Below are 230,686 nucleotides of genomic sequence, written 5' to 3'. Positions count from 1 at the left end.
CGCATCATCGCCGACCACAGCCGCACCGCCGCGATCCTGATCGGCGACGGCGTCAGCCCCGGCAACGACGGCCGCGGCTATGTGTTGCGTCGGTTGCTGCGCCGGGTCATCCGCTCGGCCAAGCTGCTGGGCATCGACACCCCGATCGTCGGGGATCTGATGGCCACCGTGCGCGATGCGATGGGCCCGTCCTATCCCGAGCTGGTCACCGACTTCGAGCGGATCAACCGCATCGCCGTCGCCGAGGAGACGGCGTTCAACCGCACGCTGGCGTCGGGCTCCAAGCTGTTCGACGAGGTGGCCGGTGCCACCAAGTCCTCCGGCGCCGGCGTGGTGTCCGGTTCGGACGCCTTCACCCTGCACGACACCTACGGCTTCCCGATCGAGCTGACCCTGGAGATGGCCGCCGAAGCCGGGCTGATGGTCGACGAGGCCGGCTTTCACGAACTGATGGCGCAGCAGCGCCGCCGCGCCAAGGCCGACGCCGCCGCGCGCAAGCACGCGCACGCCGACTTGAGCGCCTACCGCGAGTTGGTCGACGCCGGCCCCACCAAGTTCACCGGATATGACGAGTTGACTTCCGAGGCAAGGATTTTGGGCATCTTCGTGGACGGCAAGCGGGTTCCGGTGGTGGCGCACGGCTCGCCGGGGGACATCGCCGAAGCCGATCGGGTGGAGCTGATTCTGGACCGCACCCCGCTGTATGCCGAGTCGGGTGGGCAGATCGCCGACGAGGGAACCATCAGCGGAACCGGGTCCAGCGGCACCGCCCGGGCGGCGGTCACCGATGTGCAAAAGATCGCCAAAACCCTTTTTGTGCATAGGGTTAACGTGGAGTCCGGGGAATTCGTCGAGGGCGACACCGTCATCGCGGCGGTGGACCCGGGCTGGCGCCGGGGCGCCACCCAGGGTCACTCGGGCACCCACATGGTGCACGCGGCGTTGCGACAAGTGCTGGGGCCCAGCGCGGTTCAGGCCGGCTCGCTGAACCGGCCGGGCTACCTGCGCTTCGACTTCAATTGGCAAGGGCCGTTGACCGAACAGCAGCGCACCCAGATCGAAGAAGTGACCAACGAGGCCGTGCAAGCCGGCTTCGAGGTGCACACCTTCACCGAGCAGCTCGACAAGGCCAAGGCGATGGGCGCTATCGCAATGTTCGGCGAGAGCTATCCCGACCAGGTGCGGGTGGTTGAGATGGGCGGACCGTTCTCGCTGGAGCTGTGCGGCGGCACCCATGTGAGCAACACCGCCCAGATCGGCCCGGTGACGATCCTGGGTGAATCGTCGATCGGTTCCGGGGTGCGCAGGGTGGAGGCCTACGTCGGGCTGGAGTCGTTCCGGCACCTGGCCAAGGAACGCGCGCTGATGGCCGGGCTGGCGTCGTCGCTGAAGCTTCCGTCGGCTGAGGTGCCTGCCCGGGTGGCCAATCTGGTGGAGCGGCTGCGGGCCGCCGAGAAGGAACTCGAACGCGTGCGGCTGGCCGGCGCGCGGGCGGCCGCGGCGAACGCGGCGGCCGGCGCCGAACGCATCGGCAACGTCCGGGTGGTGGCGCAACGCATGTCCGCCGGGATGACCGCGGCCGACCTGCGTTCCCTGGTCGGCGACATCCGCGGCAAGCTGGGCAGCGATCCGGCGGTGGTCGCGCTGATCGCCGAGGGGGAGAGGTCCACCGTGCCGTATGCGGTGGCGACCAATCCCGCCGCCCAGGACCTCGGCATTCGGGCCAACGAGCTGGTCAAACAGCTTGCCGTGGCGGTCGCGGGCCGCGGCGGCGGCAAGGCCGACCTGGCGCAAGGCTCAGGCAAGGATCCGACCGGGATCGACGCCGCGCTCGACGCGGTCCGCTCCGAGATCGCCGTGATAGCACGGGTCGGTTGAGTGGGCGAAGCACACCGCCGCCCGCCTGACCGGCCCGGCGATCCAGACCAGGACCCCGGACGGGGGCGCCGCCTCGGCGTCGACGTGGGCACGGTGCGGATCGGCGTGGCCTGCAGCGATCCCGACGGCATACTGGCCACCCCGGTGGAAACCGTGCGCCGCGACCGCAGCGACAAGCATCTGCGCCGGCTGGCCGCGCTGGCCACCGAACGGCAGGCCGTCGAGGTGATCGTCGGGCTGCCGCGCACCCTGGCCGACCGCACCGGGGCCGCGGCCCGCGATGCGATCGAGCTGGCCGAGGCGCTGGCTGTGCGAATCGCGCCCACGCCGGTGCGGCTGGCCGACGAGCGGCTGACCACGGTGAGCGCGCAGCGGGCACTGCGCGCGGCGGGTGTGCGGGCTCGGGATCAGCGTTCGGTGATCGATCAGGCCGCCGCGGTGGCCATCCTGCAGGGCTGGCTGGATGAACGCCGCACCGTGCTGGCCGCACGGGTGGCTCAGGAAGGCGCCGATGGGTGAGCACCACCGCCACCGGGCCCAGCCCGTCGCGGTCCGGCCCACTCGGCACCGCAAGACCCGTGCGGATCGCAGGCGGGCACAACGAATCACCCGCCGGCGGCGCGTCGCCGGCGGGTTCGTGGGCGGCCTGGTGGTCGTGGTCGTGGTGGCGGCTGTGGTGGTGGGCTCGAAGCTGTGGCACGTGCTGTCGGGTTCCGGTGACGACTACACCGGGACCGGCAAGAGGGACATCGTCATCCAGATACGGGCCGGTGATTCGACGACCGCGGTGGGGGAGACGCTGCACGACCGCGGCGTGGTGGCCACCGTGCGGGCGTTCGTCGACGCCGCGCACGGCAACGCCGCGATCGCGTTGATCCAGCCCGGGTTCTATCGGATGCGCACCGAGATTCCGGCGGCGGCCGCGGTCGCCCGGCTGGCGGACCCCAAGAACAGGGTGGGCAAGCTGGTCATTCCGGAGGGGCGGCAGCTCGACGACACCACCGATATGAAGACCAACGTCGTCAACCCCGGCATTCTCACCCTGATCTCCCAGGCGACCTGCGTGGATCTCGACGGTAACCGACGCTGCGTGTCGGTGGCGGATCTGCGTGCCGCGGTCAGCAAGGGCACCCCGACGATGCTGGCGGTGCCGCCCTGGGCGGTCGAGCCGGTGCTGGAGCTGGGCAATGACCATCGCCGGATCGAGGGCCTGATCGCGCCGGGGACCTTCAACGTCGATCCGGGGGCCTCGGCGCAGACCATCCTGGCGACGCTGATCAGCGCCGGAGCCGTGGAGTACATGAAATCGGGTCTGGTGGACACCGCCAAGGCGCTGAGCCTGTCGCCCTACGACATCCTGGTGGTGGCCTCGCTGGTGCAGCAGGAATCCAACACGCAGGATTTCCCGAAGGTGGCGCAGGTCATCTACAACCGGCTGCGCGAGCATCGCACGCTGGAGTTCGACTCGACGGTGAACTACCCGCTGGACCGCCGGGAGGTGGCCACCAGCGACGCCGACCGTGCCCAGCGCACGCCGTGGAACACCTATGTGTCCGAGGGGCTGCCGGCCACCGCGATCTGTTCGCCCGGCGTTGACGCGCTGCGCGCCGCCGAGCACCCACAGCCGGGTGACTGGTTGTACTTCGTCACCATCGACACCCAGGGGACGACGCTGTTCACCCGGGACTATCACCAGCATCTGGCGAATATCGAGCTGGCCAAGCACAACGGTGTCCTCGACAGCACGCGCTAGCTCGGCGCCCAATAAGGCGGGCGTGCTCGGTTCGCCGATCACCCATTCCCGGTCCCCGCAACTGCACCTGGCCGCCTACCGCGCGCTGGGCCTGCACGACTGGACCTACGAGCGCATCGAATGCGGCGCCGAGCAACTGCCCGGTGTGGTGGGCGGCTTCGGCCCGGAGTGGGTGGGCGTGTCGGTGACCATGCCGGGCAAGTTCGCCGCGCTGCGGTTCGCCGACGAGCACACCGCGCGCGCGGACCTGGTCGGTTCGGCCAACACCCTGGTGCGGACGGCGCGCGGCTGGCGGGCCGACAACACCGACATCGACGGCGTCGCCGGGGCGTTGGGGACGGTGTCCGGGCACGCGCTGGTGCTGGGGTCCGGGGGTACCGCACCGGCGGCGGTGGTGGCGTTGGCCGAACTCGGTGTCACCGGCGTCACCGTCGTTGCGCGCAACCCGGACAAGGCCGCCCGGCTGGTGGACCTGGGCACCCGGGTCGGCGTGCCGACCCGGTTCTGCGGCCTCGACGACGACCGGTTGGCCGCGGAGGTGGCGGCCGCGGGGGTGCTGGTGAGCACCCTTCCGGCGGGCGTGGCATCGCGGTACGCCGGCACCTTGGCCGCCGTCCCGGTGCTGCTGGACGCGGTTTACGACCCGTGGCCCACGCCGCTGGCCGCCGCGGTCGCCGCGGCGGGCGGGCGGGTGATCAGCGGCCTGCAGATGTTGCTGCATCAGGCATTCGCCCAGGTGGAGCAGTTCACCGGGTTGCCCGCGCCCCGCGAAGCGATGACTTGCGCGCTGGCCGCGTTGGACTAGCGTGCCCCAGCATGCTGGCGGGGACGGTGTTGCTCTGGATGGCAGCCCTGTGCGTCTACGACATCCGGCAGCGCCGGCTACCCAACACGCTGACCCTGCCGGGGGCGGGCGTGATCCTGCTGGTCGCCGTGTTCGCCGGCCACGGTTTGCCGGCGCTGGCCGGGGCGGCCGCATTGGCCGGGGTGTACCTGCTGGTGCACCTGGCGGCCCCGGCCGCGATGGGCGCCGGTGACGTCAAGCTGGCGATCGGCCTGGGTGGGCTGACCGGTTGCTTCGGCGTCGAGGTGTGGTTTCTAGCGGCGCTGGCCGCGCCGCTGCTGACCGCGGTGTGCGGCGTGATGGTGACGCCATGGGGCGTCCGCACCCTGCCGCACGGGCCGTCGATGTGTGTGGCCACCGCCGGCGCGGTGGGGCTCATCGGAAGCCCGCTGGTGGAACCTGGCGCGATATCTGTGTAGGCCATCGGTGATTTGACAACGAATTAAACTCTAGCACAACGCGATTCGTTCAGAGAACAGCTTGGACACTCGCTGGCGAGGCGCTGGCGCTGGGTGCTCGCAACAGGAGCTTCACGGTCACCGCGCGCCGGGCTCGAACGTGAGCGATCTTGCATGGGAACCGTGGCGAACTCAGCGGCTGATTACGACGCGTAAAGGGGCGGAAACCTGCTCCGCCCCTTTACAGAAGCAGCCGTTTGGCCATCGTCGCCACACGCGGAGAAATCCGTTGAACCAATGCATGCCTGAATGAAGTGCGGCGATCCGACCCAACTCTAACAAGGGCTTGGTCGGCATCGGCGTGTCAGCTGCGGACGGCAAGCCAGAGTGGTAACGCAAAATCAAAACATACATGCAATGGTTGACAGGACGTACCTGCATGCCTAAACTCCTATCCACTGACGCAGGCACATCACGTCACGTTGCACCTCATCGATGCCTGCACTTCAATCCGACCGCTCGGCGGACCGAGAGGCTTGTCAGACGGCGGGTGCATCATGCACAAATCAGACGAATACGAATAGGTGACCTCGAACTACTCGTACCCCTGCAAACGGAAGGATCAGCATGCCCACACTGGACTACTCACAGCTTTACGAGGCGTGCTCGCCAGGCGGCTCCAGTGCGTACATCTCCGTCACCGAGCTCGCTCCCGCGGGCGGCCCCCATGCCGGCGTTGCGCCAGCCCGGTACGTTGACGGCACCAAGCCGACGTTCGCCTACGAGACACGATTCGTCGATGGCAAGCCCGTGACCACAGCCATTCTGGATAGCAAGCAAAGTCAAGCCAACCGCATGGAAGTGGCCATCCTGAACGACATCCGCGACGGACATCCAATCATCGGTCGCGTTCCTCGCATGCAGGTAACTTACTTCGGGGGTGAAGCGGTGTTTACGGACCTGGAGCTTCCACACCGCGCCTTTGACGGACATATTCGCGCGGGAACGGTCGGCGGACAGCCGGTTACGGCAAATCCCACGTTCCGATCGGCGCGTGACGCGTCACCCGCGAACGCGCGTGCCCTCCTCGAGCTGAGCCCAGGCAGTCTCGTGTTCGGCGCATGGGACTCTACCCGCAAGACTCGGCAGGGCCGCTACCGCAGCGCGCTGGTCGGCGAGATCATCGGCGTGCTCGCCAGCCAGGACGACAGAGCCACCAACCCGCCGCGAAGAGGCGGCGCGCGGGTCGACCCTGTTGGGATGAGCGTGCAGTTGGTCGGTGATGACCTGCTGGCCGTCATGTCTGACCAGAGTGAGGAGTTGAGTCCGAAGCTAATCGACAAGATCGAGAAAGCGGCGAAGAGGCGTGGCGAGAAGGGCAACTCGGGCTCGGTACTCGGACTTGGCGGGATACCGCCGACACTTGAGAACCTCGGTGTGGTCGCGTGCAGCCGAATCATTCGGACCCACGTGCTCAGTTTCGCCGCCCTGCGACAACTTCGGTTCGGCAGCGACTCCGGGGGCGACGTGGCTTGCCGCGCACTGCTTGCCGCATACGCGTTGGCGGGGCTAGCGCGGTCGGATTCGGAGCTCAATCTGCGTGCGAATTGCGACCTGGTCGAAAAAGGGCCGGCCTCTGTCAGGCTTGATGCTCGTGGCGGGAAACATATTGCGCTTGAAGCACTTTCGATCGCCGGTGCCGACGAGCTCTTGGCGGAGGCGCTTGCCGAGGCGGAACGGCGCGCGAATGTCGACTGGCATGGTCAGGTCTTCGAGGTTGTCGGCAACCCGGTGATTTACTCGGCAGCGACCGCTGAGTCAGCCGAGGAGTGATCCGGTGGCAATCGGAATCGAGGCGACATTCCTGCTCGGCACGTTCACCGGTCACCGACCGGATGGTTCGCCGGATCAGCTTCCCGACCCTGCGCGATTGCACGCGGCCCTGTTGAATGCGGCCGGTCAGGGCAGCACGGCAGTCCACGACAAATCGGGTCTGCATGCGTCTGCCAAAGCGATAGCTGCGCTTGAGTGGCTAGATGCCAACCCGCCCACCGGCATTCGGCTGCCGCGTGTGTACCCAGTAGCGGCATTGCCAATCACTGCATTCCGCCGCGAGGGTGTGATCAGGAAGGAGGGCGGCGCCTGGACGGACAAGATTGGCGGACGGCCGTTTTCCGATGGGTATGCGGTCGACGGGCCTGTGGGATGGTGCTGGGACCATGGGATACCAGAGGCCGTGAGGGCCGCGCTGGAAGAGCTTTGCGCCGACGTCGGCTGCCTTGGCGAAGCGACGAGCCCGGTGCGGCTCGTGGTGACTGACATCGAGCCGACGCATTCCCTCGATAGCGGCGCATCGATCTTTGTCGCGGGTGGAACCGACCTTCGGGTGCCCACTACCGGCCGCACCGCAGCGCTTACAGCAGCGCACACGACCGCTAACGGCAAGTCGCCGTCGATCGCGGGCGACCGCCACAAAACAGACGAAAACCCTTCACCGCCTACCCCAACCCGCCAGGCGGTGGAATCGCGACGCTATCGGCCTCGGGGGGCCGCGCCGACCGATGCACCCTGGGCAACGGTGGTGCTCTTGGCCACTGCACGCACGATCCAGCCAGCGCACCGAGTCCGCTGGTGCACAGCATTGCACCGCGCTCTCATCGCGCGGATCGGTTTCGGCGCGCCGCCGCTCATCACGGGTGCCTACGCAAAAGGGGTCCGGCAACCGGCAAACCGATTAGCAATCCAATTCTTGCCGGCAGGGATGCTCGCACAGCACGGGATGGCGTCCGGCGCTTTCGCTTTGCTGATTCCTAGTGACGCATCCTCAGAGGAGCTAGCGCCCCTGCATCATGCGCTCACCGGATTGCGCAGATTCTCCCTGGAGGGCAGGCATGCAGTTCTGGGGACTCCGGTGACGGTCCGTGGTGACGAGTTTTGGCACCCGCCTTTGCCGGGCCATGCACGGCGATGGACAACCAATCCCGTTGCTGTTCCTGAAACCTCGCCTCAGCGGCGGGGACACGGTGTCGGCGGTTCACGGAGCCGGTGGACTCTGCGTGACGCCGCTCGTGTATCGGTTGGTCTGGTCTGGCGTGACATCGTCGCCCCGCGTCGGGACAGCAGCCGATGGTTCGAGGAGATCGCTGCCCGAACCGTGGATTACGGAGTCAAAGTGCATGAGGCGCGGCTCCTGCACACCTCCGACGTCGCTGCGTGGGTGCACAAGACACCGAAACAAATTCTGGTGCAACCCTACCGCGCAACGCTCAGTCTGGGCGGGCTCGCAGCGGATCGGACCCTCGTCGCGATCGGTCAGAGCCGGCACTTGGGTGGCGGGTTGCTGGTCCCTGTGGACTCTCCTGCTGATGGATTTGCTGATCCCGCGGAGGATGCGTGATGGTCTTACGCACCGAAGACTTCGATGCATTCTTTGCCGCATTCAACGACGGCCACCGGCCGTTTGCATGGCAGCGTCGGTTATTCGACGAGCTCGCGACTACTGGGTGCTGGCCGGGGAGGATCATCGCACCCACTGGCGCCGGGAAGTCGAGTGTCGTCGATATCCATATCTTCGCCGTCGCCCTGTCGGCCATGCGCGAGATTGCCCGAGTGCCACGGCGGCTGGCTCTTGTCGTGAATCGGCGCGCGTTGGTCGACAATCAGGCCCAACGGGCACAGCGGATCCAGGAATCACTTAACAATGCGCCCCCCGGGTCGCTGCTGGGTAAGATCGCGACCGCTTTACGCTCACTTCGGATCGGGGATCCGACAGACAGCGACCACCCGGTGTTCGATGTTGTGGACCTTCGCGGAGGTGTTCCCCCGCGCCGTGGTTGGGTCGCGGACCCGTCTGCGTGCCAGATCATCTGCGCCACGCCCGATATGTGGGGAAGCCGCGTGTTGTTTCGCGGTTACGGGACATCGCGTCTCGCCCGGCCTCGCGAGGCGGGACTGCTCGTCTACGATGCGGCGATTGTGTTGGACGAGGCGCATCTGAACCACCAGTTGCTACTGACCGCTCGACGAGTGGCTCAGTTCGCGCGATCCCACAGCACAGCGATTGGTGTACCGGGCCTGCAGGTCGTCGAAACTACCGCCACCCCCACCGACTCGTCATTTGTGGACGAAGAGCGAGTTGAGATCCGCGTCGAATCGGCGGACATCGCTGGCAACGACGATGAGCTAACGCGCAGGCTAACGACGCCGAAACCGGTGCAGCGCATAAGCGCAGCAACCTGGCCACCGTCGCGTGGTGGCGCTAGCCGCACCCAATACATAGATGTCCTGGTGGGAGAGACGATTCGGCTACATCAGGAATTCGGTCCCACCGTCGGCTGCGTTGTCAACACAGTCACCCTTGCAACCGACATCGCAACTCGCCTTAGGAGCAGTGGTTTGCTCGTCGAACTGCTCGTCGGTCGGATGAGGCCGTACGACCGCGCCGTGCTCGAGTCAAGGCGGCCGAATCTGCTTACTGTGCTGGGCAATCCCGATGTCGATGTTTTGGTCGCAACCCAGACACTCGAGGTCGGCGTGGACATCGATTTCTCGGCACTAGTGACAGAACTCGCCCCGGCATCGGCGCTCGCCCAGCGAGCCGGCAGGGTGAATCGCGTTGGCAAGGTGGACAGGACAGAAGTTGTAGTGATCGGTCCAGCGCCGGAGTCACCGCTATTGTCCGCGAACTTAGATTGTAAGGATCGGCGGGCTCTCACGGTTCCGCCCTATGTTCGAACTGGCGACGTCGATGCGTCCGAGCACGTCCGCCGGACGTGGGAGTGGCTCGGCGAGCGTGAAGCCGACCCACGGGGCATGTCGCCGTGGGCGCTCACCGAATCCCAACCGCCCGTCCAGCATCCGCAGCGGACATTGTTGCAACGTCTGGAGCCATACGATGCGTGGTTCTTAAGTCGCACCGGCGCCGACCTGTTCGACGAACCCGACCTCGAGCTTTGGCTGCGCGACTCATTGGAGCCCGACGAAGTGACGTCCGGTGTGGTGGCACGAGCACTCCTGCCAGTGGACGACTCCGCCGCGATCGGGCTGCTTAGTGTGACTCCGCCGATCCAGCGCGAGATCTATCCGGCGACGCTGGGCACGACCAGGACGCTCATATCGTCGATACTGAGCGGCAACACCGACATGGCGCCACGACGTGCATTCCTTTTCCGGGACAACGAGATCCGCCCAATCGGTGACACTAGCGACCTCAAGCCTGGCGACATCGCAATCGTAGACTGCCGACACAAGATCTGCACGGCTGGGGTTGTGACGCCGACGCCGAGCGAAGAAGGCAGCGACGTCTTTGAAGACGTCGTCCGGCAAGAAGGGGCCAAGCGGGTGGCCCGATTCGTCGCAGGGATGTCCGATCAGGTGGATAGGCTATTGGATGATTTCGCAGACCTGATCGCGTCGTCCGGTGGTGAGTTCGACGATGTCGAGGTCGCGCAGCTTCTTTACTCGTATCGAGACGATGACGCCCGTCTCGCGATGTTCACCGAAGACCTGCGAAGTAACGCGACCAACATGTCAATTGATTTTGGCGGTCTTGAAGATCCCGAATCGCGTTGGCTGGTTATATCGGTGGTGCAGCAGCCGGCCGACGTCGGAGAGTCCACACAGCAGGTATGGACACCGTCTCCGAGCCCGGTGCTACTTGACGCGCATAACGCTGCCGTCGCCGAACGAGCCCGTGCCCTGGCGCTGGGTGTCGGCCTGTCGGCACCCCTTCAGGATGCGTTATCTGACGCTGGGCGGTTCCACGATGTGGGTAAGCGTGACAGGCGGTTTCAGCGTTTCAGGCTCGGTAACTCCGAACCGGATCGATACCTCCTCGCTAAGAGTCACACCGGATCGATCCGCCAGGTCGCGCGGGCTCAGAACGCTGGTGGTCTACCGACCCAATGGCGGCATGAGCAGCTGTCAGCCGCCATTGCCTCGACTGAACTCGACGCGTCGGATTGTCGCGACCTTGTTCTGCGTTTGGTCGGGACGAGCCACGGCTATGGGCGTCCAGACTTCCCCCACGTTTCCGATGGCTTGCTTTCTTGCGATGAGGAGGGCCGAGTGATCCAACATGCGGTGAAACTCTTCGACATCGGTGACTGGGACGTAGTCATCGAGTCCACACACCAATGTTGGGGTGTGTGGGGATGTGCGTACATGGAAGCAATCCTGCGCGCTGCGGATGGACAAGTGTCAGCGGAGGGGCGATGAGCGTCTTCACGCCCGCGGGATCGATAACGAGCGCGCTGAGCCATTTCGCTTTATTCGGCCTAGCGGCGATCTGCGAATCCGAACTCGCAGTGAGCGCCCGGGTGTGGTGGACCGACGAACGAATTCCACACCCGCAACTAGATGCGGGTCGAGAGCCGCGAGCAGTCGCCGAAGCCGTGCATCGGCATGCGACCAAGCGTGCTTCACCAGATAGTTGGCTTGCTGCGCAGCTCGAGCACGAGGAAAGGACAACCGCCGCCTTCAGTCCACGGATTAAGGCGCCTTCTTCGCCGTCGGCTTGGCGCCATCTGCAGACAACTCGTCACGCAGCGCTGGATCGATTGGTTGCCGGTCATAACTGGCTCGACCTGCGGATGGTCGGCGCGCTCGGTGAGCCGTCTTATTGGCTTGCCGACAAGTCTCCGGACGGAGGTGCGAGCCGGTGGGAAATGAAGACGCGAAACCGAGGAGAGGAGTTCGTCGGCAACCGGCTACTCCCGGTTGCAAATTGCGTAGCGGCCCGCCAGGTCGAGGAGGTGTTGTCTGGCCTGACGGGCGGCACTATTAACGATGAGGTAGCTAGGAATCAGCCGGATTCCCGTAGCGCGACGGGATTCGCCCGACCAGGTCCAGTGGACAACGCGCTCGTATGGTGCACGTTGTGGGGAATCAGTCAGTTCCCGGTTGTGCATCACACCGACGCGCAGTCGGTTACAGCTGGGACATACGTTCCAGGCAAGCGCACGCACCCTACCTTCGTCTTCCTGCCGGCTCCTACTAGACCAACCACTCTTGCCCGGCTTCGGACGATCATTGCGTCAATGCACCTCTTTGTTGTCGGTAGCGTCGCTCAGAATTCAAAACCGCTTGATGAGATTGCTGCCGCTGTGTCGCGAAAGTGGCTAGCGGATAGGGGTATCCGCGCATTAATTCGGTTCCCCGTTGATGTGTCAGACAACCCGAGCGCACCAGAGCGTCAAGTCCTGGATGGTGTGGCAATTCCACTGGGTGGCCAACTATGACCGCGCCAGACCCTCTCCCGATTAGCTTGGTCTCGCATCACGTTTTCTGCCCGCGACGGGCCTGGCTCGAGGCCGCCGGCGAGCAAACTGACACGTACCAGATGTCGGTTGGGGAGCTATCACACCGCGCTACCGACAATCCTGCGAATTCGCGTGGCGGTAGGCACAGGTCAGTCGATATCGCCCACCCCGCTTGGGGAATCACAGGCCGCGCCGACGCAGTGGAGGACCACGACGGGTCTCTGCGAGTGGTTGAGTACAAGGCAACTCCCGTCCGGAGGGAGGCGGAACCAACTGACACCATGCGAGTGCAACTGGCGTTGCAGAGTGCATGCCTCGAGGCGATGGGTCACACCGTCGTCGAGCACGGTGTTTACTTCACCACGCATCACAAGTACGTCCCGGTGGCCCTCAGCACCAAGGACTTCGACGCTGCTCGGGCCGAGGTGTCCAAGACCAGGGCAACGCTGCAGTCGTCGACCGCGCCCGCGCCCCTCGAAGACGACCCTCGGTGCATGAGGTGTTCGCACGTGGGAGTTTGCCTACCGGAGGAACGAGCACAGAATCCGGTGATACGGCGTATTCACGCAGCTGACCCGGATAGCCAAATCATCCATCTCGCAACTTCGGGTAGCCGCGCATCCATTCGTCATGGCCGGCTTTGCGTGTCTGCACGTGGCGAGGAAGTGGCATCGTTTCCATTGGAACGCGTTTCGGGTCTCGTTGTTCATGGCAACATCGACTTGTCAAGCGCACTGATTAGGGAGCTCTTGTGGCGCGGACTCACGATTGTCTGGTGTTCTGGAACAGGCCGTGTCATCGGATGGGGGCACACAGCGAATACGCCCAACGGACTCGCGCGGGTGCGACAGCACCAGGCATCCGCGGAAGGACGACTCGCTTTGGCGCGCGAGTTTATCGGCGCCAAGATCGCTAACCAGGCAACGTTGTTGCGTCGCAACGGCGATGCGCCCGCAACTGTTTCCTATTTGCGAATGCTGCAACGTACGGCTCTAAGCGCTGAAACGCTCGGGGCGTTGTACGGTTTCGAGGGTGAGGCCGCCGCGCGGTACTTCGCAAGCTTCTCGACGATGTTGCGACCTAGGCAGGCTGAGGTGTTTTTGGCGCGGTGGCCCGGCCGGGCCGGCAGAGGGGCGTTGGATCCGTTGAATGTCGCACTGAACTTTGTGTACGGCGTACTTGTTGCTGAAACCATCCGGGCGGTCGCGGCCTGCGGACTTGATCCGCATGCAGGCTTTCTGCACAGTAGCAACCGCAACAAGCCGGCGTTGGCACTTGACCTGATGGAGGAGTTTCGTGCACCGCTCGGCGATGCGGTAGTGCTGACCGCAATTAACAACGGGGAGATCACCGAATCTGGCTTCAGCAGTGCTCTCGGGTCTTGCCGACTGCGAGACAGCGGCCGCAAGGCGCTGCTGTCGGCATATGAGCGTCGATTAGCCACCGAATTCACGCATCCGGTTTTCAAGTACAAAGTCACCTGGCGTCGAGCAATCGAAGTGCAGGCGCGGATGGTACTCGGGTATATCGACGGCAGCCAGGCCAAGTACACCGGAGTAGCGACGCGATGAGTCGGAGCGACGCGCGCCGTTTTTTGATTGCCTACGATATACCCGACGATCGCAGACGTGACCGACTCGCAAAACGCTTGGAGCGGCACGGTGATCGCGTCCAGTACAGCGTTTTCGTCGTCGATGCGAGCCCGGCACGCATTGCGCGTCTCAAGAACGAAATATCCACGATTATCGTCACCGCCCTGGACTCGGTGCTGCTCTGCGACCTCGGGTTGGTCCAGAATGTCGATCATGGGAGGTTCGCGTTCATCGGACGGTCCCGACCGATCATGACCAGCGGCCCGATTGTCACCTAAACTAATCTGCCTCGCGAGACCCGCGTGGAAACGATATTTCCAGCAGGCTCTCGCGCGCCATCTATCCTCGTCAGGGCATGTTTCGCGTGTACTGAACGCCTGACGCTGACCACCTTATGGGTCTGACCTACGCGGGCCCTCGCGAAGGGGTTTCAACGGCCTGGTCAGGAGCATAGAATTGGCCAGGCTGCGGCGGCCGTTTCGGCGGCCGCACTTCATCGAGGCGCTCACCAGTCACCTCCGCAGTTTGGGTCATCGCATGCGGCGGCCGTTTCGGCGGCCGCACTTCATCGAGGCTCGTCATAAGCGCCACCATACGCCATCTGCGTCATGCGGCGGCCGTTTCGGCGGCCGCACTTCATCGAGGCCCGACGGCAGCGACCATTTCGCGGACCCCGGCGACGGCGGCGGCCGTTTCGGCGGCCGCACTTCATCGAGGCGCGGTCCAGCAGTGCTAACCCGCTTAGTACGCAGGCGGCGGCCGTTTCGGCGGCCGCACTTCATCGAGGCGCACTGACCAGGCTAGCGCCAGCCAAGTTAGCGCCAGGCGGCGGCCGTTTCGGCGGCCGCACTTCATCGAGGCTTCCAGCCGCTCCGCCGCGCACCGTGAACGTGTACGGCGGCGGCCGTTTCGGCGGCCGCACTTCATCGAGGCATGGGAAAGGCGTGATCGATGATGAAGCATGTAACGGCGGCGGCCGTTTCGGCGGCCGCACTTCATCGAGGCCATCACCACCGTGTGGGCGGAAATGCCGCGGAAGCAGGCGGCGGCCGTTTCGGCGGCCGCACTTCATCGAGGCTTAACGACACCCGCGGAAAGAGGTCGGCGAAGTAGTGGCGGCGGCCGTTTCGGCGGCCGCACTTCATCGAGGCGAGCGCCGAACCATTCCCCCCGGCCGACGGATGGCGGCGGCCGTTTCGGCGGCCGCACTTCATCGAGGCGGCCCGCAACTGCCGACGATGACACCCGACGCCGACACGAGCGGCGGCCGTTTCGGCGGCCGCACTTCATCGAGGCTCGTCGGTGACAGTGCCGGAAATGTCGGTCGCATGCGGCGGCCGTTTCGGCGGCCGCACTTCATCGAGGCCCATGCGACGGCCGGCCCGGTTTCGCAGTGCAGTCGGCGGCGGCCGTTTCGGCGGCCGCACTTCATCGAGGCCCGCATTCCACCGGCGCGCAGCTCGCCATGTACGCGCGGCGGCCGTTTCGGCGGCCGCACTTCATCGAGGCAAGCAGCGGTTCATGGACAACGGTGCGACCCCGGCGGCGGCCGTTTCGGCGGCCGCACTTCATCGAGGCGCAACATTCGCATCACATCATCAACCCCGGGCCGCGCGGCGGCCGTTTCGGCGGCCGCACTTCATCGAGGCTGGGTGACGCGGTGATGGCGAACGCGTCGAGGACTTGCGGCGGCCGTTTCGGCGGCCGCACTTCATCGAGGCTTGCTGGACTTGCCATGATGTCGATGATGTCCGCCACGCGGCGGCCGTTTCGGCGGCCGCACTTCATCGAGGCCCAGCGCTGGACCGTGCGCGAGCTGATCTGCAGACGAGCGGCGGCCGTTTCGGCGGCCGCACTTCATCGAGGCAATTTATTTGCGCGCCGAGCAGAAGGCGCCGACGTGCGGGCGGCGGCCGTTTCGGCGGCCGCACTTCATCGAGGCACCGAGGAGATTGCTAGCGGGGCCGCCTACGAGGGCCGGCGGCGGCCGTTTCGGCGGCCGCACTTCATCGAGGCGGGTTGCATTCCACAATTACATGCTTGTTCTACAAGCGGCGGCGGCCGTTTCGGCGGCCGCACTTCATCGAGGCTAGCAGCACCGGCTCCGATATCGCCAACCCGGCCGAGCGGCGGCCGTTTCGGCGGCCGCACTTCATCGAGGCCCTGCCTACTTCGAGCAGACGGACTGGTGCACCAGGCGGCGGCCGTTTCGGCGGCCGCACTTCATCGAGGCGGGCTGGACGAGCAGTACACTCCTGGCCGGCATTTAGCGGCGGCCGTTTCGGCGGCCGCACTTCATCGAGGCCAAATAACTTGGCTGCGCGCAACTTTCGCCACCACGTGCGGCGGCCGTTTCGGCGGCCGCACTTCATCGAGGCGTGATAAAGCCCTGCTCCTTAGCGTACTGCAGGCCATGCGGCGGCCGTTTCGGCGGCCGCACTTCATCGAGGCAGCGCGGACAGCTACGGGCGATACGGCTGCCCGGCGGCGGCGGCCGTTTCGGCGGCCGCACTTCATCGAGGCGCCAGTGAAACTAGCAGGCGCCGCCTCCGTGGTTCGCCCGCGGCGGCCGTTTCGGCGGCCGCACTTCATCGAGGCCTGGGGCATCCCGAGCACGGATACCAGGGGATCGCGCGGCGGCCGTTTCGGCGGCCGCACTTCATCGAGGCTGCGGTTATCGCGTCCCCTTTTCCACCCAATTATGGGCGGCGGCCGTTTCGGCGGCCGCACTTCATCGAGGCTCGAGCGGTGGTCGACGGGGCGGCGGATTCGTCACAGCGGCGGCCGTTTCGGCGGCCGCACTTCATCGAGGCTCCCGCACAAGTGGTCGGAAAAAGCCCGCAGACTCACGCGGCGGCCGTTTCGGCGGCCGCACTTCATCGAGGCCGCATCCCGTACCGGCCCCATCAGCCAGTTGTCAAACGCGGCGGCCGTTTCGGCGGCCGCACTTCATCGAGGCCCCTCAACTTCTTTCGCCGGAGCAGCAGCAGCGGTTCAAGCGGCGGCCGTTTCGGCGGCCGCACTTCATCGAGGCCTGGCGCTCGGCTACGCGCTTAGGGGTGCCTCGCTGCGAGGCGGCGGCCGTTTCGGCGGCCGCACTTCATCGAGGCTGGCCGCATCGAGCACTGCGCCGGTTGGGGGGTCCCCGCGGCGGCCGTTTCGGCGGCCGCACTTCATCGAGGCACCGTGCCCCAACGCTTATCCGCGCACCAAAGCGAACGCGGCGGCCGTTTCGGCGGCCGCACTTCATCGAGGCCCGCACGACGCGCATTTGATGACGTCGCGGCCCACCGCGGCGGCCGTTTCGGCGGCCGCACTTCATCGAGGCTTGCGCAGATGCGGTCCAGGGGGCTCCAAGATGGCCGACAGCGGCGGCCGTTTCGGCGGCCGCACTTCATCGAGGCGCGATGACCCGCAGCAGGTCGGGGTCGCCTAATGCTGCGGCGGCCGTTTCGGCGGCCGCACTTCATCGAGGCGTCGCAGCGGCCAAGCCCTCACTAAAGCCGGCGAGCGGCGGCCGTTTCGGCGGCCGCACTTCATCGAGGCGGCTTTGGCGGTGTCGGCCCCGACCTTTACGACTGCAGGCGGCGGCCGTTTCGGCGGCCGCACTTCATCGAGGCTTCGTAAGTTTCATCAGCAGCGAGCGAAACAGACGGCGGCGGCCGTTTCGGCGGCCGCACTTCATCGAGGCTGGATTGCGCCGCGTCACACATGCGGCGGATTCACCGGCGGCGGCCGTTTCGGCGGCCGCACTTCATCGAGGCCACTAGGGGGAAGAGCGATACTGGCGGCACAATACAAGCGGCGGCCGTTTCGGCGGCCGCACTTCATCGAGGCTTGGAATTGTGATCGCTAAACGTCGCGGCACCACCGGGCGGCGGCCGTTTCGGCGGCCGCACTTCATCGAGGCGCGCAGGCTCCACGAGTTTCAGCGAATGTATGATAGCGGCGGCCGTTTCGGCGGCCGCACTTCATCGAGGCCGGCATCAACGGCTGCACCTCAACCCAAAACGACGTGCGGCGGCCGTTTCGGCGGCCGCACTTCATCGAGGCAATCCCGCACGCTGAGTACATCGCGGATGTAACCTGCGGCGGCCGTTTCGGCGGCCGCACTTCATCGAGGCCAGTGATCGCATCCCTTCGGGTGGGTCGATGTCGAGCGGCGGCCGTTTCGGCGGCCGCACTTCATCGAGGCACCCATCCCGCGTGGGACGCAAGGGTCGGCACCGTGCGGCGGCCGTTTCGGCGGCCGCACTTCATCGAGGCTGCTCTTGGGGGGCGGTGAACTTGCCCAAGGTGTAGCGGCGGCCGTTTCGGCGGCCGCACTTCATCGAGGCTTGTCATCGGCGGAGACGGTGTTGGCGCCAGATAATGCGGCGGCCGTTTCGGCGGCCGCACTTCATCGAGGCGATCAGCCACACCGGCAGCCACAGGCCGCAGGTCAGGCGGCGGCCGTTTCGGCGGCCGCACTTCATCGAGGCATTAGGGTGTGTCAACCCCCCATTGAAACGTCAGCGGCGGCGGCCGTTTCGGCGGCCGCACTTCATCGAGGCGCCGATGTATCGGCGCAGTCGTAGTGGCGTGGTGGCGGCGGCGGCCGTTTCGGCGGCCGCACTTCATCGAGGCGCGCTCAGTGGACGCGCACTCGTATCGCCGGTCTCGCGCGGCGGCCGTTTCGGCGGCCGCACTTCATCGAGGCGTGTTGCTGGCACTAAACGACGAACGAGTGGGCACGCGGCGGCCGTTTCGGCGGCCGCACTTCATCGAGGCGCCACTGGTGGCAGTCTGCACCAGATGGGGTTTGCGGCGGCGGCCGTTTCGGCGGCCGCACTTCATCGAGGCTTGACACGATCAGCAGGTTCGCCGACGAGGTGCCGCAGGCGGCGGCCGTTTCGGCGGCCGCACTTCATCGAGGCACGCGGGCACCGCAGTCAGGGCAGGGCATAGTGTAGGCGGCGGCCGTTTCGGCGGCCGCACTTCATCGAGGCACCGTGCCAAATGGTGTGCAAACCATCCGGATTCGCCTGCGGCGGCCGTTTCGGCGGCCGCACTTCATCGAGGCTCAACCTCGTTGACGCGGGCGGCCAAGGCGGAGTGGCGGCGGCCGTTTCGGCGGCCGCACTTCATCGAGGCACTGCAGGGCATCTGCTGCGTGTGTGGCCGGCCAGGCGGCGGCCGTTTCGGCGGCCGCACTTCATCGAGGCCATTGATGACACGTAGTCATCTCACACAGGAGGTCAGAAGGCGGCGGCCGTTTCGGCGGCCGCACTTCATCGAGGCGGGCTGTACGGGCGCGGCGGCAACCCCAACCCTGTGGCGGCGGCCGTTTCGGCGGCCGCACTTCATCGAGGCAGGGGCAGCCGCGACTACAGCATCGCCAGTGGTGAAGCGGCGGCCGTTTCGGCGGCCGCACTTCATCGAGGCATGAGTTCGCTTTCGACATCGCCAATGACAGTGTCCAGCGGCGGCCGTTTCGGCGGCCGCACTTCATCGAGGCACATCACCCTGTCGGGTGACCTGTCGGCCGGCGCTCGCGGCGGCCGTTTCGGCGGCCGCACTTCATCGAGGCCCGGCAAAACATCACTCATCGGAAACCTGCTGCGATGCGGCGGCCGTTTCGGCGGCCGCACTTCATGTTCGGGGGCATTCAGGGTGAGCACGCGGGGGTAGGGTTCCGGCGCTGACGGTGAGGAGCGTGTCGGCCGGTTGGGGCCCGGTTTGGTGTGTGTGGTGCCGGGGCGGCACGGTGATCAAGTCATTGGTAGGCGACGGCCCTCCCATCGTCTCTTGGCCGAGTGCTACGGGAGGGCCGCCTTTTCGCGCTCGGAGGCGCTGTGGTCACCGTAGAAGCAGATGTCGATCTAGTCGAGCGCAGGTTGGCGGCTGGTGAGCTGAGCTGTCCGTTCTGCGGGGGTGTGCTGGCGGGGTGGGGGCGGGCGCGGGCGCGGCAGTTGCGCGGCGTGGATGGGCCGGTGGAGCTGCATCCACGCCGGTCGCGGTGCACCGGGTGCGGGGTGACGCATGTGTTGTTGCCGGTGACGGCGTTGCTGCGCCGTGCGGACACCGCGGCGGTGGTCGTGTCGGCGCTGGTGGCCAAGGGCGCCAGCCGGGTGGGGTTTCGCCGGATCGCTGCGGATGTGGCGCGCCCGGCCGAGACGGTGCGGGGCTGGCTACGGCGCTTCGCCGAGCGGGCCGAGGCGGTGCGTTCGGTGTTCACCGTGTGGCTAGCCGCGGTGGCTGCCGATCCGGTGATGCCCGATGCGGCCGGCGGGGTGTTCATCGATGCGGTGAGTGCGATGGTTGCGCTCGCGGCGGCCATCGGGCGTCGTTTTTCGCTGCCCAGGGTGTCGCTGGCCGAGGTGGCTGTAGCGGTTTCGGGTGGCCGGTTGTTGGCGCCGGGCTGGCCCGGTGAGCCGGTGCAACACGAGTCGACCCTGCCGGCGGCGCGAATCACGCCGTAAATCTGTGCGCTGTTGTGTTTTTTTCAACGACAGCAAACAGAAGGGAGCGGCCCGGTGGCGGTCGGCGGCGATGAGGAGAAGGTGCGCGCGGAGCGTGCGCGGGCGATCGGGTTGTTTCGGTACCAGTTGATCCGGGAGGCCGCCGATGCGGCGCTTTCTACCAAGGAGCGCGGGAAGATGGTGCGCGAGTTGGCTTCCCGGGAGCACGTCGACCCGTTCGGGCGGCGGGTGCGGATGAGCCGCCAAACCATCGACCGCTGGATCCGCGACTGGCGGGCCGGCGGGTTTGACGCGCTGGTGCCCAACCCCGCCAGTGCACCCCGCGCACTCCGGTCGAGGTGCTGGAGTTGGCGGTGGCGCTGCGTCGGGAAAACCCGCAGCGCACCGCGGCGGCGATCCGGCGGATCTTGTGCACCCAGCTGGGCTGGGCGCCCGATGAACGCACCCTGCAGCGCAACTTTCACCGGCTCGGCCTGACCGGCGCCGCCACCGGGTCGGCGCCCGCGGTGTTCGGCCGGTTCCAGGCCGAGCACCCGAACGACCTGTGGACTGGAGATGCGTTGCACGGCATACGAATTACTGTCCACAAGACGTATCTGTTCGCGTTCTTAGACGACCATTCCCGGCTGCTGCCCGGCTACCGGTGGGGCTACGCCGAGGACACCGTGCGGCTGGCCGCCGCGCTGCGCCCGGCGCTGGCGTCCCGCGGTGTCCCCAGGCGATCTACGTCGACTGCGGCTCGGCGTTCGTCGACACGTGGCTGTTGCGGGCATGCGCGAAACTCGGTGTGCGTCTTGTTCATTCCACACCAGGTCGGCCCGAAGGGCGGGGCAAGATCGAGAGGTTCTTCAGGACGGTGCGCGAGCAGTTCCTGGTTGAGATCAGCGGCGAACCCGACACCGTCGGCCGCCACCACGTGACCGACCTGAACGAATTGAATCGGCTGTTCGCGGCCGGGGTCGAAACCGTCTACCACCGGCAGGTGCATTCCGAAACCGGGCAGACCCCACTGGCCCGCTGGTGCGCTGCCGGCCCCGTCGCGCTGCCCGCCCCAGAGGCGCTCACCGAGGCATTCCTGTGGGAGGAGCACCGCCGGGTCACCAAGACCGCCACCGTCTCGCTGCACGGCAATAGCTACGAGGTCGACCCGGCGCTGGTCGGGCGCAAGGTAGAGCTGGTGTTCGACCCGTTCGATTTGACCCGCATCCAGGTCCGTGCCGGCGGCGTCCCGATGGGTCTGGCCATCCCGCATCACATCGGACGCCATGCACACCCCAAGGCCAAACCCGAAACCCCCTCCGCACCACCCCGACCGTCGGGCATCGACTACGCGCAGTTGATCGAAACCGCCCACGCCGCCGAGCTCGCCCGCGGGGTCAACTACGCCGCCCTCACCGCCAACACCGACCAGATCCCCGGGCAACTCGACCTATTCACCGGCCAGGAGGCCCAACCGAAATGATGGACAAACTGATCTCCTACTACGGGTTTTCGCGCATCCCCTTCGGCCGCGATCTGGCCCCTTCCATGTTGCACCGCCACGGCGCGCACAACGAAGCGGTCGCTCGCATCGGCTGGTGTGTCGCCGACCGCCGCATCGGTGTGGTCACCGGCGAGGTCGGCGCCGGCAAGACGGTAGCCGTGCGCGCCGCGCTGACCGCCCTGGACCGAAGCCGCCACGCCGTCATCTACCTGCCCGACCCCACCGTCGGGGTGCGCGGCATCCACCACCGCATCGTCGCCTCGTTGGGCGGACAACCCCTTACCCACCACGCAACTTTGGCTCCCCAAGCCGCCGACGCCCTGGCCGCCGAACAAGCCGAGCGCGGACGCACCCCTGTCGTGGTCGTCGAGGAAGCACACCTGCTCGACTATGACCAGTTGGAAGCGTTGCGGCTCTTGACAAATCACGACCTCGACTCGTCGAGCCCCTTCGCGTGCCTGCTCATCGGCCAGCCCACGCTACGGCGCCGGATGAAACTTGGCGTGCTCGCCGCGCTCGACCAGCGCATCGGCCTGCGCTACGCAATGCCGCCCATGACCGACAAGGAGACCGCAAGCTACCTGCGCCACCACCTGGCCCTGGCCGGGCGTGACGACACGCTGTTCTCCGACGACGCGGTCACCCTCGTGCATCAGACAAGCCGAGGCTATCCACGCGCGGTCAACAACCTCGCACTACAAGCCCTCGTTGCCGCGTTCGCCGCCGATAAGGCCATCGTGGATGAATCCTCCACCCGCACAGCCATCGCCGAAGTCACGGCAGACTGAACACCACACCGACACCCTAGCCACCACCGACCCCGCCGGACACCTCCCGGCGGGGTCATTTCATGCCCACACGTTCTCATCGCCAACGCCGCCATCATGCTCATCCTGAATGCCGGTCAACAACTTCATCGAGGCTTGCATGCACTGCATGCTGCCCGCATGTTGGCCGGCGGCGGCCGTTTCGGCGGCCGCACTTCATCGAGGCGCGGCCAGGCACAACCATTGCATACGACTCGCCCAGCGGCGGCCGTTTCGGCGGCCGCACTTCATCGAGGCCAGCGGGAAACCCTGCGGTCAGTGGCGATCGAGGGAGCGGCGGCCGTTTCGGCGGCCGCACTTCATCGAGGCCGACTGATACGGCGACCGCCGCAACGGCTCAACCGGCGGCGGCCGTTTCGGCGGCCGCACTTCATCGAGGCCTGGAACAGTCACCCATTTAGGGTGCTCAACGCCGGGTGCGGCGGCCGTTTCGGCGGCCGCACTTCATCGAGGCGCTGCTGCCACGCCCGGTGGTGCGCGCAATCTTCCGGCGGCGGCCGTTTCGGCGGCCGCACTTCATCGAGGCAGCTACTACCTAGCAAGGGTCCGCCGCGTATGGCAGGCGGCGGCTGTTTCGGCGGCCGCACTTCATCGAGGCTCTCCGAATCCATTGCCGCGGCGGCGAGTTCGCTTGCGGCGGCTGTTTCGGCGGCCGCACTTCATCGAGGCTCCCACAAGCTCGGCCCTCGCAAAGCACGTGACATGCGGCTGAACCATCCCGGGTTTCTTACACACCATTGCGGCAGCCCGGCGTCTACAGCTGACGTGGCGCCATCACCCGTCTCCCGGGCGAATAGGCCTGGGCTCCATTGCGGCGTCTTCAACGAACTCGGCAGCTAGTGGCAAGCACCCGGGTCCGCAAGCACGATGTATACATCGTATATTTGATGGCGTATATTTGCCGGCGTGAAAAGGCTGCAGATCTACATCGACGAGGACGTCGACCGAGCGCTTGCCGTTGAAGCACGACGGCGGCGGACGTCGAAGGCCGCGCTCATCCGGGAGTACGTCGCTGAACACCTCCGGCAGCCGGGCCCAGATCCGGTCGATGCCTTCGTCGGATCGTTCGACGGGGGAGCCGACTTGTCCGCGTCCGTTGACGATGTGGTTTACGGAAAGCGCGAATGATCTTCGCCGACACGTCCTTCTGGGCCGCACTTGGCAACGTCGGCGACGCTCGACACGGCGCCGCGAAGAGATTGTGGGCCAGCAAACCGCCCGTGGTGATGACCTCGAATCATGTCCTGGGCGAGACCTGGACGCTGCTCAACCGGCGCTGCGGTCACCGCGCCGCGGTTGCCGCCGCCGCCATCCGCTTCAGCACCGTCGTTCGCGTCGAGCACGTCACGGCCGACCTGGAAGAGCAGGCCTGGGAGTGGCTCGCACGGCACGACGAGCGAGAGTACTCGTTCGTCGACGCGACGAGCTTCGCGCTGATGCGCAAGAAGAGCATCCGCAACGCGTATGCCTTCGACGGTGACTTCAGCGCTGCCGGATTTGTCGAGGTAAGACCGTAGCTCGCGGTAGGCTTCGCTCGTGCAGCCCGACAGCCTCGAACAACGTCGTGTCACCGCGCTGGAATCCCGGGTGCGTGAGCTGGCCGACCGTGTGCGGGCCAGCGAACGGGATGCCGCCGCCGCTCGAGTGCTAGCCGGCGCGGCCGACCGCGATGTCACGGAGTTCATCGGCGAGCTCCGCGACTTCCGGCGAGCCACAATCGGTAGCTTCAACGCCCTGCGAGAAGAGATGACCGAACGTTTCAGTCGAGTAGAAGACCGTTTCAGTCGAGTAGAAGAACGTTTTAGCCGAGTAGACGACGGATTCACTGAGATGCGCGGCAAGCTGGACGGGGCCGCCGCCGGCCAACAGCGCATCGTCGAGCTCATCGAAAGACTCATCGCCAACCAAGGGTGACGCCGCACTGAGTGCTCAGTAGGGCGGCTGCAGATCCCGGAACATCGGGAAGTGGCACACATTGGTGGTGAGCAGGTCGGCGTCGACGACGAGTGCGGTCGCTGCGATCAGGTAGTCGACGTCGTCGATGCCGCTGTGGCTGCGCCGGTATCGACGGGCGAGTTGTCCACCGAGCCGGGCAATGTCCTCGGTCACCCGGGTCCAGGTCAATGCCGAGAAGAAAGCTTCCAGCGCCGCGAGCTCGGTTTCCCGCGCGCCGGCCAGGAGTTCGAAGCGCACCAGCTCGCTGGCCGCGATCTGCTCACCGTTGTGGACCAGTTCGGCCAGCAGCCCCGCTGCCGCAGGCTCGCCGCGGAGGTGGTCCACCGCGACCGAGGTGTCGATCAGCTTCACGCCAGACCGAGCCGAGCAAGTCGTGCGTTGAGGTCGCCCCGAATGGCGTCGACATAGTCGGTGCCGGTGAAGTCCCGTCCTTGCCATGAACCACGGCTGTGGTCGAGCGCGGCGAGCCGTTCCTGCTTGGATCTGGTGCCGTAGACGCTGTGGATTGCGCGTCGGATGAGTTCCGACCGCGATGCGCCACTCGCCTTGGCGGCACGATCGAGCAGCTCAAGCTCCTCTGCGCCCAGGGTCACCTGAGTCCGCATGACATCACCATACATCCAGTGATGGCGCCTATCAGCGGTTAAAGGGTCCCCCGCGGCACGATCCACTCCGTAGGTTGGCCGGTGATGGCGGCGACCCGGTCATAGTCCTCGTCGTAATGCCACACGACGGTGCCCGAGAGTTCGGCCGCCGCGGCGATGACCAGATCGGCGATCTTCACGCTGCGGTGATGCAGACCGGCGACGTGGGCAAGCTCACGCTGGACTTGGCATGCGCGCGTAAAGGTTTCGGCACCGACTGGTATACGGGCCAAGCCGTCGAGTTCGTCGGCGAGCGCGTCGTAGTCGGTGGCGGACTTCGCCGAGTACAGGATCTCCAACCGCACGTGGTCGCAGATGCCGATCTGGTCCGCGGACAAGGCCGCCAACCATCGGCGCGCAACTTCCGGCCGCGCCGCATGATGCCACGCGCTGGTGTCGACGCAAAACAACATCACCGCACGGGACGCGTCTGGGCAAGCAGCGCCTCGGACCGATCGATGCCGGCACCCGAGGCGATTCGCGCGGTGAGCCGGGTGCGCGCCGACTGGCGCACCGCGGCTCGCAAAGCGGCATCGACCGTGTCCTTCAACCCGGTGGTACCAAGCGCCGCTTGCGCACGGGCCAGCAGTATGTCATCGATATCGATCGTTGTACGCCGAGACATGGAGCAATCATATAGCTATTCGATGCTGAAATATATGTATTGGAGCGTTTGTACCCAAAATAACGCCGTCGTGTGACCCGGATTGTGCGAGCCCGCCTGCGCGAGGGCAGTGTCACCGGCAGGTGACCCTGGATCACGCCAGCAACGTCGATGGTGGTGCTCACGGGGTTGGCGTCGAGGTCGTTGGCCAAATGGGTGGTTCCGGGGGGAGTTGTCCGGCCGGCAGGTCGAGCACCTTCTGCAACAGAAAACAATCGCCGATGATATCAAGCGTGGCGAATTTGATTTGCAGGAGTCGGAATTCGTAGCCGTTGCCCTGCACGTCGTAGTCGCGCTTGGCCGATTCGTTAAACAGCGACGACTCGGTGGTCGCGCCGTACTTGGCGGCTTCCTCGCGGACGATATTGGTGACAACCTTGAAGTCCTCCGCCGAGAACGCAGTACCAAAGATAACTGCGTCGGCGATCGGCCGCCGGGCGATATCGCCGGTGAGTTCCTTGCACGACAAACCTTCCCGATCGGCCTTTCTCCCGGCGGGATCTTCGGTGAATTTCCAGGTTTGGCCCGTGATGGCGGCACTGATGCGGTCGGCGATGATCCGGGCGGTGGCGGTGAGGCGTTCCCGGGCGGCCTCGTAGGAGCCTTTGTTGCGCATGCTGTCGATGAGCTGGATCTTCTGCTCGTCGGTCAGGCGCCGTGATGTGTCAGGGTTGTGATCCATGGTGCAGCCACCTATCAGGGCGGTTGATATGCCGATCATGGTCAGCGTGATGATGCGCTGCCACCGCGACAGCGTTCGGGGAAGCGGTTGTGGTGTGATCAATGTGGCGTCGAGGTCGTCGGCCATATGGGTGGTGCCGGGGGGAGTTGTCCGGCCGGCAGGTCGAGCACCTTCTGCAACAGAAGACATTCACCGGTGATGAGAAGTGTGGCGAAATTGATTTGGCCCAGGTTGAATTCGTAGCCGTTGCCCTGCACGTCGTACTCGCGTTTGGCCGATTCATTAAACAGCGACGACTCGGTGGTTGCGCCGTACTTGGCGGCTTCCTCCCGCACGATATTGGAAGCAGCCTTGAAGTCTTCCGCCGAGAATGTGCTACCGAAGTCAACCGGTTTGGCCATCGGCCGCCGGGCGATATCGGCACTGAGTTCCTTACACAACGATCCATTTTTATAGAAGTCTTGGCCGTAGGAGTCGTCGTTGAATTTCCAGGTTTGGCCCGGGACGGCGGCACTGATGCGGTCGGCGATGATCCGGGCGGTGGTGGTTAGGCGTTCCCGGGCGGCCTCGTAGGAGCCTTTGTGGCGCATGCTGTCGATGAGCTGGATCTTCTGCTCGTCGGTCAGGTGTCGTGATTTGTCGGGGTTTTGGTCCATTGTGCAGCCACCTAGCAGGGCGGTTGATATGCCGATCATGGTCAGCGTGATGATGCGCTGCCACCGCGACAGCGTTCGGGGAATCGGTTGTGGTGCGATCACTGCTGTGGGCTTTCGCGCACCGCCAGATCGGGCCGGTTGAGCAGGATGGTCGCCAGGTTGTAGCCGGTCATCCGCTGCAGCGGGTCTTGGCCGTATTGCGAGTGCCCGGTGGCGGCGGTCTTGTGATCACCCAACGGAGTGGATCCCGCCGTGCAGGGGCGCCAGGCGCGCCGCCAACGATCCGTAGGAATGCCCGAACAACGTCTGTCGTGTGACCCGGATTGTGCGAGCCCGCCTGCGCGGGGGCAGGATCACCGGCAGGTGACCCTGCATCACGCCAGCAACGATTGTGGTGCTCACGGGGTTGGCGTCGGCGTCGTCGGCCATATGGGTGGTTCCGGGGGGAGTTGTCCGGGTGGTAGGTCGAGCACCTTCTGCAACAGAAGACATTCACCGGTGATGTTAAGTGTGGCGAAATTGATTTGGCCGAGGTTGAATTCGTAGCCGTTGCCTTGCACGTCGTAGTCGCGTTTGGCCGATTCGTTAAACAGCGACGACTGCGTGGTCGCGCCGTACTTGGCGGCTTCCTCTCGCACAATATTGGCGGCTGTCTTGAAGTCTTCCGCAGAGAACGTGGCGCCGAAAATTACGCTGTTGGCGATCGGCCGCCGCGCGATATCCGCGGTGAGCTTGTCGCACAGCGCTCCGTTTTGGTCAGAGTGTTGGATGTTGGGATCGTCGTCGAATTTCCAGGATTGGCCCGGGATTGCCGCGCTGATGCGGTCGGAGATGATCCGGGCGGTGGTGGTCAGGCGTTCTCGGGCGGCCTCGTAGGAGCCTTTGTGGCGCATGCTGTCGATGAGCTGGATCTTCTGCTCGTCGGTCAGGTGCGGTGATGTGTCGGGGTTGTAGTCCATGGTGCAGCCACCTATCAGGGCGGTAGAGATGCCAATCATGGTCAGCGCGACGATGCGCCGCCACCCCAGCAGCGTTCGAGAAACTGGTCGGAGTGCGATCACTGCTGTGGGCTTTCGCGCACCGCCAGATCGGGCCGGTTGAGCAGGATGGTCGCCAGGTTGTAGCCGGTCATCCGTTGCAGCGGGTCTTGGCCGTATTGCGAGTGCCCGCTGGCCGCGGTCTTGTGATCGCCCAGCGGGGTGGATCCCGCGTCGGTCTGCAGATGGGGGAAGCGGTAGCGGTCCGGGGATCCGGCGATGATCTCGTTGGGGTCTGATCCCCACCCGTGCAGGGGCGCCAGGCGCCCCGGATACCGGATGGGGTCATCGGGTGTGGTCATCACGAAGAAGTTGTGGTCGTTCATGCCCAGCTTGGCCGGTGAGGTCGCCTCAAACCCCGGCGAGCCATAGAGCACCGCGTTATCGACCAGTGAACTGGCGCCGTCTTTCAACGCGATCCCCGACAGCAGCGATCCGTAGGAATGCCCGAACAACGCGGTCGTGTGACCCGGATTGTGCGATCCCGCCTGCAGATCCCGCAGAAACGCCGACAACTTGGGCGCGCCGGCCAGCGCGAGATCGTCGTCGACGGTGTCCCACGACGCGATCACCGGCGGCGGCTGATACCCCACCCACGCAATCGTCGCCACATTCGTGCTCTCACCCACTTTGCGGGCTACATATTGCGCTTCCTTCCGCAAGTCACCGGCTTCTTGGGTCATGGTGGCGATGGTCTGGCGGGTGGTTCCCGACACCCCGGGGACCGTCACCGACACGTGATCCGCGGTGAACGGATCGCCGACCGCGGTGACCGCCGGGATCATATCGGCGGGGTCGTCCGGCTTGGCCAAATAGATCAGATGCGAGTCGGGCACCCTCAGCGCCTGTTGGATGCCCGCGATGTCGGCCAGCCGGTCGGTTTTCACCTGCCCGTCGGGCAGCCGGCTGTATTCCGCCAGCATGTCTTGCAGCAGGGCGCGGTTGGCCGCGTCGATCGCGTCGATGTCGCCGGAGGACATGCCCCCGGGAGCTGCCGGTGGCGGGGCCTGGCGGAAATCCACTGCCTGCACCCCATCCTCGGCCGGGGTGTCGACCCCGGGCACCTCTTCGAACGCCAGCTCATCGAGGCCTTGGGTGGCGGCGCTGACCTGGGTCGCGATATCGCGGTCGGTGGCCAGCAGTGCGCCCACCCGATGCCGGATAAAGTCGGCGTGCCCCTGGGCTTGGGCCAGACGTGTCGCCCGCTGCTGGCGTGAGCCACCCGTGGAGCGGTCGGTGACCGTGTAATCCTCACCGACGACAAACCCGTCCCGGCGGGCATCGCTGACAGCGTCCAGCACCGCCCGCCGGTTGGCCTCCAGCTGGTCTTGCCCCCGGCCGGCGATGGCGGCGGCGTCATGCAGCCGGTCCACCGCGCGACCGACCGTCACCACGTCGACGGCCGACCGGTAGTGGGCGCGGGCCGCGGCCTGGCCCTCCCAGTCGGTGCCGCCGGGTCGGCGCATCGAATCGCGCACCTCGGTGAAGGCGCGCTCCCACCGCGTGGCCAGCCGCCGCCAGTAGGCGGCGGCCTCGCTGAGATGCGCAAAGCTCGCCGACTCCACCGCCGACAGCGTCGGCAGCCCCGACGCGGCCATCAGCGGGTTCCCCACGGACGTACCGCCCCCAGGGCGGCCGCCGCTGCGGTGTCCTGGCCCGCGTACCTGTGGGTGGCCTGCCCGAGCGCGGTGGCGGTGGCCCGCATTCGGGCGCTCACAGCCGCGGCGGCAGCACCCGCGCGGGCATGCGCGGCGTTCACCGCGACCGCGTTGGCCTGCCACGACGACACCGCCCCCGACGGCGCGACTGCAGCTGACAATTCGCCGGCCAGGGTCGCGCACCGCCCGGCCAGCGCATGCAAACCATCGGCCGTGACCCGCAGCCGGGCCTGGGCGCCCTCAGCCACATCCACGCCAGGGATGCTAGCGGGGCATACGGAGTGGCGCGCACCGCTCGCGCGGGGGCCGGCAGCACATCCTCGATGTCGGTTGTACGCCGAGACGGATTACCTCAGTGGGTGCCTCACGGTTGACCCACCGACGCGGGCGCTGTGGCCTGGCGTGGCTCTGCCGCCCCGACCGGGTCGAATCAGCGGCCACTCAGGGGGAGAGCCCGGGGCTGCCCGGCAAGCCCTGCTCGCCGTCGGCGCCGGGGATGCTCCCGGCGCCCCCGTGACCGCCCAACCCGCCGGCGCCACCCGCACCGCCGCCGCCGCTCGCGCCGTTCTGGCCGGTGATCAAGCCGCTGCCGCCAAACCCGCCACCGCCGCCGGTGCCGCCGTTGCCGCCGCTGCCGCCGGTGCCGCCGTTGCCGCCGGCGCCGGTGGTGCCCGCCTGACCGAACAGCCCGCCCGCGCCGCCGGCGCCGCCATTGCCGCCGGTGCCCCCGCTGCCACCGGTGCCGCCTGCCCCGCCGGTGCCGCCATTGCCGCCGCGGCCGCCGGTCGAAGCGTGCGGCGGAGCCGATAGGTCGGCGGCACCGCCGTCACCGCCAAAACCGCCCTCACCGCCGGTGGCGCCGACACCACCGGTGCCACCGGCGCCGCCGGTGCCGCCGGTGCCGCCGTTGCCGAACAGCAGCCCACCGCGGCCGCCGGCGCCGCCGTTGCCGCCGGCGCCGCCGTCGCCGCCGGGCACGCCGACACCGCCGACGCCACCCGATCCGCCGGGGCCGGGGCCGACCGACGAGGTACCGGCGCCGCCGGTGCCGCCGCTGCCGCCCGGGCCGCCGCCGAATCCACCGGTTCCGCCGGTTCCGCCGGTTCCCCCGACCGCGCTGCTCGATGGGGGGAACATGATCCCGCTCCCGCCCTGGCCACCAGTACCACCGGGTCCGCCGACCCCGCCGGTGCCGCCCTGACCACCCGTGCCACCGGTGAGGTTGGAGGTTGCGCCGCCAAGGTTTGCGTACTCAGCGTTTCCGCCCGCGCCGCCGGTGCCGCCGGGGGCCCCGGGACCGCCCTGACCGCCTTGGCCGCCGGTGCCGCCGGTGACGGTTGGCGCATCGTGAGATAACCCGTCGCCCCCAGCGCCGCCGTCACCGCCGATCTCTCCGATGGCCGTGCCCGCACCGCCCTGTCCGCCGGGGCCGCCCAAACCGTCGCCATCGCCGTTGGTGTCGCCCGGGACGCCGGGCCCGGCCTTGCCGGTGGGGTCGACCTTGCCGGGGTTGACGCCGGCCGCGCCGGGGCCGCCGGCCCCGCCGGGGCCGCCGGCCCCGCCATGGCCGAACAACCCAGCGTTGCCGCCGGGCCCGCCGTTGGCGCCGTTGCCACCGGTGATGGTGGCGGCCCCGCCGGCGCCGCCGATGCCGCCGTCGCCGATCAGCCAGCCGCCGGCCCCGCCGGCCGCGCCCGCGCCGCCGTTACCGCCGGCCCCGCCGTTGCCGATCCACCCCGCGGCCCCGCCGTTGCCGCCGGCCTGGCCGGGGGCGCCAGGCGCACCGGCCCCGCCGTTGCCGAACAAGATTCCGCCCGCTCCACCGTTACCGCCCGGCGTCGTCGCATCCGCACCATTGGCGATCAGCGGGCGCCCCAGCAGCGTCAGGGTGGGCGCATTGATCAGGTCGAGCACCGCACCCTCTAGGGTCTGCAACGGCCCCGGTAGTGCCGATGCGTTGGCGGCCTCGGCGCTGGCATACGCGCCCGCGCCGGCGGTCAAGGCGCGGACAAATTGCTCATGAAACGCCGCCGCCTGGGTGCTCAGGGTTTGATATGCCCGGCCGTGCGCGCCAAACAATGCCGCGACTGCCGCTGAGACCTCGTCGGCACCGGCGGCCGCCACTGTGGTGGTGGGGGCAGCGGCCGCGGCGTTGGCGGCGCCGATCGCCGAGCCGATCCCGGCCAGATCCGAAGCCGCAGACGCAACAACCTCCGGCGCCACGGTCACAAACGACATCGCTGTTCCTTCCACCACGAGCACCTGACCGAACGTCGCCGCCCCGCGGACGGGTTCTGATCAGCGCTTTGCTGCCTACAAGGCCACGCTAGGTAGGCCACATGTCGGCGTCTAGCACAAGGTTGTGAAGAAACCAATGCGTAGGCCGCAAGTATGGCGTGCTGGTGGAATGGGCGTGCCAAACAGCGTTGCGACGGCCGCCGACGCCGGGTCGGCATCGCTGACTTTGCAAGGCTGTGCAAGGCCTCGGAGGTGGACGCGCGGAACAGCGACGACGAGTCGGGCGGGGCGGATCTGACGGTGGCGCTGCGGGACACGCCGGCAAGAGTGACCGAAGTGCCGGCCCTACCACGAAAGCATTCGGACGACGCAAGAGTTTATTCGCAACCTGCTAGCAGCTCCGAGCGTATGGGCGACAACGGCGCTGCTTCTCGGCCGGCCACCTCCAGCCAGCACGCTCAGGCGCGCAGCGAAGCTCGAACCTACGCATGGGAAGATGATCAGGTGTTGCGCTGGATCACCGCGGGGGAGTCGCACGGCCGTGCCTTGGTGGCCGTGGTCGACGGCATGGTCGCCGGCGTGACGGTCACCTCGGCCGACATCGCCGACCAGCTGGCCCGCCGCCGGCTGGGCTACGGCCGGGGCGCGCGGATGGCGTTCGAGCGTGACGCGGTGACCGTGCTGTCCGGGATACGCCACGGCAGCACCCTGGGCGGGCCCATCGCCATCGAGATCGGCAACACCGAATGGCCGAAGTGGGAAACCGTGATGGCCACCGACCCGGTCGACCCGGCCGAGCTGGCCGACGTCGCGCGCAACGCCCCGCTCACCCGGCCGCGGCCGGGCCACGCCGACTACGCCGGCATGCTCAAGTACGGCTTTGACGACGCGCGGCCGGTGCTGGAGCGGGCGAGCGCCCGGGAGACCGCCGCCCGGGTCGCGGCGGGAACCATCGCGAAGGCATTCCTGCGTCAGGCGCTCGATGTCGAGGTGCTCTCGCACGTCATTTCGATCGGCGCGTCGAAACCCTATGACGGTCCGCCGCCGCGGGCCGACGATCTGCCCGCCATCGACGCCAGCCCGGTGCGCGCGTTCGACAAGGCCGCCGAGGCGGCCATGATCGCCGAGATCGAAGCGGCCAAGAAGGACGGCGACACCCTCGGCGGTGTGGTGGAGGCGGTGGCGCTGGGCCTGCCGGTCGGGCTGGGATCGTTCACCAGCGGCGACAACCGGCTGGACAGCCAACTGGCCGCCGCCGTGATGGGCATTCAGGCGATCAAGGGGGTGGAGATCGGCGACGGATTCCAGACCGCGCGCCGCCGCGGCAGCCAGGCCCACGACGAGATGTATCCCGGACCCGACGGCGTCGTCCGCTCCACCAACCGTGCGGGTGGGCTCGAAGGCGGCATGACCAACGGCCAGCCGCTGCGGGTGCGCGCGGCGATGAAGCCGATCTCCACCGTGCCGCGGGCGCTGGCCACCGTCGACCTGGCGACCGGCGACGAGGCCGTCGCCATCCATCAACGCTCGGATGTGTGCGCGGTGCCGGCCGCCGGGGTCGTGGTCGAGGCCATGGTGGCGCTGGTGCTGGCCCGGGCGGCGCTGGAGAAATTCGGCGGGGATTCGCTGGCCGAAACCCGCCGGAACATCCAGGCCTACCAACGCACGGTCGCCGAACGCGAAGCACCGGCCGCGCGGGCCTCCGGTTAACAGATGGCACCCGTCGCGGTACTCGTGGGACTGCCGGGATCCGGCAAGTCCACCGTCGGTCGGCGGCTGTCCAAGGCGCTCGGGGTCGGCCTGCTCGACACCGACGCGGCGATCGAACAGCGGACCGGACGCAGCATCGCCGACATCTTCGCCACCGACGGGGAAAGGGAGTTCCGACGCATCGAGGAGGACGTGGTGCGCGCGGCGTTAGCCGACCATGACGGCGTGCTGTCGCTTGGCGGCGGCGCGGTGACCAGCCCCGGGGTGCGCGCGGCGTTGGCCGGCCACACCGTCATCTACCTGGAGATCAGCGCCGCCGAGGGGGTGCGCCGCACCGGCGGCAACACCGTTCGCCCGCTGCTGGCCGGCCCCGACCGCGCCGAGAAGTACCGCGCTCTGATGTCCAAACGGGTTCCGCTGTACCGGCGCGTCGCGACCATCCGGGTCGACACCAACCGTCGCAATCCCGGGGCGGTGGTTCGCTACATCCTGTCGCGGCTGCAAGCCCGCACCGACACCCAGGCCGCCAAATGACCGATATCGCCGTCCCGGTCACCGTGCAGGTGGCTGTCGATCCGTCGTACCCCGTAGTGATCGGCACCGGCCTGCTCGAGCAGCTAGACGAACTGCTTGCCGGCCGCCACCGCGTCGCTATCCTGCATCAACCCGTGCTGGCAGCGACCGCGGAGACGATCCGAAACCGCTTGGCCGGCAAGGGCATCGACGCGCACCGCATCGAAATCCCAGACGCCGAGGCCGGCAAGGACCTGCCGGTCGTCGGATTCATCTGGGAAGTGCTGGGCCGCATCGGAATTGGCCGCACAGACGCGTTGGTCAGCCTCGGTGGCGGGGCCGCCACCGACGTCGCCGGATTCGCGGCGGCCACCTGGCTGCGCGGCGTCTCGATCGTGCACGTGCCCACCACGCTGCTGGGCATGGTCGACGCGGCCATCGGCGGCAAGACCGGCATCAACACCGATGCCGGCAAGAACCTGGTGGGCGCGTTTCATCAGCCGCTGGCCGTGCTGGCCGACCTGGCGATGCTGCAAACCTTGCCGCGCGACGAAATGATTTGCGGCATGGCCGAAGTGGTCAAGGCCGGGTTCATCGCCGACCCGGTGATCCTGGACCTCATCGAAGCCGACCCGCAGGCCGCCCTTGACCCGTCAGGTGATGTGCTGCCGGAGCTGATCCGGCGCGCGGTCACCGTCAAGGCGGAGGTGGTGGCCGCCGACGAGAAGGAATCCGAGCTGCGCGAAATCCTCAACTATGGCCACACGTTGGGCCACGCGATCGAGCGCCGGGAGCGCTACCAGTGGCGGCATGGCGCCGCGGTTTCGGTGGGCCTGGTGTTCGCGGCCGAGCTCGCCCGACTGGCCGGGCGGCTCGACGATGCCACCGCGGCGCGCCACCGCACCATCCTGTCGTCGCTGGGCCTTCCGGTCAGCTACGACCCCGACGCCCTGCCGGAGCTGCTGGACATCATGGCCGGCGACAAGAAAACCCGGGCCGGTGTGCTGCGGTTCGTGGTGCTCGACGGACTGGCCAAGCCGGGCCGAATGGTGGGACCCGACCCAGGGCTGCTGGTGACCGCCTACGCCGGAATCTGTGCCGCATGAGCCAGCGGACGGTCAACGTGATCAACGGCCCGAACCTGGGCCGGCTGGGCCAGCGGGAGCCCGCCGTCTACGGCGGCACCACCCACGCCGAGCTGGCGGACTTGATCGAGCGTGAGGCCGCCCTACTGGGGCTCAAAGCTGTTGTGCGGCAAAGTGATAGCGAAGCCCAGCTGCTGGAGTGGATTCACCTGGCCGCCGATGCGGGGGAGCCGGTGATTCTCAACGCGGGCGGTCTGACGCACACGTCGGTGGCGCTGCGCGATGCCTGCGCGGAACTGAGCGCCCCGCTGATCGAGGTGCATATCTCCAACGTGTTTGCCCGCGAGGAGTTCCGGCGCCACTCCTACCTCAGCCCGGTCGCAACCGGGGTGATCGTGGGACTGGGCATCCAGGGCTACCTGCTCGCCCTGCGGTACCTGGCAAGCCGGGCCTGAGGCCGGAGCGAGCAGCAGAGTCGCCCACAATCGGCGATTGTGGGAGACTCTGCGTCTGCTCGCCGGCGCTAATCCTTTTTCGTCTGGTCTTCGTCGAGGCGGATCACCTCGGTGGGTTCCTCGCTCTCGGCCGTGCGGATCACCTCGGTGGGTGCCTCACGCTCGACCGTGGCCACCGACGTGGGCGCGGCGGCCTGCGCATCCGGCGCGGGCACCGCCATCTCGCCGGTGGGGCTCTCGTCGGCGCGGACCGCGGTGAACACGTCGGTATCGCCGCGCTCCTGCTGGGCGGCAAGCCCGTGGTGTCTCACCGGCTCCTTCTCGTACTGCCGGTCCACGACCCAGCGGCCGACGCTGACCCCACTGATCGCGAACACGAAGACGACAAGGGCGGTGAAGGCCGCGAACGTCGTCACCTCGTTGAGCAGCCCACCGGTGTAAATCCCCGGGTAGAACGCGGAGATCACCCAGGCCAGCGCGCCGCCGACCAACCCGCTCGCCAACCCGGCCAACAACCAGGTCATCGCCAGGTCCTCGCGACGGTCGGGATCCCGGTTGGCTTTGGCGTCGGCGCGGCCGTCGATCGCCCCCCACACCACCACACCGGAGACAAAGAGCAGCAGAAGCACCAGGCTGATCGGCCCCGATTGCGTCTGCCACGCGTTGATCAACGCCCCCTGAACCAGGCGGACCACAACCATCGCGGCAGCAAACACCGATCCGCGCAGCATCCAGTTCTTCATGGGCAATCAGCGTAGCGATATCGTCAAGGGTCGTGACACATTCCCAGCGTCGAGACAAGCTGAAAGCCCAAATCTCCGCCGCCGGACTGGACGCGATGCTGGTCACGGACCTGATAAATGTCCGGTACCTATCCGGCTTCAGTGGGTCCAACGGCGCGTTGCTGGTGTTCGCCGACGATCGCGAGGCCGTGCTGGCCACCGACGGCCGCTACCGCACCCAGGCGGCGCAGCAGGCGCCCGACCTGGAGGTGGCCATCGAGCGGGCCGTCGGGCGCCACCTGACCGGCCGGGCCGCCGCGGATGGCGTGCGCAAGCTGGGTTTCGAGAGCCATGTGGTCACCGTGGACGGTTTGGACGCGCTCGCGGCTGCGCTGGCCGACACCGACACCGAGTTGGTGCGGGCATCGGGCACCGTGGAGGCGCTGCGCGAGGTCAAAGACGCCGGTGAGCTGGCATTGCTGAGGCTGGCCTGTGAAGCGGCCGACGCCGCGCTGACCGACCTGGTGGGCCGCGGCGGCCTGCGGCCGGGCCGGACGGAGCGGGAGGTGGGCCGTGAGCTGGAGGCGTTGATGCTTGACCATGGCGCCGACGCGGTGTCGTTCGAGACGATCGTGGCCGCCGGGCCCAATTCGGCGATCCCGCACCACCGCCCGACCGATGCGGTGCTGGCGACGGGCGATTTCGTCAAGATCGACTTCGGCGCGTTGGTCGCCGGCTATCACTCCGACATGACCCGCACCTTCGTGCTGGGCAAGCCGGCCGACTGGCAGCTGGAGATCTACCAGCTGGTGGCCGAGGCGCAACGGGCCGGCCGGGAGGCGTTGCGGCCGGGCGCCGAGCTGCGCGAGGTGGACGCCGCGGCGCGCCGGTTGATCGCCGATGCCGGCTATGCGGACAACTTCGGCCACGGCCTGGGACACGGCGTTGGCCTGCAGATACACGAAGCGCCGGGCATCGCGGCGACATCCGCCGGTACACTGCTTGCGGGCTCCGTGGTGACCGTGGAGCCCGGCGTCTATTTACCCGGCCGCGGCGGTGTCCGCATCGAGGACACTCTGGCGGTACCCAGCGAGATCTCAGCACCGTCGAAGACCGCCGGGCAGACCCCGGAATTGTTGACCCGGTTCCCCAAGGAACTGGCCGTGTTGTAGGAGATTGACCGATTGTGGCGACCACCGCTGACTTCAAGAACGGACTTGTCCTGGTCATCGACGGGCAGCTGTGGACGATCGTCGAGTTCCAGCACGTCAAGCCCGGCAAGGGCCCGGCCTTCGTGCGTACCAAGCTGAAGAACGTGCTCTCCGGCAAGGTCGTCGACAAGACGTACAACGCCGGGGTGAAGGTGGACACCGCCACCGTGGATCGGCGCGACACCACCTACCTGTACCGCGACGGGTCGGATTACGTGTTCATGGACAGCCAGGACTACGAGCAGCACGCGCTGCCGGAGTCGCTGGTCGGGGACGCCGCGCGGTTCCTGCTGGAGGGGATGCCGGTGCAGGTGGCTTTCCACAACGGCGCGCCGCTGTACATCGAGCTGCCGGTGACCGTCGAGCTGGAGGTCACCCACACCGAGCCCGGCCTGCAGGGGGATCGGTCCAGCGCGGGCACCAAGCCGGCCACCCTGCAGACCGGCGCGGAGATCCAGGTGCCGCTGTTCATCAACACCGGCGACAAGCTGAAGGTGGATTCGCGCGACGGCAGCTACCTGGGCCGGGTCACCGCCTGATCATGCCCGACGCGAAGCCGGTCAGGCCGGTCAGGGGACGCCACCAGGCCCGCAAGCGTGCGGTCGACCTGTTGTTCGAGGCCGAGGCCCGCGGCATGAGCCCGGTCGAGCTGGTCGACGCCCGGACCGCGCTGGCCCAGGCCAAGCCCGACGTGGCGCGGCTGCATCCCTACACGGCCGTGGTGGCCCGCGGGGTCACCGCGCATGCCGCCCACATCGACGACCTGATCGCCTCGCATCTGCAGGGCTGGACGCTGGATCGGTTGCCCGCGGTGGATCGCGCGATCCTGCGGGTGGCGGTGTGGGAGCTGCTGCACGCCGACGATGTGCCGGCGCCGGTCGCCGTTGATGAGGCCGTCGAGCTGGCCAAGGAGCTGTCCACCGATGACTCGCCGGGCTTTGTCAACGGTGTGCTGGGCCAAATCATGTTGTTGACCCCCCAGATCCGCGCGGCGGCCCGGGCCGTGCGGGGCGCCGTCGAAGGGAACGCCTCATGACCCGGCTCGAGCTGCGCGTGGTGGTCGCCGCCTGGTTGGCGGCGACGGTGGTGCTCGGCGCCGTGGTGTGCGCCGCCTACGGTTGGACGATCGCGGCGTCGGTGCTGGCGATCTACGCGCTCGGCGTCGGCGCCTGGCTGTATCACTCGATCGAGCGGCTCATCCTGGCGCGTCGGATCAGCACGGTGCGCACCGCGGCCAAGCCGCTGCAGCCGCTGCTGCCGGTGATGGCCGCCATCATGGGGCTGACGCAGGCCGTGGTGCGGTCCCTCGGGGATGTCACCGACCTGCCGGCGCGGCGCTGGGAATTGTCGCAGCTGCCGATGCTGCGGTGGGTGGAAAACCCGCTCGGCAACAAGGGCAACCGGCGGATCGTGGACGCCGACGACGAGCCGGATGCCTGACGGGCCCGCACCGCCCCGGGCACAGCGATCGCGCGCCGAGCGTGGGCGGGTCACAATGCGTGCCCGGCTGTAGGCGATCTGGCTGTTGCGCGGGATAATTACCAGCTGCACCGTCGGCGCTACCCGCACCAGGAGAAGGTGACGACATGAATCGAGACAGCGCCCGCCCGCGACGGCTTCGCGTCTCCGCCTTGGCGGCGGTGGCCAACCCGTCGTACACCCGCGTCGACACGTGGAACCTGCTCGACGACGCGTGCCGTCACCTGGCCGAGGTCGATCTGGCCGGGCTGGACACCGCCCACGAGATGGCGAAGGTGAAGCGGTTGATGGACCGCATCGGCGCTTACGAGCGGTACTGGCTGTATCCGGGCGCGGAGAACCTGACAGCCTTCCGGGCTCTGCTGGAGAGCAAATCCACCGTGCGGTTATCCGAAGAGGTGTCGCTGGCCGTCCGCCTGCTGGGTGAATACGGCGACCGCACAGCGCTGTTCGACACCTCCGCGCCGCTGGCCGAACAAGAGCTGGTGGCCCAGGCCAAGCAGCAGCAGTTCTACACCGTGTTGCTCGCCGACGACGCGCCCTCCTCGGCGCCCGATTCTCTGGCCGAAAACCTTCGGGCACTGCGCAATCCGGCTGATGATGTGCAGTTCGAAATCCTGGTGGCCGCCAGCGTCGAGGACGCTATCACCGCGGTCGCGTTGAACGGCGAGATCCAGGCCGCGATCATCCGCCACGACCTGCCGCTGCGCTCCCGCGACCGGTTGCCGCTGATGAACGCCTTGCTCGGGCCCAATGACTCTGCGGGTCAAGCCATTCCGGATCGCCCGCACGACTGGGTCGAATGCGGCGAGTGGATCAGGGAGCTGCGCCCACACATCGACCTTTACCTGCTCACCGACGAGTCGATCGCGGCGGGCGACGGCGACGAGCCCGACGTCTACGACCGCACGTTCTACCGGCTCAACGACGTCACCGACCTGTACAGCACGGTGCTCGCGGGCTTGCGGAACCGGTTCGCCACACCGTTTTTCGACGCCCTGCGAGCCTACGCCGCGGCGCCGGTCGGTCAATTCCACGCGCTTCCCGTCGCCCGTGGCGCCAGCATCTTCAACTCCAAATCGCTGCAGGACATGGGGGAGTTCTACGGCCGCAACATCTTCATGGCCGAGACCTCGACCACCTCCGGTGGCCTGGACTCGTTGCTGGATCCGCACGGCAACATCAAGAAGGCGATGGACAAGGCCGCGGTCACCTGGAACGCCGACCACACCTACTTCGTCACCAACGGAACCTCAACGGCCAACAAGATCGTCGTCCAGTCGCTGACCCGGCCGGGTGACATCGTTTTGATCGACCGCAACTGCCACAAGTCGCACCACTACGGCTTGGTGCTGGCCGGGGCGTACCCGTTGTATCTGGACGCCTATCCGCTGCCGCAGTTCGCGATCTACGGGGCGGTGCCGCTGCGCACGATCAAGAAGGCGCTGCTGGATCTCGAGGCCGCCGGTCAGCTGGACAGGGTGCGGATGCTGCTGCTCACCAACTGCACCTTCGACGGCGTCGTCTACAACCCGCGGCAGGTGATGGAGGAGGTGCTGGCGATCAAGCCGGACATCTGCTTCCTGTGGGACGAGGCGTGGTACGCGTTTGCCACCGCGGTGCCCTGGGCCCGGCAGCGGACCGCGATGGTAGCCGCCGAGCACCTGGAAAACATGTTGGCGTCCGAGGAATACGCCGAGGAATACCGCAGGTGGGCCGCGTCGATGCAGGGTGTCGACCGGTCGCAGTGGCCGGATCGCCGGCTGCTTCCCGACCCTGCTCGTGCGCGGGTCCGGGTGTATGCGACCCACTCCACCCACAAGTCGCTGTCGGCCCTTCGGCAGGCGTCGATGATCCACGTCCGCGACCAGGACTTCAACGCGCTGGCCCGAGACTCGTTCGGTGAGGCGTTTTTGACGCACACCTCGACGTCGCCGAATCAGCAACTGCTCGCCTCGCTGGACCTGGCGCGCCGGCAGGTCGATATCGAGGGCTTCCAACTGGTCCGGCAGGTCTACGACATGGCGCTGGTCTTTCGGCACCGCGTCCGCAAGGACCGGCTGATCAATAAGTGGTTCCGCATCTTGGACGAGTCGGACCTGGTGCCCGAGGAGTTCCGGGCGTCGTCGGTCAGCTCGTACCGTCAGGTGCGTCAGGGCGCGCTGGCGGAGTGGAACGAGGCGTGGCGGTCCGACCAGTTCGTGTTGGACGCGACGCGAGTGACCCTGTTCATCGGCAAGACCGGAATGAACGGGTACGACTTCCGCGAGAAGATCCTGATGGAACGGTTCGGCATCCAGATCAACAAGACCTCGCTCAACAGCGTGTTGTTGATCTTCACCATCGGTGTCACCTGGTCGAGCGTGCATTATCTGCTCGACGTGCTGCGCCGGATAGCCACCGACTTCGACCGGGGCCAGAAGGCGGCCAGCGCGGCCGACTGGGCGCTGCACCAGCGCCACGTCGAGGAGCTCACCGAGGATCTGCCGCACCTTCCCGACTTCAGCGAGTTCGATATCGCCTTCCGCCCCGACGGCGCCAGCAGGTTCGGCGATACCCGGTCGGCGTTTTACGCCGGGTATGAGGAGGCGGACCGCGAATACGTGCAGATCGGCATGGCCGGCCGGCGGCTTGCCGAGGGCAAGACCCTGGTGTCCACCACGTTCGTGGTGCCCTACCCGCCCGGTTTCCCGGTGCTGGTCCCGGGTCAGGTGGTCTCCAAGGAGATCATCTATTTCCTGGCCCAGCTCGACGTCAAAGAAATCCACGGATACAACCACGACCTCGGCTTGTCGGTGTTCACCCAGGCGGCGCTGGCCCGGATGCGGGCCGCCCGCGCCGCGATGGCTACGGCGGGTAAGGCGTTGCCGGCCTTCGAGGTGCCGCGGGACGCGTCGGCATTGAGCGGGACGGTCAACGGCGACAGTGTGCTGCAGGGGGTCGCCGAAGACGCGTGAAAGCTGGCCCAAGCCCCGTAACATGATGCTATGCGCACCACGTTGCAGATTGATGATGATGTTCTAGAAGATGCTCGTAGCATCGCGCGGTCGGAGGGCAAGTCAGTCGGCGCGGTAATTTCTGAGTTGGCGCGTAGGTCGCTCCGTCCGGTTGGGATTGTCGAGGTTGACGGATTTCCGGTTTTTGATGTTCCGCCGGATGCGCCGACGGTGACTTCCGAGGATGTCGTCCGCGCGCTCGAGGACGACGTGTGACGGCACTGCTCGATGTCAATGTGCTGATCGCGCTGGGCTGGCCGAATCACGTTCACCATGCGGCCGCGCAGCGATGGTTCACGCAGTTCTCCTCGAATGGGTGGGCCACCACGCCGATCACCGAGGCAGGGTATGTCCGAATTTCAAGCAATCGCAGTGTGATGCAGGTGTCGACCACGCCGGCTATCGCGATCGCTCAGTTGGCGGCGATGACTTCTCTTGCCGGGCACACGTTTTGGCCTGACGATGTGCCACTGATCGTTGGGAGCGCCGGCGATCGCGATGCGGTGTCCAACCACCGTCGGGTCACCGACTGCCATCTCATCGCCTTGGCCGCGCGCTACGGGGGCCGGTTGGTCACATTCGATGCCGCACTGGCCGATTCAGCATCCGCAGGCCTCGTCGAGGTGTTGTAGTCACCGGGGATGGGCGGCTCGCCAGGCCTGCAGGATCTGCGGGCGCAGGCGCCCCCGGTCGGACACCGGCAGGCTGACGCTTTTGGCCCACGCGCGCAGCTCGGCGCTGCTGGGCTCGGGCTCGGCGGCAGCCGGCTCGAAAACCGTGGTGGCGTCGGCATCGTCGACGAACCAGGTGAGGGCGGCGGCTAGATAGCGGTAGGTGTATTCCTGGGCGAGCTTGCGGGTTTGGCAGAACACGATGGGCACGTTGGGAAAGCCGATCTGCAATTCGGCCAGCCCATCGGCGATCGCCGCCGGGCGGGCGAAGGAGTGCGCGAAGATCTCCGAGTAGCGGTCCTCGACCACCACGGCGGCCCGTGGCAGCGCGGCCAGTTCGGTCAGTTGGTATTTCAGGTTGCCGTTCAGCACGCCAGAAGTAAGGTCCGCCAACGCTTTACGCTCGACGGCCGCCACGAGTTGGCCGGCCACTTTCAGGCCGTAGTCGCCGCAGGGCAGGGCTTCCCGCGTCGTCTTCGCGGGTTTGTCGGCAAAGGTGTAGGGGTAGCGTTCGTGGGCGTCGACGACGATGTGCAGCTCGGGGATGCCGGCGGCGCGGGCGGTGGGGGTGCGCACGCCCGGCCGCGACTGTTTGCGCGTTTTGGGGCTCTGCCAGAACACCACCTGGCGGCCGCGCGCCATGGTGTGCACCAGTTGCGATCGGTTCTCCCGCGCGCGGGCGGCGACGACGTCGATGGCCGCGCCCCGGCGGCTGCAGCTGCGTAGCTGGACCCGGTCGACGACGACGGGGTCGGCGGGCCAGTCGGCGATGTCGAGGCGATGGCAATACAGCGCCTTGGTGCGCGGCCACACGTCTGAGGTGGCGAAGACCAGTCCCGCGCCCACCGGCAGCCGGATCAGGTAGGGCAGGCGCGAGTCTTCAGCGGGGTTGGCGGCGACGAGCAGCTCCACAGAGTGTGAGGGTACGGGCGGCGTGCGGAACCGGTGAAGCAGGCACGCCGACGAACCCATCGTCACGTCGAAGGGGCAGGTGACGGTTCCGGAAGCGGTGCGCGACGCGCTCGGCCTGCAATCGGGTGATCGGGTTGTCTTCCGCGTTGAGGGCAATCGCGCGGCGCTTGCTCGGACGCCGGACTTCCTCGCCCCTGCCGGGACGATCCGGTGGCGTCTTTCGATCGGTCTGTCGACCGGCTCAAGACGATCGAGGGGGTTGAGCCGCCGCCGGTCGGATCCCGGCGGAGCCACAGACCGTGAGCTCAGGGCGGTGCTGTCGGCGGCCTGACGAGGCAGGGCCGATCGGCAGCGTTTGACGCCGAGCCCGACACCGCATTCGGTGTGGCACTGGACGACGGCGTGTCGCGGCTGCTGGCGACCCGGTGCGCGAGGTGCACGTTCCCTTGTGTCTCACCCGCCTCACGCGTCCCGGCATGGCAGGGATATGCGATGTGCCCGCCTCTGCGCGACAATCGTTGGCTGTCGCGCGGAGGCGGGCACTTTTGGGTCGGCGGGACCGGGTACACGTGGGGCAGATGAGGAAGATGCGACGCCTGCAGCGGGCCTGTCAGAACACGGAACCCCGGATGGACTTACCCAACTTGGCCGGTTCGGAGGGCTGACAGGCCAGCTGGATAATGGCTCCCCATGACGATCCCTGATGCCCAGACGTTGATGCGGCCGATTCTCGCGGATCTTGCCGATGGACAAGCGAAGTCGGCCAAGGACGTCATCGCGGCGATGTCCGACGAGTTCGGTCTGTCCGACGACGAGCGGGCGCAGATGTTGCCCAGCGGTCGGCAAACGACCATGTACGACAGGGTGCACTGGTCTCTCACTCACATGTCGCAGGCCGGATTGCTCGACCGTCCGGCGCGGGGCCACGTTCAGGTCACGGGCACGGGCCGTCAAGTCCTGAAGGCTCATCCCGAGCGCGTCGACATCGCTGTGCTGCGGGAGTTCCCGTCGTACATCGCTTTTCGTGAGCGAACCAAAGCCAAGCAGCCAGTCGACGCGGCCGCCCAGCGACCGTCCGGGGACGATGTGCAGGTCTCACCAGAGGATCTCATCGACGCTGCGCTTGCGGAGAACCGGGCAGCCGTCGAGGGGGAGATCCTGAAGAAGGCACTCACGTTGTCGCCCACCGGGTTTGAAGATCTGGTTATCAGACTTTTGGAGGCGATGGGTTACGGGCGAGCCGGCGCGGTGGAACGGACGAGTGCCTCCGGTGACGCTGGCATCGACGGAATCATCAGCCAGGACCCGCTCGGGCTGGACCGCATCTACGTGCAGGCCAAGCGATACGCCGTCGACCAAACGATTGGCCGGCCGAAGATCCACGAGTTCGCCGGCGCCCTACTGGGCAAGGAGGGCGACCGGGGCGTCTGCATCACCACGTCATCGTTTTCCCGCGGTGCCCGCGAGGAAGCTGAGCGGATCAACGCCCGGATCGAACTCATCGACGGCGCTCGGCTGGCCGAGCTGCTCGTGCGGTATCGAGTCGGTGTCCAGGCGGTGCAGACCGTCGAACTCTTACGGCTCGACGAGGACTTCTTTGATGGCCTGTGAGGATCACCGCGGCCATCCACGGATTCAGGCCAAGTCAGCGCCGGCGAGAGAGTTCACGTGTTTGAAACCCTGGCCGTACGGCGGCAATTCGTTTGTAGTCACGGTCGTGGTGCAACACGCCGGCCCGGTGATGAAGCGCGGTTTCGGCGATGAATAGGTCCGGAAGCGGCGTTCGATGCCACATGCCGCGGTGGTGGGCGAGGTCGCGCTGGAGGCGGCGAACCCGGTCGACGATGTCGCTGGGTGCGCGAAGGATTTGATAGGCGCGCAGTGACGTTTGTTGGCTGTCGTAGTCGGTCGCTGAACGCGCCGAATACAGCCATTCGAGTTCACCGATATCACAGATGGCGAGCTCGGTCAGGTCGATGCCGGCTGGCGGTGTGGCGCCCGCCAGCAGTCGTGCGTGGGCACTCTTGTCAAGAATCCAGGTGGTCATCGCCACGCCTGCTCGGAGAGCAGCACGTCGACGTCCACGTGAGTGCCGGCGTGCGCAAGATGGTCGGCGATCCGCCGCCGGCGCTCGGCGGCCCGCTCGTCGGCTGCGGCCACCAGTTGATGCAGCGCACGCTCGACCGTTGCCCGCAATGTTTGCCCGGTGACGGCCTGGGCGGCGCGCACAAGGTCTTCGTCCAGCTCGATCGTGGTCCTCTTTACGGCGATATGTACATAGGAGCATCAGATATGTATGCCAAACGAAGTCCTCGAAGGTCGAGCTCATCGACGGACGGCCGGCCGGGTGCAGACCGTCGAACTTTCATGACCCGACAACTTCGTCGACGGCCTGTTAGGACCTGGGCCGAGCAGGGTCAGAACCTGCGATAGTGGATAGCGGCAAGAGAGGAGGTGGACCAGACGATGGCGCACGAATTCGAAGTGCGGTTAATCGGCAGCAACATGCCAGCCGGTGAGATCGCACTCGCGACGCTGGCGAACCTCGCAGAGGGTCTTCAAGAGCTGACACTGCGAATCGGTCGCGACCGTCTCCCAAGTCCTGGTTCGGGCCGCACGGCCGAGGTGATCACCTCCCTGACTTCCATGCGACTGGTAGGCCTCGCGGCTGGCAGCACCCGGTTGCGGTTCGCGCGCGGACCGGTTGATGAACTGGATCTCGACCTAACGGCCTCCGGGGAGATCGACGCGAGATTCTGGGAGATTCTCGACGGCGTCGCAGCGAACAGCCGCCCGCCCTGGGTGACAGACCTGATCGCGGACAGCACGAGGAAGTTCGTCGCCGCCCTGCTGAGCTCGGCGCGTGAGGTCGAGCTGACCGGACGTGGTCGACAACCGATCAAGATTGCCACAGCGGCGTTGCGTGCCGAGGTCTGGCAACCTGGCGCCCCCGACATCACCGCATCCGATGTGGTGGTAACCGGAAGATTGGAGGCTGTCGATCTTAGGAGTGGTCGCTTCCGTGTCGTCGACGATGTCGGGAACAGATTCAATCTTGATCATGTGCCAGACCCCGTTGCAGTCGCGCATTTGATCAACCACAGAGTGCGGGCCGTCGGCTCCGGACGGCTGGACCCGACAGGACACCTCAAAGGTCTCGATTCGCCGTTCATAGAGGCACAAGAGCTGCCCGCATCCTGGCTGTCTCCCAAAGCAGTTGATCTCGGCGCCGAATTGGCCAAGCCAGGTCCAAAGCTCGGTGGCGGTGTTGAACTCACCGACGACGAGTTCGACGAGTTCATGGCAACTATCAAAGGCTAGGAATTGGGAGCTCGAACGGACCTGGCACTTCTCGACACCGATGTCTGGAGCCCCCTATTCGGATTCGCCGGCCGGCCTCATCCGGAGGCCGCGCGCTGGCGTCGTCTTCTTGCGGGGAGGACCGTGGTCATCGCCACCCAGACCCGAGCTGAGGTTCTCACCGGAGTCCGGCGACTCGGCGAAGGGCGGCGAGATCAAATCCTGGCGCAATTGGACGGTACGCCCACCATCCCGGTCGATGAAAACGTCATCCAGCGCTATGCCAAGCTGACCGCCGATGCGAAGGCACGTGGGGATGCGTTGTGGCACAAGATCCATACCGGCGATCGCTGGGTGGCCGCCACCGCGCTCGCTATCAATGCACCCCTGCTCGCCATGGACGCGATCTACAACTCGGACCCGGACCTGGTGCTACTCGACACGGCGGAGGCGTCGAAAAGGTGATCGGCACGCACGTCGTGGTGCTACCCGACAACGTGCCCTTCCAGAGTGGTGCAGGGCACACAAGCACGACACCTGACGCCGCTACTGATCGTCCCGCCCACGCCCGTCACACACCGGAACGCAAGAACGCGTAGTCCGGCAGGTCGACGGCCTCGGCGGTGGTAAACCACTTCCGCTCAGCAAAAGGCCGAAACGGCCAGCGCTGCATGTATTTCATGATCACGGCGTTGATGCGGATATCGGCCGCGGATTTCGGCACGAAGCTGTCGATGCCGTTGGGCAGGTCCTGGCATCGGTCGACGTATGGACGCATCACCTTCTGGTAGCGGTCCAGCGCCGCCGCCAGTCGTTCACCATCGATGCCCCCATCGTCGTCAGCAACACCCAATTCTCCGGCCAAGACGTATCCGCCCACCAGGGCCAGGCTGGTGCCCATGCCGCTGAGCGGTGACGCGCAGTAGCCGGCGTCACCGACCAGCACCACCCGCCCACACGACCAGGTGTCCATGTGGACCTGGGCGAACGCGTCGAAGTAGAAGTCGTCGGCCCGGCGTGCGGCGGCGACCAGCGCATCGCTGTGCCAGCCGGCACCGGCGAAGCGGGCGGCCAGCAGATCGCGCTGGGCGTCCAGGTCGGCGCGGTCGTAACTCAGCGGCTCCGACCGGAACGCCAGCCCCGCCTTGGCCATCGTCGGATCATGTGACGGGCGCATCGACGCGTTCAGACCGCCGGGCGCCTGGTACATCAGGTACCAGCCGTCCAGTCCGACGGTGTCGGGAGCGCTGAACCAGGCGTGGTAGCCGCCCAGCGGCACGACGAATTTCTCCTCCGGTCCGAAGACCAGCCGGCGCACGGCCGAATGCGGGCCGTCGGCCCCGACGACCAGATCGGCGCGCACCGTCGTGCCGTCCGACAGCGTCGCCACGACGTCGTCGTCCGACTGGGCCAACTCCGCGATGCGGGTGCCGAACCGGTAGTCGGTGGCCGCGGCGGTGGCCTGGTAGAGCACATCGGCCAGGTCGCCGCGCAGGATCTCAAGTTTGCTGACCACGCCGTTGCCGTGAAAGGCCTCCACCGGCATGTCGGCGCGGCGGCGGCCGTCGGCCCGCACCCACGCGATACCGCGCTGGTCGAGGCTGCGCTCGCGCATCTGGTCCAGCAGGCCCATCCGCTCGACGACCGACCGACCCGCGCCGCGCAGGTCGACGGTCTGGCCACCCGGGCGGATGCCGTCGGCGAGCTCGACCACCACGACGCGGTATCCGGTCCGGCCGAGCCAGAAGGCCAGGGCGGGACCGGCGATCCCGGCGCCGCTGATCAGGACGGTCGGTTGTGCCATGCGCCACAGCCTAGAGCCCGAGCGCCCGATAGGTGTGCCGGACGAACTTCGGCTGCGCCGCCCGCATCTTCGCCAGGGCCGGGTTGCCGGCGACGGCCTCCGCCGCGTCCACGGACAGGTCGGGACAATGCTGGATCAGATACAGCAGGATCAGGTCCGCGGTCGGGTCGGCCTGCCACCACGTCCCGTATGCGCCGGGCCAGCTGAACGTTCCCAGCCCGCCGGGCCCGAACAGCGGCGCGGACTTCGCCGGGTCGGTCACCACCGACAGGTTCAGCCCAAATCCCCGGCCCACCCAGAACGGCGCGCCCAGGAAGTCGTGCCGCTTCTGCTGGTCGCTCAGCCGGTCGGTGCGCATCAGGCGCGCCGATTCCGGTGACAGCACCGGGACACCGTCGACCGTCCCATCGCCCAACAGCATTCGCACGAACCGTAGGTAGTCGTCGGCGGTCGACCACAACCCGCCGCCGGCATTGCAGAACGTCGGCGGCGTGACGGGGGGCGGCCCCATCACCCCGCCGCGCAAGCGATCCTCGTCGTCGAACCGGTACATGGTCGCGGCGCGTCGGCGCGCCGGCGCGGAGACGAAGAAGCCGGTGTCGGACATGCCCGCCGGACCCAGCACCCGCTCGTCGAGGACCCGGTGGAATGGCTTGTCTTCGATGCGGCTCACGATGACGCCCAGCACATCGATGGCGTGACTGTAGGTCACCCGGTCGCCGGGCTGGTGGACCAACGGCAGGGCGGCAAGGGCGGCCAGCCAAGCGTCCGGACCCTGGTCGAACGGCAGTCGCATGTATGCCCGCGAGACCGGCCCGGATACCGAAAAGCTGTACGCCAGGCCGCTGGTGTGGGTGAGCAGATCCTCGACCAGGATGGCCCGCCGTGCCGGATGCGTGCGGTGCAGCGGGCCGTGCGGGTCGTCCAGCACCGGCACATCGGCCAGCTCCGGAACCCAGCGGGCGATCGGATCACGCAGTGCCAGCCTGCCGTCGTCGACCAGGCTCATCGCCGCGGCCACCGTGACCGGCTTGGTCATCGACGCGATGCGAAACAGCGTGTCCCGTCGCATCGGCAGGCCGGCGTCGACGTCGCGGTAGCCGATCTCGTTGACCTGCAACACCTCTCCACGCTGCCAGACCACCGTCACCGCGCCCGCCAGCAAGCCGGCGTCGCACACCTCGCGGATGGTTGCCTGATTGCCGTCGAGGTTCACCCGGTTCAGGTTAGCGACACGGTGCCGAAGCCGACGGCGGTGGGCTATTTCGCGCGCCGCGGCCGCGTGTTACTGTCGCGCTCTCCGGCGAATGTGATCTGGGGAACATGCTGTGAGCACAGCGGCATGTCGATGACGATGATGTCGTTGCTGGTGAACCAGGGTGTGGGTATGCAGTCACCGAGACCCGCAGCATGGGCGGGGGCAGGCATTCCGGGCTCCGCCCGTGCCGTACGACGAGGGTGGCGAGCCGCCGCCCAGTACCACCGGTCGGATCACTCAGCAAAGGCTGGCCATGAATGGCTTGATCGCACACGCGCAAAGCTCCCACCGACGCAGTTCCCTTCCACCCGTGACCCTGGGGTCAATCGTGATCTTGGTCGCGACAGCACTTTTGGCAACCGTCATCACCGGCTGCGGAAAGAAATCGACCACCGCCACCTCGCCGACGGCCGGCCCGACGGGTACCTCGGCGGCGACCGTGACGTCCGGCGCGCCCTCGCCGCAAGCCGCGCAGATCCTGCAGGACAGCTCCAAGGCGACCAAGGCCCTGCGTTCGGTCCACCTGACGGTGGCCGTCAACAACCTTTCCACGCTGCCGTTTGAGAGCGTCGACGCCGACGTGACCAACCAGCCGCAGGGCAACGGCCAAGCGGTCGGCACGGCCAAGGTTCGGATGCAGCCCAACACCCCGGCGGTCGACACCCAATTCCTGGTCACCAACAAGACCATGTACACCAAGGGCGACGGCGGCGGCTACACCTCGGTCGGCCCGGCGGAAAAGATCTACGACCCGGGCATCATCCTCGACAAGGACCGGGGTCTGGGCGCCGCCGTCGCGCAGGTGCAGGACCCCAAGGTCGAGGGCAACGAGACGGTCAACGGCGTGGCCACCGTCAAGGTGTCCGGAACCATCGCCGCCGCGGTGATCGATCCGATCGTGCCTCAGTTGGGCAAAGGCGGGGGGACCCTCCCGATCACCGTGTGGATTGTTGACGTCAACGCCTCCACTCCGGCACCCGCCGCGAACCTGATGCGGATGGTCATCACCAAGGGCCAGGGCAACGTCGATATCACGCTGTCCGATTGGGGAGCGCCGGTCACCATCCCCAACCCGACGGGATAGCCGCGCCGGTGACCTGCGGATCGGGAACCGGTCCGCCACCGCCGCACGGTGGCTCGCGTGCTCCAGCGGCCGCCGGCGGTCCCCGGGCCGGTTCTCGTCCGCGGTTCACGCCTGACGCGCAGCGGATCCGGTGCGGCCTCATCGAGGCACGGTATTTCGCCGGTCCGGAAATCCCTTGAGAATCCTCCAAGAACATTGCCCCACCATGGGAAAGCTCGCTCGGAACCGCCGGCCAGCGCCCGATTTCCCCCGATAGACCTGGAGGAACAGCAATGACGAACAACCTCCCCGACGTTGAGGAGCGCGACCCCGGTCCGCGCCCCGGTCCTCCGCCGGGTGGGCAACCGCTGTCGGACGTGTGGGTTTACCACGGGCGCGCATACGACCTGACCGATTGGATCGCCAAACATCCCGGCGGGGCCTTCTTCATTGGCCGCACCAGAAACCGCGACATCACCGCGATCGTCGCGTCCTACCACCGGGATCCGGCCAAGATCGAGCGGATCCTGCAGCGCCGGTTTGCGTTGGGCCGGGAGGCAACGCCACGGGACATCCATCCCAAGCACAATGCCCCGCCATTCCTGTTCAAGGACGACTTCAACAGCTGGCGGGACACACCGAACTACCGCTTCGACAACCGAAACGACTTGATGCACCGCGTCAAAGCGCGCCTTGACGAGCCCGCGCTGGCCGTGCGGATCAAGCGCATGGACACCCTCTTCAACGTCGTGGTGGTGGTACTTGCCGTCGCCTACGTCGCGGTCCAGGGTGTGCGCCTGGCCGAATCCCGGTGGATGCCGTTGCCGGCCTTCGTCATTGCGATGGTCCTGCTGCGCAACTCGCTGGCCGGGTTTGGTCATTACGCGTTGCATCGCGCGCAACGGGGCATCACCAGGGCGTTGGCCAACGCCTTCGACATGAACTACGTCGCGTTGGCCTTGGTCACCGCCGACGGGCACACCCTGCTGCACCACCCGTACACCCAGAGCGACGTGGACATCAAGAAGAACGTCTTCACCATGATGATGCGGCTACCCAGGCTGTATCGCGTTCCGGTACATACCATTCACAAGTTCGGCCACCTGGTCAGCGGCATGGCCATCCGGATCGCCGACGTCTGGCGGATCACCCGCAAGGTTGGCGTCGAGCAGACCTACGGAACCTGGCGTGGCGCGTTGGCGCACTTCCTCGGGTCTTCGGGCGTCCGTCTGCTGCTGGTCGGTGAGCTGGTGGTCTTCGCACTGGCGGGCGACTTCTGGGCCTGGGCACTGCAATTCGTCGCGACCCTGTGGGTCAGCACCCTGCTGGTGGTGGCCAGCCACGAGTTCGAGGACGCCGACGACGAGACCCCCACCGGGCAGGATTGGGGCGTCGACCAAGTCGTGCATGCCAACGACCTGATGGTGGTCGGGAATCGCTACGTCGACTGCTTCTTGTCGGCCGGCCTGAGTTCGCACCGCGTTCATCACGTCCTGCCGTTCCAGCGCAGCGGGTTCGCCAACATCGTCACCGAGGACGTGGTGCGCGAAGAGGCGGCCAAGTTCGGCGTCGAGTGGCTTCCCGCAAAGAGTTTCGTCACCGACCGGCTGCCGAAGCTGTGCCGCAGATACCTGCTGTCGCCCTCCCGTCAGGCCAAGGAACGGCGCTGGGGCGTCATCCGCGAGCACTGCTCACCCGCGGCCCTCAAAGCCAGCGCCGGCTACGTGGTTTCGGGCTTCGTCGGAATCGGGTCGGTATGAACGCGCCGGCCGAGGGGGGCGCCCTGCGCCCGGCCGCCGACCAACCGCGGTATGACCTGTCCCGGCTGCCGCCGGCCCCGCCGACCACGGTGGCCGTCGTTGAAGGCATCGCGACGGGTGCGCCCAGCCGGGTGGTCAATCAGTGCGCCGCGGCCGAGCGGGTTGCCAGGCTGTTCCTCGATCCCGCGCAGCGGGAACGGATTCCGCGGGTGTATCAGAAGACGCGGATCGCCACCCGCCGGATGGCGGTGGATCCTCTCGACGCAGAGTTCGATGCCTTCCGGCGGGATCCGGCAACGATCCGGGACCGGATGAACCTGTTCTACCAGCACGCGGTTCCGCTGGCGGTCGACGTGAGCCGGCGTGCCCTGGCCGGCCTTGCCTACGGCGTCGGTGAGATCGGCCTGCTGGTGTTCGTCACCAGCACCGGATTCATCGCTCCGGGTGTGGATGTCGCGCTCGTCAAGGAACTCGGCCTGTCGCGGTCGGTGTCGCGGGTGGTGGTCAACTTCATGGGATGTGCGGCCGCGATCAACGCCATCCGCATCGCCGCGACCTACGTCCGCGCCCACCCGGCCATGAAGGCGATGGTGGTGTGCATCGAATTGTGCTCGGTGAACGCCGTTTTCGCCGACGACATCAACAACGTCGTCATTCACAGCCTGTTCGGTGACGGCTGCGGGGCACTGGTGATCGGCGCCAGCCAGGTTCAGGAAAAACTCGAGCCGGGCAGCGTGGTGATCCGCAGCGGCTTCAGCCAGTTGCTCGACGACGCCGAAGACGGCATCGTGCTGGGCGTCAACCACAACGGCATCACCTGCGAGCTGTCCGAGAATCTTCCCGACTACATCTACGCCGGCGTCGCTTCGATAGTCGCAGAGGTCTTGCGGGACAACGGGTTACAGAAATCCGACATCGATCTGTGGGCGATTCATCCGGGCGGGCCCAAGATCATCGAGCAATCGGTGCGCTCGCTGGGGATTTCCTCGGAGCGGGCCGGGCAGAGCTGGCAGGTGCTGGCACGGTTCGGCAACATGCTCAGCGTCTCGCTGATCTTCGTGTTGGACATGATGGTGCGGCATGCGGAATCGGCAAAGGCAATCTCCACGGGTATGGCGTTTGCTTTCGCACCGGGCGTCACCGTCGAAGGCATGCTCTTCGACATCATCCGGAGGTGACCGCGGTGAACGAGAGGCATCCGGTGGCCGACCGGGTCTTGTACCGCGAGTTGATGACCGACAACCTGCGGTGGGACGCGCTGCAATTGCGCGACGGTGACATCATCATCTCCACACCACCCAAGTGCGGCATGACCTGGACACAGCGGCTGGTGTCGCTGCTTGTCTTCGACGGGCCGGAGCTGCCCGGGCCGTTGTCGACGATATCCCCGTGGCTCGACCAAACCATTCGTCCGATCGAGCAGGTCGTCGCCGTCCTCGACGCCCAGCGGCACCGCCGGTTCATCAAGACCCACACGCCGCTGGACGGGTTGGTGCTCGACGATCGGGTCAGCTACCTGTGTGTGGGACGTGATCCGCGCGATGCGGCGGTGTCGATGCTGTTCCAAGCCGCGAACATGGATCGTGACCGGATGCGGGCGCTACACGAGGCCGCGGTGCCGCCCCACCAGCGATTCGGCCCCCCGGGCCCCGAGCCGGCCGGGGCGCGCAGCGCGGCCGAGGAGTTCCGGCACTGGCTGGAGGGGCCGGCTTTGCCGCCCCCCGGGGTGGGGTTCACGCCCCCCCAGGGGATTGGCACGCTCGCCAACGTGCTGCACCAATACGGCAAGGTCTGGGAGCGCCGCCAGCTGCCCAACGTGGCCCTGTTCCACTACGCCGACTACCAGCGCGACCTGGTGGGAGAGTTGCTCCGGCTGGCCGCGGTGCTGAGATTCGACGTGAGCCGCGATCGTGCCCGGGAGCTGGCCCGGTACGCCACCCTGGCTGCGATGCGTTCGCGCGCCTCAGAAATCGCCCCCAACACCACCGACGGCATCTGGCGCAGCGACGAACGATTCTTCCGCAGGGGCGGCAGCGGAGAGTGGCAACGGTACCTCGGCTATGCCGAGTGCTGGCGCTACAACCACCGCATCAACCAGCTCGCCCCGCCGGATCTGCTGGCCTGGGCGCACGAGGGCCGCCAGGGGTACGACCCGGGTTAGTCGCGCCGGTGCGCCCGCAGATACCAGAACGCCATCTCCACCTCGTTCCCGTCCAGTTCGCGGCGCACCGTGACGGGCTGCAGCGAGGCGATGTCCCAGCCGGCGCCGCCGAGGACTTCCCGCAGCGTCTGTTCGGACACCGCCGGCCGCGGCCATTGCTCGTCGGGCGGGTTGGCGTCGGAAAAGCAGCTGAGCAACAGGGTGGCGCCCGGGCGGGTGGCGCGGTGCACGGCGGCGGCGTAGCTGCGCTTGCCGTCGTCGTCGAGGCAGTGGAACATGCCGCTGTCGATGACGGTGTCGAAGGCGTTGGTGTAGTCGTGCAGCGTGGTGGCGTCGGCCACGGCGAACTTCACGTCCACCCCGGCGTCGGCGGCCCGGCGCTCGGCGGTGATCAGCGCGGTCGGGGAGATGTCCAGCCCGGTCACCCGGTATCCGTGCTGGGCCAGGTAGATCGCGTTGTCGCCGAGCCCGCAGCCCATGTCCACCACGTCGCCGTGCACCCAGCCGGCGGTCTGCCACGCGATGACATTCTCCTTGGGCGCCTTGGTGTCCCAGGGTGGCGTGGTCACCGCCGGCAGGCCTTCGCCGGGACTCTCGCCGCGGTAGAGGGCGTCGAAATCGAGACGGGAAGAGCCCGAAGATGAAGACCTTGCCATTTTTCCAAGCCTAACCTGCGCGCCCAGTTGGGTGCGGGCGCTGCCGATCACGGGCGTCCCAGCCGTCACACCAGCACCGGCGGCGGTCATGATGTGCCGCCCCAAAGCGCTGGCACATGCCATATCACCACGCCGTTGCCGCGCTCCTCCTCGGGCCGCTGCGCGCCCCGCATCGTCGCCGCGGGGGGGGGGGGCGTGCTACGCTCCCGGGCAGTCGACATCCTTTAACGATCCGTCCGGTGAGGCGGAGAAGGAGGTCAGGGTTCCGCATGGGTGCCACCGGCGCCACCGGCAGGGAGTTGATGTCCGCGGCCGACGTCGGCCGCACCATCTCCCGCATGGCGCACCAGATCATCGAAAAGACCGCGCTCGACAGTCCCGACGCCCCGCGGGTGGTGCTGCTGGGCATCCCCACTCGCGGCGTGACCCTGGCCAGTCGTCTGGCCACCAATATCGGCCAATACAGCGGTGTCACCGTGGGCCACGGGGCGCTGGACATCACCCTCTACCGCGACGACCTGATGATCAAGCCGCCACGTCCGCTGGAGGCCACCTCGATCCCGGCCGGCGGCATCGACGACGCGCTGGTGATCCTCGTCGACGATGTGCTCTATTCCGGCCGCTCGGTGCGCTCCGCCCTGGACGCGCTGCGGGACGTGGGCCGGCCACGCGCCGTGCAACTGGCCGTGCTGGTCGACCGCGGCCACCGCGAACTGCCGGTGCGTGCCGACTACGTCGGCAAGAACGTGCCCACCTCGCGCGGTGAGAGCGTACACGTGCGGCTGCGTGAGCACGACGGTCGCGACGGCGTGGTCATCTCCCGGGACGGCGCCTCGTGAGCCGACACCTGCTAACCGCCGGCGATTTAAGCCGCGACGACGCCACGGCCATCCTCGACGACGCCGACCGGTTCGCGCAGGCGCTGGTGGGTCGCGAGATCAAGAAGCTGCCGACGCTGCGCGGGCGCACCGTGGTCACGATGTTCTACGAGAACTCGACCCGCACCCGGGTGTCGTTCGAGGTGGCCGGCAAGTGGATGAGCGCCGACGTGATCAATGTCAGCGCGGCCGGCTCGTCGGTGGGCAAGGGCGAGTCGCTGCGCGACACCGCGCTCACGCTGCGCGCCGCCGGTGCCGACGCGCTGATCATCCGCCATCCGGCATCCGGGGCCGCGCATCTGCTGGCCGACTGGACAGCGGCCCACGGTGACGGTCCGTCGGTGATCAATGCCGGTGACGGCACCCACGAGCACCCGACCCAGGCGCTGCTGGACGCGTTGACCATCCGGCAGCGCCTGGGCGGCATCGAAGGCCGGCGCGTGGTGATCGTCGGCGACATCCTGCACAGCCGGGTCGCCCGCTCCAACGTCACGCTGCTGCACACGTTGGGCGCGGAGGTGGTGCTGGTGGCGCCACCGACGTTGCTGCCGGTGGGGGTGGACGGCTGGCCCGTCACCGTCTCCCACGATTTCGATGCCGAGCTGCCCGCCGCCGACGCGGTCATGATGTTGCGGGTCCAGGCCGAGCGGATGACCGGTGGTTTCTTCCCCTCGGTGCGGGAGTATTCGACCCGCTACGGGCTTTCCGCGCGGCGCCAGGTGATGCTGCCCGGCCATGCCGTGGTGCTGCATCCCGGGCCGATGCTGCGCGGCATGGAAATCACCTCCGCGGTGGCAGACTCGTCGCAGTCGGCAGTGCTGCACCAGGTTTCCAACGGGGTGCATGTGCGGATGGCGGTGCTGTTCCACGTCTTGGTCGGGACGGAGGCGGACGTCGCATGACGGTACTGATCCGCGGTGTGCGCCTCTACGGCGAGGGGAAGCGGGTCGACGTGCTGGTCGACAGTCCCGGCTACGAGGGCCAGATCGCCGGCATCGGCCCCGGACTGGCCATCCCGGATACCGCAGACGTCATCGACGCCACCGGGCAGGTGCTGTTACCCGGACTGGTCGACCTGCACACCCACCTGCGTGAGCCCGGCCGCGAATATGCCGAGGACATCGAAACCGGTTCGGCGGCAGCGGCTCTCGGAGGCTACACCGCGGTGTTCGCGATGGCCAACACCGACCCGGTGGCCGACAGTCCGGTGGTCACCGACCACGTCTGGCACCGCGGCCAGCAGGTCGGTCTGGTCGACGTGCACCCCGTCGGCGCGGTCACCGTCGGGCTGGCCGGCGCCGAGTTGACCGAGATGGGCATGATGGCCGCCGGCGCCGCCCAGGTGCGGATGTTCTCCGACGACGGAGTCTGCGTGCATGACCCGCTGGTGATGCGCCGGGCCCTGGAATACGCCACCGGGCTGGGGGTGCTCATCGCCCAGCACGCTGAGGAGCCCAGGCTCACCGTCGGCGCCGTCGCGCACGAGGGGCCCACGGCGGCGCGGCTGGGCCTGGCGGGCTGGCCGCGGGCCGCCGAAGAATCGATCGTCGCCCGCGACACCCTGCTGGCCCGCGACGCGGGCGCCCGCGTGCACATCTGCCACGCCTCGACCGCGGGCACCGTCGCGATACTGAAATGGGCTAAGGAACAAGGCATTTCGATCACCGCCGAGGTCACCCCGCATCACCTGCTGCTCGACGACAGCCGGCTGGCAAGCTATGACGGGGTGAACCGGGTCAACCCGCCGCTGCGCGAAGCCTCCGATGCCATCGCGCTGCGCCAGGCGCTGGCCGACGGGATCATCGACTGTGTGGCCACCGACCATGCCCCGCACGCCGAGCACGAGAAATGCGTCGAGTTCGCCGCGGCGCGTCCCGGCGTGCTGGGGTTGCAGACGGCGCTGTCGGTGGTGGTGCGGACGATGGTGGCGCCGGGGCTGTTGAGCTGGCGCGACGTCGCGCGGGTGATGAGCGAGAACCCGGCCCGGATCGTCGGCTTGCCCGACCAAGGTCGGCCGCTGGAGGTGGGGGAGCCGGCCAACCTGACCGTGGTGGACCCCGATGCCACCTGGACGGTGGCCGGCGCCGACCTGGCCAGCCGGTCGGCCAACACGCCGTTCGAGTCGATGAGCTTGCCGGCGACCGTGACGGCGACGCTGCTGCGCGGGAAGGTCACCGCGCGGGACGGGAAGAGTCCGGGATGAACCGCGCCGGCGACGATGCAGAGCAAAAGAGCGATGTGGGGGTACGCCCCCACAAGTGGCAGGTATCCCCACCCGCTTGCGGGGGAGAGGGGCGGCGCGCATGAACTCCGGCACGCTGGTGGGGTCGCTGATCTTGGCGGCGACGGTGGTGCTGGTGATCGCGGTGACGATCCGGCTGATGATGCGCGGCTGGCGGCGCCGGGCGCAGCGGCAGGCGCCGCTGATCGGCGCCCTGCCCGACCCGCCCCACGACATGGGCCCGGCGACCCTCACCACCCGCGGCCTGTATGTGGGCTGCACGCTGTCGCCGGCCTGGAACGAGCGGGTCACCGTCGGCGATCTCGGCTACCGCAGCAGGGCGGTGCTGACCCGCCATCCCGCGGGCATCATGGTGGAACGCGTTCATTCCCAACCGATTTGGATTCCACAGGAGTCGATCACCGCCATCCGGACCGAGCGCGGCATCGCCGGCAAGGTGGTACTCGGCGATGGCATCCTGGCGATCCGATGGCAGCTGCCGTCGGGCACCGAGATCGACACCGGGTTTCGGACGGACAACCGCGACGAGTACGCGGTGTGGCTGGAGGCCGTGTGAGCAAAGCTGTGTTGGTCCTCGAGGACGGCCGGGTATTCACCGGAACACCGTTCGGCGCGATCGGCCAGACACTAGGCGAGGCCGTGTTTTCCACCGGCATGTCCGGCTACCAGGAAACGTTGACCGATCCCAGCTACCACCGCCAGATCGTGGTGGCCACCGCGCCGCAGATCGGCAACACCGGCTGGAACGGCGAGGACGCCGAGAGCCGGGGCGAGCGGATCTGGGTCGCCGGCTACGCGGTGCGCGACCCGTCGCCGCGGGCGTCCAACTGGCGCGCCACCGGCACGCTGGAGGACGAGCTGATCCGCCAGCGCATCGTCGGGATCGCCGGCATCGACACCCGGGCGGTGGTGCGGCATCTGCGTAGCCGCGGGTCGATGAAGGCGGGGGTATTCTCCGGCGCGGCGCTCGCCGACCTCGACGAGCTGATCGAGCGGGTGCGCGCCCAGCGGCCGATGCTGGGCGCCGATCTGGCCGGCGAGGTCAGCACCGCGCAGCCCTATGTCGTCGAACCCGACGGGCCACGGGGCGTTTCGAGGTTTACCGTCGCAGCCCTGGACCTTGGTATCAAGACCAACACCCCGCGCAACTTCGCCCGGCGTGGGGTCCGCAGCCACGTGCTGCCGGCGTCGGCCACCTTCGAGCAGATCGCCGAACTCAACCCGCATGGCGTCTTCTTGTCCAACGGCCCCGGCGACCCGGCCACCGCCGATCACGTCGTCGCGCTCACCCGCGAGGTGCTGGGCGCCGGAATCCCGTTGTTCGGCATTTGTTTCGGCAACCAGATCCTGGGGCGGGCGCTGGGCCTGTCGACCTACAAGATGGTGTTCGGTCACCGCGGGATCAACGTGCCGGTCGTCGACCACGCCACCGGGCGGGTCGCGGTGACCGCGCAAAACCACGGCTTTGCCCTCGAGGGGGAGGCGGGCCAGTCCTTCGACACTCCGTTCGGCCCGGCGGTGGTCAGCCACACCTGCGCCAACGACGGTGTGGTCGAGGGCGTGAAACTCAAAGACGGGCGGGCGTTTTCGGTGCAATACCACCCGGAGGCCGCCGCCGGCCCACACGACGCGGAGTACCTGTTCGACCAGTTCGTCGACCTGATGGCGGGGGAGGGCCGCTAGTGCCGCGGCGGACTGACTTGCACCACGTGCTGGTGATCGGTTCGGGGCCGATCGTCATCGGGCAGGCCTGCGAGTTCGACTACTCCGGCACCCAAGCGTGCCGGGTGCTGCGCGCCGAGGGATTGCAGGTCAGCCTGGTCAACTCGAACCCGGCCACCATCATGACCGACCCGGAGTTCGCCGACCACACCTATGTCGAGCCGATCACGCCGGCGTTTGTGAAGCGGGTGATCGCCCAGCAGGCCGAGCGCGGCAACAGGATCGACGCGCTGCTGGCCACCCTGGGCGGGCAGACCGCGCTCAACACCGCGGTCGCGCTATACGAGAGCGGGGTGCTGGAACGCTACGGCGTCGAGCTGATCGGCGCCGATTTCGACGCCATCCAGCGCGGCGAGGACCGGCAACGGTTCAAGGACATCGTCACCAAGGTGGGCGGCGAATCCGCCCGCAGCCGAGTCTGTTTCACCATGGACGAAGTGCGCGAGACAGTCGCTGAACTCGGCCTGCCGGTGGTGGTGCGGCCCAGCTTCACCATGGGTGGGCTGGGCTCGGGCATGGCGCACAGCGCCGAGGACGTCGATCGGATGGCCGGCGCCGGGCTGGCGGCCTCACCCAGCGCCAACGTGCTCATCGAGGAATCGATCTACGGCTGGAAGGAATTCGAACTCGAGCTGATGCGCGACGGCCACGACAACGTGGTGGTGGTGTGCTCAATCGAAAACGTCGACCCGATGGGCGTGCACACCGGCGACTCGGTCACCGTCGCGCCGGCGATGACGCTGACCGACCGGGAATACCAGCGGATGCGCGACCTGGGCATCGCGATCCTGCGCGAGGTCGGCGTGGACACCGGCGGCTGCAATATCCAGTTCGCGGTCAACCCGCGCGACGGCCGGTTGATCGTCATCGAGATGAACCCCCGGGTGTCGCGGTCAAGTGCGCTGGCGTCCAAGGCCACCGGCTTCCCGATCGCCAAAATCGCCGCCAAGCTGGCCATCGGTTACACCCTCGACGAGATCGTCAACGACATCACCATGCAAACGCCGGCCTGCTTCGAACCAACCCTGGACTACATCGTGGTCAAGGCTCCGCGGTTCGCGTTCGAGAAATTCCCCGGCGCCGATCCGACGCTGACCACCACGATGAAATCCGTCGGCGAGGCAATGTCGTTGGGCCGCAACTTCGTCGAGGCGCTCGGCAAGGTAATGCGCTCGCTGGAGACGACCCGCGCCGGGTTCTGGACGGCCCCGGACCCCGACGGCGGCGTCGAGGGCGCCCTGACCCGGCTGCAAACCCCGACCGAGGGCCGGCTCTACGACATCGAACTGGCGCTGCGGCTGGGTGCGACGGTGGAACGGGTGTCCGAGGCCAGCGGTGTCGACCCATGGTTTATCGCCCAGATCAACGAGCTGGTAAACCTGCGCAACGAGCTCGTCGAGGCACCCGTGCTGGACGCCGACCTGCTGCGATGCGCCAAGCACAGCGGACTGTCGGATCGCCAGATCGCTGCGCTGCGACCGGAATTGGCCGGGGAAAACGGGGTGCGGTCACTGCGCACCCGGCTGGGCATCCACCCGGTGTACAAGACGGTGGACACCTGCGCGGCGGAGTTCGAGGCCAAGACGCCCTACCACTACAGCAGCTACGAGCTCGACCCCGCCGCCGAGACCGAGGTGGCCCCGCAGACCGACAAGCCGAAGGTGCTGATCCTGGGATCCGGGCCCAACCGGATCGGGCAGGGCATCGAGTTCGACTACAGCTGCGTGCATGCGGCAACCACATTGAGCCAGGCCGGTTTTGAGACGGTCATGGTCAACTGCAACCCGGAGACGGTGTCCACCGACTACGACACCGCCGACCGGTTGTACTTCGAGCCGCTGACGTTCGAGGACGTCCTGGAGGTCTACCACGCCGAGACGCGGTCGGCCGCCGGCGGCCCGGGAGTGTCCGGCGTCATCGTGCAGCTCGGCGGCCAGACCCCGCTCGGGCTGGCGCAACGGCTCGCCGACGCCGGCGTCCCGATCGTGGGCACCCCGCCGGAGGCCATTGACCTGGCCGAGGACCGCGGCGCGTTCGGCGACCTGCTGAACGCGGCCGGACTGCCGGCGCCAAAGTACGGCACCGCAACCACTTTCGCCCAGGCCCGCCGGATCGCCGAGGAGATCGGCTACCCGGTGCTGGTACGGCCGTCGTATGTGCTGGGTGGTCGCGGCATGGAGATCGTCTACGACGAGCAGACCCTGCAGGGCTACATCACCCGCGCCACCCAGCTCTCCCCCGAGCACCCGGTGCTGGTCGACCGCTTCCTGGAGGACGCGGTCGAGATCGACGTGGACGCATTGTGCGACGGCGCCGAGGTCTACCTCGGCGGGATCATGGAGCACATCGAGGAGGCCGGCATCCACTCCGGTGATTCGGCCTGTGCGCTGCCGCCGGTGACGCTGGGCCGCAGCGACATCGAGAAGGTGCGCGCGGCCACCGAGGCCATTGCCCATGGCATCGGCGTGGTGGGCCTGCTCAATGTGCAGTACGCGCTGAAAGACGACGTGCTCTACGTGCTGGAGGCCAATCCGAGAGCGAGCCGTACCGTTCCTTTTGTATCCAAAGCCACAGCCGTGCCCCTTGCCAAGGCATGCGCCCGGATCATGTTGGGCGCCAGCATCGCCCAGCTGCGCGCCGAGGGAATGCTGGCCGCCTGTGGGGACGGTGCCAACGCCGGCCCGCACGCCCCCATCGCGGTCAAGGAAGCCGTGTTGCCCTTCCACCGGTTCCGGCGCGCCGACGGGGCGGCGATCGATTCCCTGCTCGGTCCGGAGATGAAATCGACCGGCGAGGTCATGGGGATCGACCGCGATTTCGGCAGCGCGTTCGCCAAGAGCCAGACCGCCGCCTACGGCTCGCTGCCGGCCCAGGGGACGGTGTTCGTGTCGGTTGCCAACCGGGACAAGCGGTCGCTGGTGTTTCCGGTCAAGCGGCTGGCCGATCTGGGCTTTCGCGTTCTTGCCACCGAAGGCACCGCAGAGATGCTGCGCCGCAACGGTATTCCCTGCGACGAGGTCCGCAAACATTTCGAGCCGGCGCAGCCCGGCCGTCCGGCGATGTCGGCGGTGGACGCCATCCGGGCCGGCGAGGTCGACATGGTCATCAACACCCCCTACGGCAACTCCGGACCGCGCATCGACGGCTATGAGATCCGCTCGGCGGCGGTGGCCGGCAACATCCCCTGCATCACCACGGTGCAGGGCGCATCCGCGGCCGTGCAGGGCATCGAGGCGGGAATCCGCGGCGACATCGGGGTGCGGTCACTGCAGGAGCTGCACCGGGTGATCGGGGGCGCCGAGCGGTGACCGGGTTCGGCCTCCGGCTGGCCGAGGCAAAGGCGCGCCGCGGCCCGCTGTGCCTGGGCATCGATCCGCACCCCGAGCTGCTGCGGGCCTGGGAGCTGCCGGCCACCATCGACGGGTTGGCCGCGTTCTGCGACATCTGCGTGCGGGCCTTCGCCGGTTTCGCGGTGGTCAAACCCCAGGTGGCGTTTTTCGAGGCCTACGGCGCCGCCGGGTACGCGGTGCTGGAACGCACCATCGCCGCGCTGCGCGGGGCCGGGGTGCTGGTGCTGGCCGACGCCAAACGCGGGGACATCGGGTCGACGATGGCGGCGTACGCCGCGGCCTGGGCGGGCGACTCGCCGCTGGCCGTCGACGCCGTGACGGCCTCACCCTATTTGGGTTTCGGCTCGCTGCGGCCGCTGCTGGAGGTGGCGGCCGCGCATGGCCGCGGGGTGTTTGTGGTGGCGGCGACCTCCAACCCGGAGGGCGCGACCGTGCAGCGCGCCACCGTCGACGGCCGCTGCGTGGCCCAGCTCATCGTCGACCAGGCTGACCTTTACAATCGGGCCGCCAACGCTGCTCACGGGTCCGAACCCGGATCCGTGGGCGTGGTCGTCGGCGCAACGGTGCCGCATCCCCCCGATCTCAGCGCCTTCACCGGGCCGGTGCTGGTCCCCGGCGTGGGGGCCCAGGGCGGACGTCCGGAGGCGCTGGCCGGCCTGGGTGGGGCGGCCTCGCACCAGCTGCTGCCCGCCGTGGCGCGCCAGGTGTTGCGCGCCGGCCCCGACGTGACCAAGCTGCGGGCCGCGGGAGAGCGGATGCTTGACGCCGTCGCCTATCTCGCATCGGCGTAGCCGGTTCATACTCCGAACCAGGCGAGCGGCAGCGCGCGCAAAGCGAGAGCGAAGCTGAGCAGAGCGACCAGGACAAAGAGCAGGTTGCGGGCGAGGTGAACTCCACGGCTCCGGTTGACCGCCTTGAAGTAGCAGGGCACGGGAATCATCAGCAGGTAACTCAGGCCGAAAGGCGCCAGCATCCAGGCACGGAACCAGCCCAGGCCGAGGGCAGCCGCGCACAGGAAGGAACTGCCGGTGAACAGCGCGTCCACCGCCAGCAGCTGCCAACGCCGATCCGCCCGCCGGGCGTGCGCTGTGAACGCCTGGCTGGTCGTGAAGGTGCCCCAAGCGCCCAGCAGGGAAAGCCACCCGCGTAGGCCGCCGCGACGTCCACGAAGAAATTGAAGCACCATGGGTTTCGCGCACACCTCGCAACAATCGGCGCGACACGCGCGGCAGCCGACACAAATGAGGTGATTCGCCTGACCGTTGTCGGCGGTTGCCGACGGGCACGGCGGAGAGCGGCCCGCCGACGCGCCGCATCATGCCGAACCGGCCACCGAAAACCGCTGCTAGCAGCGCTATCAGCGTCCCGAAGTCGAAGATGGCGGTCCCGTGCGAAGGCCTCACTCGGCCAGCGCCGACGTTGCCCGTCGCGCGCCTGGTCGGCCACGCGCGCCGGGCCCACGCTGGACAAATGTCCCCGAAACCGGGGGGTCGGGTTAGATTTCGTCAGGAAGCGTGGGTACGGTCGTCTGCGCTGGCTGAAGTACCCGGCCCAGACAAACGAAGATCGATCGTTAGCGATGAGAGACGGAGGAATCGTGGCCCTTCCCCAGTTGACCGACGAGCAGCGCGCGGCCGCGTTGGAGAAGGCTGCTGCCGCACGTCGAGCGCGAGCGGAGCTCAAAGACCGGCTCAAGCGTGGCGGCACCAACCTCACGCAGGTGCTCAAGGACGCCGAAAGCGACGAAGTCTTGGGCAAGATGAAGGTGTCCGCGCTGCTTGAGGCGTTGCCGAAGGTGGGCAAGGTCAAGGCGCAGGAAATCATGACCGAGCTCGAAATCGCGCCGACGCGCCGCCTGCGCGGTCTGGGCGACCGCCAGCGCAAGGCGCTGCTGGAAAAGTTCGGCTCCGCCTAACCCGCCCCCACCGACGATGCAGGCCCAACGGCCTGTGGGGGCTACCGACCCAGGGGCGCCAACGAGCGCCGGCGGGGGACCGGGCGGTGAAGGCGTGACGCACCGCGAGCAAACCGCTCCCGGGCGTGTCGTGGTGCTGTCCGGTCCCTCCGCGGTCGGAAAATCGACAGTGGTTCGGTGTCTGCGCGAGCGGATCCCCAACCTGCATTTCAGCGTCTCGGCCACCACGCGGGCGCCGCGGGCCGGCGAGGTCGACGGGGTGGACTACCACTTCGTCACGCCCGCCCGCTTCCAGGAGCTGATCGACCGGGGCGAACTGCTGGAGTGGGCAGATATCCATGCTGGCCTGCACCGATCCGGCACGCTGGCGCAGCCGGTGCGGGCGGCCACCGCGTCCGGCGTTCCGGTGCTCATCGAGGTCGACCTGGCCGGGGCCCGGGCCATCAAGAAGGCGATGCCGGAGGCCGTCACCGTGTTCTTGGCCCCGCCCAGTTGGGAGGACCTGGAGGCCAGGCTGGTCGGCCGGGGCACCGAAACACCCGATGTCATCCGCCGCCGCCTGGACACCGCGCGCATCGAAATGGCAGCCCAAAGCGACTTTGACGAGGTCGTGGTGAACAGTCGATTAGAATCTGCGTGCGCCGAATTGGTATCCTTGCTGGTGGGAGACCCGCCGAAGCCGGCATAACCCGTTCAGTTCTGGAATTTTTCGGTACCGCTCTACGTCGCCAGGAGAAGGTTCTCAGTGAGTATGTCGCAGTCCAATGCGTCGTTGGCCGCCGTTCCCCCGGCGGATCAGTTCGATCCGTCGTCGGGGGGAGTGGGCGCCTATGACACCCCGTTGGGCATCACCAATCCGCCCATCGACGAGTTGCTGGACCGCGTCTCGAGCAAGTACGCCCTGGTGATTTACGCGGCGAAGCGGGCGCGGCAGATCAACGACTACTACAACCAGCTCGGCGAGGGCATCCTGGAATACGTCGGCCCGCTGGTCGAGCCCGGCTTGCAGGAAAAGCCGCTGTCCATCGCGTTGCGCGAGATCCACGCCGACCTGCTCGAGCACACCGAGGGCGAGTAGCGGGCAAGGGCCGGGCGCGCGGTGGACAGCAAGCGGATCATCGTCGGCGTCTCCGGCGGTATCGCCGCCTACAAGGCGTGCACCGTGGTCCGCCAGCTCACCGAGGCCGGCCACCGCGTCCGGGTGATCCCCACCGAATCTGCGTTGCGTTTCATCGGGGCGGCCACCTTCGAGGCGCTGTCCGGTGAGCCGGTGCGCACCGGCGTCTTCGACGACGTTCCGGCCGTGCCGCACGTTGACCTCGGTCAGCGGGCCGACCTTGTGGTGGTGGCGCCGGCCACCGCCGACCTACTGGCCCGGGCGGTGGCCGGCCGAGCCGACGACCTGCTGACCGCGACATTGCTCACGGCCCGATGTCCGGTGATGTTCGCGCCGGCGATGCACACCGAGATGTGGCTGCATCCGGCCACCGTCGACAACGTCGCCACCCTGCGCCGCCGGGGCGCGGTGGTGCTGGAACCCGCCTCCGGGCGGCTCACCGGAGCCGACAGCGGGACCGGACGGCTGCCCGAGGCCGAGGAGATCACCACCCTTGCCCAGCTGCTGCTGGAGCGGCACGACGCGCTGCCCTACGATCTTGCCGGCCGCAAGATGCTGGTGACCGCGGGCGGCACCCGGGAGGCGATCGATCCGGTGCGCTTTATCGGCAACCGCAGCTCGGGCAAGCAGGGCTACGCGGTCGCGCGGGTCGCCGCCCAGCGCGGTGCCGAGGTGACGCTGGTCGCCGGACACACCGCGGGACTCATCGACCCCGCCGGGGTCAACGTGGTGCACGTCAGCTCGGCGCAGCAACTCGGCGACGCGGTGTCCAAACACGCGCCCGACGCGGACGTGCTGGTGATGGCCGCGGCGGTGGCCGACTTCCGGCCCGCCCAGGTGTCTGCCGCCAAGATCAAGAAGCGCGCCGACGGGCCGCCGACGATCGACCTCCTACCCAACGACGACGTGCTGGCCGGCGCGGTGCGCGCCCGCGAACACGGGCAGCTGCCCAACATGCGGGCGATCGTCGGGTTTGCCGCCGAGACCGGCGACGCGACCGGCGATGTGCTGTTTCATGCCCGGGAAAAGCTCCGCCGCAAGGGCTGTGACCTGTTGGTGGTCAACGCCGTGGGCGACGGCAGGGCCTTCGAGGTGGACAGCAACGACGGCTGGTTGCTGGCCTCGGACGGAACCGAGTCGGCGCTACAGCACGGCTCCAAGACGCTGATGGCAAGTCGTATCGTGGACGCCATCGTGGCGTTTCTGGATGGTGACGGCCGGTAGCGCAGCCTGCCGGCGGTGCTGGACGAGCTACGATTGTTGCCGGAGTATATAATTCGGTTACCTAATTATTGGAAGGATGCGGATGGTGACTGCGAAGGGTCGGCTGTTTACCAGTGAATCGGTGACCGAGGGACATCCGGACAAGATCTGTGACGCGATCAGCGATTCGGTCCTGGACGCGCTGCTGGCCCAGGACCCGCGCTCCCGCGTCGCGGTCGAGACGCTGGTGACCACCGGGCAGGTGCACGTGGTGGGGGAGGTGACGACCGCGGCGAAGGAGGCCTTCGCCGACATCACCAACACGGTCCGCCAGCGCATCCTGGACATCGGCTACGACTCCTCGGACAAGGGCTTCGACGGGGCGACCTGCGGGGTGAACATCGGCATCGGGGCGCAGTCGCCCGACATCGCCCAAGGGGTCGACACCGCCCACGAGGCGCGTGTCGAGGGCGCGGCCGATCCGCTGGACTCGCAGGGCGCCGGTGACCAGGGCCTGATGTTCGGCTACGCGATCAACGACACCCCGGAACTGATGCCGTTGCCGATCGCGCTGGCCCACCGGCTGTCGCGGCGGCTGACCGAGGTCCGCAAGAACGGGGTGCTGCCCTACCTGCGGCCCGACGGCAAGACGCAGGTCACCATCGCCTACGAGGACAACGTGCCGGTGCGGCTGGACACCGTGGTGCTCTCCACCCAGCACGCCGCCGACATTGACCTGGAGCAGACGCTGGCTCCCGACGTCCGGGAGAAGGTGCTCAACACCGTGCTCGACGATTTGGCGCACGAAACCCTGGACGCGTCGTCGGTGCGGGTGCTGGTGAACCCAACCGGCAAGTTCGTGCTCGGGGGGCCGATGGGTGACGCGGGACTGACCGGCCGCAAGATCATCGTCGACACCTATGGCGGCTGGGCCCGTCACGGCGGCGGCGCCTTCTCCGGCAAGGATCCGTCCAAGGTGGACCGTTCGGCGGCCTACGCGATGCGCTGGGTGGCCAAGAACGTCGTCGCCGCGGGCCTGGCGGAGCGGGTCGAGGTGCAGGTGGCCTACGCCATCGGCAAGGCCGCGCCCGTCGGCCTGTTTGTCGAGACGTTCGGCACCGAGACGGTCGACCCGGTCAAGATCGAGAAGGCCATCGGCGAGGTGTTCGATCTGCGCCCCGGCGCCATCATCCGCGACCTGGACCTGTTGCGCCCGATCTACGCGCCGACGGCGGCCTACGGGCACTTCGGCCGCACCGACATCGAGCTGCCGTGGGAGCAGCTCAACAAGGTCGACGACCTCAAGCGCGCCATCTAATTGGCGCCAGCAGACGGAAAAGCCCCCGACACGCCGTGCGTTCGGGGGCTTTTCCGTCTGCTGGCGCGGGTTATCTGGGCAGCAGGCGCTGTCGCGAACGCCGCGAAGGAGAGGTTGTGGTACTCGCTCGCTAAGAGTTCGCTTCCCCCAGTGATCCACCGGCGCAGCTGGGAACTTATCGTCGTCGCTAACGGCGCCATCTCCGGCACCGCGGCCTCGCGATCGAGAATGAGGAACCACGCAAAGCCGTAGGGCAGCTCCCCGCTGACTCGCCCTTCGTCGATGGACGCGAGCTCGTCGCGGAGGCCGTCGGTGGACATCACCGACCGGGCCACGTCGACGAATTGTTCGTCGCCGGTAAGGCGTGCGACGACACGCAGCGCGTAGTTCCCGTGGACGGCGCTGTGCCAGTCGATGCATCCGTGAAAGACCGGATTCGCCGTGTCATTGCGCACCACGCACTCGACGATGGGCGCTGAGAGGGCTCGAGCCGCATTCGCCAAACCCCCAACCAGATCCGTCGGTGTTGTTGCGGTGCTCCGCGCGGACTCGACCCGTTCGGCCGACTGCGAGCACGCCGCCACCAGAAGCACGGTGGCGACGACGGCAACCGTGGCTTGGCGTGTGCGGCGCCGCGGGCATTTCTCCTTGTTACCGTCGGCCACTGCGCACGCTAGCCGGTGAACCGGTAGTCGTTGAGCTTGAACCGCCGGCTGCGCCAGAAGGCCTCCACCGTGGTGGTGGGGCGCAACGGCACGTCGCCGTTTTTGTCGAAGTAGTAGCTGTTGGCCAGCCGGCAACTGTCCTGCCAGAAGACCTGACGGTGCCGCCGGCGCATCACCTCGGCGAAGTAGCGGGCGTTGGCCTCCTCGGTCACCTCGACGCGGGTGGCGCCGGCGCGGCGGGCCCGTTTCAGGCAGCGGATGATGTGGTGGGTCTGGGTCTCGATGAGCGCGAAATAGGACGAGCCGACGTAGCCGTAGGGGCCGAACACGGTGAAGAAGTTCGGGAACCCGGGCACGCTGACGCCTTCGTAGGCCTGCAGCCGATGCTCGTCCCAGAACCGGCTCAGCGAGCGGCCGCCACTTCCGGTGACGGCGTAGGTGGGGACGTTGTCGGTGTCCATCACCTTGAAGCCGGTCGCCAGGATCAGCACGTCGACCTGGTGGTGGGTGCTATCGGCGGTGACCACCGCGGTGGGGGTGATCTTGTCGATCGGCTCGGTGACCAGCGTTACGTTGTCGCGGTTGAACGTCGACAGGTAGGTGTTGTGGAAGCCGGGCCGCTTGCAGCCCACCGCGTATCGCGGGGTGAGCTGCTCGCGCAGCACCGGGTCGTGGACCTGCTGGCGCAGATAGGCCTTTCCCGCCGACTCCATTCGCCTGGCCAGCGGGAACACCGTGAAGTAGTGCGCCGCGACGGGGAAGGTGGTCTCCACGAACGCCTGACTGAGCAGCCGATGGACCGCTTTGCCGCCGGGAACCCGCATCGCCGCGCGGACCGCCTTGGGCAGCGGCACGTCGAACTTGGGAAAGCACCAGATCGGGGTGCGCTGAAAAACGGTGAGGTGGGCGACGATTGGCGCGATCTCCGGGATGACCTGCACCGCCGACGCGCCGGTGCCGATGATCCCGACGCGCTTGCCGGCCAGGTCCTGGCCGTGATCCCAGCGCGCGGTGTGCATGGTGATGCCCTCGAACGAGTCCACCCCGTCGATGTCGGGCAGCTTCGGCACCGTGAGCACCCCGCTGGCGTTGATCACAAACCTGGCGGTGAGTTCTCCCCCGGGATCGGTGTGCACGCGCCACAGGGCGTGCTCGTCGTCGAACTCGGCGGCAAGGACCTTGGTGTGCAACCTTATTCGCGACCGAATGCCGTACTTGTCGACGCAGTGTTCGGCGTAGGCCTTCAGCTCGTGTCCAGGGGCGTAGGTCCGTGTCCAGCGCGGGCTCTGCTCAAAGGAGTACTGGTAGGAAAACGACGGAATGTCCACGGCGATACCGGGATAGGTGTTCCAGTGCCAGGTGCCGCCCACCCCGTCGCCGGCTTCGACCACGAGGTAGTCGTGAAACCCCGCCCGGTCGAGTTTGATGGCGGCGCCGATCCCGGAGAATCCGGCGCCCACGATCAGAATCTGGGGCATCAGCGCCTGCTTCCGATGAGGTGTATTCCGTGCTTGGGTCGCAGCGTCAGCGTGGCCTCGAGTTCGACGGGGCATGCCGGCGCGAGGTCAAAGGTGAAGCGTTGACTCATGATTGCCGCCAGCAGCACCATCTCCATGAGTGCGAAGCTTTGCCCGATGCAGCTGCGCCGACCGCCGCCGAACGGCAGATACGCCGAGCGGGGACGGGTCTTGGCCCGGTCGTCGAGAAATCGGCGGGGGTCGAACCTCTCCGGGTCGGGCCACCAGCGCGGGTCGTGGTGAATGTGGTGGATCGGGATGACGACGGTGGTGCCGCGGCGGATGTGGTGGCCGTCGATCACGTCGTCGTCGATGGCCTCGCGGGCGATGATCCATACCGACGAGAAGTAGCGCTGCGACTCCTGCAGGCAGGCGGTGGTCCAGCCCAGCTTGCCCAGATCGTCGGCGGTCGGGCGGCGCGTCCCCAGCACGCCGTCTACCTCGGCGAGCATCCGGTCGCGGACCGCGGGGTGCCGCGACAGCAGATACCAGAACCACGACATGGCGTTGGCGGTGGTTTCATGGCCGGCGAGCATGAAGGTCAGCGCCTCGTCGCGGACCCGCTGACGCGGCCAGGTGCCGCCGTCGGCGTGCAGCAACACGTTGAGCAGATCGGCGGCGTCGGTGGGTTGTGCCAGTCGCCGATCGATCACCGCGTTGACCGCGCGGTCGAGCGCCAGCGTGATCTCCTGCAATTCGCGCAGCGGTGGCGGCAGCTGGACACCGGAGAAGGTGCACCAGGTCAGCGTGTCGTAGACCGGCCGCGGCATCAGGCCCCACAGCCCGAGGCGCTCCAGCTTTTCCGCACGCCGCAGCCCGCGCGTGGCCAGATCGTTCATGCTGTGCACCAGCGGGCCGAAGTCCTGGCTGAACAGCGCGTTGGCGACCACCCGCAGGGTCGCCTCCACCATCGTCTGGTGCATGTCGAACCGCACGCCGGGCACCAGCGCATCGGCGACGGCTGTGATCGGATCGATCATCAGGTCGACCAGCCCGTTCAGATGACGCCGGGCGAAGATCGGGTTCAGCACTCCGCGGTGGCGCGCCCACGAATCGCCCTCGTCGGTGAGCAGGTTGAGTCCGGCGGCGGCCCGGATCGGCCCGTACTCGTCGGACTTGACGTATCTCAGCCGCGCTGCGTGCAGCACGTGGTCGACGTAGTCGGGGTGACTGATCGACACGAAACGCCTTCCGGCACAGCGAAATCGGGTGATGTCACTGCCGCGAGCCCGGCCCAGGAAACCCTCGCCGGCATCGAATCCGACGGTGAGCGCCTCCCGCGTCATCGTCCAGGTGCTCAGGCGCCTGGCCGGTCCCCTGGCGGGCCGCTCGGCGGTCAGAGTGGCCATGACTTCACTGTATGGATGACGACGGCGGCCCGGAATGAGACTATGGGACACGGAGTTGGGAGTTTAGGACAGTTTCATGGGAGCCGAGGTCACGCACCCGGTGTATGCGACCCGGGTGCTGTGCGAGGTGGCCAACGAACGCGGGGTGTCCACCCGCGATGTGTTGGCGGGCACCGGCATCGAACCGGCCGATCTGGATAAGCCGGACACCGTCGTCAGCGCGCGCGACGAGATCGCCGCGGTGCGCAGGCTGCTGGCCCGGCTGCCGGACTTGCCGAACAAAGGGGCGGGCGTGGGGATCGACGTGGGGAGCCGGTTCACGCTCACCCATTTCGGGTTGTTCGGGTTTGCCGTGATGTCGTGCGGCACCCTGCGCGAACTGTTCGCCATCGCGATGCGCTACTTCGCGCTGACGATGCTGCACATCGACGTGACGTTGTTTGAAACCGCCGACGACTGCGTGGTTGATCTGGACGTGGGCCACTTACCGGCCGATGTTCAGCGGTTCTTCCTGGAACGCGATGTCGCCGGAATCATCACGACGACAATGAGTTTCGCGCAGCCGGTGGCCGAAAAATACGCCGACCGGGTGTCGGCGGAGGTGGCGATCGACGAACAGTCGTTGCGTCCGCTGCTCGGGCTCATGCCGGTCCACGACATCGCCTTCGGCCGAGCGCACAACAGGTTGCACTTCCCGCGTGCCATGTTCGACGAGCCGTTGCCGCAGGCCGATCGCCACACCTTGGAGATGTGTATTGCGCAGTGTGACGTGCTGATGCAGCGCAACGAGCAACGCCGGGGCATCACCGCGCTGGTGCGCACCAAGCTGTTTCGCGATTCCGGTTGTTTCCCAACGCTTCCCGACGTTGCCGCGGAGCTGGCCGTGCATCCGCGGACGCTGCGGCGCCGACTCGCCGAGGAGGGCACGTCGTTTCGGGCCTTGCTCACCGAGGCGCGCTCCACGGTGGCCGTCGACTTGCTGCGCAACGTCGGGTTGACGGTGGCGGAGGTGTCCACCCGGCTGGGTTACACGGAGGTCTCGACGTTCTCGCATGCCTTCAAACGCTGGTTTGGCGTGGCGCCGAGCGCGTATGCACGCCGTGGGTAGGCCGCTGGCCGGGGTGTTAGCCGGGCGCGCCGGTGAGCCCGGTGGCGCCGAACGCGCCCAGCAGCTGCCCGGGTGCGCCGCCGGTGCCGGCGGCCCCGCCGGCCCCACCAGTGCCGCCAGGGGCAGGCGCCCCGCCGTTGCCGCCGTTGCCGCCGTTACCGCCATTGCCGAGCAGCTTGGCCGACCCGCCGTGGCCGCCGGCTCCGCCGGCACCACCGCTGGCGGAGCCGCCGAAAATAGCGGGTCCGCCGGCGCCGCCGTGTCCGCCGGCCCCGCCGTTACCGACCAGCCCGCCGGCGCCGCCGGCCCCGCCGGCCCCGCCGGCAAAGCCGGGCCCACCAACGAAGCTGGATCCACCGCCTACCCCACCGGCACCGCCGGCCCCACCATCGCCGAACAGGATGGCGGCGCCGCCCGCCCCGCCGACCCCGCCTTTACCGGCAGCTCCGGGAACGGCTCCACCGGCCCCGCCGGCGCCGCCGTTGCCGTACAACCAGCCGCCGGTACCACCGGCACCGCCGTTGCCGGAGCCGAGGCCGCCGCCGCCCTCCCCTCCCGCGCCGCCGGCCCCGCCGTGGCCGATCAGCCCGGCGGCACCGCCGGCGCCACCGTTGCCCGCGAAATGGCTCGCGTCGCCGCCGGCCCCGCCGATTCCGCCGACCCCGCCAGCGCCGTATAACAGCCCGCCAGCTCCGCCATCCCCGCCCCGGCCGCCGCCGGTTCCCGCACCGCCGGCGCCGCCGGCCCCGCCGCTGCCCCACAGCCCGGCGGCACCACCGGCACCACCGTTACCGCCGGCCAGGCCAGAGCCCGTGGCGTCCCCGCCGGTCCCGCCGGTCCCGCCGTTGCCGTAGAGCCAGCCGGCATGGCCGCCGGCGCCGCCCGCCGCGGCCGAGCCGGTCCCGCCCACTCCGCCGGCGCCGCCATTGCCGATCAAACCGGCGTCCCCGCCGGCGCCGCCGGGTTGGCCGGGGCGCCGGATCCGCCGCGGCCGCCGTTGCCGTAGAGCAGCCCGCCGGGCCCGCCGGGGGCCCCGCTGCCGTCGGGCGCGTCGGCGCCGTCACCGATCAGCGGGCGCCCCAACAACGCCTGGGTGGGCGCGTTGATCGCGTTGAGCAGCTGCTGCTCGACGTTGGTGGTTTCGGCGCTCGCATAGGCGCCCGCGCCCGCCTGCAGGGACTGCACGAACTGGGTGTGAAACTGCGCAGCCTGAGCGCTGAGCGCCTGATAGGCCTGGCCGTGCGCGCCGAACAGCGCCGCGATCGCGGCTGAGACCTCGTCGGCGCCGGCGGCCAGGATCCCTGTGGTGGGAAACGCCGCGGCGGCGTTGGCCGTGCTGAGCGTCGCACCGATACCTGCCAGCTCCGAAGCCGCCGCCGCCACCAGGTCCGGCGCGGCGATCACATAGGACATTTCCCCAACCTCCGGGCAACTCGTGTCATCAAGCACGGATTGTATGGCGACGCCAGCGTTCGGCGGGCCGAAATGGCGAACATGAAATGCGTTGCCGCACAATCGCGCAACCCATCGGTTAATTTGCCCAATGGGTTGCGGGGCATCGTATGCAGAGTGCACATCGTGGTGTCGGTGTGCGGTAGGGGACGGCGTTTGGGGGCATGAGCGCCGGTGGCCGGGCGTCGGGCGGCTGAGCGCATCGTCTGGTCGCGGCTGCGGGCATCGCCCGCCGATCCCGCCGGTGATGAGCGGCGTCGTCGAGCAGCCGTGTTCGCCCGCGCACAACCGGATTTACCTGCCGCGGGACATGTTTGATGAGCCACTGCCGCAGGCGGACCCTGATGTGTTGATGCAGCGCAACGGGCAACGCCGGGGCATCACCGCGCTGGTGGCTGCCACGGTGTTGCGGGATTCTGGTTGTTTCCCAACGCTTCCCGAGGTTGCCGCCGAGCAGGAGGTGTCCACCCGGCTGGGATACACCGCACGCCGTCACACGCCGGTATGGCGTGGCGTCCAGCGCGTCTTCGCGCCGCGGGTAGGTCGTTCCCGATCCCCGCCTTACGTCTTCAGGGTGGGGGTAAGGGCCGCGCGCAAGATGTGGGTGTCGCTGGTAGCTATGGCGAGGTTTCGTCGGGTGGTTGGGCCACGAGGATGCGGTCGAACGGGTCTCTGTGATCCCAGGTCAGGCGGCTGGCGAAGATAGCGTCGTGCGCGTCGATCGGGATATCGGTCGCGGTCAATGCGGCGACGATGTCAGACCAGGCCGAGAGCAGCGGCTCGCCGTCGAGCCGGCCGAGTCTGGTCTTGATGGCGATCTCCCAGGCCGACGCGGCCGAGATCATGATTTCCGTGCCGGGGTCGGCAAGAAATTTCGCGTGCCGGTGCGGCCACTTTGTCGGGAATGCTCACCAACCACAGCAGCACGTGCGTGTCGAGGAGAACGGCGTGGGTCACAAGTTGTTTTCCCACGCCGCGATTTCGGAGGCAGGTAGCGGATCGTTGAACGTGTCTGGCACAACCAAGGTTGGCAGCTGACCGAAGCGGCGCGGTACCGGTTTGGCCGGTGACAACACGGCCACGGGGCGCCCGTGGTTGGTAATCGTGACCGCGACACCGGTCCGTTCCACCTCGGACAAAAGGGCGTTGAGCCGCGCCTTGGCTTCCGTGCTCGTCACCGTTCGCATACCGTTGAGGTTAGCTGAAAGCACTAGCCACACCAGTACGACTAGTCTGAATTTCGTCAACGGGGTTGGCCAGTGACGCTGCTCGGGCGACCACCGGCCGGCGTGCCTCGCCCCACAGGTGTCGTGCCGCGTTCCGCACTTCGGCGGACGACGGCCACCGACCTTCGAGATTCTGCTGCCGTCGGGCGTTGACCTGCTTGTGCTCGATGACGCTCCGCTGGAACTCGCGGGCCGGGTTGCGCTGGGTGGGTCGCTGCTATTCGAGACGGATCGGCAGGCCCGGGTGGTTTGGGAAGCCACCACACGCAAGATTTACCTGGACGAACTGCCACGCATCACTCGGGCCCATCGCGAATTCGCGGAAGCGCTGCACCGTGACCGATGAGGTTCGGATGCTGCGGCTGCTGCGCGGCATCACCGACGACTTGGCGATTTTGCGACGCGAATCCACGGCCGACCAGGCTCGCCGAGCCGACCCGATCTGGCTGCGCGGCATCAAGTACAGCTTCGTCACGGCCATCGAGGCCTGCATCGATATCGGGCAGCATCTTTGCTCGACGCACGGTTGGCGACCTCCGTCGGACAACGGCGACGCGATGCGGCTATTGGGGAGCCACGCGGTGCTGTCGGCTGATCTCGCGGACGCGATGCGCAAGGCTGTGGGATTTCGTAACGTACTGGTGCACAAATACATTCGAGTGTCAGACGACATCGTCACCGGGCGGCTCGACGACCTCGACGATCTCGAACAATTCGTCGAGCACGTGGCCGCATTCGTGGACGCCAAGTCATCAGAACCGCGGTAAGGCCAGCGCGGATGTCACCCGCGTCGTGTCCGCGGTCGGTGCCGCGGCACCGCAAACGGTGGTTGGAGCTGTTCGAACATGGGAAAATGCCGCACGTTGAGGGTCGCAAGGTGCAGGCCCCGGACATCGGCGGTAGCGGCGATGAGGTAGTCGCCCAGTCCAATCCTGTTGTGGCCGCGGCGATATCGGCGCATCATGGCGCCAGCGCGGCGGGCGATCATTTCGGTCGCCGGCTCTACGCGAAAAGACGCCAGCAGGCGCCACACCTCGCGCCGCTCGACGCTCCGCATGCCGTCGACGAGCTCGGCGATCGATACCACGCTGATCGCCCGGGGTCCGTCCTTTCGGGCGCTGACGAGCCAATCCCGAGCCGCGGCGACCCCCCGCAAATGCGCGATGAGGACATCGGAGTCGACAAGGATCATGAGGTAGCGCGCCACGCCCGCGCAAGGTGCTCCTCGCGGGGGGAACTTCGGGCTAGACCTTGGGCTGGACCCGGGCACCCGCGTCTTAGGTATCCGCGGGTAACACGCACCGCTGTACCAATGCCGCTGTCGCATCATGTTGCTAGATGCCCTGGCGCCGATCCCTTACACCGCGTTACCGGGCCGAGCCTGCTGGCACCCGAGTCACTGAATTCACTGGCGTACCATCGGATTATCCTTGTGCACGAGGTGGCGCGAGCCGGCCAACCGTGATAGCATTCGAACATGCATTCGAGTAGCCGGGAGGAGGTTGTCGCGGTGTTCGACGCTCTCGACGCCGCCCTTCACCGGGCGCTGGAGTTGTCGATCGAGGTGTTGACCACCGGCGAGTGCCTGGCCATGCTGGAACGCTGCGAAACCCTGCGCCGCCGCCTACCCGCGATCGAGCACCCGTTCATCAACAGGCTCGCCGACCAAGCCGACCCGAGCGAGCTGGGCGGCAAACTCCCCTTCGCGTTGGCCGAGCGGTTGCGCATCACCCGCGGCGAAGCAGCCCGGCGCATCGGCGAGGCCGCCGAGCTGGGGCCGCGCCGGGCGCTGACCGGCCAACCCCTGCCGCCGCTGCTGCCCGCCACCGCCGAAGCCCAACGCGCCGGGCGTCTCGGACCCGACCATGTGCGGATCATTCGCTCCTTTCTGCACCAGCTGCCCAGCGGGGTGGATCTGCCCACCCGGGAGAAAGCCGAAGCCGAACTGGCTCAGTTGGGTGGCCGGTTTCGGCCCGACCAGCTGCACAAGCTGGCCGCCAAACTCGCCGACTGCCTCAACCCCGACGGCAATTTCACCGACACCGACCGGGCCCGCCGCCGCGGCATCCTGATCGGCAAGCAGGGCGCCGACGGCATGTCGGCGATCACCGGCTACCTGACCCCCGAAGCCCGCGCCACCCTCGATGCCGTGCTGGCCAAGCTGGCCGCCCCCGGCATGGCCAACCCCGCCGACCCCACCCCCTGCGTGAGTGGCACCCCGTCACAGGCCGCCATCGACGCCGACACCCGCAGCACCGCCCAGCGCAACCACGACGGCCTGCAGGCCGGGCTGCGGGCGCTGCTGTGCTCGGGGGAGCTGGGCCAACACAACGGGCTGCCCGCGGCGATCATCGTGTCCACCAGCCTGGCCGAGTTGCAATCGGCTGCCGGGCACGCGCTCACCGGCGGGGGCAGCCTGCTGCCGATGAGCGAGGTGATCCGGCTGGCCGCCCACGCCCACCACTACCTGCGCATCTTCGACCACGGCCGCGAGCTGGCGCTCTATCACACCAAGCGGCTGGCCTCCCCGGCCCAGCGAATCGTGTTGTACGGCGGCGGATGTTTCGGCAATACACTGCTAGACTACGCTGTGTGAGAGCTGCGGTCTATACCCGAATCTCCAACGATCCGAGGTTGCAGGGACTCGGCGTCGAGCGCCAGCTCGAAGACCTGCTCACCCTGGCCGACCAGCGCGGATACACCGTGGTGGCTCGCTTCGACGACAACGACATCTCGGCGTTCAGCGGCAAAACCCGGCCCGGCTTCGAAGCTCTGCTGAAAGCGATGGCCGCCCGGGAGTTCGACGTCCTGCTGGCCTGGCACCCCGACCGGCTCTGCCGATCCATGCGCGACCTGGAACGACTCATCGAAACAGCCGACGCGGGCAAGGTCGCCATCCACACCGTCCAAGGCGGCGACCTGGACCTGGCCACATCGGCCGGGCGGATGGTAGCCCGCATCCTCGGCTCGGTGGCCCGCCAGGAATCCGAGCACACGTCCGAGCGCCGCGTCCGCGCGAACCGCCAGAAAGCCGAACAGGGCCGCTGGCAGACCGCCAACAGGCCCTTCGGCTACACCATGGACGGGAAGCCTTTCGAGCCGGAAGCGTCCGCCTACCGGCAGGCCGTCACCGACGTGCTCGCCGGCAAATCCATCAAACAGGTTGCCCGAGAGTGGAATACGGCCGGGTTGAAAACCACGCTGGCGGGCCGAAAGCAAACATACAACGGCAGCCGGTTCACCGTCACCGGCAGGTGGGCGGCGCCGCGGGCGCCGGCTGCTGGTCAACCCGCGCTACGCCGGGCTGAAAACCTATCGCGGCAAGGTGATCGGTCCCGGCGACTGGGAACCACTGATCGATGTCGACACCCACCGCGGCCTGGTCGCGTTCCTGACCGACCCGTCCCGGATCATCACAACCTCGTTTGAGAAAAAGCACATGGGCTCCGGGGTGTATCAGTGTGGGGTGTGCGGGTCGGCGCTGCGGCACGCGGTGTCCGGCGGGCGCAACACCGGCCAGCGTAAATACGAGTGCCGCCAGTCGAATTCGCATGTTGTGGTCAGCGGCCCGCCGCTGGACGCCTACGTGGAAACCATTGTTTTGGGCTGGCTCAGCCGGCCGGAGACCCGGCAGCGGCTCACCGCCATGCTGGACGGCCGGCCCGCGGACATAGACAGCCTGCACGCCCGCCGCGCCGCCCTGCAGGCTCGCCTAGACGAGCTGGCCGCCCTGTTCGCCGCTGGGGACATCGACGGCAGCCAGTTGCGACGCGGCACAACCGATCTGCGGGCACAGCTAGCTGGTGTGGACAAGGTTTTAGCCGACCTGGTCCGCAAAAACCCCGCCGCCGACCTGGCCGCCGCCGGCGACCGGATTCGCGAACACTGGGGCCGGCTCGCGCCGGATTTGAAAGGAAAAGTCGTGTCAGAGATTTGCACGATCGTCGTCGACAAGGCGACGCGGAAAGGTCGCGGCTTCGACCCCGGCCGGGTTCGCGTCGAATGGCTATGACCGGCCACCCCGACATCGTTATTGTCTGCGACCACGGCCGCAAAGGTGATGGCCGCATCGAACACGAACGCTGCGACCTTGTCGCGCCGATCATTTGGGCCGACGAGGATCAGGGCTGGCTACCACAAGCTCCGGCGGTAGCGACATTCCTCGACCCCGACAACCGGCCGCGAGCCGTTGTCGGCTTGGAACCCAACAACACTCGTTTACGGCCCGGCGCGCCGCGACGGATGGACGCGGTCGCACTGGGAATTTCGCTGCCCGAAATACAGCACCGGGCCGAAACGGGACTGCACCCAGCCGCCGTGGCGCATCCGCAACGAGCGGCTGCAGCGGCTTTGCGACGGGCTGGCCGGCGACCCGGCGTTCGTCGCTGCTGCGGCGCAGGCGATTCCGTATGGCGTCGCGGTGCAAACCGGCGCGGTCGTTGTGACGTTGGGCGCGCTGGCGGCAATCTCGCGACACGCCGCTGAACAACGTGGCGGGTAGGTCGGATACCAGCTACTCTCGCAGGTAGCCGGTGTCGACTCCGGGGGGTTTCTCTCACCCGGAGTTGCACGCATGTCGACGACACTCGAAACAATCACAGCCGAAATCCGCCGTGTCCGCGGCGGAATTGGTGCGGACCGGTCCCGCGGCCGCCCCAACAGCCACCCTGACCTCGCGGCAAAATATCAGAGGCTTCACGGACTTCGACTCGAAAGAGCGGCCCTTGAGGCACTAGCCGCCGCACCCAGGCCCACCAACGAACAGTTGGCGCGCGTCGCGGCTCTGCTCATCGCCGGCGGTGAGCGATGACCGCCACCGCCGGCGGAGCGCCGCCGACGCGGCGATGCCCGGCCACGCCGGACCGGGCACCCGCAGACACCACAACATCTACCGCCATCGTATCATCGCGCCAGGTTAGCTGGTGGTCGGTGCATGAATTTGTCGCGCCGTTCCTGGCGGAGGTCGGCTCCTGGCCGATGGTCGGCACCGCGGCGTGGCGCCAGCTCGGCGCCGACGACCCGCCAAGCTGGCCGCCATCTACGACGCCGCCAGGCACTGGGCCCTGCGCACTGAAACCAGCCAGCAAGCACTGGCCGACGCATCACGCGACATCGCCGCCGCCGCCGACTGGCCGGAGGTCGCTCGGGAGATTCAGCAGCGCCGCGGCGCCTACATTTCACGGGCGGGGGTGTGAGATGGCCGCCGAAAAGCGCTCCCAAGCTTCACAGCTCGTCGATATGGCGTTGATGGATTTCCAACTCGGCGTCAGCGACGACGGCCAAGCTTACGGCGCATTTCCAGATGCCCCACATGTCGCGCTGCCCCTGCGAGGCGGCAAGCTTGGCCTCCGAAACACATTGGCGCGCACATATTTTCGCCGGTTCGACGCGGCTCCGTCGGCGCAAGCGCTATCCGACGCGTGCGCCACGATAGAGGGCTTCGCGGCCGAAAAGCCGCCGCGCACACTGCATCTGCGAGTTGCCGGACACGGCGACAAGGTGTTTATCGACATGGCCGACCAGCGTGACCGGGCGATCGAGATCGGCGGCGGCACATGGCGTCTCGTATGCTCCGAGGAGCTGGCGCGGATGGCGCGTACCGCGCCGATCCCGATGTTTCGGCGCACCGAGCTGACCGCGGCCATGCCCGACCCGGTGCCTGCCGGGACTGGCGACGTTGATTTGTTGTGGAAGCACGTCAACGTGGCCCCAGAAGACCGGCCGGTGCTGTTGGCCGCGATGGTGGCCGCGCTGGTCCAGCCCGACGCACCGCATGTCATCTTGACGTTTTTGGCCGAGCACGGCTCAGCTAAAAGCACCACCGTCAAACGTGTTGTGGCGCTGATAGATCCTTCGGTTGCGCCGCTGCGGATGCCGCCCGCGACGTCGAACAGTGGGTGGCCGCTGCGAACGGGTCTTGGGTGATTGCGATCGACAATGCGTCCTCGGTGTCGCCATGGTGGTCGGATGCGTTGTGCCGCGCGGCAACTGGTGACGCGCTGGCCAAGCGAAGGCTGTACACCGACAGCGATCTTGCGGTGCTGCGATTCCGGCGCGTCGTGTTGCTCAACGGCATTGACTTGGGCGGCTTGGCAGGGGACCTGTCGGATCGGCTCGCGCTCGTCGAGTTGAACCGCATCACCGCCGGCACCCGCCGCAGCGAAGCCGATCTCGACCCCGCGTGGGAACGCGACCACCGCGCGATTTTCGGCGGGCTGCTCGACCTGGCCGCCAAAGTGCACCAACGACTGGGCGGCACCGTCACGGTGCCCGGCGGCCTGCCGCGGATGGCCGATTTCGGGCGGGCGTTGGCCGTCGTCGACGAGATCGTGGGCACCGATGGATTGGCCCATTATCAGGGTCGGGCGGTCCGGTTGGCCGCCGACGGCCTCGCGGCCGACCCGTTCATCTCCGAGATTGTGGCGACCAAGTTCCGGGCCGACGGGCTGAACTCGCGTGAAATTCTCCAGGCGCTGACCCCGGATCACGACAAAGCCTGGCGGCGGCCGCGCGATTGGCCGTCAAGCGCCAGAGTCGTCACTGCCCAGCTAACGCGGAACGCTCCGGCGCTGCGGCTGCAGGGGTGGTTGGTGGAGCACGACGCGGGCCGCAACAGGGACGGGGTCACCCGGTGGGACATCACACCACCAGAGGAGGGGGAAATGTGACCCGCCTAACCCGCCTAACCCGTCTTCGCAGGTCAGCGGCGAAAAAACAGGCGGGTCAGACGCGGGTCAGCGGGTCAGACGCGGGCCAGGCGGGCCAGGCACGGGTTACGAGTCTTTCCCTGACCCGCCAAAAAATGGTGCTCTGACCAGCGAAAACGGGTCAGCGGGTTACGCGGGTCAAGATTTCAGGCCTTCTCTGGCCGCCCAGCCGTGCGCGTTTTGCGGCCAGCCCATGCTCGCCCCGGCATCGCTGGCACGCGGGCACTGCGAGCGCTGCCATCTCGCCGGCGCAGCAAACGCCGAACCCGGAGGTCGTCGATGACCGTCATCCACATCGCCCCGCTGCCTGGCGGCCGGCACGCGGTCCGCAGCGCCTACGACCCGACCGTGATCGCGACAATCAAGGCCGTGGTGCCGCCTTTCGCCAGAAGTTGGGATGCCCCTCGACGCCGCTGGACCGTTGCCCCGGATTGGGCCGCCCTGCTCGCCGCCGCGCTGGTCGCGGCCGGCCACCAGGTGGTCGCCGCGCCGGCGTCTGACCCGCCGCGGCAGTGCAGCAGCGGCGACTGGGCGCGCCACCTGCTTCGGGCGGTCGGACCCTCACGGGTGGCCGTCGTGCATCGTGCGCTCACGCGTGTGCTGCACCCCGACAATACCGCGACCGGATGCCCGGTCCTGCAACGCGAATTGAATTGTGCCCGAGACGAATTGGAGGTTCATCGTTGACTAACAAGCGCTTGAAACAGCAGGCAGCCGTCGCCGCAGGGTTCCACGCCCCGCGACGGAATCGCGTTGGACGCCAACATGATTGGCCGGCCAACGTCCCGTCCGCCGAGCAGCGTCGGAGGCAGCGGCAGCGCGATTTGGAGGCCATCCGCGCGGCGCACGCCGAGGTGGTGCTGGCGCCCGAAATTCCTGACGACGCAAGCGAATTGGTGCTGTTGTCGTTGCGTTTAGACGCCGAGCAGCGGCGGCTTGAGGAGTTGATCGACGAGGACCCGCTGGGCTGGTTCGCCTTCGGCACGCTCCCCGACGAGCGCGGCAGCAAACAGTGACAATCCCAAACCCGCAGGTAGGGGGGTGGGTTGCCATCGCCAGCAACCGCCCGGCCGGACACCGCTCGGCGGCGCGTGCGCGTGCTCAGAAAACGGAATCAAAATTTTGGAGGTGTGTGCAGTGGGAGGCAAAGGCAGCGGCCGGATTTCACGCCCGGCCAAGCTGAAACTGATCGAAGGCCGCTCGCCGGGCCACGATTCCGGCGGCCGGGCGGTTGCGCCGCCGCCGCCGTTCGAGCGCTGCGTGCCGCAAGCTCCGGCGTGGCTGACCGGGCCAGCGCTCGACGAATGGCACCGCGTGATCGCGGAACTGTCGCCGCTGGACTTACTGAAGTCGGCGGACTCGCAGGTCCTGGCGTGTTACTGTCAGGTGGTCGCGGATCACGCGGCCGCGGTGGCGACCCTCGCGGCCGAGGGCCGCGTGGTCGCCAACCCGACGACCGGGCATCAGCATCCACACCCTGCGGTGGCTGACGCCCGCGCTTCGCGGGCCCAAATCCTTCAATTTGCCCGGGAATTCGGTCTCACCCCGGCAAGCGAGCAGCGGCTGGCTGCGCTGCCGGCCGACGACGACGACTCGGTCAACCCGTTTGCCCCGCAGAATGACCGGTGAAAATGAAACGGGTCGTGCTACAATTGACCTGGTCAGCTCGGTATCCGCTGACGCCGGGCAGTCGCCGCGGGGCGGCTGGAACCCGGATAGCGGTCGCCATGCGCCATAAGCGATTCCGCACGCATTCCGCGTCTGCCGCTAAGGCTGGTGACCGATTTTGAGTGGCGTCCTTTTCCGCACGGCTGAGCTGCGATCCGGCGAGGGCCGCACCGTGTACGGCATCGTGGTGCCGTACGACCAGGAAACCGTTGTCCGCGACTTCGACGGCGAATATCGGGAGCGGTTCGCTCCTGGCGCTTTTCGGCGCAGTATCGCGGAGCGCGGCCACAAAATAAAGCTGCTGGTCGCCCACGACACCCGGGCCCACTACCCAGTCGGCAAGGTTGCCGAGTTGCGCGAAGAACCCCATGGCCTGTTCGGGGCGTTCGAGATCGCGAACACCCCGGACGGCGACGAGGCTCTGAGGAATGTGGAAGCTGGTGTGGTGGACGCGTTTTCGGTTGGTTTCCGGCCGATCCGGGATCGTCGAGAGAATGGCGTGGTGGTGCGCGTCGAAGCGGCGCTGCTAGAGGTTTCCCTAACCGGCATTCCGGCTTATCCGGGTGCGCAGATCGCCGGGGTGCGCGCGGAATCGCTTGCAGTTATTTCTCGTTCGCTGGCCGAAGCTCGGTTGGCCCTGCTTGATTGGTGATCCCATGACCGATGAACAACACGAATTTGACGACATCAAAAACCTCAGCCTCGATGAAACCCGCGCGGCCGCGCAGCAACTGCTCGACACTGTTGAGGGTGATTTGACTGGTGAAGCCGCGCAGCGTTTTCAAGCGCTGTGCCGTCACGCCGAGGAGCTGCGCTCCGAGCAGCGCCGCCGCGGCCTGCAAGCCGCGGAGGCGCTGCGCCGCGTCCAGGCCGGTGAGCTGCGGGTGGTGCCCGGCGCTCCCACCGGCGACGACGTTGACGACGCGCCACCGCGAAACACGATGCGGGACACCGCGCTTCGCACACTGGACGGCTGCGTGCGGGACGGGCTGATGACGGCAGGGGCCGCAGAAACCGCGGAAACCCTTTGCCGCAGCGGGCCGCCGCAGTCGGCGTCGTGGGCGCAGCGCTGGTTGGCGGCCACCGGCAGCCGCGACTACTTGAACGCGTTCGTCAAGCGGGTTTCGAATCCTGTTGCGGGGCATACGGTTTGGACCACCGCGGAGGCTGCGGCGTGGAGGGAGGCGGCCGCGGTGGCCGCCGAGCAGCGAGCGATGGGCTTGGTGGACACCGCCGGCGGTTTCCTGGTCCCGGCGGCGCTGGACCCGGCGATTTTGTTGTCGAGCGGCGGTTCGACGAATCCGATCCGGCAGGTGGCGCGGGTTGTGCAAACCACAGCCGAAATCTGGCGGGGCGTGACCTCTGAAGGCGCCCAAGCGAACTGGTATCACGAAGCCGAGGAGGTTTCCGACGATTCGCCAACGCTGGCCCAGCCCGCGGTGCCGGCCTACCGCGGCAGCGCCTGGGTCCCGTTCTCGGTCGAAATCGAGGGAGACGCCGCCGGGTTCGTCGCAGAGGTCGGCCGCATCCTGGCGGATTCGATTGAACAGTTGCAGGCCGCGGCGTTCGTCAACGGCACCGGCGTTGGCGAGCCCACCGGGTTTGTCAGCGCGTTGACCGGCACCAACGATTACGTGGTCGCCGGCGCCGGAACGGAAGCTGTTGTGGCAGCCGATGTTTACGCGCTGCAGTCGGCGCTGCCGCCAAGGTTCCAAGCCAACGGCGCGTTCGCGGCGAACTTGTCCACCATCAACACGTTGAGGCAGGCGGAAACCGCGAACGGTGCGCTGAAATTCCCGGGGTTGCACGACAGTCCGCCGATGCTGGCCGGGAAAAACATCCTGGAGGTTTCCCACATGGACACCGTCGATCCGGCGGTGACAGCGACGAATCATCCACTGGTGCTTGGCGACTGGAAGCAATTCCTCATCGTCGATCGGGTTGGCGCCATGGTGGAGCTGGTGCCGCACTTGTTCGGACCGAACCGCCGGCCGACCGGGCAGCGCGGATTTTTCGCCTGGTTCCGAACCGGGTCGGACGTGCTGGTGCCCAACGCGTTCCGGATTTTGCGGGCGCAAACCACCGCATAGGAGGCCAGGCGTGGGCGGCCTCTGCTTAGGGGTGCCGGGTCGCCTGCGCCGCAGAAAAGGCGCCGCCCCCCAGCCCTCAAGGCTGGGGGGCGGCGCTTCCTTTTTCCGGTTGCGGCGCTTGGCTGCTATTCGTCGAGCTCGCCGGGCTCGTCGGCGGGTTCGAGCGGTTCGACCGCCACCCGCAAGAACGCTTCGATGTCGCCGGAGTATTCGTCGCGATCTAATGCGGTTTGCAGCTTCACGATGGCCTCGCGGACTTCTGTCGGCGCGTCCGGGAACCATGGCCGGATTGTTGCGGCCACCCGGCTGCGGTAACAGACGGCGCGCTCGACGGGCGCCAGGCCGGTGACTTTCACCAGGCGGGGGCTCATCGCGCCACCTCCCAGCCGCGGCGGCCGGCCTCCTGGTGGGCGTCGTATAGGGCCCGCTCATGCTGGTCAGCGGGCCGCAGCGGGCCGACCCACAGCTCCTCGCGGCCGGCCAACAGCACACCGCGCACGGCGAACCCGTTGCCGATGGTGACGGCGCGAACCCTGGGGGCGGTCATCGCGGTTCACCGCTTTCGTCGTCGAGGCCGTCGGCGGCGCCGAGCAGCTCGGCGGCCAGCTCGCGGACGGCGTCGGCCAAGGTCATGGTGCCGCGGTCGAAGGTGATCTCGATGATGTGCTGCGGGTCGCCGCCGGTGGTGGCGGCGGACTGTGTTGGGATGTTGTCGGTAATCATGGGGTGAGTCGCCCTCTTCCCTCCGTAAATGCCGTGACCAAATGAAGCGCACCACCTGAACATCCGCCGCAAGGACCGCGGCTGCTCCTTTCCCAATTGCGATGTGCCGGGCTATCTCACCGAGGTGCACCATGTGACCGATTATTCCGAGTGCCGGGAGACCGATATCAACGACCTGGCCCAGGCCTGCGGCCCCCACCACAAACTAGTCACCAGCGGGGGCTGGAGGACCCGCAAACGCAAAGACGGCACCACCGAGTGGATTCCCCCCGCCCACCTCGACCACGGACAGCCACGCACCAACAGTTACTTTCACCCCGAAAAACTCCTGCACAACGACGATGACGATGACGACCCGTGAAACCAGCACCAGCCGGTCGGAACCGGTTTAGGGCAAAGGGCTAGCCCACGGTTGGCGGCCTCGGCCGCGGCGGGCACCACCAAGGCGAAATTGATACAGCCGTGCACCATGTTGGGCTTGTTGCGCCACTCGACGGGAACGCCCGCGGTGCCCAGCAACTCGGCATAGCGGGCCCCGTCGTCGCGCAGCGGGTCGTGTTCGGCGGTGCCGATGAACGCGGGCGGCAACGCGGACAGGTCACCGTTACCGGGGGCCAGGGTGGTGGGCAGCGTCGTGTGGTCGCTGATGTCCAGCCCCGGCAGGTGTGACGGCAGCGACAGGTCACCGATACACGACGGGTACCACAACAATTGGAAAGCCAGCGCCGGTCCGCCGTTATCGCGGGCCAGCTGCGCCATAACCGCCGAGATGTTGCCGCCCGCCGAATCACCGGCGACGGCAATCCGGTTCGGGTCACCCGCCCAGCTCCGCGGCATGCTCGCCGACCCACCGCAATGCCGCCCAGCTGTTGGCGACGCCGGCCGGGTGTGGATGCTCGGGCGCGAGCCGGTAGTCGATGGACACCACGATGGCCTGCGCGCCGACGGCATGGGCGCGGGCGACGTGGTCGTGGGTATCCAAGTCGCCGAGGCACCAGCCGCCGCCGTGGTAGAAGACGACCACTGGTAGGGGCCCGTCGGGCTGGGACAGGTGGCCAGTAGATCCGGACCGGGATGTCGGTGAGCTCGCCGTGACCGACGGTGCGCTCCTCGACGCCGTCGGCCGCGATGGACCTACGGTACGCACCGAAGGACGTCAGCCGTGCAGCGCGGCGCGCAACGCCGCCAGCCCGCGATCCAGCGCGGCGGTGGCGGCGGGCACCACCCCGGCGTAGCCGAGGTAGCCGTGCACCATCGTGTCGGCGTTGTGCACCTGCACGGGCACGCCGGCGGCGGCCAGCAGCTCACCGTAGCGGATGCCGTCATCGCGCAGCGGATCATGACCGGCAACGCCGATATGGGCGGGCGGCAGGCCAGCGAGGTTCTCGGCCCGGCCCGGCGCCAGTGCCGGCGGCGGGTCCGACAGGTCGATTTCGCCTGCGTACCAACGGGAAAACGCCGCAATGGCCTTGGTGTCCAGGATCGGTGCGGCGGCGTTCTCGGCAAACGACGGCAGCGAAGGGTCCCACATCGTGGAGGGATACCACAGTAGCTGAAAGGCCAAAGCCGGTCCGGCACTGTCGCGGGCTCGCTGCGCCATCACCGCGGCGATGGTGCCGCCCGCCGAGTCTCCGGCGACGGCCATCCTAGCGGGGTCGGCCCCAAGCTCCGCGCACTGCTCGGCGACCCATAGCGTTGCGGCCCAAGCGTCTTCGACGGCGGCGGGGTACGGGTGCTCGGGTGCCAGTCGGTACTCGACGGACACCACGATGGCGTCGGCGCCGACGGCATGGTGGCGGCAGGTGCCGTCGTGGGTGTCCAGGTCGCCCATCACGAATCCGCCGCCATGGAAGTACATCACCACCGGCGGCGCGCCGCCGAGATCGTCTGGCGGCCAATAGATCCGGATGCCGAGAGCGCCCGCCGGCCCGTCGACCGACCGATCTTCGACCCGCAACCCGGGATGCACCGGCCGGCGCGGCAGCGCGCGCAACCGCTGGCGAGCCGCGTCGATGCCGTCCTCGGTTGATAGCCGAAACGGAACCGCATCCAGTACCTTCAGCAGAATGGGGTCGATAGCGGGTTTCTCGTCGGCGGTGCTGTCCAAACTCGGCATGCAGACACCGTACGCACGCCGGCTGGTGGCCGTTTTCTGGGTGCTGGGCGGCTGGGCCGGCTTGGCCTACGGCGGGTATTTAACCGTGATCGCGCTGCACCACCCGCCCGGCTCGGAGCTGACCGGACACTGGGTCCTGCAGCCGGCGTTCAAGGCGTCGATGGCGGCGCTGCTGGCGCTCGCCGCGGTCGCTCACCCCATCGCCCGGGAACGGCGCTGGTTGGCGGCGGCGCTGCTGTTCTCGGCGTCCGGTGACTGGCTACTGGCGATCCCTTGGTGGACACCGTCCTTTGTCTTCGGGCTGGGCTCATTCTTGGTGGCGCACTTGTGCTTTCTGGGCGCGATGCTGCCGCTGGCGTCCCCTACGCGAGTGCGCGTCGGTGCCGCCGTCCTGATGTGCCTGGCGTCCCTGGCGTTGCTGACCTGGTTTTGGCCCCACCTGGGCGAGGACAGGCTGACGGTTCCGGTGACGGTCTACATTGTGGTGCTGGCCGCCATGGTGTGCGCGGCCCTGTTGGCGCGATTGCCGACGATTTGGACCGCCGTCGGGGCGGTCTGTTTCGCCGCGTCGGACTCGATGATCGCCATCGGCCGGTTCATCCTGGGCAGCGAGGCCCTGGCGGTGCCGATCTGGTGGTCATACGCCGCGGCCGAAGTGCTGATCACCGCCGGCTTCTTCTTCGGCCGCGACAACCCCGCGGACGACCCAGCGAACACCATTGTCTGGAAACGTATCTCGCGCTGATCGCGGTATCCCGGCCGAGGTGGAGCCGATCGCGCGGGTGCTGCCGATGCTGTCGGTGCCGCACCTGGACCGTGAGTTCGACTACCTGGTGTCCGCCGAGCAATCCGACGACGCCCAGCCCGGGGTGCGGGTGCGGGTACGGTTCCATGGCCGGCTGGTGGACGGATTCGTGCTGGAACGCCGCAATGACACCGACCACCCCGGGCCGCTGGGCCGGCTGGATCGCGTGGTGTCGCCCGAACCGGTCCTCACCCCCGAAATCCGTCGCTTGGTCGATGCGGTGGCCGCGCGCTACGCCGGCACCCGGCCGGACGTGTTGCGCCTGGCGGTGCCGGCCCGGCACGCCCGCGCGGAACGGGAAGTCACGGCGATGCCCGCGCCCCCGGATGTCGGTCCGGTCGACCCGTCGGGCTGGCAGGCCTACGGCCGCGGCGGGCAATTCCTGACCGCCCTCGCCGAATCGCGGGCCGCCCGGGCGGTCTGGCAGGCGCTCCCCGGCGAACGGTGGGCGGACCGGTTTGCCGAGGCCGCCGCGCAAACCATCCGGGCCGGGCGCACGGTATTGGCCATCGTGCCCGACCAGCGGGATCTGGCCACGCTGTGGCGGGCCGCCGCGGCCCGCATCGACGAGCACCATGCGGTGGCATTGTCGGCCGGCCTGGGACCGGCCGCCCGCTACCGGCGGTGGCTGGCGGCGCTGCGGGGCAGCGCGCGGCTGGTGATCGGTACCCGCAGCGCGGTGTTCACGCCGCTGAGCGATCTGGGGCTGGTCATGGTCTGGTCCGACGGCGACGACAGCCTGGCCGAGCCGCGCGCGCCCTATCCGCACGCCCGGGAGGTCGCGCTGCTGCGCGCGCACCAGGCCCGGTGCGCCGCCCTGATCGGCGGCTACGCCCGCACCGCCGAAGCCCACGCGTTGGTGCGCAGCGGATGGGCGCACGACGTGGTCGCCGCGCGGTCGATGGTTCGCGCCCGCGCTCCGCGGGTCGTCTCCCTCGACGACCGCGGATACGACGACGAACGCGACCCGGCCGCGCGCACCGCGCGCCTTCCGTCCATGGCGCTGCGCGCCGCGCGCTCGGCGTTGGCGGCCGGAACACCGGTGCTGGTGCAGGTGCCGCGGCGCGGCTACGTGCCGTCGCTGGCGTGCGGGAGCTGCCGCGCGATCGCTCGCTGCCGGCACTGCACGGGCCCGTTGTCGCTGAGTGAGCGTGGTGTGCCGGCCACGGTGTGCCGCTGGTGCGGCCGGTTCGAGCCCACGCTGCGGTGCGCGCGCTGCGGGTCGGACGCGGTACGCGCCGCGGTGGTCGGGGCCCGGCGCACCGCCGAAGAGCTCGGCCGGGCCTTTGCCGGCACGCCGGTGATCACCTCGGCGGGCGACGCCATCGTGGCGGAGGTGGCCGCCCGCCCGGCCCTGGTGGTCGCCACCCCCGGCGCCGAACCCCGGGCGGTGGGCGGATACGGTGCGGCGCTGCTTCTGGACACCTGGGCGCTGCTGGGTCGGCAGGACTTGCGGGCGGCCGAGGATGCCCTGGCGCGCTGGATGGCCGCGGCCGCACTGGTGCGTTCGCACCGAGACGATGGGGTGGTGGCGGTGGTCGCCGAATCCTCCATCCCGACGGTGCAGTCGCTGATCCGGTGGGATCCGGTGGGTCACGCGGAGGCCGAACTGGCGGCCCGAACCGAGGTCGGCCTGCCGCCGAGCGTGCACATCGCGGCCCTCGATGGCACCGCCGAGGCGGTGACCGCGCTGCTTGACCAGGCCGAGTTACCCGACGGCGCCGACCTGCTCGGCCCTGTCGAGCTACCGCCCGGTGTCCGGCGCCCGGCGGGCAGCCCGGCCGTGGTGATCAGGATGCTGGTGCGCGTCCGCCACCAGCAGGGCCTGCGGTTGGCGGCCAGTCTGCGGCGCGGCGTCAGCGTGCTCAGCGCGCGTCAGACCCAGGAACCGGTCCGGGTGCAGATCGACCCGCTGCACATCGGGTGAGCGCCACCTCAGCCCTTGCGGGCGGTGAAAATCAGGTATTCCCACTCCATCACGCCGCCGCCGAGATACTCGCGGCACAGTTCGGTGAGCTCGGCATCGAGGGTGGCGACCAGCTCGGGGTCACCGGAGACGTTGCGGTAGGCGTTGATCACCGGGCCGTAGCAGGCCTTGAAGTAGTCGCGGCATTCCTCGGGCAAGCCGAAACGATCCACCGTCAGCCGGCCCCGCTGCGTGCGGATGTCGGTGACGTGGTCGCGAAACAGCTCACTGACATAGTCTTCGCATCCCCACCACACCTCGTGCGGCGCTCCCGGCGGCACCGTCGGGCGGTGCGGCCTGATGGTGGACAGCAGACGACCGTAGAAACCGTCCGGGGTCCAGCTCAAGACGCTGATCTTGCCCCCACGCCGACAGACCCGGGCCAGCTCGTCGGCCGTGCGTTGATGGCGCGGGGCGAACATCGCCCCGATCGCCGAGAGCACCACGTCGAATTCGCCCGCGCCGAACGGTAGCGCCTCGGCGTTGGCTTCCCGCCAGCCGAGTTCCAGGCCGTCGGCCGCCGCCCGCGCCTGGGCGCGGCGCAACAGCTCCGGCGTCAGGTCACTGGCGATGACGTGGGCCCCCGCCAGAGCCGCTGGGATCGCCACGTTGCCGGCGCCTGCGGCCACGTCAAGGACCCGGTCGCCGGGGCGAATGCCGCTCGTGGAGACCAAGATTGCGCCCAGCGGCGCCAAAATTTCGTCGGCGAAGGCGGCGTAGTCGCCCAACGCCCACATGTCCCGATGCGTGGTTGCCGGGGCGTCGCGCTTGGTGACGGTAATGTCGATAGCCATCGGAATCTCCTGCGGGGAAGGAGGGAAAGGCTGAGCTCGCGCCCAATCATGTCCGCTAGCAACTATATAGATAAGAAATAATCACTGTTTACGATTGTAGGATGTTGTTACACTCTTGACCGGGCAAGGGGGCGAGGATGGCAACGGAACACGTAACGACCGCCGAGGAGTCGTTGGATGCGATCACCGATGCGTTGCTGACGGCGTCTCGGTTGTTGGTCGGTATTTCGGCTAATTCCATTGCGCGGGTAGATGATTCGATCACCATCCCGCAGTTTCGAACACTGGTGATCTTGTCCACTCGTGGTCCGATCAACCTGGCCACCCTGGCCAGCTTGCTCGGCGTGCAACCCTCGGCGACCGGCCGGATGGTGGACCGGCTGGTCAGCGCGGGATTGATCGACCGCTTGCCCCACCCGACCTCGCGGCGGGAGCTGCTGGCCGCGCTCACCAAGCGGGGACGGGAGGTCGTCCGGCAAGTCACCGCCTACCGGCGCAGCGAAATCGCGCGGATTGTCGCGCGGATGCCGCAGCCGGAACGCCAAGGGCTGGTGCGTGCCCTGACGGCGTTCACCGACGCCGGCGGGGAGCCCGACGCCCATATCGAGATGGAGCTGTAGGGCTCCCGGCCGGCCGGCTCACCGCTTTTCGGCGGTGGCCAGCAAGTACTCCCACCCCATCACACCGTCGGTGAGGTAGTCTGCCGCGAGTTCGACAAGTTGCGCGTCCAGCTCGGCGGCCAGCACGGCGTTGTCGCCGATGTTTTCATACGCCTCGATGGTCGGGCCGTAGTGTTGCTTGAAGTAGTCATGCACGGCCCGTGCGGTGCCGAACCGCGTCACCTCCAACGATTTGCGCGCCGTCGTGACGCCGGTGACGCGGTCTCCCAGCAGACCGGTGAGGTAGGCTTCACGTCCCCACAGTGCCGACGGCGGCAAAGCCGCCGACAGGCTCGGACGGTATGGCCGGATGGTGGCCAGCATCCGGCCGAAGAACCCTTCCGGGGTCCAGCTGATCACGCCGATCGTCCCGCCGGGCCGGCAGACCCGGACCAATTCGTTGGCGGCGCACTGGTGATCCGGCGCGAACATCACGCCGATGGCCGAGATCACGGCGTCGAACTCGTCGTCGTCGAACGGCAATGCCTGCGCGTTGGCTTCCCGATATTCGAGCGTCAACCCAAGTTCGGTGGCCCTGGCCCGGGACCGCTGCAACAGTTCCGGGGTGAGGTCGGTGGAGACGACGGTGGCACCGGTCCGGGCTGCGGGCAGCGAGATGTTGCCCGAGCCGGCGGCCACGTCGAGCACTCGCACGCCGGGCCCAATTCCCGCGGCGGCGACCAGGATTGGGCCGAGCGGGGCCATCACCTCTTCGGCCATCAGGGCATAGTCGCCCAGCGCCCACAGCGCCCGATGGGTGGCCGCGAGCGATTCGTCCTCGCGGATGGGTGTGTGGATCGTCATTCAGACCTCCTCGGAAAGGAAGGGGAAGGAAGGGGAAGGGGCCGGGTTGCTGGGACGTCGTCGTCACCGGCGCGGGACATCAAGAATATCCACTAGACATAGTATGCAATAGCAATATTATAACTGGCTAAGAATCCGATCCGCGGGATTGTGGCCTACGACACGTCCGCGGAGCTTCTTACACTGTGGCGGTGCGCCTCGTCTTTGCCGGCACCCCGGAATCCGCGCTGCCCGCGCTGTGTCGGCTCATCGATTCGCCCCGCCACGACGTCATCGCGGTGCTGACCCGGCCCGATGCCGCCTCGGGTCGGCGGGGCAAGCCCACGCCGTCACCGGTGGCCCGCGAGGCACTCGATCGTGGCATCCCGGTGCTGCGGCCGCCCCGGCCGAATTCGGCGGAGTTCGTCGCCGCGCTGTCCGAGCTGGCCCCCGAGTGTTGCGCGGTGGTGGCCTACGGCGCGCTGCTGGGCGATGCGCTGCTGGCGGTTCCCCCCCGCGGCTGGGTCAACCTGCACTTCTCGCTGCTGCCCGCCTGGCGTGGCGCGGCACCGGTGCAGGCCGCCATCGCCGCGGGCGACACCATCACCGGGGCCACAACGTTTCAGATCGAGCCCAGCCTGGACTCCGGACCGGTCTACGGTGTGGTCACCGAGACCATCCGGGCGACCGACACCGCGGGCGATCTGCTGCAGCGGCTTGCCGTTTCGGGGGCGGCCCTGCTGGAGACCACGCTGGACGGCATCGCTGACCAGACGCTGACCCCGCGACCGCAACCGGCCGATGGGGTCAGCCTGGCCCCGAAAATCACTGTGCAGCAGGCCCGGGTGCGCTGGGATCTGCCGGCGCCGGTGATCGAGCGTCGGATCCGCGCCGTCACCCCCAACCCGGGTGCCTGGACGCTCATCGGTGACCTGCGCGTCAAACTCGGCCCCGTGCAGGTCGACGAGTCCCCCAAGTCTCTGCCGCCCGGTGCCATTCACGTCGACCGAAAAAGCGTATGGATCGGCACCGGTTCGGTGCCGGTGCGGCTGGGCCAGGTTCAGGCCCCGGGCAAGAAGCTGATGAACGCCGCCGACTGGGCCCGTGGCGCCCGACTCGGCCCCGCCGCCCGGGCATCGTGACCGCGAAACCGCGTGGCCCGCGCCGGCGGCCGCTGGATCCGGCGCGCCGCGCGGCGTTCGAGGCGTTGCGGGCGGTCAGCGAGCGCGACGCATACGTGAACTTGGTGCTGCCCGCCCTGCTGCGCGAGCGCGGCATCACCGGCCGCGACGCCGCCTTTGCCACCGAGCTGACCTACGGCACCTGCCGGGCCCGGGGCCTGCTGGACGCGATCATCGGTGCGGCCTCCGGACGCTCACCCGAGGCGATCGATCCGGTGCTGCTCGACCTGCTGCGGCTGGGTGCCTACCAGCTACTGCGCACCCGGGTCGACGCACACGCCGCGGTGTCCACCACGGTCGATGCGGCCAGCAGCGAACTCGATTCGGCGCGAGCAGGTTTCGTCAATGCCGTGCTGCGTGCCATCGCCGGGCGAGACGAGCTGTCCTGGGTTGCCGAGCTGGCCCCCGACCCGCACCTCGATCCCGTCGGGCACGCCGCGTTCGTGCACGCCCACCCGCGCTGGATCGCCCAGGCCTTCGCCGACGCGCTGGGCGCGGCGGCGGCCGCCGACCTGGACGCGGCGCTGGCCAGCGACGACGAGCGGCCGCAGGTGCACCTGGCGGCCCTGCCCGGGCGGCTGACGGCCGCCGAGCTGGCCGATGCCGTGCACGGCAGCGTCGGCCGGTACTCACCGCATGCGGTGTACCTGCCCGGCGGCGACCCCGGACGGCTGGTCCCGGTGCGCCACGGCCAAGCCCTGGTCCAGGACGAGGGCAGCCAGTTGGTGGCCCGGGCGCTGACGCTGGCCCCGGTCGACGGCGACGCCGGACGGTGGCTGGACTTGTGCGCGGGCCCCGGCGCCAAGACGGCGCTGCTGGCGGCGCTCGGTGCCCCATCAGGGGCGCGGGTGACCGCGGTGGAACCGTCGGCGCACCGCGCCGAGCTGGTGGTTGCCAACACCCGCGGGTTGCCGGTCGAGGTCGTGCGGGTCGACGGGCGGCACACCGATTTCGAACCGGTCTTCGACCGGGTGCTGGTCGACGCACCATGCACCGGGCTGGGTGCGTTGCGCCGGCGGCCCGAGGCGCGGTGGCGGCGTCAGCCGGCCGATCTGCCCGCGCTGGCCAAGCTGCAGCGCGAGCTGCTGGCCGCCGCGATCGACCTGACCCGGCCGGGGGGTGTGGTGCTCTACGCGACCTGCTCGCCGCACCTGGCCGAAACCTCGGGCGTGGTGGGCGACGCGCTGCGCCGGCATCCGGTGGCCGCGCTGGACACCCGGCCGCTGTTCGCGCCCGTCAACGCGGGGCTGGGCGACGGGCCCCACGTGCAGCTCTGGCCGCACCGGCACGGCACCGACGCCATGTTCGCGGCCGCGCTGCGTCGCCTGCCGGGCGCTCAGTAGTCTGTCGAACATGCCCCCCAGCCCGGCCGGACCGCTGATCGCGCCATCGATCCTGGCCGCTGATTTCGCCAGGCTCGCCGACGAGGCGGCCGCCGTAACAGGCGCCGACTGGTTGCACGTCGACGTCATGGACGGCCACTTCGTGCCGAACCTGACGATCGGACTGCCGGTGGTGGAGAGCCTGCTGGCCGCCACCGACATCCCGATGGATTGCCATTTGATGATCGAGAACCCGGATCGGTGGGCACCGCCGTATGCCGAAGCGGGGGCCTACAACGTCACCTTCCACGCCGAGGCCACCGACGATCCGGTCGCGGTCGCCCGCGATATCCGGGCCGCCGGCGCCAAAGCTGGGATCAGCGTGAAGCCGGGGACCCCGCTGGAGCCGTACCTGGAAATCCTGCCGCACTTTGACACCCTGCTCGTCATGTCGGTCGAACCCGGCTTCGGCGGCCAGAGTTTCATCCCCGAGGTGCTGGGCAAGGTGCGTACAGTACGCAAGATGGTGGATGCGGGGGAGTTGACGATCCTGGTGGAAATCGACGGCGGCATCAACGAAGACACGATCGAGCAGGCCGCGGAGGCGGGTGTCGACTGCTTCGTCGCCGGATCGGCGGTCTACGGCGCGGCCGACCCGGAGGCCGCCGTGCGGGCATTGCGGCGCCAAGCCGCCGCCGCGTCCGCGCATCTGGGCCTGTGAGCCGGCCATGAACCATCAGCAGAACCAACTGCCGAACACGCCCAAGTCGGTCAACAGCATCGACGCCGCGATGCAGTTGGCCATCGACCACGCCAACAGGGTCAAGGGCAGCACCTACCCCAACCCGCCGGTCGGGGCCGTCATCGTGGACCCCAACGGCGTGGTCGTCGGCGTCGGCGCCACCGGTCCGGCCGGCAGCGACCACGCCGAGGTGGTGGCGCTGCGGCGGGCCGGCGGCTTGGCCGCGGGCGGCATCGCGGTGATCACCCTGGAGCCGTGCAACCACTACGGCAAGACGCCGCCCTGCGTGAACGCGCTGCTGGAGGCCAGGGTGGGGACGGTGATTTACGCCGTCGCCGACCCCAACCCGATGGCCGCCGGCGGCGCCGCCCGGCTGGCCTCGGCCGGGGTGCATGTGCGGTCCGGCGTGCTGGCCGATCGGGTGGCGGCCGGACCGCTGCGGGAGTGGCTGCACAAGCAACGGACCGGGCTGCCGCACGTGACGTGGAAATACGCCACCAGCATCGACGGCCGCAGCGCCGCGGCCGACGGCTCGAGCCAGTGGATCTCCAGCGAGGCCGCGCGCGCGGACCTGCATCGCCGTCGCGCCCTCGCCGACGCGATCGTGGTCGGCACCGGCACGGTGCTGGCCGACGACCCGGCCCTGACCGCCCGGCTGCCCGACGGCTCGCTGGCCCCGCAGCAGCCGCTGCGGGTGGTGGTGGGGATGCGCGACCTACCGCCGGAAGCCCGGGTGCTCAACGACGATTCGCGCACCATGGTGATCCGCACCCACGACCCCGTGGAAGTGCTCCGGGCGTTGGCCGACCGCACCGACGTGCTGCTGGAGGGCGGGCCCACCCTGGCCGGCGCCTTCCTGCGGGCCGGAGCGATCAACCGGATCCTGGCCTATGTCGCGCCGATCCTGCTCGGCGGGCCGGTCACCGCGGTCGACGACGTCGGGGTGTCCAGCATCGCGCACGCGTTGCGCTGGCAGTTCGACAGCGTCGAGCAGGTCGGCCCGGATCTGCTGCTCAGCCTGGTGGCTCGGTAGCGGCTCGCGCCGGGGGCGCGACGGGCTGCCGCTCGCGGATCTGCGGTTCCTCGGCGTGTTCCTTGCGGCCGCTGATCAACAGGCCCAGCGCGGCGCCGAACACGCACACGATCGCGGTGATCGTGAAGATCTCCCCGTACATCAGCGCGTACGCCTTCTGGTACTGGGCCCCGATCGCGGCCGCGCGTTCCAACAGGGTGGCGTTGGGCGGAATCGCCGCCGACAACCCCGCCAGGATCTGGTTGAACCGGTACAAGCCCCAGGCGCTGAGCGCGGCCACGCCGATCAACATGCCGGTCATCCGGGCCACCACCACCGCCGCCGAGGCGATGCCGTGCTGCGCCGCCGGGACGACCCGCAACGTGGCCGACGACAACGGGCCGATCACCAGCCCCAGGCCGACACCGGCCACCAGCAGGTCGGTGCGCATCGCCGGCACCGTGAACAGCCCGAGGATGTGGTGCCGGTGGGCCAACAGGTCCACCGGCCAGGAGGAAATCAGCCAATATCCGCCGGCCGCGATGAGCAGCCCGATGCAGGTCACCGCGCGGTCGCCGGCCCTGGTGGCGATCCACCCGCCCGCCACCGCCCCGATCGGCAGCGCGATCAGAAACCACAGCAGCATTCCGGCCGCTTGGCCCTGGTCCATCTGCAGCACGCCCTGACCGAACAGCTCCACGTTGACCAGCGTCACCATCAGCGCCGCCCCCGCCGCGACCGACGCGCCCAGCGCGGACAGGAACGGCCGGAATTGCACCCCGGCCGGCTCGATCAGCCGGGTGCGCGCCACCCGTTCCCAGACGAAGAACGCCGCCGCGGCAACGGCTGCCCCGACCAAGAGGGGAGGTCCGTAGTCAGGCAGCACCTGTTTGCCGTCCGGGCTGGGATTGTAGAGCCCGATGACGGCGAGTCCCAGCGCGATCGCCAGCAGCACACCGCCGACCAGGTCGACCTTCTCCGGCTGGGCGCTGCGGTCGTGTGCCGGCAGGCTGAAGTGGATCATCGCCATGGCGACCAGCGTCAGCGGGACGTTGATCCAGAACACGTACTGCCACTCGTGCAGCAACCAGACGATGAAGATGCCGTACAGCGGGCCCAACACGCTGCCGAGTTCCTGCGCGGCGCCGATCCCGCCGAGCACACCGGCGCGGGTGCGCTGCGACCACAAGTCAGCCCCCAGAGCAAGGGTCACCGGCAGCAACGCGCCGCTGGCGACGCCCTGGACGGTGCGGCCGGCGATCAGTACATGGAAGCTGCCGAAATCGCCGGCCAACGCCGTGACCACCGAACCGATCAGGAACAGGGCCAGGCTGACCTGCAGCAGCAGCTTGCGGCCGAACCGGTCGGAGGCGCGGCCCAGCAGCGGCATCGCGGCGATGTAGCCCAGCAGGTACATCGTGACGATCCAGGTGATCCGTTGCAGCTGGTTAATCGGGATGCCGACGTCGTTCATGATGTCGCGCATGATGGTGACCACGACATAGGTGTCCAGCGCGCCCAGCAGCACCGCGAGACTGCCCGCGCCGATCGCGACTCGGCGCCCCGCCCGCATCCTCATCAGCTCACCGGGGGCTTGGTGACGTTCACCTGCTCGCCCCACTTCGACAAGGTCATCTGCACGGAATTGCCCGAGCCCCGCTCCAGCTTGGCCTGTGCCAGCTGGTGATCGGCGGCCTCCTGGATCCAGACGGTGCCCGGAACCGGCTCCGTTGCGCCAAACGGCGGCGCAATCTTGTTCACCGCCTCGGCCGAAACCTTTCCGCTGACCCGGATGGTGCTCTGCCCGTTGATGGTGTCGCGGCCTTCGGCTTTGGCGTCGTTGAAGTTCGCCAGCACGTTGGCCAGGCCGACGTCGGGGTTCAGGATCTGCGAGGGATCGTAGATGTCGGCGGCCGGCCCGAAGTCGCTCCATTTGTTCGGGGTAAGGGTGGCATACAGGTTGCCGTCGAAGACCACGAAGTTGGCATCGATGTCAGACCCTCCCAACGTGAGCTTGACGTTTCCCGTCGCGGCCGTCGGGTTGGTGGTGAGATCGCCGGTCAGGGTCTTCATGGACAAGCCCGGGATTTTGCCGTTCACCGTCAGCACCAGGTGGGCGCTTTTGACCCCCTTGGTCTGCTCGGTGGCCTGCTTGACCAGCGTCGCCGCGTCGGGCAGCGGTCCGCCGCTCGGCTTTGAGCCCGACGAGCAGCCGGCGATCAGGGCGGTCGCGATGCCCAGGGCGGCGAGGACGGCGAATCCACGGCGGTGGGAGTGCATACCCTGCATCGTAGAGGGTGCGGTGAGCGCGGCCGGTGAACGACCGGGGTGCCGGTCCCCGGCGAGAGTCACTAACCTGGTGCGATGTTCACCGGAATTGTCGAGGAACTCGGCGAGGTGACCGGCCGGGAGGCCCTCGCCGACGCGGCCCGGCTGATCATCCGGGGCCCCACCGTCACCGCCGACGCCGGCCACGGCGATTCCATCGCCGTCAACGGGGTCTGCCTGACCGTTGTCGACGTGCTGCCCGACGGTCAATTCAGCGCCGACGTGATGGCCGAGACGCTGCGGCGATCCAATCTGGGCGGCCTGCGCCCGGGCAGCCGGGTGAACCTAGAGCGCGCCGCCGCCCTGGGCAGCCGGCTCGGCGGGCACATCGTGCAGGGACACGTGGATGGCACCGGCGTGCTGGTCGCGCGAACGCCGTCGGAGCACTGGGACGTGGTGCGCATCGAGATGCCGGCCTCGGTGGCTCGCTACGTCGTCGAGAAGGGGTCGATCACCGTCGACGGGATTTCCCTGACGGTGTCCGGGCTCGGCGCCGACCCCCGGGACTGGTTCGAGGTGTCGCTGATCCCGACGACCCGAGAGCTCACCACCTTGGGTCCTGCCCCGGTGGGCACCCGGGTGAACCTCGAGGTGGACGTGCTCGCCAAGTATGTCGAACGGCTGCTGCAGCGGCCGCATGACGTGGTCGCCGAGACCTAAGCCACCGGCGACACGGTGGTTCATACTTGAAGGCGACACGCGGGCTTCGTGTGCACCGGTCCGACAGCTAGGTAGCAAACATGACGAGGTTGGACTCCGTCGAGCGGGCGGTTGCCGACATTGCGGCGGGCAAGGCCGTCATCGTCATCGACGATGAGGACCGGGAGAACGAGGGTGACCTGATCTTCGCCGCCGAGAAGGCGACGCCGGAGATGGTGGCCTTCATGGTTCGCTACACCTCGGGATACCTGTGCGTGCCGTTGGACGGCGCGATCTGCGACCGGTTGGGCCTGTTACCGATGTACGCGGTCAACCAGGACAAGCACGGCACCGCCTATACCGTGACCGTCGATGCGAAAAATGGTGTGGGGACAGGTATTTCGGCCTCTGACCGGGCGACCACGATGCGGTTGCTGGCCGATCCGACCAGTGTCGCCGACGATTTCACCCGCCCCGGTCACGTGGTGCCGTTGCGGGCCAAGGACGGCGGTGTGCTGCGCCGGCCGGGCCACACGGAGGCCGCCGTGGATCTGGCCCGGCTGGCCGGGCTGCAACCCGCGGGCGCGATCTGCGAGATCGTCAGTCAGAAGGACGAGGGCGCGATGGCCCAGACCGACGAGTTGCGGGTCTTCGCCGATGAGCATGGCCTGGCGCTGATTACCATCGCCGACCTGATCGAGTGGCGGCGCAAACACGAGAAGCACATCGAGCGCGTCGCCGAGGCCCGGATTCCCACCCGGCACGGGGAGTTCCGCGCCATCGGCTACACCAGCATCTACGAGGACGTGGAACACGTCGCGCTGGTTCGCGGTGAGATCGCCGGGCCGAACGCCGACGGCGACGACGTGTTGGTGCGGGTGCACTCGGAGTGCTTGACCGGTGACGTGTTTGGCTCGCGTCGCTGCGATTGCGGGCCCCAGCTAGACGCCGCGATGGCCATGGTCGCCCGGGAGGGGCGCGGGGTGGTGCTCTACATGCGCGGCCACGAGGGCCGCGGCATCGGCCTGATGCACAAACTGCAGGCCTACCAGCTGCAAGACGCCGGCGCCGACACCGTGGACGCCAACCTCAGGCTTGGGCTGCCGGCCGATGCACGGGATTACGGCATCGGTGCGCAGATCCTCGTCGACCTGGGGGTGCGTTCGATGCGGCTGTTGACCAACAACCCGGCCAAACGGGTTGGGCTGGATGGGTACGGGCTGCACATCATCGAGCGGGTGCCGCTGCCGGTGCGGGCCAACGCCGACAACATCCGCTACCTGTTGACCAAACGCGACAAGATGGGCCACGACCTGGCCGGGCTGGACGATTTCGGTGATCTCCAGGAATCCGTCCACCTGCCGGGCGAATTCGGCGGTGCTTTGTGAGCGGTGGCGACGATGCGGCGGGGGCACCGCCCGCTTGTGGGGGAGAGCGGCGGCGATGAGCGGTGGCGCCGGTGTGCCGGATGTCGCCGCGCGTGATGCGTCCGGGGTGCGGCTCGGCATTGTCGCGAGCACCTGGCACGACAAGATATGCGACGCGCTGCTGGCCGGTGCCCGCAAGGTGGCCGCCGAGTGGGGCATCGACAATCCGACCGTGGTCCGGGTGCTCGGTGCGATCGAGATTCCGGTGGTGGCGCAGGAGCTGGCCCGCGACCATGATGCCGTCGTCGCTCTCGGTGTCGTGATCCGTGGTGAGACACCACATTTCGACTATGTCTGCGATGCGGTAACCCAGGGCCTGACCCGGGTCTCGCTGGACGCTTCGACGCCGGTCGCCAATGGCGTGCTGACCACTAACACCGAGGAGCAGGCGCTGGCCCGGGCCGGCCTCCCGACGTCGGCGGAGGACAAGGGTGCCCAGGCGACCGCGGCGGCCCTGACCACCGCGCTGACCTTGCGCGATCTGCGTGCGCGGCCATGACCGCCGCAACCGACGACTGGGACGTTGTGGTGCGGCCCCACTGGACGCCGTTCTTCGCCTACGTCGCAGCGTTTCTGATCGCGGCGGCGCATATCGCGGGGGGTCTGCTGCTCAAGGTCGGCTCCAGCGGGGTGGTCTTCCAGACCGCCGATCAAGTGGCGCTGGGCGGCCTGGGCCTGGTCCTGGCCGGCGCCGTGCTGTTGTTCGCGCGGCCGCGGCTACGGGTGGGTCCCCCCGGGCTTTGCGTGCGTAATCTGTTGGGCTACAGGCTGATCCCGTGGTCCGAGGTCGCGGGTGTGTCGTTTCCGTCCGGTAGCCGGTGGGCGCGCATCGATCTGCCCGAGGACGAGTACATCCCGGTGTTGGCGATCCAGGCCGTGGACAAGGACCGCGCGGTGGCCGCCATGGACACGGTGCGCTCGCTGTTGGCCCGGTATCGTCCGGATCTGCATGCCCGCTGACAGCGCGGCCGGACAGCCGGGCTTAACGGCGTGCGACCTCCTGCTGCAGGACGGGGATCGCGCGCCGTTCGGCTAGGCAACCCAGGCTCGCGTTGGCGACAACTACTTCACCAGCGCCCTTCCACCCGGCGGCGGTGCTGTTCAAAGGCTCGCCGCTGCGGCCCGCCGGCTCGTCGGACTACGCCGAGGCGGGCGTACAACGTCGGCAGTCCGCTGCCGTCGCCGAGTAGGTCGATGGCTACGTCAACGCCCTGAACGGGCATCGAAACGAAGGGCGCAGCTGGACAGCCGGGCTTAACCCCAGGCTTAACCCCAATACCGTTCAGTTAAGACTACATGGGTGTAGTTTGTAGGTGTGCCTCGTGCGGGTTGGCGTAAGCCTGAGTCGGATCGTCGGTTGTCGGATTTGGTGTCGGTGGGGGTGCTAACGCGGGTGTTTCCGCCAGCGCTGGTCGATGAGGTGATCGCGGAGGCGGGTCGTACCCAACAGCGGCATCGGTCGCTGCCGGCGCGGGTGATGGCGTATTTCGCGATCGCGATGGGCCTGTATTCGGAGGGCTCGTATGAGGATGTGCTGGCCCAGCTCACCGATGGTCTGGCGTGGGCGTCGGGGTGGCGTGAGCGTTTCCGGTTGCCGGGTAAGTCGGCGATCTTTCAGGCTCGTGAGCGGCTGGGGTCGGCGCCGCTGGCGGGCTTGTTTACGCGGGTGGCCCGCCCGCTGGCCGGGCCGGACACGCCGGGGGCGTGGTTGGCCGGGCGGCGGTTGGTCGCTATCGACGGAACCTGTCTGGATGTGGCCGACACACCGGCCAATGACGAGTATTTCGGCCGGCCTGGAGCCAGCAAGGGTGAAAAGGCCGCCTTCCCCCAGGCTCGGATCGTTGGGCTGGCCGAGTGCGGCACACATGCGGTCTTTGCCGTGCAGATCGGGGCCTACCGCGATTCGGAGTCCAAACTCGCCGAACAACTGCTGGGCTCTTTGACTGCTGGGATGCTGCTGTTGGCTGATCGCGGGTTCTTCTCGTATGCGTTGTGGCGCAAGGCGTCTGCCGCCGGAGCCGATCTGTTGTGGCGGGTACGCACCGGGTGGCGCGCCCCGGAACCGGTCCATGTGCAAGACCTTCCCGACGGCTCCTGGCTGGCCCATCTGCAGCCCAGCACCGATCGTCGCAGTACCCCGATGCTGGTCCGCGTCATCGATTACAGCATCGACGACGGACGCGACAACCCTACCGCCTACCGGCTGCTGACCACGCTGACCGACCCAGGGCAGGCCCCGGCAATGGAGCTGGCCGCCGCCTACGCCCAGCGCTGGGAGATCGAGAACACCTTCGACGAGCTCAAAACCCACCAACGCGGACCACGGATCGTGCTGCGCTCGAAATCCCCCGACCTGGTCCTGCAGGAAATCTGGGGACACCTGTGCTGCCACTACGCCATCCGCGCCCTGATGACCCAGGCCGCCGAACACGCCGGACACGACCCCGACCGCGTCAGTTTCACCGCCGCGCTACGCATCACACGCCAATCCGTCGCCCAGCAGGGCGCTTTTCCCCCCTGAGCACCCTGAAGCCTCCGACCGGCACTGGCGCGCTTTCCTACGCCGACTGCTCGATCGCCTCAACCCGATCCGCCGACCCCGCTCAGCACCCCGCGTGATCAAACGCAAAATGCCCAAATGGCACGTCAAACGCGCAACCCACGCCCACTGGCCCCAACCCGCCGGGCCGCCAGACATCGCTATCCGACCACTTTAACTGAACGGTATTGGGTTTAACCCTGGTTTAACCCGAAGTTCCCCCCTTCGGCTTAACGGCGTGCGCGTGTCGGTGTCTTCCGGTATAGTCGAATATATGTTCGATAAACGGTTGCATGACTACTTCGAGCCTTCCGATACCCCGACGTCGCGGGGGTTGATCGAGCGGATGCGCGCTGCCTGGTGTGCCGAGGCGCAGGCGGCGGCGGCGCGGTTGGCGTTGATCGGGGAGTTGTTCGAGCTGCGCCGGGTCGAGCGCGGGGAGTGCGCGGATTGGGCGGTGGATACCTGGGCGGCGGTGGCCGCCGAGGTGGCTTGAGCTTTTTCAAGGCGTTTCGGACGAGTTTGGCCCTGGCCGGCAGCTACCTGCACTATGCGCGGGCGATGCGGGAGCGGCTGCCCAAAGTCGGGCAGGTGTTTGTCGCCGGGGAGATCGATTACCGGATGTTTCAGACGTTGGTGTATCGCACCGATTTGATCACCGACCCCGAGATACTGGCGCGGGTGGATGCCGAGTTGGCGCTGCGGGTGGGCCGCTGGCCGTCGATGACCCAGGGCAAGCTGGCCGCGGCCATCGATCGGGTGGTGGCGGTGGCCGACCCGGATGCGGTGCGCCGCGCGCGTGAGCAGATCCGCGATCGGGAGGTGGCGATCTGGAATTCCGCGGACGGGATGGCCGACGTGCACGCTCGGCTGTATGCCACCGATGGCCAGGCACTGGATGCGCGGCTGAACGCCTTGGTGGCCACGGTGTGTGCCGGTGATCCGCGCAGCACAGATCAGCGCCGCGCCGACGCGCTGGGGGCGTTGGCCGCCGGGGCGGATCGGCTGGCCTGCCGCTGCGGTAGCACCGACTGTGCCGCCGAGGGGCGCCCGGTGTCGGCGGTGGTGGTTCATGTGGTGGCCGAGCAGGCCAGCCTGGAGGGCCGCGGCCAGACACCGGCAGCGCTGCTGGGCGGCGACGGGTTGATCCCGGCCGAGTTGGTGGCCGAGTTGGCCGCAACCGCCCGGCTGCAGCCGATCCTGGTCCCGGCCGGGCCGGAGTCGGGTTATCGGCCCTCGGCCAAGCTGGCGGCGTTCGTGCGGGCCCGGGATCTGACCTGTCGGGCGCCGGGTTGTGATCGGCCGGCCACCCACTGCGACCTGGATCACACCATCGCGTTCGCCGATGGCGGGGCCACCCATGCGTCAAATGTCAAGTGTCTGTGCAGATTTCATCATTTGATGAAGACTTTTTGGGGCTGGCAGGACAAACAACTGCCCGACGGCACCATCATCTGGACGCTGCCGGGTGACCAGACCTATGTCACCACCCCGGGCAGCGCGCTGTTGTTCCCGAGCCTGTGTACCCCCACCGGTGACCCGCCCGCACCCGAGCAGGCCCGGGCCGACCGCTGCGCGGAGCCCACCGCGATGATGCCGCGACGGGCCGGCACCCGAGCGCAAAACCGCGCCCACTACATCACCACCGAACGCCACCGCAACCACCAGGCCCGCCAGCGCGCCCACGTGGTCACCCAAACCGCCACAACCGCCCCCGAGACCCACGACCAGCCGCCCGATCCCGACGACGACCCACCACCTTTTTGATGAGGACCGGCCTGGCCGCCGCACGCAGCTTCGTGGTGCCTGGGGTCAGGAGTTGCGATAAGGTCGGCAGCGCTGTGCTGTCAGGCCGAGGCAAACCGTCTGTGGCGGTGGTGGTCTCATGAGAGGAAGCAGCCGAAATGCAGGAGACGCGGTTGATGGCCGGTGCGCGCCGGGCCCTTGTCATAGCCGGCGCGGTGTTAGGCGTCGCGGTGCTCAACGTTGGCGTGGCAAGAGCCGACGGCCCGGTCCAGTTGAGAAGCCGATTAGGCGATGTCTGTCTGGACGCCCCGAGCGGCAGCTGGTTTACCCCGGTGGTGATCAACCCCTGCAACGGGTCGGACTTCCAGCGGTGGAATCTCACCGCTGCCCGGCAGCTGGAGAGCGTGGCCTTCCCCGGGGAGTGCCTGAACGTACCGGGGGAGAGTTGGTGGGCGCACCTGCAGCCCTGTGTCGATTGGATCAGCCAGCACTGGAATATCCAGCCCAACGGCCAGGTCACGAATGACCTCGGTGGCTGCCTCGCCGTTCTCGGCGGTGCGAACCCTGGGACTTGGGTGTCCACCCGCTGGTGCAATGCCGATGCACCCGACCAACAGTGGGATAGCGTTCCGTGAGGTCGCGGCGCGGACGCCCCCGCGCTTCCCGCGACCACTAGCCTTAATACGTGCCAGATCCCGCGACGTATCGCCCCGCGCCCGGGTCCATCCCGGTCGAGCCGGGCGTGTACCGATTCCGGGATTCGCGCGGGCGTGTCATCTACGTCGGCAAGGCCAAGAGCCTGCGCAGCCGCCTGACGTCCTATTTCGCCGACGTCGCGAACCTGCAACCGCGGACCCGGCAGATGGTGACCACCGCGGCCAAGGTCGAGTGGACGGTGGCCAACACCGAGGTCGAGGCGTTGCAGCTGGAATACAACTGGATCAAGGAATTCGATCCGCGCTTCAACGTCCGCTACCGCGACGACAAGACGTATCCGGTGCTGGCCGTCACGCTCAACGACGAGTTTCCCCGGTTGATGGTCTATCGCGGCCCGCGGCGCAAAGGCGTGCGCTATTTCGGGCCCTATTCGCACGCCTGGGCCATCCGGGAAACGCTGGATCTGCTCACCCGGGTCTTCCCGGCGCGAACCTGCTCGGTGGGAGTGTTCAAGCGGCACAAGCAGATCGATCGCCCCTGCCTGCTCGGCTACATCGACAAGTGCTCGGCGCCGTGTGTCGGCAGGGTCAGCGCCGAGCAACATCGCCAGATCGTGGACGACTTCTGCGACTTTCTGTCCGGCAAGACCGACCGCTACGCCCGCGAACTGGAGCAGCGGATGACCGCCGCGGCCGAGCAACTCGACTTCGAGCGGGCCGCCCGGCTGCGCGATGACCTGTCCGCGTTGAAGCGGGCAATGGAAAAGCAAGCTGTGGTGCTCGGCGACGGCACCGACGCCGACGTGGTGGCATTTGCCGACGACGACCTGGAAGCCGCGGTGCAAGTGTTTCACGTCCGTGGCGGCCGGGTTCGTGGCCAGCGTGGTTGGATCGTCGAAAAGCCCGGAGATCCGGGCGATTCCGGCACCCAGTTGGTCGAGCAGTTCCTGACGCAGTTCTACGGCGAACAGGCCGAACTGGACCTCCAAACCGGCCAAGCCGCTGACGGTTCCGCCACCCCGGTGCCGCGTGAGGTGCTGGTGCCGTGTCTGCCGTCCAACGCCGACGAGCTGGCCGACTGGCTGTCCGGTCTGCGCGGCTCACGGGTGGTGCTGCGGGTGCCGCGCCGCGGGGACAAGCGGGCGCTGGCCGAAACCGTGCAACGCAACGCGAAAGAGGCGCTGCAGCAACATAAGCTGAAGCGGGCCGGTGACTTCAATGCCAGATCCGCTGCGCTGCGCAGCATTCAGGACGCTCTCGGCCTGGCCGATGCGCCGCTGAGGATCGAGTGCGTCGATGTCAGCCATGTGCAGGGCACCGATGTGGTGGGCTCGTTGGTGGTGTTCGAGGACGGCCTGCCGCGCAAGTCGGACTACCGTCACTTCGGGATCCGGGAGGCCGCCGGGCAGGGGCGCTCCGACGATGTGGCCTGCATCGCGGAGGTGACCCGGCGCCGGTTCTTGCGGCACCTACAGGACTCGAATATGCCTGCGCCGGACGGTAAGTCGCGCCGGTTTGGCTACCCGCCCAACCTGTATGTCGTGGACGGCGGTGCCCCGCAAGTCAATGCGGCCAGCGCGGTCCTTGATGAGCTCGGCATCACCGATGTCGCGGTGATCGGGCTGGCCAAGCGGCTGGAGGAGATCTGGGTGCCGTCCGAGCCGGACCCGGTCATCATGCCGCGCAACTGCGAGGGACTGTATCTGCTGCAGCGGGTGCGTGACGAGGCACACCGATTCGCCATCACCTACCATCGCAGCAAGCGATCCAAGCGGATGACGGCCTCGGCGCTGGACTCGGTGCCGGGATTGGGAGAGCATCGCCGCAAGGCGCTGGTCACCCACTTCGGGTCGATTGCCCGCCTGAGGGAGGCCACCGTCGAGCAGATCACCGCCGTTCCGGGTATCGGCGTGGCCACCGCCACCGCGGTCCTGGAAGCGTTGCGACCGAACACAACCGGAGCGTCGCAATGACCGACCACGCTGCCGACAACCAGCCGGCCGACAGCTCCGCCGGTATCGACGTCGTTCTGGTGACCGGGTTGTCCGGGGCCGGGCGGGGCACGGCGGCCAAGGTGCTCGAAGACCTGGGCTGGTATGTGGCCGACAATCTGCCGCCCCAGCTGATTACCCGCATGGTCGATTTCGGGCTGGCCGCCGGTTCACGGATCACCCAGCTGGCGGTGGTGATGGATGTGCGGTCACGCGGATTCACCGGCGACCTGGACTCGGTGCGCAAGGAACTGGCCACCCGCAACGTCACCCCCCGCGTGGTGTTCATGGAGGCCTCCGACGACATGTTGGTGCGCCGTTACGAACAGAATCGCCGCAGCCATCCGCTGCAGGGTGAGCAGACCCTGGCCGAGGGTATCGCCGCGGAGCGCAGGATGCTGGCGCCGGTTCGCGCCACCGCAGACCTGATCATCGACACGTCGACCCTGTCGGTGCGGGGACTGCGGGAAAGCATCGAGCGCGCATTCGGCGGCAACGGCGGCGCGACCACCAGCGTCACGGTCGAGTCTTTCGGCTTCAAATACGGTCTGCCGATGGACGCCGACATGGTGCTGGACGTGCGGTTCCTCCCCAACCCGCACTGGGTCGACGAGTTGCGTCCGCTCACCGGCCAAGATCCGGCGGTGCGCGACTTTGTGCTGCACCAGCCCGGCGCGGGCGAGTTTCTGCAGACCTACCATCGCCTGCTCGCGCTGGTTGTCGACGGCTATCGCCGGGAGGGAAAGCGCTATATGACGCTGGCTATCGGCTGCACCGGCGGCAAACATCGCAGCGTGGCGATCGCGGAAGCGTTGATGGGGCTGCTGCGGTCGGATCCGCGGCTGACGGTCCGTGTGCTGCACCGGGATCTGGGTCGCGAATGAACCCCAGCATCGTCGCGTTGGGCGGCGGACACGGCCTGTACGCGACGTTGTCCGCGGCCCGTCGGCTGACCCCCCACGTCACCGCCATCGTGACCGTCGCCGATGACGGCGGCTCGTCGGGCCGGCTGCGCAGCGAACTCGACATCGTGCCACCGGGGGATCTGCGAATGGCCTTGGCGGCGTTGGCATCCGACAGCCCGCATGGACGATTGTGGGCGACCATCCTGCAGCACCGATTCGGCGGCAGCGGCGCGTTGGCCGGACATCCGATCGGCAACCTCCTGCTCGCCGGCCTCAACGAGGTGCTGGCCGACCCGGTGGCCGCCCTCGACGAACTCGGACGCATCCTCGGGGTCAACGGCCGGGTGCTGCCGATGTGCCCGATCGCGCTGCAGATCGAGGCCGACGTGTCCGGCCTGGAGGCCGACCCGCGAATGTTTCGGCTGATCCGCGGCCAGGTGGCGATCGCGACCACGCCCGGAAAGGTGCGGCGGGTGCGATTGCTGCCCACCGACCCGCCGGCGACCCGACAGGCCGTCGACGCCATCATGGCCGCCGATGTGGTGGTCCTGGGGCCCGGGTCGTGGTTCACCAGCGTGATCCCGCATGTGTTGGTGCCCGGGTTGCTGACGGCCCTGCGGACCACCAGGGCCCGACGGGCGCTGGTGCTCAACCTGGTGGCCGAGCCGGGGGAGACGGCCGGCTTCTCGGTGGAGCGTCACCTGCACGTGCTGGCCCAACACGCGCCGGGATTCACCGTGCACGACATCATCATCGACGCCGAACGGGTGCCCAGCGACCGCGAGCGGGAGCAATTGCGGCGCACCGCAACCCAGCTGCGGGCCGAGGTCCACTTCGCCGACGTGGCCAGACCTGGTACACCTTTACATGACCCGGGCAAGCTCGCGGCCGTGCTCGATGGGGTGCGGGCGCGCGACCAGGGCCCGGAGGCGGACCGGCGGGCATGGATCGGGCGGGAACGGACCGAGGGGTGACGACGCGTGGCGATGACGACCGAAGTCAAGGACGAGCTGAGCCGGCTGGTGGTGAAGTCGGTCAGCGCGCGGAGGGCGGAGGTCACGTCCTTGCTGAGGTTCGCCGGCGGGCTGCACATTGTGGGCGGCCGCGTGGTCGTCGAGGCCGAGGTGGACTTGAGCAGCATCGCCCGGCGGCTGCGCAAGGAAATCTTCGAGCTGTACGGCTACACCGCGCTGGTGCATGTGTTGTCGGCCAGCGGAATTCGCAAAGGCACCCGCTACGTGCTGCGGGTCGCCAACGACGGTGAAGCGCTGGCGCGTCAGACCGGGCTGCTCGACATGCGCGGACGTCCGGTACGCGGCCTGCCGGCTCAGGTCGTCGGCGGAAGCCTCGCCGACGCTGAAGCCGCGTGGCGGGGAGCCTTTTTGGCGCACGGGTCGCTGACCGAGCCGGGCCGCTCGTCGGCCTTGGAGGTGAGCTGCCCCGGCCCGGAGGCCGCGCTGGCGTTGGTGGGGGCGGCGCGCAGGCTCGGCGTCAGCGCGAAGGCCCGCGAGGTGCGGGGCACCGATCGGGTGGTGGTGCGCGACGGGGAGGCCATCGGCGCGCTGCTGACCCGAATGGGGGCCCAAGACACCCGGCTCATCTGGGAGGAGCGCCGGCTGCGGCGCGAGGTGCGGGCCACGGCCAACCGGCTGGCCAACTTCGACGACGCCAACCTGCGCCGCTCGGCTCGGGCCGCGGTCGCCGCGGCCGCCCGGGTGGAGCGTGCGCTGGAAATACTCGGCGAAGCCGTGCCGGAGCACCTGGCCTCGGCCGGCCGGCTGCGCGTCGAGCATCGACAGGCATCCCTGGAAGAGCTCGGCCGGCTCGCCGACCCGCCGATGACGAAAGACGCTGTGGCGGGCCGTATTCGGCGACTGTTATCGATGGCCGACCGGAAGGCCAAGGTGGACGGCATCCCCGATACGGAGTCGGCGGTGACGCCGGACCTGCTCGAGGATGCCTAGCTGGCGCCGGGGCGGGGCGAGGACTACGGTCATGGCATGAAGCGGCTGTCGAGTGTCGATGCGGCGTTTTGGTCTGCGGAAACCGCAGGCTGGCATATGCACGTGGGTGCATTGGCGATCTGCGATCCTCGCGACGCGCCCGACTATAGCTTTCAGCGACTTCGCGAACTGATCATCGAGCGACTGCCGGAGATCCCGCAACTGCGGTGGCGGGTCACCGGTGCCCCGCTGGGACTGGACCGGCCGTGGTTCGTCGAGGACGAGGAACTCGACATCGACTTTCACATCCGTCGCATCGGTGTTCCGAGTCCCGGCGGGCGGCGCGAGCTCGAGGAGCTCGTCGGGCGGCTGATGTCCTACAAGCTGGACCGCTCACGGCCGCTGTGGGAACTGTGGGTCATCGAGGGTGTCGAGGGCGGTCGCATCGCGACGCTGACCAAGATGCATCACGCCATCGTTGACGGGGTCTCCGGTGCCGGGCTGGGCGAAATCCTGCTGGACATCACGCCCGAACCGCGACCGCCGCAACACGAAACGGTCGGATTCGTGGGATTCAAGATCCCGGGTCTGGAACGGCGCGCCATCGGTGCGCTGATCAACCTGGGAATCATGACCCCGTTTCGCATTGCCCGGCTGATCGAGCAGATCGTGCGTCAGCAGATCGCCGCGTTGGGCGTCGCCGGCAAGCCGGCGCGATACTTCGAGGCGCCCAAGACCCGGTTCAACGCGCCGGTGTCACCGCACCGGCGGGTCACCGGCGCCCGTGTCGAACTGGCCCGGGCCAAGGCGGTCAAAGACGCCTTTGGTGTCAAGCTCAACGACGTGGTGCTGGCATTGGTGGCCGGGGCGGCCCGGGAATACCTGCATAAGCGTGACGAGCTGCCCGCCAAGCCGCTGATCGCCGAGATTCCGGTTTCTACCCGCACCGACGCGACGAAGGCCGACGTCGGAAACCAGGTCAGCTCGATGACCGCGTCGCTAGCAACCCATATCGATGATGCGGCCAAGCGGCTGATGGCCATCCACGAGAGCACCCAGAGCGCCAAGGAAATGGCCAAGGCGCTCTCGGCGCATCAGATCATGGGGCTCACCGAAACCACGCCGCCGGGCCTGCTGCACCTGGCCGCCCGCGCCTATACGGCCACCGGGTTGTCGCACAACTTGCCGCCCATCAACCTGGTGGTCTCCAACGTTCCCGGTCCGGGTTTCCCGTTGTACATGGCCGGCGCGCGGCTGGACTCGCTGGTGCCCCTGGGACCGCCGATCATGGATGTCGCGCTCAACATCACCTGCTTCTCCTACCAGGACTATCTGGACTTCGGCCTGGTGACGACACCGGAAGTGGCCAACGACATCGACGAGATGGCCGACGCCATCGAACCGGCACTGGCCGAACTGGAGCGTGCCGCGGACCTGCGGTAGGCGCAGGCTAAGCCTGGGCGTTGGGCGGGTTGGTGGCGTACACCCAAGACAGGAAACGGGCCACCGCCTCGGCGGTTTGCTGCGCTCGCGGGGAGCCGAAGATGTCGAAAGCGTGTTGGGCGTAGGGCAGATCGGCGTAGGCGACCGGCGCCTTCGACACCGCGCGCAGCTCGTCGACAAACGCCCGCGCCTCGTTGACGGGGATCAGGGAGTCATCGCGGCCGTGCACAACGAAGAACGGTGGCGCGTCCGCGTGCACGTGCCGGATCGGCGAGGCATCGACGAAGACGTCGCGGTGTGCGCTGAACTTCCGTTTCACCACAACCTTTTCCAGCAGCCCGACGAACTCGCGGCGCCCCGGGGCCTCGGTGGAAAACCAGTCATAGCGTCCGTAAATCGGCACCGCCGCCGCCACCGAGGTGTCGGCCTCCTCGAACCCCGGCTGAAACCGCGGGTCGTTGGGCGTCAGGGCGGCCAAGGCGGACAGGTGGCCGCCGGCCGAACCTCCGGTGATCGCAACGAAATTCGGGTCGCCACCATAGGCCGCGATGTGCTGCTTGACCCAGGCCAGCGCGCGTTTCACGTCGACGATGTGGTCGGGCCAGGTATGCAGCGGCGACACCCGGTAGTTCAGCGACACGCACACCCAGCCGCGCGAAACCAGAAGGCTCATCAACGGATACGCCTGCGGTCGGCGCCGGCCGAGCACCCAGGCGCCGCCAGGCACCTGCACCAGCACCGGGGCCTTGCCGTCGCGCGGCAGGTCGCGACGACGCCAGATGTCGGCCAGGTTGGCCCGCCGGTGCGGGCCGTAGGCCACGACGTTTTCCTTCGTGACGTAGCGCCGGCGGGCGACCGTGGTGCGCAGCGGGAGGTCGAGCCTACCGCTGCGGGTCGGTTCGACCGGCAGCGCCGTCAGCTCCTTGGCGTAGTCGGGTCCGAGCCCTTCCCGCAGCCCCGCTTCCAGCACCGGGCCGGGGGTGACGGCACCGCGGTAGCGGATGGCAACCAGGATCGCCCACGCGGCGGCGGTCAGCGTCAGCGCCACCTTCCCCCGTCGCCCGGCGAAATGCCCGCGGCGGCCGCGGCGCACGGCGTCGAGCACCGACGCGGTCAGGTACAGCCCCGGCACCTCCGAGGTCGGCCAACCGAACCAGAACACCACCGCCGAGGCATAGGGGTGACGGCTCAGCGGGTGTAATCCGTTGGCGGCGTTGACCAATTCCACCGTTGCCCGGGTCAGGGGCCGGGGTTGCCGCAGCCGCTGCAGCAGTCCTCGCGGCCTCATGGTCCGCCGACCCGGGCGTGCAGTTCGGCCCGCAGGATCTTGCCCGTGCTGCCGCGCGGCAGCTCGTCGAGGACGCTGATTTCGCGGGGCACCTTGTAGGTGGCCAAGTTCTGCCGGACGTGCTGCTTGAGGGCTTCGGGCGCGGCTTCCTTGTCGAGACGAGCCCCCGGTTCCAGCACCACGAACGCCGCCAGCCGCTGGCCGTACTGCTCGTCGTCCACACCGATCACCGCGGCCTCGGCCACCTCGGGGTGGGCGGCTAGGGTCTTCTCCACCTCGATCGGGTAGACGTTCTCCCCGCCGGAGACGATCATTTCGTCGTCGCGTCCGACGACGAACAACCGTCCGTCGTGGTCGAGGTAGCCGACGTCGCCCGACGACATGAATCCGGCGTGGAAATCCTTGGTGGTGCCCGAGGTATAGCCGTCGAATTGGCTGCGGTTGCGGACGTAGATGGTGCCGACCGCGCCGGTGGGCACCTCGTGGAACTCCTTGTCCAGGATGCGGATTTCGGTTCCCTCGGCCGGCCGGCCCGCGGTGTCGGGCGCGGCGCGCAGGTCCGCCGGTGTGGCGGTGGCGATCATGCCGGCCTCGGTGGCGTTGTAGTTGTTGTAGATCACGTCGCCGAATTGGTCCATGAACGCGATGACGATGTCGGGCCGCATCCGCGAACCCGATGCCGCGGCGAAGCGCAGCGACCGGCCGCTGTAGCGGTTGCGGACCTCGGCGGGCAGATCCATGATGCGGTCGAACATCACCGGCACCACCGCCAGCCCGGTCGCGTGGTGGCGGTCGATGAGGTCCAGGGTGGCCTCCGGATCGAATTTGCGTCGGGTGATCACCGTGCAGGCCAGCGACGAGGCCAACACCAGTTGCGAAAAGCCCCACGCATGAAACATCGGCGCCGCGATCACGATCGGCTCCTCGGCCCGCCACGGCGTGCGGTCCAGGATGCCCTTGAGCGTGCCGATTCCGCCGCTACCGCCAGAGTGCTTGGCGCCCTTGGGTGTTCCGGTGGTGCCGGAGGTGAGCAGGATCATCTTGCCGGTGCGGGCGCGCCGCCGCGGCCGTTGCCCGGCGTGCGCGGCGAGGAGTTCTTCGACGGTCACGCCGTGCTGCTCGCCAGCCCACGCCAGGATGCGGGTGGCCTGTGGTTTGTCTGCGAACGCGCGATCCACCGTGGCGGTGAACTCGTCGTCGTAGATGACGGTGTCGACCCCCTCGCGGGTCACCACGTCGGCCAGCGCCGGACCGGCGAAGGAGGTGTTGAGCAACACGACGTCGGCGCCGATCCGGTTGGCCGCCAACAGTGCTTCGACGAAACCTCGATGGTTGCGGCACATGATGCCGACCACCTTCGGAGTGCCCGCCGGTAACGCCTGCAGCGCGGCGGCCAACGCGTTGCCGCGCTCGTCGAGCTGCCGCCAGGTCAGCGTGCCCAGTTCGTCGACCAGGCCCGGCCGGTCCGGGCAGCGTTGCGCCGCACCGGCGAAACCCGAGGTGAATCCCATCCCTTCGCGGCGCATCGCAGCGGCGATCTTCAGGTAGCGGTCAGGCCGCATCGGCGTGATCATTCGCGCCCGCCACAGGGTGGTGATCAGCCCGAGTGTCTGGTCAAACAGTGCGGCCATGGCTCAGCCCAGGATCGGGAAGCGGCGCTTGGCGGCCAGTTCGTCGAGGGCCTGTTGCATCACCGACCGGACGTGCTCGTCGACCTCGTCGATATGCGGGTCCTCGCCGAACGTGGCGGCGATGTCGATCGGCTCCAGCACCCGTGTGACGATCTTGGTGGGCAGCGGCAGATTCGGCGGGATCGCGGCGGAAAACCCGAATGGGAAGCCGAACGAGAGCGGCAGGATTTCGCTGCGCAGCAGGCGCTTCAGCCCCAGGTGCTCGGCCAGCCAGGTGCCGCGGGACAGGTAGAGTTGGGTCTCCTGGCCGCCGATGGACACCGCGGGCACGATGGGTACGCCGGCTTCGATGGCCGTGCTGACGTATCCCTTGCGGCCGTTGAAGTCGATGACGTTCTCGGCGAACGTTGGCCGGTAGGCGTCGTAATCCCCGCCGGGGAAGACGATGACCACACCGCCGGAGCGCAGCGCGCGCGCCGCGTTCTCCCGGTTGGCCCGGATGTAGCCGGTGCGCCGGAACAGCGGCGCGGTGACACCCATGAACAAGATGTCGTGGCTCAGCGTGTAAACCGGTCGGTCATAGCCGAACTTGTCGTAGAAGTCGACGCTGAAGATCGGCACGTCCATCGGGAACATGCCGCCGGAGTGATTGCCGACCACCAACGCGCCGCCCGGTGGGAAGGAATCCAGCCCATGGACCTCGGACCGGAAGTACGCCTTGACGACTGGGCGCAGCACACCGATCATGCGTTGGGTCAAGCCCGGGTCGAACTTGCCGATGTCATCGTCGTTCTCGGTATCGCTCATCGTGTCCCCCTGACCCTGGGCGCTGTGGGTCACTAGATGGTACCGACCGGCCGGCGGCGCGGGCCAAAACGTTGGCGGAAACCGCGGGACGCGCGCTCCGGATCGCGCTATCATCCCCTCCTGCTAAGGGCGTCGCCGGTGGTCGGTGAGCCGGGTTTCCTGGGTGGGCCGGAGGGCGGGATGTCGTTTGTGATCGCGGCGCCGGAGACGGTGGCCGCGGCCGCCGCCGAGGTGGCGGGCATCGGCTCGGCGGTGAACGCGGCCAACGCGGCCGCGGCGGCCCCGACCACGCGGCTGCTGGCCGCGGCCGCCGACGAGGTATCGGCGGCCATCGCGGCGCTGTTCAGCTCCCACGCTCGGGAATATCAGGCCCTCAGCGCGCAGCTCGCCGCGTTTCATGACCAGTTTGTCCGCACCCTCGACGCGGGTGCCGCGGCGTACGCGGGCGCCGAGGCCGCCAACGCCGCGCTGCTCGAGCGGGCGCGGCTGGATCTGCTTACCGCGGCCAGTGCGCCGGCCCGGCCCGGCGTGCCGGCGACGATGACGTCGACGCTGGCGTCGGGCGCCCACACCGCGTTGATCATGGGCTCCACCGGAACCCCGCATCCACCGATGGACTACATGCAACAGGTCTACGACCGCTTCATCGCCCCCCAGTACCCGGGCTACGGGTTCACCGGCCTATACACGCCCGCCCAGTTCCAGCCGTTTACCGGAATCCCCAGCCTGACGTATGACGAGTCGGCGGCCCTGGGGGCCACCTATCTCAACGCCGCGATCATGGATCACGTCGCGGCCGGCGATCACCTGGTGGTTCTGGGCTTCTCGCAGAGCTCGTCGGTTGCCACCCTGGTGATGCGCCATCTGAACACCTTGCCCGCCGGCGTCGCCCCCAGCCCGGACCAGCTGTCCTTCGTGTTGCTGGGTAATCCCAACAACCCCAACGGCGGCATCCTCGCGCGCTTTCCCGGTCTGTACATCCAGTCGGTCGGGCTGACCTTCAACGGCGCGACTCCAGACACTGCCTACCCGACCACCGTCTACACCACGCAGTACGACGGCTTTGCCGACTTCCCGCAATACCCGATCAATGTGCTGGCCGACCTCAACGCGCTTTTGGGCATTCCCTACGCGCACAGCCTGTATTACGAACTCACCCCCGAGCAGCTTGCTTCGGGCATCGTGCTGCCGGTGTCGTCGCCAGACAGCGACGTCACTTACATCTTGATTCCCAACGAGCACCTGCCGCTGCTGCAGCCGCTGCGCGGCATTGTGCCCGAACCGGTGCTGGACCTCGTCGAGCCCAACCTGCGGGTGATCGTCGAGTTGGGCTATGACCGCACCGGATACGCCGACGTGCACACCCCGGCCGGGCTGTTCCCCACCCACCTCAATCCGGTCAGGGTCGCGGGCGACCTCGCTGCGGGGACCGCGCTGGGAATCGACAACGCGCTGGCTGACCTAGGACTTCCGCCGCTGCCGAAGCCGCCGCCGCTGCCTGGACTGCCTTTCCCGACGGAGCTGTCCTCGCTGTCGCTGCCCGGCGTGCCGCCGCCGGTGCCCGACAGGATCCCCGTTCCTCCCCAGATCGGCGCCCTCATCGACGGCCCGCTCACCGACCTGGATCGCTGGCTGGACACCGTGATCAACCGTCACATCGACCCCGTCATCACCTCAACCATTTACCAGGCCGGTGACCAGCTCTCGGCCGCCGCGAAGAGCCACGGCGCTTCCTCGGACGTGCTCAATGCCATTGTTGTCGGCCAGCAGGTGTTGCCGATGTTGGTCGAAGGGCCCGGCCTGTTTGTCACCGCCGATACGCACTACCTGGTCACCGCGATCCAGGCGCTGGCCGACGGTGATCTCCGCGGGTTCGATCAGAACCTGCAACTCATCCCCGCCACAAACAGCGCGCTGTTAATGTTCGGGGTGACAATCCCCGCTGCGGCGGCCGTGGCCGTCCTCACCGGTGAGGACTTTCCAACCTGATGTCAACCTGAAATGTGAGCGGTGCTTGATTTCGGGGCGGGCACGGTGAGCGCTGGGGACGGGCCCATTGCGGTGATCGCCCGACAGATGAACATGATTCGCGACGAGTGCATCGCCGAATTGTTCGACATGATGAAGGCCGAGATCCAGGGGCTGGACCACGACACCCAGATGATGGGCATGTGGCGGGCGAACCTCACCGAGAACTACCTCGCCGCCGTTCATCACCTGGAACGCGACGCACCGACATCCTTGCTCGAAGCGCCGGCGACCGCGCTGGCATGCGCCCGCGCCTGCGCGGCTGGCGTGTGGCCGGGCGGGACAGGGGCTGCGGCGTCGCCGGGTCCGCTGGGGAGGGAGGCGGACCCGGACGGCGTCTGCGTGCTCCCAGGGTGGTGCCGATACATTGGACTGGCCAACTGGGTCCGCAGCGCTGGAGGAACGAGGCCGCCATGGGATTCATGTCACCGGAGCTGCCGGATGTCGACCACGACACCTGGCCAACGCTGCCCCGGGCGACGCGATTGCAGATCGTCACCCGGCACTGGGCAGAACACGGCTTTGGCACACCGTATGCGGTCTACCTGCTCTACCTGATCAAGATCGGCATGTACGTCGCCGCCGCGGCGGCGATCATCTCGCTGACCCCCGGCCTGGGCGGGCTGGGCCGCATCGCCGACTGGTGGACGCAACCGATCGTGTACCAGAAGGTCATCATCTTCACCCTGCTGTTCGAGGTCCTGGGCTTGGGCTGCGGCTCCGGCCCGCTGACCGGGCGGTTCCTGCCGCCGATTGGTGGCTTGTTGTATTGGTTGCGGCCCAACACGATCCGACTGCCACCCTGGCCGGGCAAGGTGCCCTTCACGGGTGGGGACCGCCGCACGGTTGTCGACGTCGCGCTCTACGCCACCGTGTTGATCAGCGCGGTGTGGGCGTTGTTGTCCGCCGGCTCCCCCGGTCCAGGCGGGCCCGGTGTCACCGCCGTCGGGGATGTGGGTTTGATCAACCCCGCCCTTGTGGTGCCGACGATCGTCGCACTGGCGCTGCTGGGTCTGCGCGACAAGACGATCTTCCTTGCGGCCCGCGGAGAACACTACTGGCTGAAGCTGTTCGTGTTCTTCTTCCCGTTCACCGACCAGATCGCGGCGTTCAAGATCATCATGCTCTGCCTGTGGTGGGGGGCGGCCACCTCCAAGCTCAACCACCACTTCCCCTACGTGGTGGCGGTGATGACGAGCAACAACGCGCTGTTGCGCAGCAGGCTGTTCAACCCGATCAAGCACCTGCTCTACCGCGATCACGTGAACGACCTGCGGCCCTCCTGGCTGCCGAAGCTGATGGCCCATGTCGGCGGCACCACGGCGGAGTTTCTGGTCCCGGCGGCGCTGGTGTTGGTCGCCGATGGTCACCCGTGGCGGTGGTTCCTGATCGGGTTCATGGTGATCTTCCACCTCAACATCCTGTCCAACCTCCCTATGGGAGTTCCGTTGGAGTGGAACGTGTTTTTCATCTTCTCGCTGTTCTACCTGTTCGGGCACTACGGCACGATCCGGGCCACCGATCTTCGGTCGCCGCTGCTGCTGGCGCTGGTGATCGCCGTTGTTCTCGTCGTGATCGCGGGAAACCTTTTCCCCGAAAAGATTTCGTTTTTGCCCGCCATGCGCTACTACGCCGGCAACTGGGCCACCAGCGTGTGGTGCTTCCGCGCGGGCGCCGAGGACACCATCGAGGCCAACGTCGTCAAGAGCTCTGCGCTGGTGATCAATCAGCTGGCCCGACTCTACGACGCCAACACCGCAGAAATCATGGCCGACAAGGTGGCCGCGTTCCGGGCGATGCATACCCATGGCAGGGCGCTCAACGGCCTGCTGCCCCGCGCGATCGGCGATGAAGCCGACTACACGATCCGCGAGGGCGAAATCGTCGCCGGACCGCTGGTGGGGTGGAACTTCGGCGAGGGCCATCTGCACAACGAGCAACTGGTGGACGCCGTGCAGCGGCGCTGCAACTTCGCCGACGGCGATGTCCGCGTCATCATCCTCGAGGGTCAGCCGATCCACCAACAACGGCAGTGGTACCGCATTGTCGACGCCAAGACCGGGCTGATCGAGGCGGGCTATGTCACCGTCGAGGACATGTTGAGCCGCCAGCCGTGGCCCGAGCCCGGTGACGAGTTCCCGGTCCATGTCACGACGCAACGCGCGACACCCGGCACGCCATGAGCACCGCGGTCGTTGTCGGCGCCGGGCCCAACGGCCTCGCCGCAGCGATCCACCTCGCCCGGCACGGTGTCGACGTGCAGGTGCTGGAAGCTCGCGACACGATCGGCGGGGGAGCGCGTTCGAGTGAGCTGACCGTACCCGGGGTCATCCACGACCACTGCTCGGCGTTTCACCCGCTGGGCGTCGGTTCGCCGTTGTGGACGGACCTCGACCTTGCACGCTACGGGCTGAGCTGGGCGTGGCCGGAGATCGACTGCGCGCATCCGCTCGACGACGGTTCCGCCGGGCTGCTATTTCAGTCGATTGACGAGACGGTGGGCCGCATGGGTCCCGACGGCACGCGGTGGCGGGGCGCCGTGGGCGACCTTGCCGCCGGGTTCGACGAGCTGGCCGGCGATTTGCTTCGCCCGGTGCTCAACATTCCGCGCCACCCGATTCGCCTGGCCCGCTTCGGTCCGCGCGCGGTGCTGGCGGCCACGGTGCTGGCCCGCTGGTTTCACACCGAGCAGGCGCGCGCGCTGTTCGGCGGTGCGGCCGCGCACGTCTACACCCGGCTGGACCGGCCGCTGACCGCCTCGCTGGGGTTGATGATCCTGGCCAGCGGTCACCGCTACGGCTGGCCGGTCGCGCGAGGCGGATCGGGATCCATCACCCGGGCGCTGGCCGCCGCGTTGGCTACGCACGGCGGCACCATCACCACCGGGGTGACCGTCACCAGCCGTCGCGACATCCCCAATGCCGACATCGTCATGCTCGATCTCAGCCCGGCCAACGTCTTGGAGCTGTACGGCGACGCGATGCCCGCCCGGATCACCCGGTCGTACCGGCGCTACCGCGAGGGGTCGTCGGCGTTCAAGGTGGACTTCGCCATCGAGGGCGACATTCCGTGGACCAACCCCGACTGCGGGCGTGCGGGCACCGTCCACCTGGGCGGGACCTTCGCCGAGATCGCGGACACCGAACGTCAACGCGCCCAAGGCGCGATGGTGCAACGGCCCTTCGTGCTGGTCGGGCAGCAGTACCTGGCCGACCCGTCCCGCTCGGCGGGCAACATCAACCCGATCTGGGCCTACGCGCACGTGCCGTTCGGCTACACCGGTGACGCCACCGGCGCGATCGTCGACCAGATCGAGCGGTTCGCCCCCGGGTTCCGCGACCGCGTCACCGCGACCGTGAGCACCTCCACCGCCGAACTGCAGGCCTACAACCGCAACTTCGTCGGCGGAGACATCATCGGCGGCGCCAACGACGGGCTGCAGGTCATCTTCCGGCCGCGGGTGGCCGTCGACCCGTACCCGATCGGGGTGCCCGGTGTCTATCTGTGTTCGCAGTCCACGCCGCCGGGCGCCGGCATCCACGGGCTGTGCGGCTACCATGCCGCCGAGTCGGCGCTGCGACGGCTGCACAAGCGGCGCGGCCGCTGAACTCACCATTCGTCGCGCTGGACTGGCTCATCGTGGCCAAAACGTGACGGAGGTTTGATCGAATTACTAAGGCGCGCTCGCACTTCCACCCTCGGCGCACCCCTACCATCACTACTACAACCCATCATGACCACAACGCCGTCAGTGACGAGGAATGGGAGCCATGCGAGCGGGTTTTCGGTGTGTTCTTGCCGTCATCGGGATCGCTGCGAGTGTGGTTGCGGCGCCGGCCGACATCAGCCTTGCGGCCGCGAGCCGGACGGATGGGTTCGCCGTCGCGTCGGTGCTGCCAACGCGCGGCGCGGTGGTGGGTGTGGCGCACCCGGTGGTGGTGACGTTTCGTGCGCCGATAACCAACTCAGCCAACCGGCACGCGGCCGAACGCGCCGTCGAGGTCACCTCGGCGCCCCCGATGACTGGCAAGTTCGAATGGCTCGACAACGACGTTGTGCAATGGGTTCCCGACCGCTTCTGGCCGGCGCATAGCACGGTGGCGCTTTCGGTGGGCGGCCTGTCCACCGAATTCCAAACGGGTCCCGCCGTCGTCGGTGTTGCCAGCATCTCCCAGCACACGTTCGTCGTGAGCGTCGACGGAGTCGAGGCGGGGCCGCCGCCCCCACTGCCAGCGCCGCACCATCGACCTCACTTCGGAGAGCAAGGGGTGATGCCGGCGTCGATGGGTAGGCCGGAGTATCCGACGCCGGTTGGCTCGTACACCGTGCTGTCCAAGGAGCGCTCGGTGATTATGGATTCGAGCAGCGTCGGCATCCCGGTCGACGATCCCGATGGTTACCGGCTGCCGGTGGACTATGCCGTCCGCATCACCCGTCGCGGCCTTTACGTGCATTCAGCCCCGTGGGCCGCCCAGTCCCTGGGACTGGAGAATGTCAGCCACGGCTGCATCAGCCTGAGCCGCGAGGACGCGGAGTGGTACTACAACACGGTCAACGTTGGTGACCCGGTGATCGTGCAGGAATAGCAGCGGCGACAGTTGCCACACGAGGTTCGGCAGCTAGGCGTAAGTGGTCGCGCCCGTACGTTGGTCGGGGTCGAAACCAGCATGACCGCGTGCGCAATGCGCCGCGGCTGCTGGCGACCCGTGCGCAGGGCGCGCGTTCGCTGGTGTCTCATTCGCCTCACGCGTCCCGGCACGGCAGCGATGTGCGATGTGCCCGCCTTCGAGCGACAACCGTGGCTGTCGCTTGAAGGCGGGCAAAACCTGTCCGAACACCACGACCCCCGAATTTTCGGGCGCGACCACCCGCCGGCGCGCAGCACGTTGGCGTCATCGATGCTGTCCGCGCCGCACATCATTCCACCGATGATCGAAGTCAGCTTGCCGGCCGGGTTGACCGCGCCGGAGGCCACCCGCGTCGACGGCAGGTGCGCGTGCTCGTGTCGATCAGCCGCGAAAGACCGGTCTGCGCAGCCGGTTCCAGCCGGTGGTGCACGTATACCATGAGTGCATCGGAAACGCCTTCTCGGCCTGTGGCCAACTGCGTTCTCAGCACTCGTATTGTCGTACGTCGCCGGGGTCCTCATCACGGTAATTCCCGTCGGGGTTGCGGCAGTCGGCGAGTTTGTCGGCCAGCCCGGCCAGTTGTTCGGGGCGAAACCGGGTGCCTTTTTTGGCCAGCTTGGCCTCGGCGCAGTCGCGGGTGGGCGCATCCACCCAGCCGGGCAGCCGGTGAGAGAACCGGCGGATCACCCCGATCTGGCCGGTGCCCAACGTGCCGGCGCGGTGGGCGGCGGCGCTGGCCACCAACACCGGCGCCAGCGGCTGGCCGGTCAGTGCGCGCCGCGGCCCCAAATCGGCGGCCTCGCCGATGCGGCGGGTGGCCTCGGCGCGGCTGATCAGCGTCCACTCGGCGATCGCGTGGGAGAGTTTGCCGCCCAACTCTTCGGCGCTGGCCTGACGTGCTAGTTGGTTGATCAGCGGATGCTCGGCGGCGGGCAGCCGCCGGCGTACCCGCTCCACCCGTTCTAGCAACACCAGCCGCTCCTGGGTGGTCAACGCCTCACAATCCAACCCCAGCACGGCATCCACGCCGGCATCGAGGGTGTCGAACGCCGCGGTGATCGCCTGCCGATCCATACGCCCAAGCTATCGGAGGGCACTGACAAGACACCCCGCCGACAAACCAGAGAAATCAGAGTGACACAAGAGATTTCACGCCGACCGGTGTGGACTGCACCCGGCGCGACACCACTCGGCCGATCGTTGGGCCTGGCGGCGCGGGGTGGGCGGTTGCCGATGACGTTGTCCGCCGGCCTGTCCATCCGGTTCTGCGGGGCCAGTGGTTCCGCGGTGGTCGGCTGGGGCGGCCGCCGGCCTGTCCATCCGGTTCTGCGGGGCCAGTGGGCCGGCGGGCGCGGCATCGGCGGCGGGCCGATACCCGGCACCAGGTGGCGCCACGAGCCCGCCCGCAGCGCAGGACATAGGGGTTTCGGCCCGGTGTCGGGGTCGGTCACCGCGCCGGAGTCTAGGCGGCCTCGTCGATGGCGGCGATCGCGGCGGTGATGCGCACGCGGCTCACCGACAAGGGAAACTTCTCGGCACCCACGTGCTGGCCGATCGACCGCGAAAAACAGGTCTGCTCAGCCAGTTCCAGCACCGGCACCAACCTGGACACTACGATGCCAGCACTTGTATTACCCAGTTCAGAAGGCATTTTCGCGGTTCACCCGCCGATCAATTCGCAGGCCCATCCACGGGTCCAGGGCTTAACGATGATGCGCGGGTGCATACACCTCGACGAGATGCAGTGAGCGCGTGGCCTTTTCACTGCCGTCGAGGTATCGACAACCTGGGGTACCCCGCACCACCGACGAGCGGGAGTTGCCGCTTTCCAGCTGCACGCACCTCGTCCCTGGCGTGGATCGGCCTCAGCGCGCTGCCGGAGGGGCAACCGAAGGACCGGGAGCAACCGGCTGACCGGGCTCGGGTGCGCCCCCTGGCGCCGGAGTACGCGGCGCATCCTTGACCCCCGACATGGCGGTGAGTGGGGCACCGGCCGCAGCATCCGCGGGAGCACCAGCCGGGACTGGCCCAAGCACAATCAGCGGAGTACCTGCGGGCACCACGGGAAGCGGCGCACCCGCGGGCACCGGCACGGGTGCGCCGGCGGGCACCGGCACGGGTGCGCCGGCGGGGACGGGCACGGGTGCGCCGGCGGGGACGGGCACGGGTGCGCCGGCGGGGACGGGCACGGGTGCGCCGGCGGGGACGGGCACGGGTGCGCCGGCGGGGACGGGCACGGGTGCGCCGGCGGGGACGGGCACGGGTGCGCCGGCGGGGACGGCACGGGTGCCGGCGGGGAACGGGTGCGCCGGCGGGGACGGGCACGGGCGCCGGCGGGGACGGGCAGGTGCGCCGGCGGGGACGGGCACGGGTGCGCCGGCGGGGACGGGCACGGGTGCGCCGGCGGGCACGGGCACGGGTGCGCCGGCGGGGACGGGCACGGGGACCGCCGCACCGGCTGGGATCGGCCCAGGCGCAACCAACGGAACACCCGCCATTTCGGTGAGTGACGCACGGCATACGTCCGCGGCTTCCGATCCGCCGGCGGCTGCCGGTGCGCCGGCGGCCGCCGGTCCCCCGGCGGCTATCGGTCCCCCGGCGGCTGCTGGCGCGTCGCCGGCCATCCCTTGGACGCACGCGTAGCCGCCGGTGATCAGCGGGGCGGCTGTCGCGTGCGGGCTCAACGCGATAGCAGCTCCGCACAACCCCACGCCGGCAACCACTGTGATGTTGAACCGATCGACGATCGCCATCAGCGTGAACTCTCCTCTATTCGCGCTCAGACCGAGGTCGTGTTATCCACGACCGGCCCAATTGTCGGCGGCCCCACGTCGAAACACGAGTGCGCCGCACGCAACGTTTCCAAATGGTGACGTCACGACGGTGTCACTATTCGGCGTAACTTCTGCGGATACCTACCGATCGGCGCGAAATCTTTCGATGGGCAGGCAATGGGCGCCCTCACTCGGCCGCAACCCCGCTCTCGGCTCCCGGCTTTTCGCGGCGACCGAAGCCCAGCCCTGTTACCGGCGGACGGCGGCTGGTGTCACTGATCTAGGCTGACGGCGAATGCTCATCAGCGGACATCGGAAGACAGGGAGAGGCCAGTGACGGTCCGGGTAGGCATCAACGGCTTCGGTCGCATCGGACGCAACTTCTACCGGGCCCTGTTGACCCAGCAGGAGCAGGGCACCGCCGACATCGAGGTGGTCGCGGTCAACGACATCACCGACAACAGCACGCTGGCGCACCTGCTCAAATTCGACTCGATCCTGGGCCGGCTGCCGCATGATGTCACCCTGGAAGGCGAGGACACCATCGTTGTCGGCACCGCGAAGATCAAGGCGCTGGAAGTCAGGGAGGGCCCGGCGGCGCTGCCGTGGGCCGACCTGGGTGTCGACGTCGTCGTCGAATCCACCGGCCTGTTCACCAGCGCGGCCAAGGCACGCGGCCACCTGGAGGCCGGCGCCAAGAAGGTGATCATCTCCGCTCCGGCCACCGATCCGGACATCACCATCTGCCTGGGGGTCAACGACGATCGGTACGACGGCAGTCAGCACATCATCTCCAACGCGTCGTGCACCACGAACTGCCTTGCGCCGCTGGCCAAGGTGCTGCACGACGAGTTCGGCATCGTCAAGGGCCTGATGACCACCATCCACGCTTACACCCAGGACCAGAACCTGCAGGACGGGCCGCACAAGGATCTGCGCCGGGCGCGGGCCGCCGCGCTCAACATCGTGCCCACCTCCACGGGCGCGGCCAAGGCCATCGGCCTGGTGCTGCCCGAGCTGAAGGGCAAGCTCGACGGCTACGCGCTGCGGGTGCCGATCCCCACCGGCTCGGTCACCGACCTGACAGCGGACCTGTCCAATGCCGCCAGCGCCGACGAGATCAACGCCGCGTTCAAGGCCGCCGCCGACGGCAAGCTCAAGGGCATCCTGAAGTACTACGACGCGCCGATCGTGTCCAGCGACATCGTCACCGACCCGCACAGCTCCATCTTCGACTCCGGCCTGACCAAGGTGATCGACAACCAGGCCAAGGTGGTGTCCTGGTACGACAACGAGTGGGGTTACTCCAACCGTCTCGTTGACCTGGTCACCCTGATCGGCAAGTCACTGTAAGTCTGGCCGGCCGTGACTATCCCTTCGCTCAACGACCTTCTTGCCGAAGGCGTTTCGGGGCGCCACGTGCTGGTGCGCTGCGATCTGAATGTGCCGCTCGACGAGGACGGCGTGATCACCGACCCCGGCCGCATCACCGCGTCCGTGCCGACGTTGCAGGCGCTGGTGGACGCCGGGGCCAAGGTGGTGGTCGCCGCGCACCTGGGTCGTCCCAAGGATGGCTCCGACCCTAAGCTGTCGCTGGCGCCGGTGGCCGCGGCGTTGGGTGGGCGGCTGGGCCGGCATGTGCAGTTGGCCGCCGATGTCGTCGGCACCGACGCGCAAGCCCGTGCCGAGGGGCTCACCGAGGGTGACATCCTGCTGCTGGAGAATATCCGCTTCGACCGGCGCGAAATCAGCAAGGACGACGGCGAGCGCCGCGCGCTGGCCCAACGGCTTGCCGAATTGGTCTCACCGGCAGGGGTGTTCGTTTCCGACGGCTTCGGGGTGGTGCACCGCAAGCAAGCCTCGGTGTACGACGTCGCCACCCTGTTGCCGCATTACGCCGGTACCTTGGTCGCCAACGAGATCCGTGTGCTGCAGCAGTTGACCAGCTCCACCCAGCGGCCCTACGCGGTGGTGCTCGGCGGAGCCAAGGTGTCCGACAAGCTCGGCGTCATCGAGGCGCTGGCGACAAAGGCCGACAGCATCGTCATCGGCGGCGGCATGTGTTTTACTTTCCTCGCGGCGCAAGGTTTTTCGGTGGGAACGTCGCTGCTGGAAGAGGAGATGACCGGCACCTGTCGCCGGCTGCTGGACAGCTACGCCGACGTGCTGCGGCTACCCGTCGACGTGCTGGTGACCGAGAAGTTCGCCGCCGATTCGCCGCCACAGACGGTGGCGGCCAACGCGATTCCGAGCGACTTGATGGGCCTGGACATCGGGCCGGGATCGATCCAACGGTTTGCCACGCTGCTGTCCAACGCCAAGACGGTGTTCTGGAACGGCCCGATGGGCGTGTTCGAGTTCCCGGCGTACGCGGCGGGCACCAGGGGCGTCGCCGAGGCGATCATCACCGCGACCGGCAAGGGCGCCTTCAGCGTGGTCGGCGGCGGTGACTCCGCCGCCGCGGTACGCGCGCTGGGCATCTCGGAAGGTTCGTTCTCGCACATCTCCACCGGCGGCGGCGCGTCGCTGGAATACCTTGAGGGCAAAACGCTTCCGGGCATTGAGGTGCTGGGGCGTGAGCAGCCAACCGGAGGAGACTCGTGACCCGCAAGCCGCTGATCGCCGGCAACTGGAAGATGAACCTCAACCACTTCGAGGCCATCGCGCTGGTGCAAAAGATCGCGTTCTCGTTGCCGGACAAGTACTACGACAAGGTCGACGTCACCGTTCTTCCGCCGTTCACCGACCTGCGCAGCGTGCAAACCCTGGTCGACGGCGACAAGCTGCGGTTGACCTATGGCGCGCAGGACTTGTCGCAACACGACTCCGGCGCCTACACCGGTGACATCAGCGGCGCCTTCCTGGCCAAACTGGGCTGCAGCTATGTCGTCGTCGGGCACTCCGAGCGGCGCACCCACCACAACGAGGACGACGCGCTGGTGGCCGCCAAGGCCGCCGCCGCGCTGCGGCACCAGCTGACCCCGATCGTGTGCATCGGCGAGCACCTCGACGTCCGCGAGGCGGGAAACCACGTGTCCCACAACGTCGAACAGCTGCGAGGCTCGCTGGCCGGGTTGTCGGCCGAGCAGATCGGCAAGGTCGTCATCGCCTATGAGCCGGTCTGGGCGATCGGCACCGGACGGGTAGCCGGCGCCGCCGACGCCCAGCAGGTGTGCGCGGCGATCCGAAATGAGTTGGCGTCACTCGCGTCATCGAAGATTGCCGACACCGTGCGGGTGCTCTACGGCGGCTCGGTGAACGCGAAAAACATCGGCGACATCGTTGCGCAGGACGACGTGGACGGCGGCCTGGTCGGCGGGGCGTCGCTGGACGGGGAGCAGTTCGCGACGCTGGCGGCGATCACCGCGGGCGGGCCGCTGCCGTAGCCACGGGGGCCCGCGTCATCGGTACTTGATCAACAACGCGACGCCGATGATGGACACCAGCCAGATGCCGGTGATGAACAGCGTCAACCGGTCCAGGTTCTTCTCCACCACCGTCGACCCGGACAGGCTGGACTGCACACCACCACCAAACAGCGTCGACAGGCCGCCACCCTTGGCGCGGTGCAGCAGCACCAGCAACACCACCAACACGCTGGTGACCACCAGGGTGATCTGCAGAGCCAATTCCATGACGGGCAGCCTACCCAACGGCCGCCAAGGCTACATATGTGCTACGATCGTAGTATGGTTGAGGTGGCATCCCGCGAACTCCGCAACGACACTGGCCGGCTACTGCGGCGCGCGCAGGCCGGCGAAGACATCACCGTCACGGTCAACGGCAAGCCCGTGGCGCTGCTCACCGGATTGCGGCCGGCGCGGCGTCGATGGTTGAGCCGAAACGAGCTGCTGCAGCGGCTTCGGCGCGCGCAGGCAGATCCGGGATTGCGCCGGGATCTTGCCGCGCTCGCGGGCGACACCACCGACGATCTGGGTCCGATCCGGTGACGGCGGCGGGCGTGCTTGCTACGTCGGTGTTCATCGCGCATGAGAGCGGCCGGCAGCTCGACGAATCGCGGATTCCTGAGGAAGTTGCGACGACGGTGGTCACGTTGGCTGAACTCAACGCCGGTGTTCTCGCGGCCGGCTCGGCGGATGTTCGAGCGCAGCGGCTGGCGACGCTCGACGCGATCGCCGACATGGCGGCGCTTCCGGTCGACGTCGATGCGGCGCGGACATGGGCTCGGCTGTGTGTTCACCTTGCCGAGTCGGGTCGCCGGGTCCGCATCAACGATCTGTGGATCGCCGCCGTTGCGGCTTCGCGAGGGCTGCCCGTGGTGACCCAAGATGGCGACTTCGACGCGCTCGACGGTGTGGCCGGGGTAGCCATCCTTCGGGTCTGACGGGGGTACACGGACGCAAGGGTGTGGCATTACGCGCTTGAACCCGTCGGCGACGGCCACCTGACCAGACTTGGTCGCGAGGCGACCGAGCCGATGCGTGCGGACATCCGGTTGCTGAGCGCCATCCTCGGCGACACGGTGCATTGACCGCGCCCAGATGGCGCGCATGTTCGTTGGCATCGACATCCGTCAAGCGCTGCCGACCATCCGGGCATTCGGCCTTTTCGCGCTGCTGGCCAATGTGGCCGAACACATCCGCCGGGAGCGCCGCCACCTAGCCGCCACGTCGCCGCGGGCAAGCCGCCACAGGACAGCAGCCTGGCCGCCACATCCATCGACGGCGGCAACGGCGGGGCCGGCGGCCACGGCGGTTTGCCGGATTGCGTCGGGCATGCCACCTGGTATAAGCCCACCGAATGGCTCGGCGGTCCGCGCGCCGCGCGCTACCCGCTGCATCTGATCGCCAACCAACCACGCACCCGCCCGCACAGCCAGCTCGATCACGGGGGCGCCAGCATGGCGTCGAAAGTCCATGGGCAAGAACCGATCCGCATTCACCCGCAGGACGCTGCCGGGCGCGGGCTGCGCGCCAGCGACATCGTGCGGGTGTTCAACGATCGCGGCGCCTGCCTGGCCGGCGTCGTGCTCGACGGGGGTCTTCGCCCGGGCGTGGTGCAGCTTGCCACCGGGGCGTGGTACGGCCCCGCCGATCCCGCCGATCCGGATTAGAGGCGTGTGCACGGCAATCCCAACGTGCTGACCACCGGCGCCGGCGCGTCGTCGCTGGCGCACGGCAGCACCGGCCAGCACGCACTGGTCCAGGTCGAGAGGTTCACCGGCGACTTACCGCCGCTGCGCGCGCACCGGCCGTCGTTCAGCGCGCGCAACCGCTAGCGCACCGTGCGGTTTCGCAGCCTGTCCAGCACGCCACGCACCGCGTGCTCGGTGACCGACAACGGGGTCATCACCGTCTCACCGAGGCTCACGATGTAATCGATCCGCTCGACGATCGCCTCTACCGGCTCGACCAGGACGATCAGGCGTTTTGCGAGATCGTCGAGGCTGTGCAGGGTGCCTTCGAGATGATCCAGGCCGCCCTCGAGGCGCTCGACCGTGGCGTTGAGCGCCGACAGCGAGCTGTTCAGCTCGACCATGGTCTTGCCCAGGCCGTCGAGGACGTCTTCGACCTGCTCCACCGTCTTGTCGGCGTTCAACGCGGCCTGGGTGAGGGTCTTCATTCGCCTACGCGCGGGCGACGGGCGTGCGGTTTTGTCTGCCATGACGGCCATTATTCTGCTTCGCGATGCCGCGAGCCGAGCGATTATGCGGAGTGGCCGGGGCGAGGGCCGGTGTGCCCAGCGCAATTGTCACGGATCGGCGCAAATGCCCATGGGCCCGTCCGGTGACCGGGTATGTTGGGTTCCCCATCGGGATGCGGTGATGGCGCTGGGAGGACAGGGATGTCGCTTGTGGTGACGGCCCCGAGCGTGGTGGCGGCGGCAACGGCGTCGGTGTCTTGTCCCGATGGGGTGGGGGGCGGCGGCCAAGGCGGCGCCGGCGTGACCAACGGGAGACCGTCGTCGGGCTAGCCGGCCCGAAGGGTGGGGTGCGTGCGATGGATTTCACGGCATTGCCGCCGGAGATCAATTCGGCACGGATGTATCTCGGGGCGGGGCCTGGGCCGATGGTGGCGGCCGCGGCGGCCTGGGATGGGTTGGCCGTCGAGTTGTCGTCGGCGGCCGCCGCGTTCGGGTCTGTGACGGCAGGTCTGGCAGGTTCGTGGTGGCAGGGTCCGTCGTCGACGGCGATGACCGTGGCGGCCGGACACTATCTGGGCTGGTTGAGGTCGGCGGCGGCCCAGGCCGAGCAGGCGTCCGCGCAGGCCAAGACGGCGGTGGCGGCGTTCGAGGCCGCCCGGGCGGCCACGGTGCATCCGGCGACCATCACCGCCAACCGCGCTCGGCTGATCGCGTTGGCGACCTGGAACGTGCTCGGGCAACATGCGCCGGCGATCGCGGCGGTCGAGGCCGACTACGAGTCGATGTGGGCGCAGGATGTGGCCGCAATGGTTGGTTATCATGCCGGGGCCGCGGAGGTGGCCGCGGCGTTGGCGCCGTTCCCTCAGCCGCGGCAGCTGCTGACGGGCCCGGCCGCGGCCAGCCTGAGCACGTTGACCTTCGGCGCCGGGCTGGCAAACGTCGACGACGTCAACCTGGGCTTCGGCAACGTCGGCAACGCAAACGTGGGCAGTGGAAATGTCGGCAACTACAACCTGGGCGGCGGAAATACCGGCAATCTCAATGTCGGTTTCGGCAACTTAGGTAGCAACAACTTTGGCTTCGGGAACATGGGGGCTTCGTCGACGGCGGGTAATTCTAATATCGGCTTTGGAAATATCGGTAGCAACAACCTCGGCTTTGGGAACACCGGCGATCGGAATATCGGATTTGGCAACACCGGCAGCAACAATATCGGTATCGGCCTGACCGGCGATAACCAGTTCGGGTTCGGCGCCTGGAACTCGGGCAGCGGTAATTTCGGGTTGTTCAATTCGGGCACCGGCAACATCGGCGTCGGCAACTCGGGTACCGGGAACTGGGGCATCGGGAACTCCGGCAGCTACAACACCGGGATCGGCAACGCGGGCAGCACCAACACCGGTTCTTTTAACCTTGGAAGCGTCAACGCCGGGGTCGCAAACATCGGCAGTTACAATACCGGTGGCTACAATACGGGCAGCACCAACACGGGCAGCTACAACCCGGGTCACTACAACACCGGCCTGTTAAACACCGGCAATGTCAACACCGGCGCGTTCAACTCCGGTAGCGATAACAACGGCTTCTTCCATAGTGGTGATGGCAACACCGGAATCACGATCGGAATCCATATTGGTAAAATCGAGTTTTCCGAGAGTGTGAGCTATCCGTTGGACAGGACGTTTAGTTACGATATCGGCGACATCATCATTCCGGGTATAACCATCCCCCGCATGACGTGGGGCGGCGGGTCGAATTTTGCCGAGATCTACCTGGGCCCCATCGTCATCCCGGATATCACGATTGCCGCTCCCACGGTGACCGCCACCGTGGGAAGTTCGACCACGACGTTGGATCTGTCGCTCGCCGCCAGCATTGGCCCCATCGACATCGATATCATCGACATCCCACCGGGCACCGGCATTGGAAACTCCACCACCAGTTCCTCATCGGGATTCTTCAACTCCGGCGCCGGGAGCGGATCGGGCTTCTTCAACGTCGGCTCTGGCACCTCGGGCTTTTTCAACTATGGCGACGTGTCGTCGGGCGCGGCGAATTGGGGCACTTCGATCTCGGGCTTCCTTAACACGAGCACGCTGGACTTGACGACGCCGGCCTACGTCTCGGGCGTCGACAATATCGGCAGCAACGTTGCCGGGGTGCTGCGCGGCAACTTGGCCGACCGGGCGCTTAACCTGGGCTTTGCCGATGTCGGCGAGTTCAACGTGGGCTTGGGTAATGTCGGCAACGTCAACGTGGGCAGTGGGAACGTCGGCGACTACAACCTGGGCGGTGGAAACGACGGCAGCGCAAATGTGGGTTTCGGTAATTTCGGCAGCAACAACGTTGGGTTCGGGAATTTCGGCGGCAACAATATTGGCTTCGGCAATCTGGGGAGCCACAATTTTGGTTTCGGTAATGCCGGTGACCGGAATATCGGGTTAGCCAATACCGGCAGCAACAATGTGGGCATCGGGTTGACCGGTGACAATCAGGTCGGGTTCGGCGCCTGGAACTCGGGCAGCGGTAATTTCGGCTTGTTCAATTCGGGTACCGGCAACATCGGTGTCGCCAACTCGGGCACCGGGAACTGGGGCATCGGGAACTCGGGCAACTACAACACCGGCGTCGGCAACGCGGGCACCGCCAACACCGGTTTCTTCAACTCCGGCAGCGTGAATACCGGGTTGGCGAATGCCGGCAGTGGCAACACCGGCAGCTACAATGCCGGCAGCACCAACACGGGCAGCTTCAACCCGGGCAGCCACAACACCGGCGTGGGAAACACGGGTGATGTCAACACCGGGGGTCTGAATTCCGGCAGCTACAACAATGGACTGTTGTGGCGCGGCGACCAGCAGGGTCTGTTCGGCTTCGGGTACGCGATCACCATTCCCGAGATTCCCGCCAGCGTCAGCGGGAGCCTGCCGGTCGATATACCCATCGGCGGCGGTATCGGCAACACCGTCATCGAGAGCTTCACCATTCCGGAAATTCCCGTTGGTGCCGAAGTCAAGCAGGTCGACATCAAGGTCAGCGGCAACATTGGTCCGGAAACCTTTCCGGCCATCACGATTGTCGGTCCCACGATTGCGGGGGTGGTGGGCAGCTCGGCCACTGTGTTTGGTGTGGACCTAACCAATCAGATCGGCCCGATCCAGCTCGAACTCGTCAACATGGCGGCTGCTCCGGGGTTCGGGAACTCGACCTCCACCTGGTCGTCAGGTTTTTTCAACTCGGGCACGGGTCCCGCATCGGGCTTCTTCAACGCCGCCACGGGTAGCTCGGGAATCTCGGGTTATTTCAACCACGGCGAGCTGCAATCGGGCGTGGCGAACATAGGCAACACCGTCTCGGGTCTGTACAACACCAGCACGGCCGGCTTCATGACGGCGGCCTATGACTCGGGCATCGGAAACACCGGCAGCAACCTGGCGGGTTTTTTGCGGCCGCACGACAACGCCAGCAATCTCAACCTAGGCTTTGCCAATGTCGGCGAGTTCAACGTGGGCTTGGGTAATGTCGGCAACGTCAACGTGGGCAGTGGAAACGTCGGCGACTACAACTTGGGCGGTGGAAACGACGGCAGCGCAAATGTGGGTTTCGGTAATTTCGGCAGCAACAACGTTGGGTTCGGGAATTTCGGCGGCAACAATATTGGCTTCGGCAATCTGGGGAGCCACAATTTTGGTTTCGGTAATGCCGGTGACCGGAATATCGGGTTAGCCAATACCGGCAGCAACAATGTGGGCATCGGGTTGACCGGTGACAATCAGGTCGGGTTCGGCGCCTGGAACTCGGGCAGCGGTAATTTCGGCTTGTTCAATTCGGGCACCGGCAACATCGGCGTCGCCAACTCGGGCACCGGGAACTGGGGCATCGGGAACTCGGGCAACTACAACACCGGCGTCGGCAACGCGGGCACCGCCAACACCGGTTTCTTCAACTCCGGCAGCGTGAATACCGGGTTGGCGAATGCCGGCAGTGGCAACACCGGCAGCTACAATGCCGGCAGCACCAACACGGGCAGCTTCAACCCGGGCAACTACAACACGGGCCACTACAACACGGGCAGCTACAACACCGGGCTGGCGAATACCGGTGATATCAATACCGGCGCTTTCAACACCGGCAATATGAATAACGGCTTCTGGCAGCGCGGCGATGGGCAGGGCTTGACTGGCCTCTACTACGCCATCACCATTCCCGCAATCCCAGTGAACCTCGCCGTCAGCCTGCCACTGAACATTCCCATCACTGTGAACTTCGGTGACATCATCATCGAGAGCTTCAGCTTCCCCGCGATCACTGTCGACATCAGTGGCTCCGGCTCTTACGAGGACGGCACACTGAAATTATTCTTCACCAACACGACCGGCCCCATAAAGGTCTCCGACATCACGGTCACTGGCCCTGATATTGCGCTTGCCATAGGAGGATCAAACACTGTTCTCGGTGCTTTGGCCACCGGCACCGTAGGCCCGTTGACCGTTCCGTTGATCGACATTCCTGCGGGCACGGGTTTCGGGAATTCGACCACCAGCCCGTCGTCGGGATTCTTTAACTCCGGTAGTGGTAACGCATCGGGATTCGGAAACGTCGGCACCAACAATTCGGGCTTTTGGAATTTCGCGTCGGGCAGCGCGGGAAACTCCGGTTACAACAACTACGGCGCACTGCTATCGGGCGTGGCGAACTATGGCAACTCCGTTTCCGGCTTCCAGAACACGGGCACGCTTGGCCTCACGACGGCCGCCCTGGTCTCGGGTGCCGGCAACATCGGCAGCGCCCTCTCGGGCTTCTACCACGACGACTCGTCCGGCACGCGGGTCGTCAACGTGGGCTTCGCCAACGACGGCGTCCTCAACGTGGGCAACGCAAACGTGGGAGACTACAACTTCGGCAGCGCAAATGTGGGCAGCGCAAACGTCGGTAACGCAAACGCTGGTAGCGGAAACATCGGCAGCGGAAACTCCGGCAACGACAACGTCGGCTCCGGCAATTTCGGCAGCAATAACTTCGGCTTCGGCAATCTCGGCAGCAACGACATTGGCTTCGGAAACGTCGGCAGCTACAACCTTGGCTTCGGCAATACCGGTGACCAAAATATCGGCTTTGGCAATACGGGCAACAACAATATCGGCATCGGGCTGACCGGAGACAACCAGTTCGGGTTCGGTGCCCTGAACTCGGGCAGCGGCAATATCGGCCTGTTCAACTCGGGTACCGGAAATATTGGCTTCGGCAACTCGGGCAGCGGAAACATCGGCATCGGAAATTCCGGCGCCGGGAACTGGGGGATCGGAAACTCCGGCAGCTACAACACGGGCTTCTTTGATTCCGGCGACGCCAACACGGGCAGCTACAATGCGGGCAGCTACAACTCGGGCCGCTACAACGTGGGCAACGCCAACAGCGGGAGCTTTAACTCGGGCGGCTACAACACCGGCTGGTTCAACAGGGGCGACTACAACACCGGCCTGGGCAACACCGGCGATGTTGACACGGGCGCCTTCATCTCGGGCAGCTACAGCAATGGCTTGTGGACCAGGGGTGACTACGAGCACCTGGTTGGCATCCCGCAGCTTGCCATCGCGGTGGCCCCAGGCTTCGGAAACTCGACAACGAGCCCGTCGTCGGGCTTATTTAACACTGGCGCCGGTAGCGCATCGGGCTTCTTTAACTCCGGAACAAACACTTCGGGGTATGGTAACTACGGCGAGCTGGCTTCGGGCGTGGCGAATTTGGGTAACAGCATCTCGGGCTACTACAACACGAGCACGTTGGGCGTCACGACCGCGGCCTATGTATCCGGTATCGGAAACGTCGGGGCCGACCTCACCGGGTTTTTTCGCGACAGCACCGGCAACACGACCTTTAATGCGGGCTTCGCGAACGACGGTCGCCTCAACGTGGGCAACGCCAATGTCGGCAACCACAATCTGGGCAGTGCGAACGTCGGCGACCAGAATCTGGGCATCGCCAACATCGGCGACCACAATGTCGGCAACGGCAACGCCGGTAGCAGAAACTTCGGCTTCGGCAATTTCGGCAGCGATAACTTCGGCTTCGGGAATCTCGGCAACAGCGATATTGGCTTTGGGAACCTCGGCAGCAACAACCTTGGTTTCGGGAATAATGGTGACCGGAATATCGGTTTCGCCAACTCGGGCAGCAACAATATCGGCATCGGTCTGACCGGCGATAACCAGTTTGGATTCGGGGGTCTGAATTCGGGTACTGGCAATATTGGGCTATTCAATTCGGGCACCGGAAACATTGGCATCGGAAACTCGGGCATCGGAAACTGGGGCATTGGTAATTCTGGGAGCTATAATACCGGCATCGGTAACTCGGGCGCCACCAATACCGGCTTCTTCAACTCCGGCAGCGTCAATACGGGTAGCTTCAATGCGGGCGGCTACAACACCGGTAGCTACAATAGCGGCAGCACCAACACCGGTGGCTTCAACGCGGGCGACTACAACACCGGCAACCACAACATCGGCAACTACAACACCGGGGTGGGCAACATCGGGGATATCAACACCGGTGGCTTCAACGGCGGGAATATGAGCAACGGCTTCAGCCTACGGGGCGATGAGCTGGGGCTCATTGGTTTGTCCTTCACGACCACCATTCCCACCATCCCGGTCGACCTAAAGGTCAGTGCCGACTTCCAAACACCGATCAGCTTGAGCATCAGCGGAATCGAACTACACAGCTTCGATATTTCGACGTTCGGCATAAGCGGCGACTATGGTTACAAATTCTATATTCTGGGCGTCGAGATAAGTTCACTAACAGTCCCGTACGCCTTGATAGTTCCCTCGTTCACGGTCCCAAGTATCCCGATTAGCAATATCAACGAAAGCTTCACGGTGGGGCCCCCGGTCTTTGCTCAGACGTTCAGCTTCGACGGCGGCCCCATCACCCTGCCGATCGATATCGCGCCGGCACCGGGCTTCTTCAACACCACCAGCGTGCCCTCGTCGGGCTTCGGTAACTTCGACACGTTGTACTTCGGCACTCCCGGCAGCCAATCGGGCATCGGCAACTGGGGCGCCAACAACTCCGGCTTCGGCGCGGGTGGCCTTCAATTTCGCTCACAGAGTTCGGGCCTCTCCGGAATTTCAAACGCCGGCACGCTGCAGTCAGGATTGTTCAACACCGGCAACACCATCTCGGGCTGGTTCAACACGAGCACCCGAAACTTCACGACGGCGGCCTTCATCTCGGGTCTCGACAACGTGGGCGCCCAACTCTCGGGCTTCTTCAACCGCGGTATCGGTCCCTGACACGCGCGGTGCCCGCATGCAATTTCCGGGACGCTGACGTAGCAGGCTGGCTGAGCTCGACCCGCCGGCCCGGCGGCTCGACAACCGGGTCCGGTTTGCCGAAAACCCTGAATTCGGCAGTCGAATCCGGATAGGTTTGGTTCCCATCCGGTGGCTGCGCGGGGAGGACGATGATGTCGTTTGTGGTGGCGGCTACCGACGTGGTGGCCGCGGCCGCGGCCGATTTGGCGGGCATCGGTTCGTCGCTGGGTGAGGCCACTGCCTCGCTGGCGGCCATGACCACCGCGGTGGCGGCGCCGGGTGGGGACGAGGTGTCGGCGGCGGTGGCGTCGGTGTTCTCCGCTTACGGGGCGTCATATCAGGCGCTGAGTGCGCAGGCGTCGCAGTTTCATGCCCAGTTTGTGCAAGCGTTGAGCGCCGGCGGGAACGCTTATGCACGCGCTGAGGCAGCCAATGCCGGTCCGCTGCAGGCCGTGCAGCAAGATGTGCTGAATCTGATCAACGCCCCCACCAACGCGTTACTGGGGCGTCCGCTGATCGGCAATGGCGCCGACGCGACCACCCCGGGCGGCAATGGTGGGGACGGAGGGTTGTTGTACGGCAATGGCGGCAACGGCGCGGATGGCGGGCAAGGTCAGGCCGGTGGTAGGGGCGGGGATGCCGGGCTGATCGGCAACGGTGGGGCCGGCGGGGCGGGCGGGATCGGTGGGGCTGGTGGGTCCGGAGGGCGTGGGGGCTGGTGGTATGGCGACGGTGGCGCCGGGGGCAACGGCGGCGCCGGCGGTATCGGCGGTGCGGGTGGCGCCACCGGATTGATCGGCAACGGCGGCGGACGGGGAGCGAAGGCGGTCGGCGGAAGGGGAAGGCGGCCGGCGGCGATGGCGGTGGCAAGGCGGCGGCGGGCCGGGCTGATCGGCGATGGGGGTGCTGGCGGGCGGGGCCGGGCGGCACGGCGGGCGGGCGGCGGCGGGGGGCGGGCGGTGTGGGACCACGGGCAACGTCGGCGCTTCCGGTGGGGCCGGTGGCAGTGGTGGCGCCGGGGGCGCGGCCGGGCTGTTCGGAACCGGCGCGTCCGGCGGGGCCGGTGGGGCCGGGGGAGCTGGGGGTAGCGACAACGGCAACGTGCTCACCGGCGGGGCTGGTGGGGCCGGCGGTGCTGGTGGGGCCGGTGGGGCTGGCGGTTGGCAGTTCGGGTCTGGTGGGGCTGGTGGCACCGGTGGGGCCGGCGGCGACGGCGGTTACAACAACACCAGCGGCCACAGCGCCGGTGCGGGCGGAGATGGCGGAGCCGGCGGGGCGGGTGGCCGTGCCGCGCTGCTGTACGGCACCGGAGGGGCCGGCGGCGATGGCGGCACCGCTGGCAGGGGCGGCAACACCGCCGGCGGCAGCGCAGGTGATGGCGGCGCGGGTGGCGCTGGCGGGGCGGGTGGCCACAGTGGGTGGCTGCTCGGAAACGGCGGCACTGGCGGGCAGGGGAGCACCGGTGGCGACGGTGGGTCCGCCACTTTTGGCGGCACCGAGGGGGACGGCGGTGACGGTGGCGCCGGTGGCAACGGCGGCGACAGCTGGCTGGTCGGCTACGGTGGCAACGGCGGGGACGGTGCGGCCGGTGGGACCGGCTCCACCGATGGCGCCCCTGGGGCCGGCGGCAAGGGCGGCACCGGCGGATGGCTCTATGGGGCCGCCGGAACGTCAGGGACATAGCCTGCGGCGGTGGACCCGGCATGACCGGCCGCCTCGGCAACTACGCTGCCGGGTGCGCCGACCGCCAGGTCGAGCGTGATAGTCGGCGAGCGCGGTGTTAGCCGGGAAGCTTGGCCGCCGCCTGCTCGTCCAGCAGCCAAAGCGTCTTCTCTCGCCCGACGGCACCGGCGGCCGGCAGTGCAACCGGATCCGCGCCGCCGATGGCGGCGGCCACCGCGTCGGCCTTGCCCGCGCCGGACACCATCAGCCAGACCTCGCGGGAACGTCGAATCGCGGGCAGGGTCAAGCTGATTCGTTGCGGCGGCGGTTTGGGGCAGTCTGGCACCGGGACCACCAGACGGGCGGTCTCCCGCACCGCCGCGGTGTAGGGGAACAGCGAGTTGATGTGCCCCTCGGGCCCCATTCCCAGCAGGTGGACATCGAAGTTCGGCGCCACGTCGCCGGGAGCGGCGTGGGCGGCCAACACCTGTTCGTATGCCCGTGCCGCGGCGTCCAGGTCGGTGCCGTACGCACCGTCGCTGGCGGCCATGGGGTGCACCTGGCCTGACGGGATGTGGACGTGATCGAGCAGCGCCACGCGCGCCTGCTTGTGGTTGCGCTCGTCGTCGTCTTCGGGGACGTAGCGGTCGTCGCCCCAGAACACGTGCACCTTGGACCAGTCGATCCGCGATCCCTCGCCGGCGAGGTAACGCAGCAGCGCGATGCCGTTGCCCCCGCCGGTGAGCACGATCGCCGCTTGCCCACGTGCCGCCAGCGAGGTGTGGATGGTGTCGATCAGGCGGGCCGCCGCCGCCTCGACCAGGCCCTGGCTGTCCGGGAATACCTCGATTCCGGTGCTCACACGTATTGCACCTTCTTGATGCCTTCGAGGGCGGCGAAGTAGATCTCGTCGGGATCCAGCCGCCGCAGGTCTTCGGCCAGGCACTCACCGGTCACCCTGCGCGCCAACGGAACCAGGGCATCGGGCTTGGCCGTGCGGCTCAGGGTGGCGGTGATTCCCTCCTGGGGCCGGCGCAGCACGATGGTCTCGCTCCTGCGCACCAGCTCGACCTTCAGCTCACCGACCGCTCGGCGCACCGGGCCGTCGATCCGGCTGGCCAGCCAACCCGCGAGCACATCCAGCGCCGGCTCGGTTTTCAGACCGGACACCAGCGCCGACTCGATCGGCTCGTGCGGCGGCTGGTCAACGGCCGAGGTCAGCAGGGCGCGCCAGTAGGTGATGCGGCTCCAGGCCAGGTCGGTGTCCCCGGCGGTATAACCGGGCAGCCGGCTCTTGATCGCCGACAACGGGTCGACACCATTGGTGGCATCGGTGATACGCCGAATTGCCAACTTGCCCAGCGGATCCTGGGCCGGCACCGCGGGGGCGATGTCGGGCCACCACGCCACCACCGGGATATCGGGAAGCAGGAAGGGGATCACGACGCTGTCGGCGTGACCGGCCAGCGGTCCGGACAGCCGCAGCACCACCACCTCTCCGGCGCCGGCGTCACCGCCGACCCGCAGTTGGGCGTCTAGCCGCGGCTCGTCGGCGTACGGATCGCCCCTCATCGCGACGATGATCCGGCTGGGATGCTCGTGGCTGGCGCCGTTGGCGGCTTCAATGGATTCTTCGAGTACCGCCTCGCTCTCCGGGGCGATGATCAGCGTCAGCACCCGGCCCATCGCGACGGCGCCGATTCTCTCACGCAACTGGTCGAGCTTCTTGTTGACCGCCGTGGTGGTGGTAGCGGGCAGGTCGATGATCATCTGCGCCGCTCTCCCCCGCAAGCGGGTGGTACCCCCACCTCATCGCTTCGTCCCCCGCAAGCGGGCGGTGCCCCCACTGCATCGTCGCCGGCGCGGATCATGGCCGCCGCCATTCCCGGCCGGTGCGGCGCAGCATCGCGAAGGCCGACTCCGGACCCCAGGTGCCCGCCTCATACGGGTCGGGCCTGCCATGCGCGGCCCAATAATCCAGGGCGGGATCGATTATCTCCCAAGCCAATTCGACCTCTGCGTTCACCGGAAACAGCGACGGCTCGCCGAGCAGCACGTCAAGGATGAGCCGCTCGTAGGCCTCGGGTGAATCCTCGGCGAACGCCGAGCCGTAGGAGAAGTCCATGTTGACGTCGCGGACCTCCATCGCGGTGCCGGGCACTTTGGACCCGAACCGCAACGTGACGCCCTCGTCGGGCTGGACCCGGATGACCATGGCATTGGTCCCGAGCTCGTCGGTCATGGTGGCGTCGAACGGCAGATGCGGAGCGCGCTTGAAGACCAAAGCGATCTCGGTCACCCTGCGGCCCAGTCGTTTTCCGGTGCGCAGGTAGAACGGCACCCCGGCCCAGCGGCGGGTGTCGACCTCGAGGGTGATGGCGGCGAAGGTCTCAGTGGTGGAATCCCTGGCGAACCCCTCCTCGTCGAGCAGCCCAACCACCTTTTCCCCGCCCTGCCAGCCGGCGACGTACTGGCCGCGGCTGGTGGTCTGGTCCAGCGGCTCGGCCAGCCGCGTCGCCGAGAGCACCTTGATCTTTTCGGTTTGCAAGGCCTTCGGGTTGAAGCTGACCGGCTCCTCCATCGCGGTCAGCGCCAGCAGCTGCATGAGATGGTTCTGGATGACATCGCGGGCCGCGCCGATACCGTCGTAGTAGCCAGCGCGCCCGCCCAGCCCGATGTCTTCGGCCATGGTGATCTGCACGTGGTCGACATAGTGCGCATTCCAGACCGGGTCGAACAGCTGATTGGCGAACCGCAGCGCCAAGATGTTCTGCACCGTCTCTTTGCCCAGGTAATGGTCGATCCGGAAGACCGACTCCTCGGGAAAGACCGTGTTGACCGCCTTGTTCAGCTCGCGGGCGCTGTCCAGGTCATGGCCAAACGGTTTCTCGATGACTACCCGGCTCCACCGGTTACCCTGTGGGCGGGCCAGCCCGGATTTGTGCAGCTGTTCGCAGACCACCGGGAACGACTTGGGCGGGATCGCCAGGTAGAAGGCGTGATTGCCACCGGTGCCGCGCTCCGCGTCAAGCTTCTCCAATGTCTCGGCAAGGCGGGCGAACGCCGCGTCGTCATCGAAAGCTCCTGGTACGAAACGGAATCCCTCGGCCAGCCGGTCCCAGTTAGCCTGTCGAAAGGGCGTCCGGCAGTGCGCTTGAACGGCGTTGTACACCACCTCGCCGAAGTCCTCGGTGTCCCAATCCCGACGGGCGAAGCCAACCAGGGAGAACGTGGGGGGCAGCAGGCCGCGGTTGGCCAGGTCGTAGACGGCCGGCATCACCTTCTTGCGGGCCAGGTCGCCGGTGACACCGAAAATCACCATGCCGCAGGGGCCGGCGATTCTGGGCAGCCGCTTATCCCGCTTGTCGCGTAACGGGTTATGCCACTGGGCGGCGGTGCGGACCGGGCTCATTTGGCGGCAGCGTCGAGGTGTGCCTGGATTTCCTTGAGCAACTCGGTCCAGGACGCCTCGAACTTCTGCACGCCCTCGTTCTCCAGCACGACGAACACGTCGGCCAGGTCGATGCCGACCGCGGCGAGCTGGTCGAACACCGCTTGGGCGGCCGAGGCGGTGCCGCTGACCGTGTCACCGCGGATCAGACCGTGGTCGGCGACGGCCTCAATGGTGTGCTCCGGCATGGTGTTCACCGTGTGTGGCGCGACCAGCTCGGTGACGTAGAGGGTATCCGCGTAGGCGGGGTTCTTGACGCCGGTGGAAGCCCACAGCGGTCGTTGCACCCGGGCTCCGTCGGCTTTGAGCGCCCGGAAGCGATCGTCTGTGTCGAAGACCTCCTGATAGGCGGCATACGCCAGCCGGGCATTGGCCACCCCGGCCTGACCGCGCAACGCGAGCGCTTCCCGCGAGCCGATCTTGTCCAGTCTCTTGTCGATTTCGGTGTCCACCCGGGAGACGAAAAATGATGCCACCGAATGGATCTTGGACAGGTCATGTCCGGCTTCGGCGGCCTTCTGCAGCCCGGCCAGGTAGGCCTCCATCACCTCGCGGTGCCGCTCGACGGAGAAGATCAGCGTGACGTTGACCGAAATCCCTTCCGCCAGCACAGCGGTGATGGCCGGCAGGCCGGCCCTGGTGGCCGGGATCTTGATGAACAGGTTGGGCCGGTCGACGATCTTCCACAGCTCGATGGCCTGCAGGATGGTCTTGTCGGTGTCGTGTGCCAGCCGTGGGTCGACCTCGATTGACACCCGGCCGTCGACCCCGTCGGAAGCCTCCCACTCACGCGCCAGCACGTCGCACGCGCTGCGCACGTCGTCGGTGGTGACGGTGCGGACGGTGGCGTCCACGTCGGCGCCGCGCTCGGCCAGCTCGGCGATCTGGGCGTCGTAGGCATGGCCCTCCGACAGCGCCTTCTGAAAGATCGACGGGTTGGTGGTGACGCCGACGACGCTCTTGGTGTCGATCAGCTCGCGCAGGTTGCCGGACCTTAGCCGGTCCCGCGACAGGTCGTCCAGCCACACGGACACCCCTGCGGCGCTCAACGCCGCGAGGTGAGGGTTCTGGGCCATCGTCAATCACCCTTTCTCAGTTGTCGAGAGCTTGTTCCGCGGCGGCGGCCACCGCTTCGGCGGTGAAGCCGTACTCCCGGAACAGGGTCTGGTAATCCGCCGATGCGCCGTAGTGCTCGATCGACACGATCTCGCCCGTGTCGCCCACCAACTTGTGCCAGCACTGCGCGACGCCGGCTTCGACGGCGACCCGGGCCGACACCGCCGGTGGCAGCACGGCATCCCGGTACTCGTCGGGCTGGGACTCGAACCACTCCACGCACGGCATCGACACCACTCGGGCGATGATGTCCTTGTCCGCCAACAACTTCTGCGCCGTGACCGCGAGCTGCACCTCGGATCCGGTGGCGATCAGAACCACGTCGGGATCCTCACCCGGTTCCAGGCCACCATCGCTGAGCACGTAGCCACCGCGGGCCACACCCTCGGCGCTGGTGCCCTCCAGCACCGGCACACCTTGGCGGGTCAGGATCAGGCCAACCGGGCCACTTCCGTTGCCGCGGGCCAGGATCGTGCGCCAGGCATAGGCCGTCTCGTTGGCGTCGGCCGGGCGCACCACCGACAGCCGGGGGATGGCGCGCAGTGCCGCAAGATGCTCGATCGGCTGGTGGGTCGGGCCGTCCTCGCCGAGGCCGATCGAATCGTGCGTCCACACGTAGATGGTGTCGATGTCCATCAGCGCGGCCAACCGCACCGCCGGGCGCATGTAGTCGGAGAACTGCAAAAACGTGCCGCCGTAGGCCCGGGTGGGCCCGTGCAGCACGATGCCGGACAGGATGGCGGCCATCGCGTGTTCGCGAACACCGAAATGCAGCGTGCGGCCGTACCAGTGCGCGGTGTATTCCTTGGTCGAAATCGACGGCGGGCCAAAGGAATCGGCCCCCTTGATGGTGGTGTTGTTGCTGCCGGCCAGGTCGGCCGAACCGCCCCAGAGCTCGGGCAGTTTCGGCCCGACGGCGGCCAGCACCGCACCCGAGGCCGCGCGGGTGGCCAGCGCCTTGGACCCCGGTTCCCAGCGCGGCAGGTCGGCGTCCCAGCCGTCGGGCAACTTCTGCGCGAGCAGCCGGTCCAGCAGCGCCTTGCGTTCGGGTTCGCGCCGCGCCCAGCTGTCGAATTCGAGCTGCCAGCGGTCGTGGGCCTGTTTGCCGCGGGCCACCAGCCCTCGGGTGTGGGTGAGGACGTCCCCGCGGACCTCGAACGTCTTGTCCGGGTCGAAGCCGAGGATTCGCTTGACGGCGGCCACCTCGTCGTCACCCAGGGCCGCGCCGTGCGCCTTGCCGGTGTCCATCAGGTTCGGCGCGGGATAGCCGATGACGGTGCGCAGCGAGATGAACGAGGGCCGGTCGGTGACGGCCTTGGCGTTGGCGATGGCCTCCTCGATGCCGACGACGTTCTCGCCGCCCTCTACCTCCTGCACGTGCCAGCCGTACGCGCGGTATCGGGCGGCGGTGTCCTCACACAGCGCGATGTTGGTGTCGTCCTCGATCGAGATCTGGTTGCGGTCGTAGAACACGATGAGGTTGCCCAGCTGTTGGACCGCCGCCAGCGACGACGCCTCCGAGGTGACCCCCTCTTCGATGTCGCCGTCGGAGGCGATGACGTAGATGTAGTGGTCGAACGGGCTGGTCCCCGGCTCGGCGTCCGGATCCAACAGGCCGCGCTCGTAGCGCGAGGCCATCGCCATCCCGACCGCGGACGCCAGACCCTGGCCTAGTGGGCCGGTGGTGATCTCCACGCCCCTGGTGTGGCGAAACTCCGGGTGCCCGGGGGTCTTAGATCCCCAGGTGCGCAGCGACTCGATGTCGGACAGTTCCAGGCCGAAGCCGCCGAGGTAGAGCTGGATGTAGAGGGTCAGGCTGCTGTGCCCGGCCGACAGCACGAACCGGTCGCGGCCCAGCCAACCGGTGTCGCTGGGATCGTGCCGCATCACCCGCTGAAACAGCGTGTACGCCAACGGGGCCAGGCTCATCGCCGTCCCGGGGTGGCCGTTGCCGACCTTTTGGACGGCGTCGGCGGCCAGCACCCGGATGGTGTCGACCGCAGCCGAATCGATCTCGGTCCAGTCGTCGGGATGGCGCGGTTCGGTAAGCGCGGAGATCTCTTCGAGTGTGGTCACAAATTCAGTCCTTGGGTCATCGAAATGATCAATGCTCACCCTAGTCCGGCGACGAGGTGGGCTGGAACTGCCCGCGGTGAAAGGGAGCGCGTCGACCCGCGAACCCTTGACAAAAATCTGTGCCAATCGACCCTGCGGCCCTACGGCTGTGGTCCCGCGGTCTACCATCGTCCGTAGTAGAAGCTGCGCGCGGCTGCGATTCCCGAGGAGTTTATGCGTGAGCGTTCGCGGGCTCGTCGCGCCGAGCCGAACACCTGGCCGGATAACCCGGACGGCGCTGGCCTACCTGGCGTTGACCAAACCGCGGGTCATTGAGCTGCTGGTGGTCACCGCGATCCCGGCGATGCTGCTTGCGAACCGCGGCACCGTTCACCCGCTCCTGATGCTGAACACGCTTGTCGGCGGGATGATGGCCGCCGGCGGCGCCAACACGCTCAACTGTGTGGCCGACGCCGATATCGACAAGGTGATGCAGCGGACCGCGCGTCGACCGCTGGCGCGCGCCGCAGTGCCAACCCGAAACGCGCTGGCCCTCGGCCTGATGCTGAGTGTGGGCTCGTTCTGCTGGTTGTGGTGGACGACCAACCTGCTATCGGGGCTGCTCGCCGTCGCCACCGTCGCGTTCTACGTGCTCGTCTATACCCTGCTGCTCAAGCGGCGCACCTCGCAAAACGTGGTGTGGGGCGGCGCGGCCGGCTGCATGCCGGTGATGATCGGTTGGTCGGCGATCACCGGCGGCATTGCCTGGCCGGCGCTGGCGATGTTCGCGGTCATCTTCTTCTGGACGCCTCCGCACACCTGGGCATTGGCGATGCGGTACAAGCAGGACTACCAAGTCGCCGGTGTGCCGATGCTGCCGGCCGTGGCGACCGAGCGCGAGGTGACCAAGCGGATCCTGATCTACACCTGGCTGACCGTGTTGGCCACGCTGGTCCTCGCGTTGGCGGCCGGGTGGCTGTATGCCGCGGTGGCCCTGGTGGCCGGGGTCTGGTTTCTGGCGATGGCCCACCAGCTCTATGCCGGGGTCTGCGCCGGTGAACCGGTGAAGCCGTTGCGGCTGTTTTTCCAGTCGAACAACTACCTGGCGACGGTGTTCTGCGCGCTGGCGGTGGATTCGGCGATCGCGCTGCCGACCGTGTTGTGATCCGACGGCTGACCTCGACTCGGTCGCCGACTACGGAACCAGCACGATCGAGCCGGTGGTCTTGCGGCCTTCCAGGTCTTGGTGGGCGCGCGCCGCGTCGGACAGCCGATAGCGCCCGCCGACGTCGACGGTGACGGCCCCGCTGCCGAGCACGTCGAACAGCTCGGCGGCCCGCCAGCCGAATTCCTCGCCGGTGCGGATGAAGTGGGCCAGCGAGGGCCTGGTGAGGTACACCGACCCGGCGTAGTTGAGGCGCTGCGGATCGACCGGGGGAACGGGTCCGCTGGAGGCGCCGAACAGGGCCAGCGTCCCGCGGACGGCCAGGCTGGCCAGGCTGGCGTCGAACGTCGTCGCCCCGACCCCGTCGTACACCGCCGCCACCCCCGCGCCTCCGGTGAGGGCCCGAACCCGCTGGCCGAACTGGTAGGCGTCGTCCGGGTAGGGGAGCACCTCGGCGGCGCCGGCCTGCCGGGACAGCCGCTCCTTGTCCGCGGTCGAGACGGTGGTGATCACCCGGACGCCGAGGTGGGTGGCCCATTGCGTGAGGATCAGCCCGACGCCACCGGCGCCGGCATGCACCAGCACACTGTCGCCGCTGTGCACCGGGTACACCGACTTGAGCAGGTAGTGCGCGGTTAAGCCCTTCAGCAGCACCGCGGCGGCCACCTCGGAACTCACACCATCGGGCACCTTGGCAGTCAAAAACGCTGGCGCCGTGCAGAATTCGGCATAGGCGCCGTTCGCCGAGGCGCTGACCACCCGGTCGCCCACACCGATGTCGCCGCCGTCGCCCCCCTCGCCCAGAGCCGCCACCGTCCCGCACACCTCGGAGCCTGGGACGAACGGCAGCGGGCGCGGATACTGCCCGGTGCGGAAGTAGGTGTCGATGAAGTTCACGCCGATGGCCTCGGCCTTGATCAACAGCTCACCGTGGCCGGGTTTGGGCTCGGACACGTCGGTGTGGCGCAGCACCTCCGGGCCGCCGGTTTCGCTGACTTCGATTGCGTGCATCTGGATATCATGCCCGACCATGAAGCTCGCCCGGCCGGACGTCTTCCATCCGCGCATCGTGTTGGCGGGCTGTCCGGAGCGGGTGGCCGGTGACGACGACGACGAGGGACTGGTCGCCGCGCTGCGCCAGCGCGGGCTGCATGCCCGCTGGCTGTCCTGGGACCACCCGGACGTTGGCCGCGCGCATCTGGTGATCCTGCGGGCCACCCACGACTACCCCGGGCGGCTCGATGAGTTCCTGGCCTGGACCGCCACGGTGCAGAACCTGCTGAACCCCCCGGCCGTGGTGGCCTGGAACGTCGACCGGCGCTACCTGCGCGACCTGCAGGCGCGGGGCGTGCCGACGGTGCCCGGCCATGCGTATCCACCGGGCGCGCGGGCCCGGCTGCCGCGGCGCGGCGCCGTCTTCATCGGCCCGACCATCGGCACCGGGGTGCGGCGTGGCCGCGATCGGTCGGCGGCCGCCGGCTACATCGCCGAGCTGCATGCCGGTGGCCGCAGCGTTTTCGTGCAGCCCGCCGACGCCGCCTCCGAGACGGTGCTGGTCTTCCTGGGTGGCGAGCCGTCGCACGCGTTCACCGTTCAGCAGGACTCCCTTCGTCAGGTCGAGCCGGACTTCGAAGCCTGGGATGTGGGCGCCGGCGCGGTGGCCGCCGCGGCCGCCCAGGTGGGCGTCGACGCCGAGGAGCTGCTGTATGCGCGGGCGCATGTGGTGGCGGACGGGTCGGGTAACCCCCGGTTGCTGGAGCTGCAATTGGTGGACCCGTCGCTGGGCTGGCGTCGGTTGGACGCCGACACCCGCGACCTCGCCCAGCGCAGGTTCGCGGTGCGCGTGCAGTCAGCTTTGGAGCGGCTCGGGCTTGGCCCGTTTTCGCATCGACGCCCATAACGCGGCGGTGGCCGCCGTGCACGCCGCGGCGCCGGCCACGTGGATGGCGACCAGGGCGGCCGGCACCCCGGTGAAGTACTGCGCGGTGCCGACACCGGCCTGCGTGAAAACCAGGGCGAGCAGCACGGCCAGCCGCAGCAGGACCGCCCGGGCGGCTTGCACCGCCCACAGCCCGAACCCGAGGCCGACCAGCAGCGCGAGATAGGACACCAGCAGCGACGAATGCATGTGCACCAGGGTGGTGATCGCGACCCGCAGCCGCGGCACCGTCCGGGTGGGGCTGCGGTCGCCGGCGTGCGGGCCGGCCGCGGTCACCAGCGTGCCCGTCACCAGCACCGCGGCCAGATTCAGCGCGCTCAACCCGGTCAGCGCGCGCAGCGGCCCGGCCACCCGCCGGTGGGCCACGCCGTCGTCGGGCTCACCGATCTTGACGTAGAGCAGCACCGACAGCCACACCATGGTCATCGAGGCGAGCAGGTGGATGGCCACCGTCCACCACAGCAGCCCGGTGCGCACGGTGACGCCCCCGATGACGGCCTGGATCACCGTCGACGCCGGCATCAGCCACGCGTAGACCCGCACCTCGGGCCGTCGGCGCGCGACCGTGACCGCCACCACGGCCAGCGCGGCGGTGACGGCCACCGCGAGGGTGACCATCCGGTTGCCGAACTCGACCGCCTGGTGGATGCGCGGCACCTCGGCGACCGCCACCGGGGTAAAGCTGCCCGGAAAGCACTGCGGCCAGGTCGGGCAGCCCAGGCCCGACGCCGTGACCCGCACGATCGCGCCGGTGACCGCGATGCCGCCCTGGGTGAGGATGACGGCCGCGGCGATGACCCGCTGGACACGCAGAGTGGGGGACACCGCCCGATCGTAAGGCACTGAAAACTACACGCTGTAGTACGGGACTGCCGGTCGGCGGCCGGTCAGGTGAACCGGAACCAGCGCCGCGCGGCCAGCGCCGCCACCATGCCCCACACCGCCAGCACCACCACCCCGAACCAGTCCACCGACAGCGTCATCGCCTGCGACAGCGCCTCGGTGAGCGCGCCCGACGGGGTCAGCCGGGAAAGCCATTTCACCGCCGTCGGGATCACGTTCGACTCGAGGGTGAGCGCACCGAAACCGGCGAAGACGAACCACATCAGGTTGGCGACCGCGAGCACGATCTCGGCCCGCAGCGTGCCGCCGAGCAGCAGACCGAGCGCCGCAAAGCCCGCGGTGCCCAGCGCGATGACCGCCGCTCCGAGGCACAGGGCCGCCACTGGGGGCCGCCAGCCGAGCGCAAAACCGATGGCGCCCAACATGATTGCCTGCAGAAACACCACGGCGACCACCGCCAGCGACTTGCCGGCGATGATTCCCCACACCGGCAGCGGGGTGGCCCCGAGCCGTTTCAAGGCTCCGTAGCGACGATCGAACGCGACCGCGATGGCCTGCCCGGTGAACGCGGTGGAGACCACCGCCAACCCCATGATCACCGGCACGAAGGTAGCCGCGCGGTGCTGGCCGAACGAGCCGAGCGGCAGCACGGTGAGCCCGACCAGCAGGGTGATCGGGATGAACATGGTCAGCAGCAGTTGCTCGCCGTTGCGCAACAGCAGCTTCAATTCCAGGCTGACCTGCGCGGCCAGCATCCGGGGCACGGCGTTGGGGCGCGGGTCCGGGGCGAAGGTGCCCGCGGGAAATGGTGGGCCGTCGGGCGCATCAGGGGTCACGGCCGCAACCTCCTGCCGGTGAGATCCAGGAACACATCCTCTAGGCTGCGCTGCTCGACGCGCAGGTCGGTGGCCAGCACGTCGATTTGCGCGCACCACGCCATGACCGTGGCCAGCACCTGCGGGTCGACCGGACCCTCGACCAGGTACTCGCCCGGCGTCACCTCGCTGGCCTGGTAGTCCTCCGGCAGCGCGGCGGCCAGCAGCGACAGGTCCAGCCGCGGCGGCGCGGTGAACCGCACCTGGTCCTTGGCGCCGCTGCGCATCAGTTCGGCCGGTGTTCCCGCGGCCACCGGCACCCCGTGGTCGATGATCACCAGCCGGTCGGCGAGTTCCTCGGCCTCCTTGAGCTGATGGGTGGTCAGTACCACGGTCACGCCGTCGCGGCGCAGCGCGTCGATCAGCTCCCACACCAGCAGCCGGGCGTGGGCATCCAGACCGGCGGTGGGCTCGTCGAGGAACACCAGCTCGGGACGGCCGACCAGCGCACAGGCCAGCGCGAGCCGCTGCTGTTGCCCCCCGGACAGCCGTCGATAGGTGGTGCGGGCGGCGTCGGTGAGCCCCAGGGTGGCCAGCAGCCACCGGGGATCCAGCGGGTCGGCGGCGTAGGACGCCACCAGGTTCAGCATTTCGCCGGCGCGGGCCGCGGGGTAGCCGCCGCCGCCCTGCAACATCACACCGATGCGGGCGCGCAGCTTCGCGTTGTCGGCGATCGGGTCGAGTCCCAGCACCGTGATGGTGCCGGCGTCGGGGCGGACGAACCCCTCGCACATCTCGACGGTTGTCGTCTTCCCCGCGCCGTTGGGGCCGAGCAGGGCCATCACTTCGGCGGCGTGCACGTCCAGATCGAGGTTGGCGACGGCCGTCAGCGACCCGTATCGCTTGCACACCCCGCGCAGCGTGACAACCACGTCGGGGACCTTGGGGGCCGAGCTCACGTGGAGTCAGCGTAGGCGTCGGGTGCCGCCTTGGGACGAGTGGTGGCCCGCCGGGTCTGCGGGCCCGGCAGCGCGTCGGTGACCGCTTGCCGGTCGGGTTCGCCGTCCTCGGCCGGCAGCGGTCGCCACGGCAACCGGGTGTAGGTCAGCGCGATGAGCACCACCACGATGATGGCGCTGGCCAGCGTGGCGTCGACGATCTGGAACAGCGCGAAACGGTCGCCGTTGGCCGTGGGCCCGAAAATGCCGACGATGAGGGTGACCACGATCGCCGCCACCCGGAATCCGGTGCGGGTCGCCCAGGCGGCCAGCGGGATGATGGCCCACAGCAGGTACCAGGGCTGCACGACGGGAAACAGCAACACCGTGACGGCCAGCGCGACGCCCAGGCCGCCGACCGGGTGCAGCCGGCCGCGCAAGACGGCCAGCAGCAGCCAGGAGACCAGCACCGTGATGATCAGCACGCCGATGCCGCGGGTCAGCGACAGCACGGCGGTGGTGTGATCGCCCAGGCGCAGCAGGATGCCCACCTGGCCGGTGCCCAGGGCCAGCAGGGTCGGCGGCGACATCCAACTGCGCACCACGTTGGCGGTGCCCAGCGTGTAGACCCAGCCGAACCCGAGTCCACTGGCCCAGCCGACGCCGGCCATCACCGCCAACGACAACCCCGCCATCGCACCGCCGACCAGCAGCAGGGATCGCAGGGTGCCGCCCCAGCGGTTTGCCAGCGCCATCGTGACGAAGCCCAGCGCCAGCAGCGATGGCAGCTTGACCTGTGATGACAGCACGATCAGGACCGAACCGGCCAGCAGCATGCCCAGCGGATGCCAATCCCGGATGGACCGCCACGACGCCGGCAACAGTTGTGGCGCGTCGACACCGCGCAACGCGAACTCCACGCCGGCCAGCATCGGCCCGAGCATCAGCGCCTCGTTGTGGATGCCGGCGACCAGGTGCATGATCAGCAGCGGATTGGCCGCGCCCAGCCACAGCGCGCTGACCTCGGCGACGCCGCAGCGCCCGGCTAGCCTGGGAGTGGCCCACACGATCAAGGCCACACCGATCAACACCACCAATCGGTGACACAGCACGGCGGCGACGATGTTGTCCCCGGTCAGCGCGGAGATTCCGCGGCCGATCCACAAGAACAGCGGGCCGTAGGGCGCCGGCGTCTCCCGCCACAGGCTGGGCACCGACAGCGTGAACACGTGGCCGAGTCCCAAGCCGGAGGCCGGACCCACCCGATAGGGGTCCAGGCCGTCCCGGCCGATCTCACTTTGGGCCAGGTAGGAGTAGACGTCCTTGCTGTACATCGGCGGCGTGATCAGCAGCGGCAGCATCCACAACAGCAGGGTGCGGTCCAGCTCGCCGCGCGACATCCGCCGCTTGCCCAGCGCGAACCGGCCCAGCATCAGCCAGGCCAGCGCCATCATGACCGCCCCGGTGGTGGTCATGGTCAGCGACACCGTCTGGATTCGCGAGGGCAGGTTGAGCAGGCGGACCCCGAAGGTGGGGTCCTGGACGACGGGCCGCGCCCCAGCACCTAGGGCGCCGATGCCCATCAGGACGGTGCCGGTGGCGCCGAACAGCCGGGTACGCGCAACCGCGGTGAGCTCGGTGGCGGTCAGCGGCGAGCCCACCGTCTGCTCGTCGCCGTGCAGGCTGGCGATCGACGAGCTCAGACTGTGCTGGCGGGCTGCCATCAGAGCAGCGTAGCCGTCGCAGCATGTGACCAGCGCAACCCTGCGCAGAGGGCAGAGGGCACCCTTGGTAGACCGATCGCTGGAATTGCGTCACACTAGTGTTGTGAAAATCCCGGCCGCCCCTGCGACCGTCCCCGGCTCGGCGCCGGATCGTCGCACCCGTCGCGCGGTGGTGCGCCTGCTGCTCGAGTCCGGATCGATCACCGCCGGTGAGATCGGCACCCGCTTGGGCCTGTCGGCCGCCGGGGTGCGGCGTCATCTGGACGCGCTGATCGAGGCGGGCGACGCCGAGTCCTCGGCGGCCGCGCCGTGGCAGCAGGTGGGCCGCGGCCGGCCCGCCAAGCGCTACCGGCTGACCGCGGCCGGCCGGGCCAAGCTCGACCACTCCTATGATGACCTGGCGTCCGCGGCCATGCGCCAACTGCGGGAGATCGGCGGCGAGGAGGCGGTGCGGGCGTTCGCGCGGCGCCGCATCGACGCGATCCTGGCCGATGTCGCGCCGGCCGACGGTCCCGACGATGCCGCGGTCGAAGCGGCGGCCGAGCGGATCGCCGGCGCGCTCACCAAGGCCGGCTACGTCGCCACCACCACCCGGGTGGGCGGGCCGATCCACGGCGTGCAAATCTGCCAGCATCACTGCCCGGTGTCCCACGTCGCCGAGGAATTCCCCGAGTTGTGCGAAGCCGAGCAGCAGGCGATGGCCGAGGTGCTCGGCACCCACGTGCAGCGGTTGGCGACCATCGTCAACGGAGACTGCGCCTGCACCACCCATGTCCCCCTGACCCCGGCGTTCAGCCCGCGCCCGCACATCACGAGCACCAGAGGAGCGTCCCGATGACACTCACGCCAGAGGCCAACAAGACCGTTGCCGAGCCCCCCGCGCGGGCGGCGCTGACGCAGGAAGAGGCAATCGCCTCGCTGGGTCGGTACGAATACGGCTGGGCGGACTCCGACGTCGCCGGCGCCAGCGCGCAGCGTGGTCTGTCCGAGGCGGTTGTCCGTGACATCTCCGCGAAGAAAAACGAGCCCGAATGGATGCTGCAGAACCGGCTGAAGGCGCTGCGCATCTTCGAGCGCAAGCCCATGCCGCGCTGGGGAGCCAACCTCGACGCCATCGACTTTGACAACATCAAATACTTTGTGCGCTCCACCGAAAAGCAGGCCGCGAGCTGGGATGAACTGCCCGAAGACATCCGCAACACCTACGACCGGCTGGGCATCCCGGAGGCCGAGAAGCAGCGGTTGGTGGCCGGTGTCGCCGCGCAGTACGAATGCCTGGCGGGTGACAGCTTGGTGTGGACCGCCAACCGCGGCCAGGTCCCGATCAAGGAGATCGGGTACGGAGACCGGGTGTTCGCCTACGACGAGGAGGCCGAACGATTTGTGGTGGCGCCGGTTAAGGCGGCAGCGCAGACCGACACCCGGCTTACTTATGCCGTCACGACCACCCGGCGCAGCATCCGGGCGACCGCCAATCACCCGATGCTGGTGCTGCGTGACGAGCGCACGAAGGGCCGCCGGCGCCCCCGGTATGCCCGACGTTGGGTCACTGTGGGCGAGATCAAGGCGGGCGACTTCATTGCGGTGCCGCGGACCGTTCCCGATTTTGGTGTCGCTGTTGAACTTCCGACCGTTGCCGGGTTGACCGCTCCGGCGGCGACTTCCATCGACCTGATGTGGCTGCTGGGCCTCTACATCGGCGACGGCAACATTCATCTGTCGACCAAGACCTACCGCGTTCAGTTCGCTATCCCCGCAACCGATGTCGAGCTGCGGGCCGAGTTGACCCGGGTGGTGAAGAACCTATTCGGCCTGCGTTGCATTGCGGCTGACCAGTACCGAGTGGTCGTGAACTCCAAGGCGTTGACTGAGTGGATCGTTGCGCTGGGGTTCGGCGGATTGTCGCTGACTAAGCGGGTGCCCGATTGGGTCTACGGATTGCCGGTCGATCAGCGGCTGGCATTTCTCGGTGGCTGGGTCGACGCCGACGGCTACGTGGGTCCGGACGAGAGTGGTTCGATCTTGCTGACCTGCGCCAATGAACCCCTGATCGGTCAGGCTCGCGAGCTGGCCGAGCTGGCCGGGCTGCGCGCGGGCGGGCCGTGGTCGTTCACCCAACCGTACCGGCACGCGCCCGAGCGTATGCAGATTGCTTGGCGGCTGGGTATTTCCGGTGATTTCGAGCGCCTCGGATGCCGCAACCCGAAGCGAACCGAGCGCCTTGGTCGTCGCCGCTACATGCATTCGTCCAACGGTGCACAGGGGATGACCATCCGGGCACACGGTAACGATTGGCTCGGCTTCGAGCGGGTCAAGGCGATCGAGCCGCACGCCGTCGAGCCGGTATACGACATCGAGGTCGACGGCCCGCACAACTTCATCGCCGAAGGCCTGGTGGTGCATAACTCCGAGGTCGTTTACCACCAGATCCGGGAAGACCTTGAAAAGCAAGGAGTCATCTTCCTCGACACCGACACCGGATTGCGGGAACATCCGGACATCTTCAAGCAGTATTTCGGTTCGGTAATTCCTGCTGGCGATAATAAGTTTTCTGCGTTGAATACAGCAGTGTGGAGTGGCGGGTCCTTTATTTATGTCCCGCCCGGCGTCCACGTCGACATTCCGCTGCAGGCCTACTTCCGGATCAACACCGAGAACATGGGCCAGTTCGAGCGAACGCTGATCATCGCCGATGAGGGCTCTTACGTGCACTACGTGGAGGGCTGCCTGCCCGCCGGCGAGCTCATCACGACCGCCGACGGCAACCTGCGGCCCATCGAGTCGATTCGCGTCGGTGACTTCGTCACTGGCCACGACGGGCGGCCGCATCGGGTGACCGCCGTGCAGATGCGCGACCTCAACGGCGAGCTGTTCAGCTTCACGCCGATGTCGCCCGCCAATAGGTTCTCCGTCACGGCTGAGCATCCCCTGCTTGTCGTTCCGCGTGACGAGGTGCGCGCGCGCAAGGAGCGCAGCGGGTGGACGGCTGAAGTCAACAGCACCAAGCTGCGTCGTGCCGAGCCGCGGTGGATCGCGGCCAAGAACGTGGCCGAGGGCGACTTCCTGATCTACCCCAAGCCGAAACCGATCCCCCACAGGACGGTTTTGCCGCCCGAGTTTGCGCGCCTGGCGGGCTACTACCTGGCCGAGGGTCACGCGTGTCTCACCAATGGCTATGAGTCGCTGATCTTCTCCTTCCACGCCGATGAGTTCGAGTACGTCGAGGATGTGCGCCAAGCGTGCAAATCGCTGTACGAGAAGTCGGGATCGGTATTGATCGAGGAGCACAAGCATTCGGCCCGCGTCACCGTGTACACGAAGGCGGGCTATGCGGCGATGCGCGACAACGTCGGCATCGGGTCGTCGAAGAAGAAGCTGTCGGATCTCGTGATGCGTCAGGACGAGACATTCCTGCGAGAACTGGTGGACGCCTATGTCAAGGGAGACGGCAACGTCACCCGGCGCGGTGGCGTTGACTGGAAGCGCGTGCACACCACGTCGCGCGTGTGGGCGTTCCAGTTGCAGTCGATCCTGGCGCGTCTGGGTCACTACGCCACTGTTGAACTGCGCCGACCGGGCGGCCCCGGTGTGATCATGGGCCGCAACGTCGTTCGCAAAGACATCTACCAGGTGCAGTGGACCGAGGGCGGCCACGGCGCCCGACAGGTCCGCGACTGCGGCGACTACTTCGCGGTACCGATCAAAAAGCGAGCGGTCCGCGAAGCGCATGAGCCCGTCTACAACCTCGATGTCGAGGAACCCGACAGCTACCTCGCCTACGGGTTCGCCGTACACAACTGCACCGCGCCCATCTACAAATCGGACTCGCTGCACTCCGCGGTGGTCGAGATCATCGTGAAACCGCATGCGCGCGTGCGTTACACCACGATCCAGAACTGGTCGACCAACGTCTACAACCTGGTGACCAAGCGGGCCCGCGCCGAAGCCGGCGCCACCATGGAGTGGATCGACGGCAACATCGGGTCCAAGGTGACCATGAAATATCCGTCGGTCTGGATGACCGGCGAGCACGCCAAGGGCGAGGTGTTGTCGGTGGCGTTCGCCGGCGAAGACCAGCACCAGGACACCGGTGCCAAAATGCTGCACCTGGCGCCCAACACGTCGAGCAACATCGTGTCCAAGTCGGTGGCCCGCGGCGGTGGCCGCACCTCCTACCGTGGCCTGGTACAGGTCAACAAAGGGGCACAAGGATCCCGCTCCAGCGTGAAATGCGATGCGCTGCTAGTTGATACGATCAGCCGCAGCGACACCTACCCGTACGTCGATATCCGCGAGGACGACGTCACGATGGGCCACGAGGCCACCGTGTCCAAGGTCAGCGAGAACCAGCTGTTCTACCTGATGAGCCGCGGGCTCACCGAGGACGAGGCGATGGCCATGGTGGTGCGCGGCTTCGTCGAGCCGATCGCCAAGGAACTGCCCATGGAATACGCCCTGGAGCTCAACCGGCTGATCGAGCTGCAGATGGAGGGCGCGGTCGGATGACAGCGGCGCGCGTGACCTCGGCCGCTGTGACATCCGCCGATTTGAAGGCTGCTGTGAATAAGGGAGAGCTGTTCGCCTCCTTTGACGTCGACGCCTTCGAGGTTCCGCACGGCCGCGACGAAATCTGGCGGTTCACCCCGCTGCGGCGGCTGCGCGGCCTGCACGACGGCTCGGCGCGGGCCACCGGTAGCGCCACGATCAGCGTCAGCGAGCGGTCCGGCGTGCGGGTGGAGACGGTGCGCCGCGGTGACGAGCGGTTGGGGCAGGGCGGCGTGCCCGCCGACCGGGTTGCCGCCCAGGCCTTTTCGTCGTTCAACTCGGCCACCGTGGTCACCGTCGCGGGTGACACCCCCGAGCCGGTGAACATCACCATCACCGGTCCCGGCGAAGGCGCGGTGGCCTACGGGCATCTGCAGATCCGGGTCGACGAGCTCGGCACGGCCGTGGTGGTGATCGACAACCGCGGCAACGGAACCTACGCCGACAACGTGGAGTTCGTCGTCGACGACGCCGCCCGGCTGACCGTCGTGTGGATCGCCGACTGGGCCGATGACACCGTCCACCTCAGCGCGCACCACGCCCGGCTCGGTAAGGACGCGGTGCTGCGCCACCTCACCGTCATGCTGGGCGGCGAGCTGGTTCGGATGTCGGCGGGCGTGCGGTTTTGTGCCCCCGGCGGCGACGCCGAACTGCTGGGCCTGTACTTCGCCGATGACGGCCAGCACCTCGAGTCGCGGCTGCTGGTCGACCACGCCCACCCCGATTGCCGATCGAACGTGCTGTACAAGGGTGCGCTGCAAGGGGACCCGGCCTCGTCGCTGCCCGACGCGCACACCGTCTGGGTGGGTGACGTTCTGATCCGCGCGCAGGCCACCGGCACCGACACCTTCGAGGTAAACCGCAACCTGGTGCTCACCGACGGCGCCCGTGCCGATTCGGTGCCCAACCTGGAGATCGAGACCGGCGAGATCGTCGGCGCCGGACACGCCAGCGCGACTGGGCGTTTCGACGACGAGCAGCTGTTTTACCTGCGTTCCCGCGGCATCCCCGAGGAGCAGGCTCGCCGACTGGTGATCCGCGGCTTCTTCGGTGAGATCATCTCCAAGATCGAGGTGCCCGAGGTGCGACAGCGCCTGACCGCCGCCATCGAACACGAATTGGCCATCACGGAATCAAAGGCAACCGAAAAGGTGACCGCCTCATGACAACCCTGGAAATCAAAGATCTGCACGTCAGCGTCGCCAACCCGGCGGACGGGGACCAGGAGATCCCCATCCTGCGCGGCGTCGATCTGACCGTGAAATCCGGTGAGATTCATGCCTTGATGGGCCCCAACGGCTCGGGCAAGTCCACGCTGTCCTATGCCATCGCGGGTCACCCCAAATACCAAGTGACGTCGGGATCCATCACCCTGGACGGGGCCGACGTGCTGGCGATGAGCGTGGACGAACGCGCCCGCGCCGGACTGTTCCTGGCGATGCAATATCCCGTCGAGGTGCCAGGCGTCTCGGTGTCGAACTTCCTGCGCTCGGCGGCCACGGCGCTCCGCGGTGAGCCACCGAAGCTGCGGCACTGGGTCAAAGAGGTCAAGACCGCGATGGCCGCGCTCGACATCGACCCGGCGTTCGCCGAACGCAGCGTCAACGAGGGTTTCTCCGGCGGCGAGAAGAAACGCCACGAGATCCTGCAGCTGGAGCTGCTCAAACCCAAGATCGCCATCCTCGACGAGACCGACTCCGGCCTGGACGTCGACGCGCTGCGGGTGGTCAGCGAGGGGGTGAACCGCTACGCCGAATCCGAGCATGGCGGCATCCTGTTGATCACGCACTACACCCGCATCCTGCGCTATATCCACCCGGAATACGTGCACGTGTTCGTCGGCGGGCGGATCGCCGAATCCGGGGGGTCGGAGCTGGCCGACGAGCTCGACCAGAACGGCTACGTGCGTTTTGTTCAAGCGGCCGCAACCGGGGCCTAGCCATGACTGCCTCGGTGACCCCGCTCGACCTGGCGGCGATTCGTGCCGATTTCCCCATCCTCAAGCGCGTGATGCGCGGTGGAAACCCGTTGGCGTATCTGGATTCCGGCGCGACGTCGCAGCGCCCGCTGCAGGTGCTCGACGCCGAGCGGGAGTTTCTGGTCACCTGTAACGGCGCGGTGCACCGGGGCGCGCACCAGCTGATGGAGGAGGCGACCGACGCCTACGAGCAGGGGCGTGCCGAGATCGCGGCATTCGTCGGCGCCGACGCCGACGAGCTGGTGTTCACCAAAAATGCCACCGAGGCGCTCAACCTGGTGTCATATGTGCTGGGGGACAGCCGTTTTGAGCGTGCTGTCAGCCCCGGCGACGTGATAGTCACCACCGAGCTGGAGCATCACGCCAACCTGATCCCATGGCAGGAGCTGGCCCGGCGCACCGGGGCCACGTTGCGCTGGTACCGGGTGACCGATGAGGGGCGGATCGACCTGGACTCGCTGCGACTCGACGACCGTGTCAAAGTCGTTGCGTTCACCCATCATTCCAATGTAACCGGGGTGGTGACGCCGGTGGGCGAGCTGGTTTCACGCGCCCAGCAGGTGGGTGCGCTGACGGTGCTGGATGCCTGCCAGTCGGTGCCCCACCAGCCGGTCGACCTCCACGGGCTGGGCGTCGATTTAGCGGCGTTTTCCGGACATAAAATGCTAGGCCCCAACGGAATCGGCGTGTTGTATGGCCGTCGCGAGCTGCTGGGCGCGATGCCAGCGTTCCTCACCGGCGGTTCGATGATCGAAACGGTGACCATGGAAGCCACCACCTACGCGGCGCCCCCGCAGCGATTCGAGGCCGGTACCCCGATGACCTCCCAGGTGGTCGGGCTGGCGGCCGCGGCCCGCTATCTCAGTGCCATCGGCATGGCAGCGGTGGAGGCCCACGAACGCCAGCTGGTGGCCGCGGCCATCGACGGCCTGTCCGGCATCGACGGCGTCCGGATCATCGGACCCACGTCGATGCGGGACCGGGGATCGCCGGTGGCGTTCGTCGTCGACGGCGTGCACGCGCATGACGTCGGTCAAGTGCTCGACGACGACGGCGTGGCGGTGCGGGTTGGGCATCACTGCGCATTGCCCCTGCACCGCAGGTTCGGTCTGGCCGCCACCGCGCGGGCGTCGTTCGCGGTGTACAACACCGCCGACGAGGTGGATCGCTTGGTGGCCGGCGTGCAACGGGCCCGGGATTTCTTTGGGAGCGCCTGACGTTGCGGCTGGAGCAGATCTATCAGGACGTGATCCTCGATCACTACAAACACCCGCAGCACCGGGGGCTGCGGGAGCCGTTCGGCGCCCAGGTATACCACGTCAACCCGATCTGCGGCGACGAGGTCACGCTGCGGGTCAGGCTATCCGAGGCCGGCACCAGGGTCGCCGACATTTCCTATGAGGGGCAAGGCTGTTCGATCAGCCAGGCGTCGACGTCGGTGCTCACCCAGCAGGTGATCGGTCAGAGCGTGCCGGAGGCGCTGAAGACCATTGCGGCGTTCACCGACATGGTGTCTTCGCGTGGAGCGGTGCAGGGCGACGAGGATGTCCTGGGTGACGGAGTAGCGTTTGCCGGAGTGGCCAAATACCCGGCACGGGTGAAGTGCGCGCTGCTCGGCTGGCTGGCGTGCAAGGATGCGCTGGCACGGGCCGGCGCGGCCGTCGAGGAGGTCAGGGATGAGCGAAACCAGCACACCCAATGACGAATTGCTGGCCGATGTCGAGGAGGCGATGCGCGACGTCGTCGACCCGGAGCTGGGGATCAACGTCGTCGACCTGGGATTGGTTTACGGCCTGCAGGTAGCCGACGGCGACGACGGGACCGTGGCGCTGATCGACATGACCCTGACGTCGGCGGCCTGCCCGCTGACCGACATCATCGAAGATCAGTCGCGCAGCGCGTTGGTCGGCAGCGGTCTGGTCGACGACATCCGCATCAACTGGGTGTGGAACCCGCCGTGGGGCCCGGACAAGATCACCGAGGACGGGCGCGAGCAGTTGCGCGCCCTCGGCTTCACCGTGTGAACCCGCGGGTCGCCGAACGTGCAGTCAGGGCGGAGAATTCGGCAAAATACCGCCGTGAGTTCACGCTCGGCGGGTGGCGTGCGAAACGGTTGCGTCAGAACGCGTCTTCGGGCACGCGCATGATGTCGTCGTCGATGTTTTCCAGGACGGTGCGCACCCCGGTCAGATTCGGCAGCATGTTGTTGGCGAAGAAGGTCGCCACCGCGATCTTGCCTCGGTAGAACGCCTCGTCGGCCTTCGACGGCGAGGCGGCAAGTGCGGCACGAGCCACGCCGGCTTGCACCAGCAGTCGCCAGCCGATGAGCAAGTCGCCGACGGCGAGCAGGAATCGCACCGAACCCAACCCCACCTTGTAGATGTCCGTGGGGTGTTGCGCGGCGGACATCAGGTGCCCGGTCAGGGTTCCGGTCATCGCGGTGACGTCCTCCAGCGCGGTTTGCAGCCGTTCGGCCACCGGCTTCAAAGACTCGTCAGCGTTGTCGATGGTGCGCGTGATCTGCGCGGTCACATGCTGCAGGGCCTGGCCGTGGTCGCGAATGATCTTGCGGAAGAAGAAGTCCAGCGCCTGGATGGCGGTGGTGCCCTCGTAGAGGGAATCGATCTTGGCGTCGCGGATGTATTGCTCAATGGGGTAGTCGGTCAAGAAGCCCGAGCCGCCCAGCGTCTGCAGGGACTCGGTCAGTATCTCGTAGGCACGTTCCGAGCCCACGCCTTTGACGATGGGTAGCAGCAGATCGTCCACGCGATGCGCCATGTCGTGGTCGGCACCCGAAACCCGGTGGGCGACTTCGTCGTCCTGGTGCGCGGCGGCGTACAGATACAGCGCCCGCAGGCCCTCGGCGTAGGCCTTTTGGGTCATCAGGCTGCGGCGCACGTCGGGGTGGTGCATGATGGTGACCCGCGGCGCCGTCTTGTCGGTCATCTGGGTCAGATCCGCACCCTGCACCCGCTCCTTGGCATAGGCCAGCGCGTTCAGGTAGCCCGTCGACAGGGTGCCGGCGGATTTGACGCCGATGGTCATGCGGGCGTGCTCGATCACGGTGAACATCTGCGCGATCCCGTCGTGCACGCCGCCGACGAGGTAGCCGACGGCGGGCACGTCGGTGGCCCCGAACGTCAACTCGCACGTCGGCGAGGACTTCAAGCCCATCTTGTGTTCCAGGCCGGTGACATAGACGCCGTTGCGCGCACCGAGCTCGAACGTCTCGGGGTCGAAGAGGTAGTTGGGAACGTAGAACAGGCTCAACCCTTTGGTGCCCGGGCCGGCGCCAACGGGGCGGGCCAACACCAGATGGAAAATGTTCTCGGCGGTGTCGCCGACGTCGCCTCCGGAGATGAACCGTTTGACGCCCTCGATGTGCCAGGTGCCGTCGGGTTGTTCGACGGCCTTGGTTCGTCCGGCACCGACGTCGGAGCCGGCGTCCGGTTCGGTGAGCACCATGGTGGCCTGCCAGCCGCGCTGCACTCCCTCGGCCGCCCACCGGCGTTGCTCCTCGTTGCCCTCGATGTAGAGGGACTGGGCCAACACCGGGCCCAGGTTGAAGAAGCATGCCGACGGGTTGGCGCAGTAGATCATTTCGTTGACGGCCCATGCCAGCGGCGGCGGCGCGGGCATGCCACCGATCTCCTCGGCCAGGCCCAGCCGCCACCACCCGGCCTCTTTGATGGTGTCCACCGTCTTGGCCAATTCGTCGGGCACGCTGATGGAGTGGGTCTCCGGGTCGAAGACCGGGGGGTTGCGGTCGGCGTAGGCGAAGGATTCGGCGATCGGACCCTCGGCCAGCCGCGCCGCTTCGGCCAAGATGGTGCGGACCGTGTCGACGTCGAGATCGCTGTAGCGTCCGGTGCCCAGGACCGCGCCGATATCAAGGACTTCGAGCAGGTTGAACTCGAGATCGCGGACATTGGCGATGTAGTGTCCCAACGCGGTTCCCTTCAGGTGGCTGATCGGCCCTGATCGGGCCCAGTCTCTCCGAGCGGGAAGAACGTACGCAACCGTAACCTGCGGTGGGAGGGCAGGCTTACGGCGACTATGTTCCGTTCGCGCCGGGCAGGCCGAGCAGCAGCCCGCCCGTGCCGCCGAGCCCGGGGGCGCCGGCCCCGCCGCCGTCGCCGCCGTTGCCGCCGTTACCGATCAGCTGAGCGTTGCCACCGCTGCCGCCGTTGCCGCCCAACGCGCCGCCATCGCCGCCTTCCCCGCCGTTGCCAAACAACCCGGCCTGGCCGCCGGCCCCGCCGTTGGCGCTCGATGCCCCCCCGGCTCCGCTGCCGCCGGCGCCGCCGTTGCCATAGAAGAACCCGGCATCGCCGCCACGCCCAGCGCTACCCGCGGATAAGGCTGCCCCGCCGGCACCACCGTCGCCGAACAGGAAGGCCCTGCCGCCGCCGCCACCTCCGCCGAGGAAGCTGCTGGCGCCAGCACCGCCGTTGCCGTAAATCAGCCCGCCGTTGCCTCCAGAGCCACCGGCTCCCATGCCGTTGGGGCTGACACCACCCGCGCCGCCGGCCCCGATTAGCACAGCGGAGCCACCGATACCGCCGGCGCCGCCGCCGCCGCCGCTATTGCCGCCGGCACCGCCGTTGCCGAACAGCCACCCGCCGGCGCCGCCGGCGCCGCCGTTCGCGCCCAGGGCGCCCACGCCGCCGTTGCCGCCGTGGCCCAGCAGTCCGGCGGCGCCGCCGTTGCCGCCGGGGCCGGCAGCGGGCGAGAAGCCGTTGCCGCCATTGCCGATCAGGAGTCCGCCGGCCTGGCCGTTGGGGTTCGCCGCCGTCCCATCGGCGCCGTTGCCGATCAGTGGACGGTTCAACAGCGCCAGGGTGGGCGCGTTGATGACGTCGAATAGCGGCTGCAAGGGGCCAAAGTTGGTGGCCTCCGCGGCGGCGTACGCCTGCGCGCCGCCGGACAGGGCTTGCACGAACTGGCTGTGAAACGCCGCGGCCTGGGCGCTGAGCGCCTGATAACACTGGCCGTGCGCGGCGAAGACCGCCGCGACCGCGGCCGACACCTCGTCGGCACCCGCGGCCGCCACGGCGGTGGTCTGGGCCGCCGCCGCCGAGTTGGCGGCGTCAAGCATCGACCCGATGCGGGCCAGGTTTCCCGCCGCCGCCGACACCAATTCCGTATTGGCGACCACGAACGACATCTCGCACCTCCCAGCGTCAGCGACCGGGAAATCTTACCGTGATTCGGCAGCCGTGGTTGCCTTTTCGCCACCCAATTTCGGGGACACGGGCGCGGAATCCGGGCCCGGCGTGCGGCCGTTGCGGTCCCGGTTGCCTTGTGCCAGTGACCAATTCAATCGCATACCGCAATGCAATCGAGATCTTTGGCGATCGCCGCGTCCCTACACTCGGTTCATCCTGACGAACCCCCACCCGCCCCGTGAGGCCGCCGGAATGACCTTGACCGCTTTCGAAGTGACCGCCTCCGAGGTCTCCGTTGACCGTGTCGCATGCTCGATCGCCCGGCCGTTGACGTGGTGGGCCGCTCTGTGGTCGGTGGTTTCCGTGCGCTGGGCGGTGACAGCGTTGGCCCTGTTTTTGACCGGGCTCGCGGCGCAGCTGAACGGGGCACCCGAATCGGTGTGGTGGACGCTGTATCTGGGCTGCTATCTGGCCGGCGGCTGGGGTTCGGCGTGGGCGGGCGTGCGGGCATTGCGCAACAAGGCCCTCGACGTGGACCTGCTGATGATCGTCGCGGCCATCGGTGCGGTCGCGATCGGGCAGATCTTCGACGGCGCCCTGCTGATCGTGATCTTCGCTACCTCCGGCGCGCTCGACGACGTCGCCACCAAACACACCGCGGACTCGGTCAAAGGCCTGTTGGACCTCGCGCCGGATGAGGCCGTGGTGATCGACGGCGACGGCAACGAAAAGGTGGTGCCGGCCGGCGATCTGATGATGGGCGATCGGGTGGTGGTGCGGCCGGGAGAGCGGATACCCGCCGACGGCGCGGTGCTGTCGGGGTGCTCCGAGGTTGACCAACGCTCGATCACCGGCGAAGCGATGCCGGTGGCCAAGAGCCGCGGCGACGAGGTGTTCGCCGGCACCGTCAACGGGTCGGGGGTGCTGCGGCTGGTGGTCACCCGGGACCCGTCGCGGACCGTGGTCGCCCGCATCGTCGAGTTGGTGGCTGAGGCCTCGGCAACCAAGGCCAAAACACAGCTGGTCGTCGAGAAAATCGAGCGGCGCTATTCGCTGGGCGTGGTGGTGGCGACCCTGGCGCTCATCGCTATCCCGCTGCTGATGGGCGCCCCGCTGCAGCCGGTGCTGCTGCGCGCCATGACGTTCATGATCGTAGCGTCGCCGTGCGCGGTGGTGCTGGCCACCATGCCGCCGCTGCTGTCGGCGATCGCCAACGCGGGCCGGCACGGGGTGCTGGTCAAGTCCGCGGTGGTGGTCGAACGCCTCGCCGACACCACGGTGGTGGCGCTGGACAAGACCGGCACCCTGACGTGCGGCACCCCACGACTGACCACCGTGCAACCGCTGCAACCCAATGTCGGCGCCCAAAGGCTACTCCAATTGGCCGCCGCCGCAGAACAATCCAGCGAGCACCCGCTGGGGCGGGCGATCGTCGAGGAGGTCCGCGGGCGCGGCATCAGCATCCCCGCGGCCGAAGACTTCCGCGCGCTGCCGGGCCGCGGGGTGCGCGCCACGGTGGGCCGCGATGTCGTCGAGGTGTGCAGCCCGCACGGCTATGGCGGCGCGCGGCTCCCGGAGCTGGCCCCGGTGCTGGACGCGGGCGCCACCGCCGCCGTCGTCGTGGCGAACGGCGTCGCCGTCGGTGTCCTCGGACTGACCGATCGGGTTCGTCCCGACGCCGCGGCGTCCGTCGCGTCGCTGACGGCGCTGACCTGCGCGCCTCCGGTGCTGCTCACCGGTGACAACGCACGCGCCGCCGGACGGGTCGCCCAGCTGGCCGGGATCACCGATGTGCGTGCGGCATTGCTGCCCGAGCAGAAGGTCGACGCGGTTCGTGGCCTGCAGGCCCGCGGTCATCGGGTGCTCGTCGTCGGCGACGGCGTCAACGACGCCCCCGCCATGGCCACGGCCCGCACGGCCGTGGCCATGGGCGCCGGCGCCGACCTCACGCTGCAGACCGCCGACGGCGTCACCGTGCGCGACGAGCTGCACACCATCCCGACGATCATCGGCTTGGCCCGGCAAGCTCGCCGGGTGGTGACCGCCAATCTCGCCATCGCGGCCAGCTGTATCGGCGTGCTGGTGGTGTGGGACCTGCTCGGGCAGCTGCCGCTGCCGTTGGGGGTGGCCGGTCACGAGGGATCCACCGTGCTGGTTGCCCTCAACGGCATGCGGTTGCTGACGAACCGCTCGTGGCGGGCAGCGGCGACCGTGCGCTGAGTACGCTGGCGAGCGGTGACCACCCGAGATCTCACTGCCCGCAACTTCACCTCGACCGTCAACGCCAACACCAACGTGCTGGTCTACTTCTGGGCACCGCTGTGCGCACCGTGTGACCTGTTCACGCCCACCTATGAGGCGTCGGCGCGCAAGCACTTCGACATCGTGCACGGCAAGGTCAACTTCGAAACCGAGCAGGAGCTGGTCAAGGTCGCCCAGGTCCAGCTGTTGCCCACGTTGATGGCGTTCAAAAAGGGCAAGCTGGTCTTCAAGCAAGCCGGCGTCGCCAACCCGCGGGTGATGGACGATCTGGTGCGACAGCTCAGGGCCTACCAGTTCCAGGACGACTCCCCCACGAACCAGCCGGGTCTGTTGTGATCGCGGCCCCGGAACAAGACGCCGGCCCGCGGCGTTGGGTCCTGACGTGACCACCCACAACCTGACCGCCGCACAGTTCAACGAAACCGTCAACGGCAACGACATGGTGCTCGTCGACTTCTGGGCGTCCTGGTGCGGCCCGTGTCGGGCATTCGCGCCGACGTTTCAGGCGTCGTCGGAGAAGCACCCCGACGTCGTGCACGCCAAGGTCGACACCGAAGCCGAGCAAGAGCTGGCGGCGGCCGCGCAGATCCGGTCCATCCCGACGCTGATGGCGTTCAAGAAGGGCAAGCTGCTGTTCAACCAGGCCGGCGCGCTGCCCCCGGCGGCCCTGGAGGACCTGGTACGGCAGCTCAAGGCCTACGACGTGGACGCCGCTTCGGCCGAACACGCCTGAACCCGCAGGCTTTCTTACGCTACTTTGCCAGGGTGAGTTTGGTCCTCCTGGAACACCCGCGGCCCGAGATCGCCCTGATCACCCTCAACCGGCCCGAGCGGATGAACTCCATGGCGTTCGACGTCATGGTGCCGCTCAGAGAGGCCCTCGAAACGGTCACCTACGACAACTCGGTGCGGGTGGTCGTGCTGACCGGCGCGGGTCGAGGATTCTCCTCGGGCGCAGATCACAAGTCCGCGGGCACGGTGCCGCACACCGAGCGGCTGACCCGGCCGACCTACGCGCTGCGCTCCATGGAGCTGCTCGACGACGTCATCCTGGCGTTGCGGCGGTTACATCAGCCGGTGATCGCCGCCGTCAACGGCCCGGCCATCGGCGGGGGGCTGTGCCTGGCGCTGGCCGCCGACATCCGGGTGGCCTCGACCACCGCGTACTTTCGGGCCGCCGGAATCAACAACGGATTGACCGCCAGCGAACTGGGGCTGAGCTATCTGCTGCCCAGGGCCATCGGATCGTCGCGGGCGTTCGAGATCATGCTGACCGGTCGCGACGTCACCGCCGAGGAGGCCGAGCGGATCGGGCTGGTGTCGTGTCAGGTACCCGAAGGCCAAGTGCTGGACACCTGTTATGCGATCGCCGCCCGGATCGCGGCGTTTTCGCGGCCGGGAATCGAGTTGACTAAACGCACGCTGTGGAGTGGACTGGACGCTTCCAGCCTGGAGGGGCACATGCAGGCCGAGGGCCTAGGGCAGCTTTTCGTCCGGCTGCTCACCGCCAACTTCGAAGAAGCGGTTGCCGCGCGTGCCGAGAAGCGGCCGCCGGTTTTCACCGACGACAAGTAGCACGACACGGAGGGAGCGAATGTGATCACCGCCACGGACCTCGAGGTCCGCGCTGGTGCGCGCATCCTGCTCTCACCCGGCGGCCCCGATCTGCGGGTGCAGCCCGGCGATCGGATAGGGCTGGTCGGACGAAACGGCGCGGGCAAGACCACCACGCTGCGCCTCCTGGCCGGGGAGTCGCAGCCCTATGCCGGGTCGGTCACCCGCAGCAGCGAAATCGGTTACCTGCCACAGGATCCCAAAGAGGGTGACCTTGACGTGCTGGCCCGCGATCGGGTGCTGTCGGCCCGCGGGCTGGACGTGCTGCTCACCGACTTGGAGAAGCAGCAGGTGTTGCTGGCCGAGGTCGCCGATGACGACGAGCGTGACCGCGCCATCCGCCGTTATGGTCAGCTCGAGGAGCGTTTCGTCGCGTTGGGCGGCTACGGCGCCGAAAGCGAGGCCAGCCGAATCTGCGCGAGTCTCGGGCTGCCGGAACGGGTCTTGACGCAGCCACTGCGCACGCTGTCCGGGGGCCAGCGCCGCCGGGTGGAGCTGGCGCGGATCCTGTTCGCCGCCTCCGACAGCGGTTCAGCGACCACGCTGCTGCTCGACGAGCCGACCAATCACCTGGACGCGGATTCTATTGGCTGGCTGCGGGATTTCCTGCGGGCACACACCGGCGGGCTGGTCATCATCAGCCACAACGTCGACTTGCTCGCCGACGTCGTCAATAAGGTCTGGTTTCTCGACGCGGTGCGCGGCGAGGTCGACGTCTACAACATGGGCTGGCAGAAATACCTGGACGCCCGCGCCACCGATGAGCAGCGTCGTCGCCGGGAACGCGCCAACGCCGAACGCAAGGCCGCCGCGCTGCGCGCGCAGGCCGCCAAGTTGGGCGCTAAGGCGACCAAAGCCGTTGCGGCGCAAAACATGGTGCGCCGCGCCGATCGGATGATCGCGGCGCTCGACCAGGAGCGGGTGGCTGACAAGGTGGCCCGGATCAAATTCCCCAGCCCCGCCGCGTGCGGCCGCACCCCGCTGGTAGCCAGCGGGCTGAGCAAGGCCTACGGGTCGCTGGAGGTGTTCACCGGCGTCGACCTGGCGATCGACCGCGGCTCACGGGTGGTCGTGCTGGGACTCAACGGCGCCGGCAAGACCACGTTGCTGCGATTGTTGGCCGGGGTAGAGAAACCCGACACCGGTGCGCTGGAACCCGGACACGGTCTGCGGATCGGCTATTTCGCGCAGGAGCACGACACGCTCGACGACGACGCGACCGTGTGGCAGAACATCCGCCAGGCCGCACCCGGATCCGGTGAGCAGGATCTGCGCGGCCTCCTGGGTGCGTTCATGTTCAGCGGCGCGCAGCTGGACCAACGGGCGGGCACGCTGTCGGGCGGGGAGAAGACCCGGCTCGCGCTGGCCGGCCTGGTGGCCTCCGCGGCCAACGTGTTGCTGCTGGACGAACCGACCAACAACCTCGACCCGGCCTCCCGGGCGCAGGTGCTCGACGCGCTGCGCGGTTATCGGGGCGCGGTGGTGCTGGTGACCCACGATCCCGGGGCGGCCGAGGCACTCGACCCGCACCGCGTGGTGCTGTTGCCCGACGGCACCGAGGACTACTGGTCCGACCAGTATCGGGACCTCATCGAGCTGGCCTGAGGGGCCGCAGGCGTGTACGTCGAAGAGCCCCTTGACGGCAGCGGGTTCTTACTCTAGGTGTGTAGGTGCCTGGGTGTGACACAGCGTGGAGGCACCGATGCGAAAGTCGACGAAGACACGCGATCAGCTGTTGCACGAGTTGCGCAACGCCTATGAGGCCGGTGCCAGCATCCGCAACCTGGCGGCCACCACCGGCCGGTCCTACGGATCCGTTCACAGCATGCTGCGCGAGTCGGGCACCACGATGCGCAGCCGCGGCGGCCCCAACCACCGTTCTCGGCAGCGGTGATGTACCGACTGTGACTCTGCCGACGCCGAAACGGCGTGTCGCGTCGGCAGATTCGCAGTCGCCGCGGCTAAGACCGGCGCACCGAGTTTTCCACCAGGTCCAGGACGGCGGAGAGCCGCTGCGGGTCCTCGCCGGACGCCAGCCGGGCCACCAATCCGTCGAGAACCAGATCCAGGTAGCACTGCAGCACGTCGCTGGGCACGTCGTCGCGTACCCGGTGGGCCTGCTTCTGCCGGCGCAGTCGATCGGTGGTCGCCGCCGCCAGCTCCGCGGAGCGCTCGGCCCAGCCGCGGTGGAACGCGGGGTCGGTGCGCAGCTTGCGCGCGATCTCCAACCTGGTGGCCAGCCAGTCGAACTGGTCGGGTGCGGCGAGCAGGTCGCGCATCACCTGGATGAGACCCTCGCGAGACGCGACGTCGGCCATCCGCTCCGCGTCCTCGTGCGCCAGCGCCAGGAACAGCGCGTCCTTGTCCCGGAAGTGATGAAAGATCGCACCACGCGACAAGCCGATCGCCTGTTCCAGGCGCCGGACCGTGGCTTTGTCGTAGCCGTATTCGGCGAAGCAGCGACGGGCACCGTCGAGGATCTGGCGACGGCGGGCCGCCAGACGGTCCTCGCTGACCTTGGGCACGGGCGGCCGGTCAGCCCGACTTGAGCATGTTACGCAGCACGTACTGCAGGATGCCGCCGTTGCGGTAGTAGTCGGCTTCACCGGGGGTGTCGATGCGCACGACGGCGTCGAACTCGATCGTGGCGCCGCCTTCCTTGGTGGCCCGCACGCGCACCGTCTTGGGCGTCTGGCCGTTGTTGAGCGCGTCGATACCGGCAATGTCGAACACCTCGGTGCCGTCCAGTCGCAAGTCCTTGGCCGACTTGCCCGCCGGGAATTGCAGCGGGATCACACCCATGCCAATGAGGTTGGAGCGGTGGATGCGCTCGAACGACTCAGCGATCACCGCCCGCACCCCCAGTAGCAGGGTGCCCTTGGCCGCCCAGTCCCGCGACGAGCCGGAGCCGTACTCCTTGCCGCCGAGCACCACCAGCGGAATGTTTTGTGCCGCATAGTTTTGAGCCGCGTCGTAGATGAACGCCTGCGGGCCGCCTTCCTGGGTGAAGTCGCGGGTGTAGCCGCCGGAGACGTCGTCGAGCAGCATGTTACGCAGCCGGATGTTCGCGAACGTGCCGCGAATCATCACCTCGTGGTTGCCGCGCCGGGACCCAAAGGAGTTGTAGTCCTTGCGCGCCACGCCATGGTCGTCGAGGTATTGCGCCGCCGGGGTGCCCGGCTTGATGGCCCCGGCGGGGGAGATGTGGTCGGTGGTCACCGAATCACCCAGCAGCGCTAGCACCCGGGCGCCGGTGATGTTGGCGACCGGCGCGGGTTCGGCCGACATCCCCTCGAAATAGGGCGGCTTGCGCACGTATGTCGAATTGGGATCCCAGTCAAAGGTGTTGCCGCTGGGGGTGGGCAGGTTGCGCCAGCGGTCATCGCCCCGGAACACGTCGGCGTAGTTGTTGGTGAACATTTCCTGGTTGATCGCCGAGGCGATGGTTTCGGAGACGTCTTGTTGCGACGGCCAGATGTCTTTGAGGAAGACGTCGTTGCCGTCGTTATCGGTACCCAGCGGCTGGGTTTCGAAGTCGAAGTCCATGGTCCCCGCCAGCGCATAGGCGATCACCAGCGGCGGCGAGGCCAGGTAGTTCATCTTCACGTCGGGGTTGATGCGGCCCTCGAAGTTCCGGTTGCCCGACAGCACGGCGGCCACCGACAGGTCGTTGTCGTTGATCGCCCTCGAGATTTCCTCGGGCAGCGGCCCGGAATTGCCGATGCAGGTGGTGCAGCCGTAGCCGACCAGGTAGAAGCCCAGCTTCTCCAGATACGGCCACAGGCCCGATCGGTCGTAGTAGTCGTTGACCACTTGCGAGCCGGGCGCCATCGTGGTTTTCACCCATGGCTTGGCGGTCAGGCCCTTTTCGACGGCGTTGCGGGCCAGCAGCGCCGCGCCCAGCATCACCTCGGGATTGGACGTGTTGGTGCACGAGGTGATGGCGGCGATCACCACCGCACCGTGGTCGAGCACGAATTCGCCGAGTTGGTCGGACTTTACCGGCACCGGCTTGCTCACGCGGCCATGGGCGTGCGCGGCGGCCGAGTGCACGACGCCGTTGTCGTCGTCGGCGAACGTCAGTTGCCCCGGGTCGCTGGCCGGGAAGGTCTCCTCAACCACCTCGTCCAGCTTGGAGTGGTGGGTGGGTGCGGAACCGTCGCCGACATAGTGCGAAATCTGCTCGCGGAACACCGACTTGGCATCCGACAACCTGATTCGGTCCTGCGGGCGCTTCGGTCCGGCGATCGACGGCACCACGTCAGACAGGTTGAGCTCGAGGTATTCCGAGAACGCCGGCTGGTGTGCGGGGTCGTGCCACAGGCCCTGCGCTTTGGCGTAGGCTTCGACCAGCGCGACCTGCTCCGCCCTGCGGCCAGTGAACTTGAGGTAGTTGATGGTCTCCTCGTCGATCGGGAAAATCGCTGCGGTGGAACCGAATTCGGGGCTCATGTTGCCCAGCGTGGCCCGGTTGGCCAGCGGCACCTCGGCCACGCCCTCGCCGTAGAACTCAACGAATTTGCCGACGACGCCGTGCTTGCGCAGCATCTCGGTGACGGTCAGCACGACGTCGGTGGCGGTGACTCCGGGCTGGATCTCACCGGTCAACTTGAACCCGACCACCCGTGGGATCAGCATCGACACCGGCTGGCCGAGCATCGCGGCCTCCGCCTCGATGCCACCCACGCCCCATCCGAGCACGCCGAGGCCGTTGACCATGGTGGTGTGCGAGTCGGTGCCCACGCAGGTGTCGGGGTAGGCCAGCCCGTTGCGGGTCATCACCACACTGGCCAGGTACTCGATGTTGACCTGGTGCACGATGCCGGTGCCCGGCGGCACCACCTTGAAGTTGTCGAACGCGCCTTGTCCCCAGCGCAGGAACTGGTAGCGCTCACCGTTGCGCTGGTACTCGATTTCCACGTTGCGCTCGAATGCGTCCGCGCGGCCGAACAAGTCGGCGATCACCGAGTGATCGATCACCAGGTCGGCGGGCGCCAACGGGTTGACCTTGTCCGGGTTGCCGCCCAGCTCGGCGATGGCCTCACGCATGGTGGCCAGGTCGACGATGCACGGCACACCGGTGAAGTCCTGCATCACCACGCGGGCCGGCGTGTACTGGATCTCGATGCTGGGCTCCGCCGTGGGGTCCCAGTTCGCGATCGCCGCGATGTGGTCTTTGGTGATGTTGCTGCCGTCCTCGTTGCGCACCAGGTTCTCGGCGAGGACCTTGAGGCTGTAGGGGAGCTTCTCGGTGTTGGGGACGGCGTCGAGACGGTAGATCTGGTAACTGTTATCCCCGACCTGCAGGGTGTCGCGGGCTTCGAATGAGTTCACAGATTCCTTGCTGGTCACATCAACTCCCGGGGATTTAGTTCTCCCGCCGACGGGCCGTGTCGACGGTGCTTGGGCTGCCTTCCGAACAATGACGTCACTTTAACAGTACGCTTGTCCTGTTTGGAACCCCGGCGCGAGCCGCCGTCGCGCAGCATCAGGGTGAGGCGTCGCGTACCGTGCTGTTAGCCGTGGGTGCGAGAGGAGCGACGCGATGACCGGATCCGACGTCTCGTTGCCGCAGACGATCCCGTTCGTGCCGGCATACATTCCGGAAGACGTCGACATGACCGCGGTCAAGGCTCAGGTCGCCGCGACCGGGGTCAGCGCGCCGCCGGCGGCCATGTCGGGACTGCTCATGGTGGTCCAGCGGGCGCACGACGAGGGCATCGACCTCAAGATCGTGTTGCTCGACCACAACCCTCCGACCGACACCCCGCTGCGGGACATCGCCACCGTCGTCGGCGCCGACTACCGCGACGTCACGGTGTTAGCGCTCAGCCCCAACTACGTCGGCAGCTACAGCACGCAGTTCCCACGCGTCACGCTGGAGGCGGGGGAGGACCATTCCAAGACCGGCAACCCGGTGCAGTCGGCGCAGAATTTTGTGAACGAGCTGAACACCCCGGAGTTTCCCTGGAGCGCGCTGACCATTTTCTTGCTGATCGGCGTGCTCGCGGCGGCCGTCGCCACCCGGATCATGGCGCTGCGCAGTAGGCGATCAGCAACGTCGACTGCCATGGCCGTACCGCCTGCCGAAGAACCAGACCTCAGCGTCTAGCCTGGTCAACTCCCTTCTCCAGGGTCGACGGGCCGGCGCTTCGACTTGTGTGGCAAACCAGTCAGATAACCGTTCGGTCACATTAACTGCACGTCCAGGGTGCACTTTGTGACACAAGTTTCTTTGGCGTCAGATGTGACGTACGGTGCAAATGATGCTTGTGATGCCAATGGCGCCTTCAGCGAAAACTGTGCCGCCCGTCTGCGTTGAGCCATAGGAGAGTCGAATGAGACGCACCCGGCGTGGCTCTGGTTCGCGCTCGGCCGTCCGGTACGTGCGGCCTGCTGTCGTGAGCCTGGCGCTGCTGGTCTGCGCGCCGGAACTGACGCCGGCAAACGCCGATCCGGGCGCCGACGGCATCGCGGTCCTGATCGCCGCCGTCGCCAAGGCCAATCAGCGCCTGGAGGACCTGAGCGCGGCCGTCGAGACGGAGCAGGAGAGCGTCAACAAGGCGATGGTCGAGGTGGAGGCCGCGCGGGACAACGCCGCGGCCGCCGAGCACGAACTGCAGGCCAGCCAGCAGGCGGTCAAGGACGCCACTGCCGCGATCGACGCGGCTCAGCGACGGTTCAACGCGTTCGCGGCCGCCAGCTACATGAATGGGCCGTCGGACAGCTACCTGACCGCGAACGGCCCAGACGACATCATCGCGGCCGCGACCGCCACCAGGACGATGACCGCCGCCGCCCGGGCGGTGATGGTCAACCTGCAGCGAGCCCGGACCGAGCAGGTCAACAAGGAATCGGTGGCGCGGCTGGCTAAGCAGAAGGCCGACAAGGCCGCCGCCGATGCCAAGGCCAGCCAGGATGCGGCGGTGGCGGCGCTCACCGAGACCCGCCGCAAATTCGACGAGCAGCGCGAGGAGGTCAATCGGCTGGCCGCCGAGCGCGACGCGGCTCAAGCCAAACTCGACGCGGCCAGGCTGGTCGCTTGGTCGTCGGCGGGCGGGCAGGGTGCGCCGCCCTCGGGCGGCATGTGGGATCCCGGAGCCGGGCCGGCCGGTGGCCGCCGATGGGATGGCTGGGATCCCACGCTGCCCATGATTCCCAGCGCCAACATCCCCGGTGACCCGATCGCGGTGGTCAACCAGGTGCTGGGGTACTCGGCGACGTCGGCGCAGGTCACCGCCCAGATGGGGCGCAACTTCCTGCAGCAGTTGGGCATCCTCAAGCCCACCGACACCGGCATCAACAACGCTCCCCGAGGCTCGACCCAAGGCCGGATCCCCCGGGTGTACGGACGGCAGGCCACCGAGTACGTGATCCGTCGCGGGATGTCACAGATCGGGGTTCCCTACTCCTGGGGTGGCGGCAACGCGGCCGGCCCGAGCAGGGGCATCGACTCGGGTGCCAACACCGTCGGCTTCGACTGTTCGGGCCTGGTGTTGTACTCGTTCGCCGGGGTGGGCATCAAGCTGCCGCACTACTCGGGCTCGCAGTACAACCTGGGCCGCAAGATCCCGTCGGCGCAGATGCGCCGCGGCGACGTCATCTTCTACGGCCCGGGCGGCAGCCAGCACGTGACCATCTACCTCGGCGACGGGCAGATGCTCGAGGCCCCCGACGTCGGCCTGAAGGTCCGCGTCGCGCCCGTACGCACCAGCGGCATGACGCCGTTCGTGGTGCGCTACATCGAGTGGTGAGCGAAAGGCCATGAGCCACCGCCGATTTCGGCTGATCAAGCTGATCAACCTGACCTGGATCGCCACTGTCATGGTCGGGTTGGTGATCGCGGGGGCGGCACCGGCCCCGGCCGAGCCCGGCGAGTGGGATCCCACGCTGCCCGCCATCGTCAGCGCGGGCGCCCCGGGAGATCCGCTCGCGGTGGCCAACGCGTCGCTACAGGCCACCGCCCAAGCCACCCAAACCACGCTCGATCTGGGGCGGCAGTTCCTGAGCGGGCTGGGCATCAACGTGGGTGGCGGCAATTCGCCCGCGTCGTCGGCGGCCGGGGCGAACGCCAGCGGAAGCCGGATTCCGCGGGCCAACGCCCCGCAGGCCATCGAGTATGTGATCCGCCGCGCCGGGTCTCAGATGGGGGTGCCGTATTCCTGGGGCGGCGGGACGCTGGAGGGCCCCAGCAAGGGTGTCGACTCCGGCGCGGGCACCGTCGGGTTCGACTGCTCGGGGTTGATGCGCTACGCCTTCGCCGGGGTGGGCGTGCTGATCCCGCGGTTTTCCGGTGACCAGTACAACGCCGGCAAGCACGTTCCGCCGTCGGCGGCCAGGCGCGGTGACCTGATCTTCTACGGCCCGGGCGGCAGCCAGCACGTCGCCCTGTACCTGGGCAACGGTCAGATGCTGGAGGCATCCGGAAGCGCCGGCAAGGTCACCGTCAGCCCGGTGCGCAAGTCGGGCATGACGCCGTTTCTGACCCGGATCATCGACTACTGAACTCGGGGTGCGGCGACCGCGGCGTCGACGGAATCCGAGAGGCCTGGAATAGTTGAACGCGGGCACGTCGCTGCCCCTCGACATCGGTCGTGCCAGCAGTCGTGTCCGAAAGAGCTGTGGAGGGTTTTGATGACATCAGCAGGCGGGTTGCACCCGGGCGTCAGCGGTTACCCGGGCCCGGGTGGGCCGGCCCACGAGACACCTCCGGGCGGCGCGGATGCCCTGGCGGCCGAGGTGCACACCCTGGAGCGGGCCATCTTCGAGGTCAAGCGGATCATCGTGGGCCAGGACCAACTGGTGGAGCGGATGCTGGTCGGCCTGTTGTCCAAGGGGCACGTGTTGCTGGAGGGCGTGCCGGGGGTGGCCAAGACGCTGGCGGTGGAGACGTTCGCGCGCGTCGTCGGAGGGACGTTTGCACGCATTCAGTTCACCCCCGACCTGGTGCCCACCGACATCATCGGCACCCGCATCTACCGGCAGGGCCGGGAGGAGTTCGACACCGAGCTGGGTCCGGTGGTGGTCAACTTCCTGCTCGCCGACGAGATCAACCGGGCACCGGCGAAGGTGCAATCGGCGCTGCTGGAGGTGATGCAGGAACGCCACGTCTCCATCGGCGGCAAGACCTTCCCGCTGCCCAACCCGTTTTTGGTGATGGCCACCCAGAACCCGATCGAGCACGAGGGCGTCTACCCGTTGCCGGAGGCGCAGCGCGACCGATTCCTGTTCAAGATCAACGTCGGCTACCCGTCGGCGGAGGAGGAGCGCGAGATCATCTACCGGATGGGCGTCACCCCACCGCAGGCCAAGCAGATCCTCAACACCGGGGATCTGGTGCGGCTGCAGGACATCGCGGCCAACAACTTCGTCCACCACGCGCTGGTGGACTATGTGGTCCGGGTCGTGTTCGCCACCCGGGTGCCCGAGCAGCTGGGGATGAACGACGTCAAGAGCTGGGTCGCGTTCGGTGCGTCGCCGCGTGCTTCGTTGGGCATCATCGCCGCCGCGCGTTCGCTGGCGTTGGTGCGGGGGCGCGACTACGTGATCCCGCAGGATGTCATCGAAGTCATCCCCGATGTGCTGCGGCACCGGTTGGTGCTCACCTACGACGCGCTGGCCGACGAGATCACGCCGGAGATCATCATCAACCGGGTGCTGCAGACGGTCGCCTTGCCGCAGGTGAATGCCGTTCCGCAGCAAGGCCATTCGGTGCCTCCGGTGATGCAGGCGGCGGCCGCGGCCAGCGGCCGGTGACCGAAAGCAAAGCGCCGGCGGTCGTTGCTCCGCCGTCGCTGCTGCGCGGCGACATCGATGACCCGAAGCTGGCGGCGGCGCTGCGCACCCTCGAGCTGACCATCAAGCACAAACTCGACGGTGTGTTGCACGGCGACTACCTCGGCCTGATCCCGGGGCCGGGGTCGGAGCCGGGCGAGTCGCGGCTCTACCAGCCCGGCGACGACGTGCGCCGGATGGATTGGGCGGTTACCGCGCGCACCACCCACCCGCATGTGCGGCAGATGATCGCCGACCGGGAACTGGAGACCTGGCTGGTGGTGGACATGTCGGCCAGCCTGGACTTCGGCACCGCGGTCTGTGAGAAACGAGACCTCGCGGTGGCCGCGGCGGCCGCGATCACCTTCCTCAACAGCGGTGGCGGCAACCGGATCGGCGCGCTGATCGCCAACGGCGCAATGATGACCCGGGTACCGGCGCGCACCGGGCGCCAGCATCAGCACACGATGCTGCGCACCATCGCGACCATGCCCAAGGCTCCGGCCGGGGTCCGCGGCGATCTGGCGGTCGCCATCGATGCCTTGCGCCGGCCGGAACGCCGCCGCGGGATGGCGGTGATCATCAGCGATTTTCTGGGCCCGATCAATTGGATGCGTCCGTTGCGGGCGATCGCGGCCCGCCATGAGGTGCTGGCCATCGAGGTGCTCGATCCGCGCGATGTCGACCTGCCCGATGTCGGCGACGTCATCCTGCAAGACGCGGAATCGGGGGTGGTGCGTGAGTTCACCATCGACACCCAGCTGCGCGACGACTTCGCCCGGGCCGCCGCGGCGCACCGCGCCGACGTGGCTCGCACCATCCGCGGGTGCGGGGCGCCGGTGCTGACGCTGCGCACCGACCGTGACTGGCTTGCCGACATCGTGCGGTTCGTCGCTTCGCGGCGGCGTGGGGCATTGGCGGGGTCCCAGTGACGGTGCCACTGCTGGGGCCGATGACGCTGTCCGGCTTCGCGCACTCCTGGTTTTTCCTGTTCCTGTTCGCCGTCGCCGGGCTGGCCGCGCTCTACATCGTGCTGCAGCTGGCGCGCCAGAAGCGAATGCTGCGGTTCGCCAACATGGAGTTGCTCGAGAGCGTGGCCCCCAAGCGGCCGTCGCGCTGGCGGCACGTCCCGGCGATCCTGCTGGTGCTGTCGCTGGTGCTGTTCACCATCGCGATGGCCGGGCCGACGCATGACGTTCGGATTCCCCGTAACCGCGCGGTGGTGATGCTGGTCATCGACGTGTCCCAGTCGATGCGGGCCACCGATGTGGAACCCAACCGGATGGTGGCCGCTCAAGAGGCCGCCAAGCAGTTCGCCGACGAGCTGACCCCGGGCATCAATCTCGGATTGATCGCGTATGCGGGCACCGCAACGGTCCTGGTGTCACCGACCACGAACCGGGAGGCGACCAAGAACGCGCTCGACAAGCTGCAGTTCGCCGACCGCACCGCCACCGGCGAGGGCATCTTCACCGCGTTGCAGGCCATCGCCACCGTCGGCGCGGTCATCGGCGGTGGTGACACCCCGCCGCCGGCGCGCATCGTGTTGTTCTCCGACGGCAAGGAGACGATGCCGACCAACCCGGACAACCCCAAGGGCGCCTACACCGCCGCTCGCACCGCCAAGGACCAGGGCGTGCCGATCTCGACGATCACCTTCGGCACCCCCTACGGCTTCGTCGAGATCAACGGACAGCGCCAACCCGTGCCGGTGGATGACACGACGATGAAAAAGGTCGCCGAGCTTTCCGGCGGAAACGCCTACAACGCCGCAACGTTGGCCGAACTCAAAGCGGTCTACGCGTCGCTGCAGCAGCAGATTGGTTACGAGACCATCAGGGGTGACGCCAGCGTGGGCTGGCTGCGGCTGGGCGCGCTGATGCTGGCGCTGGCCGGACTGGCGGCGTTGCTGATCAACCGCAGGCTGCCGACGTAGCCGCGCGAGCGTAACCTCGCTGCGATCCAACCCCAGAGCTCAGTGGCACCGACAACGTCCGCGAGCGAGCCGGTTTCGGTGTTGCCGCGTCGAGACGATAGGTTGTCGGGGTGACTGACGCAGCCCCTGGAGCTCGACCCGCGTTCGTATCGCGTTCGGTGCTGGTCACCGGAGGAAATCGGGGCATCGGGCTGGCCGTGGCGCGCCGCCTGGCCGCGGATGGACACAAGGTCGCGGTGACCCACCGGTCGTCTGGCGCCCCGGAAGGGCTGTTCGGCGTCGAGTGCGACGTCACCGACTCCGACGCCATCGACGCCGCCTTCAAGGCCGTCGAGGAGCACCAGGGCCCGGTGGAGGTGCTGGTGGCCAACGCGGGCGTGACCTCCGACATGCTGATCATGCGGATGAGCGAGGAGCAGTTCCAGAAGGTCATCGACGCCAACCTGACCGGGGTCTTCCGGGTCGCCAAGCGCGCGTCGCGCAACATGATCAAGCAGCGCTTCGGGCGCTTCATTTTCATGGGTTCCGTGGTCGGGTTGACCGGCCTGCCGGGACAGGCGAACTACGCCGCCTCCAAGGCCGGGCTGGTCGGCATGGCCCGATCGCTGACCCGGGAGCTGGGCTCGCGCTCGATCACCGCCAATGTGGTGGCCCCTGGCTTCATCGACACCGAGATGACCCGCGCCATGGAGCCCAAGTACGTGGAGATGGCGCAGCAGGCGATTCCGTTGGGCCGCATCGGCAACGTCAACGAGGTCGCGGGTGTGGTCAGCTTTCTGGCGTCCGAGGACGCCGCTTACATCTCCGGCGCGGTGATCCCGGTCGACGGCGGCGCCGGCATGGGCCACTGAGAGGAAACACACATGGCAGGACTGCTCGACGGCAAACGGGTCCTGGTCAGCGGGATCATCACCGACGCCTCGATCGCGTTTCACATCGCCCGGGTGGCCCAGGAGCAGGGTGCCCAGCTGGTGTTGACCGGCTTCGACCGGATGCGGCTGATCCAGCGCATCGTCGACCGGCTGCCGCAGAAGGCGCCGCTGCTCGAACTCGACGTGCAAAACGAGGAGCACCTGGCCACGCTGGCCCAACGGGTGAGCGAGGCGATCGGCGAGGGCAACAGGCTCGACGGGGTGGTGCATTCGATCGGCTTCATGCCGCAGAGCGGGATGGGGATCAACCCGTTCTTCGACGCCCCCTACGAGGATGTGTCCAAGGGCATTCACATTTCCGCGTATTCGTACGCCTCGATGGCCAAGGCGCTCCTGCCGATCATGAATCCCGGCGGTTCCATCGTCGGAATGGACTTCGACCCGAGCCGGGCGATGCCGGCCTACAACTGGATGACGGTCGCCAAGAGCGCCCTCGAGTGTGTCAACCGGTTCGTGGCGCGTGAGGCCGGCAAGTATGGTGTGCGCTCGAATTTGGTTGCCGCCGGGCCGATTCGGACGTTGGCGATGAGCGCGATCGTCGGTGGCGCGCTCGGCGAGGAGGCGGGCGCCCAGATACAACTGCTCGAAGAGGGCTGGGATCAGCGCGCCCCGATCGGGTGGAACATGAAGGATCCCACGCCGGTCGCCAAGACGGTATGCGCACTGCTGTCCGAGTGGCTCCCGGCGACCACCGGTGACATCATCTTCGCCGACGGCGGCGCACATACCCAATTGCTCTAGGCGGCAATGGAATTCGATGCCATCCTGGTGCTGTCCTTCGGCGGGCCGGAAGGGCCCGAGCAGGTGCGGCCGTTCCTGGAGAACGTCACCCGGGGCCGCGGGGTGCCGCCCGAACGGCTGGAGGCGGTCGCCGAGCACTACCTGCACTTCGGTGGGATATCACCGATCAACGCGATCAATCGCGCGCTGATCGCCGAGCTGCAAGCGGTGCAGGACCTGCCGGTGTACTTCGGCAACCGCAACTGGGAGCCGTACGTTGAGGATGCCGTCATCGCCATGCGCGATGACGGCATTGGCTCCGCGGCCGTGTTCACCACCTCGGCCTGGAGCGGCTATTCCAGCTGCGCGCAGTATGTCGAGGACATTGCCCGGGCGCGTCGGGCGGCCGGCCCGGGTGCGCCCAAGCTGGTAAAGCTGCGGCCCTACTTCGACCATCCGCTCTTCGTGGAGATGTTCGTCGACGCCATCGCCGCCGCCGCCGAAACCCTGCCAGCCGACCTGCGCGCTGACGCAAGGCTGGTGTGCACCGCTCATTCGATCCCGGTGGCCGCCGACCGGGGCTGCGGCCCCAACCTCTACAGCCGCCAAGTCGCTTACGCCGCAAGGCTGGTCGCGGCCGCCGCGGGATATCCCGACCACGATCTGGCTTGGCAGTCGCGATCGGGCCCGCCGCAGGTTGCCTGGCTGGAGCCCGACGTCGCCGACCGTCTCAGGGCGCTGGCCGAGGCGGGCGTCCGTGCGGTGATCGTGTGCCCCATCGGATTTGTTGCCGACCACATCGAGGTGGTGTGGGATCTCGACCACGAGCTGCGTGCACAGGCCGAGGTGGCGGGGATGGCGTTTGCCCGTGCCGGCACCCCCAACGCCGATCGGCGGTTCGCCCGGCTGGCCGTCGGTTTGGTCAACGAACTGCGTTGCGGGCGTGAGCCGGAGCGGGTCGGCGGCCCGGATCCGGTGCCGGGTTGTCTGGCCAGCATCAACGGTGAGCCGTGCCGTCCGCCGCACTGCGTCGCGGCCCAAGCGACGGTCAATCCGACCAAGCCGAGCGCAGGATCGCGTTGACCGCGGCCATGCGCGCCGAACGCACGACGGCGGTCAGCGGGCGCAGCGCATCGTGGGCGATCCGCGCTTGCGACGATGAATGGGTGCCCAGCGGGGTCCGACTCGGCCGGGAGCTCACCGCGATGATCGCGTCGATGTGTGCGGCATGCTCGAGCACCCGCAGTGCACGCGAGGGCGCATGGTCGGGAACCCGGTGTTGCCGCGACGATTCCAGCAACTGCTCGACCAGGCCGCGCGGATTGGCGATGTCGCTCGATCCCAGCCCGATAGCGCTGAGCGCATCGGCGGCCGAGCGCACCGCAGACCGCAGCGCGTATTCGGCGTCGCCCAGCTCGTGGTGATCGGGCCCGGGTGCGCCGGGCAGCGAGTACACCATCCAAGTCAGCGCACACAATTCGGGTGCGGTTGCGTCGTCGTAGCGGAATTCGGGCACCAGCCCGATCGCCGCCACGGGATCGTCTGGGTTGGTGACGATCACCGCCTCGCCCGCGGCGAGGGCGTCCCGCTCGAACTGTGTTCCCGCGCACAGCCCGCGCACGTCGCCCGGCACCGGCAACACCACGGTGAGCGACGGCCCGGTGATCGCCCCGCGGCCGGCCGCGGTCCGCAGCGTCTGCAACAGTGACACCGTTGGGGAGTCGTGCACGTCGGGCCACGGCAGTCCGGTGTGGCCGGCAGCGACGGCGTCATACGCCGTCACGGATTGCGTTGGCGCCCACAGTGATAACGCGTCCAACACGTCGTCGGGCGCGGCCTTGCCGGCGAGCCAGGCGTTGGCCCACATCGACAGCGAAACGCTGGGACACCACATGATCTGGCAGTGTAGTTGTTCGACGCCGTTGTCGCGGATCACGCGTATTCTGTGCGCATGCCCGTCGCTTTGATCTGGCTCATCGCAGCGCTGGCGCTAGCCGGTGCGGAGGCGCTGACCGGCGACATGTTCTTGTTGATGCTCGGCGGCGGCGCGTTGGCGGCGTCGGCTACCAGCTGGCTGATGGATTGGCCGGTATGGGCCGACGGAGCGGCGTTCCTCGTGGTCTCGGTGGTGCTGTTGGTGTTGGTTCGGCCCGCGGTGCGCCGGCGGCTGCTGTCCGCCAAAGAAGTGCAGCTGGGCATCAAGGCTTTGGAGGGCAAGAGCGCGCTGGTGCTCGATCGCGTTGCCCGCGATCAAGGCCAGGTGAAACTCGACGGCCAGGTGTGGACGGCACGCCCACTGAACGACGGCGACGTGTTCGAACCCGGCGATTTGGTCACCGTGGTGCACATCAACGGGGCAACCGCGGTGGTCTTCAAAAACGGCTAACTCGAGAAAGGGATTCCCGTGCAAGGTGCGGTTGCCGGCCTGGTGTTTCTGGCCGTTCTGGTGATCTTCGCCATCATCGTGGTGGCCAAGTCGATTGCGCTGATTCCGCAGGCCGAGGCCGCGGTGATCGAACGGCTGGGTCGGTACAGCCGCACCGTCAGCGGGCAGCTGACGCTGTTGGTCCCGTTCATCGACCGGATCCGCGCCCGGGTGGATCTGCGCGAGCGGGTGGTGTCGTTTCCGCCGCAGCCCGTCATCACCGAGGACAACCTGACCCTCAACATCGACACGGTGGTCTACTTCCAGGTCACCATGCCGCAGGCGGCGGTCTACGAAATCAGCAACTACATCGTCGGTGTCGAGCAGCTGACCACCACCACGCTGCGCAACGTGGTCGGCGGCATGACGCTGGAGCAGACGCTGACCTCCCGCGATCAAATCAACGCCCAGTTGCGCGGGGTGCTCGACGAAGCGACCGGCCGGTGGGGATTACGGGTGGCGCGGGTGGAGCTGCGCAGCATCGACCCGCCGCCGTCGATCCAGGCGTCGATGGAAAAGCAGATGAAGGCCGACCGGGAGAAGCGGGCGATGATCCTGACCGCGGAGGGCACCCGGGAGGCCGCGATCAAGCAGGCCGAGGGGCAGAAGCAGGCCCAGATCCTCGCCGCCGAGGGTGCCAAGCAGGCCGCGATCCTGGCCGCCGAGGCCGACCGGCAGTCCCGGATGCTGCGCGCCCAGGGTGAGCGCGCCGCGGCCTACCTGCAGGCGCAGGGGCAGGCCAAGGCGATCGAGAAGACGTTCACCGCGATCAAGGCCGGCAGGCCGACCCCGGAGATGCTGGCCTACCTGTACCTGCAGACGCTGCCGGAGATGGCGCGCGGCGACGCCAACAAGGTATGGGTGGTGCCCAGCGATTTCAGCGCGGCGTTGCAGGGGTTCACCAGGCTGTTGGGCACACCGGGGGAGGACGGGGTGTTCCGGTTCGAGCCGTCCCCGGTCGACGAGGTGCCCAGGCACGCGGCCGACACCGACGACGCCGAGGTCGCCGACTGGTTCTCCACCGAGCCCGACCCGTCGATCGCCCGGGCGGTGGCCAAGGCCGAGGCGATGGCCCGCAACCCGGTCGACAATCCACTGGGGACAGCGCCGGGGTTGACCCAATAGGGTCCCCACGATGGCTCTGACCTCGCCGAAAGCCTACGCGCTGCTGGCCGCGTTGCAGGCCGGTGACGCGGTGGCGTGTGCGATTCCGCTGCCGCCCATCGACAAGGCTTTGGACAGGCTGGAAGTCCCGCAGGGCGTCCGCCCGATGCTGCCGGCGGTTAAGGCGGCGTCTGCGGTCGGTCTGCTGTCGGTCACCCGCTTTCCGGGCTTGGCGAGGCTGACCACCGCAATGCTGACGTTGTATTTCGTGCTGGCCGTGGGCGCACATCTCCGGGTGCGGGATCGGGTCGTCAACATGATTCCGGCGGCGTCGCTGCTGACGTTGTTCGCGGTGATGACGGTGAAAGGGCCGGACACCGTTTAGTCCAGGCGTAACTCCACCATCGGCAGCGGCGCGCCGGTGTCGGGGATCGGGGATTCGAGCGTCTCTACGAGCACCGGCTTGAGCCGCGCCCAGGCTCGGCCGTGGCGGCCACGGTAGGTCGCCAGGGTCCGGTCGGTTTCATCTTGGTCGAGGATGCGCGCGGTGGCGGGCGCGGGCGCGTGGCTGCCGGCATAGACGCGCACCCGCGGGTTGGCCTCAATGTTGCGGAACCACTGGGCTTTCCGCCCGAAACCGGAAGCGACGACATAGGTGTCCGGGACGGGGTGATCGACGACTTCCAGCACGGCGTAGCGGCGCGCGCCGGATTTACGGCCGATGTGCTCGAGCATCAGGATCCGTGAACCGAACAGCCCACCCGCGCGTGCCTTGTAGATCCAGATCGGCGCGCGCATCAGGCTGCGTGAGCGCATCAAACGTGCGCCGAGCTTGGCCAACCACGACATCCTTCATCCCTGCGTTCTCAGGGAACCTGGCGCTGTCATGATGTCACGCATCGTGGCCGCGTCTCCCGGGCCCACCCAAACGCCGACCCCACCCAGGTAAGCCGTCATCAACAGAACACGGCCCCGCCGCGGGGCCGGCGGCTGCCCCGTCGCCGGTACGGGCACCCCCAAACCCGCCCGGCCCCGGACCCAGCGGGTGGAGCGGCCCAGTTGCAGTGAACCTGAAGAATCAGGGCCCGGGCGGCACGGGCGGCACGGGCGGCGTTAAGCCGGACGTAGGCGCCGGTGGGGTGCCGGCCGCCGGGGGCGGCGGTGGCGGGTAGCTCACCGGCGGCGTCGATGACAGCACCGACGGATAGGGCGGCGGCGGAAGCTCGACACGGACCTTCAAGGTGAGGCCGGTGACCGCGAAAGCGGCGATCGCGCCGAGCGCCAAGCCAGCAAGCCCGGCGCCGGCCACCACGGCTGTGGAATGCCGTCGACCGGGGTCGGCTGGGGTGGCGGCGGTGTTGTCGTGGGTCATGTGGTTCTCCATGTCGTCGGATGGATCGGGAAGAAACTCGGGTGCTTTGGCCTCGCCTCAGCCGCGCACGATAACAATGGGCCCATGGCCGATCGTTCGCGAACGGACGGCGGCCGCTCGGTCGCGGCCGCGACCGATCAATTTCCGGCTGTACTTGGCTGCGGCGGCGGAGTGAATGGCCAGAGTGATGGGTGGTATTGGGGCGGCGGCGTGATTTTGCTGGATGTCGTTGGGACACGCCCGGCCGTGGCCGCTGAGGCCGGGCCTTTTGGCATCGTTGGTCACTGAATTCACTCGCGTAACATTGGATTTACCCTTCAATGGTGTGGCATACGCCAGCCAACCGTGATAGTATTCGAACATGCGTTCGAGTAGCCGGGAGGAGATTGTCGCGGTGTTCGACGCCCTCGACACCGCCCTTCACCGGGCCCTGGACCTCTCGATCGACACCCTGACCACCCCCGAATGCCTGGCCATGCTGGAACGCTGCGAAACGCTGCGCCGCCGCCTGCCCGCCGTCGAGCACCCGTTCATCAACAGGCTCGCCGACCAGGCCGACCCGAGCGAACTGGGCGGCAAACTCCCCTTCGCGTTGGCCGAGCGGTTGCGCATCACCCGCGGCGAGGCAGCCCGGCGCATCGGCGAGGCCGCCGAGCTGGGGCCGCGGCGCGCGCTGACCGGAGAGGTGTTGCCGCCGCTGCTGACGGCCACCGCCGAAGCCCAACGCGCCGGGCGTCTCGGACCCGACCATGTGCGGATCATCCGCGCCTTTCTGCACCAGCTGCCCAGCGGGGTGGACCTGCCCACCCGGGAGAAAGCCGAAGCCGAACTGGCTCAGTTGGGTGGCCGGTTTCGGCCCGACCAGCTGCACAAGCTGGCCGCCAAACTCGCCGACTGCCTCAACCCCGACGGCAATTTCAGCGACACCGACCGGGCCCGCCGCCGCGGCATCATCCTCGGCAAGCAGGGCGCCGACGGCATGTCGGCGATCACCGGCTACCTCACCCCCGAAGCCCGCGCCACCCTCGATGCCGTGCTGGCCAAGCTGGCCGCCCCCGGCATGGCCAACCCCGCCGACCCCACCCCCTGTGTGGCCGGCACCCCGTCACAGGCCGCCATCGACGCCGACACCCGCAGCGCCGCCCAGCGCAACCACGACGGCCTGCAGGCCGGGCTGCGGGCGCTGCTGTGCTCGGGGGAGCTGGGCCAACACAACGGGCTGCCCGCGGCGATCATCGTGTCCACCAGCCTGGCCGAGTTGCAATCGGCTGCCGGGCACGCGCTCACCGGCGGCGGCAGCCTGCTGCCGATGAGCGAGGTGATCCGGCTGGCCGCCCACGCCCACCACTACCTGCGCATCTTTGACCACGGCCGCGAGCTGGCGCTCTATCACACCAAGCGGCTGGCCTCCCCGGCCCAGCGAATCGTGTTGTACGGCAAGGACCGCGGGTGTTCCTTTCCCAATTGCGATGTGCCGGGCTATCTCACCGAGGTGCACCATGTGACCGATTATTCCGAGTGCCGGGAGACCGATATCGACGACCTCACCCAGGCCTGCGGCCCCCACCACCAACTGGTCACCAGCGGGGGCTGGAGGACCCGCAAACGCAAAGACGGCACCACCGAGTGGATTCCGCCGGCCCATCTTGACCATGGACAACCCCGCACCAACAGCTACTTCCACCCCGAAAAACTCCTGCACGACCACGACGACGAGGACGACGACCCGTGAGACCGACACCAGCGATAAGTGCAGGCGCACAACGTGGTTCGCCGAGCCGGACGACCGGTCGGATGATGTGCGACCAGACCGCCGCCAACCACATCGGCTCAGCGCGGCGCTATCTCGGTGACGACCGTCAAGCTCCACCTGTCGAGCCATGGCTGCACGAGCTCGGCGACCGAAAACGTCGCCGGGGTCGAGCACCCGGGATTGGGGTCGTCGGGACGTCCACCGCGGATGTGGATACCGACCGCGGTTGCGGTGCCGTCGCTGTGGATGAGGTACACCGGCCCGCCGGAATCGCCGCACTGGCTGGCCGCCAGGAACGCCACCTTGCTCTCGGTGACGTCGGTGATCTGCCCGCATTCGGCAGTGCCGGTGCGCATGCCGAACTTGCACAGCTGCTGGCCGACTCGCAGGTCGGAGGTGACGCCGGTGACCGGTAGCGATGCGGCGATCGCCGACGTCCGCGCGACCTTGTCGGAATCGAGCAGGATCAGGCCGATATCGTGCGCTTCCCCGCGAAGTCCCTCGCTGACCGTTTGGCCAAACGTCCCCACCGTCACGTAGCGGCCGGTTCCGGCGTTCATCGATGTCTTGCTCGCCTGGCCGGGCTTGTTGCAGTGACCGGCCGTGAGAACACCACTTTGACCAGCCCGCGTGCGCACCAAAAACCCTGCCGTACAACCCATTCCCCCAGAGCCGTCGGCATAGATGACGGCGATGCCGGTGCCCGGGCTGAGGGCGCTTGCGGCCGGCAGGGGGATGAGCGGCCGCGCCGGCTTGGGCGTCCTGCCCGGCATCCAGAGTGCCGCGACAAATGCGGCCGCGCTCAGCAGCGCGGCAATCGACAGTCGCCAGCTATACATTGTCGGACGATCGGGCGGGAAGTGGTGCACATCGGTGCCCGCGAACACGTATTCCCGCGGCTCACGATCCCGCCTGACCCGGGTGGCCAGGACGGGCCACACCGCCACCGCCAGGCACAGCAGCGCCCCGGCCAGCAGCACGACGATGCGAGCGAGCGACGGCTGCGACGCCAAACTCCCGGTCATGATCTCAGTCGTCGCCGGGGACGGACACGGAACACGTGATGCCGGGCGCACGACGAATCCGCCGGTCCAAGGTGACTAACGGCGCAGCCAGCATCTCCGCGAGCGCCACGTATGCGGCGTCGTAACTGGACAACGTGGCGCGCAGCTGCCATGCACGCGTCGAAAGCACGTCGTATGGCCACAGATCGATCGCCAGGTCGACCAGATCGACGTGCGCTTGAGCCGCCTGGTCGGCACTGATGGTCCCGTTGAGTTCCTGTCGCGCAATGATGTTGGCGCACTCATACGGCAGCAACGTCGGCGCGTACAGATCGGCGTCGGCCATCCGGTGCGCGGCCCAGCGGCCGTCGTCACCGGAATCGAGCAAGGCGGCCACCACCGCGGATGCGTCGCAGACGATCCGGTCGCTCACCGGCGATCGGCGTCCTTTGCGGCCAGAATGGTGGCCGCGTCCACGCGCACGCCGGTCGAGTTCACGCGCGCACGGGCACGGGCGATGACCGTTTGGGTCGTCGGCTTGTCCGCGGTCGCGATGAGCAGTCCGCGCAGGTATTCCTGCAGTGACTGCCCGGCTTGCGCGGCTCGCGCCGCCAGCTCGTCGCGGACCTTGTCGGGGACGTCACGTACCGTGATGGCCACCATGCATGCATAATAGCAGCAACGCAGGCATAATAGTGCACCGCGATGCGGATGGCGTCAGTGCGTGACGGCCGGCTCGCGGACGGGCTCGTCGGCCTCGCACGGCGACGCGCGGTGGTGCTGGCGCCGATGGTGGCGGATCTCGAAGAACAGCCCAGCCAACCCCACGGCGCCGGTACACACCGACGCCAGGATCAGCAGCGGGTTGCCATCACCGGCGAGTGCGTCGCCCAGGATCACCACGGCGGCGGTTCCCGGGAGCAGACCGCCCAGCGTGGACAGCGTGTAGGGCAGCACCCGCACGCCCGATGCGCCGGCACCATAGTTGAGTGCCGCAAACGGTACGGCAGGGATCAACCGCAACGACAAAATCGTGGGCCACCCCCGCTCGCGCAGACGCTCGTCGAGCCGGTCGACCGCGCGATGGCGCACCAGGCGGTTGAGCCGCCAGCCGGCCGCGCGCACCAGCAGCATCGCGATCAACGCGCTCGCCGTGCTGGCGGTCACCGCGATCAGCACACCCCCCAGCGGCCCGAACAGCAACCCGGCGGCCACGGTGAACACGGTGCGGGGAAACGGCACCACCGTGGCCACGACGTGCACCAGCAGGAACGCCACCGGGAACCAGGGGCCCACCGACGTCGCCCAGTCGCGCAGCTGCACCGCCGTGGGGAGCGGGACCAGCAGGGCCACCGCCAGCAATGCCGTGATTCCCGCCACCGTGCCGACGACCCGCGGCAGCGATAGCTGACGCGCAGCGGCACCCAGCGCGAGTCCGATACTGCGCGCGGCATCGGTGCCTTTGCCGATGGCGGGAGCCGTCACGTCTGCCAAGGGTACGGGGCGAAGGTGAATATCTCGTTTCCCCAGGCTGGCGTTTCTCGTCACACTCGGGTGTCGATCCGCGGCCCTGGCCGCCGAGCCAAGGGGGTCAATCAATTAGCCTGATTAGTTAGGTGGCAACCCCGAAGCAACCCGAAACAACGTCGTCAAGTGCTGCGGAAATAGGAGCGGTCGGTGTCCGTTGACGTACCCGAGCTCGCCGAGCTAGAACAGGTTCGCCGGCGATGGCGCCGCGCGGTGGCCGGCGTGCTTTCCCAGAGCACCCGAAGCGATCCAGCCGAGCTCGGCGACCAACCCGAGCGGCTGCTGAATTGGCCAACCTACGATGGTTTCGTCATCCGGCCGCTCTACACCGCCTTCGACGAGTTGCCGGAGGCCCCGCTGCCGGGGGACTGGCCGTTCGTACGCGGCGGTGACGCGGCGCGCGACGTCAAGTCCGGGTGGAAGGTTGCCGAGGCGTTTCCGGCCAACGGCGCGACGGCCGGTGATGCCAACGCGGCGGTGTTGGCCGCGCTCGGTGACGGGGTCAGCGCGCTGCTGATCCGGGTGGGGAAGTCGGGCGTGGCGCCAGGCCAGCTCGAGGCGCTGCTGGCGGGGGTGTACCTGAACCTGGCACCGGTCATCCTCGATGCCGGTGCCGACTACCCGGCGGCGAGCGAGGTCATGCTGGCGCTGGTCGCGAAGCTGGCTCGCGACCAGCGCACTACGTTGTCGATCGACCTGGGCGCCGACCCGCTGACGGCGGCGCTGAGCGGGCGTCCCGCCCCGGCGATCGAGGAGGTCACCGCGCTGGCGTCCCGGGTGGTCGCCGAGCCAGGCGTGCGGGCGATCACCGTCGACGGACCCGGCTTCCACAACCTGGGCGCCACCGCGGCCTGGGAACTGGCGGCCACCGTCGCGGCCGCGGTGACCTACCTGCGGATCCTTAGCGACGCCGGGATCTCCACCGGGCAGGCCCTACGGCAGATCAGCTTCCGCCTCGCCGCCGATGACGACCAGTTCATGACGCTGGCCAAGATGCGGGCCATGCGCCAACTGTGGGCCCGGGTCGCCGAGGTCGCGGGTGACCCGGACGCCGGAGCAGCCACCGTGCACGCGGAGACCTCGCTGCCGATGATGACCCAGCGTGACCCGTGGGTGAACATGCTGCGCTGCACGCTGGCCGCCTTCGGCGCCGGCGTCGGCGGCGCCGACACCGTGCTGGTGCATCCGTTCGACGTGGCGATCCCGGGCGGCCTTCCGGGCACCTCGGCCGGTTTTGCGCGCCGGATCGCCCGCAATACCCAGCTGCTGCTCTTGGAGGAGTCGCACGTCGGCCGGGTGCTCGATCCCGCTGGCGGGTCGTGGTTCGTCGAGGACCTCACCGAACAGTTGGCGCAGCGGGCCTGGCGACATTTCCAGGCCATCGAGGCCCACGGCGGATTCGTCAACGCCCAGGATTTCCTGGCCGACCAGCTCGGCGAGCTCGCGGCGCGCCGCGCCGAGGACATCGCACACCGGCGCATCGCGATCACCGGCGTCAACGAGTTTCCGAATCTTGCCGAACCCCCGGTACCGCCCAGCGATCCGGCCGTCACGCCCGCCGGTGCAGGCACCCTGGTGCGCTACGCCGCTCAGTTCGAGGCGTTGCGGGACCGGTCAGATGCCTACTTGGCCCGCACGGGTACCCGACCGAAGGTGCTGTTGTTGCCGTTGGGGCCGCTGGCCGAGCACAACACCCGCACGACGTTCGCGACGAACCTGCTGGCCTCGGGCGGCGTCGAGGCCAGCAACCCGGGAACGGTCGATGCCGCCGGTGTCGCCCACGCCGTCGCTGAGGCGGTTTCGGATGCCGCGTCGCCCACCGCGGCGGTGATCTGCGGCACCGATCGGCGCTACCGAGACGAGGCCGCGGGCGTCGTGCAGGCTGCCAAAAACGCTGGAATAGCACGGGTCTACCTGGCCGGACCGGAGCAGGCGCTGGGGGACGCCCAGCCGCGGCCCGACGAGTTCTTGACCGCGAACATCGATGCGGTCGAAGCCCTGTCGAACCTGCTCACCCGGTTGGGAGCGTAGCCGCCATGACGACGAGCACACCCCTCCCGGCCAGCCTGGCAGGCAGTTTCGCTGATGTCCCGTTGCACGGTGACCGCAGCGTGCCGCCGCCCACCGAAGCCGCCGTGGACAGGCATGTCGCGGCTGCCGCCGCGGCCCACGGATACCCGCCCGATCAGTTGCCCTGGCATACGCCGGAAGGCATCGTCGTCAAACCGGTGTACATCGCTGCCGACCGGCGCGCCGCCGAGGCCGACGGCTACCCGCTGCACAGTTTCCCCGGCGAGCCCCCGTTTGTGCGCGGCCCCTATCCCACGATGTATGTCAACCAGCCGTGGACCATCCGCCAATACGCCGGATTCTCCACCGCCGCGGACTCCAACGCGTTCTACCGCCGCAACCTGGCCGCCGGCCAGAAGGGGCTGTCGGTGGCCTTCGACCTGGCCACCCACCGCGGCTACGACTCCGACCATCCCCGGGTGCAGGGCGACGTCGGAATGGCCGGGGTGGCAATCGATTCCATCCTCGACATGCGGCAGCTGTTCGACGGGATCGACCTGTCGGCGGTAAGCGTGTCGATGACGATGAACGGCGCGGTGCTGCCGATCCTGGCGCTGTATGTGGTCGCCGCCGAGGAGCAGGGGGTGTCGCCGGAGCAGCTGGCCGGCACCATCCAGAACGACATCCTCAAAGAATTCATGGTGCGCAACACCTACATCTATCCGCCAAAGCCGTCGATGCGGATCATCTCCGACATCTTCGCCTACACCAGCGCCAAGATGCCGAAGTTCAACTCCATCTCCATCTCCGGCTATCACATCCAAGAAGCCGGTGCCACAGCCGATTTGGAGCTGGCCTACACCCTGGCCGACGGCGTCGACTACATCAAGGCGGGCCTGGACGCCGGCCTGGACATCGACAGCTTCGCGCCCCGGTTGTCCTTCTTCTGGGGCATCGGGATGAACTTCTTCATGGAAGTCGCCAAACTGCGGGCCGGCCGGCTGTTGTGGAGCGAGCTGGTCGCGCAGTTCGCGCCCAAGAGCGCCAAATCCCTTTCGCTGCGTACACATTCGCAAACCTCGGGGTGGTCGCTGACCGCCCAGGACGTTTTCAACAACGTGGCCCGCACCTGCATCGAGGCGATGGCCGCGACCCAGGGGCACACCCAGTCGCTGCACACCAACGCGCTGGACGAGGCGCTGGCGCTGCCCACCGACTTCTCCGCCCGGATCGCCCGCAACACCCAGCTGGTGCTGCAGCAGGAGTCGGGCACCACCCGGCCGATCGACCCGTGGGGGGGCTCCTACTACGTGGAGTGGCTGACCCATCGGCTCGCGCAGCGGGCCCGAGCCCACATCGCCGAGGTCGCCGAGCACGGCGGCATGGCGCAGGCCATCAGCGACGGCATCCCCAAGCTGCGCATCGAGGAGGCCGCCGCGCGCACCCAGGCCCGCATCGACTCCGGTCAGCAGCCGGTGGTCGGCGTCAACAAGTACCAGGTGGCCGAGGACCACGAGATCGAGGTGCTCAAGGTGGAAAACAGCCGGGTGCGCGCCGAGCAGCTGGCCAAACTGCAGCAGCTGCGGGCGAGCCGGGACCAGGCGGCGGTGCGGGCCGCCCTGGCGGAACTGACCCGCGCCGCCGCCGCCCCCGGGCGCGCCGGGCCCGACGGGCTGGGCAACAATCTGCTGGCCCTCGCGATCAACGCGGCCCGGGCCAAGGCCACCGTCGGCGAGATCTCCGACGCACTGGAGCAGGTCTACGGCCGTCACCAGGCGGAGATCCGTACCATCTCCGGGGTCTACCGTGACGAAGTCGGAAAGGTCCCCAACATCGCAGCCGCAACCGAGCTAGTGGAGAAGTTCGCCGAGGCCGACGGTCGCCGGCCCAGGATCCTGATTGCCAAGATGGGTCAGGATGGCCACGACCGCGGTCAGAAGGTGATCGCGACGGCGTTCGCCGACCTCGGTTTCGACGTCGACGTCGGATCGCTGTTCTCCACCCCCGAGGAGGTGGCCCGCCAGGCCGCCGACAACGACGTGCACGTGGTCGGGGTGTCCTCGCTGGCCGCCGGCCACCTAACGCTGGTGCCGGCGCTGCGTGATGCGTTGGTTGCGGTGGGTCGACCCGACATCATGATCGTGGTCGGCGGCGTCATCCCCCCCGGTGACTTCGACGAGTTGTACGCCGCGGGCGCCGCCGCCATCTTCCCGCCCGGCACGGTGATCGCTGACGCCGCCATCGGCTTGCTGCACAAGCTGGCCGAGCGGCTGGGGTACGCGCTGGACTAGCGCGGGCGATCCATTGACCCGAACCCGTTGCGACCGTCATTCCGCGTCGGCTAGTCTCTGCTTCGACCTTGGGGCGTGGAGGGTGAAATTGGCGGTGCCGACTAATCGACGCTGGGCAGCGCGGGAATCCGCGTGAAATACGCTCAACTCGCCGACAAACGCGCGCGGGTGTACGTATTGGTGTCGACCTGGTTGGTCGTCTGGGGTGTCTGGCATGTGTATTTTGTGGAAGCTGTTTTTCCGAATGCCATCCTGTGGTTGGAGTATTACGCGGCCAACTATGAATTCGGATTTGTACGTCGCGGGCTCGCCGGCGAACTGATCCGCAGGTTGCCTGGCGATCATTTCTTCGCCGGTGCCTATACGATTCTGTGGATGTCCATCACGGTGTGGCTGATCGCCCTTGCCGTCGTGATGTGGCTGGTTCTTTCCACGGGCACCAGGTCCGAGCGCAGGATAATGCTCGCCCTGCTCGTTCCGGTGCTGCCCTTTGCCTTTTCTTACGCCATTTATAATCCGCATCCGGAACTCTTCGGGATGACCGCGCTGGTGGCCTTCAGCATCTCTCTGACCAGGGTCCACACCCCTCGAACCCGGGTGGTGCTCGGTACGCTGTACGGAATCGCGATGGCCGTGCTGGCGCTGGTACACGAAGCGATTCCACTGGAATTCGCGCTCGGCGCGGTGCTCGCCATTGTCGTTCTGTCGAAGGATGCGACGCCCGCCGCACGGCGAATCTGTACTGTGTTGGCTATCGGCCCGGGGATCGTCTCAGTATTGTTGCTCGCTGTGGTGGGGCGTCGCGATATCGCGGACCAGTTGTGTTCCCATGTCCCGCACGGGATGGTCGAAAATCCGTGGGCGGTGGCAACGACACCGCAGCGAGTTCTCGATTACATGCTCGGTCGTGTCGAGAGCCGCGCGGACTACCACGACTGGGTGTGCCAGTATGTGACCCCGGGGTTTAACCTCGACTGGATTACCTCCGCAAAGCTGGTAATCATGGTTGGCTTCCCCGCACTATTCGGTGCGTTCCTTCTCGGGTTGCTGTTCTTCGTTGCCACGACTTGGATGATCCGCTATGTCTCCGCCGTTCCGGTCAGAACCTTCCTTGCCGAACTGCGCGGCAATCTGGTGTTGCCGGCGCTGGCATCGGCATTGCTAGTTCCGCTGTTCATCACGGCCGTCGATTGGACTCGCTGGTGGGTGATGATCACACTCGACGTGGCCATTGTCTACATCCTGTACGCGATCAACAGACCAGAGATCGAGCAACCGCCGTCGAGGAGAAACGTGCTGGTCTTCGTCTGCGTTGTGCTGGCGCTGGCGGTGATACCGACCGGGTCCGCCAACAACATCGGCGGCTGAGGCACCCCGGGGCCACTCGACGGCGGGCACGGTGACGTAGGCCAACCGCCGCTGGCATGCTAGGGACTCGATGACATCCCAAAACGACGACACGGTAGCGGAATTGGCCACGGCGGTGCGCGGCGGCGACCGCGCCGCGTTGCCGCGGGCCATCACGCTGGTGGAGTCCACCCGAGCTGACCACCGGGAGCAGGCGCAACAGCTGTTGCTGACATTGCTGCCGGATTCCGGAAACGCCCACCGGGTCGGCATTACCGGCGTGCCGGGCGCGGGCAAGTCGACCACAATCGAGGCGCTCGGCATGCACCTGATCGGGCGGGGGCATCGGGTCGCGGTGCTGGCGGTCGACCCGTCGTCCACCCGCACCGGCGGATCGATTCTCGGCGACAAGACCCGGATGTCGCGGCTGGCAACGCATCCCGACGCCTACATCAGGCCGTCGCCGACCTCGGGCACCTTGGGCGGTGTGGCAAAGGCCACTCGGGAGACGATTGTCTTGTTGGAGGCGGCCGGTTTTGACGTGATCCTGATCGAAACCGTCGGTGTCGGCCAGTCCGAAGTTGCGGTGGCCAACATGGTCGACACCTTCGTGTTGTTGACCCTGGCCCGCACCGGCGATCAGTTGCAGGGCATCAAAAAAGGTGTGTTGGAGCTCGCCGACATCGTGGTGGTGAACAAGGCCGATGGCGAGCACCGGAAAGAGGCGCGGCTGGCCGCGCGGGAGCTTTCCGCCGCGATGAGATTGATCCACCCACGTGAAACGCTTTGGCGGCCACCGGTCCTCACCATGAGCGCGGTGGAGGGGAACGGCCTGGCGGAATTGTGGGATGCGGTCGAACGGCACCGCCGGGTGCTCACCGAGGCCGGCGAGTTCGCAACCCGTCGGCGCGATCAACAGGTCGACTGGACCTGGCAGCTGGTTCGCGACGCCGTGCTGGACCGGGTGCTGTCCAACCCGGCGGTGCGCAAAATCCGCGCCGAGCTCGAACGTCAGGTCCGGGCGGGGGAGCTGACCCCGGCTCTGGCGGCCCAGCAAATACTGAAGATCGCGACGTCCTAACGGAAAGGTAAATTAATCTGTGTTTGCCAGTAGGTCCTGTGAAATCCACGTAAATTTGCAAGCGTGAAGGTTGACAACGGAGTCGATCGCCGCGTAGTTCCTGTCCGAGATGGCCCTGACGCAGGCCATCGCGTGTTCGGCGCGGCGGACTCACATTTTGCTTGCGTCGTCCGTGCCTTTTCGAGCATGTTCCCCGGGCGCCGGCTCGGCGGCGGGGCGCTGGCGGTCTATCTCGACGGGCAACCCGTCGTCGACGTGTGGAAGGGGTGGGCTGACCGGGACGGCAAGGTGCCGTGGTCGGCAGATTCCGCCCCGATGGTGTTCTCGGCCACCAAGGGCATGACCGCCACGGTCATCCACCGGCTGGCCGATCGGGGGCTGATCGACTACGAAACCCCCGTTGCCGAGTATTGGCCGGCGTTCGCGGCCAACGGCAAGTCCGCACTCACCGTTCGCGACGTGATGCGGCACCAAGCCGGCCTCTCCGGACTGCGCGGCGCGACGCAGGAAGACTTGCTGGATCACGCGGTAATGGAAGAGCGGCTGGCGGCGGCGGCGCCCGGACGGTTGCTGGGCAAACCGGCGTATCACGCGCTGACGTTCGGCTGGCTGATGTCGGGCCTTGCCCGGGCGGTCACCGGAAAGGACATGCGGGTGTTGTTCCGCGAGGAACTCGCCGAGCCGTTGGACAGCGACGGCTTTCACCTGGGCCGGCCGCCGGCCGACGCGCCGACGAGGGTCGCCGAGGTCGTCATGCCGCAAGATATCGCCGCCAATCCCGTCCTTACCTGTGTGGTGCGCAGGGTCGCCCATCGGTTCTCCGGCGGATTCCGCTCCATTTACTTCCCCGGCATCATCGCGGCCGTCCAAGGCGACGCACCGTTGCTGGACGCCGAGATCCCGGCGGCCAACGGAGTCGTGACGGCCCGAGCGCTGGCCCGGATGTACGGAGCGATTGCCAACGGCGGAATGATCGACGGCAGCCAGTTCTTGTCACCGGAGCTGGTCGCCGGCCTGACCGGCCAGCGGCGAATTCGGCCCGACCGGAATCTCCTGGTGCCCTTGAATTTTCACCTGGGCTACCACAGCGTGCCGATCGGGAACGTGATGCCAGGGTTTGGTCACGTCGGGATGGGCGGCTCGGTCGGCTGGACCGATCCCAAGACCCGGGTGGCGTTCGCCTTGGTGCACAACCGGCTGCTGACCCCGTTGGTGATGACCGACCACGCCGGTTTCGTCGGTATCTACCACCTGATCAGGCAGGCCGCCGCCAAGGCCCGCAAACGCGGATACCAGCCGGTGACCGGTTTGAGAGCGGCCTTCTCCGAGCCGGGAGCCGTGGCGGGCTGACCGCTGCGACTACGAATCTTCTAGGCGGAAGCCGACTTTCATCGTCACCTGGACATGTCCGATACCTCCGTCCACCAGGTGGCCACGAATCGACTCCACCTCGAACCAGTCCAGGCCGCGCATCGTCTGCGCCGCCCGGGCCAGCCCGCCGCGGATGGCCGCGTCGACGCCGTCGGGAGAGGTCCCGACAATCTCGATCACGCGGTAGGTGTGGTTGCTCATTGCGTCGCTCACCTTCCCTTACACGGATAGTGGCTGACCAGGGTAGTCCGCCGTGGCCGCGGGGTGGGGGAATTTGCGCCAGGTGTTGTCGACCCCTAACGACGTCTGGAAAGCCGCGCCGATACGAACGGCAGTGGATTAAGCTGCCAGGCGGCTTGTGGCCAGCGGCGAGCCTGGCTCTTGCTCCCTTTTGCGGAGACGGGGGCCAACGTAGTGAAACGACTTGTGTCCCATACCACCGTGGTATGGCGCTGTGCAGACGAAATCTGGTGAGTCGTCTACACCAGCGACACGGCGCGAACCAGTTGAGGGGCGAGCTGTCGGGCACATACGGATATTGAGCAAACGCGATAGCGCTTCAGCGGTCAGGGCCGCCCGCGCTATGTATGTGACTTCTCGTCCCAAGTGTCGGCGGCGCTGCGCCGGAACGAGAAATATCGGTGGCCGAAGTAGCTCAGCAGCGTGGTGCACGCCACGATGATTACTTGCGCGGGGATGCGGTGTAGGCCCAGCTCGACCAGCACGGGCAAGGCGACAATGTTGATGGCCCCCGCGGTGAGGTAGACACTCCAAAAGCGCACAAGGTCACGCAGCACATGGCCGCGGACGTGAAAAACGAACCGCCGATGCATCACGAACGCGGACAGCACGGCCAGCACATGCGTGATGATGACGGTCACCAGCGACCCGGCCACCGTGCCGTATCGGTGGTCGATCGCCTGGCCTATGGTCTCCGAACAGGCGATGAAGATCGCGAAGCCGATGACGGTGTTGATCCCTCCAACCACCAGAAATGCCACGCGCTGGTCGTGGATGAGCCGCATCAGCGGCCCCGGCGGTGCGGCTTCGGGCGGCAGGTCGAATTCAGTCATTCGAGGCCTTCGAATGTGGTGATCTGCTCCCGGGTCAGGGTAAGCGGGTCGGCGCCGGCGTACACGCGCCGGTGCCAATCGATCGTCCACGCCACGGCGTCTCGGAAGCCGAGCCGATTGCGCCAGCCCAGTTCGCGCCGCGCCTTGGAGGCGTCGAGGGCCAGCAGGTTCGCCTCGTGGGGATGGTTCCCGCTGTCGAGCTCCCAGTGCGCGCCGCCGCCCCACAGTTCGGCGGCCAGCGTGGCCACCTGGCCGACCTCGACGAAGCTGTCGCGGCCCGGCCCGAAGTTCCACTGGCCTAACCCGGAACCGGCCAGCAGCGCGTCGGCAAGGGTGAGGTAGCCGTTGAGGCAGTCGAGGACGTGCTGCCACGGCCGCACCGCGCCAGGGAACCGCAGCAGCGGCGCCCTGCCGTCCGCGAAGGCGGCCACCAGGTCGGGCATCAGCCGCTCGGGGCTGACGTCGCCGCCGCCGATGACGTTGCCGGCGCGGACGATGGCGGTGGGAGCGCCGGGAAAGCTGCGAATCCAGGACTGGGCCAGCAGATCGGCCATCGCCTTCGACGCGCTGTAGGGATCGTCGCCGCCGAGTGGGTCGGTTTCGACGTAACCGGCCTCCTGGTCGGTGTTGCGGTAGACCTTGTCGGTGGTGACGACGAGGTGCGCGCGCACCGACGGGGTGGCGGCGACGGCCTCCAACACGTTCAGCGTCCCGAAGGCGTTGGTCTCGTAGGTGTAGCGCGGGTTGCGATACGACTCGCGAACCAGCGACTGGGCGGCCATGTGCACCACGACATCCGGGGCCACCGCCGACACCGCGGCGGTGGTAGCCCCGGCGTCGCGGATGTCCACCCGCAGATCGGAAACAAGCAGGTCGGCAAGCCCCGCCCGGTTGAACAGGCTACCGCCGGCCGGGTCGAGGGCCAGACCGGATACCCGGTGCCCACGGTGCAGCAGCAGCAGCGTCAGCCAGGGTCCTTTGAACCCGGTATGCCCGGTGATCAAATAGTGCACGGCTACCGCGCGGCCCGGGCCATGTATTCCCCGATCGAATCGGCCACGAAGTCAAGCATCGGCCGGGTCAGGCCCGGGAACGTGCCCACCCAGAACGTCCGGTTCATCACGATGTCGGTGTTGGTCAGATCGCCCACCATCCGGAAGTCGACGTCGCGGTAGGCCGGCTGCTTGACCAAGTTGCCGGCGAACAACTGGCGGAAGCCGATCTTGCGCTCGTCGAGGAACTGCATGAACTTGGTGCGGTCCACCGGATGCTCGGGATGGAGGGTGATCGGGAAGCCGAACCACGACGGGTTCGACTTGGCCGTCGCAACCGGCAGGATGAGCCCCTCGATGCCCGACAGCCGCGCGGTGAGGTAGTCGAAGTTCTCCTTGCGGGCCTGCACGAACCCGTCGAGCTTGGCCAACTGCGATAGCCCCAGCGCGGCCTGCATGTCGGTGGCCTTCAGGTTGTAGCCGATGTGGCTGTAGATGTACTTGTGGTCGTAGCCCTTGGGCAGATCCCCGAGTTGCCACTCGAACCGCTTCTGGCAGGTGTTGTCCTTGCCCGGCGCGCAGTAGCAGTCCCGGCCCCAGTCTCGAAACGACTCGACCTGCTTGCGGACCAACGCCGACTTGACGAACACGGCGCCACCCTCCCCGGTGGTGATGTGGTGCGCGGGGTAAAAGCTCACGGTCGCGGTATCGCCGAAACTGCCGGTTCGTTTGCCGTCGTAGGTCGAACCGAGCGCGTCGCAGGAGTCCTCGACCAGCCACAGGCCATGTTGGTCGCACAACTCCTGCACCGTGTCCAGATCGAAGGGGTTGCCCAGGGTGTGCGCCATCATGATCGCCCGCGTCTTGGGCCCGACGGCCTCGCGCAGCCGCTCCGGAATGGCGTCGTACGTGCCCAGCTCGATGTCGACCACGACCGGGCGCAGCCGGTTCTGGATGATCGGGTTGACGGTGGTGGGAAATCCCGACGCCACGGTCAGCACCTCGTCACCGGGTTCCAGCGGCCGCTTGCCGAACCGTTTCTTGTTCTTGCCCAGCTTGGGGCTGGTCAGGGCGCTCAGCGCACACAGGTTGGCGCTGGACCCGCTGTTGACGAAGACCGCGTCGCGGGCTCCCACGTAACGGGCGAGCGCACGCTCGAAGAGCGGATGGAACCGGCCGGCGGTCAGCCAACCGTCCAACGACGCGTCGACCAGCGCGGCGAAATCCTCCGGGTCCAGCACCTTGCCCGACACCGGGACCGGCGTGACGCCGGGGACGAACTCGGATGTCGCAAGCTTGCGCTTGGCGTAGTCGCGAACCGCCGCGAGGATGTCCTCGCGATCGTCCTCGAGCCCGTCCTCCGCTAACCCATCGGTACCGATTCGTGAAATGAGAGATCTCCTCGAGCGTGTGCGATTCCTATAGTATGCGGCGGCCCCGAAAACCCCGCCGGGCCGTCGCGGCATTGCTAGTGTGTCACCTGGGGCGATGCTCCGTCAGCGATTTTCGTGCCGGGGGCGAAATACCTTGAGATTGGACAACTCGTCATGAAAGCCGTACTGCTAGCGGGCGGTCTGGGCACGCGAATGCGTGAGGAGACCGAGTTCCGCCCCAAACCGATGGTCGAGGTGGGCGGGCGACCGGTGCTGTGGCACATCATGAAAATCCTTGGCCACTACGGTATTTCCGAGTTCGTGGTGTGCACCGGCTACAAGAGCGAATACATCAAGAGCTACTTCTCCAACTATGGGGTGTCCAATCTCGACTTCACCATCACCCTTGGTGACCAGTCGAGCATCCAATACCACGGCTCGCACGACGAATTCAACTGGCGGGTGACCGTCGCCGACACCGGCCTGAGCACGATGACCGGCGGCCGGATCAAACGCATCCAGAAGTACGTGGGGGAGGAGACGTTCCTGTGCACCTACGGCGACGGTATCGCCGATGTTGAGATCCCCGCGTTGCTGCAGTTCCACCGCGCCCATGGCAAGGTCGCCACCGTGACGGCCACCCAGCCGATGAGCCGGTTCGGGGTTATCGACCTGGAGCAGGATGGTGCGGTCGCCAAGTTCCGGGAGAAACCGAAGACGGACGACTGGATCAACATCGGCTACTTTGTTTTCGAACCGGCCGTGTTCGACTACCTGGACGGCGACGAGACCGTACTCGAGGACAAGCCGCTGCGGCGCCTGGCCGAGGACCACCAGATCGCCGCTTTCCCGCACCGTGGGTTCTGGCAGCCGATGGACACCTTCCGGGAGTCGCAATTGCTGAACAACCTCTGGAACAGTGGAAATCCGCCTTGGAAAGTGTGGGAGTAGGCGTGGGAGTCAAGAAGAAGATCGCCGTGATCGCCCCTGCCTACAACGAAAGCGAATGCGTCGAGGAGCTGGCCCGCCAATTGGCGGCGGTGTTCGACTCCGAACCTGCCTACGACTTCGAGGCGATCATCGTGGAAAACGGATCGACCGATGACACCATGGACAAGCTGCTTGCCATTCGAGCGGCCGACCCGCGGTTCAAGATCTTGCAACTGGCCCGCAACTTCCGGATGGACGGCGGGCTGACCGCCGGGTTGAACGCGGTCGACGCCGACGCCGTCGTGCTGATGACCGCCGACCTGCAGGACCCGCCCACGTTCATTCCCGAGCTGATCCGCAAGTGGGAGGAGGGCTACGAGAACGTCTACGGGGTGGTGACCCAGCGGCGGGGGACCGGCCCCATCCGCAGGATGAATTCCGTGCTGTTCTACTGGTTGGCGGGGAAGCTCACCAACGAGCGAATCACGAAGAATGCCAGTGACTTCCGCTTGGTCGACCGCAAGGTCTACGAGGCGGTTCGCGCGATGGATGAGCGCAACCGGTTCGTCCGGGGTCTGTTCTCCTGGGTCGGTTTCAAGTCGATCGGAATACCGATGGTGCGCCCGCCGCGCTTCGCCGGCGAGTCCAAGGCGCACAGCCTGGGCGTCATCGACCTGGCATTCAAGGGCATCTTTGCGCACTCCTACCTGCCGCTGCGGCTCATCACCATCACCGGCTTTTTGTTGAGTTTCATCGCGGCCGTCACCGTGTGCGTGCTCGCGTGGCGCTTCCTGTTCTACGGCGTGCCCTTCCCCGGGTTCGGTTCGCTGATCTGCGTCATGCTGATCGGCTTCGGGGTGGTCACGCTGCTCCTTGGGGTTGTCGGTGAGTACCTCGCGCTCATCTACGAGGAGGCCAAACAGCGACCCAACTTCGTCGTCACCAGGAAGGTCGGTCTATGACCGCACCTGCCAAATACGGCGACCAGCTCATCGACTGGTTGGTGGGCGCCGGCTACACGCATTGCTTCTTCGTCGCGGGCGGCAACATCATGCATCTGCTCGACTCGGTGCGCACCCGGATGGTATGCGTGCCGTTCGTGCACGAGGTAGGCGCGGCCATCGCGGTGGAGTACTTCAACGCCTCCCGTGACCAGGGCAGCGGCCGAGCCCTCCTTCTGGTGACGGCAGGTCCAGGGATCACCAATGCGCTGACCGGCATCGCGGGTGCCTGGCAGGAGAGTCGCGAACTGCTGGTCGTGGGCGGGCAGGTCAAGAGCAGCGATCTAAGCCGCGGCACGGTGCGCCAGCGCGGTATCCAGGAAATCGACGGCGTGGAGTTGGTGAGCAGCGTCATCAAACGGGCTCTGCGAATCGAGCGGCCGATCGCCCGCGACGCCATCCTTGAGGCGGTGCTCGACGGCCGCACCCCCCGCCAGGGGCCGGTGTTCCTCGAAGTCTGCCTGGATGCCCAGGCCGCGCCCCCGCTGCCGGGGCAGCACCCCGTCGCGATCCCGGAGGCGGCCGCTGTCCCGGAGGTGCCTGCCACCGACGTGCACCGGGTCGCCGCTTGGCTGCAAGAATCGGAGCGCCCGGTCATCTTGGTCGGTGGCGGGGTGAGCCGCGGAGGGGTGCGCGCGCTGGGGGAGCGCACGGTAGCCGCCGGGATCCCGCTGATGACCACCTGGAACGGGACCGACCGGGTTCCGACCGAACACCCGTTGTACGCCGGGCGGCCCAACACCTGGGGGCAGCGCGCCGCCAACATCCTCATCCAACAGGCCGACCTGGTGATCGCCATCGGCACCCGGCTGGGGCTGCAGCAAACCGGATTCGCCTGGGAACAGTTCGTGCCCGTCGGGCGAGTGGTCCAGGTCGACATCGATGCCGCCGAGCTCGACAAGGGACATCCACGCGTCGACTTGCCTCTGCGGGGGGATGCCGACCGATTCCTGGCCGCCCTGTACGCGGCCCGCCTCGGCGATCCCAGCCAGTGGCAGGCGTGGCGGGAGTTCATCGCGGCGGTGCGCGCCGAGCTGCCGCTCAACGACCCGCAGAACGTCACCGCCCCCGGATTTGTAGAGCCATACGAGTTCGCGATGCGGTTGTGCGAGATGGCGGGACCGGACGCCATCGTGCTGCCGTGCAGCAGCGGCGGTGCCGCGAGCGTGTCGATGCAGGCTCTCCAACTGCGCGCCCAGCAGAAGCTCATCGGCAACAAGTCGCTGGCGAGCATGGGCTACGGCTTGTCCGGGGCGATCGGAGTGGCGCTGGCCAACCCGGGTCGCCAAGTCTTCCTCAGCGAGGGCGACGGCGGGTTTGCTCAGAATCTTCAGGAGCTCGGCACGCTTGCGGCCACCGCGGCAAACGTCAAGGTCTTCTTGCTCAACAATGATGGCTATGCGTCGATCAGGATGACGCAGCGCAACTACTTCAACGGCGCCTGGATCGGCTGCGACGAGCAGACCGGGCTGGGCCTGCCGAACTGGGAGGATCTGGCGCGGGCCTACCGGATCCCGTTTGCCCGGCTCGATGCGGAATCCGGTCTGGACGACGAGTCTGTGCGCGGTCTGCTGGATGCGGATGGTCCCGTGCTGATCGAGGTGCCGATCGACCCCGACCAGACCTATTACCCGAAGATCAGCTCGGCGGTGCAACCTGACGGCTCGATGCGGTCGAACCCGCTGCACCGGATGAGTCCCGACCTGCCGGACGATGTTGCGGAGCGGGTTCTCGTCCATCTGAAGGTGCCGGTCCCACAGACCTGAGGTCGATTTTGATCAAAATTCGGGTAACGCCCAAATTTTGGCGCACATGAAGCAAACTAGACGGACGCTGTGCGTCGACGTGACAAGGGAGGCACGATACGTATGAATCGTCCGAGCCAGCGAGATCGCGAGATCTTTGAGAATCTGTTCGTCCTGGAGGCGGCCAACAACCACTGGGGTGACCTTGAGCGTGGCAGGAAGATAGTCAGCGACTACGGGCGCGTCGTCCGCTACAACTCGGTCAAGGCCGCGATCAAGTTCCAGTTCCGCGATGTCGACAACTTCATCCACGACGACTTCAAGGGCAACCAGGACATCCGGTACATCCGCAAGACCGAGGCGACCAGGATGTCGAGGGCGAACTTCAAAGTCCTCGCCGATGAGGTCAGGCGCGTCGGCTGCATTCCGATGGCCACCCCCTTTGACGAGGCGTCCGTGGATCTGTGCGTTGAGCTCGACCTTCCCATCATCAAGGTGGCAAGTTCCGATGTGAACGACTGGCCACTGCTGGAGAAGATCGCCTCGACGCGGCGCCCCACGATCGTCTCCTCGGGAGGAGCGAACGAGAAGGCGCTCGACGACGTCGTCACCTTCTTCGAGCATCGCGCCATCCCGTTGGCGATCAACCATTGCGTGAGCCTGTACCCGTCCGAGGACTACCAGCTCGAACTTAACCAGATCGATTACCTGCGTTCGCGTTACGACGACCACGTGATCGGCCTATCGACTCACGAGTATCACGACTGGCATTCCAGCATGCTGATCTCGTACGCCAAGGGCGCGCGAACCTGGGAGCGCCACGTCGACATCGACCACGAGGGTGTACCGGTGTCGGCCTATTGTTCGCTTCCCGAGCAAATCGACGAATGGTTCAAGGCTTTTCGCAAGGCCGAAGAGATGTGCGGCGGTTCGGCCGACCGGCGTCGGGTGCTGCCCAGGGAGGAAATCCAATACCTCGACGCGTTGGTGCGTGGGGTCTACGCCAAGCGTGATCTGGAGCCCGGCTACGAGTTCAACAGTGCGACGTTCACCAATGATTTCTACTTGGCGATACCGCTGCGCAAGGGCCAACTCTCCTGCCGGGAGATCCTCAACGGTCAGAAGCTCACCGAGCCGATCAAGGTCAAAGAACCGTTGACCATCGAACACATCGATGGGCCCTACGCCGAGTCGGACCATCTGCGCCAGTTCATCCTCAACCGTGGATTCTGAGGGTGCCTAAGTCGCGCAGGACTTCGTCCGCATTCCCGGACGCCGGTCCCCCCGCCCTTACGGTCACGTTGCAAGCGATCGCCGCGCGTCTGTTCCGGGTCTCCTCAACGCTTCGCACCAAGACGATCAATGCTGGCCAGGTAGCCGACTTCATTGACTGGCAACAGCGCGTCTTTGGCCACCAGCCAACGGTTTTCGGACGGCGCGAAGAGTTGTGGGAAAGGCTCGCGCAGCGGCTGGATCCAAGCGGTCCGCTCGTCGCGCTGGAGTTCGGTGTGGCCTGGGGTTATGCCACCGACTGGTGGCTGCGCCGATTGGGTGGTCGCGACGTGGTCTGGCATGGGTTCGACCGGTTCACCGGGCTACCGCGGGCCTGGCGCGAACACGACGAGGGCGCGTTCGACGCCGGTGGTAAGCCGCCGGCGATCGACGACAAGCGGGTGTGCTGGCATGTCGGCGACGTCCAGGACACCTTGGGCACGGTCGATTTGGTCGCCGCGCGTGATGCGCAGTGGTTGATCCTGTTCGATCTGGACATCTACGAACCGACGGCCTTTGCGTGGGAAATGCTCGCCGCTCACCTGCGGCCTGGCGATCTCATGTACTTCGACGAGGCGATGGACGTCGATGAGCGACGGGTGCTGAACGAGATGATCTTGCCGTCGATCGGTTGCGAGCCCGTCGGCACCACGGCGCTCGGGCTGGGTTTGGCTGTGACCCGCCCAGTACGCTGAACATTCAAGAGGTTTCGGTAACGGCATGTCTGCGCTCTGCCCGATCTGCGGTGCTCCGGGGGCCATCCAGGCGCATGGCCGAATCGCGCCGTTCATTCTTCAACTGCAGGGTGATCCGAAGGACGCACCGCGTGACACCACCCTTTGCCGGTGTGGCAGATGCGATTTGGTGTATTTCTCGCACCGCTTCGATGACAACGCTCTTGCCGCGATGTATTCGGGGTACCGAAACGAGCGATACCTGTCGATCCGACGGCGCTGGGAGCCTTGGTACTCCCGGGATGCGAACTCGGCCACCGAGCCCGGATCGGAGGCCGTCGCCCAGCGTGTGGGATTCGTGACCTCCATCGTCGGCTGCTATACGGACATCGACTCCCTGCGAAATATCGTCGACTACGGAGGCGACGAGGGCCAGTTCTTTCCCGCTGGTTACGCGGGACCCAAATACGTGATCGAAGTCTCCGGCAAGGACTTGGTCGACGGGGTGCAGGCTGCCGCGTCGCTTGATGAGCTTCCCGACCGACCGCACTTGGTGATCGCGGCCCACCTTCTTGAGCACCTTGTCGATCCCGCGGCGCTGGTCAAAGAGGTCCGAGCCGCGGTCGCCGATGACGGATTGTTCTACGTCGAGGTGCCACTGGACCGGCCCAAGGTGCGCAAATGGCACGCCGGGGCGCCGTACCGCCGTTTCCTCGATCGGGTTTCGGCTACCCGCGGCACCTGGATCGCCGCGGATTTCCTCGCCGGCGTCGCACGCAACTTCGGCCGAACGGTGCCACGGTTGGGGGCGATCAAGCAGAGCGAGCACATCAACTACTTTTCGACCCAATCCCTGCAGAAATTGCTCGCCGACGGGGGATTCCGCGTCGTCAGCACGCGGGCCGACCCCACGGCGAGTGTGGGGGGTTTGCGGATGGGCAAATTGGGAGCACTTGCGGTCCCGGTGTGAGTGGGCTGATCACGTGCGGCCGAGCACTCCGCGGGCGGTGATCTCGATCTGACGATCTAGCGGCGCGCTCGCCAAATCCCATCTTTGGCAGTGCCATTCCCAATCCTGACCGTCGGAGTGATACCGATCCGGGTCACCTGGGTCCACCTCGTCGCGGCTGATCACCGCGTCCGGGCGCACCACCTGGGTGACCCGTGCGGCGAGTTCGGCCATCTCCACCAGCTCCCCACCGCTGTCGACCGTGGCCGGTCCGACACCGCCCTCGGCCATGCCCAGCGCGAGTAGCTCCTCGGCGAGCACATAGCGGCGAAATACCGGGCGGCGCGCCGTGATTCGGATGGCTCCCGCGTCAGCATCCCGGATCATCGATCCCAACGCGTAGCCCTGGGGTTTTTGCACATGGGCACCGGAGATGCTCCAGGCCCGCACGACGACGGGCACCGCCCCGCTCTCGGCGGCGGCCTGGGTCAGGCGATGCTCGGCCTCGCGCTTGAGGTAGCCATAGGGGTTGTCCTCGATCGGGCCGTCGAGGGCGTCCCGCGGATAGACGGCCGCTCCGCTGGAGACCGTGAGTGCAAGACGTACGCCGGGCAACCGCGTCGCATACACCAGCCGCTCGGTGAGGGCGCGGTTGGCGGCGACGTAGTCGGGCAGCGGCATGTCGCCAACCCGGTCCCGGGTGAGGAATGCACAGTCCAGCACGACGGTGGGTGCGAAGGCAGCGACCTCCCGGTCGTCCCACACGCGGCACTCGATCTCGCAATCGCCGACTCGGATGACTCTGGCCCGGCTGGCCAGGGCCAGCGTGGGCAGGCCCAGCGGGGCGAGCAGGTCGAGGGCCGTCCTACCGAGCCAGCCCGAAGCGCCAGTGACGAGTACCCGGTCGTTGCCGAGCGCTTGCGCCGTCAGTGCGCGTGCGCTTGCACTCACCAGGTCAGTCACGTCGCGGGCCAGGGCTTCATGACCCCGGAGCCTACGGCAGCATGGGTGTCGACGCGTGCTCAAAATCTCTTGAATGGCAGGCCGGCAAGAGCGGGATCGGGTTAGACTTCCCAGCGGCTCAGTTGGGGGCGTGCCGCGTGTTCCCACCACCGTTTCGGGCAGACCCGAGGAGAATGCCGTGACCCAACCCCGCGAGCTGTTACGGGGTTCGGTCTCGGCGATCCGGGAGTGGTTTGCCGCCGCAGCCGCCCAATCCGAACGCACCATCCTGCTTGGCACCATCCTGGTGGCGTCGGCGATTTCGATTGTGACGGGCCTTGTTCTCGCGCGGTACTACTCGGTCGACGTGACTTCCTCGCTGATCATTTTCGTCCCCAACGACTGCTACGTCGATTGGGGCTTGAATGTAGGTCGACACTGTTTCAGCGACTACGCGATAACGGTGAGCCTCGGGATGCGGCCCAACCCCTGGGAGCCCTACCCCTTGTACCTCCCCCCCGACTTCAAGCCGATCAGTAGCAACTACCTGGCGGCCGGGATGGTGCCCCAGGTGATCTTCGGGTTTCTGGGCAAGTGGCTGGGCGCGCCGCGACTCGGATTGCTTTGCTACCTGCTCGCCTTGACGATCGCGGTCTTCACGCCCGCCGGGTGGGCGGCTCGCGGTGCAAAAGGCCTGGAGCGGGTGGTGGTGTTCGTGACGTGCGGCGTTGCGGCCATCCCGGTGTGGGTCGCGATCGATCGGGGTAACTTGGTGGGTTTCCTGGCGCCAATCGCGCTGGTTTTCCTGGTGGCGCTGTGCCGCCGCCGCTGGGGCTTGGTCACGTGCATGGTGATCTTGGCCGCGTTAGTGAAACCGCAGTTCGCGGTGCTGGCTGTCGCGTTGTTCGTGGCCCGGCAATGGCGGTGGAGCGGCATCGCGGCGGCCGGGGTCGCGATCTCCAACATCGCCGCGTATGCGCTGTGGCCGCGCGACTTTCCCGAGACGATCACCCAATCGATTCGCGCCACCCTCGGCTACGGGGGCGGGTCGCTGTTCCCAGCGGTGGCGGCCAACTCCAATGTGTCCTTCGGGAAGGGGCTGCACGCAATACCTGACGCCATCAAGGCGGCCGCCACAGGGGGCAAAATACCGGACGGTTTCCTCGCCGGTCCGCGATCGCTGATCGGCTACGCCGTACTCGTGCTTGTCGTTGTCGCCCTGCTGGGGCTGGGCCCGCGCATCCCGCCGGTCATGGCGGGCATCGTGCTGCTGGCCACCGCTTCGCTCTTCCCGGCCTTGAGTAACCCCTACTATCTGGTGTTCGTGTTACCGATCGCGGCACTGGTGATCCGGGATCCGGACGGCCCGCCGGGAACCGGTATCTTCGACCGGCTCGCGAGCTTCGGCGACCCCCGTCGCGCGGTTGGTATGTGCGTGAGCCTGGCCGCGGCATTGTGCATCGCCCAAATCGCCCTGCCGGGCCCGACCACCCAAGTGGGAGACACCGTCGGACCGCTGGCGGCCGACGCCAAGGCGACGGTGGTCACCAGCACCGTGTTCCTCGCGCCGCTGCTCTGGTTGGTCGCGTGCGCGGCGATCATCGTCTCTTACGCGCGTCGGTCGGCTCCGCAGGATACCGGCGTCAGCGACCCAGCCGTGTCCAGGCCAATTGCGCAATTCTCGCCACAACGACCGGCGTGATCTGCAAGACTTCGTGCGACAGGCAAACCTGGAGAACCGGGGGAGTACGCAAAGGAAACGAGTGTTGGATGTGCGAGGAGCACGATCGTGGCCATCCGGGAACGGCATGCGTCAGACGATTTTGCGGCCAATATCCGACCGAGCGCTCAACTCTTTGTGATCGAAAAGGAAGAAAATGCGGCAGGCAATCAAAGAATTCGTGCCGAAATCGGCGGTCGACCTGTATCGCATACTGAAGTATGCACGATGGAAGTTGCCTTTTCACCAGAAATATAAACCATTCGTCGAGAACAAATACGGGATCGAGATCGGCGGTCCCAGCGCGCACTTCAAAACCGTTTTGCCACTTTATCAATTCCTTGGCGGGTTGGATGGAGTCAACTTCTCCACGGATACGATCTGGGAGGGTCGCATCGAAGCTGGGGAGAGTTTCAACTACGATGGCAGTAAATTCGGTCGTCAATTCATTTCCGAAGCGACCGACCTAAGTGAAATCGCAACTGCGCAATACGATTTCCTGCTGTCGTCGAACTGTCTGGAGCACATCGCCAACCCCCTCAAAGCTCTGACGGAATGGCGAAGGGTGATCAAAGATGGTGGCGCCCTGGTATTGGTTCTTCCCAACAAGGAAAGCAACTTCGACCATCGGCGCCCGGTCACGAGGTTCGATCATCTGCTGGACGACTTCCTCCACGATGTCGGCGAGGATGATCTCACCCACCTAGAGGAAATCCTGGCGCTCCATGACTTGCGCATGGACCCGCCCGCCGGTGACCCAGAACAATTTAGGGAACGAAGCCTGAAAAATTTTCAGAACCGAACGCTCCATCACCACGTGTTTGATGTTCCGCTGATCGAGCAAATGCTGGACCATATGGGGTTTGAAATCGTGGATGTCACGACCACCGAAACCGACTTCTTCGCCCTCGCAACGAAGAATCTTGAGGCCGATCTCGCGTCCGAATGATGATCCACCACCGCGCGTCTGAGATCACCGGTGCGCTTCTGAACAGGCTCCGCAACAAAACCGAGCGCAGCTCATACCGGGCTGCGGAGCGCTACCGCCGAGACGGCGACGCGTTGGGCTTCGTTTGCGAAACCCACCAGGAGCTTCCGGCGCAGCCTCCGCCCGATCGGCGCACGCTCGTTCTGTTCGCTCACTTCGATCCTCAGGGCGTCGTGGATCCTTACGTCGTCCATTACCTGAAGGCGCTGCACGGGCTGGGAGCCACGATCGTTTTCGTCTCCGGCTCGCCCAGCCTCACGCCGGAGTCGGTGGCTCCCATCCGCTCACTTTGTGCCGGCATTTACACCCGGCACACGCTGTCGTTGGACTTCGGCTCGTGGCACCTGGCGTGGTGCATCCTGCGGCGGCGCGGCTGGTCGCTGGATCAGTTCGACCGCCTGCTCATCGCCAACGACAGCGTGTACGGGCCGCTGTTTCCCATCGAAGAGATGTGGGCCTCGTTCCACGATGCCGACATGTACGGCGCCATCGAAAGCACCGTGCAGCACCCCCACCTCCAGTCCTTTTTCCTGGCCTGGGACCTCAACTCGCGCACCCGCCCCTTCCTCAACGACGTCTGGGATGGCTTCCAGTACACGATCGACAAGCTCCTCCTCATCCGACGGTACGAGGTCGGCTTGTCCACGGGTGCTCGCAAAGCAGGACTCAGCCTCAAACCGTTCCTCTCCGCGGCCGCCATCAAAGCGACGTATCCGCTCTCGCCGGCGCATGAGCGGGCCACGGTGTTGTCCAAAAGGCGATCCGTCAACAACGCCATTTTCTTTTGGGACGGCCTGATAGAGCATCTGCGGTTCCCATTTCTCAAAACGAGCTTGCCGCGCCACAACACACCGTGGCAGGACTCCATCCCGCATCTGCGGGAGTTCGTCGAGCAGCACACCGCGTACCCATACGAACTCATTCAATCGAACGTGGACCGGCTCGGCCTGGGAGAGGCTACCTGGGTGAGGCCAAGCGATACCGCTCAGCGAATCCGGATATGGCTCGAGGCCCACAGCGTGTGATGGCAGACGTCGTGAAACTCCGTGACATGTTGCGCAGTGAATCCGATCGCACCAGGGCCGCCATGCGCTACCGCCGAACTGGGGACGCTGCGGGCTTCGTTTGTGAAACCCACCAGGAGCTTCCGGCGCAGCCGCCAACCGGTCGGCGCACGCTGGTGTTGTTCGCCCACTTCGATCCCCAGGGCGTCGTCGATCCCTACGTCGTCTACTACCTGAAGGCGCTGTACGGGCTGGGGGCGATTATCGTCTTCGTCTCCGGGTCTCCCAGTCTCACGCCGGAGTCGGTCGCTCCCATCCGCGCATTGTGTGCCGGCATCTACACCCGCCGCACGCTGTCACTGGACTTCGGCTCGTGGCATCTGGCGTGGTGCATCCTGCGGCGGCGTGGCTGGTCGCTGGATCAGTTCGACCGCTTGGTCATCGCCAACGACAGCGTCTACGGCCCGTTGTTTCCGATCGACGAGATGTGGGGCTCATTTCACGATGCCGACATGTACGGCGCCATCGAAAGCACCGAGCTGTTCAACTCCCACCTGCAGTCCTTCTTTCTGGCCTGGGACCTCAACTCGCGCACCCGCCCCTTTCTCAACGACTTTTGGAACGGCTTCCAGTACATCGTCCATAAACGTGTGCTTATCTGGCGATACGAGATCGGCCTGTCCAGGCGTGCTCGCAAGGCTGGGCTCAGCATCAAACCGTTCGTCTCGGCGGACACCATCAAAGCAACATATGGGCGCTCCCCGGAACATCAGTGGGCCAGCAGGTTCTCCGTGTCCCTCAACAACACCATTTACTTTTGGGACGGTCTGATCGAGCATCTGAGGTTCCCTTTTCTCAAGACGATCCTGCCGCGCTATAACACGCCGTGGCACCACTCCATGGCGAACCTGCCGGATTTCATCGCGCAGCACACCACTTACCCCTACGAACTCATCCGGGCGAACGTCGACAGGCTCGGCTGCGGCCAGCCTGTTTGGGTGCCGCCCGCCCGCCACACCGTCATAGCGAATAGGGTCATCGACGCGATCCTGGACCTGACCGCGCCGGTCCGTGGCGCCGACCGTCCGACGACGTCCCACCGTGCGCCGCACCCATAGGTCAGCGGGTCACGAGAGCCGATCGGCCAACCGGCGAGCGTGGGTGAACTCGTGAACGGGTGCGCGCGCCAAGGTTTTCAGACGCGACCACCGCTGCGGCCCCAACACCGCGACGACCAGGTGCAGCGTTAGCCAGGTAACCAGCCACCACGCCCTGGCGAGGTTCCGGATCACCGTGGTAGATGCCGGATCCACGATCAACCAGGTCAAAATGTGCAGCTGGTCCAGCCAGTTTCGCCGGGTCTTCGCGTTACGCACCGATTCGGTGCCAACCGTTTGAGTGCGCACGGACAGCTCTTGTGGCACAAAGCAGACCGCCGATCGCAGCATCAAGCGAAACCAGAAATCCACGTCGACGAGTTGGTAGATATCGTCGCGAAACCCCCCCACATCCAGTGCCAGCTGGCGCCGAAACATCACGCACGTTGGTTCACCTATCCAGTTGCCCGCACCGCCCATCAACATCATCTGCGTGACCAACGACGATCCGTGATTGTATTCCCGAAGCTTCACGAAGAAGCGATGAGGTTTGCTCGCTGCTCGCCACCACCATCGGATGTTGTCCTGCACCACACGGCGGGGCGCGAATGCCAGTCCCACGGCCGGGTCGTCGAAACATGGCGCGAGTTTCTGCAGGGCGCCCGGCAGCAACCAGTCGTCTGCGTGTACGAACTGGATACAGGTGCCACGCGCGACTTCCAAGCATTTGTTGTGGTTTTGATTGAGGCCGAGTCGAGATTCATTGCGTATCAGTCGGTCACCGGGTCGCAACATCGTTGCGGCGATGGCGGCGCAATCGTCCGCCGAATCGTCGTCAACGACCACAAGCTCGAAATCGACACCGTCCTGATCCAAGATGCTGCGCAGACAGTGCACGATGGTCGCGCTGTTGTTGTACATCGGCACGCACACCGAAATCGTCGGGTTCATCGGCAAATCGTCCCTATCGCCGGGGCCCTTCGTCACCGCCCCGAGCCGTCAACGGACAACCGATCCGACCGCCCGGGTCGCTATCGGCCTTCCCATTCGTCCCTCGTCGGCTCTGTCGCACCGCGCACCGTCACCCTTGCCGTCTTCCAGGCGCAGCCGCCCCAGCATAGCTCCGCGCAACTTGTCTAGATGACCAAAGTGTCAATTTGGGCGCGGTTGTTCCACCAGGGGGTTGAGCACGCGGGCGTCCGGGCCGGGTGACCAGCCACCGTAGGCGTCTCGGAGCCCAGCGTTGCCTGCCGCCCTCGCCAGGGCCCGGTAACTCGCACCGTTCTGACTGGTCAGAAGTCTGCCGATGCCAATTTGCCCGTTACGCCACGAGATGCGCACCGGCAAGGTAACGTCCCCGGTGATGTGGGCTGCGGTGCTGTATATCGGACTGGTGATGGCGACCGACCCTATACGGTTCGGCCTCGCCCTCGTCCTGGTGACGCGGCGGCGGCCCATGCTAAATCTGCTTGCTTTCTGGCTGGGCGGCTTGGTGGCGGGCATCGCCCTTGCCGTGGCTGTTTTGGTCGTGATGCGCGATGTCGCGCTGACCGCCATTCAAGCTGCGGCGTCCGCGATCACGGAGGTGAGGTCCTCGGTCGTCATCCTTACCGGCGGACGTCTTCAGATCACCGTCGGCGTCATTGTGCTGATGGTCGCTGCCAACCTGGTGGCCCGCCAGCGGACACGAGCACGGGTACCGATTCCCGTCGGCGGCGCTGGGGGCCTGGCGCCGCAGCCGGATCGACCGGGCCCGATAGCCCGGATGGGGGCAGTTACCAAGAACATGCTGACCGGCGCCCTTTGGCCGGCCTTTGTGGCCGGTCTGGCCTCGTCGGCTCCTCCGATCGAGAGCGTGACGGCGCTGACCATCATCATGGCCTCGGGGGCCGCTATCGGTACCCAGGTCAGCGCATTTCTGGTGTTCATCCTCCTGGTGCTTACGGTTATCGAGATCCCGTTAGTCACCTATTTGGTGATCCCACAACAGACCGAAGCGGCGATGTTGCGGCTGGACAATTGGCTGCGCACGCATCGTCGGCGGATCACCCTCACCATGCTCGTGGTAACCGGAGCCATACTACTGGTCCAGGGTGTGGCCGCCCTCTGAGTCAGCGACGATAGGCAACTGGCAGTCGATGATCGTTGACGTAGCAACGGGTCGGCGGCGGCGCACGCGCACAACCCGCCGGGCATACCAGACCCTGGGATTCGGGCGTTGGCAGCGTCCGGTTACGACCAAGAACGACCCCTAACAAAGGTAGTCTGATCTCCGTGGGTAAGTCCTCGATTCCCATTGTGCTGCGCGAACGCGCGAGTATGCAGCCCAACGACACGGCGTTCACTTTTATTGACTACGACCAGGATTGGGATGGCGTTGAAGAAACGCTGACGTGGGCTCAGGTATACCGGCGAACGTTGAACCTCGCCGAACAGCTCAAACAAGCTGGGTCGGCGGGGGACCGGGCGGTGATATTGGCGCCGCAAGGGCTTGACTACATAGTTAGCTTTCTGGCGTCATTGCAGGCCGGGCTTATCGCAGTTCCGCTTTCGGTGCCATACGGCGGCTCCCACGACGAGCGCACTACATCGGTAATGGCAGATACTTCGCCCGCTGTCGTCCTCACGGCGTCCTCGGTCGTTGACAACCTCACCGAATATGTACAACCGCAGCCTGGGCACAAGGCACCGGCACTCATCGAAGTTGACTTGCTGGATCTCGACTCTCGACAACGATCCCGTGGCGGGCCGGCCTCTCGCGCCGCCGGTGACGAAGGCTCGGAAACCTTGTATCTGCAGTACACGTCGGGGTCCACGCGTGCGCCGGCCGGTGTCATTGTCTCGAACACGAATCTGTTCGCGAATTTCGAACAGATCATGACCGACTACTACGGGTTCAACGGGAAGGTTGCCCCGCCGGACACCACCGTGGTGTCGTGGCTGCCGTTCTATCACGACATGGGTTTCGTGCTGGGCATTATCCTGCCGATCCTGGCAGGCATCCGCGCTGTGCTGACGAGCCCGGTCGGATTCCTGCAGCGACCCGCCCGATGGATGCAAATGTTGGCAGCCAATAGTCGAGCATTTTCGGCCGCACCGAACTTTGCATACGAAATCGCGACACGCAAAACATCGGATGACGACATGGCCGGGTTTGATCTCGGGGGCGTGCTCGCTATCCTCAACGGGAGTGAACGAGTACAGCCGGTGACCCTCAAGCGGTCCCTGTGTGCCAGGGTTAGGTGAGACAGCGGCAGTAGCCGATCATCGCTGCAGGGCGAGACAGGATCACTATTCCACGTGACTATGACGATCGCATCTTTGGACAGTCGCGCCGATACTGGCGTGGTGGAGGGCACGCGGGATCCGGGCGCCCGGGCACGGCGGCGCACGTTCACCGCCGAGTACAAGGCCCGCATTCTCGACGAGTACGACGCGTTACCGGCTGGCTCGGAGCGGCGCGGCGCGTTGCTGCGGCGAGAGGGCCTGTACAGCTCGCACATCGCCGAATGGCGCAAGGCCGCGACGCCGGCGCCCGGAAAGGCCTGGCGCCCAGAGGGAAGAAACCGAAACGCACGGCCGAACAGATCGAGTTGGAGAAGCTGCGGCGGCGCAACGAGCTGCTCGAAGCCGAGCTGGAACGCACCAAGTTGGCCTTGGAGATCACGGGAAAAGCGCACGCGCTCTTGGAGATGCTCTCCGAGAGCGCGGACTCCGATCCGAAGTCCAAGCCGTGATCGACGAGCACCTGCCCAATCTGGCGGCGGCGACCAGCACGAAGCGGGCGTGTGCGCTGCTCGGCGCGTCGCGGGCCACCGTGTACCGCCGCCGCAATCCCAAGCCCCGTCCAGCTGCGCCGCCGCGACCGGAACCGGCGAACAAGTTATCCGAGGCCGAACGCCAACACGTGCTGTCGGTGCTGCGCTCGCCCGAGTACTGCGACCTGGCGCCGGCGCAGGTGTGGGCGCGGCTGCTCGACGACGGCATCTACTTGTGCTCGATCCGCACGATGTACCGGCTGCTGGCGATCGCCGGGGAGAACCGCGAGCGGCGCCGCCAACGCACCCACCCGGCGAAGAAGAAACCCGAGCTGATCGCCACCGCACCGAACCAAGTGTGGTCGTGGGACATCACCAAACTACAAGGGCCGCAACGTGGTATCTACTACCAGCTGTACGTGATCATCGACATCTACTCTCGCTATGTCGTCGGCTGGACCGTCACCGCCACCGAGACCGGCGAACTCGCCAAGGAGTTCATCGACGCCACACTGGCCACCCACGACATCGAACCCGACCAGCTGACCCTGCACGCCGACCGGGGCACCTCGATGACCTCCAAGCCGGTCGCCCAACTGCTGGTCGACCTGGGCGTGGACCGCAGCCACTCCCGCCCGCACGTGTCCAACGACAACCCCTACTCGGAGGCCAACTTCAAGACCCTCAAATACTGCCCCGCCTTCCCCGGCCGGTTCGGCTCCATCGAAGACGCCCGCGCCTTCTGTACCGTGTTCTTCGACTACTACAACCACGTGCATCGCCATTCCGGGATCGGCCTGCACACGGCCGCGTCAGTGCACTACGGCACCGCCACCGAGATCCAGGCCCAACGCGCCGCCACGCTGGACGCCGCCTACGCCGCCAACCCCGCCAGATTCCGGCACCAGCGGCCCACCCCACCGAAACTGCCTACCGTTGCCTGGATCAACCAACCAACCCCCGAAGCACTCATCAAATCCGCGTAAGAAACTGTCTCACCGGCCTTGACATGTTCCGGGTTCACCGATCGGTTCGTCCGGTTCAACCTTAACCCCGCTGTGATTCGGCCGTCCTATGGACTGGCAGAAGCAACCGTATATGTCGCGACCCGCGAAGCGGGTGAACCACCAAGAATCGTGAGCTTCGAATCTGACAGGCTGCCCGATGGTCAAGCGGTGCCGTGCGCCAGCGAAACCGGCACGCCGCTGGTCAGCTACGGGAATCCCAAGACTCAGCTGGTGCGTATCGTCGACCCCGACACGCGTATCGAGTGTCCACCGGGAACGGTTGGTGAGATCTGGATTCACGGCGACAACGTCGCCTCCGGCTATTGGGAGAAGCCTGACCTGACTGCGCGCACGTTTGGTGCGACGATGGTGAACCCTGCGCCCGGGACGCCCGAAGGTCCCTGGCTGAGAACCGGAGATTCCGGCTTCATCTCCGACGACGAGCTGTTCATCATGGGGCGCATCAAGGACCTCTTGATTGTGTATGGGCGCAACCACTCTCCCGACGACATCGAGGCGACCATCCAGGAGATAACCCCCGGCCGTTGCGCGGCGATTGCAGTTCCTGAGGACGGCGCTGAGAAGTTGGTCGCCATCATCGAACTCAAGAAGAAGAACAACGAGTCCGATGAGCAAGTGATGGAGAGGCTGGGCTTCGTGAAACGTGAAGTCATCTCAGCGATTTCGAAATCACACGGGCTGGGTGTGGCGGATCTTGTTCTGGTGTCTCCGGGTTCGATTCCGATCACCACCAGCGGCAAGGTCAGGCGCGCGCGGTGCGTGGAGCTGTACCGCCACGAGAAATTCACCCGCTTAGACGTTTAGCTGGGTCAGTATCGCTAGCGGCCGTGCGTTCCGAACTTGAACGGGCTACGTGGACGAACCGTCGACGCCGGGGTGGGACGCGCCAATGGGGCAGCCGAATAGCGGAAGTGGGTGGATTGTCAGATCGTCGGGTGGGCGCTTGCCGCTGTCATTGCTGTCTGTGTGGCCGTTCCCGCCGTTGTCGTTGCGGGGGCTGCGGCCGAACACCGGAGGCGCTGGGTCCCGCAGGTCGATCCTCGGATCCTTGCCGTTGCCATCGGTAGTCGCCGCGCAACGGTTGGTCAGCTGCAGACCAACGGGGCCAAACAGCGGAATTGCGTGGCGTCCAAGCTCGTAGGGCGGGTATTTGTCGTTGCCGATGGGGAATTTCAGCGCCGTCACCGGCACGCCGACGGGAAGTTTGGCAAGGACGTCATCCTTGCCATGTCCTTTAGTTGCTTTGGATCGGGGTGCGACGTTCTTTGTCGGCCGCCGGGACACGGGGGTCGTGGCCTTGCGGTTAACCATCCCGAACAGCCGGGGGCTGGCTTTTTGCGCCCGCTTGCGCAGGCTCATCAACGGAGGTGTGCTTTGTCCCAGTTTCGAAGGCCACCAGTTTGCTTGACCGATCATCGCGGCCAAGGCGGGGACCGTCACGGTGCGCACCAGGAACGTGTCCAGCACGATCCCGATCCCGATGGTGAAACCGGCCTGCGCCATCGTATTGATGCTGGCGCCCGTCAGGCTGAACATGGAGGCGGCGAAGATCAGACCCGCCGACGTGATCACACCGCCGGTCGAACCCACCGTGCGGATCACACCGGCACGCACGCCGTGCGGCGATTCGTCACGGATCCTGGAAATGAGCAGCATGTTGTAATCAGCACCGACCGCGACCAATAATATGAAGGACAGCCCGGGCAGGCTCCAATGAATTTCCTGGCCTAATATTAATTGGAACACGATGACGCAGAGACCCTGGGCCGACAAATAGGAAACAAGCACCGAACCGATGAGATATAACGGCGCCACGATCGCTCGCAACAGAACGACCAGAATCAAAAATACAATGATGATCGTCACGATGACGATGAACTTGATGTCGTTGTTGTAATAGTCGCGTATGTCCCGAAGCCCGGTTGGAACTCCCAACAGGGAAACCTTCGCGTCGGCCAACTCGGTATTCGGTTGCGCCGACTGCGCCGCGGCGATGATCTTGTTGACCTGATCCATGCCCGCGGTGGAGGCGCCATTGAGCGAGCTTTGCACGAGATACCGCGCCGCGTGGCCATCGGCCGACAGGAAAATCTGGGCGCCCTTCTTGAACTCGTCGCGCGTCATAATTTGCGGTGGGATGTTGAAGCCCGCCATCGACGGCCGTTCCGCGTCACGCTTCATCCCCAGCAAGAACTCGGAGGCCTCGTTGAGCCCAGAGCCCATCTTTTTCGTCTGATTGACCAATTCCTGCACGCCTGCGGCCACTGCCGCGCTGCCCTCGGCGAGAGCGTTGGCGCCCATTTGCATTTGAGCCAACTTGGCGGGAAGGCCGTTGACGGCTTTGAGGGTGTCGACGACCTGCTTCAGCTGCTGATCCAGTTTGCCCACCGTCTGGGCGAGTGTCTGGTATTCCTGCGTCTGCTGAAGGGTGACGGCCAGCGCCGCGATCGACCGGAGAAGTCCGTTGTTCTCGGCCTCGACAATCGCCGCCAACTCGCCACGCGACTTCACACAGGCCGGGTCCCTGTTGCAGACGGGGCTGGAATTAAGGGCCGTCACCATCGGGTTGGCCCAGACCGCCGTCTGTTCCGCCTGCGCGACGGTCTCACCCAGATTGTTACCGAGCGCCCGCATGCGTCCGACAAACTGGGACGCATTGTCGAGTTGTTGGATCGTCTTGTCCCCACCCATCAGGGCCACCATGGCCTGCAGCGTGTTGACCAGCCCGCTGGCGCTGGCGACGGCCCCGTTGACCTGGTCGCGCACCTGGGCGAGGGCGTCGGCCAACTGGCGAGCACCGCCGGCCAGCTTGTCCAGGTCGCCTTCGTGGTCGGCGATCGCGGTGGATGCCTCGCCGAGCTTGCCGCCGACTTCACCCGCCTGGAACGAGACTTTGGTCTCCTTCAGCGGTTCTCCGTTGGGCCGGGTCAAGCCGCGCACCATGACGATGTCAGGCAGGTCGGCTATTCGGCGGGACATCATTTCGAGGTCGGCCAGGGCGGCCGGCGTCCGTAGGTCGCGGGGTGACTGCACGAGCAGCGCCATCGGGGTCATCGAATTCATCGGGAAATGGCGATTCATCGCCTCATATCCCTTGACGCTTTCGACGTCTTGCGGCACCGTCTTGAGGTCGTCGTAGTTGAACCGGATCAGGCCTGCGCTGCCGGCCAGGACAATGAGCACGATCAGACTGCCCACCAAGTGGATCTTGGGCCGGCGCACGATGCGCGTTCCCGAGCGCCGCCAGAAACGAGTGGTCAGGTCGCGTCGCGGCTTGATCCAGCCACGCCGCCCGGTGAGCACGAGGATCGCCGGCAGCAGGGTGACCGCCGCAAGCAACGACACCATGATCGAGACTGAAATCGCCGGACCGACTGCCGAGAATACCTCCAGTTTGGTGAAGACCATCGCAAGGAAGGTGACCGCCACGGTGGCCGCAGATGCGGCTATCACCTTGCCGATGGACATCAAGGCCTGTTTGACCGCCTGATCGGAGCTCACGCCGCGCCGCATGTAGTCGTGATAGCGGCTAATCAGAAAAACGGCGTAATCCGTTCCGGCCCCGATCATCACCGCAGTCATGAAAACGATGCTTTGCGTGTTCACGACCATGCCAAGCTCGGCCAGCCCGGACAAAACGCCCTGCGCGCCCACCACTGACGCACCGATGGTGACCAGCGGCACCAGCATGGTGATCAGGTTGCGGTAGACGACGATCAAGATGATCAGCACGCAGACCACGGTGCCGATCTCGATGATCTTTACGTCTGCCTCACCGAGGGCCTGGAGGTCGGCCACGGTGGCCACGGGTCCGGTGAGGTTGGCGGTCAGGCTCGTTCCGGCGACGGTCTTCTTGACGATCTCACTGATTCGTTTGAGGGCCGCTTGAGTTTCGGGCGCGGCTACGTCGCCGGGGAACTGGATCGGGAGATTCCAGGCCTTTTTGTCCTTGCTCTCCAAGACCTCACGCATGGGCGGCACGCTGAGGAAGTCCTGCACCGAAATTTTGTCCTGCGTGTCTTCCCGCAGATTATCGACCAATTTGCGGTAGACGTCCTCGTCGGCGGGGCTCAGCCCGTTTTCGTTGGTCAGGATCACCAGCAGCAAGGAGCCAGTTCCCGTCTCACGAAACGCCTGTCCCATCGCGCGTGTGGTGATCATCGTCGGGGCGTCATCCGGAAGTGGTTTTTGCTCGCGCTGGGCGGCCTGCGCCTGAAGAGGTGGAAGCAGCAGCACCAGGGCCGCAACCACCGCGAGCCAACACCCGACCACCAACAGCGGCCACCGGATGACGAAATCGCCAATGCGGTCGAACAGCCCCCCGACTTTGGCTTGGTCATGTGAGACTAGCTGGCCCGACACTCATCAACCGTACAAGCCGGACTACGCCATGCGCGGGGAAATCACAATTCCCTTAATAACCGTGATGTTGCCGTTACCTGGGCAGAAGGTGGCCGACCGTCCGATGAATTTCCTGGTCACGGGCTTTTCGGGGGCTCAGCTGGCCGGCCGTCCGCCGGTCGGCAAGCGCGATCCAGGGTCTGGAAAGGGTAGCTGGGCGATCGCAAACTTGCACGGTCGTGCCTGTCTGTCTTTAATGCGGAACTCCGGCGTGTCGGGTAGCGCAGTCATGCGACACTCTCCCGGTGGCCCTGAGATACCGCCTGCAGTCCAACCCGTTCGTCGGGAAGCTCACCACGAGGTATTTTTTGCCCCTCGGTACCCGCCAGGTCGGCGATGACGTGGTGTTCTTCAACTTCGGCTACGAGGAGGATCCGCCGATGGCGTTGCGGTTGGCGGTGGCCGACGAGCCCAACCGGTACGGCATCCAGCTCTACCATGTGACGGCCACCCAGGTGGAGCTCACCGGCAAACGGGTGCTGGAGGTCAGTTGTGGCGCCGGCGGCGGAGCTTCGTACATCATGCGTAACTTGGGCCCGGCCTCGTACACCGGGCTGGACTTGAACCCGGCCAGCATCGACAAGTGCCGAGAGCGACACAAGCTGCCAGGCTTGGATTTCGTCCAGGGTGACGCCGAAAACCTGCCCTTCCCAGCCGAGTCCTTCGACGCGGTGATCAATGTCGAAGCCTCGCACCAATACCCGCACTTCTCTCGATTTCTGGCTGAAGTCGCGCGCGTGCTTCGGCCGGGGGGACATTTTCTGTACACTGACTCCCGCCGGGCTCCCGTTATCGGCGAGTGGGAGGCGGCTCTGGCCGACGCGCTCCTACGAAAGGTTGCGGTACGGGACATCACCAACGAGGCCAAGCGTGGGCTGGCGGCAAACACGCGACGGACGCAGGAGCAGATCGGTCGCCGCGCGCCGGCCTTCCTGCAGGCCTTGGTACGCCATGGCGTCAGGGTGTTGGATTGGGATCTCCGCCGCGCCGGGGGATTTACCTACCGGGTGTACTGCTTCGCCAAGGATTGACCTGGCAGCCGCGGTGGTGCGGCCAAAGAGCAGCCGCTAGGCCGAAGTTGCGGCTTCTTCGAGGAGATCGGCGGCTCTGGCGACCGCGACCGCCGGGTTGGTCATCCGCGTGGAGATTGCACGCGCTCGGGCGAGGCATTCCGGCGCCAGGATGCGACGCAGCCCTTTGAGCAGTGATTTGTAGGTGATGTTGGTGAAGTGTTTGGCAGAGCCGACTTTCAGCCGCTGGACCGCGCCTGCCCAGAGCGGCTGATCGGCCACCTCCCAGAGAATAAGGGTGGGCATACCGGCTCGCAGTCCCGCGGCCGTGGTGCCGGCGCCGCCGTGGTGAACGACGGCGCGGCAGGTGGGGAGGATGGTCGAATAGTTGACCAGGCCAACAAGTTTCACGTGTGTAGCTTGGAGAGCACCGGTGCTCGCGGGAGCATAGATCAAGGCGCGTTCGCCGAGCTCCCCGCATGCATCGGAGATCATGGCGAGGATTTCGGTGGGAGATTGGACCGGTGTGCTGCCAAAGCCGAAGTAGATCGGCGGTGTGCCATCGGCAATCCACGACTCGAGTTCGTCGTCGGGTTCGTTATGCAAATCCATCGTCAGCGCGCCGACGAAGGGCCGTTGACCGTTCCATTCCGCCACGAGTCCGGGGAACAAGACTGGGTCGTAGGCCTGGATTTCGGGCACTCCACGGTCCAACATCCGTTGCCCCGCCGGGGCTGTTGCCGGCGGTAGGCCAAGTTCACGGCGCTGCGCACGGTCGGCATCCCTGCTGGCGTACGAATACAAGCCCCAGGACAACTTCATGCCTGTGCGCATCAACGACTTCGGCGTCGGTATCGACGGAATGGTCAGCTGGCCGTTGACCCGCATCGGGAAGTGATGCAGTGCCGCCAGCGGAATGTCGTGGTACTCCGCGACATTGGCGACCACGCCGTGGTATGTCTGGCCCGTCACCAACAGGTCAGCGCCGTCGGCAAGCGCGGTAAGCCTCTTGCCCATCTCCGCCCAACCCTCGACGAATAGCTCCTTGGCGGCGCGCGCCAGGTTGAGCGGGTTCTGTGCTGTGGTGAGGTTCCGGAGGAAACTGGTGACCGCGTTGATTTGGTCCCCCGAGTCTGGCCCGTAGGCGACGCCGCTAAGCCCCGCGGACTCGACGAAGCCGATCAGGTTGGGCGGGACCGCCATTCGCACTTCGTGCCCTCGGCGCAGCAGCTCCACACCAACCGCGGCGCAGGGTTCGACGTCGCCGCGGGTGCCATGGACGGCCAACACAAATCTCATCGACGCCTTTCCGTGTTCGACGTCAGGCCGGTGCCGGCGCGTCCTTGTCGGCCGCCAACTTGTCGTACATCAGATCCGCCAGGCCGCGGACGGTCGTGTTGATGTCGGTGGCGGAAATGCGTATCCCGGTTTCAGCCTCGACGCGGGCGCGCAGTTCTTGGCTGCTCAGTGAGTCGAGCCCGTACTCGGTGAGTAGACGGTCGGTGTCGATGGTGCGGCGCAGGATCAGGCCGACTTGCTCGGAGAGCAGACGCCGTAGCCGGGCCGGCCATTCGTCGTGGGGTAGTTCCTCGAGCTCGGCGAGGAATTTGCTTGTGCTCGAACGGCTTTTACCCAGGGTTTGGAACTTCTCGCCGAAGGGGCTGCGTTGGGCGAAGGCCGTCAGCCACGGTGATC

198 protein-coding genes, 26 pseudogenes and 2 CRISPR repeat arrays (2 of these 226 cut by a window edge) are annotated in these 230,686 nt (G+C 67.3%); of the genes and pseudogenes, 147 read left to right on the top strand and 77 right to left on the bottom strand.

The features are described from left to right. The 17 genes and pseudogenes from alaS to G6N20_RS09315 form a co-directional block, all read left to right on the top strand. Nucleotides 1–1,878 carry the 3' portion of an alanine--tRNA ligase gene (alaS, locus tag G6N20_RS09395; protein ID WP_083051516.1) on the top strand. The gene continues 837 nt to the left of window position 1, outside the view, so the window shows 1,878 of its 2,715 coding nt (coding positions 838–2,715); its start codon lies off the left edge, out of view; its stop codon occupies nt 1,876–1,878. Then, nucleotides 1,879–2,397 (top strand): Holliday junction resolvase RuvX, encoded by a 519-nt coding sequence (ruvX, locus tag G6N20_RS09390; RefSeq protein WP_083051513.1) that lies wholly within the window; start codon nt 1,879–1,881, stop codon nt 2,395–2,397. Beyond that, nucleotides 2,390–3,631 (top strand): endolytic transglycosylase MltG, encoded by a 1,242-nt coding sequence (locus G6N20_RS09385; RefSeq protein WP_083051510.1) that lies wholly within the window; start codon nt 2,390–2,392, stop codon nt 3,629–3,631. The genes ruvX and G6N20_RS09385 overlap by 8 nt, the downstream gene beginning before the upstream one ends. After that, a complete protein-coding gene (locus G6N20_RS09380) occupies nt 3,609–4,436 on the top strand; it encodes a shikimate dehydrogenase (protein ID WP_083051507.1) in 828 nt (275 codons plus the stop codon). Before G6N20_RS09385 ends, G6N20_RS09380 begins: the two co-directional genes overlap by 23 nt. A gap of 11 nt (nt 4,437–4,447) precedes the next feature. Beyond that, nucleotides 4,448–4,894 carry an A24 family peptidase gene (locus G6N20_RS09375; RefSeq protein WP_083051504.1) on the top strand — a complete coding sequence of 149 codons (447 nt, stop codon included), beginning with the start codon at nt 4,448–4,450 and terminating at the stop codon, nt 4,892–4,894. 606 nt (nt 4,895–5,500) lie between these two features. Beyond that, nucleotides 5,501–6,706, top strand: a complete 1,206-nt coding sequence (gene cas7g, locus G6N20_RS09370) for a type I-G CRISPR-associated RAMP protein Csb1/Cas7g (RefSeq protein WP_083051501.1) — start codon at nt 5,501–5,503, stop codon at nt 6,704–6,706. Nucleotides 6,707–6,710: 4 nt separating this feature from the next. Then, entirely contained in the window at nt 6,711–8,270 is a 1,560-nt protein-coding gene (csb2, locus tag G6N20_RS09365; RefSeq protein ID WP_083051498.1) for a type I-G CRISPR-associated protein Csb2, read from the top strand. Beyond that, nucleotides 8,270–11,089: a type I-G CRISPR-associated helicase/endonuclease Cas3g gene (gene cas3g / locus G6N20_RS09360; protein WP_142272182.1), complete on the top strand. Its 2,820-nt coding sequence runs from the start codon at nt 8,270–8,272 to the stop codon at nt 11,087–11,089. The genes csb2 and cas3g overlap by 1 nt, the downstream gene beginning before the upstream one ends. Continuing rightward, nucleotides 11,086–12,111 (top strand): hypothetical protein, encoded by a 1,026-nt coding sequence (locus G6N20_RS09355; RefSeq protein ID WP_142272181.1) that lies wholly within the window; start codon nt 11,086–11,088, stop codon nt 12,109–12,111. The genes cas3g and G6N20_RS09355 overlap by 4 nt, the downstream gene beginning before the upstream one ends. After that, nucleotides 12,108–13,703, top strand: a complete 1,596-nt coding sequence (locus G6N20_RS09350) for a CRISPR-associated endonuclease Cas4/Cas1 (protein ID WP_083051492.1) — start codon at nt 12,108–12,110, stop codon at nt 13,701–13,703. The genes G6N20_RS09355 and G6N20_RS09350 overlap by 4 nt, the downstream gene beginning before the upstream one ends. After that, on the top strand, nt 13,700–14,002 hold the full coding sequence (gene cas2, locus G6N20_RS09345; protein WP_083051489.1) for a CRISPR-associated endonuclease Cas2: 303 nt from the start codon (nt 13,700–13,702) through the stop codon (nt 14,000–14,002). Before G6N20_RS09350 ends, cas2 begins: the two co-directional genes overlap by 4 nt. 189 nt (nt 14,003–14,191) lie before the next feature. Continuing rightward, nucleotides 14,192–19,365: a CRISPR direct-repeat array (repeat unit 36 nt; unit sequence GCGGCGGCCGTTTCGGCGGCCGCACTTCATCGAGGC). A gap of 193 nt (nt 19,366–19,558) precedes the next feature. After that, nucleotides 19,559–20,185 carry a hypothetical protein gene (locus tag G6N20_RS09340; protein WP_083052646.1) on the top strand — a complete coding sequence of 209 codons (627 nt, stop codon included), beginning with the start codon at nt 19,559–19,561 and terminating at the stop codon, nt 20,183–20,185. A gap of 54 nt (nt 20,186–20,239) precedes the next feature. Then, nucleotides 20,240–21,647 (top strand): annotated as a pseudogene (locus tag G6N20_RS09335) (DDE-type integrase/transposase/recombinase). Continuing rightward, complete coding sequence (locus tag G6N20_RS09330; RefSeq protein WP_163662916.1) at nt 21,644–22,456, top strand: ExeA family protein; 813 nt, start codon at nt 21,644–21,646, stop codon at nt 22,454–22,456. The pseudogene G6N20_RS09335 and the gene G6N20_RS09330 overlap by 4 nt, the downstream one beginning before the upstream one ends. Before the next feature lie 169 nt (nt 22,457–22,625). Then, nucleotides 22,626–23,164: direct repeats of the CRISPR family, unit length 36 nt; unit sequence GCGGCGGCCGTTTCGGCGGCCGCACTTCATCGAGGC. Between the two features lie 218 nt (nt 23,165–23,382). Further along, nucleotides 23,383–23,623 (top strand): annotated as a pseudogene (gene vapB20, locus G6N20_RS09325) (type II toxin-antitoxin system antitoxin VapB20). Beyond that, complete coding sequence (locus G6N20_RS09320) at nt 23,620–24,012, top strand: PIN domain-containing protein (protein ID WP_083048400.1); 393 nt, start codon at nt 23,620–23,622, stop codon at nt 24,010–24,012. Before vapB20 ends, G6N20_RS09320 begins: the two are co-directional and overlap by 4 nt. 19 nt (nt 24,013–24,031) lie before the next feature. After that, nucleotides 24,032–24,409 (top strand): hypothetical protein, encoded by a 378-nt coding sequence (locus G6N20_RS09315; RefSeq protein WP_083048401.1) that lies wholly within the window; start codon nt 24,032–24,034, stop codon nt 24,407–24,409. A gap of 15 nt (nt 24,410–24,424) precedes the next feature. Here the strand turns inward: G6N20_RS09315 and G6N20_RS09310 are convergent, their stop codons facing one another. From G6N20_RS09310 to G6N20_RS09255, 12 genes and pseudogenes are all read right to left on the bottom strand, one after another. After that, a complete protein-coding gene (locus G6N20_RS09310; RefSeq protein WP_083048403.1) occupies nt 24,425–24,802 on the bottom strand; it encodes a type II toxin-antitoxin system VapC family toxin in 378 nt (125 codons plus the stop codon). Continuing rightward, nucleotides 24,799–25,056 (bottom strand): ribbon-helix-helix domain-containing protein, encoded by a 258-nt coding sequence (locus G6N20_RS09305; RefSeq protein WP_083048479.1) that lies wholly within the window; start codon nt 25,054–25,056, stop codon nt 24,799–24,801. The genes G6N20_RS09310 and G6N20_RS09305 overlap by 4 nt, the downstream gene beginning before the upstream one ends. A 38-nt stretch (nt 25,057–25,094) precedes the next feature. Further along, nucleotides 25,095–25,508, bottom strand: a complete 414-nt coding sequence (locus G6N20_RS09300; RefSeq protein ID WP_083048481.1) for a PIN domain nuclease — start codon at nt 25,506–25,508, stop codon at nt 25,095–25,097. Nucleotides 25,509–25,603: 95 nt separating this feature from the next. After that, nucleotides 25,604–25,884: pseudogene (locus G6N20_RS21185) on the bottom strand (type II toxin-antitoxin system VapB family antitoxin); the annotation flags it as partial. After that, nucleotides 25,881–26,543 carry an LppA family lipoprotein gene (locus G6N20_RS09290; RefSeq protein WP_083048482.1) on the bottom strand — a complete coding sequence of 221 codons (663 nt, stop codon included), beginning with the start codon at nt 26,541–26,543 and terminating at the stop codon, nt 25,881–25,883. The pseudogene G6N20_RS21185 and the gene G6N20_RS09290, both read right to left, overlap by 4 nt. Next, complete coding sequence (locus tag G6N20_RS09285; RefSeq protein WP_083048406.1) at nt 26,540–27,199, bottom strand: LppA family lipoprotein; 660 nt, start codon at nt 27,197–27,199, stop codon at nt 26,540–26,542. Before G6N20_RS09285 ends, G6N20_RS09290 begins: the two co-directional genes overlap by 4 nt. Then, nucleotides 27,196–27,333 (bottom strand): hypothetical protein, encoded by a 138-nt coding sequence (locus G6N20_RS09280; RefSeq protein WP_158084757.1) that lies wholly within the window; start codon nt 27,331–27,333, stop codon nt 27,196–27,198. Before G6N20_RS09280 ends, G6N20_RS09285 begins: the two co-directional genes overlap by 4 nt. Nucleotides 27,334–27,389: 56 nt before the next feature. Beyond that, nucleotides 27,390–27,499 (bottom strand): annotated as a pseudogene (locus tag G6N20_RS09275) (type II toxin-antitoxin system VapB family antitoxin); the annotation flags it as partial. Continuing rightward, entirely contained in the window at nt 27,496–28,158 is a 663-nt protein-coding gene (locus G6N20_RS09270; protein ID WP_083048485.1) for an LppA family lipoprotein, read from the bottom strand. The gene G6N20_RS09270 and the pseudogene G6N20_RS09275, both read right to left, overlap by 4 nt. Nucleotides 28,159–28,287: 129 nt before the next feature. Next, nucleotides 28,288–29,435 (bottom strand): annotated as a pseudogene (locus tag G6N20_RS09265) (alpha/beta hydrolase family protein); the annotation flags it as partial. Nucleotides 29,436–29,731: 296 nt separating this feature from the next. Beyond that, entirely contained in the window at nt 29,732–30,046 is a 315-nt protein-coding gene (locus G6N20_RS09260; protein WP_083048408.1) for a hypothetical protein, read from the bottom strand. A gap of 187 nt (nt 30,047–30,233) precedes the next feature. Continuing rightward, the gene (locus G6N20_RS09255; RefSeq protein ID WP_163662912.1) at nt 30,234–32,030 is read right to left on the bottom strand and encodes a PE family protein; all 1,797 of its coding nucleotides are present in this window, start codon (nt 32,028–32,030) and stop codon (nt 30,234–30,236) included. Between the two features lie 504 nt (nt 32,031–32,534). Between G6N20_RS09255 and aroC the strand changes: the two genes are divergently transcribed. Genes aroC through aroQ form a run of 4 tightly spaced genes read left to right on the top strand, consistent with a single transcriptional unit; the run spans nt 32,535 to nt 35,793 of the window. Further along, nucleotides 32,535–33,740: a chorismate synthase gene (gene aroC / locus G6N20_RS09250; RefSeq protein ID WP_083048488.1), complete on the top strand. Its 1,206-nt coding sequence runs from the start codon at nt 32,535–32,537 to the stop codon at nt 33,738–33,740. A gap of 3 nt (nt 33,741–33,743) precedes the next feature. Then, the gene (locus G6N20_RS09245; RefSeq protein ID WP_083048412.1) at nt 33,744–34,274 is read left to right on the top strand and encodes a shikimate kinase; all 531 of its coding nucleotides are present in this window, start codon (nt 33,744–33,746) and stop codon (nt 34,272–34,274) included. Further along, entirely contained in the window at nt 34,271–35,359 is a 1,089-nt protein-coding gene (aroB, locus tag G6N20_RS09240; protein ID WP_083048415.1) for a 3-dehydroquinate synthase, read from the top strand. Before G6N20_RS09245 ends, aroB begins: the two co-directional genes overlap by 4 nt. Beyond that, nucleotides 35,356–35,793, top strand: a complete 438-nt coding sequence (gene aroQ, locus G6N20_RS09235; protein WP_083048417.1) for a type II 3-dehydroquinate dehydratase — start codon at nt 35,356–35,358, stop codon at nt 35,791–35,793. The genes aroB and aroQ overlap by 4 nt, the downstream gene beginning before the upstream one ends. Nucleotides 35,794–35,861: 68 nt before the next feature. On the opposite strand, the gene G6N20_RS09230 is transcribed toward aroQ, so the two are convergent. Beyond that, nucleotides 35,862–36,536, bottom strand: a complete 675-nt coding sequence (locus G6N20_RS09230) for a B-4DMT family transporter (RefSeq protein WP_083048419.1) — start codon at nt 36,534–36,536, stop codon at nt 35,862–35,864. A 32-nt stretch (nt 36,537–36,568) separates the two neighbouring features. Here G6N20_RS09230 and G6N20_RS09225 point away from each other — a divergent pair, with 32 nt between their 5' ends. The 7 genes from G6N20_RS09225 (at nt 36,569) to G6N20_RS09195 (ending at nt 42,833) form a co-directional block, all read left to right on the top strand. Further along, a complete protein-coding gene (locus tag G6N20_RS09225) occupies nt 36,569–37,687 on the top strand; it encodes a M24 family metallopeptidase (protein WP_083048421.1) in 1,119 nt (372 codons plus the stop codon). Nucleotides 37,688–37,701: 14 nt separating this feature from the next. After that, the gene (efp, locus tag G6N20_RS09220) at nt 37,702–38,265 is read left to right on the top strand and encodes an elongation factor P (protein ID WP_083048423.1); all 564 of its coding nucleotides are present in this window, start codon (nt 37,702–37,704) and stop codon (nt 38,263–38,265) included. Nucleotides 38,266–38,267: 2 nt separating this feature from the next. Then, nucleotides 38,268–38,762, top strand: coding sequence for a transcription antitermination factor NusB (gene nusB, locus G6N20_RS09215; protein WP_083048425.1), 495 nt, complete (start codon nt 38,268–38,270; stop codon nt 38,760–38,762). Further along, entirely contained in the window at nt 38,759–39,166 is a 408-nt protein-coding gene (locus G6N20_RS09210; protein ID WP_083048427.1) for an antitermination protein NusB, read from the top strand. Before nusB ends, G6N20_RS09210 begins: the two co-directional genes overlap by 4 nt. Nucleotides 39,167–39,312: 146 nt before the next feature. Then, the gene (locus G6N20_RS09205; RefSeq protein WP_083048429.1) at nt 39,313–42,162 is read left to right on the top strand and encodes an aminotransferase class I/II-fold pyridoxal phosphate-dependent enzyme; all 2,850 of its coding nucleotides are present in this window, start codon (nt 39,313–39,315) and stop codon (nt 42,160–42,162) included. Nucleotides 42,163–42,192: 30 nt separating this feature from the next. Continuing rightward, entirely contained in the window at nt 42,193–42,417 is a 225-nt protein-coding gene (locus tag G6N20_RS09200; RefSeq protein WP_003412975.1) for an antitoxin VapB39, read from the top strand. Continuing rightward, nucleotides 42,414–42,833 carry a type II toxin-antitoxin system VapC family toxin gene (locus G6N20_RS09195; protein ID WP_003412970.1) on the top strand — a complete coding sequence of 140 codons (420 nt, stop codon included), beginning with the start codon at nt 42,414–42,416 and terminating at the stop codon, nt 42,831–42,833. Before G6N20_RS09200 ends, G6N20_RS09195 begins: the two co-directional genes overlap by 4 nt. Here G6N20_RS09195 and G6N20_RS09190 read toward each other — a convergent pair whose 3' ends face one another. Further along, nucleotides 42,834–43,784, bottom strand: a complete 951-nt coding sequence (locus G6N20_RS09190; protein WP_083048431.1) for an ERCC4 domain-containing protein — start codon at nt 43,782–43,784, stop codon at nt 42,834–42,836. Between the two features lie 79 nt (nt 43,785–43,863). On the opposite strand from G6N20_RS09190, the pseudogene G6N20_RS09185 reads away from it, so the two are divergent. Both G6N20_RS09185 and G6N20_RS09180 read left to right on the top strand, forming a co-directional pair. Continuing rightward, nucleotides 43,864–44,087 (top strand): annotated as a pseudogene (locus G6N20_RS09185) (AbrB/MazE/SpoVT family DNA-binding domain-containing protein). Between the two features lie 387 nt (nt 44,088–44,474). Beyond that, nucleotides 44,475–45,395, top strand: coding sequence for a restriction endonuclease (locus tag G6N20_RS09180; protein ID WP_083048433.1), 921 nt, complete (start codon nt 44,475–44,477; stop codon nt 45,393–45,395). A 34-nt stretch (nt 45,396–45,429) separates the two neighbouring features. Here G6N20_RS09180 and G6N20_RS09175 read toward each other — a convergent pair whose 3' ends face one another. Together G6N20_RS09175 and G6N20_RS09170 are read right to left on the bottom strand one after the other, a co-directional pair. Next, nucleotides 45,430–45,831 (bottom strand): PIN domain-containing protein, encoded by a 402-nt coding sequence (locus tag G6N20_RS09175; RefSeq protein ID WP_083048490.1) that lies wholly within the window; start codon nt 45,829–45,831, stop codon nt 45,430–45,432. Continuing rightward, complete coding sequence (locus tag G6N20_RS09170) at nt 45,828–46,055, bottom strand: type II toxin-antitoxin system VapB family antitoxin (RefSeq protein ID WP_083048435.1); 228 nt, start codon at nt 46,053–46,055, stop codon at nt 45,828–45,830. The genes G6N20_RS09175 and G6N20_RS09170 overlap by 4 nt, the downstream gene beginning before the upstream one ends. A gap of 183 nt (nt 46,056–46,238) precedes the next feature. On the opposite strand from G6N20_RS09170, the gene G6N20_RS09165 reads away from it, so the two are divergent. Next, nucleotides 46,239–47,105 carry a hypothetical protein gene (locus tag G6N20_RS09165; protein ID WP_083048437.1) on the top strand — a complete coding sequence of 289 codons (867 nt, stop codon included), beginning with the start codon at nt 46,239–46,241 and terminating at the stop codon, nt 47,103–47,105. Nucleotides 47,106–47,108: 3 nt separating this feature from the next. Beyond that, nucleotides 47,109–47,549, top strand: a complete 441-nt coding sequence (locus tag G6N20_RS09160) for a PIN domain-containing protein (RefSeq protein WP_083048439.1) — start codon at nt 47,109–47,111, stop codon at nt 47,547–47,549. 106 nt (nt 47,550–47,655) lie between these two features. Here the strand turns inward: G6N20_RS09160 and G6N20_RS09155 are convergent, their stop codons facing one another. Together G6N20_RS09155 and G6N20_RS09150 are read right to left on the bottom strand one after the other, a co-directional pair. Then, entirely contained in the window at nt 47,656–48,888 is a 1,233-nt protein-coding gene (locus tag G6N20_RS09155; RefSeq protein ID WP_083048441.1) for an FAD-dependent monooxygenase, read from the bottom strand. Between the two features lie 10 nt (nt 48,889–48,898). Next, entirely contained in the window at nt 48,899–50,104 is a 1,206-nt protein-coding gene (locus G6N20_RS09150; protein ID WP_083048443.1) for a serine hydrolase domain-containing protein, read from the bottom strand. A gap of 295 nt (nt 50,105–50,399) precedes the next feature. On the opposite strand from G6N20_RS09150, the gene G6N20_RS09145 reads away from it, so the two are divergent. The 4 genes from G6N20_RS09145 (at nt 50,400) to G6N20_RS09130 (ending at nt 55,130) form a co-directional block, all read left to right on the top strand. Continuing rightward, nucleotides 50,400–51,230: an LppX_LprAFG lipoprotein gene (locus G6N20_RS09145; protein ID WP_083048493.1), complete on the top strand. Its 831-nt coding sequence runs from the start codon at nt 50,400–50,402 to the stop codon at nt 51,228–51,230. A gap of 272 nt (nt 51,231–51,502) precedes the next feature. Further along, on the top strand, nt 51,503–52,969 hold the full coding sequence (locus G6N20_RS09140) for a fatty acid desaturase (protein ID WP_142272039.1): 1,467 nt from the start codon (nt 51,503–51,505) through the stop codon (nt 52,967–52,969). Next, complete coding sequence (locus G6N20_RS09135) at nt 52,966–54,147, top strand: type III polyketide synthase (protein ID WP_083048445.1); 1,182 nt, start codon at nt 52,966–52,968, stop codon at nt 54,145–54,147. Before G6N20_RS09140 ends, G6N20_RS09135 begins: the two co-directional genes overlap by 4 nt. Nucleotides 54,148–54,152: 5 nt before the next feature. Next, complete coding sequence (locus G6N20_RS09130; protein ID WP_142272043.1) at nt 54,153–55,130, top strand: sulfotransferase domain-containing protein; 978 nt, start codon at nt 54,153–54,155, stop codon at nt 55,128–55,130. Here G6N20_RS09130 and G6N20_RS09125 read toward each other — a convergent pair. Further along, nucleotides 55,127–55,786 (bottom strand): class I SAM-dependent methyltransferase, encoded by a 660-nt coding sequence (locus tag G6N20_RS09125; protein ID WP_083048499.1) that lies wholly within the window; start codon nt 55,784–55,786, stop codon nt 55,127–55,129. The two genes, G6N20_RS09130 and G6N20_RS09125, sit on opposite strands and share 4 nt — an antisense overlap. 269 nt (nt 55,787–56,055) lie before the next feature. Here G6N20_RS09125 and pyrR point away from each other — a divergent pair, with 269 nt between their 5' ends. The 7 genes from pyrR to pyrF all read left to right on the top strand — a co-directional run bounded on the left by pyrR (nt 56,056) and on the right by pyrF (nt 64,769). Beyond that, a complete protein-coding gene (pyrR, locus tag G6N20_RS09120) occupies nt 56,056–56,625 on the top strand; it encodes a bifunctional pyr operon transcriptional regulator/uracil phosphoribosyltransferase PyrR (RefSeq protein WP_083048447.1) in 570 nt (189 codons plus the stop codon). Further along, complete coding sequence (locus tag G6N20_RS09115) at nt 56,622–57,566, top strand: aspartate carbamoyltransferase catalytic subunit (RefSeq protein WP_083048449.1); 945 nt, start codon at nt 56,622–56,624, stop codon at nt 57,564–57,566. The genes pyrR and G6N20_RS09115 overlap by 4 nt, the downstream gene beginning before the upstream one ends. Further along, on the top strand, nt 57,563–58,867 hold the full coding sequence (locus G6N20_RS09110; RefSeq protein WP_083048451.1) for a dihydroorotase: 1,305 nt from the start codon (nt 57,563–57,565) through the stop codon (nt 58,865–58,867). Before G6N20_RS09115 ends, G6N20_RS09110 begins: the two co-directional genes overlap by 4 nt. 100 nt (nt 58,868–58,967) lie before the next feature. After that, nucleotides 58,968–59,462 carry a PH-like domain-containing protein gene (locus G6N20_RS09105; RefSeq protein WP_083048453.1) on the top strand — a complete coding sequence of 165 codons (495 nt, stop codon included), beginning with the start codon at nt 58,968–58,970 and terminating at the stop codon, nt 59,460–59,462. Continuing rightward, complete coding sequence (gene carA, locus G6N20_RS09100) at nt 59,459–60,589, top strand: glutamine-hydrolyzing carbamoyl-phosphate synthase small subunit (RefSeq protein WP_083048454.1); 1,131 nt, start codon at nt 59,459–59,461, stop codon at nt 60,587–60,589. The genes G6N20_RS09105 and carA overlap by 4 nt, the downstream gene beginning before the upstream one ends. Then, entirely contained in the window at nt 60,589–63,936 is a 3,348-nt protein-coding gene (gene carB, locus G6N20_RS09095; RefSeq protein ID WP_083048456.1) for a carbamoyl-phosphate synthase large subunit, read from the top strand. The genes carA and carB overlap by 1 nt, the downstream gene beginning before the upstream one ends. Beyond that, nucleotides 63,933–64,769, top strand: a complete 837-nt coding sequence (gene pyrF, locus G6N20_RS09090) for an orotidine-5'-phosphate decarboxylase (protein WP_083048458.1) — start codon at nt 63,933–63,935, stop codon at nt 64,767–64,769. Before carB ends, pyrF begins: the two co-directional genes overlap by 4 nt. Nucleotides 64,770–64,774: 5 nt before the next feature. Here the strand turns inward: pyrF and G6N20_RS09085 are convergent, their stop codons facing one another. Further along, on the bottom strand, nt 64,775–65,164 hold the full coding sequence (locus tag G6N20_RS09085; RefSeq protein WP_083048460.1) for a hypothetical protein: 390 nt from the start codon (nt 65,162–65,164) through the stop codon (nt 64,775–64,777). Between the two features lie 411 nt (nt 65,165–65,575). On the opposite strand from G6N20_RS09085, the gene mihF reads away from it, so the two are divergent. From mihF to metK, 5 genes are all read left to right on the top strand, one after another. Beyond that, nucleotides 65,576–65,893: an integration host factor, actinobacterial type gene (gene mihF, locus G6N20_RS09080; RefSeq protein ID WP_003407240.1), complete on the top strand. Its 318-nt coding sequence runs from the start codon at nt 65,576–65,578 to the stop codon at nt 65,891–65,893. 16 nt (nt 65,894–65,909) lie between these two features. Continuing rightward, nucleotides 65,910–66,581 carry a guanylate kinase gene (gene gmk, locus G6N20_RS09075; protein WP_083048462.1) on the top strand — a complete coding sequence of 224 codons (672 nt, stop codon included), beginning with the start codon at nt 65,910–65,912 and terminating at the stop codon, nt 66,579–66,581. Between the two features lie 57 nt (nt 66,582–66,638). Then, nucleotides 66,639–66,971 carry a DNA-directed RNA polymerase subunit omega gene (gene rpoZ, locus G6N20_RS09070; RefSeq protein WP_083048464.1) on the top strand — a complete coding sequence of 111 codons (333 nt, stop codon included), beginning with the start codon at nt 66,639–66,641 and terminating at the stop codon, nt 66,969–66,971. Nucleotides 66,972–66,992: 21 nt separating this feature from the next. Beyond that, a complete protein-coding gene (gene coaBC, locus G6N20_RS09065) occupies nt 66,993–68,234 on the top strand; it encodes a bifunctional phosphopantothenoylcysteine decarboxylase/phosphopantothenate--cysteine ligase CoaBC (protein WP_083048466.1) in 1,242 nt (413 codons plus the stop codon). 85 nt (nt 68,235–68,319) lie between these two features. Beyond that, the gene (metK, locus tag G6N20_RS09060) at nt 68,320–69,531 is read left to right on the top strand and encodes a methionine adenosyltransferase (RefSeq protein ID WP_083048501.1); all 1,212 of its coding nucleotides are present in this window, start codon (nt 68,320–68,322) and stop codon (nt 69,529–69,531) included. Here the strand turns inward: metK and G6N20_RS09055 are convergent. The 3 genes from G6N20_RS09055 to G6N20_RS09045 all read right to left on the bottom strand — a co-directional run bounded on the left by G6N20_RS09055 (nt 69,528) and on the right by G6N20_RS09045 (nt 73,062). Next, nucleotides 69,528–69,989 carry a DUF2891 family protein gene (locus G6N20_RS09055; RefSeq protein ID WP_158084758.1) on the bottom strand — a complete coding sequence of 154 codons (462 nt, stop codon included), beginning with the start codon at nt 69,987–69,989 and terminating at the stop codon, nt 69,528–69,530. The two genes, metK and G6N20_RS09055, sit on opposite strands and share 4 nt — an antisense overlap. 215 nt (nt 69,990–70,204) lie before the next feature. Continuing rightward, nucleotides 70,205–71,674, bottom strand: a complete 1,470-nt coding sequence (locus tag G6N20_RS09050; protein ID WP_083048470.1) for a flavin-containing monooxygenase — start codon at nt 71,672–71,674, stop codon at nt 70,205–70,207. Beyond that, complete coding sequence (locus tag G6N20_RS09045) at nt 71,674–73,062, bottom strand: cytochrome P450 (RefSeq protein ID WP_083048472.1); 1,389 nt, start codon at nt 73,060–73,062, stop codon at nt 71,674–71,676. Before G6N20_RS09045 ends, G6N20_RS09050 begins: the two co-directional genes overlap by 1 nt. 76 nt (nt 73,063–73,138) lie before the next feature. Here G6N20_RS09045 and G6N20_RS09040 point away from each other — a divergent pair, with 76 nt between their 5' ends. Continuing rightward, nucleotides 73,139–74,170: a helix-turn-helix transcriptional regulator gene (locus G6N20_RS09040; protein WP_083048474.1), complete on the top strand. Its 1,032-nt coding sequence runs from the start codon at nt 73,139–73,141 to the stop codon at nt 74,168–74,170. A gap of 19 nt (nt 74,171–74,189) precedes the next feature. On the opposite strand, the pseudogene G6N20_RS22200 reads toward G6N20_RS09040, so the two are convergent. The 3 genes and pseudogenes from G6N20_RS22200 to G6N20_RS09025 form a co-directional block, all read right to left on the bottom strand. Further along, nucleotides 74,190–75,583, bottom strand: a pseudogene (locus G6N20_RS22200) (PE family protein); the annotation flags it as partial. A gap of 656 nt (nt 75,584–76,239) precedes the next feature. Further along, entirely contained in the window at nt 76,240–76,467 is a 228-nt protein-coding gene (locus G6N20_RS21960; protein WP_308206107.1) for a PIN domain-containing protein, read from the bottom strand. A 108-nt stretch (nt 76,468–76,575) separates the two neighbouring features. Continuing rightward, on the bottom strand, nt 76,576–76,809 hold the full coding sequence (locus tag G6N20_RS09025; RefSeq protein WP_083048476.1) for a type II toxin-antitoxin system Phd/YefM family antitoxin: 234 nt from the start codon (nt 76,807–76,809) through the stop codon (nt 76,576–76,578). Nucleotides 76,810–76,927: 118 nt separating this feature from the next. On the opposite strand from G6N20_RS09025, the gene G6N20_RS09020 reads away from it, so the two are divergent. Further along, a complete protein-coding gene (locus G6N20_RS09020) occupies nt 76,928–77,194 on the top strand; it encodes a nucleotidyltransferase domain-containing protein (RefSeq protein ID WP_197745502.1) in 267 nt (88 codons plus the stop codon). 7 nt (nt 77,195–77,201) lie between these two features. Further along, complete coding sequence (gene hepT / locus G6N20_RS09015) at nt 77,202–77,615, top strand: type VII toxin-antitoxin system HepT family RNase toxin (RefSeq protein ID WP_197745501.1); 414 nt, start codon at nt 77,202–77,204, stop codon at nt 77,613–77,615. A gap of 14 nt (nt 77,616–77,629) precedes the next feature. On the opposite strand, the gene G6N20_RS09010 is transcribed toward hepT, so the two are convergent. Further along, the gene (locus tag G6N20_RS09010) at nt 77,630–78,040 is read right to left on the bottom strand and encodes a type II toxin-antitoxin system VapC family toxin (protein ID WP_083048503.1); all 411 of its coding nucleotides are present in this window, start codon (nt 78,038–78,040) and stop codon (nt 77,630–77,632) included. 285 nt (nt 78,041–78,325) lie between these two features. Between G6N20_RS09010 and G6N20_RS09005 the strand changes: the two are divergent. The 12 genes and pseudogenes from G6N20_RS09005 to G6N20_RS08955 all read left to right on the top strand — a co-directional run. Next, nucleotides 78,326–79,399 (top strand): annotated as a pseudogene (locus tag G6N20_RS09005) (13E12 repeat family protein); the annotation flags it as partial. Nucleotides 79,400–79,407: 8 nt separating this feature from the next. Next, entirely contained in the window at nt 79,408–80,277 is an 870-nt protein-coding gene (locus G6N20_RS09000) for a recombinase family protein (protein ID WP_163662909.1), read from the top strand. Next, nucleotides 80,174–80,860 (top strand): hypothetical protein, encoded by a 687-nt coding sequence (locus tag G6N20_RS08995; RefSeq protein WP_163662906.1) that lies wholly within the window; start codon nt 80,174–80,176, stop codon nt 80,858–80,860. Before G6N20_RS09000 ends, G6N20_RS08995 begins: the two co-directional genes overlap by 104 nt. A 177-nt stretch (nt 80,861–81,037) precedes the next feature. Continuing rightward, on the top strand, nt 81,038–81,349 hold the full coding sequence (locus G6N20_RS21170) for a hypothetical protein (protein ID WP_232065473.1): 312 nt from the start codon (nt 81,038–81,040) through the stop codon (nt 81,347–81,349). Nucleotides 81,350–81,777: 428 nt separating this feature from the next. Beyond that, a pseudogene (locus G6N20_RS21160) lies at nt 81,778–82,043 on the top strand (DUF2742 domain-containing protein). Nucleotide 82,044: 1 nt separating this feature from the next. Continuing rightward, nucleotides 82,045–82,773 carry a hypothetical protein gene (locus G6N20_RS20645; RefSeq protein WP_179961527.1) on the top strand — a complete coding sequence of 243 codons (729 nt, stop codon included), beginning with the start codon at nt 82,045–82,047 and terminating at the stop codon, nt 82,771–82,773. Next, nucleotides 82,770–83,516, top strand: coding sequence for a hypothetical protein (locus G6N20_RS20640; RefSeq protein WP_179961526.1), 747 nt, complete (start codon nt 82,770–82,772; stop codon nt 83,514–83,516). The genes G6N20_RS20645 and G6N20_RS20640 overlap by 4 nt, the downstream gene beginning before the upstream one ends. Nucleotides 83,517–83,834: 318 nt before the next feature. Further along, nucleotides 83,835–84,242 (top strand): hypothetical protein, encoded by a 408-nt coding sequence (locus tag G6N20_RS08975; RefSeq protein ID WP_083052489.1) that lies wholly within the window; start codon nt 83,835–83,837, stop codon nt 84,240–84,242. Next, nucleotides 84,239–84,571: a toxin gene (locus tag G6N20_RS08970; protein WP_083052492.1), complete on the top strand. Its 333-nt coding sequence runs from the start codon at nt 84,239–84,241 to the stop codon at nt 84,569–84,571. Before G6N20_RS08975 ends, G6N20_RS08970 begins: the two co-directional genes overlap by 4 nt. A gap of 25 nt (nt 84,572–84,596) precedes the next feature. Next, the gene (locus tag G6N20_RS08965; protein WP_232065472.1) at nt 84,597–85,184 is read left to right on the top strand and encodes a phage terminase small subunit P27 family; all 588 of its coding nucleotides are present in this window, start codon (nt 84,597–84,599) and stop codon (nt 85,182–85,184) included. Nucleotides 85,185–85,341: 157 nt separating this feature from the next. Beyond that, nucleotides 85,342–85,875, top strand: a complete 534-nt coding sequence (locus G6N20_RS08960) for an HK97 family phage prohead protease (RefSeq protein ID WP_083052499.1) — start codon at nt 85,342–85,344, stop codon at nt 85,873–85,875. A gap of 4 nt (nt 85,876–85,879) precedes the next feature. Next, nucleotides 85,880–87,313, top strand: coding sequence for a phage major capsid protein (locus G6N20_RS08955; RefSeq protein ID WP_083052501.1), 1,434 nt, complete (start codon nt 85,880–85,882; stop codon nt 87,311–87,313). Nucleotides 87,314–87,438: 125 nt separating this feature from the next. Here G6N20_RS08955 and G6N20_RS08950 read toward each other — a convergent pair whose 3' ends face one another. Genes G6N20_RS08950 through G6N20_RS08940 form a run of 3 tightly spaced genes read right to left on the bottom strand, consistent with a single transcriptional unit; the run spans nt 87,439 to nt 88,036 of the window. After that, nucleotides 87,439–87,684, bottom strand: a complete 246-nt coding sequence (locus G6N20_RS08950) for a hypothetical protein (protein WP_083052503.1) — start codon at nt 87,682–87,684, stop codon at nt 87,439–87,441. Further along, nucleotides 87,681–87,860 (bottom strand): hypothetical protein, encoded by a 180-nt coding sequence (locus G6N20_RS08945; protein WP_083052506.1) that lies wholly within the window; start codon nt 87,858–87,860, stop codon nt 87,681–87,683. The genes G6N20_RS08950 and G6N20_RS08945 overlap by 4 nt, the downstream gene beginning before the upstream one ends. Beyond that, the gene (locus G6N20_RS08940) at nt 87,857–88,036 is read right to left on the bottom strand and encodes a hypothetical protein (RefSeq protein ID WP_083052508.1); all 180 of its coding nucleotides are present in this window, start codon (nt 88,034–88,036) and stop codon (nt 87,857–87,859) included. Before G6N20_RS08940 ends, G6N20_RS08945 begins: the two co-directional genes overlap by 4 nt. A 70-nt stretch (nt 88,037–88,106) precedes the next feature. Here G6N20_RS08940 and G6N20_RS08935 point away from each other — a divergent pair. After that, a pseudogene (locus tag G6N20_RS08935) lies at nt 88,107–88,397 on the top strand (HNH endonuclease signature motif containing protein); the annotation flags it as partial. A gap of 38 nt (nt 88,398–88,435) precedes the next feature. On the opposite strand, the pseudogene G6N20_RS08930 reads toward G6N20_RS08935, so the two are convergent. Next, nucleotides 88,436–89,226 (bottom strand): annotated as a pseudogene (locus tag G6N20_RS08930) (alpha/beta hydrolase); the annotation flags it as partial. Further along, nucleotides 89,193–90,152: an alpha/beta hydrolase gene (locus G6N20_RS08925; RefSeq protein ID WP_083046452.1), complete on the bottom strand. Its 960-nt coding sequence runs from the start codon at nt 90,150–90,152 to the stop codon at nt 89,193–89,195. The gene G6N20_RS08925 and the pseudogene G6N20_RS08930, both read right to left, overlap by 34 nt. Here G6N20_RS08925 and G6N20_RS08920 point away from each other — a divergent pair. Beyond that, nucleotides 90,151–90,897 (top strand): lysoplasmalogenase, encoded by a 747-nt coding sequence (locus G6N20_RS08920; protein ID WP_142271877.1) that lies wholly within the window; start codon nt 90,151–90,153, stop codon nt 90,895–90,897. The genes G6N20_RS08925 and G6N20_RS08920 overlap by 2 nt on opposite strands. Nucleotides 90,898–90,943: 46 nt before the next feature. Continuing rightward, nucleotides 90,944–92,884: a primosomal protein N' gene (locus G6N20_RS08915; RefSeq protein WP_083046476.1), complete on the top strand. Its 1,941-nt coding sequence runs from the start codon at nt 90,944–90,946 to the stop codon at nt 92,882–92,884. Nucleotides 92,885–92,892: 8 nt separating this feature from the next. On the opposite strand, the gene G6N20_RS08910 is transcribed toward G6N20_RS08915, so the two are convergent. After that, nucleotides 92,893–93,717: a class I SAM-dependent methyltransferase gene (locus G6N20_RS08910; RefSeq protein WP_083046450.1), complete on the bottom strand. Its 825-nt coding sequence runs from the start codon at nt 93,715–93,717 to the stop codon at nt 92,893–92,895. 137 nt (nt 93,718–93,854) lie between these two features. Here G6N20_RS08910 and G6N20_RS08905 point away from each other — a divergent pair, with 137 nt between their 5' ends. Further along, nucleotides 93,855–94,337 carry a MarR family transcriptional regulator gene (locus G6N20_RS08905; protein WP_083046449.1) on the top strand — a complete coding sequence of 161 codons (483 nt, stop codon included), beginning with the start codon at nt 93,855–93,857 and terminating at the stop codon, nt 94,335–94,337. Nucleotides 94,338–94,355: 18 nt separating this feature from the next. Here G6N20_RS08905 and G6N20_RS08900 read toward each other — a convergent pair whose 3' ends face one another. After that, on the bottom strand, nt 94,356–95,180 hold the full coding sequence (locus G6N20_RS08900) for a class I SAM-dependent methyltransferase (protein ID WP_083046448.1): 825 nt from the start codon (nt 95,178–95,180) through the stop codon (nt 94,356–94,358). Between the two features lie 191 nt (nt 95,181–95,371). On the opposite strand from G6N20_RS08900, the gene fmt reads away from it, so the two are divergent. Genes fmt through ribD form a run of 4 tightly spaced genes read left to right on the top strand, consistent with a single transcriptional unit; the run spans nt 95,372 to nt 99,437 of the window. After that, complete coding sequence (fmt, locus tag G6N20_RS08895; protein WP_083046474.1) at nt 95,372–96,301, top strand: methionyl-tRNA formyltransferase; 930 nt, start codon at nt 95,372–95,374, stop codon at nt 96,299–96,301. Further along, nucleotides 96,298–97,683, top strand: a complete 1,386-nt coding sequence (locus G6N20_RS08890) for an RsmB/NOP family class I SAM-dependent RNA methyltransferase (RefSeq protein ID WP_142271872.1) — start codon at nt 96,298–96,300, stop codon at nt 97,681–97,683. Before fmt ends, G6N20_RS08890 begins: the two co-directional genes overlap by 4 nt. Before the next feature lie 10 nt (nt 97,684–97,693). Then, nucleotides 97,694–98,383 (top strand): ribulose-phosphate 3-epimerase, encoded by a 690-nt coding sequence (gene rpe, locus G6N20_RS08885; RefSeq protein ID WP_083046447.1) that lies wholly within the window; start codon nt 97,694–97,696, stop codon nt 98,381–98,383. Between the two features lie 7 nt (nt 98,384–98,390). Beyond that, nucleotides 98,391–99,437, top strand: a complete 1,047-nt coding sequence (ribD, locus tag G6N20_RS08880; RefSeq protein ID WP_083046446.1) for a bifunctional diaminohydroxyphosphoribosylaminopyrimidine deaminase/5-amino-6-(5-phosphoribosylamino)uracil reductase RibD — start codon at nt 98,391–98,393, stop codon at nt 99,435–99,437. On the opposite strand, the gene G6N20_RS08875 is transcribed toward ribD, so the two are convergent. Together G6N20_RS08875 and G6N20_RS08870 are read right to left on the bottom strand one after the other, a co-directional pair. Continuing rightward, the gene (locus tag G6N20_RS08875) at nt 99,418–100,989 is read right to left on the bottom strand and encodes an MFS transporter (protein ID WP_142271876.1); all 1,572 of its coding nucleotides are present in this window, start codon (nt 100,987–100,989) and stop codon (nt 99,418–99,420) included. The two genes, ribD and G6N20_RS08875, sit on opposite strands and share 20 nt — an antisense overlap. A gap of 5 nt (nt 100,990–100,994) precedes the next feature. Beyond that, on the bottom strand, nt 100,995–101,705 hold the full coding sequence (locus tag G6N20_RS08870) for an LppX_LprAFG lipoprotein (protein ID WP_083046444.1): 711 nt from the start codon (nt 101,703–101,705) through the stop codon (nt 100,995–100,997). Nucleotides 101,706–101,780: 75 nt separating this feature from the next. Here G6N20_RS08870 and G6N20_RS08865 point away from each other — a divergent pair, with 75 nt between their 5' ends. From G6N20_RS08865 to G6N20_RS08805, 13 genes and pseudogenes are all read left to right on the top strand, one after another. Continuing rightward, nucleotides 101,781–102,404 carry a riboflavin synthase gene (locus G6N20_RS08865; RefSeq protein ID WP_083046443.1) on the top strand — a complete coding sequence of 208 codons (624 nt, stop codon included), beginning with the start codon at nt 101,781–101,783 and terminating at the stop codon, nt 102,402–102,404. An 80-nt stretch (nt 102,405–102,484) separates the two neighbouring features. After that, on the top strand, nt 102,485–103,771 hold the full coding sequence (locus G6N20_RS08860) for a bifunctional 3,4-dihydroxy-2-butanone-4-phosphate synthase/GTP cyclohydrolase II (RefSeq protein WP_083046442.1): 1,287 nt from the start codon (nt 102,485–102,487) through the stop codon (nt 103,769–103,771). Between the two features lie 55 nt (nt 103,772–103,826). After that, nucleotides 103,827–104,309, top strand: coding sequence for a 6,7-dimethyl-8-ribityllumazine synthase (gene ribH / locus G6N20_RS08855; RefSeq protein ID WP_083046441.1), 483 nt, complete (start codon nt 103,827–103,829; stop codon nt 104,307–104,309). Further along, nucleotides 104,306–104,770, top strand: a complete 465-nt coding sequence (locus G6N20_RS08850) for a PH domain-containing protein (protein ID WP_083046440.1) — start codon at nt 104,306–104,308, stop codon at nt 104,768–104,770. Before ribH ends, G6N20_RS08850 begins: the two co-directional genes overlap by 4 nt. Nucleotides 104,771–104,798: 28 nt before the next feature. Continuing rightward, nucleotides 104,799–105,033: pseudogene (locus G6N20_RS21955) on the top strand (hypothetical protein); the annotation flags it as partial. 92 nt (nt 105,034–105,125) lie between these two features. Next, nucleotides 105,126–106,331 carry an IS4 family transposase gene (locus G6N20_RS08845; protein WP_083046439.1) on the top strand — a complete coding sequence of 402 codons (1,206 nt, stop codon included), beginning with the start codon at nt 105,126–105,128 and terminating at the stop codon, nt 106,329–106,331. A gap of 292 nt (nt 106,332–106,623) precedes the next feature. After that, nucleotides 106,624–108,116, top strand: a pseudogene (locus G6N20_RS08835) (HNH endonuclease signature motif containing protein). A gap of 137 nt (nt 108,117–108,253) precedes the next feature. After that, nucleotides 108,254–108,730: an Rv1419 family lectin gene (locus G6N20_RS08830; protein WP_083050954.1), complete on the top strand. Its 477-nt coding sequence runs from the start codon at nt 108,254–108,256 to the stop codon at nt 108,728–108,730. Between the two features lie 50 nt (nt 108,731–108,780). Further along, nucleotides 108,781–110,724, top strand: a complete 1,944-nt coding sequence (gene uvrC, locus G6N20_RS08825) for an excinuclease ABC subunit UvrC (RefSeq protein ID WP_083050956.1) — start codon at nt 108,781–108,783, stop codon at nt 110,722–110,724. Continuing rightward, nucleotides 110,721–111,626: an RNase adapter RapZ gene (gene rapZ, locus G6N20_RS08820; protein ID WP_083050959.1), complete on the top strand. Its 906-nt coding sequence runs from the start codon at nt 110,721–110,723 to the stop codon at nt 111,624–111,626. The genes uvrC and rapZ overlap by 4 nt, the downstream gene beginning before the upstream one ends. Continuing rightward, a pseudogene (locus G6N20_RS08815) lies at nt 111,623–112,637 on the top strand (YvcK family protein). The gene rapZ and the pseudogene G6N20_RS08815 overlap by 4 nt, the downstream one beginning before the upstream one ends. After that, entirely contained in the window at nt 112,634–113,611 is a 978-nt protein-coding gene (gene whiA, locus G6N20_RS08810) for a DNA-binding protein WhiA (protein WP_142272157.1), read from the top strand. The pseudogene G6N20_RS08815 and the gene whiA overlap by 4 nt, the downstream one beginning before the upstream one ends. A 36-nt stretch (nt 113,612–113,647) precedes the next feature. After that, complete coding sequence (locus G6N20_RS08805; protein ID WP_083050965.1) at nt 113,648–115,033, top strand: WS/DGAT/MGAT family O-acyltransferase; 1,386 nt, start codon at nt 113,648–113,650, stop codon at nt 115,031–115,033. 7 nt (nt 115,034–115,040) lie between these two features. On the opposite strand, the gene G6N20_RS08800 is transcribed toward G6N20_RS08805, so the two are convergent. The 3 genes from G6N20_RS08800 to G6N20_RS08790 are packed head-to-tail and all read right to left on the bottom strand — an operon-like array spanning nt 115,041 to nt 118,759. After that, nucleotides 115,041–116,321, bottom strand: a complete 1,281-nt coding sequence (locus G6N20_RS08800) for an alpha/beta hydrolase (RefSeq protein WP_083050968.1) — start codon at nt 116,319–116,321, stop codon at nt 115,041–115,043. Beyond that, on the bottom strand, nt 116,318–117,952 hold the full coding sequence (gene fadD12, locus G6N20_RS08795) for an acyl-CoA ligase FadD12 (RefSeq protein WP_083050971.1): 1,635 nt from the start codon (nt 117,950–117,952) through the stop codon (nt 116,318–116,320). The genes G6N20_RS08800 and fadD12 overlap by 4 nt, the downstream gene beginning before the upstream one ends. Before the next feature lie 3 nt (nt 117,953–117,955). Then, complete coding sequence (locus G6N20_RS08790; RefSeq protein WP_083050974.1) at nt 117,956–118,759, bottom strand: lysophospholipid acyltransferase family protein; 804 nt, start codon at nt 118,757–118,759, stop codon at nt 117,956–117,958. A gap of 180 nt (nt 118,760–118,939) precedes the next feature. Between G6N20_RS08790 and G6N20_RS08785 the strand changes: the two genes are divergently transcribed. The 5 genes and pseudogenes from G6N20_RS08785 (at nt 118,940) to G6N20_RS08770 (ending at nt 125,373) form a co-directional block, all read left to right on the top strand. Beyond that, complete coding sequence (locus tag G6N20_RS08785; RefSeq protein WP_083050994.1) at nt 118,940–120,748, top strand: PE family protein; 1,809 nt, start codon at nt 118,940–118,942, stop codon at nt 120,746–120,748. An 87-nt stretch (nt 120,749–120,835) separates the two neighbouring features. Further along, nucleotides 120,836–121,048: pseudogene (locus tag G6N20_RS21950) on the top strand (PucR family transcriptional regulator); the annotation flags it as partial. A gap of 152 nt (nt 121,049–121,200) precedes the next feature. Next, the gene (locus G6N20_RS08780) at nt 121,201–122,970 is read left to right on the top strand and encodes a DUF3556 domain-containing protein (RefSeq protein ID WP_083050980.1); all 1,770 of its coding nucleotides are present in this window, start codon (nt 121,201–121,203) and stop codon (nt 122,968–122,970) included. Then, complete coding sequence (locus G6N20_RS08775) at nt 122,967–124,394, top strand: phytoene desaturase family protein (protein ID WP_083050983.1); 1,428 nt, start codon at nt 122,967–122,969, stop codon at nt 124,392–124,394. The genes G6N20_RS08780 and G6N20_RS08775 overlap by 4 nt, the downstream gene beginning before the upstream one ends. A 163-nt stretch (nt 124,395–124,557) precedes the next feature. Further along, the gene (locus G6N20_RS08770) at nt 124,558–125,373 is read left to right on the top strand and encodes a L,D-transpeptidase (protein WP_083050985.1); all 816 of its coding nucleotides are present in this window, start codon (nt 124,558–124,560) and stop codon (nt 125,371–125,373) included. 281 nt (nt 125,374–125,654) lie between these two features. On the opposite strand, the pseudogene G6N20_RS22415 reads toward G6N20_RS08770, so the two are convergent. From G6N20_RS22415 to G6N20_RS22405, 5 genes and pseudogenes are all read right to left on the bottom strand, one after another. Continuing rightward, nucleotides 125,655–125,833, bottom strand: a pseudogene (locus tag G6N20_RS22415) (IS1380 family transposase); the annotation flags it as partial. Between the two features lie 95 nt (nt 125,834–125,928). Further along, a pseudogene (locus G6N20_RS08765) lies at nt 125,929–126,489 on the bottom strand (DUF222 domain-containing protein); the annotation flags it as partial. 388 nt (nt 126,490–126,877) lie between these two features. Beyond that, the gene (locus G6N20_RS08760) at nt 126,878–127,015 is read right to left on the bottom strand and encodes a hypothetical protein (protein ID WP_158084789.1); all 138 of its coding nucleotides are present in this window, start codon (nt 127,013–127,015) and stop codon (nt 126,878–126,880) included. A 265-nt stretch (nt 127,016–127,280) separates the two neighbouring features. Next, nucleotides 127,281–127,514, bottom strand: a pseudogene (locus G6N20_RS22410) (hypothetical protein); the annotation flags it as partial. Nucleotides 127,515–127,535: 21 nt separating this feature from the next. Beyond that, nucleotides 127,536–128,168 (bottom strand): annotated as a pseudogene (locus G6N20_RS22405) (hypothetical protein); the annotation flags it as partial. A 354-nt stretch (nt 128,169–128,522) separates the two neighbouring features. On the opposite strand from G6N20_RS22405, the gene gap reads away from it, so the two are divergent. The 3 genes from gap to tpiA are packed head-to-tail and all read left to right on the top strand — an operon-like array spanning nt 128,523 to nt 131,575. Then, on the top strand, nt 128,523–129,542 hold the full coding sequence (gene gap, locus G6N20_RS08755; RefSeq protein WP_083052274.1) for a type I glyceraldehyde-3-phosphate dehydrogenase: 1,020 nt from the start codon (nt 128,523–128,525) through the stop codon (nt 129,540–129,542). 12 nt (nt 129,543–129,554) lie between these two features. Beyond that, nucleotides 129,555–130,793, top strand: coding sequence for a phosphoglycerate kinase (locus tag G6N20_RS08750; RefSeq protein WP_083052273.1), 1,239 nt, complete (start codon nt 129,555–129,557; stop codon nt 130,791–130,793). Then, nucleotides 130,790–131,575, top strand: coding sequence for a triose-phosphate isomerase (gene tpiA, locus G6N20_RS08745; RefSeq protein ID WP_083052272.1), 786 nt, complete (start codon nt 130,790–130,792; stop codon nt 131,573–131,575). Before G6N20_RS08750 ends, tpiA begins: the two co-directional genes overlap by 4 nt. Before the next feature lie 15 nt (nt 131,576–131,590). On the opposite strand, the gene secG is transcribed toward tpiA, so the two are convergent. Beyond that, on the bottom strand, nt 131,591–131,824 hold the full coding sequence (secG, locus tag G6N20_RS08740) for a preprotein translocase subunit SecG (protein ID WP_040624202.1): 234 nt from the start codon (nt 131,822–131,824) through the stop codon (nt 131,591–131,593). Between the two features lie 54 nt (nt 131,825–131,878). Between secG and G6N20_RS08735 the strand changes: the two genes are divergently transcribed. From G6N20_RS08735 to G6N20_RS20635, 4 genes and pseudogenes are all read left to right on the top strand, one after another. Then, nucleotides 131,879–132,139 (top strand): type II toxin-antitoxin system Phd/YefM family antitoxin, encoded by a 261-nt coding sequence (locus G6N20_RS08735; RefSeq protein WP_083052271.1) that lies wholly within the window; start codon nt 131,879–131,881, stop codon nt 132,137–132,139. Beyond that, complete coding sequence (locus tag G6N20_RS08730) at nt 132,136–132,534, top strand: type II toxin-antitoxin system VapC family toxin (protein ID WP_169715474.1); 399 nt, start codon at nt 132,136–132,138, stop codon at nt 132,532–132,534. The genes G6N20_RS08735 and G6N20_RS08730 overlap by 4 nt, the downstream gene beginning before the upstream one ends. A 21-nt stretch (nt 132,535–132,555) precedes the next feature. Continuing rightward, a complete protein-coding gene (locus tag G6N20_RS22185) occupies nt 132,556–132,681 on the top strand; it encodes a hypothetical protein (protein WP_372516424.1) in 126 nt (41 codons plus the stop codon). A gap of 147 nt (nt 132,682–132,828) precedes the next feature. Continuing rightward, nucleotides 132,829–133,428: pseudogene (locus tag G6N20_RS20635) on the top strand (molybdopterin dinucleotide binding domain-containing protein); the annotation flags it as partial. Here the strand turns inward: G6N20_RS20635 and G6N20_RS08710 are convergent. Continuing rightward, nucleotides 133,425–133,823 carry an ATPase gene (locus G6N20_RS08710; RefSeq protein ID WP_083052270.1) on the bottom strand — a complete coding sequence of 133 codons (399 nt, stop codon included), beginning with the start codon at nt 133,821–133,823 and terminating at the stop codon, nt 133,425–133,427. The pseudogene G6N20_RS20635 and the gene G6N20_RS08710 sit on opposite strands and share 4 nt — an antisense overlap. A 326-nt stretch (nt 133,824–134,149) precedes the next feature. On the opposite strand from G6N20_RS08710, the gene G6N20_RS08705 reads away from it, so the two are divergent. Both G6N20_RS08705 and G6N20_RS21775 read left to right on the top strand, forming a co-directional pair. Beyond that, nucleotides 134,150–141,091 (top strand): PPE domain-containing protein, encoded by a 6,942-nt coding sequence (locus G6N20_RS08705; RefSeq protein ID WP_083052269.1) that lies wholly within the window; start codon nt 134,150–134,152, stop codon nt 141,089–141,091. A gap of 173 nt (nt 141,092–141,264) precedes the next feature. Continuing rightward, nucleotides 141,265–142,795: pseudogene (locus G6N20_RS21775) on the top strand (PE family protein). Nucleotides 142,796–142,892: 97 nt separating this feature from the next. On the opposite strand, the gene pgl reads toward G6N20_RS21775, so the two are convergent. The 6 genes and pseudogenes from pgl to tkt form a co-directional block, all read right to left on the bottom strand. Beyond that, nucleotides 142,893–143,636 carry a 6-phosphogluconolactonase gene (gene pgl, locus G6N20_RS08695; RefSeq protein ID WP_163662903.1) on the bottom strand — a complete coding sequence of 248 codons (744 nt, stop codon included), beginning with the start codon at nt 143,634–143,636 and terminating at the stop codon, nt 142,893–142,895. Continuing rightward, on the bottom strand, nt 143,633–144,544 hold the full coding sequence (opcA, locus tag G6N20_RS08690) for a glucose-6-phosphate dehydrogenase assembly protein OpcA (RefSeq protein WP_083049235.1): 912 nt from the start codon (nt 144,542–144,544) through the stop codon (nt 143,633–143,635). Before opcA ends, pgl begins: the two co-directional genes overlap by 4 nt. A gap of 1 nt (nt 144,545) precedes the next feature. Next, a pseudogene (locus tag G6N20_RS22180) lies at nt 144,546–144,645 on the bottom strand (hypothetical protein); the annotation flags it as partial. Continuing rightward, entirely contained in the window at nt 144,642–146,186 is a 1,545-nt protein-coding gene (gene zwf, locus G6N20_RS08685; RefSeq protein WP_083049232.1) for a glucose-6-phosphate dehydrogenase, read from the bottom strand. The gene zwf and the pseudogene G6N20_RS22180, both read right to left, overlap by 4 nt. Continuing rightward, the gene (gene tal, locus G6N20_RS08680) at nt 146,183–147,301 is read right to left on the bottom strand and encodes a transaldolase (protein WP_083049230.1); all 1,119 of its coding nucleotides are present in this window, start codon (nt 147,299–147,301) and stop codon (nt 146,183–146,185) included. Before tal ends, zwf begins: the two co-directional genes overlap by 4 nt. A gap of 16 nt (nt 147,302–147,317) precedes the next feature. After that, nucleotides 147,318–149,417 (bottom strand): transketolase, encoded by a 2,100-nt coding sequence (gene tkt / locus G6N20_RS08675; RefSeq protein ID WP_083049228.1) that lies wholly within the window; start codon nt 149,415–149,417, stop codon nt 147,318–147,320. A 217-nt stretch (nt 149,418–149,634) separates the two neighbouring features. Between tkt and G6N20_RS08670 the strand changes: the two genes are divergently transcribed. After that, nucleotides 149,635–150,561 carry a heme o synthase gene (locus G6N20_RS08670; protein WP_083049225.1) on the top strand — a complete coding sequence of 309 codons (927 nt, stop codon included), beginning with the start codon at nt 149,635–149,637 and terminating at the stop codon, nt 150,559–150,561. Nucleotides 150,562–150,591: 30 nt separating this feature from the next. Here G6N20_RS08670 and G6N20_RS08665 read toward each other — a convergent pair whose 3' ends face one another. Continuing rightward, entirely contained in the window at nt 150,592–151,572 is a 981-nt protein-coding gene (locus G6N20_RS08665) for a quinone oxidoreductase family protein (RefSeq protein ID WP_083049244.1), read from the bottom strand. A 19-nt stretch (nt 151,573–151,591) separates the two neighbouring features. Between G6N20_RS08665 and G6N20_RS08660 the strand changes: the two genes are divergently transcribed. Beyond that, nucleotides 151,592–152,461, top strand: coding sequence for a hypothetical protein (locus tag G6N20_RS08660; RefSeq protein ID WP_083049222.1), 870 nt, complete (start codon nt 151,592–151,594; stop codon nt 152,459–152,461). Here G6N20_RS08660 and G6N20_RS08655 read toward each other — a convergent pair. The 4 genes from G6N20_RS08655 to mptB all read right to left on the bottom strand — a co-directional run bounded on the left by G6N20_RS08655 (nt 152,411) and on the right by mptB (nt 156,820). Further along, a complete protein-coding gene (locus tag G6N20_RS08655; RefSeq protein ID WP_083049219.1) occupies nt 152,411–153,343 on the bottom strand; it encodes a COX15/CtaA family protein in 933 nt (310 codons plus the stop codon). The genes G6N20_RS08660 and G6N20_RS08655 overlap by 51 nt on opposite strands. A 44-nt stretch (nt 153,344–153,387) precedes the next feature. Beyond that, the gene (locus G6N20_RS08650) at nt 153,388–154,098 is read right to left on the bottom strand and encodes an ABC transporter permease (RefSeq protein WP_232065518.1); all 711 of its coding nucleotides are present in this window, start codon (nt 154,096–154,098) and stop codon (nt 153,388–153,390) included. A 77-nt stretch (nt 154,099–154,175) separates the two neighbouring features. Next, on the bottom strand, nt 154,176–155,117 hold the full coding sequence (locus tag G6N20_RS08645) for an ABC transporter ATP-binding protein (RefSeq protein ID WP_083049215.1): 942 nt from the start codon (nt 155,115–155,117) through the stop codon (nt 154,176–154,178). After that, nucleotides 155,114–156,820 (bottom strand): polyprenol phosphomannose-dependent alpha 1,6 mannosyltransferase MptB, encoded by a 1,707-nt coding sequence (gene mptB / locus G6N20_RS08640; protein WP_083049214.1) that lies wholly within the window; start codon nt 156,818–156,820, stop codon nt 155,114–155,116. The genes G6N20_RS08645 and mptB overlap by 4 nt, the downstream gene beginning before the upstream one ends. Before the next feature lie 40 nt (nt 156,821–156,860). Between mptB and G6N20_RS08635 the strand changes: the two genes are divergently transcribed. Genes G6N20_RS08635 through G6N20_RS08605 form a run of 7 tightly spaced genes read left to right on the top strand, consistent with a single transcriptional unit; the run spans nt 156,861 to nt 165,367 of the window. Then, nucleotides 156,861–157,658: a helix-turn-helix transcriptional regulator gene (locus tag G6N20_RS08635; protein WP_276004505.1), complete on the top strand. Its 798-nt coding sequence runs from the start codon at nt 156,861–156,863 to the stop codon at nt 157,656–157,658. Then, nucleotides 157,655–161,326, top strand: a complete 3,672-nt coding sequence (sufB, locus tag G6N20_RS08630) for an intein-containing Fe-S cluster assembly protein SufB (protein ID WP_083049212.1) — start codon at nt 157,655–157,657, stop codon at nt 161,324–161,326. Before G6N20_RS08635 ends, sufB begins: the two co-directional genes overlap by 4 nt. Beyond that, entirely contained in the window at nt 161,323–162,531 is a 1,209-nt protein-coding gene (gene sufD, locus G6N20_RS08625) for a Fe-S cluster assembly protein SufD (RefSeq protein WP_083049211.1), read from the top strand. Before sufB ends, sufD begins: the two co-directional genes overlap by 4 nt. Then, entirely contained in the window at nt 162,528–163,304 is a 777-nt protein-coding gene (sufC, locus tag G6N20_RS08620; protein ID WP_083049208.1) for a Fe-S cluster assembly ATPase SufC, read from the top strand. Before sufD ends, sufC begins: the two co-directional genes overlap by 4 nt. Before the next feature lie 2 nt (nt 163,305–163,306). Further along, nucleotides 163,307–164,560 carry a cysteine desulfurase gene (locus G6N20_RS08615; RefSeq protein WP_083049206.1) on the top strand — a complete coding sequence of 418 codons (1,254 nt, stop codon included), beginning with the start codon at nt 163,307–163,309 and terminating at the stop codon, nt 164,558–164,560. Continuing rightward, nucleotides 164,557–165,045: a Fe-S cluster assembly sulfur transfer protein SufU gene (gene sufU, locus G6N20_RS08610; RefSeq protein WP_083049203.1), complete on the top strand. Its 489-nt coding sequence runs from the start codon at nt 164,557–164,559 to the stop codon at nt 165,043–165,045. The genes G6N20_RS08615 and sufU overlap by 4 nt, the downstream gene beginning before the upstream one ends. Continuing rightward, a complete protein-coding gene (locus G6N20_RS08605) occupies nt 165,020–165,367 on the top strand; it encodes a metal-sulfur cluster assembly factor (RefSeq protein ID WP_083049201.1) in 348 nt (115 codons plus the stop codon). The genes sufU and G6N20_RS08605 overlap by 26 nt, the downstream gene beginning before the upstream one ends. Nucleotides 165,368–165,461: 94 nt before the next feature. Here G6N20_RS08605 and G6N20_RS08600 read toward each other — a convergent pair whose 3' ends face one another. Next, entirely contained in the window at nt 165,462–167,291 is a 1,830-nt protein-coding gene (locus tag G6N20_RS08600) for an acyl-CoA dehydrogenase (protein ID WP_083049199.1), read from the bottom strand. 106 nt (nt 167,292–167,397) lie between these two features. Then, complete coding sequence (locus G6N20_RS08595; RefSeq protein ID WP_083049196.1) at nt 167,398–168,510, bottom strand: PE-PGRS family ubiquitin-binding protein; 1,113 nt, start codon at nt 168,508–168,510, stop codon at nt 167,398–167,400. A 253-nt stretch (nt 168,511–168,763) separates the two neighbouring features. Between G6N20_RS08595 and G6N20_RS08590 the strand changes: the two genes are divergently transcribed. From G6N20_RS08590 to G6N20_RS08565, 6 genes are all read left to right on the top strand, one after another. Further along, on the top strand, nt 168,764–170,731 hold the full coding sequence (locus tag G6N20_RS08590) for a heavy metal translocating P-type ATPase (RefSeq protein ID WP_083049194.1): 1,968 nt from the start codon (nt 168,764–168,766) through the stop codon (nt 170,729–170,731). 15 nt (nt 170,732–170,746) lie between these two features. Then, nucleotides 170,747–171,109 (top strand): thioredoxin family protein, encoded by a 363-nt coding sequence (locus G6N20_RS08585; RefSeq protein ID WP_083049191.1) that lies wholly within the window; start codon nt 170,747–170,749, stop codon nt 171,107–171,109. A gap of 46 nt (nt 171,110–171,155) precedes the next feature. Next, nucleotides 171,156–171,506, top strand: a complete 351-nt coding sequence (trxA, locus tag G6N20_RS08580; protein WP_083049188.1) for a thioredoxin — start codon at nt 171,156–171,158, stop codon at nt 171,504–171,506. Then, nucleotides 171,503–172,348, top strand: coding sequence for an enoyl-CoA hydratase (locus tag G6N20_RS08575; protein ID WP_372516426.1), 846 nt, complete (start codon nt 171,503–171,505; stop codon nt 172,346–172,348). The genes trxA and G6N20_RS08575 overlap by 4 nt, the downstream gene beginning before the upstream one ends. Nucleotides 172,349–172,369: 21 nt before the next feature. Beyond that, nucleotides 172,370–173,992, top strand: coding sequence for an ABC-F family ATP-binding cassette domain-containing protein (locus tag G6N20_RS08570; protein ID WP_083049183.1), 1,623 nt, complete (start codon nt 172,370–172,372; stop codon nt 173,990–173,992). Between the two features lie 97 nt (nt 173,993–174,089). Further along, the gene (locus G6N20_RS08565; protein WP_083049242.1) at nt 174,090–174,281 is read left to right on the top strand and encodes a helix-turn-helix domain-containing protein; all 192 of its coding nucleotides are present in this window, start codon (nt 174,090–174,092) and stop codon (nt 174,279–174,281) included. 67 nt (nt 174,282–174,348) lie between these two features. Here the strand turns inward: G6N20_RS08565 and G6N20_RS08560 are convergent, their stop codons facing one another. Beyond that, nucleotides 174,349–174,912, bottom strand: coding sequence for a TetR/AcrR family transcriptional regulator (locus G6N20_RS08560; RefSeq protein ID WP_083049181.1), 564 nt, complete (start codon nt 174,910–174,912; stop codon nt 174,349–174,351). 10 nt (nt 174,913–174,922) lie between these two features. After that, complete coding sequence (locus G6N20_RS08555) at nt 174,923–177,739, bottom strand: aconitate hydratase (RefSeq protein WP_083049178.1); 2,817 nt, start codon at nt 177,737–177,739, stop codon at nt 174,923–174,925. Nucleotides 177,740–177,932: 193 nt separating this feature from the next. Between G6N20_RS08555 and G6N20_RS08550 the strand changes: the two genes are divergently transcribed. From G6N20_RS08550 to G6N20_RS08510, 9 genes are all read left to right on the top strand, one after another. Further along, nucleotides 177,933–178,499 carry an Rv1476 family membrane protein gene (locus tag G6N20_RS08550; protein ID WP_083049176.1) on the top strand — a complete coding sequence of 189 codons (567 nt, stop codon included), beginning with the start codon at nt 177,933–177,935 and terminating at the stop codon, nt 178,497–178,499. 226 nt (nt 178,500–178,725) lie between these two features. Beyond that, nucleotides 178,726–180,141 (top strand): NlpC/P60 family peptidoglycan endopeptidase RipA, encoded by a 1,416-nt coding sequence (gene ripA / locus G6N20_RS08545; protein WP_083049173.1) that lies wholly within the window; start codon nt 178,726–178,728, stop codon nt 180,139–180,141. Nucleotides 180,142–180,151: 10 nt separating this feature from the next. Further along, nucleotides 180,152–180,892 carry an NlpC/P60 family peptidoglycan endopeptidase RipB gene (ripB, locus tag G6N20_RS08540; RefSeq protein ID WP_083049171.1) on the top strand — a complete coding sequence of 247 codons (741 nt, stop codon included), beginning with the start codon at nt 180,152–180,154 and terminating at the stop codon, nt 180,890–180,892. A 129-nt stretch (nt 180,893–181,021) separates the two neighbouring features. Continuing rightward, on the top strand, nt 181,022–182,143 hold the full coding sequence (gene moxR1 / locus G6N20_RS08535) for a chaperone MoxR1 (protein WP_083049169.1): 1,122 nt from the start codon (nt 181,022–181,024) through the stop codon (nt 182,141–182,143). Beyond that, entirely contained in the window at nt 182,140–183,093 is a 954-nt protein-coding gene (locus G6N20_RS08530) for a DUF58 domain-containing protein (protein ID WP_083049167.1), read from the top strand. Before moxR1 ends, G6N20_RS08530 begins: the two co-directional genes overlap by 4 nt. Further along, nucleotides 183,090–184,097, top strand: a complete 1,008-nt coding sequence (locus tag G6N20_RS08525; protein WP_083049164.1) for a VWA domain-containing protein — start codon at nt 183,090–183,092, stop codon at nt 184,095–184,097. The genes G6N20_RS08530 and G6N20_RS08525 overlap by 4 nt, the downstream gene beginning before the upstream one ends. A gap of 110 nt (nt 184,098–184,207) precedes the next feature. Next, nucleotides 184,208–184,948 carry a 3-oxoacyl-ACP reductase FabG1 gene (gene fabG1, locus G6N20_RS08520; protein ID WP_083049162.1) on the top strand — a complete coding sequence of 247 codons (741 nt, stop codon included), beginning with the start codon at nt 184,208–184,210 and terminating at the stop codon, nt 184,946–184,948. 12 nt (nt 184,949–184,960) lie between these two features. Then, nucleotides 184,961–185,770, top strand: a complete 810-nt coding sequence (inhA, locus tag G6N20_RS08515) for an NADH-dependent enoyl-ACP reductase InhA (RefSeq protein WP_083049160.1) — start codon at nt 184,961–184,963, stop codon at nt 185,768–185,770. A gap of 6 nt (nt 185,771–185,776) precedes the next feature. Beyond that, a complete protein-coding gene (locus G6N20_RS08510; protein WP_083049157.1) occupies nt 185,777–186,832 on the top strand; it encodes a ferrochelatase in 1,056 nt (351 codons plus the stop codon). On the opposite strand, the gene G6N20_RS08505 is transcribed toward G6N20_RS08510, so the two are convergent. After that, entirely contained in the window at nt 186,798–187,643 is an 846-nt protein-coding gene (locus G6N20_RS08505; RefSeq protein WP_083049239.1) for a hypothetical protein, read from the bottom strand. The two genes, G6N20_RS08510 and G6N20_RS08505, sit on opposite strands and share 35 nt — an antisense overlap. A gap of 57 nt (nt 187,644–187,700) precedes the next feature. Between G6N20_RS08505 and G6N20_RS08500 the strand changes: the two genes are divergently transcribed. The 3 genes from G6N20_RS08500 to G6N20_RS08490 are packed head-to-tail and all read left to right on the top strand — an operon-like array spanning nt 187,701 to nt 189,663. Beyond that, on the top strand, nt 187,701–188,135 hold the full coding sequence (locus G6N20_RS08500; RefSeq protein WP_083049155.1) for an NfeD family protein: 435 nt from the start codon (nt 187,701–187,703) through the stop codon (nt 188,133–188,135). 18 nt (nt 188,136–188,153) lie between these two features. After that, the gene (locus tag G6N20_RS08495; protein ID WP_083049152.1) at nt 188,154–189,299 is read left to right on the top strand and encodes an SPFH domain-containing protein; all 1,146 of its coding nucleotides are present in this window, start codon (nt 188,154–188,156) and stop codon (nt 189,297–189,299) included. Between the two features lie 10 nt (nt 189,300–189,309). After that, nucleotides 189,310–189,663 (top strand): DoxX family protein, encoded by a 354-nt coding sequence (locus G6N20_RS08490; protein ID WP_083049150.1) that lies wholly within the window; start codon nt 189,310–189,312, stop codon nt 189,661–189,663. On the opposite strand, the gene G6N20_RS08485 is transcribed toward G6N20_RS08490, so the two are convergent. Together G6N20_RS08485 and G6N20_RS08480 are read right to left on the bottom strand one after the other, a co-directional pair. After that, complete coding sequence (locus G6N20_RS08485) at nt 189,660–190,127, bottom strand: nitroreductase family deazaflavin-dependent oxidoreductase (protein WP_083049147.1); 468 nt, start codon at nt 190,125–190,127, stop codon at nt 189,660–189,662. The two genes, G6N20_RS08490 and G6N20_RS08485, sit on opposite strands and share 4 nt — an antisense overlap. A gap of 229 nt (nt 190,128–190,356) precedes the next feature. Then, nucleotides 190,357–190,650, bottom strand: coding sequence for a hypothetical protein (locus G6N20_RS08480; RefSeq protein ID WP_142272068.1), 294 nt, complete (start codon nt 190,648–190,650; stop codon nt 190,357–190,359). Between the two features lie 84 nt (nt 190,651–190,734). Here G6N20_RS08480 and G6N20_RS08475 point away from each other — a divergent pair, with 84 nt between their 5' ends. Together G6N20_RS08475 and G6N20_RS08470 are read left to right on the top strand one after the other, a co-directional pair. After that, the gene (locus tag G6N20_RS08475) at nt 190,735–190,938 is read left to right on the top strand and encodes a hypothetical protein (RefSeq protein ID WP_142272067.1); all 204 of its coding nucleotides are present in this window, start codon (nt 190,735–190,737) and stop codon (nt 190,936–190,938) included. A gap of 73 nt (nt 190,939–191,011) precedes the next feature. Next, complete coding sequence (locus tag G6N20_RS08470; protein WP_163662900.1) at nt 191,012–192,382, top strand: HNH endonuclease signature motif containing protein; 1,371 nt, start codon at nt 191,012–191,014, stop codon at nt 192,380–192,382. 98 nt (nt 192,383–192,480) lie between these two features. Here the strand turns inward: G6N20_RS08470 and G6N20_RS08465 are convergent, their stop codons facing one another. The 4 genes from G6N20_RS08465 to G6N20_RS08450 are packed head-to-tail and all read right to left on the bottom strand — an operon-like array spanning nt 192,481 to nt 194,892. Further along, entirely contained in the window at nt 192,481–193,428 is a 948-nt protein-coding gene (locus tag G6N20_RS08465; protein ID WP_083051064.1) for a S1 family peptidase, read from the bottom strand. A 4-nt stretch (nt 193,429–193,432) separates the two neighbouring features. Then, nucleotides 193,433–193,840, bottom strand: coding sequence for a type II toxin-antitoxin system VapC family toxin (locus G6N20_RS08460; protein WP_083051067.1), 408 nt, complete (start codon nt 193,838–193,840; stop codon nt 193,433–193,435). Beyond that, nucleotides 193,837–194,070, bottom strand: coding sequence for a FitA-like ribbon-helix-helix domain-containing protein (locus tag G6N20_RS08455; RefSeq protein WP_083051069.1), 234 nt, complete (start codon nt 194,068–194,070; stop codon nt 193,837–193,839). The genes G6N20_RS08460 and G6N20_RS08455 overlap by 4 nt, the downstream gene beginning before the upstream one ends. Before the next feature lie 54 nt (nt 194,071–194,124). Next, the gene (locus G6N20_RS08450; RefSeq protein ID WP_083051072.1) at nt 194,125–194,892 is read right to left on the bottom strand and encodes a TVP38/TMEM64 family protein; all 768 of its coding nucleotides are present in this window, start codon (nt 194,890–194,892) and stop codon (nt 194,125–194,127) included. Between the two features lie 192 nt (nt 194,893–195,084). Here G6N20_RS08450 and mutA point away from each other — a divergent pair, with 192 nt between their 5' ends. The 5 genes from mutA (at nt 195,085) to lipL (ending at nt 203,013) form a co-directional block, all read left to right on the top strand. Next, complete coding sequence (gene mutA, locus G6N20_RS08445) at nt 195,085–196,965, top strand: methylmalonyl-CoA mutase small subunit (RefSeq protein ID WP_083051075.1); 1,881 nt, start codon at nt 195,085–195,087, stop codon at nt 196,963–196,965. 5 nt (nt 196,966–196,970) lie between these two features. Continuing rightward, nucleotides 196,971–199,235 (top strand): methylmalonyl-CoA mutase, encoded by a 2,265-nt coding sequence (gene scpA, locus G6N20_RS08440; RefSeq protein WP_083051078.1) that lies wholly within the window; start codon nt 196,971–196,973, stop codon nt 199,233–199,235. A 111-nt stretch (nt 199,236–199,346) separates the two neighbouring features. Then, nucleotides 199,347–200,603 carry a hypothetical protein gene (locus G6N20_RS08435; protein WP_232065517.1) on the top strand — a complete coding sequence of 419 codons (1,257 nt, stop codon included), beginning with the start codon at nt 199,347–199,349 and terminating at the stop codon, nt 200,601–200,603. Nucleotides 200,604–200,673: 70 nt separating this feature from the next. Next, nucleotides 200,674–201,663 (top strand): methylmalonyl Co-A mutase-associated GTPase MeaB, encoded by a 990-nt coding sequence (gene meaB, locus G6N20_RS08430; protein ID WP_083051083.1) that lies wholly within the window; start codon nt 200,674–200,676, stop codon nt 201,661–201,663. A 63-nt stretch (nt 201,664–201,726) separates the two neighbouring features. Continuing rightward, nucleotides 201,727–203,013, top strand: a complete 1,287-nt coding sequence (lipL, locus tag G6N20_RS08425; protein WP_083051086.1) for an esterase/beta-lactamase LipL — start codon at nt 201,727–201,729, stop codon at nt 203,011–203,013. A 9-nt stretch (nt 203,014–203,022) separates the two neighbouring features. On the opposite strand, the gene G6N20_RS08420 is transcribed toward lipL, so the two are convergent. The 4 genes from G6N20_RS08420 to rfbH form a co-directional block, all read right to left on the bottom strand. After that, nucleotides 203,023–203,235, bottom strand: a complete 213-nt coding sequence (locus G6N20_RS08420; protein WP_083051089.1) for a dodecin — start codon at nt 203,233–203,235, stop codon at nt 203,023–203,025. A 380-nt stretch (nt 203,236–203,615) separates the two neighbouring features. Continuing rightward, nucleotides 203,616–204,107 (bottom strand): GtrA family protein, encoded by a 492-nt coding sequence (locus G6N20_RS08415; RefSeq protein WP_083051092.1) that lies wholly within the window; start codon nt 204,105–204,107, stop codon nt 203,616–203,618. Further along, complete coding sequence (rfbG, locus tag G6N20_RS08410) at nt 204,104–205,120, bottom strand: CDP-glucose 4,6-dehydratase (RefSeq protein ID WP_083051095.1); 1,017 nt, start codon at nt 205,118–205,120, stop codon at nt 204,104–204,106. Before rfbG ends, G6N20_RS08415 begins: the two co-directional genes overlap by 4 nt. A 2-nt stretch (nt 205,121–205,122) precedes the next feature. Then, entirely contained in the window at nt 205,123–206,565 is a 1,443-nt protein-coding gene (gene rfbH, locus G6N20_RS08405; protein WP_232065470.1) for a lipopolysaccharide biosynthesis protein RfbH, read from the bottom strand. Between the two features lie 81 nt (nt 206,566–206,646). Between rfbH and rfbF the strand changes: the two genes are divergently transcribed. The 6 genes from rfbF to G6N20_RS08375 all read left to right on the top strand — a co-directional run bounded on the left by rfbF (nt 206,647) and on the right by G6N20_RS08375 (nt 213,064). Then, entirely contained in the window at nt 206,647–207,423 is a 777-nt protein-coding gene (rfbF, locus tag G6N20_RS08400; RefSeq protein ID WP_083051098.1) for a glucose-1-phosphate cytidylyltransferase, read from the top strand. Nucleotides 207,424–207,425: 2 nt separating this feature from the next. Further along, complete coding sequence (locus G6N20_RS08395; RefSeq protein WP_232065469.1) at nt 207,426–208,364, top strand: glycosyltransferase family 2 protein; 939 nt, start codon at nt 207,426–207,428, stop codon at nt 208,362–208,364. Then, a complete protein-coding gene (locus G6N20_RS08390) occupies nt 208,361–210,169 on the top strand; it encodes a thiamine pyrophosphate-binding protein (protein WP_083051104.1) in 1,809 nt (602 codons plus the stop codon). The genes G6N20_RS08395 and G6N20_RS08390 overlap by 4 nt, the downstream gene beginning before the upstream one ends. Nucleotides 210,170–210,271: 102 nt before the next feature. Then, on the top strand, nt 210,272–211,381 hold the full coding sequence (locus G6N20_RS08385; RefSeq protein ID WP_083051107.1) for an N-acetylneuraminate synthase family protein: 1,110 nt from the start codon (nt 210,272–210,274) through the stop codon (nt 211,379–211,381). Between the two features lie 2 nt (nt 211,382–211,383). Then, the gene (locus tag G6N20_RS08380) at nt 211,384–212,115 is read left to right on the top strand and encodes a class I SAM-dependent methyltransferase (RefSeq protein WP_142272161.1); all 732 of its coding nucleotides are present in this window, start codon (nt 211,384–211,386) and stop codon (nt 212,113–212,115) included. Between the two features lie 169 nt (nt 212,116–212,284). After that, on the top strand, nt 212,285–213,064 hold the full coding sequence (locus tag G6N20_RS08375) for a class I SAM-dependent methyltransferase (protein ID WP_158084790.1): 780 nt from the start codon (nt 212,285–212,287) through the stop codon (nt 213,062–213,064). Between the two features lie 9 nt (nt 213,065–213,073). On the opposite strand, the gene G6N20_RS08370 is transcribed toward G6N20_RS08375, so the two are convergent. Further along, on the bottom strand, nt 213,074–213,994 hold the full coding sequence (locus G6N20_RS08370; RefSeq protein WP_232065468.1) for an NAD-dependent epimerase/dehydratase family protein: 921 nt from the start codon (nt 213,992–213,994) through the stop codon (nt 213,074–213,076). Between the two features lie 85 nt (nt 213,995–214,079). Between G6N20_RS08370 and G6N20_RS08365 the strand changes: the two genes are divergently transcribed. From G6N20_RS08365 to G6N20_RS08350, 4 genes are all read left to right on the top strand, one after another. Continuing rightward, nucleotides 214,080–215,687, top strand: coding sequence for a glycosyltransferase family 87 protein (locus G6N20_RS08365; protein ID WP_163662898.1), 1,608 nt, complete (start codon nt 214,080–214,082; stop codon nt 215,685–215,687). 175 nt (nt 215,688–215,862) lie between these two features. Continuing rightward, nucleotides 215,863–216,654, top strand: coding sequence for a methyltransferase domain-containing protein (locus tag G6N20_RS08360; protein ID WP_083051121.1), 792 nt, complete (start codon nt 215,863–215,865; stop codon nt 216,652–216,654). Beyond that, nucleotides 216,654–217,718: a rhamnan synthesis F family protein gene (locus tag G6N20_RS08355; protein ID WP_158084791.1), complete on the top strand. Its 1,065-nt coding sequence runs from the start codon at nt 216,654–216,656 to the stop codon at nt 217,716–217,718. The genes G6N20_RS08360 and G6N20_RS08355 overlap by 1 nt, the downstream gene beginning before the upstream one ends. Then, on the top strand, nt 217,718–218,815 hold the full coding sequence (locus G6N20_RS08350; RefSeq protein ID WP_163662895.1) for a rhamnan synthesis F family protein: 1,098 nt from the start codon (nt 217,718–217,720) through the stop codon (nt 218,813–218,815). Before G6N20_RS08355 ends, G6N20_RS08350 begins: the two co-directional genes overlap by 1 nt. Nucleotides 218,816–218,824: 9 nt before the next feature. Here G6N20_RS08350 and G6N20_RS08345 read toward each other — a convergent pair whose 3' ends face one another. After that, nucleotides 218,825–219,745: a glycosyltransferase family 2 protein gene (locus G6N20_RS08345; protein WP_083051129.1), complete on the bottom strand. Its 921-nt coding sequence runs from the start codon at nt 219,743–219,745 to the stop codon at nt 218,825–218,827. A 412-nt stretch (nt 219,746–220,157) separates the two neighbouring features. On the opposite strand from G6N20_RS08345, the gene G6N20_RS08340 reads away from it, so the two are divergent. The 4 genes and pseudogenes from G6N20_RS08340 to G6N20_RS08320 form a co-directional block, all read left to right on the top strand. Continuing rightward, nucleotides 220,158–220,904 (top strand): GAP family protein, encoded by a 747-nt coding sequence (locus tag G6N20_RS08340; RefSeq protein WP_083051139.1) that lies wholly within the window; start codon nt 220,158–220,160, stop codon nt 220,902–220,904. A gap of 158 nt (nt 220,905–221,062) precedes the next feature. Then, nucleotides 221,063–222,016: pseudogene (locus G6N20_RS08335) on the top strand (AMP-binding protein); the annotation flags it as partial. 84 nt (nt 222,017–222,100) lie between these two features. After that, a pseudogene (locus G6N20_RS08325) lies at nt 222,101–223,538 on the top strand (IS3 family transposase). A gap of 30 nt (nt 223,539–223,568) precedes the next feature. After that, nucleotides 223,569–224,384 (top strand): annotated as a pseudogene (locus tag G6N20_RS08320) (AMP-binding protein); the annotation flags it as partial. Nucleotides 224,385–224,429: 45 nt separating this feature from the next. Here the strand turns inward: G6N20_RS08320 and G6N20_RS08315 are convergent. Next, nucleotides 224,430–227,942: an MMPL/RND family transporter gene (locus G6N20_RS08315; protein ID WP_083052579.1), complete on the bottom strand. Its 3,513-nt coding sequence runs from the start codon at nt 227,940–227,942 to the stop codon at nt 224,430–224,432. 284 nt (nt 227,943–228,226) lie between these two features. Here G6N20_RS08315 and G6N20_RS08310 point away from each other — a divergent pair, with 284 nt between their 5' ends. After that, nucleotides 228,227–229,012, top strand: coding sequence for a phthiotriol/phenolphthiotriol dimycocerosates methyltransferase (locus tag G6N20_RS08310; protein WP_083052581.1), 786 nt, complete (start codon nt 228,227–228,229; stop codon nt 229,010–229,012). 36 nt (nt 229,013–229,048) lie between these two features. Here the strand turns inward: G6N20_RS08310 and G6N20_RS08305 are convergent, their stop codons facing one another. Both G6N20_RS08305 and pks2 read right to left on the bottom strand, forming a co-directional pair. Next, the gene (locus G6N20_RS08305) at nt 229,049–230,290 is read right to left on the bottom strand and encodes a glycosyltransferase (protein ID WP_083052584.1); all 1,242 of its coding nucleotides are present in this window, start codon (nt 230,288–230,290) and stop codon (nt 229,049–229,051) included. A gap of 22 nt (nt 230,291–230,312) precedes the next feature. Further along, nucleotides 230,313–230,686: pseudogene (gene pks2, locus G6N20_RS08300) on the bottom strand (sulfolipid-1 biosynthesis phthioceranic/hydroxyphthioceranic acid synthase) (it continues 5,881 nt past the right edge of the window).

Source organism: Mycobacterium shinjukuense (assembly GCF_010730055.1).
GTDB classification, from domain to species: domain Bacteria; phylum Actinomycetota; class Actinomycetes; order Mycobacteriales; family Mycobacteriaceae; genus Mycobacterium; species Mycobacterium shinjukuense.
This window is presented reverse-complemented; position numbering and strand designations above follow the sequence as displayed.

Excerpts from the sequence above, each read along its gene's own strand:
- G6N20_RS09210 (WP_083048427.1), top strand. The coding sequence starts at position 38,759 with ATGACCCGGCTCGAGCTGCGCGTGGTGGTCGCCGCCTGGTTGGCGGCG.
- rfbF (WP_083051098.1), top strand. The coding sequence starts at position 206,647 with ATGAAAGCCGTACTGCTAGCGGGCGGTCTGGGCACGCGAATGCGTGAG.
- G6N20_RS09330 (WP_163662916.1), top strand. The coding sequence starts at position 21,644 with ATGATGGACAAACTGATCTCCTACTACGGGTTTTCGCGCATCCCCTTC.
- G6N20_RS21960 (WP_308206107.1), bottom strand. The coding sequence starts at position 76,467 with ATGATCTCGGCCGCGTCGGCCTGGGAGATCGCCATCAAGACCAGACTC.
- sufB (WP_083049212.1), top strand. The coding sequence starts at position 157,655 with ATGACACTCACGCCAGAGGCCAACAAGACCGTTGCCGAGCCCCCCGCG.
- cas3g (WP_142272182.1), top strand. The coding sequence starts at position 8,270 with ATGGTCTTACGCACCGAAGACTTCGATGCATTCTTTGCCGCATTCAAC.
- whiA (WP_142272157.1), top strand. The coding sequence starts at position 112,634 with ATGACGACCGAAGTCAAGGACGAGCTGAGCCGGCTGGTGGTGAAGTCG.
- G6N20_RS08550 (WP_083049176.1), top strand. The coding sequence starts at position 177,933 with ATGACCGGATCCGACGTCTCGTTGCCGCAGACGATCCCGTTCGTGCCG.
- G6N20_RS08710 (WP_083052270.1), bottom strand. The coding sequence starts at position 133,823 with ATGGCCGTCATGGCAGACAAAACCGCACGCCCGTCGCCCGCGCGTAGG.
- G6N20_RS09025 (WP_083048476.1), bottom strand. The coding sequence starts at position 76,809 with ATGCGAACGGTGACGAGCACGGAAGCCAAGGCGCGGCTCAACGCCCTT.
- G6N20_RS08870 (WP_083046444.1), bottom strand. The coding sequence starts at position 101,705 with ATGCAGGGTATGCACTCCCACCGCCGTGGATTCGCCGTCCTCGCCGCC.
- rfbH (WP_232065470.1), bottom strand. The coding sequence starts at position 206,565 with ATGCCGCGACGGCCCGGCGGGGTTTTCGGGGCCGCCGCATACTATAGG.
- sufC (WP_083049208.1), top strand. The coding sequence starts at position 162,528 with ATGACAACCCTGGAAATCAAAGATCTGCACGTCAGCGTCGCCAACCCG.
- rpe (WP_083046447.1), top strand. The coding sequence starts at position 97,694 with ATGCCCCCCAGCCCGGCCGGACCGCTGATCGCGCCATCGATCCTGGCC.
- G6N20_RS08780 (WP_083050980.1), top strand. The coding sequence starts at position 121,201 with ATGGGATTCATGTCACCGGAGCTGCCGGATGTCGACCACGACACCTGG.
- G6N20_RS08465 (WP_083051064.1), bottom strand. The coding sequence starts at position 193,428 with ATGACCGGGAGTTTGGCGTCGCAGCCGTCGCTCGCTCGCATCGTCGTG.
- G6N20_RS08790 (WP_083050974.1), bottom strand. The coding sequence starts at position 118,759 with ATGAGCGATACCGAGAACGACGATGACATCGGCAAGTTCGACCCGGGC.
- aroQ (WP_083048417.1), top strand. The coding sequence starts at position 35,356 with ATGAGCCAGCGGACGGTCAACGTGATCAACGGCCCGAACCTGGGCCGG.
- G6N20_RS09135 (WP_083048445.1), top strand. The coding sequence starts at position 52,966 with ATGAACGCGCCGGCCGAGGGGGGCGCCCTGCGCCCGGCCGCCGACCAA.
- G6N20_RS08955 (WP_083052501.1), top strand. The coding sequence starts at position 85,880 with ATGACCGATGAACAACACGAATTTGACGACATCAAAAACCTCAGCCTC.
- G6N20_RS08390 (WP_083051104.1), top strand. The coding sequence starts at position 208,361 with ATGACCGCACCTGCCAAATACGGCGACCAGCTCATCGACTGGTTGGTG.
- G6N20_RS09200 (WP_003412975.1), top strand. The coding sequence starts at position 42,193 with ATGCGCACCACGTTGCAGATTGATGATGATGTTCTAGAAGATGCTCGT.
- G6N20_RS08360 (WP_083051121.1), top strand. The coding sequence starts at position 215,863 with ATGCGGCAGGCAATCAAAGAATTCGTGCCGAAATCGGCGGTCGACCTG.
- G6N20_RS09245 (WP_083048412.1), top strand. The coding sequence starts at position 33,744 with ATGGCACCCGTCGCGGTACTCGTGGGACTGCCGGGATCCGGCAAGTCC.
- inhA (WP_083049160.1), top strand. The coding sequence starts at position 184,961 with ATGGCAGGACTGCTCGACGGCAAACGGGTCCTGGTCAGCGGGATCATC.
- G6N20_RS08875 (WP_142271876.1), bottom strand. The coding sequence starts at position 100,989 with ATGCGGGCGGGGCGCCGAGTCGCGATCGGCGCGGGCAGTCTCGCGGTG.
- G6N20_RS08925 (WP_083046452.1), bottom strand. The coding sequence starts at position 90,152 with ATGCCGAGTTTGGACAGCACCGCCGACGAGAAACCCGCTATCGACCCC.
- sufD (WP_083049211.1), top strand. The coding sequence starts at position 161,323 with ATGACAGCGGCGCGCGTGACCTCGGCCGCTGTGACATCCGCCGATTTG.
- G6N20_RS08345 (WP_083051129.1), bottom strand. The coding sequence starts at position 219,745 with ATGAACCCGACGATTTCGGTGTGCGTGCCGATGTACAACAACAGCGCG.
- G6N20_RS08485 (WP_083049147.1), bottom strand. The coding sequence starts at position 190,127 with ATGTCGTGGTTGGCCAAGCTCGGCGCACGTTTGATGCGCTCACGCAGC.
- G6N20_RS08735 (WP_083052271.1), top strand. The coding sequence starts at position 131,879 with ATGGTTGAGGTGGCATCCCGCGAACTCCGCAACGACACTGGCCGGCTA.
- gmk (WP_083048462.1), top strand. The coding sequence starts at position 65,910 with ATGCAGGCCCAACGGCCTGTGGGGGCTACCGACCCAGGGGCGCCAACG.
- G6N20_RS09045 (WP_083048472.1), bottom strand. The coding sequence starts at position 73,062 with ATGGCCACTCTGACCGCCGAGCGGCCCGCCAGGGGACCGGCCAGGCGC.
- G6N20_RS08900 (WP_083046448.1), bottom strand. The coding sequence starts at position 95,180 with ATGACGATCCACACACCCATCCGCGAGGACGAATCGCTCGCGGCCACC.
- mptB (WP_083049214.1), bottom strand. The coding sequence starts at position 156,820 with ATGGCAGCCCGCCAGCACAGTCTGAGCTCGTCGATCGCCAGCCTGCAC.
- hepT (WP_197745501.1), top strand. The coding sequence starts at position 77,202 with ATGCTGCGGCTGCTGCGCGGCATCACCGACGACTTGGCGATTTTGCGA.
- tal (WP_083049230.1), bottom strand. The coding sequence starts at position 147,301 with ATGGCCCAGAACCCTCACCTCGCGGCGTTGAGCGCCGCAGGGGTGTCC.
- G6N20_RS09205 (WP_083048429.1), top strand. The coding sequence starts at position 39,313 with ATGAATCGAGACAGCGCCCGCCCGCGACGGCTTCGCGTCTCCGCCTTG.
- G6N20_RS08590 (WP_083049194.1), top strand. The coding sequence starts at position 168,764 with ATGACCTTGACCGCTTTCGAAGTGACCGCCTCCGAGGTCTCCGTTGAC.
- G6N20_RS09255 (WP_163662912.1), bottom strand. The coding sequence starts at position 32,030 with ATGTCGTTTGTGACCGTGGCGCCGGAGGTTGTTGCGTCTGCGGCTTCG.
- G6N20_RS08785 (WP_083050994.1), top strand. The coding sequence starts at position 118,940 with ATGTCGTTTGTGATCGCGGCGCCGGAGACGGTGGCCGCGGCCGCCGCC.
- G6N20_RS08860 (WP_083046442.1), top strand. The coding sequence starts at position 102,485 with ATGACGAGGTTGGACTCCGTCGAGCGGGCGGTTGCCGACATTGCGGCG.
- G6N20_RS08565 (WP_083049242.1), top strand. The coding sequence starts at position 174,090 with ATGCGAAAGTCGACGAAGACACGCGATCAGCTGTTGCACGAGTTGCGC.
- G6N20_RS08850 (WP_083046440.1), top strand. The coding sequence starts at position 104,306 with ATGACCGCCGCAACCGACGACTGGGACGTTGTGGTGCGGCCCCACTGG.
- G6N20_RS08615 (WP_083049206.1), top strand. The coding sequence starts at position 163,307 with ATGACTGCCTCGGTGACCCCGCTCGACCTGGCGGCGATTCGTGCCGAT.
- G6N20_RS09110 (WP_083048451.1), top strand. The coding sequence starts at position 57,563 with ATGACGGTACTGATCCGCGGTGTGCGCCTCTACGGCGAGGGGAAGCGG.
- meaB (WP_083051083.1), top strand. The coding sequence starts at position 200,674 with ATGACATCCCAAAACGACGACACGGTAGCGGAATTGGCCACGGCGGTG.
- G6N20_RS08510 (WP_083049157.1), top strand. The coding sequence starts at position 185,777 with ATGGAATTCGATGCCATCCTGGTGCTGTCCTTCGGCGGGCCGGAAGGG.
- G6N20_RS08940 (WP_083052508.1), bottom strand. The coding sequence starts at position 88,036 with ATGATTACCGACAACATCCCAACACAGTCCGCCGCCACCACCGGCGGC.
- G6N20_RS08595 (WP_083049196.1), bottom strand. The coding sequence starts at position 168,510 with ATGTCGTTCGTGGTCGCCAATACGGAATTGGTGTCGGCGGCGGCGGGA.
- G6N20_RS09230 (WP_083048419.1), bottom strand. The coding sequence starts at position 36,536 with ATGAAGAACTGGATGCTGCGCGGATCGGTGTTTGCTGCCGCGATGGTT.
- G6N20_RS09385 (WP_083051510.1), top strand. The coding sequence starts at position 2,390 with ATGGGTGAGCACCACCGCCACCGGGCCCAGCCCGTCGCGGTCCGGCCC.
- G6N20_RS08830 (WP_083050954.1), top strand. The coding sequence starts at position 108,254 with ATGCAGGAGACGCGGTTGATGGCCGGTGCGCGCCGGGCCCTTGTCATA.
- G6N20_RS08665 (WP_083049244.1), bottom strand. The coding sequence starts at position 151,572 with ATGCACGCAATCGAAGTCAGCGAAACCGGCGGCCCGGAGGTGCTGCGC.
- G6N20_RS09155 (WP_083048441.1), bottom strand. The coding sequence starts at position 48,888 with ATGGCACAACCGACCGTCCTGATCAGCGGCGCCGGGATCGCCGGTCCC.
- G6N20_RS08805 (WP_083050965.1), top strand. The coding sequence starts at position 113,648 with ATGAAGCGGCTGTCGAGTGTCGATGCGGCGTTTTGGTCTGCGGAAACC.
- G6N20_RS08455 (WP_083051069.1), bottom strand. The coding sequence starts at position 194,070 with ATGGTGGCCATCACGGTACGTGACGTCCCCGACAAGGTCCGCGACGAG.
- nusB (WP_083048425.1), top strand. The coding sequence starts at position 38,268 with ATGCCCGACGCGAAGCCGGTCAGGCCGGTCAGGGGACGCCACCAGGCC.
- G6N20_RS08475 (WP_142272067.1), top strand. The coding sequence starts at position 190,735 with ATGGCCGATCGTTCGCGAACGGACGGCGGCCGCTCGGTCGCGGCCGCG.
- scpA (WP_083051078.1), top strand. The coding sequence starts at position 196,971 with ATGACGACGAGCACACCCCTCCCGGCCAGCCTGGCAGGCAGTTTCGCT.
- G6N20_RS09350 (WP_083051492.1), top strand. The coding sequence starts at position 12,108 with ATGACCGCGCCAGACCCTCTCCCGATTAGCTTGGTCTCGCATCACGTT.
- G6N20_RS09305 (WP_083048479.1), bottom strand. The coding sequence starts at position 25,056 with ATGCGGACTCAGGTGACCCTGGGCGCAGAGGAGCTTGAGCTGCTCGAT.
- G6N20_RS08975 (WP_083052489.1), top strand. The coding sequence starts at position 83,835 with ATGACCGTCATCCACATCGCCCCGCTGCCTGGCGGCCGGCACGCGGTC.
- G6N20_RS08490 (WP_083049150.1), top strand. The coding sequence starts at position 189,310 with ATGGCTCTGACCTCGCCGAAAGCCTACGCGCTGCTGGCCGCGTTGCAG.
- ripB (WP_083049171.1), top strand. The coding sequence starts at position 180,152 with ATGAGCCACCGCCGATTTCGGCTGATCAAGCTGATCAACCTGACCTGG.
- G6N20_RS08365 (WP_163662898.1), top strand. The coding sequence starts at position 214,080 with ATGGCAGGCCGGCAAGAGCGGGATCGGGTTAGACTTCCCAGCGGCTCA.
- G6N20_RS08915 (WP_083046476.1), top strand. The coding sequence starts at position 90,944 with ATGCTGTCGGTGCCGCACCTGGACCGTGAGTTCGACTACCTGGTGTCC.
- G6N20_RS08945 (WP_083052506.1), bottom strand. The coding sequence starts at position 87,860 with ATGACCGCCCCCAGGGTTCGCGCCGTCACCATCGGCAACGGGTTCGCC.
- secG (WP_040624202.1), bottom strand. The coding sequence starts at position 131,824 with ATGGAATTGGCTCTGCAGATCACCCTGGTGGTCACCAGCGTGTTGGTG.
- G6N20_RS08770 (WP_083050985.1), top strand. The coding sequence starts at position 124,558 with ATGCGAGCGGGTTTTCGGTGTGTTCTTGCCGTCATCGGGATCGCTGCG.
- G6N20_RS09040 (WP_083048474.1), top strand. The coding sequence starts at position 73,139 with ATGGGAGCCGAGGTCACGCACCCGGTGTATGCGACCCGGGTGCTGTGC.
- G6N20_RS20645 (WP_179961527.1), top strand. The coding sequence starts at position 82,045 with ATGGCCGCCGAAAAGCGCTCCCAAGCTTCACAGCTCGTCGATATGGCG.
- G6N20_RS08800 (WP_083050968.1), bottom strand. The coding sequence starts at position 116,321 with ATGAGGCCGCGAGGACTGCTGCAGCGGCTGCGGCAACCCCGGCCCCTG.
- cas7g (WP_083051501.1), top strand. The coding sequence starts at position 5,501 with ATGCCCACACTGGACTACTCACAGCTTTACGAGGCGTGCTCGCCAGGC.
- G6N20_RS09105 (WP_083048453.1), top strand. The coding sequence starts at position 58,968 with ATGAACTCCGGCACGCTGGTGGGGTCGCTGATCTTGGCGGCGACGGTG.
- rapZ (WP_083050959.1), top strand. The coding sequence starts at position 110,721 with ATGACCGACCACGCTGCCGACAACCAGCCGGCCGACAGCTCCGCCGGT.
- G6N20_RS09010 (WP_083048503.1), bottom strand. The coding sequence starts at position 78,040 with ATGATCCTTGTCGACTCCGATGTCCTCATCGCGCATTTGCGGGGGGTC.
- G6N20_RS08950 (WP_083052503.1), bottom strand. The coding sequence starts at position 87,684 with ATGAGCCCCCGCCTGGTGAAAGTCACCGGCCTGGCGCCCGTCGAGCGC.
- G6N20_RS09180 (WP_083048433.1), top strand. The coding sequence starts at position 44,475 with ATGACGATCCCTGATGCCCAGACGTTGATGCGGCCGATTCTCGCGGAT.
- G6N20_RS08605 (WP_083049201.1), top strand. The coding sequence starts at position 165,020 with ATGAGCGAAACCAGCACACCCAATGACGAATTGCTGGCCGATGTCGAG.
- G6N20_RS08905 (WP_083046449.1), top strand. The coding sequence starts at position 93,855 with ATGGCAACGGAACACGTAACGACCGCCGAGGAGTCGTTGGATGCGATC.
- aroB (WP_083048415.1), top strand. The coding sequence starts at position 34,271 with ATGACCGATATCGCCGTCCCGGTCACCGTGCAGGTGGCTGTCGATCCG.
- G6N20_RS08305 (WP_083052584.1), bottom strand. The coding sequence starts at position 230,290 with ATGAGATTTGTGTTGGCCGTCCATGGCACCCGCGGCGACGTCGAACCC.
- pyrR (WP_083048447.1), top strand. The coding sequence starts at position 56,056 with ATGGGTGCCACCGGCGCCACCGGCAGGGAGTTGATGTCCGCGGCCGAC.
- G6N20_RS08420 (WP_083051089.1), bottom strand. The coding sequence starts at position 203,235 with ATGAGCAACCACACCTACCGCGTGATCGAGATTGTCGGGACCTCTCCC.
- G6N20_RS09085 (WP_083048460.1), bottom strand. The coding sequence starts at position 65,164 with ATGGTGCTTCAATTTCTTCGTGGACGTCGCGGCGGCCTACGCGGGTGG.
- G6N20_RS09175 (WP_083048490.1), bottom strand. The coding sequence starts at position 45,831 with ATGACCACCTGGATTCTTGACAAGAGTGCCCACGCACGACTGCTGGCG.
- G6N20_RS08865 (WP_083046443.1), top strand. The coding sequence starts at position 101,781 with ATGTTCACCGGAATTGTCGAGGAACTCGGCGAGGTGACCGGCCGGGAG.
- G6N20_RS08660 (WP_083049222.1), top strand. The coding sequence starts at position 151,592 with ATGAAGCTCGCCCGGCCGGACGTCTTCCATCCGCGCATCGTGTTGGCG.
- opcA (WP_083049235.1), bottom strand. The coding sequence starts at position 144,544 with ATGATCATCGACCTGCCCGCTACCACCACCACGGCGGTCAACAAGAAG.
- fadD12 (WP_083050971.1), bottom strand. The coding sequence starts at position 117,952 with ATGGCCGCACTGTTTGACCAGACACTCGGGCTGATCACCACCCTGTGG.
- G6N20_RS09145 (WP_083048493.1), top strand. The coding sequence starts at position 50,400 with ATGAATGGCTTGATCGCACACGCGCAAAGCTCCCACCGACGCAGTTCC.
- zwf (WP_083049232.1), bottom strand. The coding sequence starts at position 146,186 with ATGAGCCCGGTCCGCACCGCCGCCCAGTGGCATAACCCGTTACGCGAC.
- G6N20_RS09050 (WP_083048470.1), bottom strand. The coding sequence starts at position 71,674 with ATGCCCCAGATTCTGATCGTGGGCGCCGGATTCTCCGGGATCGGCGCC.
- G6N20_RS08775 (WP_083050983.1), top strand. The coding sequence starts at position 122,967 with ATGAGCACCGCGGTCGTTGTCGGCGCCGGGCCCAACGGCCTCGCCGCA.
- G6N20_RS08705 (WP_083052269.1), top strand. The coding sequence starts at position 134,150 with ATGGATTTCACGGCATTGCCGCCGGAGATCAATTCGGCACGGATGTAT.
- G6N20_RS08415 (WP_083051092.1), bottom strand. The coding sequence starts at position 204,107 with ATGACTGAATTCGACCTGCCGCCCGAAGCCGCACCGCCGGGGCCGCTG.
- G6N20_RS09320 (WP_083048400.1), top strand. The coding sequence starts at position 23,620 with ATGATCTTCGCCGACACGTCCTTCTGGGCCGCACTTGGCAACGTCGGC.
- G6N20_RS08350 (WP_163662895.1), top strand. The coding sequence starts at position 217,718 with ATGGCAGACGTCGTGAAACTCCGTGACATGTTGCGCAGTGAATCCGAT.
- G6N20_RS08355 (WP_158084791.1), top strand. The coding sequence starts at position 216,654 with ATGATCCACCACCGCGCGTCTGAGATCACCGGTGCGCTTCTGAACAGG.
- G6N20_RS08920 (WP_142271877.1), top strand. The coding sequence starts at position 90,151 with ATGCAGACACCGTACGCACGCCGGCTGGTGGCCGTTTTCTGGGTGCTG.
- cas2 (WP_083051489.1), top strand. The coding sequence starts at position 13,700 with ATGAGTCGGAGCGACGCGCGCCGTTTTTTGATTGCCTACGATATACCC.
- G6N20_RS09300 (WP_083048481.1), bottom strand. The coding sequence starts at position 25,508 with ATGTTGTTTTGCGTCGACACCAGCGCGTGGCATCATGCGGCGCGGCCG.
- G6N20_RS08650 (WP_232065518.1), bottom strand. The coding sequence starts at position 154,098 with ATGCTGGCCGCGCAGGTCAGCCTGGAATTGAAGCTGCTGTTGCGCAAC.
- ripA (WP_083049173.1), top strand. The coding sequence starts at position 178,726 with ATGAGACGCACCCGGCGTGGCTCTGGTTCGCGCTCGGCCGTCCGGTAC.
- moxR1 (WP_083049169.1), top strand. The coding sequence starts at position 181,022 with ATGACATCAGCAGGCGGGTTGCACCCGGGCGTCAGCGGTTACCCGGGC.
- G6N20_RS08480 (WP_142272068.1), bottom strand. The coding sequence starts at position 190,650 with ATGACCCACGACAACACCGCCGCCACCCCAGCCGACCCCGGTCGACGG.
- G6N20_RS08500 (WP_083049155.1), top strand. The coding sequence starts at position 187,701 with ATGCCCGTCGCTTTGATCTGGCTCATCGCAGCGCTGGCGCTAGCCGGT.
- G6N20_RS09355 (WP_142272181.1), top strand. The coding sequence starts at position 11,086 with ATGAGCGTCTTCACGCCCGCGGGATCGATAACGAGCGCGCTGAGCCAT.
- G6N20_RS08470 (WP_163662900.1), top strand. The coding sequence starts at position 191,012 with ATGCGTTCGAGTAGCCGGGAGGAGATTGTCGCGGTGTTCGACGCCCTC.
- G6N20_RS08385 (WP_083051107.1), top strand. The coding sequence starts at position 210,272 with ATGAATCGTCCGAGCCAGCGAGATCGCGAGATCTTTGAGAATCTGTTC.
- G6N20_RS09375 (WP_083051504.1), top strand. The coding sequence starts at position 4,448 with ATGCTGGCGGGGACGGTGTTGCTCTGGATGGCAGCCCTGTGCGTCTAC.
- G6N20_RS09140 (WP_142272039.1), top strand. The coding sequence starts at position 51,503 with ATGACGAACAACCTCCCCGACGTTGAGGAGCGCGACCCCGGTCCGCGC.
- G6N20_RS08910 (WP_083046450.1), bottom strand. The coding sequence starts at position 93,717 with ATGGCTATCGACATTACCGTCACCAAGCGCGACGCCCCGGCAACCACG.
- ribD (WP_083046446.1), top strand. The coding sequence starts at position 98,391 with ATGAACCATCAGCAGAACCAACTGCCGAACACGCCCAAGTCGGTCAAC.
- ribH (WP_083046441.1), top strand. The coding sequence starts at position 103,827 with ATGAGCGGTGGCGCCGGTGTGCCGGATGTCGCCGCGCGTGATGCGTCC.
- G6N20_RS08340 (WP_083051139.1), top strand. The coding sequence starts at position 220,158 with ATGTGGGCTGCGGTGCTGTATATCGGACTGGTGATGGCGACCGACCCT.
- G6N20_RS08505 (WP_083049239.1), bottom strand. The coding sequence starts at position 187,643 with ATGTGGTGTCCCAGCGTTTCGCTGTCGATGTGGGCCAACGCCTGGCTC.
- G6N20_RS09125 (WP_083048499.1), bottom strand. The coding sequence starts at position 55,786 with ATGGCAAGGTCTTCATCTTCGGGCTCTTCCCGTCTCGATTTCGACGCC.
- G6N20_RS09000 (WP_163662909.1), top strand. The coding sequence starts at position 79,408 with ATGTTTCGGCAATACACTGCTAGACTACGCTGTGTGAGAGCTGCGGTC.